This window comes from Nocardia sp. NPDC049737 (genome assembly GCF_040674755.1).
Classification (GTDB): domain Bacteria; phylum Actinomycetota; class Actinomycetes; order Mycobacteriales; family Mycobacteriaceae; genus Nocardia.
In genome coordinates this window covers 1-226,997 of the sequence record NZ_JBFANH010000009.1, presented here as the reverse complement: position 1 = coordinate 226,997, position 226,997 = coordinate 1, and the positions used below count along the sequence as shown (strand labels likewise).

At 65.4% G+C, this 226,997-nt stretch carries 215 protein-coding genes, 1 tRNA gene and 1 other RNA gene (1 of these 217 running past the window's edge); 98 read left to right on the top strand and 119 right to left on the bottom strand.

What is annotated here, in order from left to right; genetic code table 11:
* On the top strand, window positions 1-316 hold the 3' portion of the coding sequence (locus AB0J47_RS15245; protein ID WP_364345636.1) for a hypothetical protein. Its footprint begins 179 nt before the window's first position; the window shows 316 of its 495 coding nt (coding positions 180-495); its start codon lies off the left edge, out of view; it ends in the stop codon at window positions 314-316.
* Between the two features lie 6 nt (window positions 317-322).
* On the opposite strand, the gene pabB is transcribed toward AB0J47_RS15245, so the two are convergent.
* Complete coding sequence (gene pabB / locus AB0J47_RS15240) at window positions 323-2,407, bottom strand: aminodeoxychorismate synthase component I (protein ID WP_364345634.1); 2,085 nt, start codon at window positions 2,405-2,407, stop codon at window positions 323-325.
* A 309-nt stretch (window positions 2,408-2,716) separates the two neighbouring features.
* On the opposite strand from pabB, the gene AB0J47_RS15235 reads away from it, so the two are divergent.
* The 3 genes from AB0J47_RS15235 to AB0J47_RS15225 all read left to right on the top strand — a co-directional run bounded on the left by AB0J47_RS15235 (window position 2,717) and on the right by AB0J47_RS15225 (window position 5,664).
* On the top strand, window positions 2,717-3,706 hold the full coding sequence (locus AB0J47_RS15235; protein WP_364345727.1) for a phosphotransferase family protein: 990 nt from the start codon (window positions 2,717-2,719) through the stop codon (window positions 3,704-3,706).
* 77 nt (window positions 3,707-3,783) lie between these two features.
* Entirely contained in the window at window positions 3,784-4,359 is a 576-nt protein-coding gene (locus tag AB0J47_RS15230) for a DinB family protein (RefSeq protein ID WP_364345632.1), read from the top strand.
* A 174-nt stretch (window positions 4,360-4,533) separates the two neighbouring features.
* Complete coding sequence (locus AB0J47_RS15225; protein WP_364345630.1) at window positions 4,534-5,664, top strand: NDMA-dependent alcohol dehydrogenase; 1,131 nt, start codon at window positions 4,534-4,536, stop codon at window positions 5,662-5,664.
* 191 nt (window positions 5,665-5,855) lie between these two features.
* Here AB0J47_RS15225 and AB0J47_RS15220 read toward each other — a convergent pair whose 3' ends face one another.
* Window positions 5,856-7,043 carry a serine hydrolase domain-containing protein gene (locus AB0J47_RS15220; protein ID WP_364345628.1) on the bottom strand — a complete coding sequence of 396 codons (1,188 nt, stop codon included), beginning with the start codon at window positions 7,041-7,043 and terminating at the stop codon, window positions 5,856-5,858.
* An 85-nt stretch (window positions 7,044-7,128) separates the two neighbouring features.
* On the opposite strand from AB0J47_RS15220, the gene AB0J47_RS15215 reads away from it, so the two are divergent.
* A complete protein-coding gene (locus AB0J47_RS15215) occupies window positions 7,129-7,959 on the top strand; it encodes a serine hydrolase domain-containing protein (RefSeq protein ID WP_364345626.1) in 831 nt (276 codons plus the stop codon).
* 121 nt (window positions 7,960-8,080) lie between these two features.
* The gene (locus tag AB0J47_RS15210; protein WP_364345624.1) at window positions 8,081-8,614 is read left to right on the top strand and encodes a DUF3145 domain-containing protein; all 534 of its coding nucleotides are present in this window, start codon (window positions 8,081-8,083) and stop codon (window positions 8,612-8,614) included.
* A 217-nt stretch (window positions 8,615-8,831) separates the two neighbouring features.
* Here the strand turns inward: AB0J47_RS15210 and xylA are convergent, their stop codons facing one another.
* The 3 genes from xylA to AB0J47_RS15195 are packed head-to-tail and all read right to left on the bottom strand — an operon-like array spanning window position 8,832 to window position 12,422.
* Window positions 8,832-10,010: a xylose isomerase gene (gene xylA / locus AB0J47_RS15205; RefSeq protein ID WP_364345622.1), complete on the bottom strand. Its 1,179-nt coding sequence runs from the start codon at window positions 10,008-10,010 to the stop codon at window positions 8,832-8,834.
* Window positions 10,011-10,029: 19 nt separating this feature from the next.
* Entirely contained in the window at window positions 10,030-11,205 is a 1,176-nt protein-coding gene (locus AB0J47_RS15200; RefSeq protein WP_364345619.1) for a 4-hydroxybenzoate 3-monooxygenase, read from the bottom strand.
* Window positions 11,202-12,422 carry an aromatic acid/H+ symport family MFS transporter gene (locus AB0J47_RS15195; RefSeq protein ID WP_364345617.1) on the bottom strand — a complete coding sequence of 407 codons (1,221 nt, stop codon included), beginning with the start codon at window positions 12,420-12,422 and terminating at the stop codon, window positions 11,202-11,204. The genes AB0J47_RS15200 and AB0J47_RS15195 overlap by 4 nt, the downstream gene beginning before the upstream one ends.
* Window positions 12,423-12,546: 124 nt before the next feature.
* Here AB0J47_RS15195 and AB0J47_RS15190 point away from each other — a divergent pair, with 124 nt between their 5' ends.
* Window positions 12,547-13,467 (top strand): LysR family transcriptional regulator, encoded by a 921-nt coding sequence (locus tag AB0J47_RS15190; protein WP_364345615.1) that lies wholly within the window; start codon window positions 12,547-12,549, stop codon window positions 13,465-13,467.
* Here the strand turns inward: AB0J47_RS15190 and AB0J47_RS15185 are convergent.
* The 13 genes from AB0J47_RS15185 to AB0J47_RS15125 all read right to left on the bottom strand — a co-directional run bounded on the left by AB0J47_RS15185 (window position 13,451) and on the right by AB0J47_RS15125 (window position 23,754).
* Complete coding sequence (locus AB0J47_RS15185) at window positions 13,451-14,260, bottom strand: IclR family transcriptional regulator C-terminal domain-containing protein (protein ID WP_364345613.1); 810 nt, start codon at window positions 14,258-14,260, stop codon at window positions 13,451-13,453. The genes AB0J47_RS15190 and AB0J47_RS15185 overlap by 17 nt on opposite strands.
* A gap of 22 nt (window positions 14,261-14,282) precedes the next feature.
* Complete coding sequence (pcaC, locus tag AB0J47_RS15180; protein ID WP_364345611.1) at window positions 14,283-14,669, bottom strand: 4-carboxymuconolactone decarboxylase; 387 nt, start codon at window positions 14,667-14,669, stop codon at window positions 14,283-14,285.
* Window positions 14,666-15,442, bottom strand: a complete 777-nt coding sequence (pcaD, locus tag AB0J47_RS15175; protein ID WP_364345609.1) for a 3-oxoadipate enol-lactonase — start codon at window positions 15,440-15,442, stop codon at window positions 14,666-14,668. The genes pcaC and pcaD overlap by 4 nt, the downstream gene beginning before the upstream one ends.
* A 230-nt stretch (window positions 15,443-15,672) precedes the next feature.
* On the bottom strand, window positions 15,673-17,025 hold the full coding sequence (gene pcaB / locus AB0J47_RS15170) for a 3-carboxy-cis,cis-muconate cycloisomerase (protein WP_364345607.1): 1,353 nt from the start codon (window positions 17,023-17,025) through the stop codon (window positions 15,673-15,675).
* Window positions 17,018-17,560, bottom strand: a complete 543-nt coding sequence (gene pcaG, locus AB0J47_RS15165) for a protocatechuate 3,4-dioxygenase subunit alpha (RefSeq protein WP_364345605.1) — start codon at window positions 17,558-17,560, stop codon at window positions 17,018-17,020. Before pcaG ends, pcaB begins: the two co-directional genes overlap by 8 nt.
* Window positions 17,553-18,275, bottom strand: a complete 723-nt coding sequence (gene pcaH / locus AB0J47_RS15160) for a protocatechuate 3,4-dioxygenase subunit beta (protein WP_364345603.1) — start codon at window positions 18,273-18,275, stop codon at window positions 17,553-17,555. Before pcaH ends, pcaG begins: the two co-directional genes overlap by 8 nt.
* Window positions 18,272-19,453: a thiolase family protein gene (locus AB0J47_RS15155; protein ID WP_364345601.1), complete on the bottom strand. Its 1,182-nt coding sequence runs from the start codon at window positions 19,451-19,453 to the stop codon at window positions 18,272-18,274. Before AB0J47_RS15155 ends, pcaH begins: the two co-directional genes overlap by 4 nt.
* Complete coding sequence (locus AB0J47_RS15150; protein WP_364345599.1) at window positions 19,450-20,232, bottom strand: CoA-transferase subunit beta; 783 nt, start codon at window positions 20,230-20,232, stop codon at window positions 19,450-19,452. Before AB0J47_RS15150 ends, AB0J47_RS15155 begins: the two co-directional genes overlap by 4 nt.
* On the bottom strand, window positions 20,229-21,050 hold the full coding sequence (locus tag AB0J47_RS15145; RefSeq protein WP_364345597.1) for a CoA-transferase: 822 nt from the start codon (window positions 21,048-21,050) through the stop codon (window positions 20,229-20,231). The genes AB0J47_RS15150 and AB0J47_RS15145 overlap by 4 nt, the downstream gene beginning before the upstream one ends.
* A gap of 36 nt (window positions 21,051-21,086) precedes the next feature.
* Window positions 21,087-21,362 carry a hypothetical protein gene (locus AB0J47_RS15140; protein WP_364345595.1) on the bottom strand — a complete coding sequence of 92 codons (276 nt, stop codon included), beginning with the start codon at window positions 21,360-21,362 and terminating at the stop codon, window positions 21,087-21,089.
* A gap of 353 nt (window positions 21,363-21,715) precedes the next feature.
* Window positions 21,716-22,036 (bottom strand): hypothetical protein, encoded by a 321-nt coding sequence (locus AB0J47_RS15135; protein WP_364345593.1) that lies wholly within the window; start codon window positions 22,034-22,036, stop codon window positions 21,716-21,718.
* Window positions 22,037-22,165: 129 nt separating this feature from the next.
* Window positions 22,166-22,660 (bottom strand): YbhB/YbcL family Raf kinase inhibitor-like protein, encoded by a 495-nt coding sequence (locus AB0J47_RS15130; protein WP_364345591.1) that lies wholly within the window; start codon window positions 22,658-22,660, stop codon window positions 22,166-22,168.
* 461 nt (window positions 22,661-23,121) lie between these two features.
* Entirely contained in the window at window positions 23,122-23,754 is a 633-nt protein-coding gene (locus tag AB0J47_RS15125; RefSeq protein WP_364345589.1) for a helix-turn-helix domain-containing protein, read from the bottom strand.
* Between the two features lie 159 nt (window positions 23,755-23,913).
* On the opposite strand from AB0J47_RS15125, the gene AB0J47_RS15120 reads away from it, so the two are divergent.
* The 4 genes from AB0J47_RS15120 to AB0J47_RS15105 all read left to right on the top strand — a co-directional run bounded on the left by AB0J47_RS15120 (window position 23,914) and on the right by AB0J47_RS15105 (window position 27,789).
* Window positions 23,914-25,221: a bifunctional o-acetylhomoserine/o-acetylserine sulfhydrylase gene (locus AB0J47_RS15120; protein WP_364345587.1), complete on the top strand. Its 1,308-nt coding sequence runs from the start codon at window positions 23,914-23,916 to the stop codon at window positions 25,219-25,221.
* Window positions 25,222-25,226: 5 nt separating this feature from the next.
* A complete protein-coding gene (locus AB0J47_RS15115) occupies window positions 25,227-26,018 on the top strand; it encodes an ABC transporter ATP-binding protein (protein ID WP_364345585.1) in 792 nt (263 codons plus the stop codon).
* Entirely contained in the window at window positions 26,018-27,001 is a 984-nt protein-coding gene (locus tag AB0J47_RS15110; RefSeq protein ID WP_364345583.1) for an aliphatic sulfonate ABC transporter substrate-binding protein, read from the top strand. Before AB0J47_RS15115 ends, AB0J47_RS15110 begins: the two co-directional genes overlap by 1 nt.
* An 89-nt stretch (window positions 27,002-27,090) precedes the next feature.
* Window positions 27,091-27,789: an ABC transporter permease gene (locus tag AB0J47_RS15105; protein ID WP_364345725.1), complete on the top strand. Its 699-nt coding sequence runs from the start codon at window positions 27,091-27,093 to the stop codon at window positions 27,787-27,789.
* A 3-nt stretch (window positions 27,790-27,792) separates the two neighbouring features.
* Here the strand turns inward: AB0J47_RS15105 and AB0J47_RS15100 are convergent, their stop codons facing one another.
* A complete protein-coding gene (locus tag AB0J47_RS15100; protein WP_364345581.1) occupies window positions 27,793-29,508 on the bottom strand; it encodes an FAD-dependent monooxygenase in 1,716 nt (571 codons plus the stop codon).
* A 157-nt stretch (window positions 29,509-29,665) separates the two neighbouring features.
* Between AB0J47_RS15100 and AB0J47_RS15095 the strand changes: the two genes are divergently transcribed.
* The gene (locus AB0J47_RS15095; RefSeq protein WP_364345579.1) at window positions 29,666-30,274 is read left to right on the top strand and encodes a helix-turn-helix domain-containing protein; all 609 of its coding nucleotides are present in this window, start codon (window positions 29,666-29,668) and stop codon (window positions 30,272-30,274) included.
* Between the two features lie 64 nt (window positions 30,275-30,338).
* Window positions 30,339-31,634 (top strand): NtaA/DmoA family FMN-dependent monooxygenase, encoded by a 1,296-nt coding sequence (locus AB0J47_RS15090; protein WP_364345576.1) that lies wholly within the window; start codon window positions 30,339-30,341, stop codon window positions 31,632-31,634.
* A 40-nt stretch (window positions 31,635-31,674) separates the two neighbouring features.
* On the opposite strand, the gene AB0J47_RS15085 is transcribed toward AB0J47_RS15090, so the two are convergent.
* Complete coding sequence (locus tag AB0J47_RS15085) at window positions 31,675-32,412, bottom strand: GNAT family N-acetyltransferase (RefSeq protein WP_364345574.1); 738 nt, start codon at window positions 32,410-32,412, stop codon at window positions 31,675-31,677.
* Window positions 32,413-32,760: 348 nt separating this feature from the next.
* On the opposite strand from AB0J47_RS15085, the gene AB0J47_RS15080 reads away from it, so the two are divergent.
* The 7 genes from AB0J47_RS15080 (at window position 32,761) to AB0J47_RS15050 (ending at window position 43,010) form a co-directional block, all read left to right on the top strand.
* Window positions 32,761-33,975 (top strand): LLM class flavin-dependent oxidoreductase, encoded by a 1,215-nt coding sequence (locus tag AB0J47_RS15080; RefSeq protein WP_364345572.1) that lies wholly within the window; start codon window positions 32,761-32,763, stop codon window positions 33,973-33,975.
* Window positions 33,976-33,986: 11 nt separating this feature from the next.
* Window positions 33,987-35,342, top strand: a complete 1,356-nt coding sequence (locus tag AB0J47_RS15075; protein ID WP_364345570.1) for an NtaA/DmoA family FMN-dependent monooxygenase — start codon at window positions 33,987-33,989, stop codon at window positions 35,340-35,342.
* A 362-nt stretch (window positions 35,343-35,704) separates the two neighbouring features.
* Window positions 35,705-37,048, top strand: a complete 1,344-nt coding sequence (locus AB0J47_RS15070; RefSeq protein WP_364345568.1) for an LLM class flavin-dependent oxidoreductase — start codon at window positions 35,705-35,707, stop codon at window positions 37,046-37,048.
* A complete protein-coding gene (locus tag AB0J47_RS15065; RefSeq protein WP_364345566.1) occupies window positions 37,045-40,809 on the top strand; it encodes an ABC transporter ATP-binding protein in 3,765 nt (1,254 codons plus the stop codon). The genes AB0J47_RS15070 and AB0J47_RS15065 overlap by 4 nt, the downstream gene beginning before the upstream one ends.
* Before the next feature lie 70 nt (window positions 40,810-40,879).
* Complete coding sequence (locus AB0J47_RS15060) at window positions 40,880-41,323, top strand: nitroreductase/quinone reductase family protein (RefSeq protein ID WP_364345564.1); 444 nt, start codon at window positions 40,880-40,882, stop codon at window positions 41,321-41,323.
* 91 nt (window positions 41,324-41,414) lie between these two features.
* Window positions 41,415-41,798, top strand: coding sequence for a MarR family transcriptional regulator (locus AB0J47_RS15055; protein WP_364345562.1), 384 nt, complete (start codon window positions 41,415-41,417; stop codon window positions 41,796-41,798).
* A gap of 315 nt (window positions 41,799-42,113) precedes the next feature.
* Entirely contained in the window at window positions 42,114-43,010 is an 897-nt protein-coding gene (locus AB0J47_RS15050; protein WP_364345723.1) for an alpha/beta hydrolase, read from the top strand.
* Window positions 43,011-43,015: 5 nt separating this feature from the next.
* On the opposite strand, the gene AB0J47_RS15045 is transcribed toward AB0J47_RS15050, so the two are convergent.
* The 3 genes from AB0J47_RS15045 to AB0J47_RS15035 are packed head-to-tail and all read right to left on the bottom strand — an operon-like array spanning window position 43,016 to window position 46,419.
* Window positions 43,016-43,891 carry a hypothetical protein gene (locus tag AB0J47_RS15045; RefSeq protein ID WP_364345721.1) on the bottom strand — a complete coding sequence of 292 codons (876 nt, stop codon included), beginning with the start codon at window positions 43,889-43,891 and terminating at the stop codon, window positions 43,016-43,018.
* A gap of 30 nt (window positions 43,892-43,921) precedes the next feature.
* The gene (locus AB0J47_RS15040) at window positions 43,922-44,881 is read right to left on the bottom strand and encodes a phosphotriesterase-related protein (RefSeq protein ID WP_364345560.1); all 960 of its coding nucleotides are present in this window, start codon (window positions 44,879-44,881) and stop codon (window positions 43,922-43,924) included.
* Window positions 44,878-46,419, bottom strand: a complete 1,542-nt coding sequence (locus AB0J47_RS15035) for a long-chain fatty acid--CoA ligase (protein WP_364345558.1) — start codon at window positions 46,417-46,419, stop codon at window positions 44,878-44,880. Before AB0J47_RS15035 ends, AB0J47_RS15040 begins: the two co-directional genes overlap by 4 nt.
* Window positions 46,420-46,617: 198 nt before the next feature.
* On the opposite strand from AB0J47_RS15035, the gene AB0J47_RS15030 reads away from it, so the two are divergent.
* The 5 genes from AB0J47_RS15030 to AB0J47_RS15010 all read left to right on the top strand — a co-directional run bounded on the left by AB0J47_RS15030 (window position 46,618) and on the right by AB0J47_RS15010 (window position 50,367).
* Window positions 46,618-47,259, top strand: a complete 642-nt coding sequence (locus AB0J47_RS15030; RefSeq protein WP_364345556.1) for a TetR/AcrR family transcriptional regulator — start codon at window positions 46,618-46,620, stop codon at window positions 47,257-47,259.
* A gap of 114 nt (window positions 47,260-47,373) precedes the next feature.
* Window positions 47,374-48,129, top strand: coding sequence for an SDR family oxidoreductase (locus AB0J47_RS15025; RefSeq protein ID WP_364345555.1), 756 nt, complete (start codon window positions 47,374-47,376; stop codon window positions 48,127-48,129).
* Complete coding sequence (locus AB0J47_RS15020; protein ID WP_364345553.1) at window positions 48,126-49,109, top strand: NADPH:quinone oxidoreductase family protein; 984 nt, start codon at window positions 48,126-48,128, stop codon at window positions 49,107-49,109. The genes AB0J47_RS15025 and AB0J47_RS15020 overlap by 4 nt, the downstream gene beginning before the upstream one ends.
* Before the next feature lie 34 nt (window positions 49,110-49,143).
* The gene (fabG, locus tag AB0J47_RS15015; RefSeq protein ID WP_364345551.1) at window positions 49,144-49,905 is read left to right on the top strand and encodes a 3-oxoacyl-ACP reductase FabG; all 762 of its coding nucleotides are present in this window, start codon (window positions 49,144-49,146) and stop codon (window positions 49,903-49,905) included.
* Window positions 49,906-49,914: 9 nt separating this feature from the next.
* Window positions 49,915-50,367 (top strand): MaoC family dehydratase, encoded by a 453-nt coding sequence (locus tag AB0J47_RS15010; protein WP_364345549.1) that lies wholly within the window; start codon window positions 49,915-49,917, stop codon window positions 50,365-50,367.
* A gap of 125 nt (window positions 50,368-50,492) precedes the next feature.
* On the opposite strand, the gene AB0J47_RS15005 is transcribed toward AB0J47_RS15010, so the two are convergent.
* The 8 genes from AB0J47_RS15005 to AB0J47_RS14970 form a co-directional block, all read right to left on the bottom strand.
* A complete protein-coding gene (locus tag AB0J47_RS15005) occupies window positions 50,493-51,548 on the bottom strand; it encodes a phosphotransferase family protein (RefSeq protein WP_364345547.1) in 1,056 nt (351 codons plus the stop codon).
* A 16-nt stretch (window positions 51,549-51,564) separates the two neighbouring features.
* The gene (locus tag AB0J47_RS15000) at window positions 51,565-52,782 is read right to left on the bottom strand and encodes an acyl-CoA dehydrogenase family protein (protein ID WP_364345545.1); all 1,218 of its coding nucleotides are present in this window, start codon (window positions 52,780-52,782) and stop codon (window positions 51,565-51,567) included.
* Window positions 52,783-52,835: 53 nt separating this feature from the next.
* Complete coding sequence (locus AB0J47_RS14995) at window positions 52,836-53,456, bottom strand: HAD family phosphatase (protein WP_364345543.1); 621 nt, start codon at window positions 53,454-53,456, stop codon at window positions 52,836-52,838.
* On the bottom strand, window positions 53,453-54,262 hold the full coding sequence (locus tag AB0J47_RS14990) for an SDR family oxidoreductase (RefSeq protein ID WP_364345541.1): 810 nt from the start codon (window positions 54,260-54,262) through the stop codon (window positions 53,453-53,455). Before AB0J47_RS14990 ends, AB0J47_RS14995 begins: the two co-directional genes overlap by 4 nt.
* Window positions 54,262-54,399, bottom strand: coding sequence for a hypothetical protein (locus AB0J47_RS14985; RefSeq protein ID WP_364345539.1), 138 nt, complete (start codon window positions 54,397-54,399; stop codon window positions 54,262-54,264). The genes AB0J47_RS14990 and AB0J47_RS14985 overlap by 1 nt, the downstream gene beginning before the upstream one ends.
* A gap of 195 nt (window positions 54,400-54,594) precedes the next feature.
* Window positions 54,595-55,797: a 2-deoxy-scyllo-inosose synthase gene (locus AB0J47_RS14980; RefSeq protein WP_364345537.1), complete on the bottom strand. Its 1,203-nt coding sequence runs from the start codon at window positions 55,795-55,797 to the stop codon at window positions 54,595-54,597.
* 334 nt (window positions 55,798-56,131) lie between these two features.
* Window positions 56,132-57,070 carry an LLM class F420-dependent oxidoreductase gene (locus AB0J47_RS14975; protein ID WP_364345719.1) on the bottom strand — a complete coding sequence of 313 codons (939 nt, stop codon included), beginning with the start codon at window positions 57,068-57,070 and terminating at the stop codon, window positions 56,132-56,134.
* A 94-nt stretch (window positions 57,071-57,164) separates the two neighbouring features.
* The gene (locus AB0J47_RS14970; protein WP_364345536.1) at window positions 57,165-58,142 is read right to left on the bottom strand and encodes a ParB/RepB/Spo0J family partition protein; all 978 of its coding nucleotides are present in this window, start codon (window positions 58,140-58,142) and stop codon (window positions 57,165-57,167) included.
* A 685-nt stretch (window positions 58,143-58,827) separates the two neighbouring features.
* On the opposite strand from AB0J47_RS14970, the gene AB0J47_RS14965 reads away from it, so the two are divergent.
* The 7 genes from AB0J47_RS14965 to AB0J47_RS14935 are packed head-to-tail and all read left to right on the top strand — an operon-like array spanning window position 58,828 to window position 65,870.
* Entirely contained in the window at window positions 58,828-59,868 is a 1,041-nt protein-coding gene (locus tag AB0J47_RS14965; protein ID WP_364345535.1) for a cupin domain-containing protein, read from the top strand.
* On the top strand, window positions 59,861-60,274 hold the full coding sequence (locus tag AB0J47_RS14960; protein ID WP_364345533.1) for a nuclear transport factor 2 family protein: 414 nt from the start codon (window positions 59,861-59,863) through the stop codon (window positions 60,272-60,274). The genes AB0J47_RS14965 and AB0J47_RS14960 overlap by 8 nt, the downstream gene beginning before the upstream one ends.
* Window positions 60,271-61,347, top strand: coding sequence for a GNAT family N-acetyltransferase (locus tag AB0J47_RS14955; RefSeq protein ID WP_364345531.1), 1,077 nt, complete (start codon window positions 60,271-60,273; stop codon window positions 61,345-61,347). The genes AB0J47_RS14960 and AB0J47_RS14955 overlap by 4 nt, the downstream gene beginning before the upstream one ends.
* Complete coding sequence (locus AB0J47_RS14950; RefSeq protein ID WP_364345529.1) at window positions 61,344-62,249, top strand: aminotransferase class IV; 906 nt, start codon at window positions 61,344-61,346, stop codon at window positions 62,247-62,249. The genes AB0J47_RS14955 and AB0J47_RS14950 overlap by 4 nt, the downstream gene beginning before the upstream one ends.
* Window positions 62,231-63,784, top strand: coding sequence for a styrene monooxygenase/indole monooxygenase family protein (locus tag AB0J47_RS14945; protein WP_364345527.1), 1,554 nt, complete (start codon window positions 62,231-62,233; stop codon window positions 63,782-63,784). Before AB0J47_RS14950 ends, AB0J47_RS14945 begins: the two co-directional genes overlap by 19 nt.
* A complete protein-coding gene (locus AB0J47_RS14940; protein WP_364345524.1) occupies window positions 63,781-65,130 on the top strand; it encodes an FAD-binding oxidoreductase in 1,350 nt (449 codons plus the stop codon). Before AB0J47_RS14945 ends, AB0J47_RS14940 begins: the two co-directional genes overlap by 4 nt.
* Window positions 65,127-65,870, top strand: coding sequence for an SDR family oxidoreductase (locus AB0J47_RS14935; protein WP_364345522.1), 744 nt, complete (start codon window positions 65,127-65,129; stop codon window positions 65,868-65,870). Before AB0J47_RS14940 ends, AB0J47_RS14935 begins: the two co-directional genes overlap by 4 nt.
* A 41-nt stretch (window positions 65,871-65,911) precedes the next feature.
* Here AB0J47_RS14935 and yjfF read toward each other — a convergent pair whose 3' ends face one another.
* Genes yjfF through AB0J47_RS14915 form a run of 4 tightly spaced genes read right to left on the bottom strand, consistent with a single transcriptional unit; the run spans window position 65,912 to window position 70,458 of the window.
* Window positions 65,912-66,925: a galactofuranose ABC transporter, permease protein YjfF gene (gene yjfF, locus AB0J47_RS14930; RefSeq protein ID WP_364345520.1), complete on the bottom strand. Its 1,014-nt coding sequence runs from the start codon at window positions 66,923-66,925 to the stop codon at window positions 65,912-65,914.
* On the bottom strand, window positions 66,922-67,956 hold the full coding sequence (locus tag AB0J47_RS14925; RefSeq protein WP_364345518.1) for an ABC transporter permease: 1,035 nt from the start codon (window positions 67,954-67,956) through the stop codon (window positions 66,922-66,924). The genes yjfF and AB0J47_RS14925 overlap by 4 nt, the downstream gene beginning before the upstream one ends.
* The gene (locus AB0J47_RS14920) at window positions 67,953-69,485 is read right to left on the bottom strand and encodes a sugar ABC transporter ATP-binding protein (RefSeq protein ID WP_364345516.1); all 1,533 of its coding nucleotides are present in this window, start codon (window positions 69,483-69,485) and stop codon (window positions 67,953-67,955) included. The genes AB0J47_RS14925 and AB0J47_RS14920 overlap by 4 nt, the downstream gene beginning before the upstream one ends.
* Window positions 69,486-69,498: 13 nt before the next feature.
* A complete protein-coding gene (locus AB0J47_RS14915; RefSeq protein WP_364345514.1) occupies window positions 69,499-70,458 on the bottom strand; it encodes an ABC transporter substrate-binding protein in 960 nt (319 codons plus the stop codon).
* Between the two features lie 238 nt (window positions 70,459-70,696).
* On the opposite strand from AB0J47_RS14915, the gene AB0J47_RS14910 reads away from it, so the two are divergent.
* A complete protein-coding gene (locus tag AB0J47_RS14910) occupies window positions 70,697-71,767 on the top strand; it encodes a LacI family DNA-binding transcriptional regulator (RefSeq protein ID WP_364345512.1) in 1,071 nt (356 codons plus the stop codon).
* A 4-nt stretch (window positions 71,768-71,771) separates the two neighbouring features.
* Here the strand turns inward: AB0J47_RS14910 and mmsB are convergent, their stop codons facing one another.
* The 7 genes from mmsB to AB0J47_RS14875 form a co-directional block, all read right to left on the bottom strand.
* Window positions 71,772-73,088: a multiple monosaccharide ABC transporter permease gene (gene mmsB / locus AB0J47_RS14905; protein ID WP_364345510.1), complete on the bottom strand. Its 1,317-nt coding sequence runs from the start codon at window positions 73,086-73,088 to the stop codon at window positions 71,772-71,774.
* Window positions 73,085-74,638, bottom strand: coding sequence for a multiple monosaccharide ABC transporter ATP-binding protein (gene mmsA / locus AB0J47_RS14900; protein ID WP_364345508.1), 1,554 nt, complete (start codon window positions 74,636-74,638; stop codon window positions 73,085-73,087). The genes mmsB and mmsA overlap by 4 nt, the downstream gene beginning before the upstream one ends.
* Window positions 74,639-74,739: 101 nt before the next feature.
* Window positions 74,740-75,834: a multiple monosaccharide ABC transporter substrate-binding protein gene (chvE, locus tag AB0J47_RS14895; RefSeq protein ID WP_364345505.1), complete on the bottom strand. Its 1,095-nt coding sequence runs from the start codon at window positions 75,832-75,834 to the stop codon at window positions 74,740-74,742.
* A 15-nt stretch (window positions 75,835-75,849) separates the two neighbouring features.
* The gene (locus AB0J47_RS14890; RefSeq protein WP_364345503.1) at window positions 75,850-77,244 is read right to left on the bottom strand and encodes an L-fucose/L-arabinose isomerase family protein; all 1,395 of its coding nucleotides are present in this window, start codon (window positions 77,242-77,244) and stop codon (window positions 75,850-75,852) included.
* A 32-nt stretch (window positions 77,245-77,276) separates the two neighbouring features.
* Entirely contained in the window at window positions 77,277-77,951 is a 675-nt protein-coding gene (locus AB0J47_RS14885; RefSeq protein WP_364345501.1) for an L-ribulose-5-phosphate 4-epimerase, read from the bottom strand.
* Window positions 77,948-79,618 carry a ribulokinase gene (araB, locus tag AB0J47_RS14880; protein ID WP_364345499.1) on the bottom strand — a complete coding sequence of 557 codons (1,671 nt, stop codon included), beginning with the start codon at window positions 79,616-79,618 and terminating at the stop codon, window positions 77,948-77,950. Before araB ends, AB0J47_RS14885 begins: the two co-directional genes overlap by 4 nt.
* 334 nt (window positions 79,619-79,952) lie before the next feature.
* Window positions 79,953-80,309 (bottom strand): glyoxalase, encoded by a 357-nt coding sequence (locus AB0J47_RS14875; RefSeq protein ID WP_364345497.1) that lies wholly within the window; start codon window positions 80,307-80,309, stop codon window positions 79,953-79,955.
* Window positions 80,310-80,416: 107 nt separating this feature from the next.
* Between AB0J47_RS14875 and AB0J47_RS14870 the strand changes: the two genes are divergently transcribed.
* Complete coding sequence (locus AB0J47_RS14870; protein WP_364345495.1) at window positions 80,417-81,247, top strand: alpha/beta hydrolase; 831 nt, start codon at window positions 80,417-80,419, stop codon at window positions 81,245-81,247.
* Between the two features lie 266 nt (window positions 81,248-81,513).
* Here AB0J47_RS14870 and AB0J47_RS14865 read toward each other — a convergent pair whose 3' ends face one another.
* Complete coding sequence (locus AB0J47_RS14865; protein ID WP_364345493.1) at window positions 81,514-83,001, bottom strand: glyceraldehyde-3-phosphate dehydrogenase; 1,488 nt, start codon at window positions 82,999-83,001, stop codon at window positions 81,514-81,516.
* Between the two features lie 550 nt (window positions 83,002-83,551).
* On the opposite strand from AB0J47_RS14865, the gene AB0J47_RS14860 reads away from it, so the two are divergent.
* From AB0J47_RS14860 to AB0J47_RS14850, 3 genes are all read left to right on the top strand, one after another.
* On the top strand, window positions 83,552-84,172 hold the full coding sequence (locus AB0J47_RS14860; RefSeq protein ID WP_364345491.1) for a TetR/AcrR family transcriptional regulator: 621 nt from the start codon (window positions 83,552-83,554) through the stop codon (window positions 84,170-84,172).
* A 596-nt stretch (window positions 84,173-84,768) separates the two neighbouring features.
* Entirely contained in the window at window positions 84,769-86,571 is a 1,803-nt protein-coding gene (locus AB0J47_RS14855; RefSeq protein WP_364345488.1) for a serine/threonine-protein kinase PknD, read from the top strand.
* A gap of 570 nt (window positions 86,572-87,141) precedes the next feature.
* Window positions 87,142-87,474, top strand: a complete 333-nt coding sequence (locus tag AB0J47_RS14850; protein ID WP_364345739.1) for a hypothetical protein — start codon at window positions 87,142-87,144, stop codon at window positions 87,472-87,474.
* Here AB0J47_RS14850 and AB0J47_RS14845 read toward each other — a convergent pair.
* Window positions 87,380-87,997, bottom strand: a complete 618-nt coding sequence (locus tag AB0J47_RS14845) for a recombinase family protein (protein WP_364345486.1) — start codon at window positions 87,995-87,997, stop codon at window positions 87,380-87,382. The two genes, AB0J47_RS14850 and AB0J47_RS14845, sit on opposite strands and share 95 nt — an antisense overlap.
* A 408-nt stretch (window positions 87,998-88,405) precedes the next feature.
* Between AB0J47_RS14845 and AB0J47_RS14840 the strand changes: the two genes are divergently transcribed.
* The gene (locus AB0J47_RS14840; protein WP_364345484.1) at window positions 88,406-89,209 is read left to right on the top strand and encodes an LLM class flavin-dependent oxidoreductase; all 804 of its coding nucleotides are present in this window, start codon (window positions 88,406-88,408) and stop codon (window positions 89,207-89,209) included.
* Between the two features lie 309 nt (window positions 89,210-89,518).
* Here the strand turns inward: AB0J47_RS14840 and AB0J47_RS14835 are convergent, their stop codons facing one another.
* Complete coding sequence (locus AB0J47_RS14835; RefSeq protein ID WP_364345737.1) at window positions 89,519-89,737, bottom strand: hypothetical protein; 219 nt, start codon at window positions 89,735-89,737, stop codon at window positions 89,519-89,521.
* Here AB0J47_RS14835 and AB0J47_RS14830 point away from each other — a divergent pair.
* Both AB0J47_RS14830 and AB0J47_RS14825 read left to right on the top strand, forming a co-directional pair.
* Window positions 89,699-90,238 carry a uridine kinase gene (locus AB0J47_RS14830; RefSeq protein ID WP_364345717.1) on the top strand — a complete coding sequence of 180 codons (540 nt, stop codon included), beginning with the start codon at window positions 89,699-89,701 and terminating at the stop codon, window positions 90,236-90,238. The genes AB0J47_RS14835 and AB0J47_RS14830 overlap by 39 nt on opposite strands.
* A 147-nt stretch (window positions 90,239-90,385) precedes the next feature.
* Window positions 90,386-90,499, top strand: a complete 114-nt coding sequence (locus tag AB0J47_RS14825; RefSeq protein ID WP_364345482.1) for a recombinase family protein — start codon at window positions 90,386-90,388, stop codon at window positions 90,497-90,499.
* A gap of 124 nt (window positions 90,500-90,623) precedes the next feature.
* Here the strand turns inward: AB0J47_RS14825 and AB0J47_RS14820 are convergent, their stop codons facing one another.
* Window positions 90,624-91,355 (bottom strand): MBL fold metallo-hydrolase, encoded by a 732-nt coding sequence (locus AB0J47_RS14820; protein WP_364345480.1) that lies wholly within the window; start codon window positions 91,353-91,355, stop codon window positions 90,624-90,626.
* A gap of 199 nt (window positions 91,356-91,554) precedes the next feature.
* Here AB0J47_RS14820 and AB0J47_RS14815 point away from each other — a divergent pair, with 199 nt between their 5' ends.
* On the top strand, window positions 91,555-92,163 hold the full coding sequence (locus AB0J47_RS14815; RefSeq protein WP_364345478.1) for an XRE family transcriptional regulator: 609 nt from the start codon (window positions 91,555-91,557) through the stop codon (window positions 92,161-92,163).
* A 186-nt stretch (window positions 92,164-92,349) separates the two neighbouring features.
* On the opposite strand, the gene AB0J47_RS14810 is transcribed toward AB0J47_RS14815, so the two are convergent.
* On the bottom strand, window positions 92,350-93,288 hold the full coding sequence (locus tag AB0J47_RS14810; RefSeq protein ID WP_364345475.1) for an SDR family NAD(P)-dependent oxidoreductase: 939 nt from the start codon (window positions 93,286-93,288) through the stop codon (window positions 92,350-92,352).
* Between the two features lie 50 nt (window positions 93,289-93,338).
* On the opposite strand from AB0J47_RS14810, the gene AB0J47_RS14805 reads away from it, so the two are divergent.
* The gene (locus AB0J47_RS14805; protein ID WP_364345473.1) at window positions 93,339-93,548 is read left to right on the top strand and encodes a hypothetical protein; all 210 of its coding nucleotides are present in this window, start codon (window positions 93,339-93,341) and stop codon (window positions 93,546-93,548) included.
* 87 nt (window positions 93,549-93,635) lie between these two features.
* Here AB0J47_RS14805 and AB0J47_RS14800 read toward each other — a convergent pair whose 3' ends face one another.
* Window positions 93,636-93,953 carry a hypothetical protein gene (locus AB0J47_RS14800; protein ID WP_364345471.1) on the bottom strand — a complete coding sequence of 106 codons (318 nt, stop codon included), beginning with the start codon at window positions 93,951-93,953 and terminating at the stop codon, window positions 93,636-93,638.
* 90 nt (window positions 93,954-94,043) lie between these two features.
* On the opposite strand from AB0J47_RS14800, the gene AB0J47_RS14795 reads away from it, so the two are divergent.
* Window positions 94,044-94,286 carry a site-specific integrase gene (locus AB0J47_RS14795; protein ID WP_364345469.1) on the top strand — a complete coding sequence of 81 codons (243 nt, stop codon included), beginning with the start codon at window positions 94,044-94,046 and terminating at the stop codon, window positions 94,284-94,286.
* Window positions 94,287-94,370: 84 nt separating this feature from the next.
* Here the strand turns inward: AB0J47_RS14795 and AB0J47_RS14790 are convergent, their stop codons facing one another.
* Both AB0J47_RS14790 and AB0J47_RS14785 read right to left on the bottom strand, forming a co-directional pair.
* Entirely contained in the window at window positions 94,371-95,039 is a 669-nt protein-coding gene (locus AB0J47_RS14790) for a class I SAM-dependent methyltransferase (RefSeq protein WP_364345467.1), read from the bottom strand.
* A 2,909-nt stretch (window positions 95,040-97,948) separates the two neighbouring features.
* Entirely contained in the window at window positions 97,949-99,097 is a 1,149-nt protein-coding gene (locus AB0J47_RS14785; RefSeq protein WP_364345465.1) for a helix-turn-helix domain-containing protein, read from the bottom strand.
* A 158-nt stretch (window positions 99,098-99,255) separates the two neighbouring features.
* Here AB0J47_RS14785 and AB0J47_RS14780 point away from each other — a divergent pair, with 158 nt between their 5' ends.
* From AB0J47_RS14780 to AB0J47_RS14770, 3 genes are all read left to right on the top strand, one after another.
* Window positions 99,256-99,549, top strand: coding sequence for a hypothetical protein (locus AB0J47_RS14780; RefSeq protein WP_364345463.1), 294 nt, complete (start codon window positions 99,256-99,258; stop codon window positions 99,547-99,549).
* The gene (locus tag AB0J47_RS14775; RefSeq protein ID WP_364345461.1) at window positions 99,546-99,701 is read left to right on the top strand and encodes a hypothetical protein; all 156 of its coding nucleotides are present in this window, start codon (window positions 99,546-99,548) and stop codon (window positions 99,699-99,701) included. Before AB0J47_RS14780 ends, AB0J47_RS14775 begins: the two co-directional genes overlap by 4 nt.
* Window positions 99,702-100,327: 626 nt before the next feature.
* The gene (locus tag AB0J47_RS14770; protein ID WP_364345459.1) at window positions 100,328-101,236 is read left to right on the top strand and encodes a DUF5677 domain-containing protein; all 909 of its coding nucleotides are present in this window, start codon (window positions 100,328-100,330) and stop codon (window positions 101,234-101,236) included.
* Between the two features lie 440 nt (window positions 101,237-101,676).
* On the opposite strand, the gene AB0J47_RS14765 is transcribed toward AB0J47_RS14770, so the two are convergent.
* A complete protein-coding gene (locus tag AB0J47_RS14765) occupies window positions 101,677-102,420 on the bottom strand; it encodes a TetR/AcrR family transcriptional regulator (RefSeq protein ID WP_364345457.1) in 744 nt (247 codons plus the stop codon).
* Between the two features lie 85 nt (window positions 102,421-102,505).
* Here AB0J47_RS14765 and AB0J47_RS14760 point away from each other — a divergent pair, with 85 nt between their 5' ends.
* Entirely contained in the window at window positions 102,506-103,369 is an 864-nt protein-coding gene (locus tag AB0J47_RS14760; RefSeq protein ID WP_364345455.1) for an NAD(P)H-binding protein, read from the top strand.
* Window positions 103,370-103,380: 11 nt separating this feature from the next.
* Here AB0J47_RS14760 and AB0J47_RS14755 read toward each other — a convergent pair whose 3' ends face one another.
* The 5 genes from AB0J47_RS14755 to AB0J47_RS14735 all read right to left on the bottom strand — a co-directional run bounded on the left by AB0J47_RS14755 (window position 103,381) and on the right by AB0J47_RS14735 (window position 105,776).
* Window positions 103,381-103,908, bottom strand: coding sequence for a hypothetical protein (locus tag AB0J47_RS14755; RefSeq protein ID WP_364345453.1), 528 nt, complete (start codon window positions 103,906-103,908; stop codon window positions 103,381-103,383).
* A 73-nt stretch (window positions 103,909-103,981) separates the two neighbouring features.
* A tRNA-Val gene (locus AB0J47_RS14750) sits at window positions 103,982-104,053 on the bottom strand.
* Between the two features lie 32 nt (window positions 104,054-104,085).
* Entirely contained in the window at window positions 104,086-104,565 is a 480-nt protein-coding gene (locus AB0J47_RS14745; RefSeq protein ID WP_364345451.1) for a peroxiredoxin, read from the bottom strand.
* Between the two features lie 71 nt (window positions 104,566-104,636).
* Complete coding sequence (locus AB0J47_RS14740; RefSeq protein ID WP_040688342.1) at window positions 104,637-105,059, bottom strand: DUF3052 domain-containing protein; 423 nt, start codon at window positions 105,057-105,059, stop codon at window positions 104,637-104,639.
* A gap of 159 nt (window positions 105,060-105,218) precedes the next feature.
* Window positions 105,219-105,776 (bottom strand): hypothetical protein, encoded by a 558-nt coding sequence (locus AB0J47_RS14735; RefSeq protein WP_364345449.1) that lies wholly within the window; start codon window positions 105,774-105,776, stop codon window positions 105,219-105,221.
* A 216-nt stretch (window positions 105,777-105,992) separates the two neighbouring features.
* On the opposite strand from AB0J47_RS14735, the gene aceE reads away from it, so the two are divergent.
* The 9 genes from aceE (at window position 105,993) to AB0J47_RS14690 (ending at window position 118,608) form a co-directional block, all read left to right on the top strand.
* Window positions 105,993-108,893: a pyruvate dehydrogenase (acetyl-transferring), homodimeric type gene (gene aceE, locus AB0J47_RS14730; RefSeq protein WP_364345447.1), complete on the top strand. Its 2,901-nt coding sequence runs from the start codon at window positions 105,993-105,995 to the stop codon at window positions 108,891-108,893.
* A gap of 11 nt (window positions 108,894-108,904) precedes the next feature.
* A complete protein-coding gene (locus AB0J47_RS14725; protein WP_364345445.1) occupies window positions 108,905-110,239 on the top strand; it encodes a helix-turn-helix domain-containing protein in 1,335 nt (444 codons plus the stop codon).
* 128 nt (window positions 110,240-110,367) lie between these two features.
* Window positions 110,368-111,282, top strand: a complete 915-nt coding sequence (locus tag AB0J47_RS14720; RefSeq protein ID WP_364345443.1) for an ACP S-malonyltransferase — start codon at window positions 110,368-110,370, stop codon at window positions 111,280-111,282.
* Window positions 111,283-111,405: 123 nt separating this feature from the next.
* Window positions 111,406-111,705, top strand: a complete 300-nt coding sequence (acpM, locus tag AB0J47_RS14715) for a meromycolate extension acyl carrier protein AcpM (RefSeq protein WP_107655016.1) — start codon at window positions 111,406-111,408, stop codon at window positions 111,703-111,705.
* A 10-nt stretch (window positions 111,706-111,715) separates the two neighbouring features.
* Complete coding sequence (locus AB0J47_RS14710; protein ID WP_364345440.1) at window positions 111,716-112,966, top strand: KasA/KasB family beta-ketoacyl-ACP synthase; 1,251 nt, start codon at window positions 111,716-111,718, stop codon at window positions 112,964-112,966.
* Window positions 112,967-113,168: 202 nt separating this feature from the next.
* Window positions 113,169-114,602 (top strand): carboxyl transferase domain-containing protein, encoded by a 1,434-nt coding sequence (locus AB0J47_RS14705; RefSeq protein ID WP_364345438.1) that lies wholly within the window; start codon window positions 113,169-113,171, stop codon window positions 114,600-114,602.
* A gap of 159 nt (window positions 114,603-114,761) precedes the next feature.
* Window positions 114,762-116,123: a C4-dicarboxylate transporter DctA gene (gene dctA, locus AB0J47_RS14700; RefSeq protein WP_364345436.1), complete on the top strand. Its 1,362-nt coding sequence runs from the start codon at window positions 114,762-114,764 to the stop codon at window positions 116,121-116,123.
* Window positions 116,124-116,350: 227 nt separating this feature from the next.
* Complete coding sequence (locus AB0J47_RS14695) at window positions 116,351-116,635, top strand: hypothetical protein (protein ID WP_364345434.1); 285 nt, start codon at window positions 116,351-116,353, stop codon at window positions 116,633-116,635.
* A complete protein-coding gene (locus tag AB0J47_RS14690) occupies window positions 116,632-118,608 on the top strand; it encodes a methyltransferase domain-containing protein (RefSeq protein ID WP_364345432.1) in 1,977 nt (658 codons plus the stop codon). The genes AB0J47_RS14695 and AB0J47_RS14690 overlap by 4 nt, the downstream gene beginning before the upstream one ends.
* Before the next feature lie 3 nt (window positions 118,609-118,611).
* Here the strand turns inward: AB0J47_RS14690 and AB0J47_RS14685 are convergent, their stop codons facing one another.
* From AB0J47_RS14685 to AB0J47_RS14670, 4 genes are all read right to left on the bottom strand, one after another.
* Window positions 118,612-119,232 (bottom strand): TetR/AcrR family transcriptional regulator, encoded by a 621-nt coding sequence (locus AB0J47_RS14685; protein ID WP_364345430.1) that lies wholly within the window; start codon window positions 119,230-119,232, stop codon window positions 118,612-118,614.
* Between the two features lie 146 nt (window positions 119,233-119,378).
* Window positions 119,379-119,564 (bottom strand): hypothetical protein, encoded by a 186-nt coding sequence (locus tag AB0J47_RS14680; protein ID WP_364345428.1) that lies wholly within the window; start codon window positions 119,562-119,564, stop codon window positions 119,379-119,381.
* A 165-nt stretch (window positions 119,565-119,729) separates the two neighbouring features.
* Window positions 119,730-120,245: a gamma carbonic anhydrase family protein gene (locus AB0J47_RS14675; RefSeq protein WP_364345426.1), complete on the bottom strand. Its 516-nt coding sequence runs from the start codon at window positions 120,243-120,245 to the stop codon at window positions 119,730-119,732.
* A gap of 83 nt (window positions 120,246-120,328) precedes the next feature.
* Window positions 120,329-121,300 carry a helix-turn-helix domain-containing protein gene (locus tag AB0J47_RS14670; protein ID WP_364345424.1) on the bottom strand — a complete coding sequence of 324 codons (972 nt, stop codon included), beginning with the start codon at window positions 121,298-121,300 and terminating at the stop codon, window positions 120,329-120,331.
* Window positions 121,301-121,371: 71 nt separating this feature from the next.
* Here AB0J47_RS14670 and AB0J47_RS14665 point away from each other — a divergent pair, with 71 nt between their 5' ends.
* The 3 genes from AB0J47_RS14665 (at window position 121,372) to AB0J47_RS14655 (ending at window position 124,882) form a co-directional block, all read left to right on the top strand.
* Window positions 121,372-122,139: an MBL fold metallo-hydrolase gene (locus AB0J47_RS14665; protein ID WP_364345422.1), complete on the top strand. Its 768-nt coding sequence runs from the start codon at window positions 121,372-121,374 to the stop codon at window positions 122,137-122,139.
* A 75-nt stretch (window positions 122,140-122,214) separates the two neighbouring features.
* On the top strand, window positions 122,215-123,330 hold the full coding sequence (gene ald, locus AB0J47_RS14660; protein WP_364345420.1) for an alanine dehydrogenase: 1,116 nt from the start codon (window positions 122,215-122,217) through the stop codon (window positions 123,328-123,330).
* Between the two features lie 43 nt (window positions 123,331-123,373).
* A complete protein-coding gene (locus AB0J47_RS14655; protein WP_364345418.1) occupies window positions 123,374-124,882 on the top strand; it encodes a serine hydrolase domain-containing protein in 1,509 nt (502 codons plus the stop codon).
* Between the two features lie 40 nt (window positions 124,883-124,922).
* On the opposite strand, the gene sigJ is transcribed toward AB0J47_RS14655, so the two are convergent.
* Window positions 124,923-125,870, bottom strand: coding sequence for an RNA polymerase sigma factor SigJ (gene sigJ, locus AB0J47_RS14650; protein ID WP_364345416.1), 948 nt, complete (start codon window positions 125,868-125,870; stop codon window positions 124,923-124,925).
* Between the two features lie 145 nt (window positions 125,871-126,015).
* On the opposite strand from sigJ, the gene AB0J47_RS14645 reads away from it, so the two are divergent.
* Complete coding sequence (locus AB0J47_RS14645) at window positions 126,016-126,933, top strand: cobalamin biosynthesis protein (RefSeq protein ID WP_364345414.1); 918 nt, start codon at window positions 126,016-126,018, stop codon at window positions 126,931-126,933.
* Window positions 126,934-126,955: 22 nt separating this feature from the next.
* Here AB0J47_RS14645 and AB0J47_RS14640 read toward each other — a convergent pair whose 3' ends face one another.
* A complete protein-coding gene (locus tag AB0J47_RS14640) occupies window positions 126,956-127,816 on the bottom strand; it encodes an SURF1 family protein (protein ID WP_364345412.1) in 861 nt (286 codons plus the stop codon).
* Window positions 127,816-128,370, bottom strand: a complete 555-nt coding sequence (locus tag AB0J47_RS14635; protein ID WP_364345410.1) for a low molecular weight protein-tyrosine-phosphatase — start codon at window positions 128,368-128,370, stop codon at window positions 127,816-127,818. The genes AB0J47_RS14640 and AB0J47_RS14635 overlap by 1 nt, the downstream gene beginning before the upstream one ends.
* Before the next feature lie 44 nt (window positions 128,371-128,414).
* On the opposite strand from AB0J47_RS14635, the gene cobC reads away from it, so the two are divergent.
* The 8 genes from cobC (at window position 128,415) to AB0J47_RS14595 (ending at window position 144,818) form a co-directional block, all read left to right on the top strand.
* Window positions 128,415-129,452 (top strand): Rv2231c family pyridoxal phosphate-dependent protein CobC, encoded by a 1,038-nt coding sequence (gene cobC, locus AB0J47_RS14630; protein WP_364345408.1) that lies wholly within the window; start codon window positions 128,415-128,417, stop codon window positions 129,450-129,452.
* A gap of 127 nt (window positions 129,453-129,579) precedes the next feature.
* Entirely contained in the window at window positions 129,580-130,710 is a 1,131-nt protein-coding gene (locus tag AB0J47_RS14625) for a Nif3-like dinuclear metal center hexameric protein (protein WP_364345406.1), read from the top strand.
* Between the two features lie 96 nt (window positions 130,711-130,806).
* Window positions 130,807-131,451 carry a hypothetical protein gene (locus AB0J47_RS14620; protein ID WP_364345404.1) on the top strand — a complete coding sequence of 215 codons (645 nt, stop codon included), beginning with the start codon at window positions 130,807-130,809 and terminating at the stop codon, window positions 131,449-131,451.
* A gap of 203 nt (window positions 131,452-131,654) precedes the next feature.
* A complete protein-coding gene (locus AB0J47_RS14615; RefSeq protein ID WP_364345402.1) occupies window positions 131,655-132,392 on the top strand; it encodes a C4-type zinc ribbon domain-containing protein in 738 nt (245 codons plus the stop codon).
* Between the two features lie 82 nt (window positions 132,393-132,474).
* Complete coding sequence (locus AB0J47_RS14610) at window positions 132,475-133,746, top strand: bifunctional RNase H/acid phosphatase (RefSeq protein WP_364345400.1); 1,272 nt, start codon at window positions 132,475-132,477, stop codon at window positions 133,744-133,746.
* 315 nt (window positions 133,747-134,061) lie between these two features.
* Window positions 134,062-136,536: an FAD-dependent monooxygenase gene (locus tag AB0J47_RS14605; RefSeq protein ID WP_364345398.1), complete on the top strand. Its 2,475-nt coding sequence runs from the start codon at window positions 134,062-134,064 to the stop codon at window positions 136,534-136,536.
* A gap of 174 nt (window positions 136,537-136,710) precedes the next feature.
* The gene (locus tag AB0J47_RS14600; protein WP_364345396.1) at window positions 136,711-143,973 is read left to right on the top strand and encodes an amino acid adenylation domain-containing protein; all 7,263 of its coding nucleotides are present in this window, start codon (window positions 136,711-136,713) and stop codon (window positions 143,971-143,973) included.
* Window positions 143,974-144,128: 155 nt separating this feature from the next.
* Entirely contained in the window at window positions 144,129-144,818 is a 690-nt protein-coding gene (locus AB0J47_RS14595; RefSeq protein ID WP_364345394.1) for a S1 family peptidase, read from the top strand.
* On the opposite strand, the gene AB0J47_RS14590 is transcribed toward AB0J47_RS14595, so the two are convergent.
* Window positions 144,728-145,624 (bottom strand): helix-turn-helix transcriptional regulator, encoded by an 897-nt coding sequence (locus AB0J47_RS14590; RefSeq protein ID WP_364345392.1) that lies wholly within the window; start codon window positions 145,622-145,624, stop codon window positions 144,728-144,730. The genes AB0J47_RS14595 and AB0J47_RS14590 overlap by 91 nt on opposite strands.
* Window positions 145,625-145,752: 128 nt before the next feature.
* Here AB0J47_RS14590 and AB0J47_RS14585 point away from each other — a divergent pair, with 128 nt between their 5' ends.
* Entirely contained in the window at window positions 145,753-146,154 is a 402-nt protein-coding gene (locus AB0J47_RS14585; RefSeq protein ID WP_364345390.1) for a hypothetical protein, read from the top strand.
* 42 nt (window positions 146,155-146,196) lie between these two features.
* On the opposite strand, the gene AB0J47_RS14580 is transcribed toward AB0J47_RS14585, so the two are convergent.
* Both AB0J47_RS14580 and AB0J47_RS14575 read right to left on the bottom strand, forming a co-directional pair.
* On the bottom strand, window positions 146,197-146,706 hold the full coding sequence (locus AB0J47_RS14580; RefSeq protein ID WP_364345388.1) for a GNAT family N-acetyltransferase: 510 nt from the start codon (window positions 146,704-146,706) through the stop codon (window positions 146,197-146,199).
* Between the two features lie 105 nt (window positions 146,707-146,811).
* Window positions 146,812-147,222: a hypothetical protein gene (locus AB0J47_RS14575; RefSeq protein WP_364345386.1), complete on the bottom strand. Its 411-nt coding sequence runs from the start codon at window positions 147,220-147,222 to the stop codon at window positions 146,812-146,814.
* A gap of 233 nt (window positions 147,223-147,455) precedes the next feature.
* Between AB0J47_RS14575 and AB0J47_RS14570 the strand changes: the two genes are divergently transcribed.
* Window positions 147,456-147,875, top strand: coding sequence for a pyridoxamine 5'-phosphate oxidase family protein (locus AB0J47_RS14570; RefSeq protein ID WP_364345384.1), 420 nt, complete (start codon window positions 147,456-147,458; stop codon window positions 147,873-147,875).
* Here AB0J47_RS14570 and AB0J47_RS14565 read toward each other — a convergent pair.
* The 6 genes from AB0J47_RS14565 to AB0J47_RS14540 form a co-directional block, all read right to left on the bottom strand.
* On the bottom strand, window positions 147,832-148,458 hold the full coding sequence (locus AB0J47_RS14565) for an NUDIX domain-containing protein (protein WP_364345382.1): 627 nt from the start codon (window positions 148,456-148,458) through the stop codon (window positions 147,832-147,834). The genes AB0J47_RS14570 and AB0J47_RS14565 overlap by 44 nt on opposite strands.
* Before the next feature lie 47 nt (window positions 148,459-148,505).
* Entirely contained in the window at window positions 148,506-148,790 is a 285-nt protein-coding gene (locus tag AB0J47_RS14560; protein ID WP_364345380.1) for a hypothetical protein, read from the bottom strand.
* A gap of 76 nt (window positions 148,791-148,866) precedes the next feature.
* Window positions 148,867-149,475: a TrmH family RNA methyltransferase gene (locus tag AB0J47_RS14555; protein WP_364345378.1), complete on the bottom strand. Its 609-nt coding sequence runs from the start codon at window positions 149,473-149,475 to the stop codon at window positions 148,867-148,869.
* Window positions 149,476-149,557: 82 nt separating this feature from the next.
* On the bottom strand, window positions 149,558-150,394 hold the full coding sequence (locus AB0J47_RS14550) for a helix-turn-helix transcriptional regulator (protein WP_364345376.1): 837 nt from the start codon (window positions 150,392-150,394) through the stop codon (window positions 149,558-149,560).
* Window positions 150,391-150,915 (bottom strand): DUF6879 family protein, encoded by a 525-nt coding sequence (locus AB0J47_RS14545; protein WP_364345374.1) that lies wholly within the window; start codon window positions 150,913-150,915, stop codon window positions 150,391-150,393. Before AB0J47_RS14545 ends, AB0J47_RS14550 begins: the two co-directional genes overlap by 4 nt.
* Window positions 150,893-151,222 (bottom strand): hypothetical protein, encoded by a 330-nt coding sequence (locus tag AB0J47_RS14540; RefSeq protein ID WP_364345372.1) that lies wholly within the window; start codon window positions 151,220-151,222, stop codon window positions 150,893-150,895. Before AB0J47_RS14540 ends, AB0J47_RS14545 begins: the two co-directional genes overlap by 23 nt.
* 220 nt (window positions 151,223-151,442) lie before the next feature.
* On the opposite strand from AB0J47_RS14540, the gene AB0J47_RS14535 reads away from it, so the two are divergent.
* The 3 genes from AB0J47_RS14535 (at window position 151,443) to AB0J47_RS14525 (ending at window position 152,572) form a co-directional block, all read left to right on the top strand.
* Window positions 151,443-151,598 carry a hypothetical protein gene (locus tag AB0J47_RS14535; protein WP_364345370.1) on the top strand — a complete coding sequence of 52 codons (156 nt, stop codon included), beginning with the start codon at window positions 151,443-151,445 and terminating at the stop codon, window positions 151,596-151,598.
* 358 nt (window positions 151,599-151,956) lie between these two features.
* A complete protein-coding gene (locus AB0J47_RS14530; protein ID WP_364345368.1) occupies window positions 151,957-152,352 on the top strand; it encodes a hypothetical protein in 396 nt (131 codons plus the stop codon).
* 13 nt (window positions 152,353-152,365) lie between these two features.
* Window positions 152,366-152,572: a hypothetical protein gene (locus tag AB0J47_RS14525; protein ID WP_364345366.1), complete on the top strand. Its 207-nt coding sequence runs from the start codon at window positions 152,366-152,368 to the stop codon at window positions 152,570-152,572.
* 290 nt (window positions 152,573-152,862) lie between these two features.
* Here the strand turns inward: AB0J47_RS14525 and AB0J47_RS14520 are convergent, their stop codons facing one another.
* Together AB0J47_RS14520 and AB0J47_RS14515 are read right to left on the bottom strand one after the other, a co-directional pair.
* A complete protein-coding gene (locus AB0J47_RS14520; RefSeq protein ID WP_364345364.1) occupies window positions 152,863-154,545 on the bottom strand; it encodes an RNB domain-containing ribonuclease in 1,683 nt (560 codons plus the stop codon).
* Window positions 154,546-154,562: 17 nt separating this feature from the next.
* On the bottom strand, window positions 154,563-154,895 hold the full coding sequence (locus tag AB0J47_RS14515; protein ID WP_364345362.1) for a hypothetical protein: 333 nt from the start codon (window positions 154,893-154,895) through the stop codon (window positions 154,563-154,565).
* 426 nt (window positions 154,896-155,321) lie between these two features.
* Between AB0J47_RS14515 and AB0J47_RS14510 the strand changes: the two genes are divergently transcribed.
* Window positions 155,322-155,702 carry a hypothetical protein gene (locus AB0J47_RS14510; RefSeq protein ID WP_364345360.1) on the top strand — a complete coding sequence of 127 codons (381 nt, stop codon included), beginning with the start codon at window positions 155,322-155,324 and terminating at the stop codon, window positions 155,700-155,702.
* A gap of 228 nt (window positions 155,703-155,930) precedes the next feature.
* Here AB0J47_RS14510 and AB0J47_RS14505 read toward each other — a convergent pair whose 3' ends face one another.
* Entirely contained in the window at window positions 155,931-156,824 is an 894-nt protein-coding gene (locus tag AB0J47_RS14505; RefSeq protein WP_364345358.1) for a slipin family protein, read from the bottom strand.
* 93 nt (window positions 156,825-156,917) lie between these two features.
* Window positions 156,918-157,333: RNase P RNA component class A (rnpB, locus tag AB0J47_RS14500), an RNA gene on the bottom strand.
* 106 nt (window positions 157,334-157,439) lie between these two features.
* On the opposite strand from rnpB, the gene AB0J47_RS14495 reads away from it, so the two are divergent.
* Complete coding sequence (locus AB0J47_RS14495; RefSeq protein WP_364345356.1) at window positions 157,440-158,327, top strand: alpha/beta fold hydrolase; 888 nt, start codon at window positions 157,440-157,442, stop codon at window positions 158,325-158,327.
* Between the two features lie 129 nt (window positions 158,328-158,456).
* On the opposite strand, the gene AB0J47_RS14490 is transcribed toward AB0J47_RS14495, so the two are convergent.
* The 5 genes from AB0J47_RS14490 to panB form a co-directional block, all read right to left on the bottom strand.
* On the bottom strand, window positions 158,457-159,383 hold the full coding sequence (locus AB0J47_RS14490) for a CHAD domain-containing protein (protein WP_364345354.1): 927 nt from the start codon (window positions 159,381-159,383) through the stop codon (window positions 158,457-158,459).
* Between the two features lie 2 nt (window positions 159,384-159,385).
* The gene (gene pip / locus AB0J47_RS14485; protein ID WP_364345352.1) at window positions 159,386-160,348 is read right to left on the bottom strand and encodes a prolyl aminopeptidase; all 963 of its coding nucleotides are present in this window, start codon (window positions 160,346-160,348) and stop codon (window positions 159,386-159,388) included.
* On the bottom strand, window positions 160,348-160,797 hold the full coding sequence (locus tag AB0J47_RS14480; protein ID WP_364345350.1) for a hypothetical protein: 450 nt from the start codon (window positions 160,795-160,797) through the stop codon (window positions 160,348-160,350). The genes pip and AB0J47_RS14480 overlap by 1 nt, the downstream gene beginning before the upstream one ends.
* 90 nt (window positions 160,798-160,887) lie before the next feature.
* On the bottom strand, window positions 160,888-161,742 hold the full coding sequence (locus AB0J47_RS14475) for a phosphotransferase (RefSeq protein WP_364345348.1): 855 nt from the start codon (window positions 161,740-161,742) through the stop codon (window positions 160,888-160,890).
* 7 nt (window positions 161,743-161,749) lie between these two features.
* Window positions 161,750-162,604, bottom strand: a complete 855-nt coding sequence (gene panB, locus AB0J47_RS14470; protein ID WP_364345346.1) for a 3-methyl-2-oxobutanoate hydroxymethyltransferase — start codon at window positions 162,602-162,604, stop codon at window positions 161,750-161,752.
* A 282-nt stretch (window positions 162,605-162,886) separates the two neighbouring features.
* Here panB and AB0J47_RS14465 point away from each other — a divergent pair, with 282 nt between their 5' ends.
* The 3 genes from AB0J47_RS14465 to AB0J47_RS14455 all read left to right on the top strand — a co-directional run bounded on the left by AB0J47_RS14465 (window position 162,887) and on the right by AB0J47_RS14455 (window position 169,050).
* The gene (locus AB0J47_RS14465) at window positions 162,887-164,425 is read left to right on the top strand and encodes an alpha/beta hydrolase (RefSeq protein ID WP_364345344.1); all 1,539 of its coding nucleotides are present in this window, start codon (window positions 162,887-162,889) and stop codon (window positions 164,423-164,425) included.
* Between the two features lie 184 nt (window positions 164,426-164,609).
* Complete coding sequence (locus AB0J47_RS14460; RefSeq protein WP_364345342.1) at window positions 164,610-165,950, top strand: glutamine synthetase family protein; 1,341 nt, start codon at window positions 164,610-164,612, stop codon at window positions 165,948-165,950.
* An 88-nt stretch (window positions 165,951-166,038) separates the two neighbouring features.
* Entirely contained in the window at window positions 166,039-169,050 is a 3,012-nt protein-coding gene (locus AB0J47_RS14455) for a bifunctional [glutamine synthetase] adenylyltransferase/[glutamine synthetase]-adenylyl-L-tyrosine phosphorylase (protein ID WP_364345340.1), read from the top strand.
* A gap of 6 nt (window positions 169,051-169,056) precedes the next feature.
* On the opposite strand, the gene AB0J47_RS14450 is transcribed toward AB0J47_RS14455, so the two are convergent.
* The gene (locus AB0J47_RS14450) at window positions 169,057-169,389 is read right to left on the bottom strand and encodes a helix-turn-helix domain-containing protein (RefSeq protein WP_364345338.1); all 333 of its coding nucleotides are present in this window, start codon (window positions 169,387-169,389) and stop codon (window positions 169,057-169,059) included.
* A gap of 120 nt (window positions 169,390-169,509) precedes the next feature.
* Between AB0J47_RS14450 and AB0J47_RS14445 the strand changes: the two genes are divergently transcribed.
* Both AB0J47_RS14445 and AB0J47_RS14440 read left to right on the top strand, forming a co-directional pair.
* A complete protein-coding gene (locus AB0J47_RS14445) occupies window positions 169,510-169,848 on the top strand; it encodes a hypothetical protein (protein ID WP_364345336.1) in 339 nt (112 codons plus the stop codon).
* Complete coding sequence (locus tag AB0J47_RS14440) at window positions 169,848-170,489, top strand: cysteine hydrolase (RefSeq protein ID WP_364345334.1); 642 nt, start codon at window positions 169,848-169,850, stop codon at window positions 170,487-170,489. Before AB0J47_RS14445 ends, AB0J47_RS14440 begins: the two co-directional genes overlap by 1 nt.
* On the opposite strand, the gene AB0J47_RS14435 is transcribed toward AB0J47_RS14440, so the two are convergent.
* Window positions 170,443-170,784, bottom strand: a complete 342-nt coding sequence (locus AB0J47_RS14435; RefSeq protein ID WP_364345332.1) for a hypothetical protein — start codon at window positions 170,782-170,784, stop codon at window positions 170,443-170,445. The genes AB0J47_RS14440 and AB0J47_RS14435 overlap by 47 nt on opposite strands.
* 139 nt (window positions 170,785-170,923) lie before the next feature.
* Here AB0J47_RS14435 and AB0J47_RS14430 point away from each other — a divergent pair, with 139 nt between their 5' ends.
* Both AB0J47_RS14430 and AB0J47_RS14425 read left to right on the top strand, forming a co-directional pair.
* Window positions 170,924-171,868 carry an endonuclease/exonuclease/phosphatase family protein gene (locus tag AB0J47_RS14430; RefSeq protein WP_364345330.1) on the top strand — a complete coding sequence of 315 codons (945 nt, stop codon included), beginning with the start codon at window positions 170,924-170,926 and terminating at the stop codon, window positions 171,866-171,868.
* Between the two features lie 210 nt (window positions 171,869-172,078).
* Window positions 172,079-173,521 carry a metallopeptidase gene (locus tag AB0J47_RS14425; protein ID WP_364345328.1) on the top strand — a complete coding sequence of 481 codons (1,443 nt, stop codon included), beginning with the start codon at window positions 172,079-172,081 and terminating at the stop codon, window positions 173,519-173,521.
* A 4-nt stretch (window positions 173,522-173,525) separates the two neighbouring features.
* Here AB0J47_RS14425 and AB0J47_RS14420 read toward each other — a convergent pair whose 3' ends face one another.
* Genes AB0J47_RS14420 through AB0J47_RS14400 form a run of 5 tightly spaced genes read right to left on the bottom strand, consistent with a single transcriptional unit; the run spans window position 173,526 to window position 178,283 of the window.
* Window positions 173,526-174,401, bottom strand: coding sequence for a lysophospholipase (locus AB0J47_RS14420; RefSeq protein WP_364345326.1), 876 nt, complete (start codon window positions 174,399-174,401; stop codon window positions 173,526-173,528).
* Complete coding sequence (locus tag AB0J47_RS14415; protein ID WP_364345324.1) at window positions 174,398-175,807, bottom strand: M20/M25/M40 family metallo-hydrolase; 1,410 nt, start codon at window positions 175,805-175,807, stop codon at window positions 174,398-174,400. Before AB0J47_RS14415 ends, AB0J47_RS14420 begins: the two co-directional genes overlap by 4 nt.
* Entirely contained in the window at window positions 175,804-177,456 is a 1,653-nt protein-coding gene (locus tag AB0J47_RS14410) for a CocE/NonD family hydrolase (protein WP_364345322.1), read from the bottom strand. The genes AB0J47_RS14415 and AB0J47_RS14410 overlap by 4 nt, the downstream gene beginning before the upstream one ends.
* Window positions 177,457-177,513: 57 nt before the next feature.
* Window positions 177,514-177,930 carry a tRNA (N6-threonylcarbamoyladenosine(37)-N6)-methyltransferase TrmO gene (gene tsaA / locus AB0J47_RS14405; RefSeq protein ID WP_364345320.1) on the bottom strand — a complete coding sequence of 139 codons (417 nt, stop codon included), beginning with the start codon at window positions 177,928-177,930 and terminating at the stop codon, window positions 177,514-177,516.
* Window positions 177,931-177,944: 14 nt separating this feature from the next.
* Window positions 177,945-178,283 (bottom strand): VOC family protein, encoded by a 339-nt coding sequence (locus AB0J47_RS14400; protein ID WP_364345318.1) that lies wholly within the window; start codon window positions 178,281-178,283, stop codon window positions 177,945-177,947.
* A gap of 72 nt (window positions 178,284-178,355) precedes the next feature.
* Here AB0J47_RS14400 and AB0J47_RS14395 point away from each other — a divergent pair, with 72 nt between their 5' ends.
* From AB0J47_RS14395 to AB0J47_RS14380, 4 genes are all read left to right on the top strand, one after another.
* Window positions 178,356-179,198 carry a sigma-70 family RNA polymerase sigma factor gene (locus tag AB0J47_RS14395; RefSeq protein WP_364345316.1) on the top strand — a complete coding sequence of 281 codons (843 nt, stop codon included), beginning with the start codon at window positions 178,356-178,358 and terminating at the stop codon, window positions 179,196-179,198.
* A gap of 76 nt (window positions 179,199-179,274) precedes the next feature.
* Window positions 179,275-179,721 (top strand): DoxX family protein, encoded by a 447-nt coding sequence (locus tag AB0J47_RS14390; RefSeq protein WP_364345314.1) that lies wholly within the window; start codon window positions 179,275-179,277, stop codon window positions 179,719-179,721.
* 225 nt (window positions 179,722-179,946) lie between these two features.
* A complete protein-coding gene (locus AB0J47_RS14385) occupies window positions 179,947-180,396 on the top strand; it encodes a hypothetical protein (RefSeq protein WP_364345312.1) in 450 nt (149 codons plus the stop codon).
* Between the two features lie 42 nt (window positions 180,397-180,438).
* Window positions 180,439-181,182 carry a DUF4191 domain-containing protein gene (locus AB0J47_RS14380; protein WP_364345310.1) on the top strand — a complete coding sequence of 248 codons (744 nt, stop codon included), beginning with the start codon at window positions 180,439-180,441 and terminating at the stop codon, window positions 181,180-181,182.
* A 46-nt stretch (window positions 181,183-181,228) separates the two neighbouring features.
* On the opposite strand, the gene AB0J47_RS14375 is transcribed toward AB0J47_RS14380, so the two are convergent.
* A complete protein-coding gene (locus tag AB0J47_RS14375) occupies window positions 181,229-181,618 on the bottom strand; it encodes a YrdB family protein (protein WP_364345308.1) in 390 nt (129 codons plus the stop codon).
* A 37-nt stretch (window positions 181,619-181,655) separates the two neighbouring features.
* Window positions 181,656-182,186 (bottom strand): RDD family protein, encoded by a 531-nt coding sequence (locus AB0J47_RS14370; RefSeq protein WP_364345306.1) that lies wholly within the window; start codon window positions 182,184-182,186, stop codon window positions 181,656-181,658.
* Between the two features lie 253 nt (window positions 182,187-182,439).
* Between AB0J47_RS14370 and glnA the strand changes: the two genes are divergently transcribed.
* The gene (gene glnA / locus AB0J47_RS14365; protein WP_364345304.1) at window positions 182,440-183,876 is read left to right on the top strand and encodes a type I glutamate--ammonia ligase; all 1,437 of its coding nucleotides are present in this window, start codon (window positions 182,440-182,442) and stop codon (window positions 183,874-183,876) included.
* A gap of 537 nt (window positions 183,877-184,413) precedes the next feature.
* Window positions 184,414-185,304, top strand: a complete 891-nt coding sequence (locus tag AB0J47_RS14360; RefSeq protein WP_364345302.1) for a tyrosine-protein phosphatase — start codon at window positions 184,414-184,416, stop codon at window positions 185,302-185,304.
* Between the two features lie 316 nt (window positions 185,305-185,620).
* Here AB0J47_RS14360 and AB0J47_RS14355 read toward each other — a convergent pair whose 3' ends face one another.
* A complete protein-coding gene (locus AB0J47_RS14355; RefSeq protein ID WP_364345300.1) occupies window positions 185,621-186,172 on the bottom strand; it encodes a hypothetical protein in 552 nt (183 codons plus the stop codon).
* A gap of 44 nt (window positions 186,173-186,216) precedes the next feature.
* A complete protein-coding gene (locus AB0J47_RS14350; RefSeq protein ID WP_364345298.1) occupies window positions 186,217-188,424 on the bottom strand; it encodes an elongation factor G-like protein EF-G2 in 2,208 nt (735 codons plus the stop codon).
* Window positions 188,425-189,137: 713 nt separating this feature from the next.
* Here AB0J47_RS14350 and AB0J47_RS14345 point away from each other — a divergent pair.
* The gene (locus tag AB0J47_RS14345; RefSeq protein WP_364345296.1) at window positions 189,138-189,572 is read left to right on the top strand and encodes an ester cyclase; all 435 of its coding nucleotides are present in this window, start codon (window positions 189,138-189,140) and stop codon (window positions 189,570-189,572) included.
* Window positions 189,573-189,659: 87 nt separating this feature from the next.
* On the opposite strand, the gene lipA is transcribed toward AB0J47_RS14345, so the two are convergent.
* The 5 genes from lipA to sucB all read right to left on the bottom strand — a co-directional run bounded on the left by lipA (window position 189,660) and on the right by sucB (window position 194,963).
* The gene (lipA, locus tag AB0J47_RS14340; protein WP_364345294.1) at window positions 189,660-190,676 is read right to left on the bottom strand and encodes a lipoyl synthase; all 1,017 of its coding nucleotides are present in this window, start codon (window positions 190,674-190,676) and stop codon (window positions 189,660-189,662) included.
* Between the two features lie 76 nt (window positions 190,677-190,752).
* Entirely contained in the window at window positions 190,753-191,487 is a 735-nt protein-coding gene (gene lipB / locus AB0J47_RS14335) for a lipoyl(octanoyl) transferase LipB (RefSeq protein WP_364345292.1), read from the bottom strand.
* 120 nt (window positions 191,488-191,607) lie between these two features.
* A complete protein-coding gene (locus AB0J47_RS14330; protein ID WP_364345290.1) occupies window positions 191,608-192,141 on the bottom strand; it encodes an N-acetyltransferase family protein in 534 nt (177 codons plus the stop codon).
* A 108-nt stretch (window positions 192,142-192,249) separates the two neighbouring features.
* Window positions 192,250-193,155, bottom strand: a complete 906-nt coding sequence (locus AB0J47_RS14325) for a TIGR01777 family oxidoreductase (protein ID WP_364345288.1) — start codon at window positions 193,153-193,155, stop codon at window positions 192,250-192,252.
* Window positions 193,156-193,178: 23 nt separating this feature from the next.
* On the bottom strand, window positions 193,179-194,963 hold the full coding sequence (gene sucB, locus AB0J47_RS14320; RefSeq protein WP_364345286.1) for a 2-oxoglutarate dehydrogenase, E2 component, dihydrolipoamide succinyltransferase: 1,785 nt from the start codon (window positions 194,961-194,963) through the stop codon (window positions 193,179-193,181).
* 259 nt (window positions 194,964-195,222) lie between these two features.
* Here sucB and AB0J47_RS14315 point away from each other — a divergent pair, with 259 nt between their 5' ends.
* The gene (locus AB0J47_RS14315) at window positions 195,223-195,585 is read left to right on the top strand and encodes an oxidoreductase (protein WP_364345284.1); all 363 of its coding nucleotides are present in this window, start codon (window positions 195,223-195,225) and stop codon (window positions 195,583-195,585) included.
* A 185-nt stretch (window positions 195,586-195,770) separates the two neighbouring features.
* Here AB0J47_RS14315 and AB0J47_RS14310 read toward each other — a convergent pair whose 3' ends face one another.
* Complete coding sequence (locus AB0J47_RS14310; RefSeq protein ID WP_364345282.1) at window positions 195,771-197,312, bottom strand: leucyl aminopeptidase; 1,542 nt, start codon at window positions 197,310-197,312, stop codon at window positions 195,771-195,773.
* 245 nt (window positions 197,313-197,557) lie between these two features.
* Between AB0J47_RS14310 and AB0J47_RS14305 the strand changes: the two genes are divergently transcribed.
* The 3 genes from AB0J47_RS14305 (at window position 197,558) to AB0J47_RS14295 (ending at window position 200,542) form a co-directional block, all read left to right on the top strand.
* Entirely contained in the window at window positions 197,558-198,169 is a 612-nt protein-coding gene (locus AB0J47_RS14305; RefSeq protein WP_364345280.1) for a GNAT family N-acetyltransferase, read from the top strand.
* A 68-nt stretch (window positions 198,170-198,237) separates the two neighbouring features.
* Window positions 198,238-199,338, top strand: coding sequence for a glycine cleavage system aminomethyltransferase GcvT (gcvT, locus tag AB0J47_RS14300; protein WP_364345278.1), 1,101 nt, complete (start codon window positions 198,238-198,240; stop codon window positions 199,336-199,338).
* Between the two features lie 103 nt (window positions 199,339-199,441).
* A complete protein-coding gene (locus AB0J47_RS14295; protein WP_364345276.1) occupies window positions 199,442-200,542 on the top strand; it encodes a branched-chain amino acid aminotransferase in 1,101 nt (366 codons plus the stop codon).
* Window positions 200,543-200,587: 45 nt separating this feature from the next.
* Here the strand turns inward: AB0J47_RS14295 and AB0J47_RS14290 are convergent, their stop codons facing one another.
* The 5 genes from AB0J47_RS14290 to AB0J47_RS14270 all read right to left on the bottom strand — a co-directional run bounded on the left by AB0J47_RS14290 (window position 200,588) and on the right by AB0J47_RS14270 (window position 205,864).
* Window positions 200,588-201,301, bottom strand: coding sequence for an MBL fold metallo-hydrolase (locus AB0J47_RS14290; protein WP_364345274.1), 714 nt, complete (start codon window positions 201,299-201,301; stop codon window positions 200,588-200,590).
* 340 nt (window positions 201,302-201,641) lie between these two features.
* The gene (locus AB0J47_RS14285; RefSeq protein ID WP_364345272.1) at window positions 201,642-202,391 is read right to left on the bottom strand and encodes an adenosylcobinamide-GDP ribazoletransferase; all 750 of its coding nucleotides are present in this window, start codon (window positions 202,389-202,391) and stop codon (window positions 201,642-201,644) included.
* Between the two features lie 290 nt (window positions 202,392-202,681).
* A complete protein-coding gene (gene cobT, locus AB0J47_RS14280; RefSeq protein ID WP_364345270.1) occupies window positions 202,682-203,830 on the bottom strand; it encodes a nicotinate-nucleotide--dimethylbenzimidazole phosphoribosyltransferase in 1,149 nt (382 codons plus the stop codon).
* 234 nt (window positions 203,831-204,064) lie between these two features.
* Window positions 204,065-204,619: a bifunctional adenosylcobinamide kinase/adenosylcobinamide-phosphate guanylyltransferase gene (gene cobU, locus AB0J47_RS14275; protein ID WP_364345268.1), complete on the bottom strand. Its 555-nt coding sequence runs from the start codon at window positions 204,617-204,619 to the stop codon at window positions 204,065-204,067.
* Window positions 204,620-204,880: 261 nt separating this feature from the next.
* Window positions 204,881-205,864, bottom strand: coding sequence for a helix-turn-helix domain-containing protein (locus tag AB0J47_RS14270; RefSeq protein ID WP_364345266.1), 984 nt, complete (start codon window positions 205,862-205,864; stop codon window positions 204,881-204,883).
* Between the two features lie 107 nt (window positions 205,865-205,971).
* Here AB0J47_RS14270 and AB0J47_RS14265 point away from each other — a divergent pair, with 107 nt between their 5' ends.
* Window positions 205,972-206,106 carry a hypothetical protein gene (locus AB0J47_RS14265; protein WP_364345264.1) on the top strand — a complete coding sequence of 45 codons (135 nt, stop codon included), beginning with the start codon at window positions 205,972-205,974 and terminating at the stop codon, window positions 206,104-206,106.
* A 198-nt stretch (window positions 206,107-206,304) separates the two neighbouring features.
* Here AB0J47_RS14265 and AB0J47_RS14260 read toward each other — a convergent pair whose 3' ends face one another.
* Complete coding sequence (locus AB0J47_RS14260; RefSeq protein ID WP_364345262.1) at window positions 206,305-206,976, bottom strand: DUF3043 domain-containing protein; 672 nt, start codon at window positions 206,974-206,976, stop codon at window positions 206,305-206,307.
* 173 nt (window positions 206,977-207,149) lie between these two features.
* Between AB0J47_RS14260 and AB0J47_RS14255 the strand changes: the two genes are divergently transcribed.
* Both AB0J47_RS14255 and AB0J47_RS14250 read left to right on the top strand, forming a co-directional pair.
* Window positions 207,150-207,500, top strand: coding sequence for an iron-sulfur cluster assembly accessory protein (locus AB0J47_RS14255; RefSeq protein WP_330253730.1), 351 nt, complete (start codon window positions 207,150-207,152; stop codon window positions 207,498-207,500).
* Between the two features lie 353 nt (window positions 207,501-207,853).
* The gene (locus AB0J47_RS14250) at window positions 207,854-208,822 is read left to right on the top strand and encodes a carbohydrate kinase family protein (protein ID WP_364345260.1); all 969 of its coding nucleotides are present in this window, start codon (window positions 207,854-207,856) and stop codon (window positions 208,820-208,822) included.
* A 380-nt stretch (window positions 208,823-209,202) separates the two neighbouring features.
* Here AB0J47_RS14250 and asnB read toward each other — a convergent pair whose 3' ends face one another.
* The gene (gene asnB / locus AB0J47_RS14245; RefSeq protein ID WP_364345714.1) at window positions 209,203-211,146 is read right to left on the bottom strand and encodes an asparagine synthase (glutamine-hydrolyzing); all 1,944 of its coding nucleotides are present in this window, start codon (window positions 211,144-211,146) and stop codon (window positions 209,203-209,205) included.
* 644 nt (window positions 211,147-211,790) lie between these two features.
* Here asnB and AB0J47_RS14240 point away from each other — a divergent pair.
* Both AB0J47_RS14240 and AB0J47_RS14235 read left to right on the top strand, forming a co-directional pair.
* On the top strand, window positions 211,791-212,843 hold the full coding sequence (locus tag AB0J47_RS14240) for a cytochrome c oxidase subunit II (RefSeq protein WP_364345712.1): 1,053 nt from the start codon (window positions 211,791-211,793) through the stop codon (window positions 212,841-212,843).
* A gap of 13 nt (window positions 212,844-212,856) precedes the next feature.
* Complete coding sequence (locus AB0J47_RS14235; protein WP_040688533.1) at window positions 212,857-213,273, top strand: cytochrome c oxidase subunit 4; 417 nt, start codon at window positions 212,857-212,859, stop codon at window positions 213,271-213,273.
* Window positions 213,274-213,457: 184 nt separating this feature from the next.
* Here the strand turns inward: AB0J47_RS14235 and AB0J47_RS14230 are convergent, their stop codons facing one another.
* From AB0J47_RS14230 to AB0J47_RS14165, 14 genes are all read right to left on the bottom strand, one after another.
* Window positions 213,458-214,294, bottom strand: a complete 837-nt coding sequence (locus AB0J47_RS14230; RefSeq protein ID WP_364345257.1) for an SDR family NAD(P)-dependent oxidoreductase — start codon at window positions 214,292-214,294, stop codon at window positions 213,458-213,460.
* Between the two features lie 147 nt (window positions 214,295-214,441).
* Window positions 214,442-215,719 carry an FAD-binding oxidoreductase gene (locus tag AB0J47_RS14225; protein ID WP_364345255.1) on the bottom strand — a complete coding sequence of 426 codons (1,278 nt, stop codon included), beginning with the start codon at window positions 215,717-215,719 and terminating at the stop codon, window positions 214,442-214,444.
* Between the two features lie 52 nt (window positions 215,720-215,771).
* Entirely contained in the window at window positions 215,772-217,331 is a 1,560-nt protein-coding gene (locus AB0J47_RS14220) for an alkaline phosphatase D family protein (RefSeq protein ID WP_364345253.1), read from the bottom strand.
* Between the two features lie 73 nt (window positions 217,332-217,404).
* Window positions 217,405-217,869: a nitroreductase/quinone reductase family protein gene (locus AB0J47_RS14215; RefSeq protein ID WP_364345251.1), complete on the bottom strand. Its 465-nt coding sequence runs from the start codon at window positions 217,867-217,869 to the stop codon at window positions 217,405-217,407.
* A 124-nt stretch (window positions 217,870-217,993) separates the two neighbouring features.
* A complete protein-coding gene (locus AB0J47_RS14210) occupies window positions 217,994-218,221 on the bottom strand; it encodes a hypothetical protein (protein WP_364345249.1) in 228 nt (75 codons plus the stop codon).
* On the bottom strand, window positions 218,218-219,840 hold the full coding sequence (locus tag AB0J47_RS14205; RefSeq protein ID WP_364345247.1) for a cytochrome bc complex cytochrome b subunit: 1,623 nt from the start codon (window positions 219,838-219,840) through the stop codon (window positions 218,218-218,220). The genes AB0J47_RS14210 and AB0J47_RS14205 overlap by 4 nt, the downstream gene beginning before the upstream one ends.
* Before the next feature lie 327 nt (window positions 219,841-220,167).
* The gene (locus tag AB0J47_RS14200; RefSeq protein WP_364345245.1) at window positions 220,168-220,857 is read right to left on the bottom strand and encodes a phosphoribosylanthranilate isomerase; all 690 of its coding nucleotides are present in this window, start codon (window positions 220,855-220,857) and stop codon (window positions 220,168-220,170) included.
* A gap of 87 nt (window positions 220,858-220,944) precedes the next feature.
* Complete coding sequence (locus AB0J47_RS14195) at window positions 220,945-221,670, bottom strand: lysophospholipid acyltransferase family protein (protein ID WP_364345243.1); 726 nt, start codon at window positions 221,668-221,670, stop codon at window positions 220,945-220,947.
* A 134-nt stretch (window positions 221,671-221,804) separates the two neighbouring features.
* On the bottom strand, window positions 221,805-222,818 hold the full coding sequence (locus tag AB0J47_RS14190) for an ROK family protein (RefSeq protein ID WP_364345241.1): 1,014 nt from the start codon (window positions 222,816-222,818) through the stop codon (window positions 221,805-221,807).
* Complete coding sequence (locus AB0J47_RS14185) at window positions 222,815-223,279, bottom strand: hypothetical protein (RefSeq protein WP_364345239.1); 465 nt, start codon at window positions 223,277-223,279, stop codon at window positions 222,815-222,817. The genes AB0J47_RS14190 and AB0J47_RS14185 overlap by 4 nt, the downstream gene beginning before the upstream one ends.
* 22 nt (window positions 223,280-223,301) lie before the next feature.
* Window positions 223,302-224,594 (bottom strand): ArsA family ATPase, encoded by a 1,293-nt coding sequence (locus AB0J47_RS14180; protein WP_364345710.1) that lies wholly within the window; start codon window positions 224,592-224,594, stop codon window positions 223,302-223,304.
* Complete coding sequence (locus tag AB0J47_RS14175; protein ID WP_364345237.1) at window positions 224,594-225,031, bottom strand: SRPBCC family protein; 438 nt, start codon at window positions 225,029-225,031, stop codon at window positions 224,594-224,596. Before AB0J47_RS14175 ends, AB0J47_RS14180 begins: the two co-directional genes overlap by 1 nt.
* 46 nt (window positions 225,032-225,077) lie before the next feature.
* Window positions 225,078-225,467 (bottom strand): polyketide cyclase / dehydrase and lipid transport, encoded by a 390-nt coding sequence (locus AB0J47_RS14170; protein ID WP_364345235.1) that lies wholly within the window; start codon window positions 225,465-225,467, stop codon window positions 225,078-225,080.
* Window positions 225,468-225,741: 274 nt separating this feature from the next.
* Window positions 225,742-226,869: a glycosyltransferase family 4 protein gene (locus tag AB0J47_RS14165; protein WP_364345233.1), complete on the bottom strand. Its 1,128-nt coding sequence runs from the start codon at window positions 226,867-226,869 to the stop codon at window positions 225,742-225,744.
* Between the last annotated feature and the right edge of the window lie 128 nt (window positions 226,870-226,997).

Sequence of the window (226,997 nt, the reverse complement as noted above, 5' to 3'; positions counted from 1 at the left end):
GGTGCGCCTGCCACCGGCCTCGGCTCAGCTGGCGGCTGCGCTCCCGGATCTGATCGAGAGCCTCTCGATCGCCATCGACCGGCTCAACTCCACCATCGACCGCCTGGACCGCACCCTGGCGCTGGCGGACCCTGCCTTCGCCGCATACGACCGACTGCTGCCCCGGCTGGAGGCGATGATCGGCCTCGGCGAAGACCTCTTCATGGCCCTCGCCAAACTCCCCGGTGTCTCCCTCCTCGGCCGATTTACCGGCAAATCAGCCGATCCTCCCGCGCCACCACCCGAACCCCCGAAGCGCACCCGCCGCCGCAAGTAACAGGGCTCAATGGGGTGCGGCGCGGTAGGTGGCGGCGGCTTTGAGCAGGGTTTCGTGGTATTCGTCCTCGGGGTCGGAGTCGAGCACGATGGCACCGCCCGCGCCGATGCGCCAGTGTCCGTCGTGGCGGACGGCGGTGCGGATGACGATATTGAGATCGGCGGTGCCCGCTAGGCCGAGGAAGCCGATGGTGCCCGAATAGATGCCGCGCGCTTCGGTTTCCAGTTCGTCGATGATCTCCATGGTCCGCAACTTGGGCGCGCCGGTCATCGAGCCGCCCGGGAAACACGCACGCAGACAATCGATCACATCGACATTCGGCCGCAGTGTGCCACGCACGGTGGAGACCAATTGGTGCATGGTCGAATACGTCTCGGTGGCCATCAATTTCGGCACGTGCACACTGCCGACCTGGCAGACCCGGCCCAGGTCATTGCGCAACAGGTCGACGATCATCAGATTCTCGGCCCTGGTCTTGGAACTGTCGGCCAGTTCGCGGCGCAGCTGCTCGTCCTCGGCGGCGGTGGTCCCGCGCGGCGCGGTGCCCTTGATCGGCTTGCTCTCCACGGTGCGGGCGCGGTCCACCTTCAGGAAGCGTTCCGGTGAGGAGCAGGCGATTTCGAGATCGTCGAAGCGCAGATACGCCGCGTACGGCGCGGGATTGCAGCGGCGCAGCGTGCGGTAGAAATCGAGCCCGTCCGATTCGGCGGCGGCCATGGACGCGCTATCGGTAATGCAAATTTCGTAGGACTCGCCCGCAAGCAGCCGCTCCTGGCAGACGGCGATATCGGCGAGATACCGCTCCCGCCCGCGGGTGAACAGCGGCGCGACGGCGGCGGTGTCGGAGCACACCTCGAGTGTCGGCGGATTCGCCCATGTCGGTAGGGATTCCAGGACCTCACGGGTATCGCGCAACCAATCCGCGCCCGCCCGAAGGGCTTCCGGCGTGGGATCGGTGAGCGCGAGCAGATGGGTGCGCCCGCCGACATGGTCGACGACCACGATCCGATCGGCGAAGATCCACTGCGCGTCCGGTGTCGAGGCGCGATGCGCCGCATTCGCGCCACAATCGGCCTTCACCTCATAGCCCAGGTATCCGACGTAACCACACGCGAAATCGAAAGGCAGATCAGGTAGTTCGGTATGTCTCAGGTGTAGCTGTCCGGCGAGATAGTCGAGAATTCCGCCGGGTACGGTCCGCCGATTCCCGTCCGAGGATTCCACCGTCACCTTGTTCTCGCCGACCCGGTAGCGGATCACCTCGGCCAGCGGTCCGCTGGCATCGCCGAGGAAGGAGAACCGATCCAGTCCCGGTTCGACATGTTCGCTGTCGAGCCAGAATGCGGTGGGGGAGTTGCCGTATAGCCGCAGGAACGCGGCCTCGGTGTCGATCGCCCGCTCGATCACCGCATGCCGCAGCTGCCAGGAGCGCCGGGATTCGCGGAACTCGTGTCTACCCGTCAGTGGTTCGGCATTCTCGAACGGTGCGATGATGCTCGATCTAATGCGATGGCCCGCAGTAAGTTTCGCGAAGTTGCCGAGCAATGCCGCACCGTACTCGCTGGCGATCGATTCGGGATGGAACTGCACCCCCCAATGCGGTCTGCTCCGGTGTCGCACGCCCATGATCACCCCATCGGCCGCGACGGCGGTGATCTCGAGGCTGTCCGGTAGCGGCCGCTGCGCGCACAGTGAGTGGTATCGCACCGCGGTGAAACCCTCGGGCAGCCCGGCGAACAGTTCGTCACCGTCGTGCTCGATGTGATCGAGATAGCCGTGCCGCGCGATGGGTGCGGTCCGCACGATGCCGCCCGCCGCGACGACGAGGGCCTGATGTCCGAGACAGACACCGAGCAGCGGCAGTTCGGTCTCGCGGATCACCGCGGCCGAGATGCCGATATCCCGACCGACATCAGGACGACCCGGTCCGGGGGAGATGACGACATTGTCGAAGCGTTCCAGCCGCAGCCGGGCGATATCGTCGACCCCGTCATTGCGCACGACCGTGGGTTCTTCCCCGTTCACCTCGCTGATCAGCTGGTAGAGGTTGTAGGTGAACGAGTCGTAATTGTCGATCAAGAGCGTGCGCATCGTGCTCCGAACCCTACGCCGCACCGGTCGAAGCAAACTGTTGTCGTGTGCCGTCAGTTAGGTTCGGCTCGTGCCTGCGCCCTACTATGGCCGAAGCAAGGCGTAGAGGTGAGATCGTGATAGTTATTGATGTTCATGCTCTCAGGCGACAACTGATTTGGAGAGAACATGGGTAACTCATCGGGTACGCCCAGAACCGAGCAACCCGCTGAACCCTTGGTCCGCGACGTGACTGGTGGGGTGCCCGCCGACCGGCCAGAGGTTCCGGAAGGCGGGGGAGCCGTCGACTTCGCCGTCGTCGGTAAATGGATGGACGAGCAGGGCCTGCCTGCCGGTGAGTTCGAGGATGTGACCGCGCTCGGCGGCGGCACGCAGAACATCATGCTGCGCTTCGCCCGCGGAGGTAGGGACTATGTGCTGCGTCGCGGTCCGAAACATCTGCGCGCCAAGAGCAATGACGTCATCCGGCGCGAGGCCCGACTGCTCGGCGCGCTCGACGGAACCGGCGTGCGCGCGCCGAAGGTGATCGCCGCCTGCCCGGACGAATCCGTCCTCGGCGCGGTGTTCTACCTGATGGAGCCCATTACCGGATTCAATCCGCAGAACGAACTGCCGCAACCGCACGCGGGCGATCCGGAGATCAGGCGGCAGATGGGCCTGTCCGCGGTCGAGGCCATCGCCCGTCTGGGCTCGCTCGACTATCAGTCGCTCGGCCTGCAGGACTACGGCAAACCGGACGGCTTCCTGGAGCGCCAGGTACCGCGCTGGCTCGGCGAACTCGAGTCCTATTCGGCCAATGCGGGGTATCCGGGCCCGGAGATTCCGGGCGTGCGGCAGGTCGGGGAGTGGCTGGATCGGAATCGGCCCGCGCAGTGGACGCCCGGCATCCTGCACGGCGACTGTCACCTGGCCAACATGATGTTCTCCTACGACGGTCCGGAAGTGGCCGCGATGGTGGACTGGGAGATGTCGACCATCGGCGACCCGCTGCTGGACCTCGGCTGGCAGATCGCGACCCGTCCGGAGCCGGGCACCACGGGTGCGGCGCTGATCGGCAAACTCGGCGCTGTCGGCGGTCTGCCGACACCGGAGGAGATGATCGAGCACTACGGCAAGTTCTCCGATCGTGACCTGAGCAATGTCACCTGGTACACGGTGCTCGCCTGCTTCAAGTTGGGAATTGTGCTGGAGGGCACGCATGCTCGCGCATTCGCCGGCAAGGCGCCCAAGCAGGTCGGTGACTTCCTGCATGCCATCACGCTCGAGCTCTTCGGGCGGGCGCATCGTCTGATGGATTGAAACTCCGTGTCGGGATCTTGCCGATAGCTGGCTGAATATCTATCGCTGAGGATATTCAGCCAATCTAAGGTGGGCGCATGCCGATCGTTCCCGACGTCAAGAACTGGACCTGGGTCCTCGAACGCTCCTGTCTCGAATGCGGATTCGATCCGGAGTCGGTCACCTACGCGGCAGTGCCCGATCTGGCCCGTGAGTACGCGGGCCGTCTGGCGGCGACGCTCGGGCGTCCCGACGCGGCCGTCCGTCCGTCCGACTCCACCTGGTCGGCGCTCGAATACGCTGCCCACGTTCGCGACGTCTGCCGAATCTTCACCTATCGCGCGGCCATCGCGGCCCGCACGGATGCGGTGGATCCGAAGGTGCCCGGGTTCGACGCGAAAGGCCTCGACTCCGCCGACGGTGTCCCGGTGTTCTCGAACTGGGATCAGGACGTCACCGCTGGCGCCGACCAATACGACAAGCAGGATCCGCGAAAGGTCGCCGGGGAGCTGAGCGACGCGGCCGAGGCCGTCGCGCGGGCCTTCGCGTCGGTCCCCGAAGCCGCCCTCGGCAACCAGGCGCGACGCAGCGACGGTTCGGTCTTCACGGTCGAATCGCTGGCCGTCTACTTCCTGCACGACGTAATCCACCATGTGCACGACGTGCGCGGCTGAAGTCGGGCAATATCGGACCGGGACGGGTTCGCGGTCGTGGGGAATTGGAACGCGTTCGGGTGTTCTGTCAATCCGTGTCGACGAATTTTCGATCCAGTACTAGAACGCGTTCCAGTTTTCTCGTAGTGTGGGTGCAGTCACATAGAAGCCCGTGCATGCGAGAGGTCGACACGAATGAAGACGAAAGGCGCGATCCTGTGGGGGACCGACCAGCCGTGGTCGGTGGAGGAGATCGAGGTCGGCGATCCGGTATCCGGTGAGGTTCAGATCCGGATGGAAACCGCCGGTATGTGCCACTCGGACCACCACATCGTGACCGGCGCGACGCCGATGCCCGCATTCCCGGTGATGGGCGGCCATGAGGGCGCCGGCGTGATCACCAAGCTCGGGCCGAACTGCCCCGCCGATCTGCAGGTCGGCGACCACGTGATCCTGTCGTTCATCCCGGCCTGCGGTCGCTGTCCGGCGTGCGTGAGCGGCAATATGGCGCTGTGCGATCTGGGCGCGGGCCTGCTGATGGGTCAGGCCATCAGCGACGGCACCTACCGCATCCAGGCGCGCGGTGAGAATGTCATCCCGATGTGCCTGCTGGGCACCTTCTCGCCGTATATGACGGTGCACCACACCTCGGTCGTCAAGATCGACCCGAGTATTCCGTTCGAGGTCGCCTGCCTCGTCGGCTGCGGCGTTCCCACCGGCTTCGGTTCTTCCACCCACGTCGCCCAGGTCGCGCCCGGTGAGACCGTGGTGATCGCGGGTATCGGCGGTGTCGGCATGAGCGCGCTGCAGGGTGCGGTGCTCTCCGGCGCGTCCAAAGTCGTTGCCATCGACCCGAATCCGTGGAAGCGCGAGCAGGCGCAGAAGTTCGGTGCGACCCATACCTACGAGAGCATGGCCGCCGCCATCATGCCGCTGATGGAGGCCACCGAGGGGCGGATGGCGCAGAAGGTCATCCTGACCATGGGTGAGATGCACGGCGAATACATCGAAGAGGGACTCATTCTCACCGCCAAGGCGGGCACCCTGGTCGTCACCTCGATGGGGCGCATGGACGAGAACGACGTCAAGCTGAACAGCTTCCTGCTGTCCATGCTGCAGAAGACCGTCAAGGGCTGCATCTTCGGCGGTGGCAATGCCCGCCAGGACGCGCCGCACCTGCTGTCGCTGTACAAGTCGGGCCAGCTGAACCTCGACGATATGGTGACCCGTCAGTACTCCCTGGAGCAGATCAACGAGGGCTACCAGGACATGCTGGACGGCAAGAACATTCGCGGCATCATCAAGTACACCGAGGCCGACTGGTAATCCCCTGGATCCCGCTCGCCTAGCTCGTCCGCGACCTGCGTCACCAACTCGCACCGAACCAACTTGCCGAGCGGATTCTCACCGTCCCCGCCGATGCTGCGCTGACGACTTGGGTGCCGCGCACGAATTAGCACGCCGCGCATGAATTTGCCCGGCGAATCGATGCGTGGCGAACAAAAACGTGCGCAGCATCAGCGGGTGCAGCGGAGCAGGGCATTGCGGAGGTTGCGGCTGCGAACGTCGTCGAGGACGGCGAGGCCGAGGCGGTTCATCGAGTAGCCGAAGCCGAGACCGGTTGCCGGATCGGCGAATCCGAACGAGCCGCCGAGGCCCGTGGTGCCGTAGGCGCGTTTATCCGAGCCGAAACGGAACGAGCCGCGGGATTTGCGGAAGCCCAGGTGATAGCGAGACTTGGTGTGCAGCACCAGATCGTCGGCGGGCACGTCGTCGGCGGCGGTGGCGGCGAGCCGATCGAGCACCGTCTCGTCGATCGGCAGCGCACCGGTGCGACCCGCTGCCGCGCCGTACGTCTTGGCAAGCGACCTGGCATTGCCGACGCCATTGGAACCCGGCATCTCCAACTCGAGCAGCTCGCGCCTGCTGGCCCGCGCCGGTGCGCCGATGCGCGGATTGGTCAGTGCCGCATGGGAAAGTCCGCGCTTGGCGAAGATCTCCGCGCCGATGCGCACCGGAATATCGCGCTCATAGCGCAGGATGTCCGTGCCCTCGGTGGCGGCCAGGGTGGCGATCCGGTCCATGCTCTGCTCGGCGGGCAGACCGATGAAGAAGTCCAGGTCGAGTGGTTTCGCGATTTCCTCGGCGAAGATCCGGCCGAGGGTGCGGTGTTCCGGATCGGCGCGGCGCACGAGTTCGCCTTGATATAGGCCGAGGGTGATGGCGTGGTAGCCGTGCCGGGTGCCCGGCCGCCATGCGGGCCGCTGCGCCGCGAGGATCGTTGCGAGACCGTCGAGATCGGCGATCTGCGGCAGGCGCACCACGGCATCGAGTCCGGAAAGTCCGGCCTGATGGTCGATCAGCTGACGCACCGTGACCGCGCCCTTGCCCTGGGCGGCGAACTCCGGCCAGTACTTCGCGACCGGCTCTTCGTAGTCCAGCAGTCCCTTCGACGCCATCGTGGCGACCACGAACGCGGCCATGCCCTTGGTCGAGGAGAAGACCGGGACGATCGTGTCGCGTTCCCACGGCAGGGTCCGGCGGCGGTCCCGATGGCCAGCCCACAGGTCGACGACCGGGCGGTCGCCCGCGTAAACGGCCACGGCAGCGCCGATTTCGCCGTGCTGGGCGAAATTGCGGCGGAAGGCATCGGCAACGGGGCCGAAACCGGCCGCCACATCGCCGTGGATGGTGGGTGCGCTCATGATCGGTTGATGGTACCGGCGGTACCGACTTTCCTGTGCGGACGGTGCGGACATGCCGGGAACGGGCGTCTCGTACGCTCAATTCGTGCGTGCATTCGAGCAGATCAAGGACTGGCCGGTTCGGCATGCGGCGGCGGGTGTCGTCACCCGGGACGGGGCGCGGACGGCGGGTGAAACCGAGCGCGTATTCCCGCTCGCCTCGGTGACCAAGCCGCTGGTCGCCTACGCGGTGCTCGTCGCGGTGGAGGAGGGTGCGGTCGAACTCGATCAGCCCGCCGGGCCGCCGGGAGCTACCGTCCGGCATCTGCTCGCGCACACTTCCGGCATCGCCTTCGATACCACCGAGGTGATCGCCGCTGCGGGTACGCGACGCATCTACTCCAGCGCCGGATTCGAAATTCTCGCGGCCTTCGTCGCGGAGCAGACAGGGATCGCGTTCCCGGAGTACTTGCGCGAGGCCGTATTCGAACCACTCGGCATGACGGCCTCGGTGTTGGCGGGTCCGGCTGGACATGCGGGCCGGTCCACCGCGGCGGATCTGGTGCGCTTCGGTGCGGAACTGCTGGATCCCCAGCTGATTTCGGCGCGGACCCACGCCGAGGCGACCACGGTCGCGTTTCCGGGACTCAACGGTGTGCTGCCGGGTTACGGATCGCAGCGTCCCAACGACTGGGGACTCGGATTCGAGATTCGCGACGGGAAATCACCACACTGGACCGGCGGATCGAATTCCGCAGGTACCTATGGCCACTTCGGGCAGTCCGGCACATTTCTGTGGGTCGATCCCGAATTAGGGGTGGCGAGTATCGCTTTGAGCGACGAGAATTTCGGCGACTGGGCACGGGAGGCATGGCCCGTCTTTTCCGATGCGGTGATCGCCGAGGTGAACCTGGCTCGGAACTCGGTCGCGAAGTAACAGGTCGGACACGCCTCCGAAGTAACATGTGTAACTCGGGGCACTCCAGTACACTCGGGCAACGCCAGTACGACGGATCGTTGGGGAAGACGTTTCTCGTCGATTGCTGGAGGTGTCAGTGGTGCGCGCATCGAGTCAGTTCGCCGACGCGACGGCGGGTGTGGTCTATATCCACTCATCGCCGGCTGCGCTGTGCCCACATATCGAATGGGCACTCACCTCGGCCCTCGGCTCACCCGCGAAATTGCGCTGGACCGCACAACCCGCCGACGGTCAGCTGCGCGCGACCACCGACTGGATCGGTCCGGTCGGCACCGCATCGCGAATTGCCCAATCCTTGCGGTCCTGGCCGGTGCTGCGCTTCGAAGTCACCGAGGACCCCAGCGACGGCGTGGACGGTGAGCGCTACAGCTTCGTCCCGACCCTCGGCCTCTGGCACGGCTCCACCTCCGCCAACGGCGATGTCACCGTCGGCGAAATGCGTCTGCGCGCCATGCTGCAGGCCAACCGCGAACTCGGCAACTACACCGGCTACGACCTGGCTACCGAGCTCGACCGTGCACTGGGCACCCCGTGGGACGAAGATCTCGAGATCTACCGCTACGGCACCGAATCCGGCGCCGAGGTGACCTGGCTGCGCCGCGACGTGGGCTGATCGCACACTTGCGGTCGAGTGTGCAACCGCCCTCTCTACCAACCACTTTCGGTGCAATTAGGAGCCGCCGTTGGCCGACATGGGGATAACCCCGAGCTCGGTCCGAAATCGAAATGGCCGTAACCCCTCGGTCGCGGCGAGGATCGCGCGGCGGTCTGACGGATGTCGCCGGTCAGCGGACCCGGGAAATCCGATATACGACTCCGTTGTGTGCCTGTCACCCGATCAGGTGCTCGAGTGCGAGTTGTTGTAGTCGGACGAAACCGAAGTCTCGTTCGGCGGTCTTATCCGGGTCGAAACCGTCGTCGTCACGCAGGAATGCCTCGATCGATTCGCCGTTGTCGAGGGTGGGTTGCGCAAGGTCGAGGACGCCGGAGTAGGCCATTGCCTCCTGCACCCGGGAATCGGCGCGGAAGGCACATGCCTTGTCCGCCAGCATCAGATAGGTCGCCATACAAGCCTTGGCCGATTCCCATACGCCGGTGAGATGTTCGGTGCGCGAGGGCTTGTAGTCGAAGTGCCGTGGTCCGGTGTAGCGCGGGCCGTCCGGATAGCCCGGGAAACCGTTTTCCAGCAGATCGACGGTGAAGAATGCGGAGATCAGATCGCCGTGTCCGAAGACCAGGTCCTGGTCGTATTTGAGACCGCGTTGGCCATTGAGGTCGATGTGGAACAGCTTGCCGCTCCACAATGCCTGGCCGAGGGCGTGCGTGTAGTTGAGGTTGGCCATCTGTTCGTGCCCGGTCTCCGGGTTGAGGCCGACGATATCGCCGTGCTCCAATTCGGCGATGAGGGCAAGTGCGTGCCCGACGGTGGGCAGGAAGATATCACCGCGCGGCTCATTGGGCTTGGGCTCCAACGCGATTCGCAGATCGTAACCCTGTGACTTGATATATCCGGCGACGGTATCCAAACCCTCTTTGTAGCGTTCGAACGCGGCGAAGATGTCCTTGGATCCGTCGTACTCGCTGCCCTCGCGCCCGCCCCACATTACGAAGGTGGTGGCGCCGACCTGTGCGGCCAGATCTACTGCGCGCAGGACTTTGCGCAGACCGAAGCGGCGGATCGAGCGGTCGTTGGCGGTCAGCCCGCCGTCCTTGAAGATCGGATGTGTGAAGGTGTTGGTCGTAACCATCTCGATGGTGAGACCGCAGCGATCGGTCGCGTCTTTGAGGCGCGTGAGGTTGCGCTCCTTGGTGGCGTCGTCGGCATCGAACGGGAATACGTCGTTGTCGTGGAAGGTGATTCCCCAGACGCCGAGTTCGGCCAGGCGTTCGGCGTACTCCCACGGTGCGAGTGTCGGTCGGGTCGGCAGGCCGAACGGGTCGGTCCCCGTCCAACCGACCGTCCACAGCCCGAAGGAGAATTTGTCGTCGGTGGTGGGTTGACGGGTCACGCGATGCCTCCAGGTGTGTCTACGACGGGCCCCAGCTTCCGGTGTACCCCTCAGCGAAGTATGCCGCGCCGCGGTGGGATCCGGTGAGCATCGCGAGTTCCCCGTGTTGGCGCTCGATGTCGAAGGGTGACGCGCCGTCGATCGAGTGCAGGAGGGTCGTCACCCAGTAGGAGAAGTGCTGTGCCTTCCACACTCGCGCGAGTGCGCGATCGGTGTAATGCCGCAAGGATTTCTCGCCACCCCCGGCGAAGTAGTCGACGAGGACTTCGTGCAGCACGCGTACGTCCGCGAGTGCGAGATTCAAACCTTTCGCGCCAGTCGGCGGGACGGTGTGGGCGGCATCGCCCGCCAGTAGGAGTCTGCCGTGGCGCATCGGAGCGGTGACGAACGAGCGGAACGGTAGCACCGTCTTTCCGCTGATCGGGCCCTCTTGCAGTGCGAAACCATTGCCATTGACGCGGCTGCGCATTTCGGCCCAGATCCGCTCGTCATCCCAGTCTTCGGCGCGCTCGGTGGGCGCGCATTGGAAATACATCCGCTGCATCGTCGACGTGCGCTGGCTGACCAGGGCGAAACCTTGTTCGGAGCGCGCGTAGATCAGCTCCGGATGTGATTGTGGCGCCTCGGTGAGGAAGCCGAACCAGGCGAAGGGATATTCCCGAAACCATTCGGTGCGCAGGCCATCCGGAAAGGCGTGGCGGCAGATCGAACGTGAACCATCGGCCCCGACGATCAGATCGGCCTCCAGTCGGGCCGGGCGGCCGTCCGCCTCGGCGAACGTCACTACCGCAGGATCGGTGGAGACCGCGGTATCCCGGACGCCATAGCGGACATCGCCACCATCGGTCTTGCGGCGGTCGGCGAGGTCGATGAATACCTCGGTCTGCGGATACAGCCACACGGATTCGCCGACCAGTTCCCGGAAATCGATCCGGTGGTTGTCACCGTCGAAGCGCAGCACCACACCGTCGTGTCGGTCGCCTTCGGTGAGCACGCGATCGCAGACGTTGGAATCCACCAGCATGCGCACCGAACCCGCCTCGAGGATGCCCGCGCGAATGGTGGTCGCGATCTCCTCGTGCGTGCGGATATCGATCACGACAGAGTCGATTCCGCAGCGGTGCAACAGATGTGACAGCAGCAGACCCGCCGGACCCGCGCCGACAATCGCGACCTGGGTGCGCGTATTTGTCATAGCGCGAACCTCTTCGAAGTGTCGAGGGTGGCGGGTTCCACCGATCGAATGCGCAGCCGGGTTACCGTGGCCATCGCGAGCATGCCGACACCTGCTACCGCGGCGAAAAAGTAGAAACCCCACGGGTATGCCGATCCGGCGACGATGAGCCAGCCGGTAATGGTCGGACCGAAGATCGCGCCGAGCCGACCCACACCCGAGGTGAGGCCGAGTGCGGTGGCCCGCACCTCGGCCGGATATGCCTGCGTGACATAGGCGTAGACGAGTACCTGAGCCGAGAATACGAAGATGCCGGTGACCAGGACCAATGCATCGAGCAGCACGGTGCTGGAAACCTTGATGCTCAGCAGCGCCAGCAGTACCGCGGCGGCCGCGAACCAAACGAGGACAATCGGTTTCGTGCCGCGGCGGTCCGCGAGGGTCCCGGCGACGAGCAACCCGATGACCGCACCGATATTCAGCACCAGCAATAGAGTCAATGAGGTCGACATGTTGTATCCGGCGTCGCGCATCAGCTTCGGCAGCCAGGTGTTGAGTCCGTAGACCAGCAGCAGACCCATGAACGAAGCGACCCACACCCCGAGCGTCGTCCGCAGATAGCGTGGTGTCAGCAGGATGGTCGGCCGGACCCGTTCGGGCGTGGCCTGGGCGGCCAGATATGCCTCGGATTCGGGCAGTTCGGCCCAGATCAGCGGCAGCAGCAGGAATCCGGCGATGCCGCCGAGGTAGAACAGCGGCTGCCAGTGCGGAACGAGTTGCAGCGCGATGAGCGAGCTGATCACCGCGCCGGTGTGATAACCGGTCATGGTGATGGTGCTGGCGAAGGCGCGGCGGGCGGCGGGCACCTGCTCGGCAATGAAGGTCAGCGCTGTCGGCAGACATGCACCGAGCCCGATCCCGGCCAACAAGCGGAAGATGCCGAAAACGGTGACGGATCCGGCCGCCGGGACGGCCGCGGTGAACGCCGAGAACAAGGCGATCGAGGCGAGCAGGACCTTGCGGCGTCCGTACCGGTCGGCCAGCGGCCCGCCCGCCGCGCCGATGGCGACCCCGACCAGCGAGATCGTCGCGACGAAAGTCGCACCGGCCGCGGTGAATCCGATGTGGTGGTGCTCGATCAGGGTGGGGATGACGGCGCCGAGCACGACCAGGTCGTAGCCCTCGAGCAGGACGATGAGCCAGCACAGCGCGGCCGGCCACGGCGACAGCTTGTTCATGATGATTCGTTTCTGCAGATTCGGGCCGGTCATAGCGGGCCCTGATTGTGATGGCTCTCACGCTAGAATGACCGGCAATCAGAAATCCAATTGATATTTTTCTCGATCCACATAGAGGAGATCTATGGCATCCGAGTTCGATCTGAACCTGGTGCGCACCTTTGTGCTGCTTTACGAGACCAGGAGTGTCACCGCCGCCGCCGATCTGCTCGGGGTCACCCAGCCGACGGTCAGCTACGGGCTCGGCAAGATGCGGCGGCGGCTGCGCGATGAACTATTCGTGCGCGGTCCGGGTGGTCTCGTGCCGAGTGCGGAGGCCGAGCGGCTGTATCCGCCGCTACGCGCGGCCATCACGGGCATCGATGAAACACTCGGTGCCGCAACCGAATTCGATCCGATCGGACCGGTCCGCTTCAGGCTCGGACTGTCCGATCTCGGCGAGGTGACGGTGCTGCCGTTGGTGCTCGCGGAACTCGCGGCGCGGGCACCGCAGGTCACATTGCAGGTAGAGGCGTTCGATGTGGATACCGCAACCGACCGGCTCGCCCGCGGCGAGGTCGACGCGATGGTGGCCAGTCCGATACTCGACTCGACTCGGCTGACACGGACGCCACTGTTCACCGAGGGCTATGCGGGGCTGGTCGCGGTGCATCACCCTCGGTTGCGTGGTGATGCACCCACCGAAGCCGAACTGGATGGTGAGCGGCATATCGTCGTCGAAGGCGTGACGGGCCACTCCGGTCCGCGCAAGGCGCTGCGCGAGCACCATCTCGGAGATCGCGTCGCCGTGCGCGTCACTCGATTCGCCACCCTGCCCTATGTGGTGCAGGACAGTGAGCTGGTCGCCATCGTCCCCGAACGGGTGGCGCATGCGTTGGCGCGAACCCATCCCGTGCGGGTATTCACCCTGCCGTGGCCGATCGAGCCAGTGGAGGTGGCGGCCTATACCCGGCGCGCACCTGGTCGCACGGCGGCTCAGGGCTGGTTCCTCGAGGTGGTTCGGGCGGCGCTGGCGAATCTGCCGTCGGTCAGCCCAGTCGCGTAATCGGTTTCGCGGCGGTCAGATCCGCTTCGATTCGGCGGGCGGCCGTTTGCAGGCGCGGAATCAGTTCGGCCCGAATGGATTCGATGCTGCGGCGGGAGGCGTGCGTGGAAATATTGATCGCGGCGATCACACCCGAGCGGTCCCGGATGGGGGCGGCGACCGACCGCAGACCTTCCTCCAATTCCTGGTCGACGATGGAAAAGCCCTGTGCGCGAACCGTTTCCAAGTCGGAACGCAAGGTGTCCTGATCGGTGATGGTGTTGGCGGTCAGTCGGGTCAGTGCGGTGCGCGCCAGGTAGGTGTCGAGTTCAGCCGCCGGGAGTCCGGCCAGCAGGACATGGCCCATGGAGGTGGCATAGGCGGGGAAACGGGTGCCGATATTGATGCTGACGGTCATGATCCGGGATGCCGCGACGCGGGCTACGTAGACGACATCAGGACCGTCGAGCACCGATACCGAGCTGGATTCGTGCACGTCGGCGGAGAGCTGTTCGAGGTGCGGTTGGGCCACCTCGGACAGGCTCATGCTCGACAGATACGAATAGCCCAGCTCGAGCACCTTGGCGGTGAGCGAGAAGCGTTTGCCGTCGGTGCGGACATAGCCGAGATCGGCGAGGGTCAACAAGAATCGGCGTGCGGCGGCGCGAGTGAGCCCGGTGAGGCGCGCGACATCGGAGAGCGTCAGCTGCGGGTTCTCGGCGTCGAATGCCTTGATGACCGCGAGGCCGCGTTCGAGCGACTGCACATAATGGGTGCCGCGCCGGCCGTCGTCGTCGTTACCGCCGGTCGTCATCGTCGTCCTCCTCGACAGGGCGCTACAGGGCGGTATCGTCCCCGAGTTCGGCCAGCACCTGCTGCCCGATCGCGAAGGCCGCATTGGCGGCGGGCACGCCGGCGTAGGCGCCGGTGTGCAGCAGTACTTCGGCGATCTCGGCGGCGGTGAGACCGTTGGTGATCGCGGCGCGCACATGCATCGCGATCTCCTCGTGCCGCCCGAGGGCGGTGAGCACCGCAAGGGTAACGCAGCTGCGGGTGCGTCGGTCCAGGCCCTCGCGGGTCCAGATCGAACCCCATACCGACTCGGTGATGTATTCCTGGAACGGCCTGGTGAATTCGGTGGTCCTGGCGACGGCGCGATCGACGTGATCATCGCCGAGCACTTCACGCCGGACCGCCATGCCGCTATCGGCTCGTTCTGTCATGCGTTCTCCTTCAGGTGAGCGAGAATCAGATCGTTGATCGCCTCCGGTGCCTCGGCGCTGGCCAGATGTGCGCCTGGGCTGACGATTTCGAGGCGGGCGTGCGCGATCGCGCGCGCGATGCGCTGTCCGTGCTCCGGTGGGGTGGCCGCGTCCTGGGTACCGGCGATTACGAGGCTGGGTGCGGTGATCGATGACAGCCGGTCGGCGATATTCATCGTTTCGATTGCCGCGCAACAGGATGCGTAACCGTCAGGGTTGGTGGCGGCGACCATGTCCTCGTAATAGTGGATGCGGTCCGGATGGTCCGCGCGCCATCGCGGGGTGAACCAGCGCTGTACGACCGTGTGTGAAACCGCCTGTGTCCCTTGGCTCCTGACCAAAGTTGCACGCTCGGCCCAACCGCTGGGCGGGCCCAGTTCGGCGGAGGTGCAGCACAGGGTGAGCGTGCGCACGCGGTCAGGTGCGTGCTCGCCGAGCCACATGCCGACCATGCCGCCGAGTGAGAGTCCGACGAAATGCGCTCGTCCGATGCCGAATCGGTCGAGCAGCCCGATCACATCGGAGCCCAGATCTGTCAGCGTGTACGGGCCGGGGGGTACCGGGGATGCGCCGTGTCCGCGGTGGTCGTAGCGCAGTACCCGGTACCCGGCGGCGGTGAGCGTGGTGACCTGTGGATTCCACATCCGCACGTCGCTGCCGAGTGATCCGCTCAGCACGACGGGTTCGCCGTCGTCGGGACCGTCGACGACGCAGTTCACCTCGACGGCGGTCACGACTGCGCCTCGCTGGCGCTCGGCTCCGTCGTGACCGCCTTGGCGGCTGTGTTGTTTGTTCGCTCGCTGCGCTCGCTCACGACTGCGCCTGCCGAATCAGCTGGCTGCCACAGAGTGCGAGCGGTCCGCAGTCATCGGGACCGTTCGTTAGGCAGTGCATCTCGACCACGGTCATACCTTCGCCTCCCTGGCGCTCGGGTTCTGTATGGCACATCCGTTGATTGGATTGCTCATGACCGCGATCGCCAATCGGCGAGTGCCCGTTCGATGAACTCGCGGGTGGACCCCAGGTACTGCGTGGGGTCGAGCAGTCTCTCGATTCGAGCTCGGTCCAGATACTTCCCGACCACCGGATCGGCGGCGAGCAGATCAGTGAGAGAGCCTTCGCCGGTAAGGGCCGCCTGGCAGCACTGCGCGACGGCATCGCCTGCCGTGTGCCTGCCGACCGCACCGTGCGAGGTCGAAACCAATTCGGTCACAACGTTTTCCGCGAGCGCCAGGCCGCCGGTGAGGTCGAGGTTGGCGCGCATGCGCTGTGGCTCGACTCGAAGTCGCTCGAGGCTGATTCGCAGCCAATGCACCGCGGAACCGGTGGTGCGCAGCAATTCGATGTACGGCCGCCATTCCGCATGCCACGAGCCCGCCGCACGCTGATGTTCGTGGGGGACCGCGCCGAGCAGTGCGGCAACCAATCCTGGTGCTTGCCCTGCGGATCCGGCGGCCAGGACGGCGGCGACCGGGTTGCGTTTATGCGGCATGGTCGAGGAGCCGCCGGTACCCGCCGGGCCCTCCTCGTAGACCTCCGCGACCTCGGTCTGCGCTAGCAGAGTGATATCGCGGGCGATCTTGGCCGCCGCCGCGCAGGTCTGGCCGAGCGCCCCCGCGATCTCGGCGATGCGGCCGCGCTCGGTATGCCATGGTAAGGCCGGTTCGGCCAGTCCGAGGTGGCGCGCGAGTCCGCTCAGAACGGCAATCCCGTTGTCGCCCAAGGAAGCGAGCGTGCCGACCGCCCCGCCGAACTGCACCGCCAAGCGATGCCGCCGGATGTCGTCGAGCCGATCGCGCGCCGCGCCGATACCGCCGAGCCAGCCCGCCGTGGTCAGCCCAAAGGTGACCGGCGGTCCCTGCTGGAGCAGGCTGCGCCCGGCCAGCACGGTGTCGGCGTGGATTTCGGCGAGGTGTGCCAGGCGGGCGGCGCACGTGCGCAGGTCGTCATCGAGCACGGTCAGTGCCCGCCGCGTCACCAGCATGGCAGCGGTATCGACCACGTCCTGGCTGGTCGCGCCGAGGTGTACATATCCGGCCGCATCGCCCGCGACACGAGCGGTGAGTGCCCGCACCAGCGGCCCGGCCGGATTACCGATGCCGACAGCCTGCGCGCCGAGCTCCGCGATATCGTAATCATCTGCATCGCAACAGCTTTCGATAGCGGCAGCGGCCTCGGGTGGAATGGCTCCTGCGGCGGCTGAGGCGGCCGCCAGCGCGCCTTCGAAGTGGAGCATGGCCTGCACCCACGCCCGGTCGCCGACCTGCGCCGCGACCGGACCGGCCGCGAGCACACCGTCGAACAACCCGTCAGACATCGAAGAACACCGTCTCGCGCTCACCCTGGAGGTACACATCGAAAACATAGCCGTCGGGACCGTTCGCGGCGATCAAGGTGCCGCGCCGCTCCGGTGGCACCGCGGTCAGCACCGGATCGCTCGCGTGCTGATCGGCGTGCTCGGGGAAGTAGATGCGGGTGATCACTCGATGCAGCAGACCACGGGCGAATACCGAGACGTCGATATGCGGGGCCTGCCCATCGCCGAGCGCGCCGGGAACAACGGTGTAGACCGCGAATTCGCCCGCTCGAGTGTCGCTGCGTGCGAATCCGCGGAAGTTTTCGCGGACACCGCGGCCGTCATCCGGATGCGCGATATGCCCGTCCGGGTCGGCTTGCCAGATCTCGACCATGGCGTCATCGAGCGGCTCGCCGACGCCGTCGAGCACTCGGCCCCGAACCCACCCGGCTCCCGGTGTTCCCAGCGGTACGGCGTAGGGGCCGTCGTCCCATGTGAGTCCGATGTGCAGGTAGGGGCCGACGGTCTGCGAAGGCGTGGTGGGCAGATCAGTCATCGTCCTCGTCGTCCTCGAAAGGCGTGCCATCGCGGCCGCGCAATACGATGTCGAACTCGAAGGCCAGCGCCCGCTCGGGTTCGCTGCGGTCGAGATCGAAGCGGCTGATCAGCAGTGGGCGAGCGGCCTCGGGCACCGAGTTGAAAATGGGGTCCTGAGCGAACAGCGGATCATCCGGAAAATACATCTGGGTGACCAACCGTTGGGCGAAGGCGCGCCCGAACAGTGAAAAGTGGATGTGTGCGGGCCGCCAGGCATTGTGGTGGTTGCGCCACGGATAAGCGCCGGGCTTGATTGTGGTGAACTCGTAGCGGCCCGCGGCATCGGTAATAGTGCGCCCGACGCCGTCGAAGTTGGGATCCAGCGGGCAGTCCCACGCGCCCCGGTCGTGCCGGTATCTGCCACCGGCATTGGCCTGCCATATCTCGATCAGGGAGTTCGGGACCGGCTTGCCGTCACCGTCGAGCAGTCGGCCGTGCACGATAATGCGCTGTCCGAGCGGTTGTGCCCGGTGTTGCGCGGTCAGGTCGTTATCCGTTTCGGCGATCCGGTCCGCGCCGAGTACCGGACCGGTGAGTTCGGTCAGCCGCTGTGGCAGCAGCACCAGCGGCTCTTTCGGATGGCGCAGGGCGGTCGACTTGTAGTCCGGGGAGTCCAGCGGCGGGTGGGTGTCCGCCGGATCCCTTCGATAGCCTTGCAGCGCACGGATTTTCATGATGTCGCCTCCAGGACAACGGCCAGACCCTGGCCGACGCCGATACATAATGCGGCAAGTCCCCACCGGCTGCCGCTACGCCGCATTTCGCGGGCGAGTTGGTTGATGACGCGTCCCCCGGATGCGCCGAGCGGGTGACCGATCGCTATCGCGCCACCGTTGACATTGACGATGGCGGGATCCAGTTCCGGCCAATCGGCAAGGCAGGCAAGCGATTGCGCGGCGAAGGCCTCGTTCAATTCGACTGCGCCGAGATCGTCCCAGCCGATTCCCGCGCGCCGCAGGGCGATTCGCGCCGCTTCGACCGGGCCGATGCCGAAGACATCCGGATCGACTCCGGCCGCACCGCGTCCCGCGATCCGCGCCAGGGGTGCGTGGCCGAGTCGATCGGCCAGTTGTTCGTCGCCGAGCATTAGGGCGGATGCGCCGTCGTTCAGCGGTGAGGCATTTCCGGCGGTGACGGTGCCATCCGGCCGGAACGACGGTTTCAACACCGCCAACCGTTCGACGGTCGTTTCCGGCCGCAGCGACTCGTCGCGGGCCAGATCGGTGCCGGGGACGGCAACGACATGATCGTCGAAGAAGCCGTTGTCCCAGGCCTTCGCGGCGAGCTGATGGCTGCGCGCGGCGAATTCGTCCTGCGCCGCGCGCTCGATTCCGTAGCGGCCCGCGAGGATTTCGGTGCTCTCGCCCAAGGACACCGTCCACCGCGCGGGCATCGCCGGATTCACCAGCCGCCAACCCAATGTGGTGGAGTGCAGTGTTTCGTTGCCAGCGGGAAATGCCTTGGCGGGCTTGGACATAACCATCGGCGCGCGGCTCATCGATTCGACGCCGCCGACGACAACCGTTGCCGCATCGCCGGTTTCGATCATCCGAGCGGCCTGCATCGCGGCGTCCATACTCGACCCGCACAGCCGGTTCACCGTCGTGCCGGGTACCGAGGTGGGCCAATCCGCCAGCAGCGCTGCCATGCGTGCCACATTGCGATTATCCTCGCCCGCCTGGTTGGCCGCCCCGAAGACGATCTCGTCCACCGTCGCGGGATCCAGATCGCTGCGGTCGGCGAGCGATCTCAGCACGGAGGCGGCGAGGTCATCGGGCCGGATACCGCTCAGCGCCCCGCCGTACTTGCCGAACGGGGTGCGAATACCGTCGTACAGAAATGCGCTGGTCATGATGCAGCTTTCAATGCCCGCAGGGTGGTGAGTTCCATGGCTGTCGGGGGTTCGCTGATCTCGAGATCCGCCGCGACCCGCAGCTGCCAGCCGGTGGCATCGCGGACCTGCTCGACGCTCACTCCCGGATGAACGGCGACGAGGATCAACTCGCCGGTGTCGTCGGGTCGCATCACTGCGAGGTCGGTGATCACCAGGGTCGGACCCGCGCCGCGCAGGCCGAGTCGCGCGCGCTCGCCGTTACCGCGACCGTGCCCGAAGGAGGTGATGAAGTCGACCTTGTCGACGAAGGAGCGGCGCGACTGGCGCATGACGACGAACACTTCACCACACGAGGCGGCGATCTCGGGCGCGCCACCCGCTCCCGGCAGTCGGACCTTGGGATTGGTGTAGTCACCGCCGATGACGGTGGTGTTGATATTGCCGTATTTATCCAGCTGTGCTGCCCCGAGGAATCCGACATCGATGCGACCCGGCTGCAGCCAGTAGTTGAAGATCTCCGGCACGCTGATCACGGCGTCGGCGGTCTCGGCCAGCACGCCGTCACCGATGGAAGCGGGCAGCCGATCCGGTTTCGAACCCAGTGTGCCGGATTCGTAGATGAGGACCAGATCGGGCGCATGGGTATTGCGTGCGAGATTGGCGGCCGTCGACGGTAGCCCGATCCCGACGAAGCACCGCTTGCCCGCTTCGAGTGCCCTGGCGGCGGCGATCGTCATCATCTCGTCTGCGGTATATGCCTTTTCCATTGTGGCGGTGCGGGTTTCGGCGATGGTCATACTGTCTCCGTGGTGGCGGTGTGCACGTGCTCGTCGAGCCAGTGGGTGAAGCTGTCACGGTCTCGGCTGATCGCGTCCCAGGCCGCGTAATAGTCGTTGTCCCGTTCGGAATAGCCCTGCGCATAGGACGGATGCGCGCCGCCGGGCACCTGCGCGACCGCGGTCACCGCCCACGCGGGCAGTACGATCGCACCGGGCACCGGAGTCAGTTCGTCGACGATCTCCTCGACCGTGACCAGGCTGCGGCGCGCGGCGAGCAGTGCCTCCTTCTGCACCCCAAGTAGCCCCCACAGCTGCACATTTCCGGCACGATCGGCACGCTGGGCGTGGATGACCGTGACATCGGGATTTATCGCCGGAACCGCCGTCAGCTGTTCACCGGTGAACGGACAGGTGATCGGTTTGATGGTGTCGGTGACCGTCGGCAGATCGGTGCCGACGTATCCGCGCAGCACGGCGAACGGCAATCCGGACGCTCCCGCGACATAGCGGTTCGCCATCCCCGCGTGGCTGTGCTCCTCGATCTCCACCGCCGCGGGCCAGGCCTGCTGTACCGCGTCGCGGAACCGGTGCAGCGAGCCGACGCCGGGGTTACCGCCCCAAGAAAAGATCAGCTTGCGGGCGCAACCGGCCCCGATCAGCTGGTCGTAGACGATATCCGGCGTCATCCGCACCAGCGTCAGATCCCGCTTGCGCTGGCGAATGATCTCCTGCCCGGCGGCAACCGGGATCAGATGCGTGAAACCTTCGAGCGCGACCGTATCGCCGTCGCGAACGAGTTCGCCGACCGCATCCGCCAAGGAGGTAATCCTGGCCATCTCACTCCTTATTCGAAATTGTGGAAATGCCGCTGATCACCCGAGCCGAATCCAGCATTTGCCCGGGGTGGACCGCATCCAGGCGCGATCGGCGTCCGAGCGCGAACTGGCCTGCGGCACCCGGCTCGGCACGATCGCACTTCGCGGCCGACGATCCACGGCAGCTCGGGACCTCTCGATGGTCGTGGTGGACGGCCAGATCCGAACCGCGTAGGCCGACGCCGAGCATGCGCACCACGGCATCACCCGGCGGTAGCCCGAGTCGGGCTGCCGCGCGATCCGCTCGGGCGCGGCCACGGTAGCCGCCTTCATCACGCCTCTCTTTGTGCGCATTCCGTACAACTGGTTGTCATGCGAACATCGTAGGGCGAATCCCAAGGTGACTCAAGTCCTATATATCGATCGATGGCATTGGTGGAGCGGCTTCGAACTGGCATTTCTCCAGCGAATCGAGGTGGTTCAGTGAACGCGGAGACCCCGACTGCGGCGCGGTCAACGCACCGGGTTCGTACGAGCGCGCATCGGGCGCGCCTGTTGGCGCACAACTGACGTCCCTCGATCCGAGAAAGAACTGCGGCGCCGATGCCGTGGCGATCCTGGCGTCGCTCGGCCGCTCGGCGCATTCGTGCTCGGTGACCGGCACGGCCGCAAGGTGTGCCGGCCGGTCAAACCCTCGCCGCCGCAGCTTTTTGCCGATGGAGGCGCTGTTGCCCCATGGCGCGTTGCAATCGTGGGGTTGGCGAATTCCGTTCCTGCTCAGCGTCGTTGTGCGGTTCGCCGGTTATCTGAGCCGCGCCGGGCGGACGAAACACCGGCATTCGAGGCCGAGCAGGCGCAGCAGGAGGCCGCGCCTCACCGATCGTGCAGGTCGTGCTGGAGAGCGTGATCTGCATGGCGCTGATGAATGCCCACCACCATCTTCGGGTCGTCGCGCTGCCCGAGTAGAACGTTGCGCTCATCGGTGCCTTCACATTCGGCAGCGCCATGACCGCCGCATCTTCCGCGCGCGAGACATTCCGCATCTCGCTCGAAGACCGGATGCGGCCCCGCTGTCGCGCGAGGACTATTCGCGCCTGCGCGCCGAGGCGATCGCGGCGTAGGGCTGCGCGGGCCGATCAGGCGGCGAAGAGGCCGACCAGGGTGCCGCTCGCGATGACGTGGTTCGTGATGGCCTGCCGGACCACGTCGGCCGTGGTGTCCTTGGTGAATCCGGCCGATCGGTCCAAGGCGTATAGCCGGAAGAAGTACCGGTGCGCCTGGTCGCCGACCGGTGGTCGCGGACCGCTCCAGCCGACTTCACCGAAGTCATTGGGACCCGCGACGGCCCTGGGCGGTGGCGCCTCCGCCCGGATACTGGTTGCGGTCGGCGCGATGCCGGTCAGCAGCCAATGGGTGAACGGCCCGCCCGGCGCGTCCTCGTCCTCGCACAGCAGGACGATCTCCGCGGCGTCACCGGGGATACCGCTCCACTCGAGCGGCGGAGCGACATTGCCGCCGTCGTAGGAGTAGCGGTCCGGAATTGTCGAGTGGTCGGTGAATGCGGCACTGTGCAGCTCCGCGCGCACCGGCGTCCGTCGCACGTCGTTCTGGTGGCTGGTGGGATTCGGCATCGTTTTCCTCCGCTCGACGGGCTTGCTGGTTCGAAGCGCCCGGAGAGCCGAGGTCCGCGCTGATCCTCGTACTCGCCGAGCAGCGTCACTGTGCGGGTTGCCACTCGACTGTCTGCTAAACCGTGGCTACCCGGACTCCGCGATCCGGTCTCAGTTGGGGTTCGCGCAGGTCGCTGACCACGGTGGCGTAGCGGCTTTCGAGTTCGTCGAAGTCGTCGCCGAGGTAACGGGCGAGCACTCAGTGGTTCGGCCGCCGCCATGGCCGGGGTGCTCGCAGTGACCAACCGCGATCACATCGTCTTCGGCTCCGCGGCCCTTCAGCGCTCACGCCCCGGCAGAGCGGTTCACATGATCCCGCACCCGGGCTCAGCGATATCTTCGACGCCGATCAGCGCATGGAGGTCGAACACCATAATCCACTGCGGCAGCTGCCGCGACTGGCCGCCGCGGTCAACGGCTGATCACAGCTGGGGTTGCGGCGGCAATTCACTGGATACCAGCTTCTGCGCGCTGCGCTTGTTCATGCCGAACATCCGCAGCACACGCAGGGTCATTTCGTCGGTGAGTGCCCCGGCATCGGCCTCGGGTCGGGCATCCAATAGTTGCAGCAGTCCCAGCAGTGCCCCGCCCGCGGCCATCAGCGCCATATCCGGATCCATCGGCTCGAACCGGCCCGCCTCCTGTGCGGCTATGATGTCGCGTCGGGCGCGTGGGCCCAGGCCCTCGTCGCGCAGCAGCACCGACGTACCGGAATTCAGGATCACCCGCACACCCTCCGGGATCTGGCGCTGCAGCCGTCCGGTCATCCGGAAGCTCACCGCGAATACCTCGGCGGGGTCGTCGTACATGGCGACGATCTCGTCGCGCATCTCGCTGTAGATCTGCAGCACCGACCGCACGGCCTCGTCGAACAACTGCTCTTTGGATTGGAAGTGGTTGTAGAACGAGCCGAATCCGACATCGGCCGCATCGGTGATTTCCTGGATGCTCACCGCGGATCGCCCCTCCGACAGGAACTTCCGCGCCGCCCCGAGCAGCGCATTGCGCGTCCGCTCGCGCCGCCTGTCGATGCGGTTGCCCACCACACCTGTCACTATGCCCTCCTTCCCCTCGATTCCGTTATTAGAATCATATCTGATAAAAGAATCAGAGTCGATTGCGGCCGTGTTTCCGGCGCTGACCGGAGCCTGGATTCGGTTCCGGCTGAATGTAATTCTCGACACCATGCCGGGCGCTTCTTAGTGTCCGTTGATGTGACGACCAGCGACCAGACCCAGGACCCGAGCGCCGACTGGAGCTTCGAGACCAAGCAGATCCACGTCGGACAGGTGCCGGACGGTACGACCAATGCCCGCGCGCTGCCGATCTACCAGACCACTTCCTACACCTTCCGGGATACCGCGCATGCTGCGGCGCTGTTCGGTCTCGCCGAACCGGGCAATATCTACACCCGCATCATGAACCCGACCCAGGATGCCGTGGAACAGCGCATCGCGGCGTTGGAGGGCGGTGTCGCGGCGCTGCTGCTGGCCTCCGGGCAGGCCGCGGAGACGTTCGCGATCCTGAATATCGCCGGTGCGGGCGATCACATTGTGTCCAGCCCACGGCTATACGGCGGCACCTACAACCTGTTCCGCTACTCGCTGCCGAAACTGGGCATCGAGGTCAGCTTTGTCGATGATCCGGATGATCTGGACCAGTGGCGCGCGGCGATCCGGCCGAATACCAAGGCGCTGTACGGCGAAACGATCTCCAACCCGCAGAACCACATCTTCGACATTCCCGGTATCGCCGAAGTCGCCCATGCCGCGGGCGTTCCGCTGATTCTCGACAACACCGTCGCGACGCCGTACCTGATTCAGCCGCTGGCCCATGGCGCCGATATCGTGGTGCATTCGGCGACAAAGTATTTGGGCGGCCACGGTGCGGCCATCGCGGGCGTGATCGTCGACGGCGGTACCTTCGATTGGACCGGTGGCCGCTTCCCCGGTTTCACCACACCGGACCCGAGCTACCACGGCGTGGTGTACGCCGACCTCGGCGCTCCCGCCTACGCCCTCAAGGCCAGGGTGCAACTACTGCGTGATCTCGGTTCGGCAGTCTCGCCGTTCAACGCCTTCCTGATCAGCCAGGGTCTGGAGACGCTGAGTCTGCGGATCGAGCGGCATGTGCAGAACGCCGAGGCAGTCGCGGACTTCCTCGCGGCGCGTTCGGAGGTGACCTCGGTGTCCTACGCCGGGCTGCCGTCCTCCCCGTGGTACGAGCGCGGCCGCACGCTCGCTCCCAAGGGCGTCGGCGCGGTGATCGGCTTCGAATTGGCCGGTGGGGTCGATGCGGGTAAGCGTTTCGTCGAGGCGCTGAAGCTGCACAGCCATGTGGCCAATATCGGCGATGTGCGTTCGCTGGTGATCCATCCGGCCTCGACCACCCATTCCCAGCTGACTCCGGAAGAGCAGTTGGCGGCCGGTGTCACCCCGGGCCTGGTCCGTCTCGCGGTCGGCATCGAGGGTATCGACGATATCCTCGCCGATCTGCGCGCCGGATTCGCGGCCGCTCAGTAGTCGAGGTGTCACCCACTGCCAGTCGTGCCGCCGGGGTCGCATTGCGCGGCCTCGGCCGCAGTTTCGGCGCCCATACCGTCCTGCGCGATATCGAATTGGAGATCGCACCGGGTGAGGTGATCGCGCTGGTCGGTCCGTCCGGCAGTGGGAAATCGACACTGTTGCGGGTCATTGCTGGGTTGGACGAGCCGACCGCGGGCGAGGTCGTGCTCGACGGTCGTCCCATGCGCGGCATAGACCCGCGCTGCGCGGTGGTTTTCCAGGAGCCGCGGCTGCTGCCGTGGCGCGATCTCGCGGGCAATGTCGCATTGGGTCTGCCACCGACCATCTCGCGGGCCGAAGGCGAGGCCGAGGTGCGGCGCGGGCTCGAGATCGTCGGACTGGCCGGATTCGAGGGACATCGTCCGCGACAAGTGTCAGGGGGCATGGCGCAGCGAACGGCATTGGCCCGCGCGCTGGTTCGCCATCCTGGCGTGCTGCTGCTCGACGAGCCGTTCGCAGCGTTGGATGCGCTGACCAGGCTGCGGATGCAGGACCTGCTCGACGAGGTGCAGCGCGCCGCGGGTATCACGGTCGTACTCGTCACCCACGATGTGGACGAGGCACTGCGCCTGGCCGACCGCGTAATTGTACTCGAAACTGTCAGTGGCGAAACAGGTTTCACGATCGGCACGGCGCTCGAGGTATCCGCCGATCGGCCGCGCGACGACACCGACCCACGGTTGGCCGCGCTGCGGCTCGACCTACTCGAACGACTCGGCGTTGCGCGCCGCGCCACTGTCAAGGAGACACTCTGATGAGACGAGCGACCATCGTCCTGGCAGCCGTCGCGGCGGCGGTGATGACGCTGCTTTCGGGCTGCGCGGAGGGCGAAAAGTCCGGCGCGGCCGGGGCGGGTGCGGATGAGGTGCGGCTGGACTACGCCTACTACAACCCGCTGAGTCTGGTCATCCGGGACCAGCACCTGCTGGAGAAGTCCGGCGCCAAGGTGACCTGGGTATTCTCCGCGGGCAGCAACAAGGCCAATGAAAGTCTGCGCGCCAACGCGATCGATGTGAATTCGACCGCGGGTTCGGCGGCATTGCTGGCGAAGGCCAATGGCACACCGCTGCAAAGCATTTCGATCTACAGCAAACCGGAATGGACCGCGCTGGTCGTCGCGAAGAATTCTCCCATCACCTCGGTGGCCGAGTTGAGGGGTAAGAAGATCGCGGCGACGAAGGGTACCGACGCCTATTTCACACTGCTGCAGGCACTTCAGACAGCTGGTCTCACCGCCAAGGATGTGGAAGTGACCAACCTGCAGCACGCCGACGGCAAGACCGCACTCGAACGCGGTGATGTCGATGCGTGGGCGGGTCTGGATCCCTACATGGCGCAGACCCGTCAAGAGCAGGGTTCGCGATTGCTCTACCGCAACGCCAACTTCCAGACCTACGGCGTACTCAACGCCCGCGCGGATTTCATCGCACAGCATCCGGACCGGGTCCAGGCCGTGGTCAATGCCTATGAGCAGGCGCGGGTTTGGGCGTTGGAACATCCGAACGAACTCGCGCAGCTGCTGGCGACGGAATCGAAGACCTCCCTCGACGTCGCCAAGGAAACGCTCGAGCGCACCGTATTGAAGGTCGATCCGGTACCGGGCGAGACCCAGCGGGCGGTACTCACCCCGATCGTGCCCATCATCGTGGCCGACGGTGACGTGCGATCGAAGGAAGCCGCCGAGACCGCACTCGGTGCACTCTTCGAGCCGAAATTCGCACAGCAGGCCCTTCGGTGACGGTCACCCAGACCGCACCGCCGCGTGCCGCGCGCCGGATCCGTTGGGATCAGGTGGCGCTCGGACTGGTCGTACCCGTGCTGCTGCTATTGCTGTGGCAAGGGGTGACCTCGGCGGGACTGTATTCGTCGAGCCAGCTCGCGCCGCCCGCGGAAGTGCTTGCCGCACTGCGGGAGTTGTTGCAGCGCGACGAATTGTGGAGCCATCTGGCGATCAGCATCCAGCGGGTGCTGCTCGGATTCGCCAGTGGGGCGCTCATCGCACTGGTGCTCGGCACGGTGGTCGGGCTGTTCGATATCGCCCGTGTGCTGCTGGCGCCGACGGTCGGATTGTTCCGCACGGTGCCGTCGCTGGCGTGGGTGCCGCTGCTGCTGTTGTGGCTCGGCATCGGCGAGGAACCCAAGATCGTGCTGGTGGCCATCGGTGCGTTCTTCCCGATCTATACGACGACGGCATCGGCTCTGGCACAGGTCGATCCGCACCTGACCGAACTCGGCCGGGCCTATGGATTGCACCGTGCCGCGCTGTTGTTCTCGATTCAATTGCCCGCGGTGGCACCGGCGGTCGTCAACGGTCTGCGACTCGGCCTGGCCAATGGTTGGCTGTTCCTGGTTGCGGCCGAGCTGATCGCCTCGTCGAAAGGACTCGGATTCCTGCTGATCGACAGCCAGAACAGCGGCCGCACCGACATCATGCTGTTGGCCATTGTGCTGCTGGCCTTGCTCGGCAAGCTCAGCGACACCGTATTCGCCATCGCGGAAACGAAATTGATCGACAGCCGGTTCTGAAAATCAGACGTGCACGCCACGGATGCGGTCGACGATGAAAAGCGGGTCGGTCGGGGCGGCGTTGCCGCGCCACGCAACGTGTTGGTCGGGGCGGATCAGCACGAGGTCGCGTTCGTAGAGCGCCCGGGCATGTTCGTCGCGGATATCGACCACGTCGAGTGGAACGGCACGCTGAGCTGCGGCGTCTACCAATCCGGTGACATCGTGTTCGGCGAAGCGCAGCAGAGTGAAGCCGCGGCCGAACAGGTCGAAGATCGCGCGGCAGTCCGCGAGGTACACGCTCGGCGGCCTGGCGCCGGGCCAGGTGCTGGGTACGTATTCGGCCATCCGCTGCGGCGGCGCGTGCCCATCGAGATCTCGGCAGACGATGGGGGAGTCGTCGTAGCGGTAGTCGAGTTCGATGCCGAGGGCTTCGTTTTCCAGGTTGCCCAGGTCGCTGATCTCGCGGCCGAGTTCGCACCGGGTGCGTTCGCCGAACCAGCGTTCGCTGTGCATGGCGGTCCAGTCGCTGGTCATGATGGCGCCACGGACCGCGCTGTGCCTGGCCGAGGCCGCGCGGTTGCGCAGCGCTACGGCGCGTCGCTCCTGCTCGTAGGCCGTGAGCAGGCCGGGGCCACCCCAGTTGTGCAACTGTGCGGCGAGGACCCAGCCGAGTCCTACCGCGTCGCCGACGCCGGTATTCATGCCGTAGCCCCCGGTGGGCACGACTTGGTGGACGGCATCGCCGGCGAGCCAGACGCGTCCGCGTCCGAAGGAATCGGCGACGGTCAGGCGCGGGGTCCAGAAATTGGCGACCAGGATCTCGATATCGAAGCGTCGGCCGAGTCGTTCGTAGACGAACTCGTGCGGGTCGATCTTGTCGGCGTCGGTGCCGATGCCGAGGGGCGCCTGCAGGGTGAAGGTGTCGCGGTCGTTCTGCGAGATGACTGTCCAGCCTTCGGGGGACTGGAGGTGCCAGACGGTGCCGAAGCGGGTGCGGATCTCAGTATCTGTGGTCGTGAAGTGCACGAGGTAGAACCGGCCGTCCATGGGGCGCTGCCCGGTGGCGCGGAATGCGCGGATCGAGCTCTTGGCAGTTCGTCCCGGGCCGAGCTCTTTGACGAGGAGTTTGCGGAGATCGATCTCGTCGTGTCCGATACCGAGTTGCCTGCGGGTGCGGCTGCCCGCGCCGTCGCAGCCCACGAGATATTGCGCGCGGACGGTGCGCGATTGCCCGGTCTCCCCGGATGTCAGACGCGCGGTGACACCGTCGGTGTCCTCGGTGAAACTGTCCAGCGCCCAGCCATAGTGGACGCGTGCGTTGGTTCGGGTTTCGAGCTGTTCGCGCAGCGCCGGTTCGAGGATCACCTGGGATACGCGCATGGCGGGTTCCAGCGGGAGGGCGCCGTCATTGCGTTCGCGGATGAGCCGGAATTGTTCGGCGACGCTGGGATATTCGAAGCGCGCCAGCTCCCAGCCGACCGCATTGGTGACCCAGCTGACTCTGGCCCTGGAGTCGTCTGGAATCGCGACCTTGCGCAGTTCATCGGCGACCCCCAGTCGCCGGTACAGCTCCATGCTGCGGCCATTGGTGATGTCCATTTTCGGATGCCGGGTGCTGGTGGCATTGCGTTCCACGACGACGGTGTCCACACCGTGGCGGTCCAGTTCGAGCGCGAGCGTCAGACCTACCGGACCGGCCCCGACCACCAGTACTGAGGTTGTTTCGGCGGGGGTCATCGCGCCTTCCTTTCCGGATCTCCATTCACTTCTATGTGCCACACACCACATTGAACAGTCTTGTTCAATTAATGTCAATAATGATCTATTTAGATCGCTTCCGACTCATTCAAAACAATGTCGTAGCTTTGGTGTGGAACTCAGGAAGGGAATGCCGGTGAATGTGACCGAGAAGCGGATCAATGCGGCTGCGATGCGGCTGTTCGCTGCGCGGGGCACCACGGATCTGACGATCAGCGAGCTGGCCACAGAGGCGGGCGTCGCCCGCGGCACGCTGTATCGCAACGTCGAATCCATCGAGCAGCTCTACGACCGGGTGCGGGCGCAACTCGCCTTCGATATCCACGATGCGAATGTCCGGGCCATGGACGCGCACGGTGACATCGATCCGCCGCTGCGGATGGCCACCGGGATCCGCTTGCTGGTGCGCCGGGCCCATGAGAATCCCGCGATGGGGCGGTTCCTGGTCCGGTTCGGCCTGACCGACGAATCCCTGCGCGAGGTGCTCGGCGGTCCGCCGATGCGCGATATCGAGAAGGGCATCGAGAGCGGCCGCTACACCGTCTCGCCGGTTATGGCGCTGAGCGTGGCCGCGATGGTTACGGGCGCGGTGGTCAGCGCGATGTGGATGGTGCTCGAAGGGCATCAGGCCTGGCGTGATGCCGGAGCCGGTGCGGCCGAACTGGTGCTGTGCGCGTTGGGGGTTTCGCGCGAGGAGGCACGGCAGATAGTCGGCGCGCCGCTGCCTGATCTTCCCGAACTCTGACCGATTCCATTCGAGCTGATCGCAAACCTGTTCTGCGGGAGCGGAATACGGTTGTCTCGAGCAGATGAGCTCTGCACGACGTCGGGCATTGAAAACAGTTACCGGAGTCAGCGGCGCGGTGAGCGTCTATGCGGCCGCGATCGATCCGCACGAATCGACGGTGGCATCCTCGATCGAGATCGCGAAGATCGCCGAGGCCAATAAGTTCGACGCCCTGTTCGCCGCCGACCTGTTGAGCTTCGGGGCGCAGGGCGCGATCGGCGCGCAGGAGCCGCTGATCTTCCTGTCCGCATTGAGCGCGGTGACTTCGCACGTCGGCTTGATCGCCACCGTTACCAGCACCTTTCACCACCCGTTCAATCTCGCGCGGCTGTTCGGAACGCTCGACCATGTGAGCAATGGCCGAGCCGCCTGGAATATCGTCACGTCCTCGGTGGGCGAGGAGAATTACGGCGATCAGGATCTGCCGAGCCCGGAGGAGCGGTACGCGCGCGCGACCGAATCCCTCGAGGTCATCAACGCGCTGTTCGACAGCTGGGAGCCGGGGGCGCTGACCCCCGACGGTAACGGCGGTGCGGTCCTCGATGCGGCCAAGGTGCGTCCGATCGAGTATGCGGGGCAATACTTCACGGTGCGGGGTCCGCTCAATATCCCGCCGTTGCCGCAGCGTCGCCCGGTCCAATTCCAGGCCGGTCAATCGGCGGGCGGTATCGAGCTCGGCGCGCGGTTCGCCGAGGTGGTGTTCACCTCGCTTCCGACGCTCGAGGATGCGGTGACCTATACCAAGACGATTCGGGCGCGCGCGACGGAACTCGGTCGAGCCCAAGAATTACCGCTGATCATGAGTTCGTTCCATGCGACTTATGGAGCAACGGATGAGCAGGCGCGCCGGTTGGTCCGCGAGGCGGCCGAGGCGACCGACTTCGATGCGGGCCGCATCCAATTGGCGGATATGTTCGGTGGCGGTATCGATCTCACGGAGCTGCCGCTGGATCGGCCGATCCCGGAAACGATACTGCCCGAGCTGAATTCGGTGAACCGCCGGCGCGGGCGGGTGGAAATCTTCACCAAGCTGGCGGCATCCGGTCGCACGCTGCGTGAGCTGATCGTCGCGGCGAAGGATACCGGGCACTGGGCGGCTGCCGGGACGCCGGAACAATTGGCCGATGCTGTCGAAGAGCGTTATCGCGCAGGGGTTCTCGATGTCATCTCGCTGGGTGGTCTGGCCGATGCCCGAACTCGAGACTTCGTTACCAATGGACTTCTGCCCGAATTGCGCCGCCGGGGAATCGTCGGAAACGACTATGTCGGTGGCACTTTCCGCGAGAACCTGGAACTGCCCCCGCTACCTGAGCGCTGAGCGCGCGGTTTGCGCCGGACATCCCAGGTCCGGCGTGGAGTCAGTTCGGCGTCGACGCGCGGTTGGTGGACGATGGTGCCTGCACGATCGTCAACAACGAACGCTTGCGCAGGGTGAATCCCAACGTCTCGTACAAACTGATCGCCGTCGCATTGTGGGCGACGGCGTGCAGGAACGCTGTCTCTCCGCGCGCCCGGATCTGCGCGCCGACCGCCCGGGTCAGCCGGGAGGCGAAACCGCGGCCGCGGAATTCCGCATCGGTGCACACGGCGCTGATCTCGGTCCAACCCGGCGGGTGCAGGCGCTCACCTGCCATTGCCACCAGCCTGCCGTCCACCCGAATCCCGAGATAGGTACCCATTTCGATGGTCCGCGGCGCATACGGGCCGGGTTCGGTGCGGGCGATCAGCTCCAGGATCTCCGGCACATCAGCGGCGGTGAGTACCTCGAGTTCCGGATCGTGGGCAACGCGTAGCGCGGTGCCGTCCATTTGTACCGAACCGAATTCGTTCAGCACGGTCCACCCATCCGGCGGCACATGGCCGTAGCCGCGCAGTGCGGTGCTGCCGCCCGGGCCGAGCAGGGTGGCCAGATCGGCCCAATCCTGTTCGTCCAGTGCGGGCGGATGGCCGATGAATCTGGCGACGTCCGGGTCGTAGCGGCCGATGCGGCCCACCCAGCTGGCGAAGCGGAGGTGCTCGCCGCGCAGCGATGCCCGCACCGGATCGTCGAGTGGATGCAGTGGGGTATTGATGTCGATGGTCGACTCGGTGGTCATCGCGCACTCCTCCGCAACAGGGTCCGACCGGAGAACGTTAGCGGGGCGCACGAGTATCGGCACCGGTTGTGCTCAGCGGAATTTCTATCCGGTGGCTGTCGTCGATTCCCTCGCTCGCAGCGTATTTCCCAGCGCTCGAGCTGATCTCAATCGTTGACACCAGCGGCGGAAGGCCAGGTCGGGACCACCACGAATATCACGTGGCCACGTGATATGAGGTCTGCGCGGAGTCCTTCCCGTCAGCACCGCCGTCGGTCGCAGTCAGCGCTGCGCAACGTTCGAGTGGGACGCGCAGCGGTTCGCGCGTTGCAGCACACAACATTCGCGCATGCACAGGAATGGGAGACGATGGCACCGAAACAACTACATCTCGGCGTCGCGCTCGATGGAGCGGGCTGGCATCCGGCCGCGTGGCGGGAGCCGAACTCCCGACCCACCGAGCTGTTCAGCCCCGGTTACTGGACGGATCTGGTCGCCACCGCGGAGCGCGGACTGCTCGATTTCGTGAGCATCGAGGACACCCTGCGGGTTCCGGGGACGCCGCATGAGCCCTCCGATGACGCCGTCGACCGGGTCCGAGCCCGGATCGATGCCAATCTGATTGCCGCGCGGGTCGCGCCGAGCACCCGGCACATCGGGCTCATCCCGACCGTGACGGTCACCCATACCGAACCGTTCCATGTCTCCAAGTCGATCGCCACCCTCGACTACACCTCGCGCGGCCGGGCGGGCTGGCAGGTGCGGGTCTCCGGCAGCGCCGAGGAGGCCGCGCAGTTCGGCCGTCGCGAAGTGCATGAACCAACGGTCGCCGATATCGCGGAAGCTGTTGCGTCGGGGATATTTCCGCGCGAGACGCACGAGCTGTTCGAAGAAGCCGCCGATGCGGTCGAGGTGGCGCGGCGGCTGTGGGACAGTTGGGAGGACGACGCGGAAATTCGCGAGGTGGCCACCCGCCGTTTCATCGATCGCGACAAACTGCACTACATCAATTTCGAGGGCCGCTTCTTCAGTGTCCGTGGGCCGTCGATCACACCGCGCCCGCCGCAGGGGCAGCCGGTGGTCGCGGCACTGGCGCACGGTCCGCTGATCTATGAATTCGCTGCCCGCTCAGTGGATCTGGTTTTCGTCACGCCGAGCCGCCAGGCGGGACCCGGAGTGATTCTGGAGCAGGTCGCGGTCGCCGCGGCCCGCGTCGATCGCGTGGGCGAACCGCTGCGGGTCCATGCCGATATCGTCGTATTCCTCGACACCGACGAGGCGACCGGTCCGCAACGACTGGCGCGGTTGAACGAGCTCTCCGGTGCCGAATTCGCTTCGGATGCAGGTATTTTCGCGGGTAGCGCGGAGGAACTCGCCGAACTGCTCACCGAATGGAGCGCGCAGGGGATCGACGGCTTCCGGTTGCGACCGGGTGTCGCGGTCGATGACCTGGCCGCCATCACCGACCGGCTCGTTCCCGCCCTGCAACGCCGGAGTGTGTTCCGCACCGGCTATCCGGATGGTCCGCTGCGCGCACTGCTCGGCTTGTCCACCGACGTTCCCAACCGTTACGCGACTGCCTGAGCGAGGTCAGTATGAGTACTCCACGTAAGCAGGTCATCTTGGGCGCCTACCTCGGCGGCGTCAACCACCACACCGCCTGGTGGCATCCCGAGGCCGGCAGCCAGATCGATTTCAGCAGTTTCGAACACACCGCGCGCACCGCCGAACGCGGCAAATTCGACTTCTTCTTCCTCGCCGAAGGTCTCATCCTGCGCGAACGTGCGGGCAAGATCTTCGATCAGGACGTTATCGGCCGCCCCGATACCTTCACCGTGCTGGCCTCGATCGCCGCGGTGACCGAACATCTCGGATTGGCGGGCACGATCAACGCCACCTTCAACGAGCCGTATGAGTTGGCCCGCCAGCTCGCGAGTTTGGATCATCTGTCCGGTGGTCGCGCCGCCTGGAATGTGGTGACCTCCTTCGACGCCTTCACCGGCCAGAACTTCCGCCGCGGCGGCTTCCTCGATCCGGCAGACCGCTATGTGCGGGCCGAGGAGACGCTGAATGCCGTTCGTGCCCTGTGGGATTCGTGGGATGTCACCGATATTGTCGCCGACAAGGAATCCGGCCGGTACCTGGCCCGCCCGGATGCTGGTGCATTCGCCTTCCACGGCGAACAATTCGATATCTCCGGGCGGTTCACCGTGCCGCGCAGCCCGCAGGGGCGGCCGGTGATCCTGCAGGCCGGTGTCTCCCCACAGGGCCGCGCCTTCGCCGCCGCCAATGCCGACGCCATCTTCTCCCCGTACGGCAAGCTGCCGGAGGCCGCGGACTTCTACCGCGATATCAAGGCGCGTGCGGTCGCGGCCGGACGTGCGGCCGATGACATCAAGATCCTGCCGTCGGCGAGTTTCGTGCTCGGCGATACCGAGGCCGAGGCGATCGAGAAGTTCCACACCGTGCGCAATGAGCAGGTCACCGGACAGACCGCGCTGATCCTGCTGGAACAGATCTGGAACCGCGACCTGTCCGGCTACGACCCGGAGGGCCCGGTGCCCGATATCGATCCGGATCCCGACGCTGCGCCGATCATCCAGGGGCGTGCCTTCGTACATCAGGATCGGTTCGCCACGGTCGAGCGCCTGCGCCAGGTGGCCGAGGCGAAGAAGCTCACCCTGCGGGAGGTGGTGATCGATCAGTTCGAACGCGGGCCCCTGGTCGGCACGCCCGCCCAGGTCGCCGAGCAGATCGATACCTTCGTGCAGAACGACGGCTCCGACGGCTTCATCCTCGGCTCGCATCTGGTGCCATGGGGCATCGATGAATTCGTCGACAAGGTGGTGCCGCTACTGCAGGACCGCGGTGTTCTGCGCACCGAATACAGCGGAACCACGCTGCGCGACAACCTCGGTCTGCCGACTATCCGGTCCGCGGTGTCGGCCTGAATCGGTTGGTGCCCTCGGTGTTCCGAAGGGGTGATCGCTCCGATCCCATTGCAGTACATCTTCAGCCTCTGGCCTTCGTGCAGGCGCACTCTCAGAATCGGCTCGAGCGCAAGGGTGTCGCGCGGATCGGGCGGGGTCGATGATATCCCGGTCGGGTTGACAGGCCCGCGTTCGGCCGCGGGCGCGATCACGCGGCTGGCCGTCGGTGAGGCGCGGAGTCGTCGCTGGCGGATTGCGCCGAACGTGCGCCGCGCGCAGCGGGCGTCACTGCCGGTGCGCGATGCGGTACGGGCAGCCGCGCATCCGCCGCACCCTACTGACCACGCTCGGCGTCGTCCCCGCCGGCGTCTGAAAGGAACATCATGTCGAAACAATTGCACCTCAACGCATTTCTGATGTCGACCGGACATCACGAAGCTTCGTGGCGGCTGCCCGAGTCCGATCCGCACTCGAACACCAAGATCGAGCACTACGTGAACCTCGCGCGCATCGCCGAGCGCGGAAAGCTGGACTCCATCTTCTTCGCCGACAGCCCGGTGCTCTTCGGCGATACCGGCCGCCGCCCCAGCGGCAAGCTGGAGCCGACCGTCCTGCTCACCGCGATCGCCGTGCAGACCTCGCGGATCGGGCTCATCGCCACCGCGTCCACCAGCTACAACTCGCCGTTCAACCTGGCGCGCCGATTCGCGTCGGTGGACTGGGTGTCGAACGGGCGCGTCGGCTGGAATATCGTCACGACCGCCGGTGCGGATGCCGCGCGAAATTTCGGGCTCGACGATGTCCCCGACCACAAGCTGCGCTACGACAAGGCCGCCGAATTCGTCGATGTGGCAACGAAATTGTGGGACAGCTGGCAGGACGACGCAGTACTCGCCGATAAGGAATCCGGGATTCACACCGACCCGGACAAGGTCCGCAAGATCGAACACGAGGGACACTTCTTCAAGGTCGCGGGCCCGCTGAATGTGCCGCGCTCGCCGCAGGCGTACCCGGTGCTCGTGCAAGCCGGATCCTCCGAGGACGGTAAGGAATTCGCCGCCCGCTATGCCGAAGCGGTGTTCACCGCACAGCAGACGATCGAGGACGGCCTCGAGTTCTACACCGACCTGAAGCGCCGCGCCGTCGCATTCGGCCGCGATCCGGAGAGCATCAAGATCCTGCCGGGCATCGTGCCGGTCATCGGTGATACCGAGGAGCACGCCCGCGAACTGGATGCCGAGCTGGAACGGCTGATCTCGCCCGAATACGCCAAGCGCCAGCTGGCCCGCACCTGGGGCATTCCGGTGGAGGACCTCGACCTGGACAGCGAACTGCCCGAGGATCTGCCCACCGAGGACGAGATCCAGGGCGCCAAGAGCCGCTTCACCCTCATCGTGAATCTGGCTCGGCGCGAACGGCTTACGCTGCGCCAGCTGATCGGACGACTCGGCGGCGGACGCGGCCACCACACCTTCGCGGGTACCGCCGAACAGGTGGCCGACACCATCGAGGAATGGTTCACCCGCGGCGCCGCGGACGGATTCAACATCATGCCCGCCGTCCTGCCCTCGGGCCTGGCACGATTCGTCGACGAGGTGGTGCCGATTCTGCAGCGGCGCGGACTGTTCCGCACCGAGTACACCGAGACCACGCTGCGCGGGCACTACGGCCTGGAGCGGCCCACCAACCAGTTCGCCGACGCGGACGCACTCGTGGTCGCCGGATGAGTTCGGGCTCGGACTGTTCCGGCGACGCGACTGCCGACGGCTGGATTCGTTATCTGCTGCGGCGCTGTGCCGAACATCGGTGGACGGTAAGCGTCGCGTGTGTGGGTTCGGTGGTGGCCGCGGTACTCACGGCCATCCTGCCGCTGCTGGTGCGGCATGTGGTCGACACCTTGACCAGCACAGCCGCATCGGTGCTGCCGTGGGTGCTCGTGCTGTTGGCGATCGGATCCGTCCGGTTCGTCGCGGGATACCTGCGGCGGACCGGATCCTCGCGGCTGTCACTGGATGTGCAGCACGACCTGCGCCGCGACCTGTTCGCGGCGCTGCTGCGCCTGAACGGACGCCAGCGGGCGGGGCTGTACACCGGGCAGGTGGTCAGTCGCGCCATTACCGATGTGACGTTGATCCAGATGTTCCTGCAACTGGTTCCGCTGGTCGCGGGCAATGTTGTGCTGATCGCCGCGTCGCTGTTGCTGATGGCGTCGATGTCGCCGATGCTGAGCGTGATCGCGCTGCTGGTGGTGCCCGCGCTGTGGTTGATCACCGCGCGCAGTCAGCGTGTGCTTTTCCCGGCCAACTGGGATGCGCAGGCCCGGGCAGCCGAGGTCGCCATGCGGGTGGAGGCCGCGGTGGCCGGGGTGCGGGTGGTGAAGGGGTTCGGGCAGGAATCGCACGAACTCGAGCAGTTGGCCGCGTCCGCTCGTGACCTGTACCGGTCGCGGCTGCGCGTCACCCGCATTACCAGCCGGTTCACGCCGGTTATGCAGGCGGTGCCCGCGGCAGGGCAGGCGTTGGTTCTCGTGGTCGGTGGGCTGCTGGCGTTGCGGCAGTCCATCACGCTCGGCACATTTCTCGCGTTCATGACCTATCTGGGGTCGTTCGCCACGCCGGTCCGCATGTTCTCCATGCTGCTGACGGTCAGCCAGCAGGGGAAGGCATCGCTGGAACGGGTGCGCGAAGTGATCGAGACCCCACCGCCGGGCGAGTCGGCCGCTGGGCAGGCCGTCGACGTCTCGGACGGTGCGCCACGGATCGAATTCCACGGTGTGCGTTTCGCTTTCGAGGGTCAGCCTGCGGTACTGCGCGATCTCGATCTCACGGTCGAGCCGGGGGAGACGGTCGCCATCGCGGGTGCGGCCGGTTCCGGCAAATCGATTCTGGTGCAGCTGCTACCGCGATTGTTCGATCCCGATGCGGGCCGGATCCTGTTGGATGGCACCGATATCCGCGAGCTCTCGAACCTGCGGAGTCGAGTGGCTATGGTCTTCGAAGACACCTCGCTGATGGCGGACACCGTGCGAGCCAACGTCTCCTACGGACGCCCGGACGCTACCGACGAACAGGTATGGCACGCACTGTATCTGGCCGCCGCCGCCGATTTCGTCGCCGCGCTGCCCGAAGGGCTCGATACCGTCATCGGGGAACGCGGACAACGGCTTTCCGGCGGGCAGCGGCAACGACTGGCTTTGGCACGCGCCCTGATCACCGACGCCCCGGTGCTGGTCCTCGACGATGCCACCTCCGCCATCGACGCACAGGTGGAGGAGGAGATCTTCGCCCGCATCGCCGCCGAGGTGCGTCGGCGCACCACAATCGTGGTGGCACACCGCATTTCGACGCTGGCGCTGGCCGACCGGGTCGCGGTGCTCGACGGCGGACGGGTGGCCGAACTCGGCACCCTGCACGAGCTGCAGGCTTCCGGCGAGCTGTTCCACACCCTGTTCACCCCGCCCGATCCGGCGAGTATCGCGGCCGATCTGACCGCGGTAACCGACCCCGTGCCCACCGCGGGATTGTGGGTGCACACCGACACCGACGGTGACGAGTCGCGCACGCTGGAGCAGATGGCGAAGGCATTCTCCCAGCGGGCCGCGGGCGGGCCCGGAGGCATGGGCGGTCATCTGGGTGGCGGGATGATGTCGAGTGCGCCACCCAGCGGCGATGTGCGCGCACTGATCGACCGGTTGCCCGCAGTGACCGGTGAACCCGATGTGCCCGAACAGTTTTCGCACACCCCGGAGCCGAACTTCGATCTGCCAGGATTGCTGCGGCCCTTCGCGGTGCCGCTGCTGGCCGGACTGGGACTGGTGGCCCTGGACGCGCTGGCGCAGACGCTCATTCCGTTCCTGGTGCGCTACGGCATCGACCGGGGTGTGCTGGTCGGTGCCCGCCAGGTCCTGCTGCTGGCGGCGGCCTCGGCGCTGGTGCTGGTGGTCGTGGACTGGGTGATCACCGTCGCGCAGGTGCGGGTTACCGGGCGGGCCGGGGAAAGGTTGCTGTACGGGCTGCGCGTGAAGGTCTTCGCGCAACTGCAACGGCTGGGTCTGCAGTTCTATGAGCGAGAACTGGCCGGCCGCATCATGACCCGGATGATCACCGACGTGGACGGGCTGTCCACCTTTCTGCAGACCGGGCTGACAGTGGCCCTGACCAGCACGCTCACCATCGGCGGCGTGGTGGTCGCGCTGGTTGTGATCGATGCCGAGTTGGCGCTGGTGGTGTTCGCGCTGCTGCCGGTGCTGATGGCCGCCACGGTCGCGTTCCGCCGAGCCTCGGTGCCCGCGTACAACCTCGCGCGCGAACAGGTCAGTGCCGCCAACGCCTATCTGCAGGAAAATGTCGACACCATCGCGGTGACCCAGGCCTACCGCAGGGAGGCGATCAACCAGCGCGAATTCGAGCGCCGTTCCTGGGGTTACCGCAATGCGCGGCTGCACAGCCAGACGCTGATGGCGCTGTTCTTCCCGTTCATCGAGATCGTGTCGGTGATCGCCACCGCCGCCGTACTCGCCGTCGGTGTGCACCAGGTGCGCGAGAACGCGCTCACCGCAGGCACTTTGATCGCATTCCTGCTCTACATTGATCTGCTGTTCGCGCCGATTCAGCAGCTGTCGCAGGTTTTCGACAGCTATCAGCAGGCGGTCGTCGGTGTCGAGCGCATCGGCGTCCTGATGCGCGAACCCGTCACCACGCCGGACGCACCCGATGCCCGCACCGTCGACCGGCTGGCGGGCGAAATCGAGTTCCGCGGTGTCGGTTTCGCCTACGACAGTGCCGGTACGCGGGTGCTGTCGAATATCGATGTGACGATCGCGCCCGGCGAGAAGGTGGCCGTGGTCGGCGAAACCGGTGCGGGCAAATCCACTCTGGTGAAACTGCTCGCGCGCCTGTACGACACCACCGAGGGCGCGGTACTCGTCGACGGCGTCGATATCCGTCGATATCGGTTGCGCGACTATCGCAAACGGCTGGGTGTGGTGCCGCAGGAACCATTCCTGTTCGGCGACACTGTGCACGCCGCCATCGCCTACGGCAAGCCCGATGCCACCCCGGCCGAAATAGAATGGGCGGCACGCGCTGTCGGCGCGCACGAGATGATCGCCGCCCTCGAAAACGGCTACCGCCAGCCGATCGGTGCGCACGGTGCGGGTCTGTCCGCCGGTCAGCGCCAACTACTGGCCCTGGCGCGCGCCCAATTGGTGGAACCAGACATCCTCATACTCGACGAGGCCACCGCCTCTCTCGACTTGGCCACCGATGCCCGCGTCCGCGCGGCCGTCGATGTGCTCATCGCGGGTCGTACCACCATCGTCGTGGCCCACCGCCTGGCCACCGCCGCGGCTGCCGACCTCATCCTGGTCGTCGGCGAGGGCCGACTGCTCCAAACCGGCCGCCACACCGAACTTCTCGAAGTCGACGGCCCGTACCGCAGGCTGTGGTCGGCCTACGTCGGCGATGAATCGTCGGTGGGCAGCAGATGACGCGTTCAGTGGTGCCGATATGTGAAGTAGAAGATATGAAACACATATAATCTCGGCTACGATTGTAAGCATGAGTGCAGATAGTTACCGTCGGACAACCAACACCATCAACAAGGTCATCGTCGGGCTGCAGCGGATAGGCATCGCCTTCGGTCCTATGCAACTGCTCACGGTCGCGGGGCGGCGCAGCGGGCAGTTGCGCACCTTCCCGATCGCGGTGAACAAGCTCGACAGTGGTCGCTTCATCTTCCAGGCGTTCCCGAAGGCCGCGTGGGTCGTGAATGCGCGTGCGGCCGAAACCGTCACGCTGACCCGCGGTCGCAGGTCGTCCACGGCGCGCCTGGTCGAGGTGCCGGTAGACGAGCGCCCGCCGCTGCTGCACGAATTGGTGTCGACGAGTCCGAAGAGCGTCGGCAAGCGTTTCGTCACCACCGGACTGGCCGAAGCCGCCACTCCCGATGGCGTGGCCGCATCGGCGCATCGAATCGCGGTCTTCCGCGTCGTTCCGGTCTGATCGGAGCCGATCACGCACGTCCGCGAGCCGTATCTGCCCCTCGCCTACGTATGATATGAAAACCGTATAAACGTAGGCGAGGTGGCGGACAATGAATTCAGTAACGGGTCCTGCTTCGACCCGCAGCCGTCGGAGACTGACGGCCGACGTGCGGGAAGCATTGCGTGACTTGAATATTCAGCTTTCGCTGCTCAATCGCCGTTTCGGTGGGGTCGAACTCGAGGACGTCGATTGGACTTGCCTCGACCTGATCAACCGACACGGCCCCATGTCCCCGACGGCCTTGGCGCGCCACGCCGGACTGCACCCCGCGACCATGACCGGAATCCTCGATCGGCTGCAGAAGGGCGGATGGATCGTCCGCGAACGTGACCCGGACTCCACGGACCGTCGCGCGGTCACCTTACACGCTGTGCGCGAACGAAATTCGGAACTATTCGAGCTGTTCTCCGGCATGAACAACCGCATGGGATGAACTGTGTGTTCGCTACTCCGAAGCCGAACTCGAGGTGATCGCCGACTTCCTGCGGCGAACCGGCGTGGCGGGCCAAGAAGCCGCCCAGGAGTTGGCGGAAGGCTGAGATCAGCCGCGACAGCGCTGCGGTGGATCCAATCCCAGCTCTACGCAGGCCAGCGGCGCGACCTCGAGTTCGAGCCGGTTCTCGGATACCAGGCGTCGGCCGTCGGAAGTTGAACTCGACGTCAGAATCGAATACGGTGGCGATCTATATTGCCGTGGTAGACGAGGTGACCCATGGATTCACGTAATCTGCTCGATGAGTGGCTGGGGCTGGGTAGTCGGCAGGTCGCGACCAATGGGATCGAGTTGCGGGTTGTCGAGCATGGTGACGGTCCCCCGGTGGTGTTCTGTCATGGCTTTCCCGAGCTCGGATTCTCTTGGCGGCACCAGGTTTTCGCGCTTGCCAAAGCGGGTTTTCGGACGTTGACGCCGGATATGCGTGGATACGGTGGTAGTTCTCGGCCGGGGCGGATCGAGGATTACGACATGGTCGCGCTATGTGGTGATCTTGTCGGGTTGCTCGATGAGGTCGGTGTCGAGGATGCGATCTTCGTCGGTCATGACTGGGGTGCGTCGGTGGTGTGGCAGCTGGCCCTTCGGCATCCGGATCGGGTGCGGGCCGTTGCGGGGTTGAGTGTTCCGGCTACGCCGCGGTCGGTCGCGCCGCCGTTGCCGATTCTGCGATCGCGGCTGGGTGACGACTTCTATATGTGCTGGTTCCAGGAGCCGGGCCGTGCGGACGCGGAGCTCGCGTCGGATGTGCGTCGTACTCTGCTGCAGGACGATGTCGTCGGTGCGCGGGATCTGTTGAGCGGCAACGGTTCCGAGATGGCAGCTCCGGCATGGCTGAGTGCAGACGAACTCGGTTACTACATAGCGACTTTCACGGCCACCGGGTTCACCGGCGGGCTCAATTACTACCGCAACCTCGACCGCAACTGGGAACAGAGCGCGCACCTGGCTGATGCGAAGATCCACCAGCCCGCGCTGTTCATCGCCGGATCGGAGGATGCCGTCATCCGGTTCACCCCGACAGCCAAGATGGCCGCCATACTGTCCGACCTGCGGGCCTCCATTGTCCTCGACGGGGCGGGACATTGGATTCAACAGGAACGCGCAGCCGAAGTCAGCGCCGCACTGATCGATTTCGCCCGCAGCGTCAGCTGACAGGACTACCCGACCACCTGCCGGTAGCGTGCGGACAGCATCGGCGGGAATCCGAGGCCGCCTTCGAGAACCCGGATCGCCAACGGCGAAGCCAGCGCACGCAGGCGCGCACATCCGGCTTCGCCGATCGCCTCGTACGGGTAGACCGAGAGTTCATCCGTCTGGCTCTCGATCGCACCACGCCGCTGCGAGCCGTGTTCGCTGAGCACGACACCATCATCGGCCAACCACCCCCGCGCCCGAAGCCGTCGCACACCGTCGGCCCAGTCCTGCTCGCTCCAGGATCGGCTGGCGCGCAACACTTCCGGCGATATCTCACCGGTCGCGCTGTGTGTGATCAATGCCTCGATCCCGTCCAGCCCCGCCGTCAGCAACAGGGCGACGTGTCCGTCACCGCGATACTCCCGCAACAGTGTCTGCGCATGCCACAGCACCAGATGCGGTTCCTCAGGCCACGGCAGCGCCGCATGCGCCGCGAACAGCGCACGCCCCTGCGGCCGTTCGCAAGCACGTTCAGCGGCGCGCCGGGCAAGCTCGGCGGCTGCACTCACCTCAGGACTGGTGATGTCATCGCCCCATGCCTGCCGAAGCGACCGATCGACCGCATGCATACGAGCTCGGAAAATCTCTGCGGGAGCAGCGATTTCCCATGCGGCCGGGATGACGGCCCGCACCGCGACCGGATTGAAATTGAAGAATGTGGCGATGGTGACCGAGGCGGGCACCGGCCCGAATGCCGCGGACCGCGAGGCGAAGTACATCATGCGCGGGTCGGTAATGCCCAGCTCGCGGTACGCCTCTGGGCCGTGTGGGGTGAAGTAGATCATGCCGTGTATCGGCTCGAGCGCGCGGAACGTCAGATGGGCACTGTGTGGGGACACGGTAGTCAAAGGATTTCTCCGTTATGTGCATTACTTCTGGAAGTACCGGCGCGGATTGCGCACCAGAATCGCGTCGATATCGTCCTCGGTGAGTCCCCGCGCGATCAGCGCCGGAAGCACATCTGCACTGATGTGGCGATAGTTCCACCGCGGCGCCACCTGCGCTTTGGCCTCCGGATCAAACCAGTCGATGTGGCACGCCGCGTCGTGCGCGATAACGATCTTGTCCAGGTAGCCGCGCCGCACCAGTTCGACAATGGTGTCGATCCGATCCTCGAACGGCAGCAGGACATCGAGCCCGAATCGATCCATGCCGAGCAGCGATCCGGCGTCGGCGAGTTCGGTGAGGTAATCGATGTCGGTGGTGTCGCCGGAGTGACCGATCACCACGCGGCTCAGGTCCGCGCCTTCCTCGGCCAGCACCCGTTGCGCCACCAGGCCGGATCGAGTGTGCGGGTTGGTGTGCACGGTGATCGGCGCGCCCGTTTGCGTCGACGCCTGCCCGACCGCGCGCATGACCCGCTCGACGCCGGGCGTCAGTCCGGGCTCCTCGATGGCGCACTTGAGGAATCCGGCGCGCACACCGGTATCGGCGACGCCCTCGGTGAGGTCCTTGACGAACATTTCCACCATCGGTTCCGGCCGGTCGAACAGCAAACCGGGGCCGGTGTAATGGAATTGGAACGGGACATCGTTGTAGGTGTAGATGCCGGTGGCGACGATGATCCGCAAATCCGTTCTGGCCGCGATCTTCTGGATGCGCGGCAGATAGCGGCCCAGCCCGAGCACGGTCGGGTCGAGAATGGTGTCGATGCCGAGGGATTTCAACTCGTCGAGCTGCTGGACGGCATCGTCGACGCGGGCGTCCTCGTCCCAGTCGGCGTAGTTCTGCCGGAATTCCTCGCCCAGTACGAAGACGTGCTCATGCACCAGGACGCGGCCGAGTTCGGCGGAGTCGACGGCTCCGGTCGCAGTGGGGATCGCGGTCATCGGCTCGCCTTATCTGTGAAGAGGTTCGGGTCGAGAGCGCGCTTGAGGATCTTGCCGGTGGCGCCCTTGGGGAGCTGGTCGGTGAAGGCGAAGCGATGCGGCACTTTGTATGCGGACAGCCGCTCTTTGGCCCACGACCGCAGATCCGCCGGGTCGAGTTCGACCCCGGGTGTGGCGGCGACGACCGCGCCGACGTCCTCGCCGTAGTGGTCGTCCGGAATTCCGACGACCGCTACCTCGACGATGTCGGGATGCTGGTAGAGCACTTCCTCGACCTCGCGGGGGTAGACGTTGTATCCGCCGCGAATAATGAGGTCCTTGGCGCGGTCGACGATGTAGACATAGCCCTCGGCGTCGACCCGGCCCAGATCGCCGCTCTTCAACCAGCCCGCGGACAAATCGGCGGCGGTGGCGTCGGGCCGGTTCCAGTACCCCTTCATGATGCTCGGACCGCGTAGGAAGATCTCGCCCACGGCATCGGCGGGCACCACCTTGCCGTCTGGATCGCGGACCTCGATCGACGTTCCGGGCAGCACGGCGCCGACCGATCCCACCCGCTGTTCGCGGTTGAGCGGGTTGTAGGTCGCCGCACCTGTGGATTCGGTAAGTCCGTAGCCCTCGAGAATGGTGCAGCCGAAGCGTTCCGAGAAGGCTCGAATCACCTCACCGGGTAGTGACGCCCCGCCGGATGCCGCAAGCCGCAGGCTCGCGAAATCCGCCGCACCGTAGTCACCGGCCGCGTGCAGCATCGCATTCCACATCGTCGGTACACCGGCGACGTGGGTGAGCTGCTGATCGCGGATCATCGCGATCATGGCCCGCGGTTCGAAGGGCGTCACCATGGCGAAGGATGCGCCCGCATGCAGCGCGGTGAGCAGACACACTGCCTGCCCGTAGACATGGAACAGTGGCAGTCCGGTCCCGAAGCGATCGTCCGGGCCCAGCTGCAGCTGGTCTGTGAAGATCCGCGCGGTCTCGGTCAGGTTGGCGACGGTGAGCTCGACGCCCTTCGGTTTGCCGGTGGTTCCGGAGGTGTAGAGCAGCACCGCGGTGTCGTCTGTGCGGCGGCGCACCGGTTCGGCCACGGGCTGCGACGGCTCGGCATGCGCGCCCGGCGTGAGTACGAGCAACGGCAGATTCCGATCGGCGGCCGCCTCCTGCGCGGCCTGCTGCGCGCTGTGCCAGACGATGACGATCCGTGCACCGGAATCATCCAGCACATAACCGATTTCGGGCGCGGTTGCCATGGTGTTCATGGTGATGACGATGGCGCCGATGAGCTGCGCGCCCAGATATGCGATGACGAATTCACCGACGGTGGGCGCGACAAGCAGCACCCGGTCGCCAGCGGCGATACCGGATTCGCGCAGCAGGCCGCCGTAAGCCGCGCTGCGCCTGGCCAATTCGCCGTAGGACAGCTGTGCGTCCGCGGTGAGCAGCGCGATGGCGTCGGGGCGTTCGATGGCGTGCTGCCAGCACCGGTCGGCGACATTGGTCGGCTGATCCGATGCGGTCGGGGAAGCCGGATTCGCAGGCATGGCTTGCTCCAGATTGATGAGTGGGCGAGAACTGATGTGACCCAGGCCACGCCAGTGGGTCGGACGCTACTTGAATTTGGCGTCATGTTCAATAGATGTTGGGCCGAACCTGGTTGCCCCACGGCATCGCGGGGTCGCGGGAGCGGTGTGCGCTGTTACGATCCACCACGTCAGAGCCGTACGACAGCGAGTGAGGCAGTGAACGCCCAGGAAGCCACCGAGGACCGGCCCGGTCGGGTGCCCCCACGGAGTAAGCGTGGCATGCGCACCAGGTCCGCGCTGGTGACCGCGGCGCGCGAGGTGTTCGAACGCGACGGCTTCCTCGATGCCAGAATCAGCGATATCTCCAAGGCGGCCGGGGTCGCCTCTGGATCGTTCTATACCTACTTCGACAGCAAGGAAGAGATCTTCGCCGCGGTCGTCGAGCAGGTGCGTGAGGAAATGCTGCACCCGCACGTTCGGGAGCGGGTCGGCATCGACGATCCGCGCGAGCTGATCGCCGCCGCCAATCGCGAGTATCTGCTCTCATACCGGCGAAATGCGCGGCTGATGGCCGTGCTCGAGCAGGTGTCGAAGATTGATGAGAAGTTCCGGGTGCTGCGCTTCGAACGCGCCCTGGCATTCGTTGATCGCAATGCCGTGATGATTCGAAATCTGCAGGATCGTGGCCTGGTGGATGCCGAGTTGGATGCCGAGGTCACCTCGCTGGCGCTGTCGAGCATGGTGAGCCGCATGGCGTATTTCGTATTCGTCGAGGGGCGGAAGGTCTCCTTCGAGAAGTTGGTGAAAACGCTGAATCAGTTGTGGTTCAACGCTCTTCAGTTGAAAGAAGCTCACTGAGCAATAGTCATGTGACCTGTATCACGTGACGCGGAGCAACTTCTGAACTTGACGTCGGAATCAAGTTCGGTGAGTCTTGGTCACGCAGGTCAGGCATCAGGAGAGGCTTACGTAATGGGTCGTTTCGACGGGAAGACGGCGGTTGTCACCGGAGCCAGCCGCGGTATCGGGCTGGCCATCGCGCAGCGGCTGGTGGCCGACGGTGCGCGGGTCTGTGTGACCGCCCGCAAAAAAGACGCGCTGGACGCGGTGGTCGCCGAACTCGGCGGACCCGAGCGCGCCATCGCGGTCGCGGGACGAGCCGACGACGTCGAACATCAGACCGAGGCCATCGAGCGCACGCTGGAGACCTTCGGTTCGGTCGACTTCCTGGTCAACAATGCCGGCATCAACCCGGTGTACGGGCCGATGGTCGAACTCGACCTGGCCGCGGCCCGTAAAGTCTTCGAGGTGAACTGCCTGGCGGCGATCTCCTGGGTGCAACAGGCGCACAAGGCATGGCTGGGCGAGCACGGTGGCTCGGTGGTCAATGTCGCGTCAGTGGCCGGAATCAAGCCCGCACCCGGCATCGGGTTCTACGGGGCGACCAAGGCGATGCTGGTACACATCACCCAGGAGTTAGCGGTCGAACTCGGTCCGTCGATCCGGGTGAACGCGATCGCGCCCGCCGTGGTGAAGACCCAATTCGCCACCGCGCTCTATGACGGCCGCGAGGAGCAGGTCGCTTCGGCCTATCCGCTCAAGCGCCTCGGCGTCCCCGAGGACATCGGCAGCGTCGCCGCCTTCCTGCTCTCCGATGACGCGGCGTGGTTGACCGGCCAGCTGATCGTCGTCGACGGCGGCGTCACCCTGACCGGAGGTGTGGCGTGAAGGCGTGGCGGGTAACGGAATTGGGCGAACCGGCGCAGGTATTGCGACTGGTCGAATTGGAGGAGCCCAAGCCTGCATCGGGCCAGGTGGTGGTGCGGACCCGCGCCGCGGCCGCGAACTTCCCGGATGTGCTGATGTGCCGGGGCGAGTACCAGATCAAGCCCGAACTCCCGTTCACCCCCGGGGTGGAACTGTGCGGTGAGGTGGTTGCGGTAGGTGCCGACGTCGGCGGCATCGCGGTCGGTGACCGGGTGCTCGGCACTACGGCACTGCCCTGGGGAGGTTTCGCGGAACTGGCGGTCATGGACGCCGCGGCTGTCTTTCCCGCCCCGGCGGCGCTCGATGATGCCGAGGCCGCCGCCCTCTTCATCGGCTACCAGACGGGCTGGTTCGGCCTGCATCGACGCGCTGGTCTGCGGGCGGGGGAGACGCTGCTGGTACATGCGGCGGCCGGTGGCGTCGGCAGTGCGGCAGTGCAATTGGGTAAGGCGGCCGGTGCCACGGTGATCGGGGTGGTCGGCAGCGCGGCCAAGGCCGAGGTCGCGCGGGCGCTCGGCGCAGACATCGTGGTGGATCGCAGCGCACAGGATTTCGTCTCGGTTGTGCGGGACGCGACCGGCGGTCGCGGTGCGGATGTGGTGTACGACCCGGTCGGCGGTGAGGTGTATCAGCGGTCCACCAAATGCATCGCCTTCGAGGGACGCATCCTGGTCGTCGGTTTCGCGGGCGGCCAGATCCAGTCCACCGCGCTGAATCACGCACTGGTGAAGAACTATTCGATCCTCGGCCTGCACTGGGGCCTGTATCGCGACAAGGATCCGCAGGCGGTACGCGACTGCCATCTGGAGTTGACCGGGCTGGCCGAGCGGGGTTCGGTGAAACCCCTGATCGGCGAGCGGCTACCACTGGATAACGTGGCTGCGGGACTGCAGCGCCTCGCCGACGGTGAGACCGTCGGCCGTGTGATCTTCGAACCGTAAACGGTGCCAACCGAATTCGAAAGAGAGAACCGTAATGAGCAGTGAGACAACCCGAACCGCCATCGTGACCGGTGCCGCACGCGGCATCGGCGCGACCGTCGCCAAGCGGCTGGCGGCAGACGGATTCGCGATCGCCGTGCTCGACCTCGACGAGCAGGCCTGCAAAACCGTTGTCGCCGAGATCGAATCGGCCGGTGGCCGGGCGCTCGCGGTCGGCGCGAACGTCGCCGATGAACAGGCCGTCGCTGCGGCGGTCGAGCGGGTCGCCGCCGAACTGGGCGCTCCGACCGTCCTGGTGAACAATGCGGGCATCATTCGTGACAACATGCTGTACAAGATGAGCGTCGACGACTGGGACGCGGTCATGGGCGTGCACCTGCGCGGATCCTTCCTGATGAGCCGCGCGGCGCAGAAGTACATGACCGACGCGGGTTGGGGCCGCATCATCAATCTCTCCAGCACTTCGGCGCTCGGCAACCGTGGCCAGGCCAACTACGCCGCGGCCAAGGCCGGACTGCAGGGATTCACCAAAACGCTCGCGATCGAACTCGGTAAATTCGGCGTCACCGTGAACGCCGTCGCGCCGGGCTTCATCGAAACCGAGATGACCGCCGCCACCGCCGAGCGCATGGGTGTTTCGTTCGAGGAGTTCAGCAAGACCCTGGTGGCGCGGATTCCGGTGGGGCGCGTCGGCAAGCCCGAGGATATCGCGCACACGGTGTCGTTCTTTGTCAGCGAGGGCGCGTCGTACGTCACCGGACAGGTACTCTACGTCGCCGGTGCGCCGACAGTCTGAGGAGTGAATATGAAGGTATTCAATGGAATCGGCGAGCTCGAGCAGGCCGTGGGAACCCATCTCGGCTACAGCGAATGGCACACCGTGACCCAGGAGCAGATCGATCTGTTCGCCGAGGCGACCGGTGACCGTCAGTGGATTCACGTCGATCCGGAGCGTGCCGCGCAGGGACCGTTCGGCACGACGATCGCCCACGGCTATCTGACCCTATCCCTATTGCCGCAGTTGGTCTGGCAGGTGTACCGCGTCGACGGGGTGAAGATGGGAATCAACTACGGCAGCAATAAGGTTCGCTTCCCGTCGCCGGTGCCATCGGGTACTCGCGTGCGGGCGGGAGTAGAACTGGTGAAGCTCGAGCCGACCAAAGCGGGGGTCCAGGTGACGGCTCGGGTGACCATCGAACGCGAGGGCGGCGACAAGCCCGCCTGTATTGCCGAAGCGCTGTCGGTACTCGTGCCCTGATAGCGGTGTGACCGCCGGACATCCTGTTCCCGGCGGTCACCTCTCTCCAGCCAATATGCGAAATGGCCTGTCTCCCTGGCGATATCGGGAGACAGGCCGTTGTCGTCTCAGAACCCGGCTTCGTCTCAGAACCCGGCTTCGGTGGCGATTCGATCGGCCGTTTCGGCGAGTCCGTCGACCATATCGGTCGTCGGAATGCCCGCGGCCGCACGGTTGCGGGGATCGTCGAGGGTGCGACGGTACACACCCTCGGCGATGACGGCGAGCTTCCACAGACCGAGCGCATGCCAGAACCCGAGCGCCCGCCGATCGCGTCCGGTGATCGCGAGATACTCCTCGACCAGTTCGGCGCGGGACGGAAAACCCGGGAGCGTGACCATTTCGGTACCCGGAATGGCCGCTTCGCCGGGCATCGGCCAGTAGGCGAGCAGACTGCCGATATCGGCCAATGGATCGCCGAGGGTACACAGCTCCCAGTCGAGTACGGCGGCGATCGCGCCCGTCTCTGGCGTGGTGATCACATTGCGCAGGTTGTAATCGCCATGCACCAGCGCGAGTTCGCGCTGTTCGGGAACGGCGGCCCGGAGCCGTTCGGTGAGACGGTCCACCAGCGGCAACTCCCGCGTCTTCGACTTCTCCCACTGTGCCGACCAGCGTTTGAGCTGCCGCTGCGCATATGGTTTGTGACTGGCCAGGTCGCTCAGCGCGGTGGCTTCCAGGTCGACGGCGTGGATGCGGGCCAGCGTCCGCACCAGTGACAACCCCGCGCTGCGACGCAGATCGACGCTGAGTCCTTCGGCGGTCTCGACTCCGTCGATGACCAGCCCGTCAACGAATTCCATGAGCACGAGCGCGATATCGCCCTCTCGCCGGACATCGTGGACGCGCGGCACCGGGACATCGGTGGGCGCGAGGGCCGACATGACGCGGGCCTCCCGCGCCACGTCGTGCGCGGACGCCAGCAGGTGGCCGAGCGGCGGACGCCGCAATACCCACCGCCGCTCGTCCGCGTCGGTGATCAGGAAGGTCAGATTGGACTGGCCGATCCCCACCCGTTCGGCGCGAACCGGCGCGGTACACGTCGAACCGAGCGAGGACACCCAGTCCGCGAATGCGGCCGCATCGATATCGAAGCCGGTCGCGTCCGCGGTGGGCTGAATGAGCTCGCTACTTGTCTGCATTTAATTCCTGTCCGTTCTACGCCCCGGTCCTGAACTTACCGAGTTCGGCGCGCGCGATTGCGCGTTTGTGCACTTCGTCCGGTCCGTCGGCAAGACGCAATGTGCGCAGGTGCGCGTACATGCTGGCGAGCGGGAAGTCGTCGGTGACACCGGCGCCGCCGTGCACCTGGATGGCCCGGTCCACGATCCGCAGCGCCATCTCCGGTGCGGCGATCTTGATCGCGGCGATTTCGACCTGGGCCGCCTTATTGCCGACGGTATCCATCATCCAGGCGGCCTTGAGTGTCAGCAGCCGGGCCTGCTCGATATCGATGCGGGCCTCGGCGATCCAGTCCTGGATATTGGCGCGCTCACTCAGCTTCTGCCCGAATGTGATTCGCGATTCGGCGCGTGCGCACATCAGCTCCAGCGCGCGTTCGGCCATCCCGATGGCGCGCATGCAGTGGTGGATCCGACCCGGACCGAGCCGGGCCTGGCTGATCGCGAAACCCTCACCCTCGCCCTTCAACACATCGGTGACCGGGACCCGTACATCGGTGAAATCGATCTCGGCATGGCCCTCGCGGTCGGCGTAGCCGAAGACCGGGAGATTACGCATAACCGTGACACCGGGCGCGTCGATGGGCACGACCATCATCGACTGCTGGCGGTGCTTGGGTGCGTCCGGATCGGTCTTGCCCATGACGATGAGCACCTTGCAGTTCTTGTGTAATGCGTTGGAGGCGAACCACTTCCGGCCATTGAGTACATAGTGGTCGCCGTCGCGCGTCATGCGCAGCTGGATATTGGTTGCGTCGGAGCTGGCGACGGCGGGCTCGGTCATGGCGAAGGCGGAGCGGATGGTGCCGTTCAGCAGCGGCTCCAGGTAGCGCTCCTTGTGCTCCTGGGTGCCGAAGAGGGTGAGCACCTCCATGTTGCCGGTGTCGGGTGCCGAACAGTTGCACGCCTCAGGCGCGAGATGCGCACTGCGGCCCATGATTTCGGCCAGTGGGGCGTATTCCAGATTGGTCAGGCCCGGACCCCATTCTGGATGCGGGTGGAACAGATTCCACAGGCCGCGGGCGCGGGCCTCCGTCTTGAGGTCCTCGACGATCTGCGGATGGTGGTGTGGATCGCCGGATGCCGCCATCTGCTTTTCGTATTCCGACTCGGCCGGGTACACGCATTCGTCCATGAAGGCGCGCAGATCTCGTTGGTACTGCTGGGTGCGCTCGGACGTGCTGAACAGGTCCATGAGGCTCCGATCGTCGGTGCGTGCGGTCGAAAGCGACCGCGCCGCAAAGTGGGTCAGCTGGGGATTTGTAGTGCCGGCCATAACTGGGCGGCCGTCGATTCGGCGTCGCGGTGCACGATGCCGCCGAGTCCGAGCAGTTCGGCCGCGGTGATGTTCTGCTCGAGATCGTCGACCATGACGGTCTGCTCGGGCGTGACGCCGAGCCGTTCGCAGCCGATGAGATAGGCCCGGCGGGACGGTTTGCGGGTGCCGATCTCCGCGGAGATGGTCACCGCGTCGAACATGGCTGGTAGGTCGAAGCCCGCATAGCAGTCGTCGCCGAGCGAATTCGACAGCAGACCAACGCGATAACCCGCCGCGCGGACACCGGCGACCAACTCGATCATTGCCGGGTCGGGAAGCAGCCGGGACTGGATGCGATCGATAAGGCCCTCATCGGCGATATCGACCCCATGCGCGCGCAGTCGCCGCGCGAACCCGATCTCGAATTCACGCTGGCCGATGCGCCCCTCCTCGTGATCCACCAGCAGCGCACTGCTTTCCGGATCGCGCGCGAGCAAACGCAGCGGCAGCCGCGGGTCGCCGATCTCCGCGCCGAACTCGGCGAAGGCGGCGAGCACGGCGGTGGTGAGGACTCCGCCGAAGTCGAACAGCACGGCGGTGCGCGCGCTCATGACAGCGACCTGCGGTAGCGCTGCATGCCCGCGATCCACCGGTCGTGATCGGACACCTTGCGTTGCAGGAATTCTCGGACTTCCTCATGTGGCAGCACGAGGAACCGTTCGGCCTCGATCGCCTCGATCACCCGATCGGCCACATCGAGTGGCGCCAGCACGGCCCCGGCTCCGGTGACGGCCCGGGTGGCCAGATCGCCGACGGATCCGCCGTCCGTGCCGAGTCCGGTGAGCAGGGCGGTATCGACACCCATCGGGCACAGGCAGCTGACCCGCACACCCAGATCCCCGTAGGTCACCGCCAGCCATTCGGCGAATCCGACGGCCGCGTGCTTGGACACGGTGTAGGTGGCCGAGCCGAGTTGGGTGAGCAGTCCCGCCGCCGATGCGGTGCTCACGAAGTAGCCGCTGCCGCGCTCGAGCCACCCGGGGACCAGCAAGCGCGCTGCCCGCACGTGGGCCAGGGCGTTGACCTCCAGTGCTTGCTCCCACTGCGCGTCGGTCGCGTCGAGGCCGGGGCCGCCACCGACACCGGCGTTCGCGAAGAACATATCGACCGGGCCGAATTCTGTTGTGGCCGTCTCGATTAGCTTGCGGAGGTCGGACTCGGATGCGGCGTCACCGGCCTGTCCGGACACTTTGCCGGGAAATGCATCGGTCAATTGTCGGGTCGTCGCCGCGAGCCGGTCCGCGTCGCGGTCGGTGATCAGCACCCGGGCGCCGTGCTCGAGTAGGCGTTGCGCGATGGCCGCACCGATGCCGCCCGCGCCGCCGGTCACGATCGCGACCGCGTTCTGCACGCGCATCAGTTCGCCTCGGCATTCAGCCGTACCAGCAACTGCCCGCTGCCTTGATCCGGAACATCCGTGGTCACCATCCGGAAATAGGATGGTGTGGACTCGCCGGTGGGCCGGGCCACCAGATGCACCTCTCGGCTCTTCACGACAAGAAACCTCCATGTCCATGCGCGCTGACCGGGGCGTCCGCGTTCGAGCGCCGGTTGCCGGATGGCTCAGAGGGTAGTTGAAGTTGACGTCGGATTCAATATTGGGTCGCTGATACCACAGTCGGGGACGAACCTGCTTCTGGCCGCCGCCTGCCGCGAGTTCCGGGCTGAGGCGACGGCCACGACGGCAGCCTATCGGCCGGTAACCCCGAGGGTTGCCATCTCGGTTCCCGCGGCTTCGAACGCTTCCAATGCGTCATATACCTCGTCGAAGGCAACAGGAACCAGCGGCAGGCCACCCGATCGTGCGGGGCGGCCGAGCTGTTCGAGGAGCACGAAAGCCGCGGCATCGTCCGCCAGTGGCAGGTATCCCCGTTTGTTGTCGTCACGAATCGTGTCGATAATGCCATCCGGCGTGACGCCGTCCGGGATCGTCGTCCGCACGCCGAGGCTTGTCACGAGTTCGTCGTGGATGCTGACGTCGGTGTCCGTCAGCCACCCGCGCGCGAACGATATTCGCGCGGCAATCAACATGCCGAGTGCGATGGACTCCCCGTGTGAGAGCCCATCGGCATCGCGTTGCCGATGGTCCAGCAATTCGATGGCATGCCCGACTGTATGACCGTATTCGAGAACGAGGCCGTCCTTCCGTTCGTATGTGTCGTTCTTTGTTACCTGCCCCTTCGCGCTGATGCTGGCATCCAACAGCCACAGGAGCGACTCCGGTGCGGCGAGGTTCGCTGTGGCCAAGATTTCTTGTAGTTCGGAAATGATTGCGGGTTTGATGGCCAGACAATTCTTGGTCATCTCGCAGAGTCCGGAGCGGAGTTCCCGGGCAGATAGCGTGGTGAAAAGTTCGACGTCGGTCAGGACTGCGGTCGGCGTGTAGTAACTTCCCACATGATTCTTGCCGACCTGACTATTTATGGCCTGCTTGAGTGACAGCACCGAATCCATCGCGCTGACAGTTGTGGTCGGTATATGAACGAGACGAACCCCACGGAACAACAGACTGGCCATGAGCCCGGCCAGATTTCCCGGTACTCCACCACCGAATGAGACGACCACCGATCTCCGCGTGGCGCCATCTCGCAAGGCTTGCTCGATGTGCTCACCCAGGCAGGAAAGGGTCTTCATGGATTCGCCTGGCTCATGGCGGAGAACCGTCACGGGTGTCTCGGTTCCGAGGGCGCGCAGCAATGTCTGCCCGTGTAGCCCGAAGACATGGTCGTCGGTAACGACTACGAATCTGTCCGCGTCGAGCTTATCCAGGGTCTCGCCGATGGCGTCGAGACAGTTGCTGCCGAACAGATAGGGAAACGAGGACTCGCCGATCCGTATGTGGCGCTGTTGCATGTGCGGATGCGATACGAGTTCTTGTGCGATCGAGACCATCGGTTCTACTCCTGCTAACTCTACGACGGACGGCGGCACGATAAGCGAGCGATGGCCGGTCCATAGTCCATGAATTTCGCGCGCAAATCGGCTCGATCATCGTCGACCGAAAGCCGCGCTGGGAAATTCCTGTGATTTCGGATCAGCGCGATGGTATAAGAGCCTCCGCCGCTGGGCTAGATATTCCCAGGGTCAGGAATGGCGAATTCGGGTGCGACATCTCGATAATGCACGATACCCGCGCGATTATGTGAAAAGGGCCACAGATTGGTTTGGCCAGTGCGGCGGCGGCGGGGTCGCCGCCAGGGTTGATCGCCGCCGCGTGTCGCCGGGATCAGTCCAGCTGCGGTGCGATCTCTGCGGCGACCAGGTCCAGGTGGTCCAGGTCCGAGAGATCCAAGTACTGCAGGTACAGACGGGTGATACCGGTCGCCTCGCGATATCGGCCGATCTTGTCGACGACTTCGGCGGGGGTGCCGACCAGCTCGTTGCGCCGCTTCAGATCGGTGAGCTCGCGGCCGATGGTATCGGCACGGCGGGCGACCTCGGCGTCGTCACGGCCCACACACACTGTGAGGGCGACCGAGCGGATGATCTCCTTCGGGTCGCGCCCCAACTTCCGGGCCGCCGCGTCCACTCGCTCGAATTGCGCCGCGGCCGTGGCGGAGTCGACGAAGGGTAGGTTGAATTCGTCGGCGAAGCGGGCCGCCAGCGCCGGGGTGCGCCTCTTGCCGACACCGCCGATGATGACCGGCGGGCGCGGGCGCTGCGTCGGTTTGGGTAGGGCTGGAGCGTCTTCGAGTCGATAGTGCTTGCCGTGAAAGCTGAACGTCGCACCCTCGGGCGTCTCCCACAGGCCGGTCACGATCTCCAATTGCTCGGCGTAGCGGTCGAAGCGCGTACCGAAATCGGGCAGTTCGATACCGTAGGCGATGTGCTCGGCGTCGTACCAGCCCGAGCCGAGGCCGACTTCGATACGGCCGCCGGACATTTGATCCACTTGCGCCACCGAGATGGCCAGCACGGATGGATGCCGAAAGGTGGCGGAGGTGACCAGGGTGCCGAGCCGGATCCGGGTCGTTTCCCGCGCCAAGCCGGCGAGCGTGATCCAAGCATCGGTAGATCCCGGGAGCCCGGACGCCATCCCCATCCGCAGATAGTGGTCGGACCGGAAGAACGCATCGAATCCGGCGTCCTCGGCCGCTGTCGCAGCGCGGAGCAGTCGACTGTAGTCGGCCCCCTGTTGGGGCTCGGTGAAGATCCGTAGGTCCAACCGTTCGGACGAAGCGCCGGTGCTCGTGTTCATGTTTCACATCCAGGTGTCGAGTATCTCGATGCCGCGGCCCGGCAGTTGCCCTCGTAGTGGGTCAGGTGTCGGCGCCGAGGTGACGACTTACCGAGTCCGCCAGCGACGCCCAGCTTTCCGCGTAGCACCTCGCAAGTTCGGCAACCGCGGACGCACAGTGTGGCGGCACACTGTCGGCCATCGATTGCCATTCCTCCGGCGCAGGATCGGCAATTGCCAACAACCGCAACAACTTTCGGCCTACCTCGGTGAAACGCAAGGACGGATCGGCGCGCAGACGGCGCGCCATCAGTGTGCGATCGGGCGAATGGGGACGTCTCGCTGACCCGGTGACGAGGCCAGCGGGCGCCGCTTCCGGTGCCACCTCACCATCCCGCCGATATTGCGAGGCGGCACCGAGCTGCACCCGCAGACGCCGCCGGACGTCCTTCGCGGTAGTCGGCGAGATACCTGCCGCCGACGCGATCTCGCGAGTCGACGCCGCCGGATCGGCTTCCAAGAATTCTCGGGCCCGTCGCCGGCGCGCGCTCGCATCCATCGGGTATGCCGTGCCGTCACGCCCGATCCGCCGGGGCGGGTGCGGATATTCCGCACCTGACCCACGCCGCAGCGCGGCGATGGTCTTGTCGGACAATCCGGCCAGCTCAGCCAGCCGCCGGTTCGACCATTCGGGAAAATCCGCGAGCATCCGTCCGGCTGCGGCTTTGCGGTCTGCAAGCGACAACGGGAGTCCGCGAGCGCTGTTGAGTTCGATCGCGAGCACGAACGCTTCCTGCGGTGCACCTTCGAAGAAGACGACATCGATCGACACCGCCTTCCGTCGGCGGGCGACCACCAGACGGTGGACGCCGTCGATCACCTCCATCGTCGCGCGGTGCACCACGATCGGCGGCAATGGACCGGGCAGTTGCGCCAGCACACCGAGGTGCCGGGAACTCACCCCACCGACCCGGATGGTCCCCGAAATACGAATTCGCTCGACACCGACTGCGACAACCTTTTCCGAAAGTCCCTTGCGCTGACTTTTCTCGACACCCATCTTCTGCTCCAGCACCTGTTCGAAGACTGTCGTATGCGCGGAAGATCAACTCCGGAGTTAATGCCGTAACGACCCGCCGGAGAATCTGTGTGTATTATCCTTATGCCGGAAGATCCTCCAGTTTAATGTATCGTTACTCTGCCCCGGGCGATGGCATCTGTTCGACGACCTTCGATGCATGCAGTTCTGGAGCGTGTATCGCCCACCGCCCGACACTTGGCACGTTATGGCGGATGCGCCCGCAGAACATCCGCCAGATCGAGCAGAAACATCCGCACCTTCGGCTGCGGACCGCAATCTCGGTACAGAATTGGGGAATCCAACCCCGTTCGAGACGAGATTTGGTGGGAGTCGCTCCGAAACATCGGGTCAGCGGCTCTGTGACAGACACGGAAAGCCGTAGCTCTGTAATGTCCCTGTAACGAAATGTTCCTCGCAGAGAAACGATCACCCGCACGGACATCAACCGGCGCGGTGGTGCGCCCGCACAATGCGGATATTCCCGTTCCGATTGGCGGATGTTCCCTGCGAGCAGCTGTCCTAAATTCACCGTCAGCCGGAATCGGTACGGTCCGGCGCGACCGACAACGACACAGTATGAGAGAAGTCGGCATCGCGGACTCGGGCACATCCGCCCGCGGCAGGTTTCTGCCGGGATCGCCGCGCAGTGTGGAATAGGAATTACATGGAAGTTGTCGCGCGTGAGGCGATACCTGAAATCACATCCGTGGTCGTCGACGGCACGGTCCATGACATAGGCCTGCTCAAGGATTTCCATCGAAATCCCGCACTGCGAAAATTCGTTCCCGAATTCTCCCGGCTGTCACTGAGTTGGGTCCGGCTGCAGCCGGATGAGGAGCTGTCTGTGCACCAGCACCCGACCAAGAGCATGATCGTCGTCGCGGAAGGAACCGGCCGGACGCTGGGCGATATCACTGCCGAGATCCGCGCCGGGGATATCGTCGTGGTGCCTTCGGGCGCACGGCACGGATTCATCGGCACCCCGCCGACCGGGTTCTGGGCGTTGTCGATCCAATTCGAAGGCGCGGGCTTGTACGAGAATCCGGACGATCCGCGGGTGTCGTTCGCGGGTGACCGCCCGGATATCGCGGCCGTGCGCGCCGAGAACGATGCGCATTTGCGGACCTTCGAGAACAATGCGCTGGTGCGACTGATCAGCGAGATCGGCGCGCACCCGCCGCAGGTGCGTGACCGCATGCTGGACCATCTGCAGGGCTGGTCGGACGCATTCCAACGGGTGATCGCTGCCCGAGTGGTCGGCGAGGGTGACGGCCCTGGGCGTGCACTCGCGGACGAACATCTCGGTGAGGAGATCGGGCACAACCGACTGTTGGCGCGCATGCGTGACAACCGCCCGGCCAGCTGGGACCCGGTGATTGCCGCAATCTCCTCCTGGTTCCTCGACCGCATGACCTCGGGATCCAGTGTGGAGCGCTCGGTCCTGTCGCATCTGGTGCTCGAAGGCAGCGGGCTGGTCTTCCACGCCGCCGGGCTGCCGTCGTTCCCGGAGAGCCGGTACTTCCAGCTGCACGACGGTGCGGACGCCGAACACATGGACATGGGCTATCGGGCCTTGGCCGAGCAGCGGGACTGGACTCCCGACGAGGTCGGCGAGATGTTGCGAAAAGGATGGCAGATGATGGAGTTGCTGGGCGAACGGATCGCCGAGTGCGCACAGCGCGCGGCTCTGGTCGGCCATGCCTGATACCCGCTACGAATTGCGCAGCCGGTTCGAGGAGCGCGAACTCCGCGTGCTCGCGGCGGTATTCGGCCGGGATAAGGCGACCCTGTCCGAGCTGATGCACCCGGATGGCTTCGGATTCGACGCCACGATGGGCCTGGTGCGGCAACGGGATCTCATCGACGCCCTCGATGCGCTCGACCATGGCGCAGGTTTCATGGTCGACGAGCTTCGGGTCGTGCCGGCCGGTGGGAACGTCGCGGCATTGACCTATCGCCTGCGGCAATGGGGCGAATTCGACGGCAAACCGCTGCCGGGAGTCGTGTACTGCAGCAGCGTGTGGCGCCTCGAACAGGGTAGTTGGCAGGCGGTGTTTCATCACGAAACGCCACGGGCGCCTGGCGATAGCGAACAGGGCGAGTCGACATGACCCGCTCCCTCGTGCGCGGTCCGGCAGGATGGGTCAGCACAGAGCAGCCCTGCGCCGACACTCGACCGTGGCGGCAGGCGGCATGCCAGCTCTATGAGACGCCGAATCTCGTGGTCCCGCTGGGAGAGATCCTGCACTGGCGGGCCGTGGTCGACACACTGGGTATCGAATCGACGGCCGACCCCACGCTGCTCACCGGCGGCTATTTCTACCGCCCGCATACGTCTGCTCCCAGCGAGTCCGAACTCGACGCCGCCCGACACAAGGGCGCCGCCGGTGGCGCCCGATGGCTGCTGTACCCGGTGGTTCGCGACGACGACGCCGGCCAGGTGCTGGCTCGGCACGACTTCGTCGACCTGCCGTGGTTCATCGAAGCGGAGTTCGTCGCCGCCGACGACATCGATCACGACCTGCGAAAACTACTGGGTGGGACACGTTTTCGGGAGCTGCGCCGATTGGTCCGACGCGCGGACGAGCAGTTCGAGTGGGACGTGGTGACCGGTGCGGCGATCGACGAGGACATCCTGGTGGCCTTCGATCGGCTGCACCGGATGAATCTGGCGAAGTACGGGCACACCCGCAATCACTTCGCCCTACCGATCCTGCGAAACCTCGCCAAATCTTCACTCGGCGAACGAATGTGCGTATTCCTGCACCGCCGCCGCGACGGTACACCTGTACAGGCCGTGCTCGCGCTTCATTATCCCGAGTCGAATACCGTGGAAGCCCTGGTCCAAGGCATCGATCATGCGGCACTGCCGGCGGCGCAGAACCTTTATGCCGCGGCGCTGTATCGGATTTATCACTGGGGTTCGGCGCACGGCGTCAACCGGTTCAACCTCGGCCGTGGTGCGCAGTTGACGAAGCTGAAGCTGGGCGCCAACCGCTTCCATGTGGTCAGCAACCACATCGGATCCGTTGCTGGAACACCGACAAGGGAATTCGACGCGGTGCGCGCGGCGGCGCAGGCCTCGATCGGTACGGCCGTCGCCATGCTGCGCGCCGCCGTCGATCGCCACGGCGTGCGCACCGTGCTGTTGGCGCAAGGAAGCGTCAGTGAGGCACGGGTATGAGTGGATTGACCACTGCGGGCCGGGTCGGCGCTGTCTGGATGGACGGGGCGCTGGTAGACCCCGCCGCGGCACATCTGCCAGTGCTGAGCTTCGGTCTGCACAATGCGGCCTGCGTCTTCGAGGGGATCCGGAGTTTCGGCGGCCGCCCCTTCGCGCTGTCGGCCCATGTGAACCGCCTGCGCACTTCGGCCGCGGCGATCGGGATCGCACTGCCCTGGGACTCGACGGAGATAGCGGACGCGATCGAAACCGCCGTCGCCGCTGCCGACTTCGCGGAGGCGTATATCCGGCCCGTGGTCTGGCGTGGGGACGAAGTGATCGGCATCGATCCGACCGGCACCACCGTGCATCTCGCCATCGCTGTGCTGGCATGGCCGAAGCAGGCGCTAGACGACGGAAAACCGCTGCGGCTCGGCCTGTCTCGATGGACCCGGCCGACCCCTACCATGGCGCCGGTGCAGGCGAAGACCTCGGCGAATTACCTTGTCGGATCACTGGCGCTGGCCGAAGCCCGGGCCGGCGGATTCGACGACGCGCTGCTGCTCGATCATACGGGCGGGATCGCCGAAACCACGGGTTCCAACATCTTTCTCGTGCGCCGAGGTGAACTGGTAACGCCGCCGGCGCACACGTTCCTCAACGGAATCACCCGGCAAACCGTGCTCCGGCTGGCCGCACGCAGCGGCATCGTGACGCGCGAGATTCGGCTGACCCCGAACGATCTTGTGATCGCCGACGAGGTGTTCGTGACCGGAACCGCGGTCGGCGTACGTTCGGTCGGCTGGTTCCGCGACACCGCCTTTCGCGCCGACGGCATCCTCACCCGGATGCTGGCGAATGCCTACATCCAACTGGTCGGTACCGAGCAGGGGGAGGAGTCGCCATGTACGGCATCGGCATAGTCGGCACCGGGATATCCGCGCTGCATCTGGCCCTGCAGCTCCAGCAGCGCGGCATCTCGACCACGCTGTATGCCGACAAGAGCCCCGAACAGATCCGGGCGGGGCGCCTGCCCAACAACGTCTGCCGGTTCGGCCGGACCAGGGCCCGCGAGCAGACGCTCGGCGTCGATCATTGGAACTTTCCCGACTTCGGCATGAATTGCGCACATGTGCGCGTACACACCGATCCGCCGATCGCCTTCTGCGGGAACCTTTCCCACCAGGCCAGTTACGTCGACTTCCGCCTCTACCTGCCACGGCTGCTGGCCGACTATCAGGAACGCGGCGGCACGATCGTGCCGGTTCCGGACCCAGAGGTGGCGGTGTCCCGTTCCGCGTCCGAACATGACTCGACGGTGGTCGCCACCGGCCACCGGAGCGTGGATTCCCTGTTTCCACGTATCGCATCCCGCTCCGCCGAGCACCCCGCTCGGCTGATTCTCGCCGGGCTGTTCCACGGTGTGGCGCATACGGATCCGCTGGGTATGCATTTCGAGATCGTTCCCGGAGCCGGCGAGATCTTCCAGACACCGGTGCACTCCGTGGCCGGCCGGGTTGCCGGTATCACCTTCGAGGCCGTCTGCGACGGCCCGTGGGCGAACCGCCTGCGCGCGCGGTACTACGACGATCCGTCGGGGTGCGCGCGGGTGGTACTAGAGCTACTGCGCGAGGTCGATTCCGAGATTCTCGAACGCCTCGATACCCGCAGGTTCGCCCTCACTCGCCCGCTGGATCTGCTGCAAGGGGCGATCACACCGACGGTCCGCAGGCCCTGGACCCGATTGGGCACCCACCGCTTCGCGATCGCGGTCGGCGATGCCGCGGTACTCAATGATCCGGTCACCGGGCAGGGAGCGAACCTCGCCGTGGCCGCGGCGTGGGAACTCGGCCGGATGATCGACGCCGACACCGCATTCGACGAGCAGTTCTGTCATCGATGGGAACAGCGGCTCTGGGACCTTGCCCGTGATGTCACCGAATGGACGGGATCGGCGCTCGGTCCACCACCGGGCCATGTCATCGATGTGCTCCGGGCGGCCGCGGACAGCCAGGACCTCGCCGATGCGTTCCTCGACAACTTCGATGACCCGCCAGCGATGTGGAGTTCGCTGGCCACGGCGCAGCAGGCGGCCGCGTTCATCCGCCGAAAGGCCCCGGGCATCACCCAGCGCGCCGCGGATCTCATGATCGTCGAGCGGGAGCGGCGCCTGCTCGAGCTGCTCGGTCACGCGGATTCCGGCGATTACCTCGCTCCGGACGCACTGCTGGTCACGGCGCAGGGATGCCACACCCTGGACACCTGGCCGGGTGACCAATCCACAGCCGACGCACCAGCCAGCGTGACCGAGGCAACGGTTTTGCCGCTGAGCGACAGTACACAGCTGATCACCTATCGGCACCGCACGCTGTACTGCTCGACGCTGTGGCATCGCGAACACGACAACTGGGCGGCAGTAGTCCACCACCGCTCTCCTGCACCCGTGGAGGCCCCATGACCGTCCGTGCGCCCGAACTGACCGCATTCTTCCGGGGGCGCATCGTCGATCCGACCCACCCGGCCTACAACGACAGGCGACGGATATGGAAGGGGCTGAGTCGCTATCCCGCCCTCATCGCCGACTGCGCCGACGCCACCGATGTCCGCTGCGTCGTCGACTTCGCCGCCGGTGCGGGCATCCCGCTCGCGGTCGTGGGCGCCGGTCACGATGTGGCGGCCCGGTCGATGCCCGACAATGCGCTCGTCGCATCCACCGGGGCCATGTCGGGCATCAGCATCGACCCGGACCGCCGCCTCGCCCGGGTCGGGGCCGGAGTGCGCTGGGGCAGTCTCGTCTCCGCCGCGGCCCGCTATGGGCTGGCCACCACCGGCGCCTCGGTCGCGACTGTCGGCGTCGCCGGATTCGCCCTGCACGGCGGTCTCGGCTGGTTGATGCGCCGCTACGGGACAGCGTGCGACAACGTCCAGGCCGTGCAGATGGTGACTGCCGACGGACGACTCCGCACCGTCGACATCGACACCGAGCCCGATCTGTTCTGGGCGGTGCGCGGAGCCGGATCGAATTTCGGCGTGGTGACCGCGCTGACGTTGCGGCTGCATCCGGTCGACCGAGTAGTGGCCGGTGTCATGCTCTACCCGGCCACGAAGGCCCGCGCCGTCCTGCGGGCCTATCGCGAGATCACCGCCCGCGCCGGTGACGAACTGGTCACCCACTTCTACTACTCCGGTAACCCGGACGGCAGCCACAGCGTCGGAATCGGGTTGTGCCACAGTGGAGCCGCGGACGCAATGGCAAACATCCTGGCGCCGCTCGCGCCGCTCGGAATTCCACAGCACGACTCTGTGCGGGAGATGGGGACCGCGGAGTTGCAGGTGGTTCATGACAGCAGCACACCCCCCGGCGCTCGCTACCACCTGCGCGGACACTATCTGTCCGAGCTGAGCGACCATGTCGTCGACGTGATCGTCGAGCAGTGCCGCACGCTCAGCGCTCCGTTTACCCAGATCTTCCTGGAACACCTGGGCGGTGCCGTGGGGCGAGTACCCGAGCGCGACACCGCATTCGGCGGACGTACCGCTCGTTATTCGTTTCTCGTCGTCAACGGCTGGGATACCGCAGAGGACGATCTCGCGCAGGTGGCGTGGACCCGGGCGTTCGGTGCCGCCGTCGCACCACACGCGGCGCCGGGCGCCTATGTCAACTACCTCGACGACGATGAGGACCATCGCATTCCTGGTGCGTACGGTGCCGCATATCCGCGATTGCGGTCGCTGAAGCGAATCTACGATCCCGCCAACATGTTCCGCTTCAATCGCAATATCCCCCCGGAGGCCGGTCAATGAGGCTCGAGCAGAAAGTCGCCATCGTTACCGGGGCGTCCCGTGGCATCGGGGCGGCCACCGCGGTGGAATTGGCCGGACGCGGTGCCACCGTCATCGTGAATTATCAGTCCGAAAAATATCGGGATGAGGCCGAAACCGTCACCGCCGCCATCGAATCCAGCGGTGGATCCGCCTACCTCGTGCAGGCCGACCTACGGGATGCCGACCAGCGCCGACAGCTGATCGACACGGCGGCTGGGCACACCGGGCGACTGGACATCCTGGTGAACAACGCGGGAGTTTATCGACGTGGGCTGACCGAGGACATCGACGCCGACCATCTCGCCGAGCATTTCGAAACCAATGTCGAGGGCGGCATCCTTACCACCGTGGCCGCGGCCGAGCAGTTGAGCGACGGCGGCCGAATCGTCTACGTCTCCTCCGGCCTGGCCCGCCGCATCGCGGCGACCAGCACCGCATACGCCGCTAGCAAGGCCGCCGTCGAAGCAGCGACCCGCTGCCAGGCCGCCGAATTCGGCCCGCGCGGTATAACCGTGAACGCCGTCGCCCCAGGCATCGTCGACACCGCGATGTTGGCCGACATCCTTACTACGCCGGAACGTGCGGCGCTGATCGCGGCGACAGCCCTCGGCCGCATCGGCCGGCCCCGTGACATCGCCAAGGTCATCGCCTTCCTCGCCTCCGACGATGCCGGATGGATCACTGGACAGGTGATCGACGTCGACGGCGGCCTGCAGTGAGCGGCGGATCCACACGACCTGCACGAAACCGGGGCACCTACCTATCCGTCGCGTGTTCCGATGGTGCGCTGCAGCAGGATGAAGGCGAGTAGTAGGACGCCGATGAAGATCTTGGTCCACCAGGAACTCAGGGTGCCTTCGAAGCTGATGATGGTCTGGATTACGCCGAGGGTCAGTACACCGAGTACCGAGCCGAGGACGAATCCGGAGCCGCCGGTGAGCAGGGTGCCGCCGATGACGACCGCGGCGATGGCGTCGAGTTCCATGCCGACGGCGTGCAGGCTCCAGCCGGACAGGGTGTAGAGCGTGAACAGGATGCCCGCGAGTGCCGAGCAGAAGCCGCTGATCGCGTATACGGCCACCTTGGTCCTGGCCACCGGCAGACCCATCATGAGCGCCGACTGTTCGTTGCCGCCGATCGCATACGCGGTGCGACCCAGCCGGGTGTAGTGCAGAACGACGAAGGCCGCCGCGATGATCACCAGCGCGACCATCATGCCGACCGTCAGGAATACGTCCCCGCCGAGTCGGAATCGCCGCTGCGCCAGATCCGTATACACCGGGTCGGTGATCGTGATCGAATCCGTGCTGATGACATAGGCCAGCCCGCGCGCGAGGAACATACCGGCCAGCGTCACGATGAACGGCTGGATCTCGAAGTAGTGGATCACCGCGCCCATACCGGCGCCGAAGAGTGTGCCCCCGACCAGCATCAGCGGCATGACCAGCAACGGCGGCCACCCGTGCACGGTCACCAGCCAGGCCGAGACCACCGTGGACAAGGCCAGCACCGCCCCGACGGACAGGTCGATGCCGCCGGTGAGAATCACGAAGGTCGTACCGACGGCGAGGACGAGCAGAAAGGCGTTGTCTATGAACAGGTTCACGAAAACCTGCGGATAGCCGAATGCCGGATAGCGGATCACGCCGACGCCGTAGATGACGGCGAACAATGCCGCCGTGGCCAGCACTGGGATGTACCGGCTGCGGTGTCCGCGAATCGTTGCCCGGCGCAATACAGGGGCCTTGGCCGCGGCCGCGGTCAGCGCGTTCATATGGTCGCTCCCGTCGGTGTCGATGGAGTGCCGACCGGTTGGCGGCGACGGCGGAAAACCTTGGCGCGAAACGCCGGTGACTGGATCAGGCACACCGCGATAACCACGACCGCCTTGGAAACCAACGTCGTCTCCGGAGGTACCCCGACGGTGTAGATGGTGGTGGTGAGCGTCTGGATGACCAGCGCGCCGAGAACGGTGCCGCCGAGTTGAAATCGCCCACCGGTCAACGCGGTACCACCGATGACGACCGCGAGAATCGCATCGAGTTCGATCCACAGACCGGCGTTATTGCCGTCGGCCGCAGAGACATTCGAACTGATCATCAGGCCCGCGATGGCCGCACAGCATGCGCAGACCGCGTATACGGCGACGATCAGACCACCGGCCCGGATGCCGACCAGACGCGCCGCCTCGGCATTGCCGCCCACCGATTCCAGCAGCAGCCCGAGCGCACTGCGCCGCAACAAAACCGCGAGGCCGGTGAACACCGCGGCCGCGACCAGGACGGGCACCGGCAGGCCGAGCAGATAGCCGCCACCGATCACCTTGTACGGCGGACTGTTGATCGTGATGATCTGGCCCGACGTAATCAGCTGTGCGACACCACGTCCGGCGACCATCAGGATCAATGTCGCCACGATCGGCTGAATCCCGAAGCGCGCCACCAACACTCCGTTCCACAGTCCGAGCACGACCGCCACGCCGAGCGCGATCAGTACGGCGACGGCGACGCCACCGGCATCGGCCTGATTCGGCATATTGCTGATGTGCAGACAGGCAAGCGCGCCCGCGATCGCCACGACCGTGCCGACCGAAAGGTCGATGCCACGGGTCGCGATGACCAGCGTCATGCCGAGCGAGATCAGCACCAATGGTGCGCCGTAGCGCAGGATATCGATCAGGCTGCCGTAGAGGTGTCCGTCCTGGATGCGGATCGAGAGGAAGCCGGGCGTGAACGCCACGTTGACGATCAGCAATGCGATGAGCGCCGCCGCGGGCCAGAACAGGTGGTTTCGAAAAAGCGTCATGAAACTGCTCCGCTCGCAATGGTTTCGGTGAGCCGATCCATGGTCAGGGTGGCATCGTTGACCAGTTCGGCGACCAGCCGCCGATCGCGCAGGATCGCCACCTTGTGACTCAGCCGCAGCACCTCCTCGAGTTCGGCGGAGATGAACAGCACCGACATGCCCTCCTCGGACAGCGAGACCACCAGCCGCTGGATCTCCGCCTTGGCGCCGATATCGATGCCGCGCGTCGGTTCGTCGAGGATCAGCAGTTTCGGCCGGGTGGCCAACCAGCGGGCCAGCAGCACCTTCTGCTGGTTGCCGCCGCTGAGGAATTTCACCGGCGTATCCGGATCGGCCGGGACGATCCGCAGCGAGGTGATGTATCCGGCGACGAGTTCGTCACGCTTGCGCGCAGACAACGGCCGGGCCCAACCGCGCGCGGCCTGGACCGCGAGCACGATATTGTCGCGCACCGACAGGTCGAGGATCAGGCCCTGAGATTTGCGATCTTCGGGGCAGAAGGCGATCCGATGGTCGATCGCGGTGCGCGGCGAGCGCAGCGCCGTCGGTGTGCCCGCAACGCGGAGATTCCCGGTGGACGCGCGGTCGGCACCGAACAGCAGTCGCGCCACCTCGGTGCGGCCGGAGCCGAGTAACCCGGCCAACCCGACCACCTCGCCATCGCGGACAGTGAGATCGAACGGCGCGACGGAATTACGGCGGCCTCCGATCCCCGTCGCCTGCAACAACGGATCGTGACGCGCGACCACCGCGGGATCCGGCTTCTCGTGCTCGATCTCGTCGAGCGTGCTCAACGCCGTGCCGAGCATGTGCGCGATGAGATCCTTCTGGGTCAGTTGTGCTACCGGATATTCGCCGACCAGGGTGCCGTTGCGCAGCACTGTGGCCCGGTCGCAGATCTCGAAGATCTGATCGAGGAAGTGGGTGACGAACCCGATTGCCACACCTTCGGCGGCGAGTCGGCGCATCACCGCGAACAGTTGCTCGACCTCACCGGTGTCCAGCGATGAGGTCGGCTCATCCAGGATGAGAACCTTCGCATCCAGGTCGACAGCTCGGGCGATGGCGATAAGCTGTTGCACCGCAAGCGAATACGAGCCGAGCGGGGCAGCCACATCGATGTTCAGATGCAGTCTGTCCAGCAGCCGGGCGGCATCGCGACGCATCGCGGCGAATCGGACAAGACCGGCGCGCCGCGGTTCCCGTCCGATGTAGATGTTCTCCGCGACCGACAGATTCGGGCACAGATTCACCTCCTGATAGACGGTGCTCACCCCGGCCCGCAGCGCCTGCTGCGGGCCGGTGAAACGCACTGGGCGACCGTCGAGTTCGATGGTTCCAGCATCGGCGTCGTGAATTCCGGTGAGCACCTTGATGAGGGTGGATTTGCCCGCACCGTTCTCACCGACCAATGCGTGTATCTCACCGGGGAGCAGCCGCAGGTCCACCTCGGACAGTGCGGTGACCCCGGCGAAACGCTTGACAATGCCCGACATCCGAAGTGCGGGTGTGACAGTCGGTTCCGACATGCACTGCTCCGGCTCAGTACGTCCGGGTGGGCAGCGCCGCGGCGGCCTGGTCCTGGGTGTAGACGCCTTCGTCGGTGACGATCCGCTTGGGCGTCGGGTGACCCGCGACGACCTCCTTGGTGATCTCCATCAGCTTCGGGCCGAGCAGTGGATTGCATTCGACGACCACATTGATCTTGCCGTCGGCCATGGCCTGGAAGGCATCTCGCGTCCCATCGATCGAGATGATCTTGATGTCCTTACCCGGCTTCAGTCCCGCTTCCTCGATGGCCTGGATCGCACCGAGGGCCATATCGTCGTTGTGCGCGTACAACACGTTGATATCCCGGTGCGCGGCCAGGAATGCCTGCATGACCTCTTTACCCTTGGCGCGAGTGAATTCCGCGGTCTGCGATGCGATGATCTTGAACTTCGGGTCGGCGCCGATGACCTCCTGGAAGCCCTTCTTCCGATCGGTCGCGGGCGCGGATCCGGTGGTCCCCTGCAACTCCGCGATATTCACGGTGTCATTCGAGTTCTTGGTCGCGTCGACGAGCCAATTCGCCGCCCTGCGACCTTCTTCGACGAAATCCGAGCCGAGGAAGGTCACATACAGCGAGGTATCGGCCGAGTCGACCGCCCGGTCGGTGAGGATCACCGGAATCTTGGCGTCCTTGGCCTCCTTCAGGACGGTGTCCCATCCTGATGCGACGACGGGGGAGAATGCGATGACATCCACGCGTTGCTGGATGAAGGTGCGGATCGCCTTGATCTGGTTTTCCTGTTTCTGTTGGGCGTCAGCGAATTTCAGCTGGATGCCGGCCGCGGCCGCGGCGTCCTGGATCGATTTCGTATTCGCGGTGCGCCAACCGCTTTCGGCGCCAACCTGGGAGAACCCGAGTACGGTCTGGTCGCTTCCCGAGCTGCCGCAGCCGACGGCCGTGGCTGCGGTGAAAACAAGTGCGCTGGCGGTGATCAGAAGCCTCTTCAACACGATCAGGCTCTCCCTCGAATTGTGAAACGCGTTGCACCGAGGTGCGGTAGTCCTGTTAGTGTTAGCGCTCACATTCTTCTAGTCAAGAGCTCTGACGGCCGTAATCTGATGGCGACGACCGGATATCGGTTGCCGAGGTCGGTGCGGTGGTTCGGGTCGTGGTGCGGCCACCGGCTGTGTGAGCGTTAACCTGGGGGAACCGGGACGACTATTCGACGCGACGCTTGGAAGGTGGGATGTGAGGGACAGGGACGGATTTGCCGCCGGGGACATCTCAACGGCGGTTCGGCCGACGGGTGCGCGCCCGGCGGTCATGACCGATGTCGCCAAACTCGCCGGAGTCTCCCACCAGACCGTGTCGCGGGTGCTCAACGGCAGCGCGAACGTGCGGCCGGAGACCCGTGAGCGGGTGCTGCGCGCCGTCGAGCAACTCGGCTACCGCCCCAACGCCATGGCCAGGGGCCTGGTCAGCAGGCGCTCGAATATGCTCGGCGTGGTCAGTTTCGACACCATTCTGTACGGCCCGGCGTGCACCCTGCTCGGCATCGAACGTGCCGCTCGCACAGCGGGTTACGGTGTCAGCATCTTCGCGCTGGAGACGGTGGACCGCTCCAGTGTGTTGGCTGCCGCGAACAGTCTGGCCGATCAGGGCGTGGACGGGATCATCGTCATCGCCCCGCAGATGGCGGCCGCCGCGGCACTGCACAATCTGCCTGAACGCCTGCTGGCCGTCGCGGTAGAGACCGGACAGGACAGCGGCTTGCCATCGGTTTCGGTGGATCAGGTCGAGGGTGCCCGGCTGGCCGTCCAGCATCTGCTCGACCTGGGACATCGCACGGTATGGCAGGTCGCCGGTCCCAGTGACTGGCTGGAGGCGCGCGACCGCATCGAGGGCTGGCGAAGCACGCTGGAGGCCGCAGGTGCGCCGATTCCTCCGGTGATCGGCGGGGATTGGAGCGCCCGCTCCGGCTACGAAGCGGGACTGCTGCTCGCCGCACAGCCCGATGTGACCGCGGTCTTCGCGGCCAATGACCAGATGGCGCTGGGCCTGCTGCGCGCCTTCACCGAACGCGGCATCCGGGTACCCGCCGACATCTCGGTGGTCGGTTTCGACGATATTCCGGAAGCCGCCTACCTATCGCCGCCGCTGACGACCATCCGACAGGACTTCGACGAGGTGGGCCGCCGCAGCATGCAGATGTTGTTGCGCCTGTTGGAATTCGACGGCACCGCCGCCGAACCGGCATCGCCGTCGGTGGTGCCGACGCTGGTCACGCGCGACAGCACGGCGGCACCGGCCCAGCGGTGAGTGCTCAGGCCGCCGCGCGCTTCTTGTTGTAGACGTCGAACGCCACCGCGGCCAGCAGCACCAGGCCCTTGATGACCAGCTGCCAGTCGCTGCCGACGCCGAGCATCGACATGCCGTTGTTCATCACGCCCATCACCAGCGCTCCGACAATGGCGCCGACGACCGTACCGATACCGCCGCTGGCCGACGCGCCGCCGACGAACGCCGCGGCGATAGCGTCGAGCTCGAAGTTCTGTCCCGCCTTCGGAGTTGCCGCACCGAGCCTGGCCGCGAAGATGACGCCCGCCAGAGCCGCGAGCACGCCCATGTTCACGAAAACCCAGAACGTATTGGCCTTGGTGTTCACCCCGGAAAGTTGTGCGGCCTTCTCATTGCCGCCGACGGCGTAGATCCGGCGCCCGATCACCGAGCGGTTCATGACGAACGAATACAGCACGATCAACACGATCAAAATGACGCCGATGATCGGAATCCCGTTATAGGACGCCAATACGAAGCTGAATGCCAGGATGACCGCGCCGAGCGACGCCAACTTCGCGATGAACAGCGAGCGCGGTCCGGCAGGCAGGCCATAGGAGTAACGGCGCTGCCGCACCCGCCATTGCGACCACACCAGGGCTGCTACCGCGAGCACGCCGATGAGCAATGTCAAACCGTTCAGCTCGCCGACGCGCAGCCGGATGGCGATTCCGTTGAACCCGGCGAATTGAACGGCATGCAGCGGCAACCAATTCGGGAGGTAGCCGGCCGCGATATTCACGAAGCCCTGCGGGAACGGACCGATCGACTGGCCCTTCAGCACCAGTTGCGCCAGACCACGGAACAGCAGCATGCCGCCCAGGGTGACGATGAATGCCGGAATTTTGACGTAGGCGATCCAATATCCTTGCCACGCACCGATGGCCGCGCCCATCGCCACGGCCGCCAGCACGACCAGCGGCCACGGCCAGTGCCACTGCACGATGGCGATACCGGTCACCGCACCGACCAGCGCGCACAGTGATCCGACCGATAGGTCGATGTGCCCGTTGATGATCACCAGCATCATCCCGATGGCGAGCACCAGGATGTAGCCGTTCTGCAGGATGACATTCGTGACATTGAGCGGTGTCAAGAGGCTGACGCCGTCGGAAAGCTTTGCCGTGGTGAGGATTTGGAACAGCAGTGTGATCACCACGAGCGCCACGATCATGCCGTACTGGCGCACATTACCGCGCAGGGTGCGACGCAGGGCCGCGAGCGCACCGACCTGTTTCCGCTCGACGGCCTTCGCGATTACCTCGGCGGAGTCGTCGTCCTCGAGCTTGTCCAGCAACGTCATTCGGTTACCGCCTCGGCCGTGGCGGTTCCGCGTGTCATCAGTTTCATGACAGCCTCCTGTGTGGCTTCGTGTTTCGGGAGTTCCCCAGTAATGCGGCCCTGGCTCATCGCGTAGACGCGGTCACACAAGCCGAGTAGTTCCGGCAGTTCCGAGGAGATGATCAGCACGCCTTTTCCGGCTGCGGCGAGCTGCTGAACGATCAGATAGATCTCGTATTTGGCGCCGACGTCGATACCGCGGGTCGGCTCGTCGAGGATCAGCAGATCGGGTTCGGTGAAGATCCATTTGCCGAGCACGACCTTCTGCTGGTTCCCGCCGGAGAGATTGCCCACCTTCTGGAATACCGTCGGCGTCTTCACTGTCAGCCGGGTGCGCAGGCGCTCGGCTTCGACGATCTCGCGATGGGTATCGATGACGGTGTGCCGGGAGACCGCGGGAAGATTGGCGAGGGTCATATTGCGCCGGATGTCCTCATCGAGGATCAGTCCGTATTGCTTACGGTCCTCCGAGACATAGGCGATCCCCGCGCCGATAGCGTCATGCACCGACGAAACTTTCAGTACCGCACCGTCTTTGCGAATCGTGCCGCGAATATTGCGACCATACGACCGGCCGAAAACACTCATCGCCAACTCGGTGCGCCCGGCACCCATCAACCCGGCGATACCGACGATCTCACCGCGCCGCACATTCAGCGCCGCATCCCGCACGATCCGGCGATCGGCAATGGTCGGGTGGTCGACATTCCAATCGGCGATCTCGAAGAACACCTCGCCGATCTGCGGATCCTCCCGCGGCGGGAACCGATGGTCGAGATCGCGACCGACCATACCTTTGATGATGCGATCCTCGGTAACCTCCGCGGCCGCCGCATCCAGGGTCTCGATGGTCCGGCCGTCGCGCAGCACGGTGATCGAATCGGCAACTGCCAAAACCTCATTGAGCTTGTGCGAGATCAGGATCGAGGTGATGCCCTGTGCACGCAGTTGCCGCAGCAGCGCGAGCAGGCTCGCACTGTCGGTCTCGTTGAGTGCCGCGGTCGGTTCGTCGAGGATGAGCAATCGCACCTGTTTGGACAGCGCCTTGGCGATTTCCACGAGTTGCTGTTTACCGACGCCCAGAGCGGCGACCAGGGTTTCGGGATCCTCGACGAGACCGACCTGCCGCATGAGCAGCATCGCCTGCCTGTTGGTCTCGTGCCAGTCGACGGTCCAGCTGCGCAGCCGTTCATTGCCGAGAAAGATGTTCTCCGCGATCGAAAGCTGCGGCACCAGCGCCAATTCCTGGTGGATGATCGCGATACCCGCCGCCTCGCTGCCGCGAATATCCTTGAACGCCACATCGGTACCGTCCATGCGGATCTGTCCGCTGTAGGAGCCGTGCGGATAGACGCCGCTGACCACCTTCATGAGCGTGGATTTGCCCGCGCCGTTCTCGCCGACCAGCGCGTGGATCTCGCCGTCGGCCACCGCGAAATCCACCGCGTCCAACGCCTTCACACCCGGGAATTCCATGGTGATTCCGCGCATTTCGAGAATGTGCTTTGTCATGGGCAGTGTCCTTTTCTGCATGCCCGAGGGGCCCTCCGTGGTTACGCAGGCCGCCGCCTCCGGGCCCTGACTCGGCCATGCGGGCAGCCCTTTCCTGGTCGTCAGGCGAAGTCGCGCTCGGAGTAGTAGCCGGAGTCGATGAGCACCTTCCGGTAGTTGTCCTTATCGACCGAGACGGGCTGCAGCAGATACGACGGCACCTTCTTGGCGCCGTTGTCGTAGGAAGTGGTGTCATTGGTTTCCGGCGTGCCGCTGGTGAGGATCGCATGGACCATCTGCACGGCGCGTTTGGCGAGGTCGCGGGTGTCCTTGAACACGGTCATGGTCTGCTCGCCGGCGATGATCGACTTCACCGACGCCTTCTCGGCGTCCTGACCGGTGACGACCGGCATCTTCTTATCGCCCCTGCCGTAACCGACCGCCTTGAGGGCCGAGACGATGCCGATGCTGAGGCCGTCGTAGGGGGACAGCACGGCATCGATATTCGTGGTGGAGTAATTGGCGCTGAGCAGGTTCTCCATCCGGGACTGGGCGGTTGCGCCGTCCCAGCGCAGGGTGGTCACCTGATCGACGGCGGTTTGTCCGGAGCGCACGACCAGCTTGCCGGAGTCGAGATAGGGCCGGATCACCGACATGGCGCCGTTGAAGAAGTAGTAGGTGTTGTTGTCATCGGGAGAACCGGCGAACAGTTCGATCGAGAACGGGCCCTTACCATCCCGCAGGCCGAGTCGGTCGGCGATGTAATTCGCTTCCAGCACACCGACTTTGAAGTTATCGAAGGTGGCGTAATAGTCGACATTCGCGGTGTCGCGAATGAGTCGGTCGTAGGCGATCACCGCAATCTTGTTCGTCTTGGCCTGCTGCAGTACGCCGGTGAGCGATTTGTTGTCGATCGCCGCGATCACCAAGGCTTTGACGCCACGGGTGATCATGTTCTCGATCTGCGAAACCTGCGTTTCGATGACGTCCTCGGCGTACTGCAGATCGGTGTCGTAGCCGAGGTCCTTGAATTGTTTGACGATATTGTTACCGTCGGCGACCCAGCGTTCGGAGGATTTCGTCGGCATGGCGATGCCGATCATGCCGCCGGTCGCGGACGAATTCCCGCTGTCCTCAACGGAACACGCGGCGGCGGCCAACAGTGCGGCGACACCGGCGGCGCCGGCGAAGAGTCCGCGTCGGTTGATGGTGGGCATGGCACAACTCCTTGACTAGACCTGGACGAACTCGATGCCGGCGAGCTGACAGAAGACCTGCCAGTCGGCGGCGTGCTGGCCGATATTCATGACCTGGTGGTGCGGTCCGCCGGCGGTGAGCCAGCCATCCATGCAGGCACGCACGCCGCTCGCGGGCCGGAACTGGCCGTAGGGCATCTCCAGCGCGGGCAGTTGCTGACTGTCGAGCACCTCGCCCTCGGCCACCACCATTCGGAATTTTTCGCCGCCGAGCGAAACCAGACAGGCCAGCGTCGCGGGCCCCGGCTGGTAGCGGAACACGAAGGTCGGCGGTTCGTCGAGCTTGCCGATGCCGAGCTCGCGCCGGATCAGCCGGACCGGCTCGTCGGTGCGCGCGATGCGCCAATTCCCTTCGCCCATATGGCTCATCAGGATCGAGTCGGAGGGGAAGTCCATCGCGTACATCTCGGTGAAATGGCCGTCACCGATCAGCTGATGTCCCGCGTACACCATGGCGGCGGCCATCGCGTCGCCTTCCGCGCCATAGCCGTAGCCCTTGGCCATCAGGCTCGATGCTGCGGCCAGCGGCAGCCGCTGGAACCGGCCGTCCTCGCCGATCGCATCGAAATGCGTCGAGTACGCACCGTAGCCGCGGTCGGTGAGAATGCGTTCGATGGCGATTTGCATCCGGGCGTGGTCTTCGCGTTCCGCGTCGGTCAGTGCCGGATCGATCGCGAATTCCCCGTCCTCCCAGGCCATCAGCGCCGCCACCTCGTCATCGGTAACCGCCTGGCTGCCGCGGTAGAGGTCGCCCGGCGCCACGAAGCTGATCTCCGGGCCGAGCGCCCGCAATAGGGCGTTCTCGTCGACGCGTATATCGCCCATATCGTTCATGGCATAGCCGAATACGCCGACCTTCAGCGACCGCCATGCGGTGACGGCTCGCGCGGCCCGCGCCCAACGGTCGACGCGCGCGGCGAATTCCGCGCTTCTCCAGTCGTCGGTAACCACCGTGAACGGACGCTCGGCGCGGACCATCGCATTCGCGGTGTCCTGGGCTCCGTGGATGCCCTGGTTGTAGGTCATATCCGCCATATCCCAGGCGGGGGTGACGTTCGGCTCGGGCTGAATATTGGCCAGTAGCACCGGAAGTCGGTTCTCGTTGAACAACCGGGCCACCCGCATCGCCGGGCCGTAGGTGAGCATCACCACCATGACGCCGTCGAGATCGGCATTGACGAATTCGCGCATGACCGCCTCGGCGTCACGCCGATCCTTGACCGGGCGTCCGACTGTCCAGTCGGCGAGATCGGCGAGTTGTTCGGCGATGTCGTGGGCGTAGCGGTCCTGGCGCTCGGCGATGCCCGGGATCATGTCGTCGTAGAGGGCTTGCATGATGCCGAGTAGGCCGATGCGTGGTTTCGGGTTCATCGAGGACGTACTCCTTTGTCGGCGGCCGGAATTCAGTGCTGGCCGTATACGTTCTGGTAGCGGTCGTGCAGGCTGTCCACATCGGCCTGCGCGATGGTGACCGGTTCACCGAGCTGGCGCGCGATATGCACGGTGCGAGCCACGTCCTCGCACATGACGGCCGCCTTGACCGCGGCACGCGCGTCGTGCCCGACCGCGAAGACGCCGTGATTGCGCATCAGGACGGCGGGGGAGCGGTGGCCCGACAGCGTCGCGACCACACCTCGGCCGATATCGTCGTTGCCGATCAGTGCGAAGGGGCCGACCGGAATTTCGCCGCCGAACTCATCGGCCATCGCGGTCAGGGCGCACGGAATCGGTTCCGCGCGGGCGGCCCACGCGCTCGCATAGGTCGAATGCGTATGCACCACGCCGCCCACCTCGGGCATCGCCCGATAGATATAGGCGTGCGCGGCGGTATCGCTCGACGGTGCCAGATCGCCTTCGACCAGCTTGCCGTCGAAATCGCAGACCACCATCGAATTCGGGGTGAGTTCGTCATAGGACACCCCGCTCGGCTTGATGACCAGCAATTCCTCGCCGGGTACCCGGGCGGAGACATTGCCCGCGGTCCACACCACCAGACTCCAGCGCAGTAGTTCTCGATGCAGATCGACCAGCTGCTCGCGCAGGACGGTAATAGCGGCCGCGGCCATTCGCTCACTCATGCGGTAGCGACTTCCCTTCGTGCGTCGTTGCGGATACGCCGCAGCCGGTGCAACACCTCGGTGCCGCCGTGGCCGAAATGGTCGTGTAGGGCTTGGTATTCGGCGTAGATGGCGTCGTAGGCGGCGGCGCGGTCGGGATCGGGGAGGTAGGCGTTGCGGTGCGACCGGCCCATCGCCTTGGCGGCGGCACGAACATCCGGGTAGGCCCCGGCGGCGACAGCGGCATGGATGGCCGAGCCGAGCGCCGGGCCCTGATCCGAGCCGATGATCGACAGCGGTAACCGCGTCACATCGGCATAGATCTGCATCAGCAACGAGTTCTTCAGCAGGCCACCGGCAATCACCAGTTCGCGAACGGGAACGCCTGCGGCATTGAAGGTTTCGATGATGGTGCGGGTGCCGAAGGCGGTGGCCTCCAGCAATGCGCGATAGATGTCCTCGGGTTTCGTCGCAAGCGTGAGGCCGACCAGCACCCCGGACAGATCATGGTCGACGAGCACCGAGCGATTTCCGTTGTGCCAGTCCAACGCGACCAGCCCGTGTTCACCGACTCGCTGCCGCTGCGCCAGCTCACTCAGATAGGCGTGGGCGTCCATGCCGCGCGCGGCAGCCTCGGCGTGATAGCGCCCCGGCAGCGACGAGTCGACAAACCACGCGAAAATATCGCCGACCCCACTTTGCCCCGCCTCGTAACCCCAACTGCCACTGATGATTCCGCCATCCACCACGCCGCACATTCCAAGGACCTCAGCGAGGTGGTCACTGTTCATGACGTGGCAGGTGGACGTGCCCATGACCGCGAGCAGTTGCCCATTCTCGACAGCCCGCGCAGCGGGCGCGGTGACATGCGCATCGACGTTGCCCACCGCGACCGCGATCCCAGGCCGCAGCCCCGTCCATCCCGCTGCCCGCTCGGTCAGGCCTCCGGCACGGCCCCCGAGCGGGGACAGCGGGTGGACCAGCTTGCCGACAGCGAAGTCGGCGAAGTTCCGATTCAGCGCAGCCAGGTAGTCGCTGCTCGGCCAATTACCGTCCTGGTGAATTCCCTTGTAACCAGCCGTACAGACGTTGCGGGTCTCCCTGCCGCACAGCTGCCAGACAATCCAGTCCGCAGCCTCGATGAAGCGCTCGGCTCTGGCATAGATTTCGGGATCCTCTTCCAACATCTGCAGCGCCTTGGCGAACTCCCACTCCGCCGAGATCTTGCCGCCATACCGATTGATCCACGGTTCGGCCCGTTCATGGGCGAGGGTGTTGATCCGATCCGCCTGCGCTTGTGCCGCATGGTGTTTCCACAACTTCGGATAGGCATGCGGACGCCCCGCGAACTCCGGCACCCGACACAGCGGCGTCCCATCGGCAAGTGTGGGCAGCACCGTACACGCCGTGAAATCGGTAGCGATCCCAATGACATCGCCGGGGTCGACCCCCGCCTCGGCCAGCGCCTCCGGCACCGCCGTCCGCAAGACGTCGAGATAATCCTCGGGATCCTGCAACGCCCAATCCGGCGGCAGCTCAGCGCCCGTCACAGGCAGCACTCGATCGATGACCCCATGCCGGTATTCGCTTACCGCACTACCGAACTCGGCCCCGTCCCGCACCCTGACAACAAGTGCCCGCCCGGACAACGTCCCGAAGTCGACACCGACCACATACTCGTCCGCCACTGTGACGCTCCTAACAATGTTAACGCAAACATTGTTAGCGCGAACATTTGCTCCGTGTCAAGGAGTTGCGCGTTTGGTAAATTGTGATCGCTCACGTCGAGGCGTGTCACGACATCCACGGTTTGGCGATGGAGTTCTCACGACATGGGCGGACCGGCCAGGTCGGCGTCATGACGACCTGGGTCTCGCGAACGAGGCATTCCTGCGTGTATGTCACGACCGGGCGCCAGAGGCAGCCGGGCCGGTTCGTGTCGGAGAATCCCTTGCCCGATGCCGAACGACGTATCATCTCGTGGTCCGGCAGTCTGAGTGGCTTCTACATGTCGCCGGTTGTTCAGTGGCCTTCGGGGGAGAGGAACTCCAGCCGGTTGCCGACGCCATCGCGCGTGTGAAAGCGGCGGCGTCCAGGGATCTCGGCCGGATCGGCCCACTCGACCGGATACCCAGCGGCCACAAGGGCACCGGCTGTTGCGTCAATATCGACGACGAACGCCGGGTGAGCTCTATGTGCGGGGCGGAAGTCCTGCTCGACACCCACGTGCAACTCTCCGTCGGGCCCACTGAGCCCGGGGACTTGGAACCAGCAGCCACCGCGAGCCGCCAGCAGCGGTGGTTTCGGTAGTTCTGTCCAACCGAGAACCCCCTCGTAGAAGGCTCGCTGACGATCCTCGCTGCCCGCCGGGCACCCCACCTGCACATGATGAATCGTGCCGCCAGCCTATGCGGCCACTCGATCAGTCATTGACGCGCAAAGCGGATGGAAGACTGAGCGAAGTGTTTGTCGAGCAGGTTGTGCCAGTGTCCGCGGATCCCGCGGTGACGCTCTTTGTCGCACACTCCGCCGGTCCGGCGCGGCGAACACTGTTGGTTATCCACGGTGGACCGGACTGGGATCACAGCTATCTGCGCGAACCGCTCGTCGAGTTGGCAGGGACGCATCGGCTGATACTGCCGGATCTGCGCGGCTGCGGCCGATCCACCCAGGGACTTCGAGACGACGAATACACCCCGGACACTGTTGTCGGGGATCTGACGGCGCTGCTCGATGCATACGGTGTCGCCCGAGCCGACGTGCTGGGGTTCTCATACGGCGGCCTGATCGCCCAACGTCTCGCCTTGGATGCACCCGACCGGGTACGACGGCTGATCATTGCGTCCAGCAGCGTCCTGCCGGTGCCCGCAGACGCCTTCGCCGGATGGCAGGTTCGGGAAGAGCGTCGCGCCAGGGAGGCGCAAGTGTGGTCCGAGAGCTCGTTGGCCGGTGCCGGCCTTACCCGCGCAGCAGCCATCGCCGGAGCCTCGGCAAATATCTGGCGGCCAGCAGCCCTACCCGACTACCTGCGGCGTCTCGCGGCCATCCGGTTCTCCGCCGAATGGATGCGGCCCATGGTGGCAGGCACATTGCCCTCGCCCCGATACGAGAACGCGGCGCGGCGACTGGCCGAACTCGACGTGCCGTTGTTACTGCTACACGGCCGGCAAGACATGATCTTCCCCGCGACACTCACCACCGAGGCGGCTGCCCTGATTCCCTCCGCACGGCCGGTGGTGATCGACGAGGCGGGCCACATGGCGCACATCGATCAGCCAGACCAGTGGCTCGGCGCAGTCCGCGAATTCCTGAGGTGACCGCTACTGGCATGCCGACGAACAACCCCATTTTTCTTCGACATCGTGCCCGCGGATGGCGCCGACCTTGCTGGCGGGGCAGGCCCGTCGCTGTTCGGACGCAGGAGGATTCGATTCCCCGATAGCGGGTGTGTAGCCCAAACAAGTCGGCCACCTACGTTGCGTGGTCGCCAGCTTTTCTGGGCAAACTACAGTTGCTTCTCGAGTGCACGGGCGAGGTCGGTCGCCGCGGAAAAAACCGCAATGGCCGGAGTCGACCGTGCGAACTAACGTGCGGCGGCCGTGGCCGGTGTGGGAACGGCGTCGGTGCGATCTTGCTTACCCAACTGCGGGTAGGTCGGATACTCGATGCCTGAGATGTACTGCACCGTCCGCACTACCTGGCACGAATAGCCGAATTCGTTGTCATACCAGAGGTAAAGGATCGCGGTGTCGCCGTCGACAATGGTGGCGTTGGCGTCGACGATGGATGCCGCGCGGGAGCCGATGAAGTCGCTCGAAACCACGTCGGTGGCCGCGGTGTAATCCAGGTTGCGGCTCAATGGTCCAGCCAGTGACACCTGACGCAGGTACTCGAGCACTTCGCTCTTCGTGACCTCGCGCTCGAGTTGCAGGTTCAGGATCGCGACCGAAACGTCCGGTGTAGGAACGCGAATCGAGTTGCCGGTGATCTTGGCCTTGAAGTCCGGCATCGCCTTCGCGACCGCGGATGCGGCGCCGGTTTCGGTGAGCACGAGGTTGAACGGGGCGGAGCGCCCGCGCCGGTCGGCCTTGTGGAAGTTGTCCAGCAGGTTCTGATCGTTGGTGAACGAATGCACAGTCTCCACGTGACCGCGCACAATGCCGTACTCGTCATCCATCGCCTTGAGTGGTGGCACGATCGCGTTGGTCGTGCACGAAGCGCACGAGTAGATCTGTTCCGACAGATCGAGGTCGCGGTGGTTGACGCCGTGCACGATATTCGGGACGTCGCCCTTGCCGGGCGCGGTGAGCACGACCTTCGCGATGCCGGGCCGCAGGTGCTGCGACAGGCCGTTACGGTCACGCCACTTGCCGGTGTTGTCGATCAGGATCGCCTCGTTGATCCCGAACGCGGGGTAGTCGATCGTCGTCGGATCATCGCTGTAGATGAACTTGATGACGTTGCCGTTCGCGATGATCGTGTCGTTCTCGGCGTCGACCTTGATCGTTCCATTGAACTGCCCGTGTACCGAATCCCGCCGCAACAGCGACGCCCGCTTGGCCAGATCACCCTCGCCACCCTTGCGTACCACCACGGCCCGCAGGTTCAGCCCGTTGCCGGACCCGACCTTCTCGATGAGCAGCCGAGCGACCAGACGACCGATCCGCCCGAAGCCGTACAACACCACGTCGCGTGGGCCCTGCGCCTCGGCCTTATTGCCGTCGGTGACATCGGCCAGCACCGTGCCGGTGAACTCCGGAATCGACAGCCCGCGACCATCGGTGCGATAGGCCATCACCAACCGGCCGAGGTCGATCTTGCACGGCCCCAGGTCCAAGTTGCTGAGCACTTCGAGGAATGGCAGCGTCTGCTCGATCGACAGTTCCTCACCCTCGATCTGCCGCGCGAACCGGTGCGTCCGCAGAATGCTGATCACCGATTTGTTCACCAGCGACCGGCTGTGCAGGAGGATGGTGACCCCCTTTTCTCGGTACAGCCTGCCAATGATCGGAATCATCGCCTCCGCCGAAGCCTCGTGAGCGTTCCAGCGGTCAAGATGGTCGGTAGTCAACACAAGCCCCTCGGCGTTTCCTCGATCTGTACGAAGATCGATGCTATCCGTGGCCGCGCTATCACAAGGCCCCGCTACCCCGCTGTGAGGTCGGCATCCGTCAAGAAGCGGACATGAAGGGCGTACGCCGCGAGTGGGCGGTGATCGCCACGTTCGCGGGTCTGATGGAGATTGTGACCTGCTGAACCTGCATGCAATACCGAGCGTTGCGGATACCGGCGGGCCACCGTTCGGATGGATCAGGATCTCGAATTGCCGTGACACAGTCCGGAGCTACGACGATGGGGTGTCGGCCAAGGTCGTGAATGTCACATCGGCGCGTTCGTCCGAGGCGGGTTTCACGGCACGCCACAATGCCGACTCGCCCGAGTATCGCGGGTGCACGGGTTGGGGGCCCCTGCATACTGTCGAACCGGTCCAGCCGATTCATCGGCACGACTGCCATGCGCAGGCACCGATGTGACCAGTGTCAACACTGATGTGCGATTCTTGACGTATGAGCTCAGTCGGGCCCTCCAGGAATCGGCAAAAGCCCTACCACCACGGTTCGTTGCGAACGGCTCTGGTGGACGCGGGCGTCGCGTTGGCACGGGAGGGCGGACCGGACCGAGTGATCCTGCGGGAGGCGGCGCGGGTGGCCGGGGTATCGCACTCGGCTGCCTATCGCCACTTCGCCGACCGCGAGGCACTGCTCGCGGACGTATCGCGCTCTGCGCGTAAGGAACTGGCCGCGCAGATGCGTCGAGGCGTGGACAGCGCTGCCGATCCCGTCTTGCGGCTCGGCGCCGTGGGGACCGCGTACATCGACTTCGCGTTGACCGAACCCGGATTGTTTCGCACTGCCTTCTATTCGCACCCCCCGGCCGACACCAAGAGCCGGGACTCCCAGCCCGCCGAAGAGGTCGAGTCGCCACCGGAGAGTACCGAACCATTCGAAATCCTCAATCAGGTTCTCGACGAGGCACAGGCGGCCGGCCTGCTGGACTCGAACCGAAGGCCTGGGGCCGCTATCGCCGCTTGGTCGGCCGTCCATGGCCTGGCAGGTCTGCTCGTCGACGGCCCCTTGCCCACGACCCGGGCCGACATCGATTTCGCGCTCGAGCAGGTGCTGGGGCTCGTGGCACGCGGCCTGCTACAGCTGCCGGATGGCGCACCCAATGGAAAGGCGTGAGCGTCGAATCAATCGCTGAGTAGGCCTAGGGCGCGGTGGCGCGATTTCTCCCGCTCGCGGTATCGGCCACCGATGTGCACGTAGCGCGCAATCGCCCTGCCGAAATCCTGCCGCGATGAACACATTCCGTCCGCCACGCCTGCCGGACGGCCGATGCGTTTCGTCCTTCAGTCGCGACGTTCCAGGAGTTCCTGATATTGATCGGTGCTGGACGGGGGCCTACCGGTCGGCACCCGGGCATAGGAATCGGTTCGCTGTCGGACCGGCCTTTATGCAATCTGGCCTGGCCTCCGAGTGGTGTTGGACGGCCGGATTCACGAAGTTGATCGTATGGCTCAGAGGTACGCTGAAGTTGCTACAGGTTTGTTGGCGGATTTCTGGACACGATCCGCGCACTCGCACCGGTTGCGGGGCAGTGCCCGGCCGCGTACTTGCCGGCATGAGCATGGGCTGGGAAATTCGCGAGCCGACGATAGCGCCGACTCTCGACTGTCGGCCTGGCTAAATCAACTAGTGAGGGCCACCCGCTCGCGGGCGGGGGGTTGGAATGCAAGCAAGTACACCGTTTGCCAGTCGGGTGGTCATGGGACGGCGCAATGGATGACACGGCATTGAGTGGCGGGGACCCCACTCGGGGGCCAGCGGAGGCGTTCGGACGTTATCGGCTTCTGTCGCTGCTCGGTCAGGGTGGCATGGGCCAGGTGTGGCGGGCGCATGATTCGCTGACCAATCGGGTGGTGGCGCTCAAGGTGTTGCCCGAGCGCTTCGCCGATGACGAGCAGCTGCGCGAGCGGTTCCGCCGGGAGTGCCGGGCAGTAGCGCAGTTGACCGAGCCGCATGTGATCCCCATCCACGACTTCGGCGACATCGACGGTCGGCTCTATCTGAATATGCGCTTGATCGAGGGCACCGACCTGCGCAAGGTGATCACGCAAGAAGGGGCCTTGTCGCCGCAGCGGGCAGTGGCGATCGTCGCACAGGTGGCAGGCGCGCTGCAGGCGGCCCACGACGCCGGGCTGGTCCACCGCGACGTCAAACCCACCAACATCCTGCTAGGGGCCGATGAGTTCGCCTCCCTGATCGACTTCGGGATCGCCCACGCCGCCGACGACCGTACGCTGACCACGATCGGCGAGACCATCGGCACCATCGCCTACATGGCGCCGGAGGAGATCGGCGCGGAGATCAAGGCCGATGCCCGAGTGGACGTATACGCGTTGACATGCGTGCTGTATGAGTGCCTGACCGGCCGGCCGCCGTTTGCGAGCGCAGCGGGGGTGCAAGGTGTGATCGCCCATCACCTGCACACCCCGCCGCCGCGTCCCAGCACCACTACACCCGAGGTACCGCCTGCGTTCGATGCGGTCATCGCCAAGGGAATGGCCAAAAACCCCGACGAGCGCTACCAGACCGTGCGCGAGCTGGCCGCGGCGGCCTGCGCCGTGGTAGACGGTTCCGCGGTCAGTACCACCGGGGGCGCGGCTGCGCGCCTTACGCAGCGAATCAGATTGTCGCCCAAGACCGCCGGGCTGCTCGCCGCCGCGGTCGCGGTTACGGTGGTGGCCGCCGTAGCTGTCTTCATCGGTGTCCAAGGGGAATCCGGCGGCGGTGGCAACTCGCCCACACCTATCGGCCCGGGGTTCTTGTCACAGACTGCGCTGCCGTTCACCGACGTCAGCCTGCCCACCGATGTGGCGGTCGACACGGCGGGCAACGTATACGTCACCGACATGGGTAGCGATCGGGTGGTGAAATTGGCGGCGGGCGCGTCGACGTCGACCCTGCTGCCGTTCACCGGCCTGAATAACCCCCAGGGTGTGGCGGTCGACGCTGCGGGCAACATTTATGTCACCGACACGAGTAACGATCGGGTGGTGAAATTGGCGGCGGGCGCGTCGACGCCGACCCCGCTGCCGTTCACCGGGCTCAAAGATCCCCAGGGTGTGGCGGTAGACACGGCGGGAGACGTGTACGTCGGTGACCGGGGTAATGATCGGGTGGTGAAATTGGCGGCGGGCGCGTCGGCGCCGACGACCCTGCCGTTCACGGGGCTCCAAGATCCCCAGGGTGTGGCGGTCGACGCTGCGGGCAACGTGTACGTCACCGAATTGAGTACCGAGCGGGTGCTGAGGTTGTCGGCGGGCGCGTCGGCGCCGACCACGTTGCCGGTCACTGGGCTCAAAGATCCCCAGGGTATGACGGTCGACCCGGCGGGCGACTTGTACGTCGTCGACTGGGGCAGCAAATGGGTGGTGAGGTTGGCGGCGGGCGCGTCGACGCCGACCCCGCTGCCGTTCACCGGCCTGAAGAATCCCCAGGGTGTCGCGGTCGATACGGCGGGCAACGTATACGTCACCGACCTGGGCTCCAATCCGGTGGTGAAACTCTCGGTCGGCTGAACCACCGTTCCGCGTAATTCCGGGTTCCAGAGATCCTGTATGTCGGCGTCGTACGGACCCAGTACTCGACAAGTCATCGGTAATCCGATTCGTCGTTGTGGCAGAACATGTCTCAGTAGATCTGCCAGTGGCTCACGACCAACGGTTTCCGGGTGACCGGCTAGCTCGAGTTCCGGGAAGGGGGTCCGCTTACTCCGGAGCAGATCGCGGTGGAAGTTGTTCAGAATCATGCTGGCCCGTACATGATGATCGCGGCGAACTCGGGCGTGACATCGGTGGTTCTTCGCCCCAATCACGCAAGAACGCTTTGTATTTCGTTCTGTCACGCCGTTTACCGAGGAGAATGTGACGGAGCAGGTGACTTGCGATGTAGCAGTGGTCGTATGCGCTGTGATTCCGGAAGAAGTCAGTCTCCTCGGCGGAAAGATCGAAGTCGGCGAGGCCCAAGTCTGCGAAGTAGATCAGCCGTCCGTCGGTCAGGATGCTTGCGAAGTGGGCCAATACTCGGGAGCTCATGAAAGCGTTTCCGGACAGGGGACTGCCGATCGCCGTGTCGGACACCGAGATTCGGTGACCGGTATGCAGGGGTGGCAGGCATTCGCGGTCGGCTTGGCTGCGGTGCGGGGAGTCATGGTCGCGGTCGTCGCCGTGGTGTGGCCGTGGCCAGGACGGGTACTCGAAGGGCAGTCCGTCAAGAGATTGCATCGTGTGAGCAGGGAGCTGAGTGAGATGAACACCGCCGCGTACTGGCCGGTCGGGTTTCCGCATGACGCACCGGACGAGCCACTTGGTGTGCTGGAGGCACAGCTCACCATGCAACGGCACCGGTGTTGCAGGGTGGCCAACTGCGCGCGTAAGGCAGCGGCATGGCAAACGTTGGTCGAGGCAGAGATGTGCTTGTAGGGGGTGCCGCGAGACACCGACCAGCCGCGTAACCGAGGACACCGCCTCCTCCGGGCGGGGGGATAGCACGGGCCTGGCGGATCTGTTCGGTGGCCGGCGGAGGCGTTGCCCGGCTCGGGCGGCGACCAGGCCCTCGTCGGTGCCGTCGACGATCGGCTCGCGGATGAACTACGCCCAGCGCGGCGAACACACGGAGACCAACCGGCCGCCGGGTGGTGGTGTCGAGCGCTTCGTCCAGAGACCGGAATCCGATGCCGCGCTTACAGACTGGCGACGATCGCGATGGCGCCTTGCAGGATCTGCCGAGGCGGTCCAGGGCGGGCGCCACGAGGGTGTCGCCGGGGCGCAGGTACTCGAGGCAACACCACAGTTCTTCGCGCTCGGCGTTCTTGCCGAATTTCTTGTCCGCGAAGATTTTCTGGCATCCGGCGGCCGTCAGCGCATGTAGCTGGCAGTCGAGCAGCTGCCCGGTCCCGCGCGTAGCCGACGAGTGCGCCGCCGCCTCCGATCGGACCGAGGGCATCACCTTCGAGGGCGAGCGCCGATGCCGCGCCGGAGGTGTCGGTCATGGGCGCGACTGTACGAGAAAGGCCCGACAGGACTTGTTGAACACCAACCGTTTCGACACATTTGTTGATCAGTGGGCCGGGACTGTCGATGCTGGGAGTCCTCTTCAGCTATGTTCGGAGTCCTCTTCAACAGGACTAATGGCTCGTTTAGTCGGCGTGTGCCACTGAGCTCGAGAGGGTCAACGCACCAAAATGCCGAGTTCAGAGCCGTTCGCCGGAGCGTGGACACGATCTCGGCTGCACCGATGAATTTCGGGTTGATCCGTCGTCGATATCTCTGGATGTACCGAAGGAGATGATCATGGGCCTACCCCAAAGGTGGCTGGCAAGTGATCTCGCCGACCACAGAGAGGAATTCAGGCATGACGAGACCGTTTCGATTCGGGGTCGTGGCCCCGCTCAGAACTGACCTGCCGACGTGGCTGGACCGTGTGCGCCGCATCGCCGACAGCGGCTACTCGACGCTGCTGGTGCCCGACTTCCCTCTCACACAACCGGCGCCTGGCCCCATGCTGGCCACCGTCGCGGCCCGTACCGACCTGCGCGTGGGCACCTGGGTGTATGCCTCTCCGCTACGCCCGGCCTGGATGACGGCGTGGGAAGCGCACTCACTGTCGCTACTGACCGACGGTCGCTTCGAGATGGGCATCGGCACCGGCAGGCCAGGAATTGAGGACGAGCTCCGCGACAAGGGACTGCCCGTCGTCCCGCCGCACGAGCGGCTGGCACAGATAGGTGAGACCGTCAGGGCGCTGCGCGATCTCGATGGCCCCGACATGCACACGCCGGTGGCGATGGCCGTACTCGGTCCGAAGGCCCGGGCGTTGGCGGCCGAGGTCGCGGACACGGTCACATTCGCGTTGGGGGATCAGCCTCGGACCGAAGTCGCGCGGCTGGCACACGACTTCCGCGCCGTTCCGGACATCGAGCTCGCGCTCGCCGTGCCGGTCATCGGCGACACTGTCGCGCCGCACATGGCGCCCCCCGACACCGACCCTGCCGCGCTGCGCGCGGCGGACGCGCTGACCGTACTTCCGGACGACCCGGCCGCCGCCGCCGAGGAAATCCAGCGGCGACGGGAGGAGATCGGCTTCTCCTATTTCATCTTCGGCGCCGACTTCGCCGAAAGGTTCGCTCCGGTCGTCGCCGAGCTCGCCGGACGGTAGTTGGGCGGCGAGGGATGACGCGACGGAACCGCCGGTTTCGAGAGCCGACGCAAGGGGGCGGGGTTCTGGTCGGCGGTCGGACCCCGCCCGTAGCCGATCCACGATGTCGAAAATAGCTGCATCCCAGGCTTTTTCGACGTAAATCCCCGGCGCGGGTTTCCGTGTGACTTGCAGTCGAAGATGGCGGTGTTTTCGCGTTCCCGATGGCACGGATGGTGAGGAGCTGTGTCGAGCCTCAAATCACTGATTCACTCGCAGGGCACCGGTGTCCAGTGTCTACTGAACGCTTCGACACTGCTCGTCGGTTGTCTACTCGCGGTCGTCGAGTGTGCCACCGACAGAGCGCGCCTGTACGGCAATACTTGTTCGATGGTCGATGTTTTCCAGACGATCGCCGCACGGATATTGAAAGGGGTTGCGCTCGAGCGTGCCCTCGTCGCTGTTGATGGCGTCGATGGCAGCGGGAAGACCACATTCACCACCGAACTCGTGAAGCGGCTTCACACTCGACCCGTGATCGTGCTGCATGCCGATGATTTCCTGAACCCGTCCGTGGTCCGGCATGCACGGGGCCGACGATCACCACAGGGTTTCTGGCTCGATTCCTACAACTACCGCGCACTACGTCGTGACGCACTCGACCCACTGCGGTCCGGCGGTGATGGTTGGTATCGCACCGCTTCCTACGATCCCGGCTCCGACACCATCGTCCGTCGGGCGGCTTGTCTCGCGCCGCGCAAAGCGGTGGTCGTGGTCGAGGGACTGTTCCTACATCGAGACGAACTCGTCGACATCTGGGATGTGTCGGTTTTTCTGGACGTGCCATTCGAGGTGACGGCCCAGCGGATGGCCGAACGCGATGGCACTCACCCGGACCCAGAGCACGAGACGATGCGTCGATACGTCGACGGACAGCGCCTGTACTTCAAGTGTTCGCGGCCGTGGGCACGAGCCGACATCGTCATCGACAACTCCCGATTCGACCACCCACGCATCATCGCTCCGGAACATGCCCACCGCGCCCATTAACTGAGCTCGGCACTGGGCAACCATCACCTGTCTCGCGAACGGACGTTCGCGAGACAGCCACGGCGGCATGACGTTTCCGTAGGCCGGGCCTGTAAAGCATGCCGCGCGCACCGAAAGTCAACCTGTCGGGTTTCGATGCATTCCGGCATGAGAATCGACTACGGGCGTGTATCGACCACCGACCAGAACCCTGACGGGCAACGCGACGCGCTCACCGCGGCCGGCTGCGAGCAGATCTTCCTCAACAAGGCCTCCGGCTAATTTAACCCTCGACCTTGATCAACTTCTACGCGCCCGGACAGCGCCTGATCGGCTCGACCACGTTCCGGACGAGCTTGCCCCCTTGGCCGCCATCGCGAGCGCGGCTCGGAGCCGACAGGCTCGATCAGCCGATCGGTGGTGCGAGGTATTCCAGCGCGTAGCCGTCGCCGGAGGGGGTTACGCGGGCGATGCCGGGTGAGTCGAGGTGGGCGCCGGCTACGAAGTGGTGTGGTTGGGTCAGTTGTTCGAGGAGGGCCGCTCGCGCGGCGCGGGCCTGGGACTGGTTGCCGTCGAGCTCCCAGGACACGTTCGGCTGATCGAATTGGAGCGTGGGAACGTGAACGGTGTCGCCCCACGCGAGAAGGTGACCGGTGCCGCTCCTGACGTGGTAGACGGTGTGACCGGGTGTGTGGCCCGGCGTCGGGATCGCGGTGGTCCAGTCGTTGATCGCGACCGTCTCGGACACGGGTACGACCCGGTCGCGGATCGGCTCGAGCCGCCCCGTGAACACCGAGGTGTCGCCCGCGCCGATCCACACGCGCTCAAGTTCGGTGAACGCCTCTGAACCGTCCGGCGCGATCAGGCCGCTCACATGGTCTTCGTGCTTGTGGGTGATGGCCACATCGGTGACATGCGCGCGGTCGATTCCCGCTTCGTCGAGCGCGTCGTAGATCAATCCCATGGTGGGGTCGTGCCATGCGTTGGACGCGCCGGTGTCAATGAGAACCGACCGCGTGCCGTCGGTGACGAAGAAGGCATTGACCGACAGCCGCAAGTTGTCACCGGCCAGCGGCACGGCGGCTGGCAGCTCCTCGAGCGTGCGCCCATCCTCGTCGCGGAGCCGTGTCGGCGGCATGTCGATGTACCCGTCTCGCAACGAGATCACCTGCAGATCGCCGAATTCGAACGTGGCATGGTGCTGGCCACTCGAGATCAAACGCATGGAACCTCCGTCGTGTTGGGCGCATATCGCGTGTCTCCGATAGAAGACTATATCTTCTTTAGAAGAAATCTACACTGTGGGCAGCGAGGTACTCATCGATCGAGGAGCACGGGTGGTCGAGCAAGACGAAAACACGGCCGAACCGCAGCACAGTGACGACCTGGCCGGCGCGTTCGGCGGTAACGTGCGGCGACGCCGCGAGGAGGCGGGTCTGACGCTGGAACAGCTGTCCACACAGTCGTCGGTCAGCCGGGCGATGCTGTCCAAGGTCGAACGCGGTGAGAAGAGCCCGACGATCGGCGTCGCGTCTAGGATCGCCCACGCGCTCGACGCGTCGCTGTCGGACCTGATCGGTGGGGCAGCTGCTGCCGCGTCTGGTGTGGCCGTTGTCATGCGCAAGAACGATCGCCCCGTTTTCCGTGACCCGGAAACCGGCTTCGAGCGGCACATGGTGTCAGCGGCCCCGGGCGCGGGAGGAGCCGAGATGGTCGTCCACTACCTCCCCGCACAGGTCTCTACCGGGCTGCTGCCCGCGTATCCGCCGGGTACGGAGAAACAACTCGTGGTGCTCGAAGGCACTCTCACCGTCGCGATCGGCGGGATCAGCGAGACCCTGAACACAGGCGACTCCCTGTTCTTCCAGGCCGACGCGGACCACGGCTTCGCCAACCGAACGAACGCTCCCTGCGAATACATCATGGTCATCTCGCGCAGAACCTGATCGGCCGCAGCAGGCACATCAGAGACCACCGCGCACACCCCCAAGCGTCAGTCGTTCGCTCGGGTAGCGGCATTATGGTGCGCTCGTTCGAACGTGCACAGTCGCCGGTTTCGAACCGCGAGCTGTGTGGCATTCCGAGGCGCCCGTCATGACGATTCGGGGTATTTGGAGTTGAAACAGGGCGGGTCATGGTCGGGCCGGCGTAGACGGACAGTCGAGCGGATCGACGCCGGTGAGTGCCGAGCTGGCGGCCCACACTCCGGTGGCGGTGTCGAGGTCGGTCATATGCGCGTGGGGTGTTTCCCGATGCGGTTGTCCGCGGAGACCGAAAACCCTTGGCCCCCATAGTTGCCCGCCGGTGATCTCGGCGTCCAGAACGGCTCGGACAATGCTTTCGGCCCCCGCGTGTTTGCCGTGCAGTACAACACCTGCGGGCAGCCCGCGCAGGCGCTGGGTGGTGGTGCGCACGAACAACGGTGGCCGCGACGGGGTCAGCGAGTCCAGGGCACCGCCGGGATGGACGACAATGCTGGCGGTGCCGGCACCGCGTGCGCGCAGACGACGATCCAGTTCGAAACCGAATAGCATCTGGGCCAGTTTCGATCGCCCATAGCTGCGCTTGGGCCGGTAGTCGTACTCGGACTGCAGATCGGTGAGATCCAGCCGCTCCGACCGCGCGGCGAAGCTGCCCACCGTGATCACCCGACTGTTCGCGGCGGCCGTCAGCATCGGCGCAAGATGAGCGATTAGCGCGAAGTGCCCGAGATGGTTTGTCGCGAACATCAATTCGTGCCCCTGAGCACTCACGCGGCGATCGCGACCCGACAGCAGCACTCCGGCATTGAGCACGACCGCGTCCAGGCTATCGGCATCGAGGGCGTCCGCTGTCGCAGGCAGGGAGGACAGATCCGCCAGATCCAAGCGCACGCATCGCAGTCGTGCGCCGGGAACCTGTGCCCGGATCGCGCGCACCGCGAGGTCGCCCTTGGCGGTGTCACGGCAGCCCAGCACCACGGTGGCACCCTTGGCCGCCAGTTGCTCGGCGGTGAAATACCCGATGCCAGCGTTAGCGCCGGTAACCAGAATTGTTTTCCCCTCGGCCTGCTGGCCGCTATGCCACGTCATGCCATCGACCTTTACAGCGGGCTCTTGCACTGCCCTCACACGCCACTGGCATGCAGCCCCGCACAATTGCGTACCCCCTCGGCCCGCCGGGGTGGATCGACGCATGTCCGGAAATCAGCTACCTGATCGTGACCGCTGTGCTGTTCGTGCTCGGCACCGGGACGGTCTTTCTCAGCACCATCGCCAAAGCAGGCGATCTCGTCACCGCACCCCGAGCCATCCTCACCTTGACCGCGGTCGGCGCGCGCATCGCGCTATGAAGATCTGCGGCAGTCCCGTGTTCGGTAGATGATTAATTCCTCGACAGTCCATGAGAAGACTTCGAGCGGCTGCGGCGATGGTCTGCGTCAGACCGATTCGACGATCGCTGATTTCACCACCGCGCGGTCGACCAACTGCCTGACGCGCCTGCCCTGATCCGCTGCCACTACGGTCTTGGCTCCGGTGAACACGGGCTCGGAGAACATCGTCACCCGCAGCCCCTTCTCGACATGCAACACCAGATGATCGTTGCCCGGCGGCGTAGGGATGCGGTCGTACCGGCCGTCTTGGATATCCCGGTACATCAAATAGGCGTATGCGGCGCCTCCATCAACGAACAGCTGCGCCCGCGGGTTCGTCTCCGACATCTGGGAGATGCACTGCTGGCTTGCAAAACTAGTCATCGCGTCCTCCTAGCTCCGGAATACTGCCTATGGTCAGCCCTACCGTGAGACCGCGAGAGTCCACCGGACAGTTTGCCCTGTTCATGGCCGGTGCGGACACGAATCGGCCGTTTCAGCTCCGGCATCGCCGACTTCCCAGCCGCCGAGTTCACCCGGCGACTGGGAAAGGTCCGGCCTCACGATCTACGGCACACCTACGCGGGCCGCCTCGTACGCGCGTGGGTGCCGATCCAGCAGGTTCAAAAACTGCTTGGGCACGCGTCGCTGCGGACGACGCAGCGTTACGCGAGCCTGGCTGATAGCCAGTGGGGGAGCGTAGGCGTGCTCGGTTAGTTGTGCTGTCTCATGCGGTTGGTACCACCGACAGGCCCGTTGAGGCAGCACGCCGGTACGCGGCCGAGTGAGCCGCAGCTTCAGTCACTTACCGCTTTTGGTGGCCACACCCTGGATCAGCGGTCGAACAATCGGGGGCTCTCCGCGCCACGACGCTTCCTGTACGTCTTCGAGCTCCAGCCCGCACGCCCGGATCAGCTCGAGAGTGGCGCGGTTGCAGTGGCAGCCCTCCGCGAACCGGCGCCACGGGCCAGCGAGGCGGTCCTGCCAATAGGCAAGTCGCCGCGACTCAGAACGTACGTGCTCGAGAAACAGCAGCTGCCCGCGGGGGCGCAACACGCGCTCGATCTCCCGCAACACCGGATCAGGGTCGTCGACGGTGCATAACACGAGAGTTGAGACGACCGTATCCACGGTTTCATCCGCGAACGGCAGTTGTTCCGCCGATGCGTCGAGCACACGCGCTCGACGTCGACTGCGAAGCAGTCTCCGCGCCAACCGCGCACGCATCGCGGGCTCCGGTTCGGTGAGGATCAGCTCGTCGAGACCGTCAGGGTAGTACTCCAGGTTAAGACCGGTGCCACTGCCGAGCTCGACAGTCCGCCCCCTCGCATGGCGGAGCAAATCCCGTCGGCGAGCGCCCATACCCGCCCTCTCGCCCACCCACAGCAGAGGGTCATACAGCGCCGCGAACACCCGGGCCCACGGGTCCGAGCCCTTCACCGCTGCCGCCGGCAAGGCGCCACTGCTCACAAACTCGACGGTACGCCGGGCGGGCATCCTCACGCATGTCCAGCTCATCGAGCAGGGCGGCAGCTGCCGGAGGTTCGGCAGGGCGGCGGCAGTCAGCGGTGTGCCCTGGAGGAGGGTTTCGGTGCGTCCAAATCCGCAACAGGGTTACCTCAAGTGGCGCAGCCAGCAGCGGTGAAACCCGCCTCACCCCAAGTGCATAGGCTGTGGTCGCGGTCAGCCGTAGGGAGGCGGGTAGCGGTTGTAGGGGTAGCCACTCGGGCACAAGAAGTGCGAGCAGCCTGTGGAGTCCCCGTTTGCGACAACCGCTCTGCTGTACGGGGGACACTGGGGCCCATTAGTCGGGATGTCTTGCCCGACAAAGAGGCCGACGACCGTCCCACCACCGAACTCAGTGAGTTGACTGAATCGAATCGGAAAGTTCCCTTGGAAGGCCCGATCCAACGGAATAGCCGGTATTGTCCGCGTTCCGGTCCACTCCCACGGAACCTCGCCAATAAATTGCTGTTCGATGTTGACGAAGATAAACCGAACTCCTGAGAACGGGGAAAGTACACCAGGCGGGTCGGGCACCGGCTCCCACGAAAAACGCCATGGGCCGTTGTAGATCATGGCGGCGATATCCGGTCCGGAAGGCTGCGCGTTGATCTCGAATGCTGCCACCGGATTCACACACTCCGGTGGCCAGGTCCCGGCGTACTCTATTGCGCGATTTACGTTGGTCAGTGGCAGGTCTATGTCCCCATAACGCGCGACCCACTGCTGCGCAGCGTCCAGTGCGGAGCCCTCTGCTGGATTGCCGCGCGCTTCCACTCGAGCGAGAATTCCGGCGAGCGTTGTCGGCTCCGGCGGTTGTGCGACGCCACCCGGTGAACCGGTAATGGACGCCCCGACCATCAGGGTTGAGGCGATCACCCCCCAACAGCGACTGTGCAATAGCATTCCAACCACCCCTTGGAAGCAAACTATCAGTTAACTATCATTAGACGTCTGGTGTCAGCCCTATGCAACCAACGAGTTGGACACGTACGACAGGTCCGTAAGATTTCGGTTTTGCCTGGGATGTTGCGGAAGGCCAACTGGCCATAGCCTTCTCACTCTGCCCTTTGTGAAGCGGCTCCACTCAAGCATGGCCTGGGAACCGCTCGGCACAAGACGAATACGTATATCCTTGCCCCTTGTCGAGAGACCGTCGCCCGCCGCAACTGAGCCCGTAGTTGTGTGCCACAGGCGCCGGGGTGGCCGCATACGCGGTCTGGTTCCACAGCCGGTCACATGCACTCATCGAACCGCTGTAGCAGCCTCGAGCAAGACCCGGCCATTCAGGATTGTAATTGAAGCACTTGCAGTCCGGTATCGGGTCAGCGGCCGGAAGCGGGATCGTGGTCCGTAGCGCGTTCGATGACGTTGAGCTCGGTACAGCTGTCGGATCAGGCTTGGGCCACAAAACGACAATAGCGCCGATCGCGGCGGCCAGGAGAGGGACCGCGACGCCAACAACCCACCACCTGTGTTTGCTGTTCTCGGACATGTGAAGTTCACTCGCTTCTTTAGAGGAATTTCTCATGTATTTGCGGAAAATGGACATACGAATGATCGCGTCCAAATTCCATTTACTTTCCCGCCGCCCCGGCGACAGTGTCACCGGAGAGTAAAGGCTACTGGTCAGCCCGAGCGACCCGCATGCGATAGTGATGCCAACCATTTTCAATGGCACCCCCCATTATAGGATTTCCCGGGAGGCTCTTCATCACCCAGCCCGAACCGCGAAATCCATGCGCTCATCCTACGCCTGCAGTAGGGCCTGCGTGATCATTCCGCGGGCGCAGGAACCACCCCACCAAAACGTTCCAAAGCCAAACATATGATGCAAATGACGGGGAACGTCAGCAAGGGCGCGTTGAGGTAGGTCGTCGGTCTCGTGCCATCCGCAACCGCCGCTGCTCCGGCGTGCCCTGCGCCCCGGCCGGACCGGAGGGAATCTTCATCGAGGGCCTTGGTCCCGGCATCCAGGAAAGTCTGCTTCCACCTACCCACCGATGCCGTACTCATCCCGCGCCGCCGCGCGGCCTCTGCGGCACTCATCTCCCTGGACAGCACCGACATAGCGGTGGCCTGGCCGATTGGGAAGAGAAGGCGGAGGGCGCCCTCCGTGAAGAGCAGTATGAGGTACGAGTCAGCAGGGTGGATCTGCTCTCTGCCTGACGCACAACGAAAGCCGCCATCATCCTGAACAAGGACCCCAAACTGCCAAGGTGGTCCAGGGTCTCAGAGGGGATTAGGTTCGCGGCGGGGGAAGGTCGAGCTGTTCCAGCCGTTTCGGCAGACAATCGCGTCGTACCAGGCTGGCAGATAGCGCAAGTGCCGCTCGCGATCGCCGTCGCCTGCAGGCAACCTCAGTAGGCGCTGATGGACAGCGCTCAACAGACCTACGACTTCACTGTGGCGAAGCGCGAACCCAGCAGTGCCTACGTTTGCCCCGAGGACAGACTCCCAGCCCTTTGGCAACGGAGGTGGCTTGGGAGTTGATGACGCGGTCAAGGATTTGGTAGAGGGCGGTGGCTGGGTTGACTGCGTCCGCCATCTAGCTCCCCTTCTTGGTCCCGCAAACCGTGCCTGCTCCACGTTTGCTCCATGAAATGACCGTGGAGCAGATGTGTTGCGATAACGAAACTGGTATCTAGCTGGTAGTTCTTCGGTGGGCGCAGAGGGGTTCGAACCCCGACCGCTGGTGTGTAAAAGCGCGCCACATCGTCCAGCAGGTACCGCCCGGTCCATCCCGTCGAGGTCAGAGGCATGAGAACGTCCAGCCAGTACCGCTGTGTCCGACCCGTATCTGCCTGTCTTGGCAAGGTCTTGGCAAGTTCGGGGGTGCGCCGATCACGCCTCTGACCTGTGCGAATCTGTGGTTGCTACACGGCGTAGGTGTCGCGGAACGCTTCACGCACCATGGCCGCGTCCGCGACATCCCGGTGTTCGATACCGGAGACCACCTCGGATACGCGCCAGTAGTGGGAGGGCACCAGGTTGCCCGAGGTGACCACGGCCAGCGCCACGTCCGCCGCCTCATCAGGCTTGTCGGCGGCGACCAGCGCCAGACCCAGGTCAAGGTTCGCCATCGCGATGCGACGCGGGCGGGCGGATGCGGCCCCCGCCAAATCGGCGAGTACGTGCCGGGCGTAGGACTCCGCCGCCGGATCACCGAGCCACGCCAGCGTGGTGGCCACATAGGCATCCGATTTCGCTGGGTCGTAGCGGAAATGGTGTTCGGGTCGATCAGGCGTGCTCAGCCCGGATACCATCCTGGCGACCTTGCGCAGCGCCCCGTAGGTGCCTTTGCTGTCCCCGAGCCGCGCCAGAGCACGGCCCTCCTGAGCAGTCGCCTGGATGAACGCCGAACTGTCTTCCGGGGCAAGGGACTGCGCGGCGCGCGCTAACTCGGCCGCTGCCGTGAACTCACCGCCGGTCAGTTGCTGCCATGCCCGTGTTTCCAGGCACCATGCCGCGATCTCACGGTGTCCCGCTTCGTCCGCGAGCTTCCAGGCCAGGTGTCCGCGCGCCGCTGCGGCGGAGATTTCGCCCAAGTCGATGTGGCAGGTGCTGCCCAGCAGCGACAGCCAGCCGACCGCGACCAGCAACCGGCGGTGTTGGGTCAGGGTCTTGCGGCTGTCCATCAGGCGTCCGGCATAGCCGAGATGTTGCCGTATGCGCATGAGCAGTTCGCCCGGCGGAGTCATCGGGTATCCCGCCGCCAAGTCGTCCACCGCCAGCTCCAGGCGGTCCAAAGTGTCTCCACCGAGGTCCGACGCGGCAACCCGATGAATCCATTCCGCCGCTGCCTGCTCACCATCGGCTGGTTCGTTGAACAGCGATGAGCCGATGCCCAAGGCATCGGAGTAAGCGCGGACGTGTTCCGGTCGGATCTGGCGCTGCCCGGTCTCCAACAGGCCGAGCAATGCCTTGGAGTAGTGAGTTCGCGCCGCCAGCGCGGACAGGCTGAGCCTCGCCGCCTCGCGCGCAGCGCGCAGCCGGGCACCGGTAACGGCGTCCGACTCATCCATAAGACCAGCCTAACGTGCGTAGTCCGGCTGTAGACGGTTGTAGCCGTCGAAGTACTCCATTCCCCAAAGTCGCACGCCTAGCGTCTTTTTCAGCCCCGCCGCCGGGTGATGCGAAGTCCTCGGCGGTGGGAGCTTGCCAACGACAGGAGGGTTGCGGCATGGATGCGCTCGGCTGGATGGACCCGTGTTCGCCGGTACCCGAATGGGACTCGGCTCAAGTGCGCCGCTTGGCGCGCCGGTTGGGATACGTGCTGCGCTGGGCCGACACGGGCTCGGTACTGAGTCTGGCCGAACAGGCTGAGGCATCAGGTACCGACGTGGTGTTGCTCCCGAGTTCCGGCCATATCGACGCGGCGACACTGAATCGACTGATGGGTGCGTGCGACATCGAATGCGCCTGCCCGCGTGAGACTTTCGCCCGCTGGTCGCTCATCGACGGAGTGCGCCGATGAGTGCCGACATGTGGATCATGCTCGGGTGGGTGATCGTGTTCGGCCTGCCCCTGACCGTGGTGTTCGCGGTGATCTTCTGGCCCGAGCGCATCCCGAAAGACCGTACGGTACAGGCGATCCGGCAGCGCATCGAGGACGAAGGCGGACGGTAGGCCGCGTCGAGCTGAAGTCGGCGTCGATACCGAACTTGATGACCGTTGCCGCATATATTGGCCAATATGTGCGGTAACGGCCGATCCGCATCGATTCGCCGTCGAGCGCTTCTCGCCGCCGATGTGGAGCAGGTGACCGGCCAGGGCTCGGACTCGAGGCATGGCGAATTCGATGTCACCTTCGATATGACGCGGCAATGCCGGAGACTCCCCGAAATGCTCGATGTCCTCCGGGCTGGCGCACCGCCAGGCATTGCGCAGCCGTTCCAGGGGCGGGACACGCCGTATTCGTCGTAGATCCTGAGGCCGCACCTTTCCTGCGGTCTACAGATTCGCGGCCTAGTTGCTGATTCCTGTGTGCTGGGCGGCTCACGGTGTGTGCGTGGTGCGACGGTGTCGCGCGCCGTTCTTCGCGAGCTGACGCTCGCGCGGTCCGGCGCACGGGGCGCTGTCTGTTCCCTCCGGTATGGGCACAGGGTGCAGACGATGCGGGTTCGCGGTCTACCGGATTCAGGTGAAGCCGACTCGGCCTGTGCCTGGTGGGATTCGGATCGATACACGCGAGTCTGGCGATTCCTTCGGGGGCAAATTCCGTACGAGCACGTCATTGGGTACATGCTGGCTCTATGGCTGTGTTCGAGGACGGTGACGTCGAAGCGCGGTTGCTAGCTGTCGAAGCGTGGATCGCTGCTGGGAAGCAGGTCATCGTTATTGGGGACCTGAGCTGGGAGACGGCCTTGACCGATGTTCGCCGGATGGCGGTCAACTACATTCTTCGACGTCAACTCGAAGCCCTCGACGCCACCGTGGTGCTGGCCAAGGCTGGGCTCGGGCATTTGGCTGTCGGGTTCGTCCGGCCAGCGCTCGATGAGTTGCTGTGGATGCTGTGGGTAAAAGACCTACCACAGCAGCACGCGCAGGAACTTCTCACTGCTATGGGACGCTCCGACGGCATTCGGTCTCTAATGGCCCAGCGTGTCTATGTCGGCGACGCGGTGATGCAGGAGCTTTGGTATCCGGTGGCATTCCGGGATGCCCAGAAGAAGCAGCAGACTCTCTTGGAGGGTGTGCTGCAGGGGTTCCGCAAGCAGTACGGCTGGCAACGCGGCGTGTTGCCAAGTGCCAGTTGGGTTGCGAAGCAGAGTGGACACGAGGATCTGTACGACTACCTGCACGCCGCCGCGAGCCGTGCCCTGCACTTCTCGATGGGCGAAGTGCTTCGCCATTTCTGGGGTGATCCTCACGGGAAGTTAGGCGCACTGAAACCGGAGTTTCGCGAATACCGGGCCAGCTTCGCGCTCTACCAGCTACCCAAGCTTTTCATCGATACCGCGAGTGCCTGCGCCGACTTCTTTGAAGATGCAGGGCTCCTGTCCGGGGATGAAGCTCTACTGGAACCCTATTTTGCGGCAGGGAGGATTGTCGCCCAGTTCGCCGCTGTGCCACTCGTTGATGCCAACGAATGGAATCTGTCGCCGAGTGGGCGACAGCCTTGGCCAGACGGAAACCCTCCGGCTGGCCGCCTCGACTACTGACACTGTGGCGCTGCGCGAGGTGCGCACCCGGGGTATGGGTGTGGTGCCGTTCCTGCGGCGGTTGGTCCACGCCACGACACCGACGATCTGCTGCAACGGCCAGGTGGTGGCGCCGCCACACCGCCGATGCGTCAGATCAGGGCCGAGAGCAACAGCGCTGACAACCACTGACGTAGGGCTCGCGGGGCTAGATGACGCGCGGGCAGGCAACCGAGGCGGGCTCAACCCAGCCCGCACGGGTCCGGTACAGCCGTCCCGGCTCGGCGACGATTCGGCCTTCGACCTGGTACACGGGCCGCCAATCATCGAACACACTTTCGATGAATCCACAAACTAGTCGGTCGCAAAGGGTGGGCTGCTGTGCCGACAGGTTCTATTTGTCACATGCAGGCGCTGGTTGTCACCAGCCTTCCGGGGCGGCCTGCCGGCGCGTCGAGGGGTCAGTGTTCACCTGCGAGACGGTCGAGCCACTCTCGGAGGAGGTGTTGTTCGGCGGTGGTGAGCGTTGTTTCCTCGGGAAGGTTGGCGCGGAGGGCGCGGGCCGCGCCGGCCGCGCCGGTGTCTTGGATGGCCGGGCGTTCGTTGGTGACCGCGGTGACCATGGCCTCTCGGAGTGCGGTGAGCAGGGCCGGGTCACGGTTGGCTTCCGGGAAGGACAGCCAGGTCAGGACCGCACCCCGGCCGGTGGCGTGAATGATCCCGGCCGCAAGTTGTTCGTCGACACGCAACCAGCCACCCGCGGCGAGGCGACGGACCCGTCCGCGCAGAATTTCCAGTCCGGCCCGGAATGCGGCCGACTCGGTGCCGGCAGGTTCGCTGTACATGAGGGTGTAGAGCGCGGGGTTGGACAGACCGAACTCGACCGCAAGGTCCCACCCGGCCCGAAGGTCTTCGATGGGATCCACGGGGTCGGGGTCGACGTGTTTGCCGGCGACGAATTTCGCGAAACCGTACTCCGCCACCGCTTCCAGCAGCCCGTCCTTGTCACCGAACAGCCGGTAGATCGCCGGTGGCTGCAACCCTGCCAGGTCGGCGACTGCGCGAGTTGTCACCGCATCGCGACCCGCGCGCTCCAGCAGGTCGGCGGCGGCTTCGATGACGCGTTGCCGGTGTTGTTCGCGAGTCGACGCCGTGCCGTCGGGTCCGACGGTGGCGTCGTTCCTGTGTGGCGTGGGCGATGTCATGAATTAACGATATCGCTTGACTGTTTCCAGCGGAAGTATCACTGTTAACGTATTATCGTTTCCGTTGGAATCAAGGAGTAAAGGCATGATCATCGTGACCGGAGCCACCGGGCAGCTGGGCCGTCGGATTGTCGAGAGTCTGCTGACGCGAGTGCCCGCCGACCAGGTGGGTGTGAGCGTCCGCGACCCGCGAAAGGCGCAGGACTTGGCCGACCGCGGAGTACGGGTGCGACAGGGCAGCTTCACCGACCCGGGCAGCCTGTCCCACGCTTTCGAGGGCGCCAGCCAGGTGCTCCTCGTCTCGGTCGACAAGCTCGGCGCGGAGGCCATCCGACAGCACCGGGCTGCCATCGAAGCAGCCGCCGCTGCAGGCGCACGCCGCGTCCTCTACACCAGCCATATGGGTGCCAGCCCGGACTCGCGGTTCGAGCCCTGTCGCGACCACGCCACCGACGAGGAAGTACTGCAGGCCTGCGGTGTTCCGTTCACCTCGCTCCGCAACGGGTTCTACGCTGCCAGTGCAGTGCGGTTCTTCGGGCGGGCAGCCGAGACCGGAGAGCTCGTGTTGCCCGCGGATGGGGCGGTGAGCTGGACCGCACACGTCGACCTCGCCGACGCGGCCGCGGCGATCCTTACCGAGGAAGGTCGATTCGACGGTCCCACACCGCCATTGACCGCAGCGCAGGCCATCGATTTCGACGAAATTGCCGCCCTCGCGGCCGCGCTCACGGGCCGAACCATCAAGCGCATCACCGTATCCGACGAGGAATTCCGGCACCAGATGCTGGGCTATGGCGTCCCGGCCGCGCAGGCGGACATGATGGTGGATATCTTCGCTGCTAGCCGGGCCGGTGAATTCGCCACGGTCGACCCGACGTTGGCGCAGTTGATCGGCCGCGAGCCGACCGGTTTCGACGCGGTTCTGCGCGAGGCGCTGTTGGCGAGCTGAGCGCTCGGCGCTCAGGCGGTGAGTCCGGCGTATACGCGGATAGTGGGGTCGAGGATTAGATGCGTTGCCGCCGCTGGCGGCATCAAAACACGCCCGTTCTTGACGGCCTCGCCGACTTTGGCCGCGAGATCTCCCGTCAGTCCGTGAACGAACTGCTTCTCGAAGGTGCCGATTCGGGAAAACAGTGCCGCGTCGTCGAACTGAGCGAAGGCGGTGCAGACGAATTCGAGGGTGGGCCGCAACGCGTGATTGGCGAGCAGCTTATTGCGGCGCTGCTCATCGAGGTGCTCGACATCGATGCTGCTCGCGGTAATGCACTGTGGCCCGAGGTCGTGGGTCATCGTCTTCAGGAACGCCTCGTACTGTTCATCAGAGCTGAACCATGGCGGTCGCTGCCGTGGAATCCCGCCAGGCCATCCGGTACCGACGCCGTCGGAGGTGAGTCGCGGTTGGTCGAACACTTCGGAACCCACCCCAATCTGCCGCCCAGGTCCGCGCGCGGCCGGAGCCCCGGTCAGGAGGGGCGTGTCCTGCTCCATGTTTGCTCCACGGAGCCAGCGTGGAGCAAAGGACGGTAGGCGTTAAAAAGTTTCCTACCTGCATCTTCTTCGGTGGGCGCAGAGGGGTTCGAACCCCCGACCGCTGGTGTGTAAAACCAGAGCTCTACCACTGAGCTATACGCCCGGGATCCGTCGGTGGGTGACCGACGGGCCGGTCTAGGACTCTAGCGCGGCGAGCGCTTTCTCCCAAGCCGCCTGGTCACGGGGCTCTCCGGGGCCGTTCATTTCGGCGAAGCGGATGATGCCGTCGCGGTCTACGACGAAGGTGCCGCGGTTGGGGTAGCCGGATTTCTGGTTGAAGACGCCGTAGGACTGGGCTACGGCGCCGTGCGGCCAGAAGTCGGACAGCAGCGGGAAGATGTAGCCCTGTTCGGCCGCCCAGATCTTGTGGGTGGGCGGCGGGCCGACCGAGATGGCGAGGATTTCCGCGGCGTCGTTCTGGAATTTGGGTAACTCGTCGCGAACCTTGCACAGCTCGCCCTGGCAGATGCCGGTGAAGGCGAGCGGATAGAACACGATCAGCACGTTCTTCTTGCCGCGGTAGTCCGAGAGCGTGACGTCCTGGTTGTTTTGATCCTTGAGTGTGAAATCCGGCGCGAGCGTGCCGATTTCCAGCGGGCCGAGCTCGACTGGCATCACTGATCCTCCATCGTGTCGGGCTTCACCGGGCGGTGAAACACCGCCCGGCGAAACCATAGCGAAAGCGGTCAGCGCTGTTTCGAGGGTGCCTTGGGCTGCACGAGTCGGCTGCCGGACCAGGCACCGAGGCTGATCGCCGATGTTTGCGTCAAACCCGCCGTGGGTGCCGCTTCGGCGATATCGCTCGGATCGACATGACCAGGTTGCCCGGTCTTGGGAGTGAGCACCCAAATGAAGCCTTCGTCGGCCAGCGGACTGATGACTTCCATCAGTTCATCCGCTAGATCGCCGTCGCCTTCTCGCCACCACAGCAGGACAGCGTCGACTACCTCGTCGGAGTCTTCGTCGACCATCTCCCCACCGCTGGCCTCTTCAACGTCGGCCCTCAGGTCGTCGTCGGTGTCCTCGTCCCAGCCCAGCTCCTGGACAACCATGCCGTGTGTAATGCCAAGCTTCTGAGCGTAGTTCTGCGCGTCCGCCGCGGCGACCACGGTGGTGTCCTCCTCAACTCCAGACAATAGGTAGTTGCAAGCGAACATGGTTATCGCCTCGAGCGCAAGCTGATCGGACGAAATACCCATGGAATGTCGCGTGACAACCTCGTGTCGTTGGCCGATTTTCGCCACCAGCCCCCGATTCATGGGACGAATTCAACGTTTGGGACAGGCGTCCTTGACCGTATTGCGCGCGTCGTTGACCCGCTTGCTCGCATCGTTGAGTGCGCCGACCGGGGCGGTGTAAGTCATCTTGCGGGTCTCCGCGGCGAGCTGTCGTGCGGCAGCGACGTATTCGGCGAACTTGGCCTGCAGGTCCGCGGGCAGCGCGCCGTTGGCGTTGTTCACTCCCGTTTCGACCTTGGTCGCGGCGTCTTCGAGGGTTTTGGCGGCGGTATCGCGCTTGGCGTTGTAGTCCGCGGCGTTCGCATCGTGGGCGTCTACGAATTCGTTGTACTTCGAAACGCCGACACCCGTGGTTGTGGGGAATTGACCGCAGTTGTCGCTGATCGCCTGGGCCTGTGCCGCGGCCTTGCGTGAGGAGGTCGCCGCCGCGGAGGAGGAGGCCGCCTCGGTCTTGTAGGCGGCTAGTTCCGAGGCATTCGGATTGGCAACGCCGTCAACGTGTTTCGCGCAACCCGCGATGGTCAGGCCGACCACGACCGCCGTTGCCGCGCACACTGCTGCGAACCCGCGTGGGTCCAGCACCTTCATTGTCCTCCGTGCCTCTCTGTTTCACCGGCGGTCCTCGACTCACGTTCCCTGCGGAACCGTACTGCAGATGCCCCTGACATGATGACCTGGGCCACATCTTCCGCAAGGATGGAGGTGCGCCCGAACCTTTCGTAAAACGGGTGGTCCGCCAACCAAGTGTGCCGCCCGGGGAAACAGACGCCTATCAGCTTGTCCACCCCTGTACGAGGAGCAGATTTGACCGACCTGATCCACTCTTCCGCGCCAGCGAAATCCGCTGGCACCGACTCCGCGCCGCGTGATCCGAATGGATCGCAGGTGCCGCCTACGGGCGGGCGGGTGCGGGTTATCCGCGAAGGGGTGGCGTCCTATCTACCGGACATCGACCCGGAGGAAACCTCCGAATGGCTCGAATCGTTCGATGACATGCTCGACCGGGAAGGTCCGGGCCGCGCGCGTTACCTCATGCTCCGGCTGTTGGAACGCGCCGGTGAGCGCAGGGTCGCCATTCCATCCTTGACCTCCACCGACTACGTCAACACCATCCCCACCGAGAACGAGCCGTGGTTCCCCGGCGACGAAGAGGTGGAGCGGCGCTTCCGTGCCTGGATCCGCTGGAACGCGGCGATCATGGTGCACCGGGCGCAGCGTCCCGGCATTGGTGTCGGCGGCCATATCTCGACCTACGCGTCCTCGGCGGCGCTCTACGAGGTCGGCTTCAATCACTTCTTCCGCGGCAAGGACCATCCGGGCGGCGGCGATTCGATCTTCATCCAGGGTCACGCCTCGCCGGGCATCTACGCCCGCGCCTTCCTCGAGGGCCGATTGAGCACCGACCGGATGGACGGCTTCCGGCAGGAGTACAGCCATGGCGGGCCGGGCCACGGCCTGCCGTCGTACCCGCATCCGCGGCTGCTGAACGACTTCTGGGAGTTCCCGACGGTGTCCATGGGCCTGGGCCCGATGAACGCTATCTACCAGGCACGGTTCAACCACTACCTGCACGACCGCGGCATCAAGGACACCTCCGATCAGCACGTCTGGGCCTTCCTCGGCGACGGTGAGATGGACGAGCCGGAGTCGCGCGGCCTGATCCAGGTCGCCGCCAACGAGGGCCTCGACAACCTCACCTTCGTCGTCAACTGCAACCTGCAGCGCCTCGACGGCCCGGTGCGCGGTAACGGCAAGATCATCCAGGAACTGGAGTCGTTCTTCCGTGGCGCGGGCTGGAATGTCATCAAGGTCATCTGGGGCCGGGAGTGGGACGCGCTGCTCGGCGCCGATCGCGACGGCGCGCTGGTGAACCTGATGAACACCACCGCCGACGGCGACTACCAGACCTACAAGGCCAATGACGGCGCCTACGTCCGCGACCACTTCTTCGGCCGCGACCCGCGCACCAAGGCACTGGTCCAAGACCTCACCGATCAGGAGATCTGGAACCTCAAGCGCGGTGGTCACGACTACCGCAAGGTGTTTGCCGCCTATGCGGCCGCGATGGCGCACAAGGGCCAGCCGACGGTGATCCTGGCCAAGACCATCAAGGGCTACACCCTCGGCAAGCACTTCGAGGGCCGCAATGCCACGCACCAGATGAAGAAGCTGACCCTGCAGGACCTCAAGGACTTCCGTGACCTGCAGCGGATTCCGATCTCGGATGCCGAGCTGGAGAAGGACCCCTACCTGCCCCCGTACTACCACCCGGGCATGGAGGCGCGCGAAATCCAGTACATGCTCGATCGCCGGAAGGCGCTCGGCGGCTTCCTGCCCGAACGGCGTGCTGCAGCAAAGCCGCTGCAACTGCCCGGGGACGAGGCCTACAAGTCGGTGCGCAAGGGTTCCGGCAAGCAGAACGTGGCCACCACCATGGCCCTGGTTCGGCTCATGAAGGAGCTGTTGCGGGACAAGGAGATCGGCAAGCGGATCGTGCCGATCATTCCGGACGAGGCCCGTACCTTCGGTATGGACTCGTGGTTCCCTTCGTTGAAGATCTACAACCGCAACGGGCAGTTGTACACCTCCGTGGACGCGGAATTGATGCTTGCCTACAAAGAGAGTGCCGTCGGGCAGATTCTGCACGAGGGCATCAACGAGGCCGGATCGACCGCATCGTTCACCGCGGCGGGCACGTCGTACGCCACTCACGGCGAGCCGATGATCCCGCTGTACATCTTCTACTCGATGTTCGGTTTCCAGCGCACCGGCGACGGATTGTGGGCGGCGGCAGACCAACTGGCGCGCGGTTTCGTGCTCGGCGCAACCGCCGGGCGAACCACGCTGACCGGTGAGGGTCTGCAGCACAACGACGGCCACTCGCTGCTGCTGGCGTCCACCAACCCGGCCGTGGTGACCTACGATCCGGCGTTCTCCTTCGAGATCGCGCATATCGTGCGGGACGGTCTGCGTCGTATGTACGGCGGTGGCACTCCGGAGCCCGGTCCCGTCGCACTTCCCGGCACGCATCCGCACGGTTCCGCGGGTGGCTTCGGCGGCGAGGACATCTTCTACTACATCACTCTCTACAACGAGCCGTATGTACAGCCCGCCGAGCCCGACGATCTCGATATCGCCGGACTGCTCGCGGGCATCTATCTGTACAAGCGCGGCGGTGAGGGCAATGTGCGCGCCCAGATCCTGGTCTCGGGTGTCACGGTGCCCGATGGCGTGCGCGCCCAAGCGCTGCTCGCCGAGGAATGGGGTGTGCAGGCCGATGTCTGGTCGGTGACCTCGTGGGGTGAGCTCCGCAAGGAGGCACTCGACAAGGAAATCGCCCAGCTGCGCAACCCCGGCGTCGATGCGGGCGTCCCGTACGTCACCCAGGCGCTGGCCCGGGTCGAGGGTCCGTATGTGGCCGCGACGGACTGGATGCGCGCGGTGCCGGATCAGGTGCGCAAGTGGGTGCCCGGCGACTTCACTACGCTCGGCACGGATGGTTTCGGTTTCTCCGATACTCGCCCCGCCGCGCGCCGGGTCTACAACGTCGACGCGCAGTCGATCGTGGTCGCGGCCCTGGCCGCGCTGGGCCGCACCGGAAAGATCGATCCGGCCAAGGCGGTCGAGGCGGCGGCCAAATACCGCATCGATGATGTCGACGCCGCGCCGAAGTCGGCTCCCGGCACCGAAGATGAACTCGCATAGCGGACGATTGGATGGTGGAACGTAAACCGCCGCGGCCGCGTCGGATCTCCGAAGGCTCCTCCGAGCATGAGGTGTATCTGCCGACGGGCGCGCTCTCCCCGAACCGGCAAACCCGCGACCCGCTGCCGGACACGCTGCTCAAACGCGTGAAGCAGTTCTCCGGACGCCTCTCCACCGAGGCGGTCGGGTCGATGCAGGATCGGTTGCCGTTCTTCGCCGATCTGGATGCCGCGCAACGCGCGGGCGTGCAGATGCTGGTGCAGACCGCGGTGGTGAACTTCCTGGAATGGCTACAGGATCCCGATAGCGATATCCGTTTCAGCCTGGACGCCTTCCAAGTGATCCCGCAGGATCTGGCGCGGCGGCTGACGCTGCGCCAGACCGTGGACATGGTCCGCGTGGCCATGGAGTTCTTCGAACAATGGCTGCCCGCGCTCGCGCGCAACGACCGGCAGTTGGTCGCGCTCACCGAGGCGGTGTTGCGCTACGGGCGTGAGCTCGGATTCGCCGCCGCCTCGGTGTACGCGAGCGCCGCGGAATCCCGCGGCGCATGGGATACCCGCCTCGAGGCATTGGTTGTGGACGCGGTCGTGCGCGGCGATACCGGTCCGGACATGCTGTCGCGGGCCGCGACCCTGAACTGGGATGCCACCGCGCCGGCAACGGTGCTGGTCGGCACGCCGCCGGGGGATCAGGGCGTCTCGATGGTCGGCTCGGTGCACGCGATCGCCGCGCGGCACGGTCGTGCGGCGCTGGCCGTGGTCCAGGGGTCGCGGCTGGTGATGGTGGTCAGCGGGAATCTGGGCGATACCTCGTATGCCTCACCATTTCTCGCGGATTTGCTGGCCGAGGTGTTCTCCGACGGTCCGGTGGTGATCGGCCCGACCATGCGCACCCTCGGTGCGGCGCACGCCAGCGCGGTGGAGGCACTGGCCGGAATGGAGGCCGTTGTCGGCTGGCGCGTGGCCCCGCGACCGGTGCACGCCGCCGAATTGTTACCGGAGCGGGCCCTTTTGGGTGACCGAGCTGCAATCGACGCGTTGAACGAGTATCTTGTCCTACCGTTGGCTGCCGCCGGATCGGCGCTGGCCGACACTCTCGAGGCCTATCTGGATTGCGGTGGCGCGGTCGAGACGTGTGCGCGTCAGCTGTACGTTCATCCAAATACGGTTCGCTATCGCCTCAAGCGGATAGCGGAGATCACGGGCCGTGATCCGATGAATCCGAGGGACGCCTATGTGCTCCGGATCGCCGCCACAGTGGGTCGTTTGACACGAACCCGTAACGAATCGTCGACTCCTACCCCAGAAGTCACTCAATTCCCAGTAGGGCACGAAGGCCTGTAACGGATCCGGTGACCCGGTCGATCGGGACAGCCCACATGCGCTTTTGTGGGACCTCCACAAAAGCACTCCGCAAGGTTCATTCGCGTCGACATCACCTGCGGCGTACCTCACAGTGTTTTCTTAGAGGTGTGATCGCGTTGCTCGCCCCTGGACAGGGGTCCCAGACACCCGGCATGCTCGCGCCTTGGCTCGACCTCCCCGGCGCGACTGATCGCCTCGCCCTCTGGTCCAAGGCCTCCGGCCTGGATCTGGTTCGCCTCGGCACCACCGCGACGGCGGAGGAGATCACCGATACTGCCGTTACCCAGCCGCTCGTGGTCGCCGCCGCACTGCTGGCCTTCGCGGAAATCGAGTCGGATTCACTTCCAGCCGATACCATTGTCGCCGGACACTCGGTAGGTGAACTCGCCGCCGCAGCGGTCGCCGGAGTCATCTCCGCCGACGATGCGGTGCGACTGGCCGCCATCCGCGGTGCGGAGATGGCCAAGGCGTGCGCACTGGAGCCGACCGGTATGTCCGCGGTGCTCGGTGGCGATGAGGCAGCCGTGCTCGCCCGGCTCGAAGAGCTCGAACTCGTCCCGGCCAACCGCAATGCCGCGGGTCAGATTGTGGCCGCCGGACGTTTGACCGCCCTCGCGGAACTCGCCGCGAACGCGCCCGAGAAGGCGCGGGTGCGTGCGCTGCCCGTCGCGGGCGCGTTTCACACCGCGTTCATGGCCCCGGCTCAGGACGCTGTGACGGACGCCATATCCAAGATCGCGCCGAGCGAACCGACTCGGACCCTGCTTTCGAACTTCGATGGCAAGCCGGTTACCTCCGGCGCCGATGCTGTCGCTAAGCTCGCGGCGCAGGTCACCCGGCCCGTTCGGTGGGACCTGTGCACCGAGACTGTCCGTGCAGCGGCGGTTTCGGCAGTAGCGGAGCTGCCGCCGGCGGGCACGCTCGTCGGCATCGCAAAACGGGAACTGAAGGGCACGCCAACACTGGCCCTGAAGACCCCCGAAGACCTCCCCGCGTTGGCCGGGCTCACCACTTCCGGCTAGCTTTCCCCCCGCGACCGTGTAACCCAATACGCGATCGTGACCGAGCGGACGGTAACCATCGGCTCGCTCGATTCGAAAAACAACAGTGAAGCCCTACAAAGTAGATAAGAAGGGAGCCACGAAGTGGCCGCTCTGACCCAGGAACAAATCGTCGAGGAACTCGGCAAGATCATCGAAGAGGTGACCGGTATCGAGCCCTCCGAGGTGACGATCGAGAAGTCCTTCGTCGATGACCTGGACATCGACTCGCTGTCCATGGTCGAGATCGCGGTTCAGACCGAGGACAAGTACGGCGTGAAGATCCCGGACGAGGATCTGGCCAGCCTGAAGACGGTCGGCGACGCTGTCGGCTACATCCAGAAGCTCGAGGCCGAGAACGCTGACGCGGCCGCGGAGCTCAAGGCCAAGTTCGACGCCGAGTAGGGCCGACACCGTGACCACTCCTTCCACCTTGAACGGGAACTTCCCCAACGTCGTCGTTACAAGCCTGGCGGCGACCACGTCGATCGCTGGTGATGTCGATGCGACGTGGAAGGGACTCCTCAACGGCGAGAGCGGGATCGACGTTCTCGAGGACCCCTTCGTCGAGGAGTACGACCTTCCGGTCCGCATCGGCGGTCACCTGAAGGTCCGGCCAGAGACCCTGCTGAGCCGTGTCGAATGTCGGCGCATGGCCTACGTCGAACAGCTCGCGACCGTACTCGGTCGTGAGGTCTGGCAGAACGCGGGCAGCCCCGAGGTCGACCCGGAGCGTCTGGGTGTGGCGATCGGTACCGGGCTCGGTGGCGGTGATGCGCTCATCGACTCGGTCGACAAGCTGAAGAACGGTGGCTATCGCAAGATTTCGCCGCTGGCTGTTCAGATGGTCATGCCGAATGGTCCGTCGGCCGTCGTCGGTCTCGAATTGAAGGCCAGGGCAGGAGTGGTCACTCCGGTCTCGGCATGCTCATCGGGCTCCGAGGCCATCGCCAATGCGTGGCGAATGATCGTCATGGGTGACGCCGATATCGTCGTCGCCGGTGGCGTTGAGGGTTTCATCGACGCGGTGCCGATCGCGGCATTCACCATGATGCGCGCGATGAGCACCCGCAATGACAACCCGAAGGGCGCCTCGCGTCCCTTCGACAAGGATCGCGACGGCTTCGTCTTCGGCGAGGCCGGTGCGCTGATGGTCATCGAGACCGAGGAGCACGCCAAGGCACGTGGCGCGACGATCCACGCGCGCCTGCTCGGCGCCGGTATCACCTCCGATGGCTTCCACTTGGTCGCACCGGATCCCACGGGTGATGGTGCCGCCAGGGCGATGACGCGGGCGATGCAGACCGCGGGTCTGACACCCAAGGACATCACCCACATCAATGCGCACGCGACCGCTACCCCGATCGGCGATACCGCCGAGGCGAACGCGATCAACAAGGCCGTGGGCAACCACGCTTCGGTGTACGCACCGAAGTCGGCCCTCGGTCACTCGATCGGCGCCGTCGGTGCGCTCGAATCCGTGCTCACCGTGCTCAGCATCCGCGACGGCCTCGTCCCGCCGACGCTGAACCTGGAGAACCAGGATCCGGAGATCGATCTGGATGTGGTGCACGGCGAGGCCCGCCGCCAGGAGATCGAGTACGCCATCAACAACTCGTTCGGATTCGGTGGGCACAATGTCGCGCTCGCCTTCGGTCGGGCATAGCCGCTCGGTAACCGATTCAGTTTGTGCGGAGCCCCTACCGGGTTACGCAAGCTGCCCCCTCCGGGGCTTGACCGCACAGACTGGCTGACTGCACAACGATCGCCGGTGGGGTCGACCAACGCCAAAGTCGGTCGACCCCACCGGTGTTCGACATACGCAGCCGCGGTAGCGGCGCACTTGCTCGAGGTGAGGAGAAAACGCGATGACAATTGTTGCTCCCGCGTTTCGACCAGAAACTGCGACCGATCCGCGTGATCCGCTCGGTCGGCTCCAACGCTTCTTCGACCCCGGAACCGTTCTCCCGCTGCACCCGCGCGACAAGTCCGGTGTGTTGGCCGCGATCGGCGAGGTCGACGGTGTCCGCACCGTTGCCTACTGCTCCGATGCCACCGTCATGGGCGGCGCGATGGGCGTGGAGGGCTGCAAGCACATCGTCGACGCGATCGACACCGCCATCGATTCCGCCATTCCGGTGGTCGGCATCTGGCATTCCGGCGGCGCTCGCCTGGCTGAGGGTGTCGAGGCGCTGCATGCGGTCGGTCTGGTCTTCGAGGCCATGGTTCGCGCGTCCGGTCTGGTGCCGCAGATTTCGGTGGTGCTCGGCTTCGCGGCCGGCGGCGCCGCCTACGGTCCTGCGCTGACCGACATCGTGATCATGGCGCCGGAGGGCCGGGTCTTCGTGACCGGTCCCGATGTGGTGCGCAGTGTGACTGGTGAGCAGGTCGATATGGCCACCCTGGGTGGTCCGGAGACGCACGGTAAGAAATCCGGTGTTACGCACATCGTCGCCAACGATGAGGCCGATGCGCTGCACCGTGGACGGCGCCTGGTGTCGATGTTCGCCGAGCAGGGCGAATTCGATCTGGTCGCTGCCGCGCACGGTGATGTCGATCTGAAGGCGATGATGCCGGAATCGGCCAAGCGCGCCTACGACGTGAAGCCGATCGTCCACGAACTGCTCGACAACGTTGACGGTGAGTCCTCGTTCGAGGAGCTGCAAGGCGGTTATGCGCGCAGCATCGTCACCGGTCTCGGACGGCTCGGCGGGCGCACCGTCGGTGTCCTCGCCAATAACCCGATCCGCCTCGGTGGCTGCCTGAACTCCGAAAGTGCCGAGAAGGCAGCGCGTTTCGTGCGGTTGTGCGATGCGTTCGGCATTCCGCTGGTGGTGCTCACCGATGTGCCCGGGTATCTGCCCGGTGTCAGCATGGAGTGGGAAGGTGTGGTGAGGCGCGGTGCGAAGCTGCTGCACGCATTCGCCGAGGCTCGGGTGCCGCGGGTCACGCTGGTTACCCGCAAGATCTATGGTGGCGCCTACATCGCGATGAACGCCCGCTCGCTCGGCGCGACCGCGGTGTATGCCTGGCCGGGTTCCGAGGTCGCCGTGATGGGTGCCAAGGCCGCGGTCGGCATCCTGCACAAGAAGGCCCTCGCCGCCGCGCCGGAGGAAGAGCGCGAGGCGCTGCACGAGCGTCTGACGGTCGAGCACGAGCGCATCGCCGGTGGTGTCGAGCGGGCCTTGGCGATCGGTGTGGTGGACGAGGTCATCGACCCGGCCAAGACTCGCAGCATCATCGCCGCGGCATTGGCGGCGGCGCCGGTGCGTAAGAGCCACCACAAGAACATTCCGCTGTAAATCCAGCGGTAAGAGCGGGCCTCGGGATTTCCCCGGGGTCCGCTTTCGTTCGTATTGTTCTCGCTGTCGGACCTGGAGTGATGGTCATATATCGATCGGGTTTCCGCGCGGCAATATAGTTGAAACTTTGGTGATACGAATAGCTCGTACGTTGCGCGCATGAGCGTGACGATCGAATCCACCGCAGCAACCGACCCGGTGCGCAAACCGCCCTGGTACCGGTCGCTTTTCCTGCAACTGCTGGTGGCGATCGTGGCCGGAATTCTGGTCGGCAAGCTGTGGCCCGACTTCGGCGCGGACCTCAAACCGCTGGCCGACGGGTTCATCAAGCTGATCAAGATGGTGATCGCGCCGATCATCTTCTGCACGGTTGTGCTCGGCATCGCCCATGTGGGCGATATGAAGTCGGTCGGGCGGATCGGTGTGAAGGCGCTGATCTACTTCGAGGTGATCACCACCTTCGCACTGCTCTTCGGTTTGCTGGTCGGCAATCTGGTGAAGCCGGGTGCGGGCTTTCATGTCGACGCGCAGACCCTGGCCACCGGCGCCGAGAAGATCGCCAAGACCACAAAGAACGGCGAGCTGCCGCATACCGTCGACTTTTTGCTGAATATCATTCCGGCATCGGTGATTTCGGCGTTTGCGGAGAATGCTTTGTTGCAGGTGTTGTTTTTCGCGGTGCTGTTCGGATTGGCTTTGGCGAAGTTCGGCGAGCATGGCCCGCCGGTGATTTTGGAGGCCGTCGATCACATCGGGAAGATCTTCTTCACGATCATCGGCTGGATTATGAAATTGGCACCGCTGGGTGCGTTCGGCGCGATGGCCTACATCGTTGGGCAGTACGGACTTTCCGCGCTCAGCAGCTATGGCAAGTTGATCGCCTGCTGTTATGCGGCGGCGGTGCTGTTCCTGCTGGTGCTCGCGGTGGTGGTGCGGGTTTTCGCGGGGGTGAGTCTGTGGAAGCTCGTCAAATACATCAAGAATGAGCTGTTCTTGGCGCTGGGCACCGCATCGACCGAGGTGGTGCTGCCGCGGATCATGATCAAACTGACCGAGGCCGGTTGCTCCCGAGCGACCACCGGGCTGGTGATACCGACCGGGTATTCGTTCAATCTCGATGGTGCGACGCTGTATTTGTCCATCTGCGTGCTGTTCTTGGCGCAGGCGCTCGGGGTGGATCTGAGTCTCGGCGAGCAGATTACGGCGGTCGGCGTGCTGATGTTGACCTCGAAAGGTATGGCGGGCGTGCCGGGTTCGTCATTCCTGGCGTTGTCGGCGACGATCAGTGCGATCGGGCACGGGTCGATTCCGGTGGCGGCGGTCGCGTTGCTGCTGGGGGCGGATCGACTGATGGATTCGATGCGGGTCACGGTGAACCTGCTCGGCAATTGCGTCGCGACATTCGTGGTCGCGAAGTGGGAGGGGCAGTTGGATTCCGAGCGGATGCGCAAGGTGCTGGATGGTGAAGAGGTACCGCCGTTGGAAGACAAGGACCCGATGGTCGCCTACTCGAGGGCATGAGCACCGGTGCCCGGTGGTAACGCCGCCGGGCACCGCGGGCTCGGCAGCATCGACAGGTGCGGTACGAGGAACTTGCCGATGAGCCATGTTCGATCACGCGGCCGCTGGTGATCCTGGGCGACCGCTGGACCTGGTGATCCTGAAATATTCGTTCGCGGGCGTCCGGCGGTTCAACGCATTCCAGAGCGCACTCGGCATCTCCCGGAGTCGATGCCTCGCCCAGAATCGTGTGGCTCGGCAATATTTCCTTCGCCTTCTATCTGATCCAGTTCCCGGTCATGGTGCTGATCACCCGGCTGTTCATCGGCGGCCGACAATTCGGCTGGCTCGGGTTCGCCCGGTTGAGCCTGATCGTCGAACGGCGGCGGCCGCGATCTACCGCTGGGTCGATGAACCGCTCATGCGCCGCTTCGCCGGTCGCCGCACCGCGGGCCCGCCCGCGACGCCGGGAGATCCGGTCGACCGCGTTATCGCCTCGGTTGCGTCGTGACGAGGCAGAATCCCAGGAATGAATCCCGGCGAGCCCGCCGCGCGCGACCGCAAGCGGCACGGTAGGCACTACACGCCACCAGCCCTGGCGCGCTTTCTCGCGCGGCGGCTGCTCGAGCATGCGCCGCTGCGGACCGGGCGCTCTGGAGTCGCTCATGCTGTGGTGCCGCGCGTGCGGGAGGCGGGGGCGCATGATGGGCAGGCGCACACAGTGGCGGCATCGGGTACTGGGATGCCTGATGGGGAGGTGCAGGAAGAGGGGATTGAGGTACCAGTAGGGGTGCGGGTGCCGAGCGGAGGGATGCTGCGGGTGCTCGACCCGGCCTGTGGGGACGGTGAGCTGCTGCTTGCGCTGGATCAGGTTGCGCGGGAGTTGTTGCCGGGGGTTCGGGTGGAGTTGGTCGGATACGACCTGGATGCGGCCGGGGTTGCGGTCGCGCGGGAGCGGGCGGCGACCGCCGGAGTTGCGGTCGAGTGGCATGTCGGGGATTTCTTGACCGAATCGGCGGGGATCGCGGCGGGGGCGTTCGATGCGATCATTACCAATCCGCCGTATGTGCGGACTCAGCAGTTGGGTGGGAAGACCGCGCGGTTGCTCAGCAAGCAGTTCGGGTTGCAGGGGCGGATCGATCTCACCCATCCATTCGTCGCGGTCGCGCCGCGGCTGCTGCGGTCGGGTGGGGTACTCGGATTGCTGTGTGCCAATCGGTTTCTCACCACCAAGGCCGGTGCGAACATCCGGAGCCTGCTGCGCACCGAGTTGGCTCCGGTCGAACTGTATGACCTCGGCGACACGAAGTTGTTCGAGGCTGCGGTGTTGCCCGCGGTCACCATCGCCACTCGGACGGCGTCGCGCGCAGTTTGCCGCTATGTTTCGGCCTACGAGGTGGATACCGCCGAAAACATCGGTGGGACAGATCTTTTCGAGGCGCTGGCGGCCGAACACAGTCACTGCGTCGAGCATGGTGGGCGCACCTTCGCGGTCGAGGTCGGCACGTTGGCGACGGGTGAGCGGGCGGTGACCCGCGGGGCGTCCGGCGATCAGATATCAGGTGATCGGGCGATCCGCAGCGATCCGGTGGGCTCGGTGGTGGACTGGCAGATCGCCGCCTCCGGTCCGGATAACGGTGTGGATGTGAGGTGTGACGCGGCCGAGGACAGCGGCGCTTGGCGAATGTCCCGGCCGGAGGTCGACAGGTGGCTGGCCGAGGTGGAGGCGGGGACCTGGCGGACATTCGGTGCCGTGGGGCGAATTCGGGTAGGTATCAAGACGACTGCGGATCGGGTATTCATCTCCGATCGGTGGGGGGAGGTGCGGCCACCGCCGGAGGGGGAGTTGCTCTTCGATTTGATCACCCATCAGGATGTCGATCCGTGGCAAATCTCGCGGGAGCGCGACGTGCGGGTGCTGTATCCGTACGACACGGCGCAGCCCGCGCGCATGCCCGTTGACCTGCGGGATTTTCCGGGCGCCGCAGCATATTTGGAGTCACATCGGGAGACGTTGGCCGGTCGGAAATATCTGACCGACAGTGGCAGGGAATGGTTCGAGATCTGGGTGCCGCAGCGGCCGCATCTGTGGCGGGTGCCGAAGGTGGTCTTCCCCGATATCAGTGAGCGGCCGCGATTCGCCTTGGATCGGTCCGGGGCGGTGGTGAACGGGGACTGCTATTGGATATCGCTGGCCGATCTCGGGGTCGACGGCGCCGCGGAGCGGCTGGCGTATTTGCTGATGGGCGTCGCGAACTCGGCGTTGGGCCTGCGGTTCTACGATGCGGTGTGCGGGAATCGGCTGTATTCGGGTCGGCGGCGGTGGATCACCCAGTATGTGTCGCGGCTACCGCTGCCGGATCCGACCACGATGCGGGCGGGTGGAGTCGTCGAACTGGTGCGGGAATTCATCGACGACGGCAGAGAGCCCGATACGAATTCGCTCCGGTTGCTCGATGAGTGGGTAGCGGCCGCGTTCGGCATCCGGGTATTCGAAACGCGTTGACGGTTATGCGCTGGCGCGGACACCGACCATCGGCAGCAGGGTGCGTCGCGCGAAATCCCGACCCGCCGCCACATCATCGATCGGAATGAGCCCGTCAGGCGTCAATGCCAGCGACAGTGCCAGCCGCGCCATGATCTCGGCGACGAGTTCGAAGTCGAAATCGTCATCCGCGCCGCTGTGGAGTTCGCGCAATTTCTCCGCCAGATATGTGCGCCCGACCGCGATGATCGGTCCGGCCTCGGTGGTGAGCCGGGGCAGGATGAGATCGGGTTCGGTGCGTAGCAGCCGCCGCAACAGTTCGTTGCCCGCGATCGCGGTGATGACCGCGACGAAGATCTCGATCAGCTGCTCCTCGACGCCGTCGACCTTCTGTACCCGCTTATCGATCTCCGCGACGAAACGCTGCGCCTCGCGCACACTGACCGCCTCGACCAGATCATTCTTCGATTCGAAGCGGCGGTACAGCGTGGCCGGACTGATTCCGGCGCGCCGGGCGATCTCGCCCATGCTGGTGCGTTTGATGCCGAAGTCCAGGAAAGCTGACAGCGCGCTCTCCAGCAACTTCTCGCCGTCGCTGACGGGCTTTTCCAGGATGCGCTGGAGGATGGGCGGAACGGTCGGCATCGAGGCTCCAGTCGATCGGCTCGGGACGCCGGTGGTGGCTGGGCGTCGCGACGGTGCGGGTGAGTGCCGTTCATTATTTCACCGGGGCGCGGCAGTGCTACCGCGGATCAGCACCAGAACTGGACAGACGACCGGCGCACGCGCGACTATGTGCGCGGCAGATCCAGTTCCGCCATCTCCTTTTCGATCGCATTGGCGGCGAAATCCACTCCGCTGGAGCGCAACTCGTGCACTCGCCGCTGTAGCGCCTCGACCCCACCCGGTTGGGCCGCGATGTCGGCCACGCTGATCCGCCCCGACGGCCGGTGCATACTCTGCTGCACGTACGCCACCGTGATACCTCCTACCTGCACGCTGCGCGGCCACCATCCGGTGGGCTCGCCCTCCGCGCTACAGGCCACTCGACAGCTGCGTCGGCGGGAGATCCCGGGACACCGGGCACGCTGGCAAAATGTTATCAGCGATTTAGTTTGGTCACTTGATCAGTGTGCTCTGTCTCACATCTGCTTCGCGTCGCGGTGGTTTGCCATGTTGTGCAGGTACACAGCGCTATTCAGTCGGATGCCGTCCTGCTCGGCCTCGCTCAACTCCCGACGCACCTTGCCGGGCACACCCGCGACCAGCGAACCGGGCGGAATCTGCGCACCCTCCGGAATCAGGGCATTTGCGGCGATCAGACTGCCCGCGCCGATGACCGCGCCATTGAGGACCGTGGCACCCATGCCGACGAGCACATCGTCGCCGACGGTGCAGCCGTGCAGGATCGCATTGTGTCCCACCGAAACTCCGGTGCCGACGGTGAGCGGGAAACCCGGGTCGGCGTGCAGGACGCAGCCGTCCTGAATATTGGTGCGCGCGCCGACGCTGATCGCCTCGAGGTCGGCGCGCAGGACCGCGCTGTACCAGACGCTCACCTCGGCGGCCAGTTGCACGCGTCCGATTACGGTGGCGTTCGGTGCGATCCACGCGGTCTCGTCGATTTCGGGTATATGTCCGCTTACCTCGATCCTCATGCCGAAAACATAAAGGGACCGAGGCCGGCGGAGCCCACGGGGTGGGCGAACTCGGCGGAGGCGGCATCGCAATCCTGTCGCTATTACTCCGCGGCCGAGTATTCGGGGACGGGTGCGCCCGCGAACAGCGCGCGGTGCGCGGCCGGGCTGGTGCCGAGGATGCGGTGGAAGTGGTGGCGCAGACTGACCGCGGTGCCGAAGCCGGTTTCGGCGGCGATGCGATCCATGGTCTCGGTGGTGGATTCCAAAAGTAGTCGGGCGCGGTCGGCGCGCTGTTGCAGCAGCCATTGCTGCGGACTGTTCCCGGTGCGTTCGCGGAAGCGTCGAGTGAAGGTGCGTCGCGACATCAGCGCGATGCGAGCCCAACTATCCAGGTCGATCGGCTCGCCGAGATTCGTACGCGCCCAGACCATCGCGCGTTCGATCGGATCGTCGTCGGCGGCTTCGGGTACTGCGACCGGTATGTACTGGGCCTGGGAGCCGCTGCGGTGCGGGGCGGTCACGAGCGACCTGGCCAGTTCGGTGGCGGCGCGGCTGCCGAGGTCGTCGCGGACCAGGTGCAGGCAGCAATCGAGTGCGGCGGCGACGCCCGCGGAGGTGACGATATCGCCGAGGTCGGTCCAGAGGGTGTCGGCGCGGACCCGGACCTTCGGATAGGTCGCGGCCAATTCGGCGGCCGCGGCCCAGTGGGTGGTGACTTCCCGACCGTCCGCCAAGCCGCTCGCCGCCACCGCGAAGGAGCCCAGGCACAGGCCGACGATCCGGGCTCCTCTGGCGTGTGCGTCATGGAGTGCGTCGCGCAGTTGCGCCGAAATGCCCATGCCGCGCTGCCAGCTCGGGATCACCACCAGGTCGGCACGCTCGAAGGCGTCGAGTCCGGTTTTCACGACGATGTCGAAACCGGCCGGGGTCCGCAGCGTGCCTGGCTGTTCGGCGCACACCTCGACGCGATAGTCAGGTGTCCCCTCGGTGCCGACCCGGCCGAAGACCAGCGTCGGTACCGACAGATGGAAGGGGATGACCCCATCGAAGGCCAGAGCGGCGACGGAACGCATGGCCTGATCTTATCGCTACGCGGCTCACGGGCCACTATTGATCGAATATCGGGGCGACAAGTATTGATCCCATGACCGAGACGATTGCACGCACGACCTTCGAAGCCCTGCACATCGGCGGGCCCACCCTGCGCTTCCGGTACGGCAGCCTGACGTGGCTGACCGATCCCACCTTCGACGCTCCGGGCGACTACCCGGGTCCGATAACACTGCACAAGCTCACCGGCCCGGCGGTTCCGGTGGAGCAGGTGGGACCGGTGGACGTGGTGCTGCTGTCGCATGACCAGCACGACGACAATCTGGACCACTCCGGCCGTGAATTCCTGTCCACCGTGGCGACCGTCTTGTCGACGCCGGATGCCGCCGGTCGCATCGAAGGTGTTCGGGGACTGGCGAATTGGGAGACTGTCACACTGGGTGAGGTGCGTGTGACGGGTGTGCCCGCACTGCACGGGCCAGTGGGGTGCGAGTCGCAGACCGGCGTGGTCACCGGGTTCGTATTGCAGGCCGAGGGGCTGCCGACCGTGTACGTGTCGGGTGATAATGCTTCGGTCGAGCTCGTCGAGCAGATCGTGGCGCGCATCGGTCGGATCGATATCGCGATCCTGTTCGCCGGTGCGGCGAATGTCGGCCGGTTCGGCGATATCGATCTCACGCTGAATGCCCGCACCGCGGTGCAGGCCGCCGAGGCGCTGGGTGATGCGGTGATCGTGCCGGTGCACGCCGAGGGATGGGCGCACTTCAGTGAGACGCTCGAGCGCCTGGAGCGGAATTTCGGTTACGCCGGTCGGGGTGAACAGCTGCGCATTCCGAAGCTGGGTGAGACGTTCGCTGTGTGAGCGTCCTCGGAAACCGACAGTGCGTCCAGCGCGGCGTTCATGGCGCCGGGACCGTCGGTGGTCCACGATGGCGATATGAGGATCGCAGTTCCGCGGGAGGTCAAGGAGCAGGAGTTTCGAGTGGCGCTGACCCCGGCTGGTGCCGGGGAACTGGTGCGGCACGGGCACGAGGTGCTGATCCAGGCCGGCGCGGGGGTGGGGTCCGGATTTTCGGATGCGGATTACGTCGCCGCGGGTGCGCGGATGGTGCCCGCCGCCGAGCAGGTGTGGTGGGAGGGCGAGCTGGTTCTGAAGGTCAAGGAGCCGATCGCCGAGGAGTATCCGCGGATGCGGCCGGAGCAGGTGCTGTTCACCTATTTGCACCTGGCGGCGTCGCGCGAATGCACCGATGCGATTCTGCGGTCCGGAATCACCGCGATCGCCTATGAGACAGTGCGCGCGGCGGATGGGTCGCTGCCGCTGCTGGCACCGATGAGCGAGGTCGCGGGCAAGCTCGGACCGCAGGTCGGCGCGTATCACCTGATGGCGCCGCTCGGTGGTGCCGGGCTTTTGCTCGGCGGGGTGCCGGGAGTGCTTCCGGCCGATGTGGCGGTGCTCGGCGGTGGTGTCGCGGGGACGAACGCGACCATTGTCGCGGCCGGGATGGGGGCGAAAGTCACCGTGCTGGACACCAATCTGGCGCGCCTGCGCGAACTCGACGCACGGTTCGAAGGGCGCATCTCGACGGTGGCCTCGAATGCGGTCGAGATCGAGCGGGCCGTGCTGGCGGCGGATCTGGTGATCGGGTCGGTGCTGGTGCCGGGTGCGCGGGCGCCGAAGCTGGTATCCGAGGAACTGGTTCGCGGTATGCGGCCCGGGTCGGTGTTGGTGGACATCGCCATCGATCAGGGCGGGTGTTTCGCCGGTTCGCATCCGACAACGCATGCGAATCCCACTTTCCGCGTGGCCGATTCGCTGTACTACTGTGTGGCGAATATGCCGGGTGCGGTGCCGCACACCGCTACCGTGGCGCTCACCAACGCCACTGTCCCGTATGTGCGCGCGATTGCCGCTCACGGGTGGCGGGAGGCGTGTAGGGCGCATCCCGATCTCGCACGCGGGGTCACCGCGGATAAAGGGCGGCTGTTATCGGCGGAGGTTGCGGCGGCGCACGGATATTCGATACCCGAACCGGTTGGGTTGGCTGGCTGACGTATTGCGATTGCGCGGCCGCGCGATGGGAAGGGTGAAAGCGGTGACTGCGGAATTCCTGCGGCGGGTAGTGGTGATGGCGGTGCTTCTGGTGCTGTTGCCGTCGGTTGGTGCGGCGGTTGCGGCACCGACGGTGGAGGGCGTCGATCCGGCCGCGGTGGACCGATATATGTCCGAATACCTTTCCCGGACACGGTTGCCGGGGGCTTCGATCGCCATTACCCACGGGGATCAGGTGGTGTACGTGGCGGGATATGGGCACGATTCGAGCGGCGCGGCGATCAGCGCGACGACGCGCATGCCGATCGCTTCGGTGAGCAAATCCATGACGGCGTCGGCCGTGATGCAGTTGGTCGATGCCGGGAAGGTGCGTCTCGACGCGCCGGTGCGTGAGTACCTCCCCGACTTTCGGTTGGCCGATTCGCGTGGCGATCGGATCACGGTGCGCGAGTTGTTGAATCAGACGTCCGGAATGTCGGATACCGCATTTCCCGATCTGCGACGGCCGCAGGCGGATTCACTGGCCGGTGCGGTCGAGCGACTGCATGCTGCGAAACTCGCCGCCGATCCGGGGACGGAATTCCACTATCACAATCCGAATTATCAGGTGGCCGCTCGGTTGGTGGAGGTGGTCAGTGGGGAACCGTTCGCGGACTATATGCGGCGTAATGTATTCGGGCCCATTGGAATGCGTGACAGCACGACGGTGAATTCGGCGCGCGAGGCCGAGGAGGTGACGCACGGATACATTCGGGCATACGGTTTCGCGATACCGGTTGCTGAGCCGGACTGGTTCGTCGGCGGTAGCCACGGTGTAATCACCACGGCCGCCGATCTGGCCGCGTGGCTGATCACCCAGAACAACGGTGGTGTCGCGCCGGACGGGCACCGGTTGGTGTCGTCGGCGGCGGTGACCGAGATGCACACGCCCTCGGGAGTCAGTGACGACGATTACGGAATGGGCTGGGAGCGTGCGCAATCCGATCAGCTCGTGCACTACGGTGACTGGTTCACCTACACCGCCGCGCAGGTCCTGGTGTCCGACACCGGCTACGGGATCGCTGTCATCGCCGATACCGGCTTGGCACTCGAGGATGATCCCAAGATCATCGCGCAGGGCTTGGTCGCGCTGACCCAGGGCGAGTCGCCCGATGTGCATCGCCCGTGGGGCATCTACGCCGATTGGGGAATGGCGCTGCTGACACTCGCAACTCTCGGGCTCGGGGGGTTCTGCCTGGTGCGATCGCGCCGGTGGGCTGATCAGCAGGCTCGCCCGAGCTGGCTCATCGCGCTGCGCCAATTGCCTTATCTCGCCCCGATCCCGATCCTGATCGCGCTGCCACAGCTCGCAGGTCTGGTCTTCCGCGGTCGGGCCCCGACTTTCCTCCAGGTGACTTACGTTTGGCCCGGTCTCGTCGTATTTCTCGGCATTGCCGCGTTGGCGGGCCTGTGCGTTGTTCTGGCTCGCGGCGTGTGGCTCATTATGTTGCGACGCAAGCGATCCGGGACCGTTGTCGAGCCAGAAACGCCCGTTGTCCAAGCGCCCACCTAGCCGATCGGGGCCCGCACATCGAATGTGCGGGCCCCGTGGGTTATTCGGCGTCCGGGCCGAGGTACCAGTCGGGCGCGCCTTCGGTGGGCAGGTCGTGCAGCTTGTCCGGGTTACGGACCACATTGATGGCGACGATGCGGCCGTTATCGATGGTGAAGGAGAACACGCCGGTGTGGTTGCCGTCGAAGACGACCAGACCGGGCGCACCGTTGACCAGAACCGCGCGGCCCCAAGCGCCCGCCGCGGACGGTGCGTGGTACCAGCCGAGCAGCATCTTCGCGATGAGTTCGGCGCCGCGCACGGCCTGGCGGATGGCGGGGACCTTGCCGCCGCCGTCGGCGGTCAGGCTGACGTTCGCGTCGAGCACGCCGAGTAGCGCGCTCAGATCACCCGAGCGCCAGGCCACCGCGAAGGCCGAGACGACCTTCTCCTGTTCGTCGGGTGAGGCGGGGAAGCGGGGTGTGCCGTCCTCGACGCGCTTGCGTGCACGCGAGGCGAGCTGGCGCACCGCCGCCGGTGTGCGACCGACGACCTCGGCGACCTCGGGGCCGCTCATACCGAACACATCCTGTAGTACGAATGCGGTGCGCTCGGCGGGCGAGAGGGATTCCAATACGACCAGCAGCGCCGTGGTGACGCGCTCGTCCTGCGTGATCCGGTCGGCCGGATCGTCCCAGGTGGTGACCTCGGGCTCCGGCAACCATTCACCGACGTACTGCTCGCGCCGGGCGCGGGCCGAACCGAGCTGATCGAGGGCCAGACGCCCGGTAACGGTGGATAGCCAGGCCCGCAGATTCTCGATCTCGCCCGCTGTCCCGGCCTCGTACTGGCGCTGCAGCCGCAGCCATGCCTCCTGCACCACATCGTCGGCATCGGTGAGACTGCCCAGCGTGCTGTAGGCGAGCCTGCGCAGATACGGCCGGTGCTCCTCGAAACGCCGAGCCAACTCGGCCTGGTCGATGGGTTCGGAGGAAGGCTGGTCAGTCACTGGTCTCGCCGTTCGGTCGTGCGGCCCCAACAGGGGCGAGCTTAGGTGTCGTCATGCTGATGACGACGCAGGGTTAGCGAGTGTGACATCTCTGCTCGCATGGCGTGCTGGCGGGTTGCGCGCGGTGACGGGCTACCCTCGCCGGGTGCGAACGGGGACTTCCAGGGCGGCCGGGCTGATGCTCGGATTCGCGCTCGACCGCGTATTCGGTGATCCACGCCGGTGGCATCCGGTGGCTGGATTCGGTACGGCGGCAGTTGCGCTGGAGCGGGTGACCTACACCGATCGGCGTTCGGCGGGGGTTGTGCACGAACTGGTGTTGGTCGGTGCGACAACGGTGTTCGGGTTCGGGCTACGGCGCGGTGGGGTAGTTGCGACCGCGCTGGCGGCATGGACGGTGCTCGGCGGGCGCAGTCTGGTGCGCGCCGGACGCGAGATGGCCGACCGGCTCGAGTCCGGTGATGTGGCGGGCGCGCGGGCGCTATTGCCTTCGCTGTGCGGGCGCGATCCCGAGGCGCTCGAGGCGGACGGATTGGCCCGTGCCGCCTTGGAATCCATTGCCGAGAACACCTCGGATGCGACGGTCGCGCCGCTGCTGTGGGGTGCGGTCGCCGGGACACCCGGGCTGCTCGGGTATCGCGCGATCAACACGCTGGACGCGATGATCGGCTACCGCAACGACCGGTACCTGCGCTTCGGGTGGGCCGCCGCCCGCGTCGACGATCTGGCCAATCTGTTGCCCGCGCGCATCACCGGCATGCTCACCGCCGCCTTGGCGCCTGTGGTGGGCGGACATCCGGCCGACGTACTGCACGCGTGGCGACGAGACGCGTCCAAGCACCCCAGCCCCAATGCCGGGGTCGTCGAGGCCGCGATGGCAGGTGCGCTCGGTGTCCGGCTCGGCGGGCGGACCCAATATCGGCACGGCACCGAACTGCGTCCAACTCTGGGTGACGGTCCCGCACCTCGGGTCGCGGATCTGCGGCGCGCTGTACGCATGTCGGAGGCGATCCAGGTGGGCGCGGTCCTGACCGCCGCACTCTGGTCGATTCTGCGGCGCTGACTCCGCCCAGTGGCGGACTTGGTCAGCGAGTACCGCCGTAGCGGTCGGCCAGGCGCTGCTCATTGGTGGATGCCGGTGTGGGGGTCGGGGTTTTGGTCGGGGTCGGTTCCGGGGTAGCCGTGGCCTTGTCCTTGCGGCGCTCGCGGATCTCGGCATAGATGAAGTAGCCGAGGCCGAGGGGAGCCATGATGCCGAAGGCCAACCATTGCAGGCCGTAGGAGAGATAGGGGCCCGCGTCGAGTTGAGGGAGGGGAGTAGGGGTGAACGCTCCGGGTTGGTTTTCGCTGAGCTGCAGGTAGCCGCCGCGTTCGCCGGTGGGGATGACGGTGAGGGGCTCCTGTAGGACTGTCATTTCCTGCGTGGTGTCCACCGAGTACACCTGGCGGTAGCCGTCTTGGACCGTCGGGTCCTTACCGGGGGTGACGCCCTCGGACATCCGGATGCGCGCCTCGATCTTCTGCGGCCCGGTGGGCGGGTCCGGAATCTGCGGTGGGCGGGAACCGTCGACGGCCGCGACGAGACCGCGATCGATGAGCAGGATGCGGCCGTCGTCGAGTTTGAAGCTGGCCAGTACCGAGTAGCCGGGCGCGCCGTCGAGGTGGCGCAGCCGGACCAGCACGGTCGAGTTCGGCAGGTAACTGCCGGTCGCCGTGACACGTCGCCATTCGGCGCGCGAATCGGTGCTCTGGTTGTCCAGGACGGTGGCGATATCGATCGGGGCGGCGTGCACCGAATCGGCGATCAGCTGGTTGCGGTGCGAGGTGGTGGTGTTCTTGCCGAGCTGCCACGGTGCGAGCACGGTGAAGCAGAGATAAGCGAAGGCCGCGACGAGTACGGCCAGGATCAGCCAGCTCGGGCGCAGCAGGAAGGTCAGTCGGCGCATCACGAGCGTCCGTCTGGGACATAAGAGACTGATTGGTCTGGTTTATCTCCGGGCTCATTGTCGGCGATCGGGCCGCGCGCGGCGAGGGTGGTACGGACCCAGTCCAAAAGCCCCGGGATGGCGGCGGCGATCTGGTCGTGGACCAGGTCGAAGTCGGCGGTGTCGCCGTAGTACGGGTCGGGAACGTCGAGGGTGTCGGCGGCGGGGTCGAAGCTGCGGAGCAGGCGGCGGCGGTCCGATGGGATGCCGAGTGTGGCGAGGCGGCGTTCGTGGCCGGAGTCGAGGGCGATCAGCAGGTCGGCGTCGCGGTGTTGGTTACCGAATTTCGCGGCGATGTGGCCGGTCGGGTAGCCGTGGCGGTCCAGGGTGGCGTTGGTGCGGGCGTCGGCGTCCTGTCCGGCATGCCAGCCGTCGGTGCCCGCGCTGCTGACCCGCACGCGGTCGGCGAGCCCCTCGCGGTACAGGTGTACCGCGAACATCTTCTCCGCCATCGGCGATCGACAAATGTTGCCGGTACAGACGAACGACACGTGCAACTCACCCACGACAGCCATTCTGGCCGGTCGTCCCGAGGGACCGCCACGTAGGGTGATTTCTCGTGTCAGCCGAGAGTGTCGATCACGCGAAACTGCGTCACCACGGTGACGTCGACGTGCGCCCCGGCATGCTCGATTTCGCGGTGAACGTGCAGGGCAGTGCGCCGCCGCCTTGGCTGCGCAACCGCCTGGCCGCGCGCCTCGACGATCTCGGCAGATATCCGAGCGCGGCCGACGAACTCGCCGCACGCACCGCGGTGGCGGCCCGCCACGGTCGCGCGATCGATGAAGTGCTGCTGTTGGCGGGCGCGGCCGAGGGCTTCGCAATGCTGTCCAGGCTCGCACCGCGACTGGCCGCGGTGCTGCATCCCTCGTTCACCGAACCCGAACTGGCGCTGCGCGAGGCCGATATCCCGGTGACCCGCGTCGTACTCGAACCGCCGTATGCCCTCGACCCGGCGCTCGTTCCCACCGCCGCCGACCTGGTGGTGCTCGGCAACCCGACCAACCCCACCTCGGTCCTGCACCCCGCCGAAACCATCCGCGCGCTACGTCGACCGGGCCGCATCATCGTCGTCGACGAGGCCTTCGCCGATGCGATTCCCGGCGAACCGCAGTCACTTGCCGCTTCGCCCGCACCGGACATCCTCGTCCTGCGCAGCCTCACCAAAACCTGGGCCTTGCCGGGTCTGCGCTGTGGTTACTTCCTCGGCGCACCCGACCTGCTGGCATGCCTGAATCACGGCCGCGCCCACTGGCCGCTGGGCACGCTGCAACTGGAAGCGATCACCGCGACCGCCGAGCCGGATGCGGTCGCCGCGGCACAACAGCGAGCACAGACGATCGCCGCCGAGCGCCACTCGATGATCGAACGACTGACCGCGCTGGGCATACACGTCCACACCCCCGCTGACGGACCATTCCTATTGCTGCGCGTGCCGGACGGTGAACTCCTGCGAAAGCACCTGGCAGACCATGGAATCGCGGTCCGCCGTGCCGACACCTTCCCCGGCCTCGGACCGGATTACCTGCGCATTGCTGTCCGCGGTCCCGCCGAGGTCGATCGGTTGATCGCCGGAATCCGTGCGGCAGGAGTTTGATGTCGACCCAGCTGGGTTGTCCGTGTGATGTCCGCACCCGTGTGGGCGCGAGGGCGCTCGTCCTGGACTGTCGAGTGTGGGCAGGTGATCTTGGTGTGGCCGGAAAACGGGAGACGGAGGTAGACGGATGACGACGCTCGCGGATCTCATCGGGGTGCTCGACGCGGCTTATCCGCCGAAGTTGGCGGAGTCCTGGGATTCGGTGGGGTTGGTGTGCGGTGATCCGGTCGATGAGGTGACTCGGGTGCTGTTCGCCGTGGATGCCACTGCCGCCGTGGTGGATGAGGCGATCGATTGGCGGGCACAGGCTTTGGTGGTGCACCACCCGCTGCTGTTGCGCGGCGTCGACACTGTCGCGGCGGATACGCCCAAAGGCGCTCTGCTGCATCGGCTCATCCGGTCCGGGTGCGCATTGTTCGCGGCGCATACCAACGCCGACTCCGCTGATCCGGGAGTTTCCGATGCGCTGGCCGAGGCGCTCGGACTCACCGTCACCGGACCATTGGATTCGAAACCGCAAGCTGCCATGGACAATTGGGTGGTGCAGGTGCCGCGTTCAGATGCGGATGCCGTGCTGGCCGCGCTGTTCGCAGCCGGTGCCGGTGGCAGCGGTACCTATCGTGAGTGTGCTTTACGGGTGCCAGGAGTGGGGCAGTTTCGTCCGGTGACAGGGGCGAACCCGGCGATCGGCGCCATCGGGGAATTGCGGCAGGTCGACGAGGACCGCCTCGAAGTGATCGCACCGCCCTCGGCGCGCACCGCCGTGCTGGCGGCGCTGCGGTCGGCCCATCCCTATGAAGACCCCGCCTACCACGTCACCGAGCGCGCGGCGCTGCCATCCGGGCTCGGCATCGGTCGGGTCGGCACCCTCCCCGAACCGGAGTCCTTGCGCGAGTTCACCTCTCGGGTCGCCGCCGCACTGCCCGCGACCATCTGGGGCGTGCGCGCGGCTGGTGACCCGGATCGCATGATCCGGACCGTCGCGGTATGCGGCGGCGCGGGCGACTCCTATCTGAACACCGCGGCGCGCCTCGGCGTCGACGCCTACGTCACCTCCGACCTGCGCCACCATCCGGTCGACGAACACCTGCGCCGCGGCGGCCCCGCAGTGATCGATGCCGCCCACTGGGCCACCGAATTCCCATGGTGCGCACAGGCGCAAACAGCAGTCCGAACCGCCCTGCCCGACCTCGAAACCCGCATCTGCACCCTGCGCACCGACCCCTGGACGATCAGCGCCACCGGCGTGACCCGATAACGAACCATCCAGTGCGACGGCGTGTTCAGGGCGTGTTGCCGGAGTTGGTATGTGGTTCAGGTGAGTTGACGCGCCCGATCGGGGTACAACTACCGCATGAATTTCCCGGTGGACTTCGGGATCGTGCAGATCGGCCTGATGCTGATCATCTTGGTCGCGGTCGCGTTGCTGATATCGGCGCTCGTCATGGTGCGCAAGGTCGGATTGCGGGTTCTGCTCGGGCGCGGCGCGGGTGGACTGGCGCTGCTGATCGTCGCGGTACTGCTGCTGTGGGTGATCACGCTCGTACAGACATTCCTGGGATTGAGCGGGGAGGTCAAGGCCGCGCACGTGGTGGTGAATCAGGTTGCGGGCCAAGACCATCGGCTCGAGGTCGACCTCACCCTCTACGGCGACGACCACCACCCCGACAAGCACGAGAAATATCAGGTCGAGGGTGACCTATGGGTGCTGCAGGCCAATATCGTCGAGTTGGAGCCGTGGGTGAACGCCCTCGGTTTCCACTCCGGCTACAAGGTCACCCGCCTCTACGGCCAACGCCTCGACGGCGTCGCCACCACGCAGAACCAGATCTTCGTCAACGGCGACGACCAGGACTTCTTCAACGATATGCGCAATCACAAATGGTGGACCGACCCCTTCGTCCGCTCCGCCTACGGCAACGCCGTCATCGCCACCCCGGGCACCTACGACGTCTTCATCTCCCGCGACGCCATCAAAACCCGCGCGCCGGGCAGTTGACACAGAGGCCGGATAAAGACGTCGGATCTGTGTTCCGATGGCACCACCATCGCCAGCTCGCGCTTATTCCGCGGTCGATGACGCACCGACCACTCCCCTCGGACCGAATCACCCGCCATCCGGGGTACGGTTGAAGACTGGCATCGCCACGCCCGTGGCTCGCGTGCCTCCATCCGTCCACAGCGTCCAGGAGTTTGTCCGCGTTGAATGTCGAACCAGCTGTCCAGTCCAAGCTGCTCCAGCTCGCCGCCGTCGACGCCGAACTGACGCGGATCGCGCATCGGCGCACTGTGCTGCCCGAGCAGCAGGATGTGGCACGGCTGGAGACAGAGCGGAATGCGCACAAGGATGCGGCGGTGGCGGTCGAGATCATGCTCGACGATCTGGACCGGGATATCCGCAAGCTGGAGGGTGAGGTCGATGCGGTGCGCAAGCGCGAGGAGCGCGACCGCGGCATGCTGACCGCCGGTTCGGTGGGCGCCAAGCAGCTCTCCGAGATTCAGCATGAGCTGGGTAGCCTGGAGCGTCGCCGTTCGGTGCTCGAGGACGAGCTGCTCGAGGTGATGGAGCGTCGCGAGGCGTCGGCATCCGATCACGATCACGCGGGTGCGCGGCTCAGCAAGATCGAGCAGGAGCTGGCCGATGCGCAACGCCTGCGCGACGAGGCGCTGGCCGATCTCGATGTGGCGCAGGGGCGTTGCGATTCCGATCGCAAGGATCTGGTCGCGCTGTTCCCGGACGAACTGCTGAGCATCTACGACCGACAGCGCACCCAGCACGGCACCGGCGCCGCGCTGCTGCAGGCCCGCCGGTGCGGCGCGTGCCGGATCGAACTCGACCGCGGTGAGATCGCGCGCATCACTAAGGCCGCGCCGGACGTGATCGTGCGGTGCCCCGAATGCGGTGCGATCCTGGTGCGCACCAAAGAATCGGGTTTGTGAGGTCTCCGGTGCGGGTATCAGTACTCGCGTCGGTCCGCTCCCAGCGACGGATGGTCGGCTGTCGAAGAGGACGAGAGGAACAATGACCGAGCGCGAGGTGATCGTCGAGGCCGATGGCGGTTCTCGGGGCAATCCGGGCCCGGCCGGTTACGGCGCGGTCGTCTTCGGCGCCGATCACATCCGTATCCTCGCCGAACGCAAGGAATACGTCGGCATCACCACCAATAATGTCGCCGAATACCGTGGGCTCATCGCTGGTTTGGAGGCGGCGGCGGAATTGGGTGCGCGCGTGGTGTCGGTGCGCATGGATTCCAAGCTGGTCGTCGAGCAGATGTCGGGACGCTGGAAGGTCAAACACGCGTCCATGATTCCGCTGGCCGACCGGGCCCGCAGGCTGGTCGCCGGATTCGACAGCGTGACGTTCACCTGGATTCCACGCGCCGAGAACTCACATGCCGACCGGCTGGCGAACGAGGCGATGGATGACGCCACGCTGATCGGCGAGGTGCATGCCGCCGAGCGGCAGTTGCTCGATGCGGGCGCGGTCGCCGCCAACCTGGCGGAAGAGGTCCGCGAGGCCGAAGAACAGCTGCTCAGCTGGACCGATGAGCAGCCCTCCGCGCGTAGCGTCGAAGAGCACCTGCCGAGTTGGATCGACGAGGCACGCGCATCCAATACCCAAGCCGCCGAACGCGATACGCCGACCGCCGCCGAAGCTGCCCCCGCCTGGACCGGCGCGACCGGCCGTCCGACCCGCTTCCTGCTGCTGCGCCACGGCCAAACCGCCCTCTCGATAGAGCGCCGCTACTCCGGGCGCGGCAACCCGCCCCTCACCGCCCTCGGCCGTGAACAGGCCGCCCGCGCCGCGAAAATGCTCGCCGCGAAGGGGGGTATCGCCGCGGTGGTCACCTCCCCGCTCGGCCGCGCCCGTGAGACCGCCGAAGCCGCCGCCACCGCACTCGATATTCCGGTGCGCGTACTCGACGGTCTCACCGAAACCGACTTCGGCGACTGGGAGGGCCTCACCTTCCAGGAAGCGGCACAACGAGATCCGCAACTACACGCCCGCTGGCTCGGCGATCCCTCGACTCCCGCACCGAACGGTGAGAGTTTCGATCAGGTGCGCGAACGAGTCGAGGCGGCTCGCCGCGATTTACTCGCCCTTTATCCCGGCCAGAACATCGTGGTGGTCAGCCACGTGACCCCGATCAAGACATTGCTGCAACTGGCGCTCGGTGTCGGCCCGTCGCTGCTGTACCGCCTGCACTTGGACCTGGCGTCGCTCTCGATCGCGGAGTTCTATCCCGACGGCGGTTCATCGGTTCGGTTGGTCAACGACACGTCCTACCTCTGAGGACTCGAGCGTCGGACCAACCCGTATGTTTTTCGGTGAACCGTGAATTATGGCGCATCGCAATGGATTCGGCCTGTCGAACCGGTCCCTTTGGGTTGAATCTCACACGGTAACGTTTCAGACACGGTTATAGCGGTAGGCTTCGGGTCGGTCAGGCACAGGCATCCCGCCCCGCCTGTCTGGTCGGGGATAACCAAGGTCTTCGAACAGTGCTGCTCGGGGGGATGAGAGCTGGCGGGCAGCGTTGCTCGGTGGTCGCTTCGAACGATGAAGAGTCCTGTGCGGTCGAGTGATTCGATGGAAGCGCAGGTTCGAATGAGTAGTCCGATCAAGGTTATCGTGCTCGGTGCGGGGATCGGAGGGCTCACGACGGCCGCCGCATTGCGACAGGCGGGCTTCGTGGTCGAGCTCTATGAGGCCGCACCCGAGCTGCGTGGCCAAGGATTCGGACTTTCGGTGCAGGCCAATGGAATCAAGGCGTTGCGCGCGATCGGCCTCGGCATCGAGGAAGAACTGTTCGAGCGTGGCGGGAAGGTCGAGACCTTCCGCTTCAACAACCCGGACGGCACCCCCATCCGAGTGCTTCCGGTGCACCGTCAGGACGAGCGACTCGGCGCACCGAGTGTCGCCCTGCACCGCAAGGATCTGCATGCGGTCCTGTTGCGCGCGATCGGCGACACTCCGACTCATGTTGGCGCACAAGCGACTCGGTTCATCGATGACGGTGAGCACGTGCGCGTCGAATTCGCCGACGGCCGCATCGCCGAGGGCGATCTGCTGATCGGCGCCGACGGCATCCACTCCGTGGTGCGCGCCCAATTGCACGGCCGCGCCGAACCGCGCCCCGGCAATTTCGTCGCCTGGCTGGCCTGCGTCCCGTTCGAACATCCGGCCGTGCCGCACGGCTACTCCGCGCACTATTGGGGCACCGGAATGCGTTTCGGCATCCACGACATCGGCCACGGCCGGGTGTACTGGTGGGGCACCATGACCATGCCGGGCGATGAGGCCGCCGATTGGCGTGGCACCAAGGAAGATTTGCAGCGGCTCTATGCCGACTGGGCGCCGGAGGTGCGCGCTTGCATCGATCAGACCGACTGGGCCGATGTGCTCGCCGTGCCCTGCCAGGACCGTCCGCCGCTGGATGGCTGGGGTCGCGGCCGGGTCACCCTGCTCGGCGATGCGGCGCATCCCATGCTGCCCAGCCTCGGTCAGGGCGCCAACTCCGCCATCGAGGACGCCGTCGTACTCGCCCACACGCTGAAGACCTCGCTGGATCCCGTTGCGGGCCTGCGTCGTTACGAGCAGGTGCGCGCCGAGCGGACGGCCATGTTCGTCAACGGTTCGTGGTCGCTCGGCAAGATCGAGCAGACAACCGATCCCAAACTGGTGAAGGCTCGCGACACCTACTTCCGGCACGCACCCACGGAATTCTTCCTGCGCGAATTGGGTAAGCCGATGTCGTTCCCGCCGCTGGAGGGACCGACCGCGCGACTGCCACGCCAGCTGTCTCCGGTGGAGCGCTGGCATTGGATCGCGGATCAGCTTGCGCCGCTGCATATTCTGGCCCGGGTGCGGGTGCACGGCTCGATCACCGCCGAGCAGGTGCGAATCGGCCTCGACGAAGTGCGGCATCGACATCCGCTGCTCGGTGTCGCGGTGGCAGCCGAACCCGATGGCAGCGCACCGCGTTTCGTGCCGGTGCCGACACCGATTCCGCTGCGTGTGGTCGAGTCCGCCGGTCCGGACGCCTGGCTGGCCGAGGTCGACGATGTCGAATTGCGCGAGCCCTTCGACTGGCACTCCGGTCCGCTCGCGCGCGCCGTGCTCATCGCGGATGCCACCGGTGAGACCAGCGATCTGATCGTCACCCTGCACTATGCGATCGCCGACGGTGAGAGCGCTATGTCGGTGGCCAAGCAGGTGCTGCAGGTCGCCGCGGGCGATGGCATTGATCTCGAGCCCGCCCCGGTTCGGCCGGGTCCGGAGCAGCTGTTCCCGGCGAAGTTCCAGGGCGCCAAGGGCTTCGGCCGCACGGTCGGATCGCTGCTGCGCGACCAGAAGTCGCAGCTGAAGCGGCCGCGGCGACTCGAGCCGACCGAACTCGCCCCGCCGTCGCGGCGACGTAGCCGGGTTGTGCACCGCAGTCTGGATGCCGATCAACTCGACGCATTGACCGCAGGTTGCGAGCGTCACGGCGTCGGCCTGCAGGCCGCGCTCTCGGCGGCGCTGCTCATCGCGGCGGCACGCGAGTCCGGCACCTACACCGAATCCTGGTACACCGTAGGCAGTTCGGTGAACTTCCGCGGCCACCTCGACGGCGCGGTCGCCGACACCGAGGTCGGCACCTACCAGGGCATGATCGCGACCCCGGCGAAATACGCGCCGTGGTCCTCGCTGTGGCAGATCGCCGGCGAGATCGAGCGCGAGTACGGCGCACGAATGGACCGTCGCGACCATCTCGCGGCACTGCGCCTGCTGAAGGTCGCCGCACCGAAATCGGTGGCCGCCAGTGCATCCACGGTCAAGTTGATGGACACCCGCGGTCCAGGTCACCTGTGTATGACCTACCTGGGTCGCTACCCGTTCCCGGACAAGATCGGCGCGTGGCAGCTCTCGGGCGCGCAATTCGTCTCGGGCATGTCGGTGAGCGGCTTCATCATGGCCACCGCCAATGCCACACACGGCGAATTGTCGTTCAACCTCGGCTATGTCGAGCCAGCGGTTTCTCGTGGGCGCGCCGAGCGACTTGCCGATGAGAGTGTGCGCGCATTGCTGTCGGTGATCTGACCGACTCGCACCCATAAACGAGGGCGAATCCCGGCATCGATGTCGATGCCGGTAATTCGCGCTATCTGAAAACTGGATACAAGTGGTAACGGCTTTGCGTTTCGGCGTCATCAGGGGCGGGTCCTGGACAGTTTGCGCACGGTCTGTGCCGCGGCTGTCGCGATAGGAGTGACTGTGACGTCGAAAACCACCGCAAATCCCGAAAGACCGATCGAAGCATGGCCGGTCAGCGCATATCAGCGCGACGTACTCGGCTTGGCATTCCGGCTGGCACCGGAACCCGTTGCGCAGCAGACCTATAGCCTGCGCATCGATGAGCCGCTGGATATAGCGCGGCTGCGCGCCTGCTGGCAGCGAGCCCTGATGAGCGATGACGCATTGCGATTGCGCTTCACCTTCGAGAACGGCCAATTCCGCCAATGGATTTCGAATGAGATTCCGGCGGTCGAGGTCGTCGACCTGACCGATGCGCCGGATCCGGAGGCCGCCACCCAGGAATGGCTGTGGCGCGAGGTCGGCGCGCCGGAGCTTCCGGATCGGCCCGCGCGGCTGGCCGCGGTGGTGGATCGACCGGACCGGTTCTTCCTGTTCATGTCGTTCCATCACGCGCTGGCCGACGGCTATGGCATGAATCCGGTCATCGCTACGCTGGATACCAGCTACAAGATGAAAGATGTTCCGCTCGAACAGCTTGCGGTGCCTGAGCCGGCCGATGAGCACACCGACCGTTCCGTGGCCACCTATCGGCGGATCGTCGAGGACGACGAGACGTACCGAGCTTCCGAGCAGTACACAGCCGACCGTGACGGTCTGCTCGCCGCGCTCGACGGCGTCGAACCCGCGCTGTTCCCCAACCGGACCAGCTCGCCGAGAATTGCCCGCGGCCACTACAACACGATGATTTCGGGAGAGTACCTCAATCGTGTTCGTGCCACCGGTGTGACCGTTTTCGCGTATCTGACCGCTGCGGTGGCAACGTATCTCGCGACGATCCACCGCACCGATCAGGTGGTGATCGGCGTCCCGATGCTGAACCGGCACTCCGCGGAGACCTATCGCACGCAGGGCCACCGCGCCAATGTCGTCCCGCTGCCGGTGCGCGTCGATCGCGACGTGCCGCTCAGGCAGATCGCCGAGCAGGTGACCCAGCAGATTCGAAAGCTCAAGAAGCATCAGCGCTTCCCGTACGGTGAGCTGACCCGGGCACTGAATCCGGATCCGGCCGCGCCGCCACTCTACGACGTCGCCTTTTCCCACACGAAGCTGCCGGATGCCGATTACGTCCACGAACTGATTTCGAAATGGACGGTGCACAATCCGGGTTCGGTGACCAACGCGCTCACCATCGTCACGGCGGAGAACGGCCGGGACGGCTCGTTCAGCCTCCAGCTGTTCTACGACAAAGACATTTTCGACGCGAGCTTTCCGATCGAATCGGCGCTGCGCAGCGTGGGCGAAATGGTCACCGCGTCGCTGGACCATCCGGAGACTCCGGTGGGTGCGCTGCCGCTGCTTTCGGCGCGGGACAGTGCCGAAGTGGCGGCCTTCGAGGCGGGTCCGCGTATCGAATTTCCTTACACCACCATTGATCGGCTGTTCATCGAAAAGGCCGCCGATCATCCGGAACGGGTGGCGGTGGTGTCCGCGGATTCCCGCGAACTGACCTACGCCCGATTGTCCGGTCTGGTAGAGGGTTTCGCCGCTCGGCTGCACGAGCTCGGCGCAACTGGGAACGAGTGCATTGCGGTCGTGCTGCCCCGTTCGTCCGACATGCTTATCGCGGTGCTCGGCATTTTGCGTGCCGGATGCGCTTACGTGCCGCTCGATCCGGATTATCCGGCGGCGCGCATCGAAACGGTTCTCGCGGACTGCGAAGCGCGGTTCGTGGTCGCCGGAAGCGAACATGCGCGGGTCTACCAAAACCTCGGCGTCACCCACATCACGGTGTCCGACACACCTCCCGGCACCGTCGAAAATGTCTCGCACCCACACGATTTGAGCTATCTCATCTATACCTCGGGCTCGACCGGGGTGCCCAAGGGCGTGATGGTCGAGCATCGCTCGGTGGTCAACCGGCTGACCTGGATGCAGCGCCGCTACCCACTGTTCGCCGATGACGTGATCCTGCAGAAAACGCCTGTCACCTTCGACGTTTCGGTGTGGGAGTTGTTCTGGTGGGCCATCACCGGAGCCAAGGTGGCACTGCTCGAGGTCGGCGGTGAGCGCGATCCGCGCCGCATTGCCGAGGCCATCGAGGCGAATGCGGTGACCGTCATGCACTTCGTGCCGTCCATGCTGGCGGCCTTCGTAGACGAACTGGAGGCCGATCGCACGATCGTGCCGCGCATCGCGGGCCTGCGCCGGGTGTTCTGCAGTGGTGAGGCGCTGCCGCCCGCGCTGGTTCGCCGCTTCCACGCCGCCTTCGCCGCGGTCGCGCAGCGGCCACCGCAGTTGGTGAATCTCTACGGTCCCACTGAGGCCACCGTGGACGTCTCGTATTTCGATTGCCCACCCGCCGGCGACTGCTTGCAGGTCGCTCGAAACGACCAGCGTGATTCGCTCGATCTGGTGCCTATCGGTCGTCCGATCGACAATACCGCCCTGCTGGTGCTCGACGAATCCGGACGCCGCATGCCCATCGGCGTAACCGGTGAACTCAATATCGCCGGAGTCGGTGTCGCGCGCGGCTACCGCGGCCGCCCGGACCTGACCGCGGCCGCATTCGTCGACGATCTGACCGTGCCGGGCCGTCGTCGCTACCGCACCGGTGACCTGGCGCGCTGGCTGGCCGACGGCACCCTGGAGTACCTGGGCCGCTTCGATGATCAGGTCAAGATCCGCGGCAACCGGATCACTCTCGGCGAGGTGCAGAACGCGATCCTGGGGTGCACGGGGGTGCGCGCCGCGGTCGTCGTCGACGAGCAGTCCGAGACGCATGAACTGCATCTGGTCGGATATTTCGTCGGCGATGACGTGACCGGTGACGAGATCGCCGCACAGATCGCGATTCGCCTGCCGCGCTATATGATTCCGACCCGACTGCTGCGCGTCGACCGTATTCCGTTGACCCCCAACGGCAAGACCGATCGCAAGGCATTGGCACGGGCGGCGGAGGTTTCTCAGCATGCGGATTTCGTCGGCGTGCCGACCGAACCGCGGACACCGGTCGAGGCCGAACTGGCACAGGTCTGGCGGACCGTGCTCGGTATCGACTCCATCGGTGTACACGACAACTTCTTTACCCACGGCGGCGACTCCATACTCGCGCTATCTGTGCGCACCGCCGCCGAACGCGCCGGACTGTTCTTCGATGTGGATGCCTTCTATGAGCATCCGACCATTGCCGAACTGGCCCAGATCGCCTCGGATGGTCCGGACGGCAACCGGATTCGCATCGCCGCTGCATTGGCGACGGTGCCGCTGATCGACCGCGCCGCACTGCATCAGGCCGAGGATGCCTTCCCGGCCACCGCGCTGCAGCTCGGCATGCTCTTCCACAGCATCGAGCGCACGGATTCGGTGACCTACAAGGACGTATTCCGTTATCGGTTCGAAATGCCCTGGGACGCTGCACAATTCCACGCGGCATTCGGCCGGCTCGTACGCCGTCAGCCCGCCCTGCGGTCCTCGTTCGAGCTGAGTAAGTATTCAGTCCCGGTCCAGGTAGTGCACAGCGCGATCGAATACGAACTCGAGATCGTCGATGTCTCCGATCTCGATCCGGTGCTGGCCGATCAGGAGGTCGAGGACTACACCCAGGAGCGCAGACACGCCCGGTACGACCTCGCACGCGCCCCACTACATGCGGTGCGGGTATTCCTGCGACCGTCCGAAAGCGCCCTCCAGACCGTCGATCTGGTGCTCAGCTTCCACCACGCCATCCTCGACGGATGGAGTGTCGCTACCGCGGTGCTCGAACTGCTGGTCGACTACCTGAATACGCTGGGACTGATCGAAACCGGTATCGATGACACGCCGCATGCGGCCACCGTCCTGGCCGAGTACGCGCAGTCCGAAATCGCCGTGGTGCATGATGATTCGGCCCGTGCGTACTGGCGCGCGGCACTGGCCGGAGCCGAGCCGACCGCGCTGACCGCCCTGGGTGTCCACGAGGGTACGGGTGCGAAGGAACCGCAGGCCGCCGCCGTGCTGCCGCGTCGGCTCGCCGAGCGGGTCACCGCATTCGCCGCTCGGCACCAGGTGCCCGAGAAGGCGGTCTACCTCGCGGCACACTGCCTGACCTTGCGCACGGTGACCGGTCGCGCCGATATCACCACCGGTGTGGTCAGCCACGGCCGACCGGATCGGGCAGGCGCGGAGAGCATCGCGGGCCTGTTTCTGAACACGCTGCCGATGCGGCTGGACGATACCGCCACCACCTGGCGCGCCGCCGTCGAGCAGATAGCGCGCCGGGATCGCGACGCCTACCCGCACCGACGCTATCCGCTGCGGTCGATCCTGGCCGATGGCGGGCCTGCCTTCGAGACGGCATTCAACTTCATCAACTACCACCTCTTCGCACCGATCCTCGGTACGGACCGAGTCACCCTGCACGACTTCGATGTTCGCGAGGACACCAATTTCCAGCTCTTGGTCACGGTGGCCCATGATCCGCGTGACGACCGAATGTGGGTGCGGGTCAACGGTGACCACACGCTGAACAAAGATCAATGCGAAACCGTGGCAGTGACTCAGCTGCGCATATTGGCGGCGATCGTCGCGGATCCGGATGCGGCGATCGACCGCGGCACGGGTCCGGCGACCGCGCGCGATATCGGCACATTGGTCGCCGACGCGGCAGCACTCAATCCGCACACCGTCGCCGTCCGGGGCGACGAATCCAGCCTCACCTACGACGACCTGATCGAGCGCAGCGAACGACTCGCCCGGTGGCTCAACGGTTTGGGGATCAGACCAGGTGACCGGATCGGCATCCTGATGAGCCGTCGCCCGGAATTGGTGCTACTGGTGCTGGCACTCATGCGAATGGGCGCGGCCTGCATGCCGCTCGATGTCAGCTACCCGCGGGCCCGGCTGAATCTCATGATCGACCGCGCCCGCCCGCACCGGGTGATCGCCGACGCCGCGTATGCCGAGATCGTCGACAATGTTCGACTGGTGCTGGACACAGCGGAGGTGTTCGATCCGACCGCTGACAGTGATATGGATTTCGCTGTCCCGGATCACATTTCGCCCGACGCGCTCGCCTACGTGCTTTTCACTTCCGGCTCCACCGGCGAGCCCAAGGGCGTCGCGATGCCGCACCGCGGCCTGACCACGCTGGTGGACTGGCAAAACCGCAGCCCATCGGGCCTGAACCTGGCCAGCACATTGCAGTTGGCGCCATTGAGCTTCGATGTGTCGTTCCAGGAGATCTTCACGACCCTGGCCGCGGGGTCCACGCTGCGGGTGAGTTCGGCGGATTTGCGTTCCAATGTCGATGAATTGCTGAATACCGTTGTGGCCGAAGGTATCGAGCGGCTGTTTCTGCCCTATGTCGCACTGCAGGCCTTCGCCGAGGCCGTGGTCGCCCGGCGAAAGTTCCCGGTCGAGCTGAAAGTACTCGCGTCCTCCGGTGAGCAATTGCGCATCACCGACGAGATCCGCGCACTGTGCAAAGTGGTGCCGGGGCTATTGCTGGAAAACCAATACGGCCCAACGGAATCCCACGTCGCGACCATATTCACGCTCGCGGGCTCACCCGACGACTATCCGGCGCTGCCGCCCATCGGCCGCCCCGTCGACGGCGATACCGTCGAATTGCTCGACAGTGCCCTGCGTCCGGTCGCCGACGGTGTGATCGGTGAGATCTATCTCGGCGGCCGGTCCCTCGCGCGGGGCTACCAAGACCGGGCGGCGCTGACCGCGCAGCGGTTCGTGGCCACTCACGGCGGCGCAATCCTTTACCGCACGGGCGATCTCGGCGTGCGGCTGGCCTCCGGAGATCTCGTCTGCCTCGGCCGCAGTGACAGTCAGGTCAAGATTCGCGGCTTCCGGGTGGAGCCCGCCGAGGTGGAGCTGTGCATCCTCGGACTCGTCGAGCAGTATCCGACCATCACCGAGGCGGCCGTGGTGGCACGGGGGTTCGGCGGCATTGATGGCGCGCTGATCGCCTTCCTGGTCGGCGATGCCGAGCAGACCGATCTGGCAGCGCTGCGCCACGATCTGCGCGGCGTTCTGCCCGCGCATATGGTGCCCTCGCGCTTCGTCTTCCTCGACGAACTGCCCCGCACGCCCAGCGGGAAGCGCGATGACGGCGCATTGCGTTCGATCGTCGAATCCGCACCGGAATCGGTTGCCGCACAGCGGGAGCCGGCCGACGAATACGAGCACTCCGCGGTCGAACTACTCGCCGAGTACGCGGGTCTACGCTCGATCGGTCTCGACGACGATTTCTTCGCCGCGGGCGGTACCTCCATCGGTGCCATGCGCGTAGTGATGGGGTTGTCCCGGCGCTTCGGTGTCGACGTGCCGCTGGATCTGTTCATCGGCGCGCCGACCGCCGCCCAACTCGCGGCGCTGGTCCGGTCCGGAAATGCCCGGCGCACATTCGACCCGCTGGTGCCGATCACCGTAGGCGGTCATAAGCCGCCGCTGTTCCTGGTGCATCCGATCGGTGGAAATGTGCTGTGCTACTTGGCACTTGCCCGCTACCTCGATCCGGATCGTACGATCTACGGCCTGCAGGCCGCGGGCGGCGATGCGGGCAGTACGCCGGAGAAGACGATCGTGGGGATGGCCGAGTCCTACCTGGCGGCGGTGCGTCGCGTGCATCCGGAGGGGCCCTACCACCTGGCCGGTTGGTCCTTCGGCGGGAATGTCGCACTCGAGATGGCGCGGCAACTGCCCGAGCGGGAGGTGGCCAGTGTGACGCTGCTGGACACCATGGCATTGCGTCAGCAGGCCCGCGAACCCATTGCCGAGGAACAGCTCATTCGCTGGTTCTTCCTCGAATTGCTGTGGTACGCCCGCGGAAATAAGGCCGCGCTGGTTGATTTCGAACCCGACGTGCACGCAACCGAGAAGCTCTTCGATTCGATGCTCGCCGAGTCGATCCGCTCCGGCATCCTGCCCGCCGACAGTTCACCGCAGGCGATCCGGCGGCTCTACGAGGTGTTCTACGCCAACTACACGGCGTTGCTGGAGTACCAGCTCGAACCCTATGACCGCGATATCACCCTGCTGCGCGCCGAGGAGGCCCTGCCGCCGGGTGTGGATCTCGCGCACCAGGTCGTCGGCAGCATGTTCGACAGCGCGAACAACGGTTGGGAGCAGTACGCCGCCCGGCGCTTCACGCTGGTCCCGGTGCCCGGCGACCACCTGCACATGATGACCGAACCGCATGTTCGCGAGGTCGCGGTGCAGTTGGACTCGGCGCTCGCGGCGGCCGATCCGGATCCGGACCGGGAGCTCGGTGCCGAAATGCTCGACGCCTGATCGGTTTGGCCCCGATGGGTGCGGTTAACCGGAAGCTTGAACTAGAGTTCCGGGGTGGCCGCAGCTGTCGGGGCGGCTCTCCATCGTGTGTGTGCGGTTGGTCGACGCGTGAGTCGATTCCGAGGTCGGCCAGTTCGAGAAGGAGAGTAGTTGCCGTGAAGTTGGGAATGATCGCGATGTGCTCGGCCGCTGTGGGACTCGTGGGGGCCGCAACCGCGCAGGCGGCCGGAAATGCCGTGGTCGGCGGCGGTTCCGGCCTGGTCTTCGATAACAACGTCGCGTGCTCGCTGACCGCGATCGGCTACGACAGCGCCGGACACCTGGTCGGACTGACCGCGGGGCACTGCGCCCCGACCGGCTCGCGATTCGGCGCCGAGCGCTTTTTGGATGCCGGTGTGATCGGCACGGTCGCATACTCCGATGACGGCGAAGGCCTCGATTTCGCAGTGCTGCAATTCGATTCGGACAAGGTCACGCCCGTGCGCAATGTCGGACCGACCACCATCGCCGGATTCGGTGCGGCACCCGCACCCGGCGAACCGGTGTGCACGAGCGGGCGCAGCAGTCGATTCGACTGCGGTGTGGTCTGGGGGTCGCTGGACGGCACGACGATCAACCAATCCTGCTCCAAGCCTGGCGATTCCGGTGGGCCGGTCACCGTCGGTGATCGACTGGTCGGCATGAATCAGGGGCGGCTGACCGGAATCAACGGCGTCGGATTCAATATTCCATGCATCTTCCCGGCGATACCCATTCATTCACCGGCATTTTTCGCGCCGATCGATCCGATACTCCAGGCCGTGGACGCCGTCGGCGGGGTCGGTAGCGGATTCCAACTCATCTGATCCGCCGCGAATCCGCGCAGTGCTGCGGCGGTGAATTCGTCGAGTGGGTAGAACAATTCGATCGCGAGTTCGGACAGCGTGACGTCGGCGGGCGCGCCGAAGGTGGCCATGGTGCTGAACATGCGTAGTTCGCCGAACGGAGTTCGGATGCGCAGCGGGACCTCGAACGGATTGGGTGATGCCGCATCGTCATCGGGTGCGTCGCTGAAATCCGGCGGTGGGGGGTAGGCGACGACCTCGCCGTAGAGTGTTCGGAGTGCGGCGTCGCCGGTGGCATTGACCTGGCGAGACAGTCTCTCCAGGAACAACTCTCGCACCTGGGTCAGGTTGGCGAGGCGGGCCGCGAGGCCGTCGGGATGCAGCACCAGCCGGTAGACATTCGGTTGCGGAGACATCAGCGCTTCGGGGATATCGGCCATGAACAGGTTCATGGCGCTATTTCCTGAGACCACATTCCACAAGCGGTCCACCACGACCGCCGGATAGGGCTCGTGCGCGGTCAGCATGATGTCGAGTGCGGAGCGGACCGCGGCCAGGCTCGCGTCGTCGAGGCTGCTCTCTCGGTAGGCGGGTGCATAGTCGGCGGCCAGCAGCAATGTGTTGCGCTCGCGCAGCGGCACATCCAGCGCGTCGCAGAGCCGCAGAATCATGGCTCGGCTGGGTTTAGCCCGGCCGGTCTCCATATACGAGATGTGGCGCGAGGAGCTGTCCGCGGCCAGTGCCAGATCGAGCTGGCTGAGCCTGCGTCGGTGCCGCCAGTCGCGCAGCAATGCGCCGACCCGCGATTCCGTCTGATTTACCGCCACCCGGGCAGGCTAATCAGCGCGGTGTGCGTTCGGCCATGACCTCAGAGGTTATTGAGACCTTCACCTCAGGTCCGGCATGGTCGGTTTCGGGAGCCGATCGGGCTGCCGGATCGACAAGAGGAGAGAAGATGAGCACACTCGTCGCGCGCGCCGATACCGACTACCTGCGTACCGTGTTGCGCCTGGACGGCTGGGGCACCGGGGTGTTCGGCATCGTCATGCTGGCCGGGGCAGCGGCGCTGCGCGGGCCGTTGGGGCTGCCGACCGCGTGGTCCATCCCGTTCGGCGTCGCGATGGTCGGTGGCGGACTCGCGCTGCTGCTCATTGCCGGGTACCCGGATCTCGTGGGGAGCCATGCGGTCGCTGTTATCGGGGTCAATGTGATCTCAGCGCTGGGGCTGGTGGTGTTGGCATTCTCGGGTCTGCTCGAGTTGACCGGGCTCGGGGTCGCCTTCCTGTTGATCGGTGCGGTGTGGGTTGCGTTGTTCGCGGCGCTGGAGGTGAGTGGGGTGCGGCGGGCCGGATTGTGAACTTCGGTGCCGTGTATCGGATCTCGTGCGCCCGTCGAGATGTCATCCGGGAAGTCGAGTGGGTCCTGAACCGTACGTCACCGCAATGGACATTTCCTGCTCCAGCCGCGGATCATCCTCGCCGCAGCGTTGTCGGCGTCCGGTGAAGGCGAAACCCGTTCGCAGGTACAGGGACTCGGCGTGATGATTGCCTTCGACAACCCAGAGCCGAAGTTCGCCGTGACCATGAGCCCTGGCCCAGTCGACGGTGGCGGTGAGAAGGAGATCCGATGCCCCGGTTCCGCGTGCGCTCGGATTCACCCAGACCGACGCCACGATCGGCGGACTGCTATCAGCCTTGGTGACGATGCCCGCCGAGCCGACGACCCGGCCGTCGCGCTCGGCGACGAATAGCAGCCGCGTACCCATCCACTGCCGCCACTGCGGCTCATCCCACCGCGACGCCACCTCGAACGTCGAAGCGAACGTCCCCGGTGGCGATCCCGCCAAAGCATCTAGCCGGATCTCTCGGGCGACCGTCCACTCGCTTCCACCCAACTGCCGCACCCTCATCCGGCGATCGGCCACCGACACCGCTGCCACACGCAAACGCGCGATGGATGTCCGGCCGTCTTGGATGCCGTGCCGATTCTGGACAATATGCGCTGAGTCGTCGGATCAGCGTAGTCGTCCGCGACGATTCGTCGGTCGTCCGTCGTGTATCGCTTGATTGCGCAGCGATTCGGTTGTCTCGGTGTCGCGTTCGTGGGCGATATCCAGCATCGCAAGTCCGGTTTCGCGGATCAGTCCGTCCAGATCGTCGAGCATCGCGGCGATCGCATCGCTGGCCGTCCGCAATTCGGCGGCGCTCGGATCCGGCCGATCGAAAACCATACGGAGTTTGTGCAGCCGCAGCCCCGTGTCGAAGAGACGGCGCACCAGCCGATCGCTGGAATCGGTGAACGCGGTGGCGTTTCCGGATAGCTCTTTGGTGGGGCCGAATGATCGTCGCGGCCTACTACGCCACGTGCTTCGGCTGCTGCCCCCGCGGGCGCCGGTCCGGGAGCTCGACCGCACATCATCGGGCATCGAAAGTCCTCCTGAGTCGTTGATTCGTATTGGTGGCCACGTTTCGGGACCCCGGAGACGTGGCCATTCTACTGCGCCCGATTTCGGCGGGTATGAACGGCTCCTTCGGAAAACCGATACCTGTTCATCCTTCGTACCGTGTAATCGCTTGGTAGGCAACATGATCACCGCCTGTCCGAAGTAAGGTCATCGATAGGGGCTGCTTCGCAGCGCGAACTGGTGGACAATGGGGTATGGCAGTAGACGATGTGCGGGAGTCACGCGAACTGTCGGTTGATACCGCACTGCACCTGCTGGGCACGATCGGATTCGGGCGTGTCGCGTTCTCGCGCTACGCTTTACCCGCGATTCGCCCGGTCAGCCACGCACTGGTCGAGGATCACCTGGTCATCTACGCCGACGCCGCGACGACCGGTTCGCTCGATCATCAGGTCGTGGCTTACGAGGTGGACGCGATCGACCACCAAACCTCCCTCGGCTGGTGTGTGATCGTGACCGGTATCGCCGACACCGTCCGCGACCAACACGAAATCGTGCACTATCAACAGTTCTTGCCCTCTCGCACGGTCGGTGCCGGTGATCGAGTGACCAGAATCCTGCCCGATATCGTCACCGGAATCGAGTACGTGGGGCCGGAAGAGGTCGATCGGTAGTCGCTCGAGGGGCTGGAATCCTCCCGGGGAGTAGCGGTTCGAGTTTCGCGAGGAAGCGCGCGAAATGTGGATCGGCGTCGGTGCGGTCGAAGGTGTCGATATCCCACCACTGTGCTGCACCGAATTCGCGCGGGTCCAAGGTGTATTCGCGGGCGCGGTCGCCGCGGATGACGTACCAGAGGCTGACATCCTGGTGTCCGCTGTGGGTGCCGACCGTCGTGGTGACAGTGAGGAACAGCGGTTCGTTTCCGATGACGGTGAATTCGGGGTCGATGCCCAACTCCTCGGCGGCCTCGCGTCCGGCGGCGGCGAGCGGATGTTCTCCCGGTGAGACATGGCCGCCGGTCGGCAGCCACAGTCCGGCGAGGAGATGGCGGCCGAGCAGGACGCTGCGTGCCCGCGGGTCGACGAGCACCACATACGAGACCAGATGCCGTGGGGGAGTGTCGGGTTTGACGCGACGGAAAACATCATCGGTGGAGGCCAGCCAGGCCTTGGTGTCCTCGATGTGCTGCCGCTCGAGAGCATCCAGCGGCGTGATCCCATCGACGATATCGGCGACAGTCGCGGTCGCGAGGTTCATGGCAGGCGACTGTAGTCGCGGGCACCGACAGGTTTGCCCAGTGCGGACTATTCGAGGACGACCGGGCGCAGCCGAGTGGTGTAAGCCCCGGCGCGATCGAGCGCATCGGCGGCGGCATCGAGTTCGATCATGGTCTCCTCGAAGACTTCCCGCGCCCCGGCAATGCAGTAAGCCGGGGTCGTGAGCGCCCCGATCCCCTCGGTATCGACCAATATCCCTGAGGTTTGCAACGAACCATAGGCGGCATCGAGCCCGGCCAGCTCCCCACGCAATTCCCGCAGCCGATGAAACACCTGCTGCCGCCGAATCTCCAATGTCAATGGATCGGTCATCACCCGCTCCCCACTTCCGCCGTGAACTCCACCGCAATCTACCGCGACCTACATCGACGGCTCGAACTCCACCGGCTCAGCACAGACCCGCGAGTTTGTAGAGCACCAGGGATCCGGCGACGGCCACGTTGAGGCTGTGTCCGGTGCCGACCATCGGGATCTCGACGGCCATATCCAGCAGTTCCAGCCCTTCCGGCGGGATACCGGTGGACTCGTGGCCGAGCACGATGACGGTGCGTTTGCGGGCGACGGGCAGATCGGCGAGGCGAATGGACTCGTCGGTGAGTTCGACGCCCACGATCGCCGAACCCCCGTCCCGCTGACGCTGCAGCCACCGATCGACCCGCCCGTCGATCCAGTGCACACACTGACGGTGGCGCAGCGTATTGCCGTGGTCGAGCGCATCGGGCACCCACGGCCGCCGCGGCACCGCCATACACGCACCGACCGCATCACACGTGCGAAGCAAGGTGCCGAGGTTGACACCGTGCTTGGGCCAAAGCGGTGCCGCGAGCAAATGATTCCAACAGCCATGCGAACGCTGACGGCGTTGCCGACGAAGTTCAGAGCGGGTGCGCACCCGCGCCGCCGTCACCGGCGCGCGGGAATACCCTTCCCAAGGGAGTGTAAGTCTTGGCAGACAATGAATTCCATCGCAATGATGCTTCGCGGCGCATCCAGCCATCGACGTGGCCGATCATTTGACGACCGGGCCGTATCGCCTCAGCATACCGGTCCCGCCCATGTACTCGCAGGATCGCGCTGGATCATCGTCCGCGTCGTTTGTCGAGTGCTGCCCCGATCAACTTCCGTGCAGTCTCACCGGTAATAGACTGTCCGGCAAGGATTGTGAACGCACGGCCGTAGGTCGCTATCTCGCGCGGCTGAGTGATGGTCAGCTCTGCGGCTGTCCCTTCCACCATGACCAGCCGGTTGTCGAACATGGCGAAGTTGGTGGACACCACAAGGGCCTCGGCTGTGGCCGGAACGATGCCGATGGTGACTCTGGGCATTCCGATTATGGAGGCCAGCCGGTCGAGCTGGCCGATCATGACGGCATCGGTGCCGACGGTGGTGTAGAGCGCTTGCTCAGCAATCAGGAAGTGGAACAGGTGGTGACGCTGGTACAGGATGCGTTGCCGTTCCATTCTCTTCGACACGGCTTCGTCTACGTCGTCGGGTACCTGGTGGAACTGGATACCCCGGCGTAGCTTGGCCTCGGCGTACTCGGCCGTTTGCAACAAGCCGGGAATGATCTGCGGCTGATAGTCGCGGATGTGAGTTGCTTCCGCTTCGAGCTTCAGCGACTTCTGTTGCCGACGCTTCAGCCCGGTTCCGAGGATCTTCCGCCATTCGAGGTACGCAACCTCGATGTTGTGAAGGGTGGCCAACAGGTCTGGGAGTTGGTCACTGGCGTTCGCGTGTTCGCAGTACGCCCGGATGTCGTCGTCAGACGGTTTGATCCGGCCGTATTCGATCTTGGACACCTTCGACTCGTGCCAACCGGAGAGCTGGGCAAGCTTCCGGTTGGTGAGCCCGGCCGTACGGCGAAGCTCCCGAAGTCGTACCCCGAGAGCTTCCCGCGCATCGTGGACGCTGGTCACTGGCTGACGTACTCCGCGTACGGCGTGGCCAGCTGCCACAGTCGTTGTTTCACACTCCGGGAGTAGCCGACGATTCCCGGATCGGTGGTCACTGCCAGACCCGCTGGCTTTCCTTGCTCGTTCACGAGGTTGAAGACAACCCGCTCGTTGTCGATGAGCCACCAGTCATCCGAAGGCACCTCCCCGGCGAGATGCCGAGGCACGTAACGGATGTCCTCACCCGCTTCGGTGTTGGTGTCGGTCACCGAGAGCAACCAACGGTGATAGTCGGTGTGCGGGACCGTGACCACACGTACCCGGCTCACGGTCACACCACGGCCGGTTGTCTCCCGGATGAGATCGTTCCATCGGTCCTTGTGCTCATCCGGCAACGCGGGCTGACCTTCGAGGAACCGGCGAAAACGGTCCGACTCGGTCGGCACGGCGTAGGCGTCCCGAACTTCAAGATGGAACGCTTCGGCTTTGCAATCGCGGAATAGGGCGACCCAGTCCGGCGGCTCATGCTGAAGGTAGAGCACCATAGAACGTCCTCCTGATCTTCGGAACTTCAATCGCTGTCTCGTTGGGCGCAAGGTCGAGCTGAGCCAGCGTGTCAGGCTCGGCGATGGGTCGGCCGGTGAGGGTGAAGGTACCCCGGCCTGTGTCTCTGAGCATGGCACCGATGAACGTATCCGCTTCAGCGAATCCCGTTAGCAGGTGCGGGATTTCGATGGCTTCCGGTGTGGCCGTCTCCCATCCCTGGATGAGATACGAGTCTTGGTCTGTGGCATACAGCGTCGGGCAACCTCCGACATCGGAACCGCCTTTGCCGAGGAACTGTAGGCGCATCGTTCTGTCCCCTGTCTAATTCTGAGCACGAGTTTTCCCGTGCTAGGTACATAATCCCCTGGCTTGTCCTGTTTTGTGGGCTGATGAGCGAATCTGAGCACAGTTGTGCATACTCCTGGCGGTCACCCTCTGCGGCCCCTTAGCGTCTGAGCTGGCCCCCGTGGCATGTGACGCCAACCGGTCACGGGGTGCCTACCAACATCGGACTACAGGAGTCGAGATGGACAGGCGCACACGACTGTTCGTGTTCCCAGGCGGATTGTTGGAGATCGCCGACAACGGCGACGAAGACCAGTCCTCCGGGATATATCTGGAGTGGCGGGGGTCTGAACCCCCGGCTACCGGCAATGCCGACACAGACGGGCCTGCGGCATGATCGGGCTAAGTGTTGCGTTCGGTGTTCCGGTGGTCGCGTTCTTCGCGCTGGTGTTCTGGCCTCAACGGATACCGAAAGAGAAGTCTGTGCGCGCGATCCGGGAACGGATCGAACGTGAAGACATGCGTCAGCAAGGCGGTATCTAGATGACTGACGAAGATCTTCCGGAACGTGACCCCGGTGCGAGATCGGGCCTGTTTCTTCTCTCCAGCTTTGACGAGTGGGAACCTCCAACACCCGATCTTCTAAAGCGAGTTAAGTCCGGACTGAGCGATTCGAATCCATCAAAATCGGGGGGTTACCTTTGAAGACCAAAATTGCGCGATTAGGGCTTATCTCTGCGGCCGTGCTGGTCGGCATGAGTCCAGCGGTTGCGGTCGGCACCGGCACGGCCCACGCTGCCCTCAGCTGCGATTTCGAATTCACGCACAGCGCGCCGACAGTGCTGCCGCCCCAGATCACGGGGGACGGTATTGCCGCCTGTGATGTCCCGCCGGACGAACACATAGTTACCTTGGCGCTGGAGCACGAAGAGGGTGGCCGGTGGGAGGTTGCCTCCACCCGAACCGATTCCAGCGTCCCGCCGCCGTACCGGGCCGGTGGACACTCCTACACGGTGTCGGCCGCGTGCTACGCCGGGAGATGGCGCGTCGCCGTCGGCATACGGGGCAAGATTCAGGGGCACCAGTTCACCTACAACAACGCATCCGGCACCGTGGAGGTACCAACCTCCAAGTGCCCTAACCGATTCTGACCAGAGGAACGGCATGCCTACCACCGAACCCCCCGGCGCACTCGACAAGGAAACCTCAGCGAGGCTGCGCGACCAGCTCCAACAGATCACGGAGGAGGTGGGCCGGTACCTCGGTCCGGAGCACCGGGCCATAGACGCACTGGTCCAGGCTGCCCGAGAGTTGGCCGCAGCCACCTCCCCCAAGTCGGGACAGTACGCCGAATACACCCCGGACGAATGACCTCGGAGGGAGCAGCAACCCCAGCGGAGATAAACGTAATAGCCTGGTCAGAGGTCTGGCCAACGACCGCTCGAACCACTCGGATACCGATCCGCGAATGCGCCCTGGAGCAGACCCATGGTGCATTTCGTATGGCGGGAGTAGGGAAGTTGGCCCTGCGCTGGGGCGCGGCGGCGGGGTACCCGAGCGATTGGTCAAAGTGTGCGATGTGATCACGGTGTTACCCGGGCAGACCTACCCCCGTTGCGCGGCAATCCGTTTCGTAGACGTCGACGGTGCGTGAAGAAGGCTCAGATCGGGTAACCGAAGCTGATCTTGCGGGTGGTGGGGTCGGCGGCGACCAGGCGCACCTGGACCTGCGCGCCTTCCGGGGGTGCGCCGGCGCACGGCCCGACAACCGGTGGGTCGGCGATGAAGACTTCGGCGGGGCGGGTGCCGTTGGCTTCGCGTACTACTACGGCTTCGAAGATCGAGCCGCTGCGTTCGGCCAGCAGGGTGGATTCGGTGAGGTCGATGCAGGCGCGTTCGACCTTGCCTGCGAGGCTGTCGCTGCGTTTCATCGACTCGGCGGTGGGGGCGAGGCCATCGCGGACCCATTGCGGGACTTCGGTTCCGGCGCAGCGGGCGAGGCAGATCTCGGTTGCGAAGCGGTCGGCGAGGCGGCGCAGCGGTGCGGTGACGTGCGCGTAGGGGGCGCCGATCGCACTGTGCTGCAGGTTGTTCACGGTCTGTGGGTTTCTCGTTGGCTTGGCGCCGGTCCCCCGAACGCCCACCGCACGCGCGCTGCCCGCCGCAGCCGCGCCGCCGATGGAACGGGCACCACCCGGCGGGCCCACGCCACCTAGCGACTCGGTAGCACCTGCCGACCGTGGATCGGCCACCAACTCCACACCACCCGACGACAGCGCACCATCAGCCACCTGAGCACCGGCCCTGGAACCGTTTGCCCCTGCGGCCGCCACGCCATCGAGCACCGTATATCCCGCACCACGCAGCAACCCTGTCGCCTCGGACATCAAGACCAACGTCGCAGGCGCATTCGGATCGAGTCCGGCCAACATCCGCCCGACGGACTGATCCGCAGGCCAGTCGACCCCCAACGCCGCAGCCGTCCTGCGCATCGAATCAATCGCCGATTCTACGGGCGGCGGCATGGTCCGCAGCAATGCGATCCGCTCACCGGCCCGGGGCACGCCACCGGATCCACTGTCGTTCAACATGATTCGCGCAGCGCACATACCGGTCAACAGGGAAATCTGTTCGTTCCAGTCGTCGGCGGCGGTGCGCGGTTCCACTACCAGATGCCAGTGGCCGACGGCCTTGTCGTCACGGATAACGCTCTGGGCGGGCAGGCGCAGTCCGATCGCGCCGCGGGCCAGCCCGGCCTCGATGCGCCGCGTACCGAATTCCGGCAGGGCCGCGATCGAGGGATGCAGGCGGTTCGCGTCGGCGTCGGCTTGGACGCTCGCGTAGTCGAGTCGGGCCCGCGAGCGCACGGTAGCCCGGATTACCGAGAATCGTTGCGGCTCGGCGGTCTCATCGCATTCGATGGTCCACAGCGCCGCGGGCCTGGTCTGTTCGGGCAGCAGGCTCGCGGAATTCTCCGAAAGGATCGGCGGGTGCAGCGGCACGGTGCCGTCGGGTAGATAGAAGGTCTGGCCGCGCGCGCCCGCTTCCTGGGCCAGCGGGCCCGCGGGATCTATTACGGCGCCGACATCGGCGATCGCGTAGTGGACAGTGAAACCGGAAGAGGTGTGTTCGATATGCACCGCCTGGTCCAGATCCATGGCGCCGGGCGGGTCGATGGTGACGAATGGAATATCGGTGCGATCGGCGCGAGCGCCCGCGAACGCGTCGATCGCGTCGCGGGCCGCCGCGGTGGCCTCGGCGGGATACGCCGAGGCCAATCCGAATTCGGATCGAATGGCGCCGAAATCGACCGGCGCCGACACGATCCGCTGGTGAAGTTCCACGCTGTCGCAGTCGGTCTCTACTGCAGTGCCAGCATGGTGCCGTTCAATTCATTGAGCGGCCCGTACACGGTAAAGGTCACCCGTCCACCCGGGACGCCGGCGGAAACGTCCGCCGCCGCGTCCAGCGCCTGGCCGAACGAGGCCGCCGACGGATGCGGCAGACCGGCGATGGCCTGCCCGATGTGGTTCTGGTGCACCCAGGCGGTGTCGGCCGAGTTGAGGTCGACCTGGACCCCACCCGCCAGCGGGGTAACCGCGACCGCCGAGGCGGACCCGGTGCCCAGCATGGCGAAAACCGATGCGGCCCCGGCGATCAGCGCACCGGCGACCAGTGAACGAACAATCCGCATAGAGTTGTGCCTGCTTCCGTGATCGAAGAATGTGAGTTTGTGGCGGACCGGCAACGGGTCTTACCAACGGCGCCTACTCTATGACGTCGCTCACGTTCTAGGCCAGTGCCACCCGAATCGCCATGCCGGACACGCCGAACCCGGCGGCGTCAGAGCCCGGCTGCTAGGGTTCCCCGGCGTGGCGGGATCGAGCTTTTCCCGCACATTCGCAAGTGACCCGTACGTCGACAATTGGGAGTTATCCACTGATGTCAACGATTCTTTTCGATTACCTGATGCCTCTGCTCGGTCCTGAGCAGGCGGCGTATTGGGCTCAGGTTTTCATGGTCAACCCGCTCTGACCTCACCGTCAACGATGCGGTCTTCGTCGCCTTCCGTTAACCAGACGGGAGGCGACGTTTCCCAAGTGCCGCTAGCATCCGCTGCGTGACCAGAACTACCGCCGCGATCGCGGCCAGCTGCACCGTGTTAGCCCTGCTTCTTGCCGGTTGCGGCGATGACAAAGACTCTTCCGCCGCGCCCGCTTCCGCGACGACTTCGGCGGCGAAGGCCGCGGGCGGTGAGATGTTGGACAACGTCAAGGCGGGGACGTTCGTCGTCAGTTACCGCAGCGCCTTCCCCAAGCTCGCCGAGGGCAAAGACGACGCCAAGATCGGCGACATTCTGGTCCAGACCTGCAAAGACATCAAGGACGGCAAGAGCGAGGACGAGGTCGTCCAGAACGTCATCAAGCGCACGAAGGGCGCCTCCGAGGCCTCCAAGGAGGAGGCCCAGGCCATCTATCAGATGGCGAAGATGCTCTGCTGAGCTGAAATAGTCAATCCTTCAGCCACGGCAAGTAATTGGGCAGGTATTTCAACACGTACCCGACGGTGATCATGACGATGATCGCGATCACGGGAATCAGTATGGACATCGGCCCGGTTTCCTTACGTTGTGCTACCGATGCGGTCGTACGGCGCAATCGGCCGTAGCGACTGTTTGCGGGTCGATCGAAACGGTCAACCGTACCCGTATCGGTATACGCCCGTTGTGTTACGAGCGCATTCCATCTTGTTCGGCCGCTGGCGTGTTGCCCTGACCGAGCGCCGGTGTCGGCTCGGGCGGGGTGATTTCCGGTGTGGGCTGGGGTGCGGTCGGGGTGGACTCGGCGGCGCTCGCCCCGGACGGCGTACCGCGTTCCAGGAACCGCAGTAACTCCACCGGAAACGGCAGCACCAATGTCGAATTCTTTTCCGCCGCAACTTGAACCACGGTCTCCAGCAATCGTAGTTGCAGTGCCGCCGGCGATTCCGACATTTGCGCACCCGCCTGGGCCAACTTCTTCGACGCTTGTAATTCGCCCTCGGCGGAAATCACCCGCGCCCGTCGTTCCCGCTCCGCCTCGGCCTGCCGCGACATCGAGCGCTTCAGTGAATCCGGTATCGATACATCCTTGATCTCCACCCGATCGATATGGATTCCCCAGCCGAGTGCCGGGCTATCGATCATGATCTCCAGCCCCTTGTTCAACTCCTCACGATTGGACAACAGGCTATCCAGATCACTCTTTCCGATAATCGAACGCAAGGACGTCTGCGCCACCTGCCCTACCGCGAAAAGATAGTTCTGTACCTCCACCACCGCGCAGACCGGATCGATCACCCGGAAATAGACCACGGCGTCGACGCGTACGGTCACGTTGTCGCGGGTGATGCCGTCCTGCGCGGGCACCGGCATGGTGACGATCTGCGTGGAGACCTTGCGCATCCGGTCGACGAATGGAATCAGCATTCGCAGTCCGGGATCTCGGGTTCCGACCACCCGGCCGAACCGGAACACCAGCCCCTTCTCGTATTGGGTGACAATGCGCGCGCTCATCGCGGTGACTATCCCGCCCGCGATCGCCCCCACCCCGAAAATCGCCCCGATAACGGCAAGAATATCCATGGTTACACCCCGTGCGAAGTGCCTGACCGCACCGAATTCCGGCTCAGCGGTCCAGTTCCATCATGGCACCGGTGAGCACCGGATTGCAGGGGGCGGACGAGTTGGCCTGTAAGCCGGATCCTGTCCCCGGCTCACACCGGGTGACGGCCATCCATCTGGACACACCGTTGCCGGGTGCCTCGAGCGGTCCACCCGCAGGCTCGGGCGAGCAGCCCTCGAACACCTGCGCAGCCGCACCGCGAACGGTGCGACCTTCGACCTTGCTCCGGGCGGGGTTTACCTAGCCGCCCCGGTCACCCGGGGCGCTGGTGCGCTCTTACCGCACCGTTTCACCCTCACCGCACGATCCCGGGGGATCGTGGGCGGTCTTTTTTCTGTGGCACTTTCCCGCGGGTCACCCCGGGTTGCCGTTAGCAACCGCCCTGCTCTGTGGAGTCCGGACTTTCCTCGGCGACGGGCTGCGGCACTCACGTACCCGTTCCCATCACCGCGGCCGCCCGGCCAACTCGTCCGCAGCGTTTAGCCTACTTTGATCAAGGGGTACCTTGATCACTGGCCTGACCCGTGACCGGTCGGGGGGTAGTAGTTCGGATCGAAACAGTACGGTGAGGTGCCATGGAACGTGTCGAGGTCAGTTTTCCCTCGGGCAGCGAGCAGTGCGCTGCCTGGCTGTATCCCCCCGCTGGCATCCCCAAGCCCCGCCCACTCGTTGTAATGGGGCACGGTCTCGGCGCAAACCGGGAGATGGGGCTGGATAGGTACGCCCGGCGCTTCGCCGCCGCCGGGATGGGTGTGTTGGTATTCGATTACCGGCATTTCGGGGCCAGTCAAGGTGCGCCGCGTCAGCTACTACATATCGCCCGTCAGCGCGAGGACTGGCGCTCGGCCATCGCTTACGCACGCACGCTGCGCGGCTTCGACGCGACCCGAATTGCGCTGTGGGGCACTTCTTTCGGCGGTGGCCATGTGCTGACGGTAGCGCCCGACGACGACTACATCGCGGCGGTCGTCGCCCAGGTACCGTTCACCAGCGGCTGGGCCTCGGCCATGGCGAAGGGCCCGACCAGCCTGACCAAGGTGGCCACCATCGCGGCTACCGATCTGCTCGTCGGTCCGATCCGGCGCAAGCCCGTTCGCGTCCGATTGGCCGGTCGCAAGCGTTCAGCGGCGCTGATGAGCGCGCCGGATGCACCGGAGGGTTACGGCAGGCTCGCGGATGAGAGTGAGACCTACGAACCGAAAGTCGCTGCCCGCGTGGCTTTCTCGACATTGTTCGATTCCCCCGGCCGCCGGGCCAAGGCATTGAAGATGCCGGTCTTCTACGCGATCGCCGACAACGACACCATCGCCCCACCGAAACCGACCATGCGCGCGGCCGAACGCACCAAGCACGCGATCGTAAAGCGTTATCCGGTAGGACATTTCGATGTCTACTTCGACGATGTCTTCGAGCAGACGGTCTACGACCAGACCGAGTTCCTGGTGTCGGTGCTGCGGCCCTAGCTGCCGCGCAGACAACGGCCGGACGCGCTTCTCGTGCTCGTGCTGCCGGCTACAGCGCTCAGCTGTGCGTTTCCATGCTGCTATTCGCCATTCTGATCTTCGCTACGGGGGTGAAGTGACCGGGGCCGATCAAGCCGATACGAACGCCGCCGCGGCGGGGTATTTGGCCAGTGCCTCGCCTGCGGCGATTTCTTCGGCATCGGCCAGGAGTTCATAGATGGTGGCGTTGACGCCGGTGGCGTGGGTTTCGGCGGCGCGGGCCAGGATGGCTTCGCGGGATTCGACGGCGTCGCGGTGGTCACCGAGTACGGTTTGTAGGCGTTTCGCCTCGGTGCCGAGATCCTTTGCGGCATCGCCGAGTACGTAGATCGCGCCTTCGCACGAGTAACGCAGGCGTTTGGCGCCCTTGCGGATATCGTGCAGCAGTTCGACGCGCTCGGCGGGCGAAACGGCGGGCTCGGCGTAGACCAGTCGCCGTAAGCGTTTGCGGTCCTTGCGCAGGATGCGTTCGAAGACCTCGGCGGCTGGCTGTTTCGATTGGTCCGCGTCGAGCGGTGGGTCGGTGCGCCAGGCCGAAAGACGGTGGCGCAGTGCGTGATAGCGGTGGTGATCGAGGGCGGCGAGGACCTCGGCATGTGCGGTTCGGTACCGGTCGCGTTCCGCATCGACCAGTTCGGTGCGCACGTACTCGGTGGTGCCGGGCACATAGCTGTTGCCTGCCGCCTTTGGAACGGCCGTTTCCATTGCGAGCCGGGCGAATTCATCCTGTGGCGCATGCGCGGCCAACAGCGCTGTGAACCGTTCCGCCCGCACCTCGGCATCACGCGCCACACCGAGTAGATCGGCCAGCCACTCGAGTTCGTGCTGTATCTCGGCGATCGGTGTGGCTTCGAAGAGCGTCCGGTAGGAGCGCAGCACACTGCGCAGTCTGCGCGTCGCGACCCGCATCTGGTGCACCGAATCCCAGGCGTCGGCACGGACATCCGGTTCGGCGGCCAGCAGCCGGTCGACGTCGTCGCGCAGCGCCGCGACGATGGCGGTTCCGGCCGTGACCATGATCAGCTCACTTTCGCGAATCCGTCGGTCGCCTCGACGAGATGGTGCGTTATTCCGGGTTCGGCGGCGGCGTGACCGGCATCGTCGACGATGTGCAGTACCGAACCGGGCCAGGCGCGATGCAGTTCCCATGCGCTGGTCGCCGGGCAGACGACATCGTGGCGTCCCTGCACGATGACGGCGGGGATATGCGCGATCTTGTCGATATCGCGCAGCAGCTGTCCCTCGTCGAGGAAGCCGCCATTGACGAAGTAGTGGTTCTCGATCCTGGCGAATGCCAGTGCGAACCGCGGCTGGGCGCTCTCCTGTACCCGATCAGGGTGCGGCAGTAGCGAACTCGTCGCGCCCTCCCACGTGGACCAGGCGACGGCGGCCGCTTGTGCGACCTTCTCGTCGGGGGAGTGCAGCAGCCGGTGATACACCCGAACCAGATCGCTGTCGCGCTCGTCCTGCGGCACCGGGGCCAGGAACTTCTCCCACTCGTCGGGGTAGATGTAGCCTGCGGCGCCGTTGTAGTACCAGTCGATTTCCTTGCGCCGCAACAGGAAGATCCCGCGCAGTACGAGTTCGGTGACCCGCTCCGGATGCTGTTGCGCATAGGCGAGTGCGAGCGTAGAACCCCAGGAGCCGCCGAATACCTGCCAGCGGTCGATGTCGAGATGAATGCGCAGCGCTTCGATATCGGCGATCAGGTGCCAGGTGGTATTGGTCTCCAGACTCGCCCCGTCCGCGATATGCGGGGTGGACCGTCCGCAGCCGCGCTGATCCAGCAGCACGATCTTGTATGCGGCCGGATCGAAGAACTGCCGGTGGAATGGTTCGGTGCCGCCACCGGGTCCGCCGTGCAGGAACACCACGGGCTTACCGTCTGGATTGCCGCTGACCTCCCAGTACACGGCTTGGTCCGCGCCGACATCGAGCATGCCCGTTTGGTACGGCTCGATCGCGGGGTAGTGAGTTCGCATCAGAAGGCGATCCCCGAAGCCAGATCGGGCAGTTCCAATGCCTCGATCGCCTGCTGGTGCACATCGGCGCAGCTCTTGGTGGTGATCCGGTCGATCATCGGCTTATCGGCGAGTACATGGCCGTTGATGCCGCCATTGCGCAGCGCCCATTCGTGCACCAGAGCATTGAGCCCGATCCGGCCCAGCGTCGGACCCTGTACCCGCCAGTTCGACAGCTCCGGGCGGATCATGTCGCACAGCTGGGTGGCCGACGCGTCGGAGATCTCCAGGGTGGTCGTCGGTGCGCTGGTGGTCTTGCCCGCGCTGGTGGCCGTGGCCGATCCGGTGGTCGAACTCGAGCTGCCGGTGGGCGCCGGGCTCGAGTCGTTCCCGCAGGCGGTGAGCGCCACGGCTGCGAAAATCCCCGCTACCACCAGCGTGCTGCGTGAAATCCAACGGGTTTGCGGCATCGGTACCCTCTGCTCGTGTCGGCATTGTCGGCTTCGAGTCTGCCATTATTTGCCCCGCGTGGCCCGCGCGATTTTGCTGGGCGCCGCCGATCAAACCTGGCGAAAGCCCGCACGCAGCTCGTCGAGCAAGCCCTGCAGGAAGCGCGCGAACCTCGGTGGCGATGCGTCGATGGTGCGCCAAGGATGCAGGGCGATCAACGGTGCCAGCCGGTCGGCGAGAGCGATTTCTGCGTCGGTAACGGCACCGGATCGCCGCCACCGTTCCAGATATTCGGTGCGGTGCGCACCGCGCAGTACCCGCCAGGACAGCAACGGGTGGGTAACCACGGCATCGCCCCAGTCGAACAGCATGTCCGAGTCGGTGAACACATTGCCCGGGTGCAGATCATTGTGTTCGATGCTCAGTCTGCCGAATTCGGCGAGCGCCGCGGCGGCTTCGGTGATCGCCGCGCCGAGGCCGGGGACACGGGGCTCGAAATGCTGATACACCGTGATCAGTTGGGGCGGTGGCAGATATGGTGTGCCGGTGTCGCGCAGTTCAGCGATGTGGTCGCCCATCGCCAACTGGAGGTCGGCGTAGCGGCGGACCAATTCGGTCCACGCCGCCGCGGAATCCCGCGCGGTGGCACCGCCGTCGGGACTGAGTATCCAGCCGCGATCCGGTTGCACCGCAAGCGGTTCGAGCACACTACCGGGCCGCAGCCGGGCCAATGCCTGCAGCAACGGACCCTCGTGCGCACCGGCTCGGGCGTTGGCCTTCAACCACATCGGACCCGCATCGGTCGGGATGCGCACGATCAACGACCACGACCGCCGTCGCGTTTCCTCCGGCGTACCAACGATTTTCACGCCGCGATCGGCGAGAACTCCGGTGGCCCAGTCGAGCATCGGCTGCACGGGTTGGCCGAGCAGCGCCGCTGGTGCGTGCACCGCTCGGCCGGTCATCGTGAACTCAGAAGCTGTGCTCGGGGCCGGGGAAGGTCCCGCGCCGCACCTCGTCGGCGTAAGCGGCCGCGGCCGAACGCAACTCATCGCCGATCCGGCCGAACCGCTTGACGAACTTGGCGGTCTTACCGCTGGTGTAGCCCGCCATATCCTGCCAGACCAGCACCTGCGCATCGCATTCCGCGCCGGCGCCGATGCCGACGGTCGGGATGGTCAGCTTGCGGGTCACCTGGCCGGCGAGTTCGGCCGGCACCATCTCCATTACCACGGAGAACGCACCGGCCTCCTGGACCGCGATGGCATCGGCGATGAGCTGCTCGGCGCCGTCGCCACGACCCTGCACCCGGAAACCACCGAGGGTATTGACGCTCTGCGGGGTGAAGCCGATATGCGCCATCACCGGAATACCGGCCGAGGTGATCAGCGCGATCTGCTCGGCGACGCGCTCACCGCCCTCCAGCTTCACCGCGTGCGCACCGCCCTCCTTCATGAACCGGGTCGCGGTGGCCAGCGCCTGCTGCGGCGAGGACTCGTAGGTGCCGAACGGCAGATCGGCCACCACCAGTGCGTGCGGTGCACCACGGACCACACCACGCACCAGCGGGATGAGTTCGTCGACGGTGATCGGCACGGTGGTGTCGTAGCCGTAGACGACGTTGGCGGCGGAATCACCCACCAGTAGGACCGGGATTCCGGCCTCTTCGAAGATGCGAGCGGAGGAATAGTCGTAGGCGGTCAACATCGACCACTTCTCGCCATCGGCCTTCATCTGCTGCAGATGAGGTACCCGCGTCTTGCGCTTTGTCGGCTTGGCAGCCGGGGCAGCGCCGTAGGCAGGGGTTTCCGATTCGGATACGGACATCATCGTCCCTTTCGTGGTTGTCGCCTCGAGGCCCGTTCGGGTCCCCGGGTTTGTATGACGAATCCAGTGTGCACCCCCTGCCTCGCCCGTTTAAGGCCATAGGCGATGCAATTGGTCACATCGCAAGCCCAGCGCAGCGACTGATTTCGCACGAACATGGGTAACTCGTGTACGCCCAGAACCCGTCGCAGTCCCAACGGTCGGTGCGGTGATCGAGGTTCGAGTACTCACGGCCGGCCGGAGTTTCGCCAGAGGTGGGGCAGGCATGCCAGGATCTTTCCCATGTCTGTGGTGCGGAATGGGTCGCGTGGGGTGCTGGTCGCGGTGGCGCTGGCGGTGGTGGCGGCCGGATGCACCGCATCCAAGGACGAGCCGGGCACTGCGTTACCCACATCGCCCGCGGGCCTCGAGAAGTTCTACAGCCAGACCGCGAACTGGGGTTCCTGCGGCGATTTCGGCTCCCCGGACGACCGCCTCGCACCGAATACCGAATGCGCCCGCATCACCGTGCCCGTCGATTACAGCAAGCCCGAGGACGCCACCGCGCAGATCGCGCTGGCCCGAATTCCGGCCAGCGGCAACCGGATCGGCTCACTGCTGCTCAATCCGGGCGGTCCGGGCGTATCGGGTTTGTCGATGGTGGGCATCGCGGGCAAGACGCCGCTGGCCGAGCGCTTCGACCGAGTAGGTTTCGATCCGCGCGGTGTCGGATCCTCGATCCCGACGGTCGCTTGCCTGACCCCGCAGCAGAACGACGCCGAACGCGCCGAACCGCCGACCGACAACACTCCCGACGGCATTGCCAAGGCCGAGGACGAGAACCATGAGTTCGTCGGCCACTGCGTCGAGCGCACCGGCACCGAATTCCTGGCCCATGTCGGCACCCGCGAGGTGATACAGGACATGGACGTGATCCGCGCCGTACTCGGCGATCCGAAACTCAGCTATCTCGGCTACTCCTACGGCACCAAGCTCGGCTCGGCCTACGCCGAGAAGTTCCCGAACAATGTGCGCGCCCTGGTGCTCGACGGTGCGGTGGACTCATCCCAGGATCCGATCCAGGAATCGCTGCGGCAGGCGGCGGGCTTCCAGCAGGCCTTCGACGCCTACGCCGCGGAATGCGCCAAGCAGGCGGACTGCCCGCTCGGCACCGATCCGTCCCAGGCTGTCGCGAAGTTCCGCGCGCTGGTGAATCCGCTGGAGACCAAACCGGCCGCGACCACCGATCCACGCGGACTCAGCTACGGCGACGCCATCACCGGCGTGCAGCAGGCGCTCTACTCCGATGATTTCTGGAAGGTGCTCACCCTCGGTCTGTCCGAATTGCGCGACGGGCGTGGCGACACGCTGTTGAAGCTCGCCGATCTGTACGACGGTCGCCGCGACGACGGCAGCTACGACAACACGCAGGAGGCCTTCAACGCCATCCGCTGCGTCGATGATCCGCCGATCAACGATCGTGCCGTGGTGGGCCGACAGGACATGGAATACCGCAAGGCGGCACCGTTCCTGGACGACGGTCGCGGCACCGGAACCGCACCGCTGGAACTGTGCGCCGTCTGGCCCGTGCCGAACACGAGCACACCGCACAAGGTTTCGGCGCCGGGTCTGCCGAAGACGGTGGTGGTGTCGACCACCGAGGATCCCGCGACGCCGTATCAGGCCGGTGTCGATCTGGCCAACCAGCTCGGCGCCGCGCTGATCACCTACCGGGGCACCCGGCACACCGCGGCATTGGTCGCCGGTGATCAGTGCCTCGACGACGCGGTGATCTCCTACCTCACCGATCTGAAGGTCCCAGGGTCCGGTCTGACCTGCTGATTCCCCGCTCCCGACCGCGCCTCGCCGGCGCCCGGCCCGGTCGTGTGGGGGGCGTACTGTGCCCGCGGCTCGCTCGCTCACAAGGTGATCTTGCGCCCTGTGAGATTCATTCCGAATGATGGGATTGCAATCCCTAAGCGTGTATGTAACACGGATTTAACGCCGGATGCTTACGCTCGGCGACATGGATCGCCAGAAGGAATTCGTGCTGCGGACGCTCGAAGAACGGGATATCCGCTTCGTGCGTCTCTGGTTCACCGATGTGTTGGGCTATTTGAAGTCCGTAGCCATCGCTCCGGCCGAGCTAGAGGGCGCCTTCGAAGAGGGCATCGGCTTCGACGGTTCGGCCATCGAGGGCTTCGCTCGGGTGTCGGAGGCCGATATGGTCGCGCGGCCGGATCCCTCGACCTTCCAGGTGCTGCCCTGGGCGACAAGCAAGGGCCACCAGCACTCCGCGCGTATGTTCTGCGATATCACCATGCCCGACGGCTCGCCGTCCTGGGCCGACCCGCGCCATGTGCTGCGGCGTCAGCTCAACAAGGCCGGTGATGTCGGGTTCAGCTGCTACGTGCACCCGGAGATCGAGTTCTTCTTGCTGGAGAACGGTCCCCAGGACGGCCGCCAGCCGACCCCGGCAGACAGCGGCGGGTTCTTCGACCAGGCCGTGCACGACTCCGCGCCCAACTTCCGTCGCCACGCCATCGACGCGCTCGAGTCGATGGGCATCTCGGTGGAGTTCAGCCACCACGAGGGCGCTCCGGGGCAGCAGGAGATCGACCTGCGCTACGCCGACGCGCTGTCCATGGCCGATAACGTGATGACCTTCCGCTACCTGATCAAGGAAGTGGCCATCGACGAGGGCGTGCGCGCAACCTTCATGCCGAAGCCGTTCGCCCAGTACCCGGGCTCGGCCATGCACACCCATATGAGCCTGTTCGAGGGTGAGGCCAACGCCTTCCACGATCCCGACGATCCGATCAACCTGTCGGCGACCGCACGCGCCTTCATCGCGGGCATCCTGGAGCACGCACCGGAGATCAGCGCGATCACCAACCAGTGGGTGAACTCCTACAAGCGACTCATCCACGGCGGCGAGGCGCCGACGGCGGCCTCGTGGGGCCGGTCCAACCGCTCCGCGCTGGTGCGGGTGCCGATGTACACCCCGAACAAGTCCTCCTCGCGCCGCGTCGAGATCCGCAGTCCAGATTCGGCCTGCAACCCCTACCTGACCTTCGCCGTGCTGCTGGCGGCCGGTCTGCGTGGCATCGAGAAGGGCTACACGCTGCCGCCGGAGGCCGAGGACGATGTGTGGTCGCTGACCGTCGCCGAGCGGCGCGCCATGGGCTTCCGCGAGCTGCCCGGCACGCTCGATGAGGCGCTGCAGGCGATGGAACGCTCAGAGTTGGTCGCCGAGACGCTCGGGGAGCACGTTTTCGACTTCTTCCTGCGCAATAAGCGCCGGGAATGGGCGGATTACCGCAGCCAGGTGACCCCGTACGAGCTGAAAGAGTACCTCGGCCTCTAGCCGGTTAAACCAGCGCGGTCGGCTACGTTTACGACTCTTTCCACCCCGGCCGGGTGGAAAGAGATGATCGGCCAACTAAGTTGGACGTATGGTCCGGCCGCCGTCTGCTCGTTCAGCTGTTCCTGGTGTCGGTCGGCTCGGCTTGCTCGAGCCGACCGCCGCCACCTCGTTACGAGAGTTGGCTTGGGACAATATCGACAGCATTCCGGTGCTGTGGGCGCTGTCCCGCGCGCCCGATGCCGATCTCGCACTGCTGACGCTGACGCGGTTGCAGACCGCGCTCGGCGACGACTGGCTCGAACTCGATTCGACGTTGCGTACCGATACTGCCTTGCGCGGCAGGCTTTTCGCGCTCATCGGATCGTCGAGCGCGTTCGCTGATCATCTGGTCGCCGATCCGGCCGCATGGCGAATTCTGCTGCGGGACAAGCTACCCGCGCGCGAGGAGCTGGTCGCGGACCTGTTGGCGGCGGTGCAGGCAGTGCCGGCCGAGTGTGCGCACGCGGATGCGGTGCTGTACCGGGCCGAGCTGTCCGGTCCCGAGGCAATTCCGCTGCTGCGCAAGCGATATCGCGACCAACTCATGCTTTTGGCCGCGCTGGATCTGGCGGCCACGGTCGAGAACGAGCCGGTGCTGCCGTACCAGGTGGTCGGCCGCCATCTCACCGATCTCGCCGATGCCGCATTGACCGCTGCGCTCGCGGTCGCGGTGGCCAGGGTCTGCAAGGATGCGCCGGTGCCGGTGCGGCTGGCCGTGATCGCCATGGGCAAGAGCGGTGCTTGCGAACTCAACTACGTCAGCGATGTGGATGTCGTTTTCGTGGCCGAACCGGCCGATGCCGCCGCCGCCCGATTGGCCGCCGAGATGATGAGCGTGGGCAGCGCGGCCTTCTTCGAGGTCGATGCGGCACTGCGGCCCGAGGGCAAGGCCGGTGCGCTGGTGCGCACCCTGGACTCGCATATCGCCTACTACAAGCGCTGGGCCAAGACCTGGGAGTTCCAGGCACTGCTCAAGGCGCGGCCGATGACCGGCGATCTGGCGCTGGGGGAGCAGTACCGCGACGCGTTGATGCCGATGGTGTGGACCGCCTCCGAGCGCCCCGACTTCGTCGCCGAGGTGCAGGCGATGCGGCGCCGAGTGGAGGATCTGGTGCCCGCCGATCTGCGCGAGCGCGAACTCAAACTCGGCCACGGCAGCCTGCGCGATGTCGAATTCGCCGTGCAGCTACTGCAATTGGTGCACGGCCGGGTGGACGAGACCCTGCATGTGCAGGGCACCGTCGAGGCGCTGACGGCATTGGCCGCAGGCGGGTACGTCGGCCGCGACGATGCCGCGAACCTCACCGCCTCTTACGAATTCCTGCGCCTGCTCGAACACCGGCTGCAGTTGCAGCGGCTCAAGCGCACCCACACCCTGCCCGCCGCCGATGACGAAGAGGGCATGCGCTGGCTGGCGCGCGCGGCTCATATCCGCCCGGACGGACGGCAGGACGCCATCGGCGTGCTGAGCACCGAGATTCGCCGAAATGCGGTGCGGGTGCGGCGATTACACGCCAAACTCTTCTATCGGCCATTGCTCGAATCGGTGGTCAAGATGGATCCCGACGCGCTGCGGCTGAGCCCGGACGCGGCGATCCGCCAGCTGGCCGCGCTCGGTTATGCGGCGCCGGAGAACGCACTGGGGCATCTGAAAGCGCTCACCGGCGGAGTGTCGCGCAAGGGCCGCATTCAGGCGCTGTTGTTGCCGACATTGCTCGAATGGCTCGGGGACACACCGAATCCCGATGCCGGACTGCTCGCCTACCGACGGGTCTCCGAGGGACTGGACGATCAGATCTGGTTCCTGCGCGAACTGCGCGACGAGGGCGCGATCGCACAGCGGTTGATGATCGTGCTCGGTTCCTCGGAATATCTGCCGGATCTGCTCATCAACGCACCGGACACGATCCGGATGTATGCCGACGGTCCGGGCGGGCCGCTATTGCTCAGTCCGCAGCCGGAAGACGTTGCGCGCGGGATCCTTACCGCCGCCGCACGCTACGACGATCCGAAACGTGCTGTGGCCGCTGCCCGTTCACTGCGCCGCCATGAATTGGCTCGGGTGGCCTCCGCTGATCTGCTCGGCATGCTGGACGTGCCGCAGGTGTGCAGGGCATTGTCCTCGGTGTGGGTCGCGGTGCTGGAAGCCGCACTGCGCGCGGTGATTCGGGCCAGTGAGGTCGAACTCGGGGCGCCGGTACCGGCCGATTTCGCGGTTATCGGCATGGGGCGACTCGGCGGTTTGGAACTCGGCTACGGATCTGATGCCGATGTGCTCTTCGTCTGCGACCCGCGTCCCGGCCAGGACGAGACCAAGGCCGTGAAATGGGCGATCGGCGTCGCGGAGAAGGTGCAGCGGCTGCTCGGCGCGCCGAGTACCGATCCGCCGCTGCAGGTCGACGCCGGACTGCGCCCGGAGGGTCGCAACGGCGCCTTGGTGCGCACGCTGGCCGCCTATGCCGCCTACTACGAGCAGTGGGCGCAGCCGTGGGAGGTGCAGGCCCTGCTGCGCGCGCATCAGGTGGCCGGGGACCAGGACCTCGGTGTCCGGTTCCTGCGCACCATCGATAAGGTGCGCTATCCCGAGGGCGGGGTCTCGGCGGAGTCGGTGCGCGAGATCCGCCGGATCAAGGCCAGGATCGACGCCGAACGCCTGCCGCGCGGAGCGAATCCGGCGACTCACACCAAACTCGGGCGCGGTGGCCTCGCCGATATCGAATGGACCGTACAGCTGATGCAGCTGCGCTACGCCGACGATGTGCACGCACTGCACAACACCTCGACGCTGGAATCCCTCGATGTCATCGAGCAGACCAAATTGCTTGCTGTCGAAGATGTTTCGCTGCTGCGCGAAGCCTGGATCACGGCGACCAGGGCGCGTAACGCACTGGTGCTCGTACGGGGCAAGCCGGCCGATCAACTACCCGGCCCGGGCCCTCTACTATCGGCCGTCGCGCGGGTGGCGGGCTGGCCGAACGATGATGGCAGCGAGTTCCTGGACAATTACATGCGCATAACTCGGCGGGCGAAAGCGGTGGTGGAGCGCGTCTTCGGTGGCTGAGGCCGCTCAAGGCAGGGGAATACCGGCGCGGTCGGCGCGTTTGCGCCCCCATTCGTAGAGGGCGGTGAGGACCGGGACCAGGCTCCAGCCTTCCTCGGTCAGGTCGTATTCGACCTGGGGTGGCACGGTGTCGAAGGTGGTGCGGCGGATGAGGCCGTCGGACTCCAGGTCGCGCAGTTGCTGGACGAGCATTTTTTCGCTGGTGCTCGGCATCAGGCGCCGCAATTCGCCGTAGCGGCGCACGCCCTCCTTGAGGTGGGCCAGGATGACCGGCTTCCATTTGCCGTCGATGAGATCGACGGTCACCTCCACCGCGCAGTAATAGCGCTTCTCCGGCATCGCTCGCCTCCGGTACTCACCAAAAAGTGCGTTCTTGTAACACTGTAATCATCGGACTTACATGGAACTCGCACGCGGCGCGGCCGCACCACATTCTGCAGACATGGAGTTCGATTTCCCATGAAAGTCATCGTTTTCGACAGCTTCAAGCCCGGCGTGACGATGGAGACCATCACCCCCTACCTTCCCGAAGAGGTCGCCAACGTGTGGCGGTTGTGGAAGGCGGGCATCGTGCGCGAGAACTACGCGCGCGCCGATGAGCCGGGCGTGGTGATCGTATTCGAGGTCGACAGCGTCGAAGAGGCCAAGCGTTATGTCGACGATTTCCCGCTGACCAAGGCCGGTCACCTCGAGTGGACCTACGTTCCGGTGCAGGCGCCGTTGCCGCTGGAGGCGCTGATGGATCCGTCCGTCGATGTCACCGAGCCCTACGACCGGACGAAGGTGGGGTCGGCCTGATGCAATACGCCTACGGTCTCAGCATTCCGCTGACCCTCGCGGATGCCTGCGATCCGACCAGTATGGCGCTGATCATCTACGACATGCAGGTCGGCATCGTGCGGCAGCTGCCAGACGGCGACAAGATCGTCCAGACCTGTGTGCAGCTGCGGGATGCGGCGCGGGAGAACGGTTTTCGCGTCTTCTACACCAGGCACATGTCATTGCCGCCCGCGTCGGCCGGTGTTTCGCAACTGCGTATGGCCATGGAGTGGCAGCGGGTCGACAATCCGAACGAGGTGAATTCCAGCTTCCCGCAGGGTTCGCCGCAGTATCAGCTCGTCCCCGAGCTGACGCCCGGTCCGAACGAGGTGGTCATCGATAAGATCACCATGTCCGCCTTCGCGGCGACCCCGCTCGATTTCGCCCTGCGCGACTTGGGCATCGACACGTACGCCATCGCGGGCATCGCTCTGGAGGTCGGCATCGAACCCACCGTCCGGCACAGCTTGGACCTGGGCTATTTCCCGATTCTGGTGACCGATGCCTGCGGTGCGGGCCATCCGGCCGCAGCCGAACGTTCCTTGGCCACACTGGCTTTCGCCGGTGGCTCGCTCACCACGGACGCCGCCGTGCTCGTCGAGCGGATGCACCGCCACTGAGCGGAAGCCGCGCCGGACCGACCGCGGTCAGCACCTGGAAGCGGCGCACGAATTCCCGCAGCGCGATGCGGTCCTCATCGTCGGGTGGGCGGTACCCCTGCTCGACGATGACCGATACCGTGCTTCCCGCGCACACCCGCAACTCGTTCCAACACCACGGCAGCACCGGTGTCAGCACCGTGTGGCCATTGCAGGTCACGGTGATCCGAGAGGTGAACCGGCCTGCGGTGTCGGCAAGATCTGTGGCCGCGTCCGCAGTGAGCACACCCGTCGCCGTGAACTCCTCGACATACATCGCGACCACCTCGACTCCCCGCGCCGATGCACTTCCCGACAGTGTACGGGGCGCGTCGGACGATTCCGTGGGTCGCGCCTACACGGAATCCACACAATCGCGGCACAAGTCCTGCGTTGTCGCCCATTAGGGTCGGGGAATGCGGAAATGGGTGGACCGGGTGGTGCTGGGGATCGGATGGTGTGCGCTGGTCGCGGGAGTACTCGGGATTGTGCTGCATTTCGGGGCTTGGCGGTGGCAGGTGCTGGTACTGGTGGCATCGGGGGCGTCGTATCTGATGCTGGGGGCGGTGGCGGGGTTGGTGCTTTTCCTGATCGCGCGGGGGTGGCGGAGTGCGGCGGCCGCCGGAGTGATCGTCGCGGCGGTGTTGTGGATGCAGGTGCCGATGTTCGTGCCGGAGGGGCGGGCGGCGAGTGGGCGGGAGATTTCGGTCATGCAGTCGAATCTGTTGCTCGGGGAGGCGGATGCGGCGGCGGTGGTTCGAGCGGTTCGGGAAAACCAGGTCGAGGTGCTCACCGTCGATGAGCTGACACCGGAGGTGGCGCAGCGGCTCGCGGCGGCCGGAATCGAGGAGTCGCTGCCGTATCAGTTCCTACAGGCCGGTCGACTTGCCGGCGGTACCGGCATCTACAGTCGATACCCGTTGCGGGACACCAAGAAATACGACGGCTTCTGGATGAACAATTTGTCCGCCACCATGGAGCATCCACAGCGGGGACCGGTCGCGGTGTTCGCATTTCATCCGGTGCCGCCCTCGGTCGACTTCCCGGTGTGGAGTTCGGAGCTGCGCACGATTCGCGAAATTCTCGACGCGCAACAGGGTCCCGCGATCGTCGGCGCGGATTTCAATGCCACCCGCGATCACTCGGCATTCCGTGATCTGCTGCGCGGACGGTTCGTCGCGGCGGCGGACCAGGCGGGCGCCGGGCCGCTGCTCACCTATCCCGCGGATCGCCGTTGGGGCCCGGTGATCGGCATCGACCACATCCTGGTGGCCGACGGAACGTCCGCCGATGTGCGATCGCTGACCATCCCCGGCTCGGATCACCGCGCGGTGCTGGCTCGGGTGCGGTTGAACGCCTGATGTATTGGCCTCAACGCCCATTCCGTGGCTGTGCGCGATCCCGCAGATTTCGGTCATGAATGGGCGCTGAGGCCATGGGCCGCCGAGACGTATACACGCGCCGAGCTTCCGGCGATTACCATGTGATCGCTCGACGTGTGTGCGCAAAGCACCCATCGGGTCGGGTTCGCCGAGGACGGGCCCACAGTGAGTTCGGGGAGGAAAGACCTGATGAGGACTAGAGGGCTGCGGTTCGGGGTGGTCGCGGTATTGCTGTTGGTCGGTGCGGCGCTGGTCGGCTGTGATAGCAAGGCGGGACAGCAGCGAGCGAGCGCGGTGACCGCGGACAATCCGTGGGAGCTGACCGGCGCGGTCTCCAATAATGGACCGAGCGGCCCGCGCAAGGGGGTCCCGGACGCACCGCTCACCGCGGAGAACGGCGACGGCGGCGCGGTCGACAAACTCGCCCTCAATACCATCGCCGATCTGGAAGATTTCTGGAAGACCGAGTACGGCAAGAACTTTCCCGGCACCTTCAAGCCGGTGAGCCGTTACATCTCCTGGGATGCCAAGGCGTCCAAGGAGCAGGCGATCAAATTCTGCAAGTCCAGCACCTATCACCTCGTCAACGCCGCCTATTGCAGCGTGGACCACACCATCGGCTGGGACCGCGGTGTGCTGCTGCCACTGCTGCAGGAGAAGTACAGCGATATGGCGATCGTGATGGTGCTCGCGCACGAATACGGTCACTCCATCCAGGGCCAGGCCAAGATCGCCGGATTCTTCACCGGCACGCTGGTGAAGGAGCAGCAGGCCGACTGCCTGGCCGGTGTCTTCCTGCGTCATGTGGCCGAAGGGAATTCCGCGCATTTCACGCTGAATATGACCGACGGGCTCAACGCGGTCCTCGGTGCCACCATCGCCGTGCGCGATTCCGATCCGGATAACCCGAAAAATGTGCACGGCTCCGCCTTCGAGCGGGTGACCGCGGTGCAGATCGGCTACACCGACGGCGCCCAAGGCTGCAAGAAGATCAATAAGAAAGAGATCGAACAGCGTCGGGGGACCCTGCCGACGACATACGAGGACGGCGAGCAGGACGCTCAGCTTGCTGTCGATGTGCCGTCGCTGACCAGCCTGAGCCAGGCGCTGGCGAAGATCTTCCCGCTGCAGCAGGCGCCGCAGTACGACTACAACGGGATCATCGAGAACTGCTCGAAAGTGACCGCCACCGAGCCGGTCTCGTACTGCCCGAGTTCGAACAAGATCGGCACCGATGTACCCGAACTCGCCGAACGCGGCGGGGCGATGAAGGGCGATGACGAACCGCTCTCGGCGGTGGTGGACGGTGATTACAACGCCTTCGCCGTGTTCATCTCCCGCTATGTCCTTGCGTTGCAACAGGAGCGCAAGCTGACGATCACCGGTGCGCAGACCTCCGGACTGCGCACCGCATGCCTCACCGGCGTCGTCACCACCAAGCTGAGCGAGCCGGGCAGCGATCCACGGCTGTCGGCGAACGACCTCGACGAGGCCGTCTCCGGACTGCTCGCCGACGGTCTGGTCGCCAGCGATGTGGACGGCAAGGTGGTGCCGAGCGGCTTCCAACGGTTGGAGGCGTTCCGCACCGGCGTCCTCGACGGCGAGCAGGCCTGCCTGACGAACTACCGCTAGGTCCTCACTCGTCCGCTACGTGGGCCTCGAGCCATTCCAGGACATCGGAGAGCACCTTGTCCTGTTCGGGTTCATTGAAGACCTCGTGGTAGAGGCCCTCGTAGCGGATCACCGTGAGGTCCTTCGAGCCCGCGCCCCGCTCGATCAGATCGGTGCTCGACGGTGCGGCGATGGTGTCGGCGGTGCCATGCAACACCAGCAGCGGCACGGTGAGCTTGTCCAGACGGCTCTTGACGAATTCGGTGGCATTCAGCATCTCCATACCGGTGCGGGCCGGGAGCTTGCCGCGGAATACCAGCGGATCGTTGTCGTAGGCGCGGATCACCTCGGGATCGCGGCTGATCATCGACGAATCCAGTTTCAGCACACCGACATTCGGCGCGAACCGGGACAGTAGCGGGCCGAGCAGGCGCTGCAGCGGATTGCCGACGGCGATATCGAGCGGCGGTGCCGACAAGACGATCCCTTCGACGTCGATCGGCGCCCGGACCGCCAGATACAAGGTGATCAGGCTGCCCATCGAATGCGCGAGCAGAAACCGCGGCACACCCGGATATTCGCGGCGGGCGATCTTCAGCATCTCCTCGACATTGTCTGCGGAGCCCGCCATCGAACCGATATTCGCGTTATTGCCCGCCGACTTGCCGTGGCCGAGGTGGTCGAGCGCGTAGACCGCGAAACCGTTGTCCGCCAGGCGCTTTCCGACATGGGCGTAACGGCCGGAATGTTCGGCGACGCCGTGCACGAGCACGATCGCCGCACGCGCCTTGGTGTCGGGAAGCCATGCGCGCCAAGCGATTCGGCTGCCGATGCCGTCGAATTCGCCCTCGGTGCCCGGTGTCGGGTCGGGGGATTCGCCGGCCTTCGGGTCGGTTGTCATGCATCGGCTCCTTGGGTACGTGGCGGCGCCGCGAGCTGATCGATCAGCCGCCGATTGAACTCGATGAGCCGAGCGTAGTTCACCAGCGAGATGCGCTCGTCGGTTCCATGGATCGTTTCCACGTCGGCCTTGGTCAGCAGGATGGGGGCGAAGTTGCAGCGGGTGGCGGCGAGGTCGTCGTAGTGCCGGGAATCGGTCGCGCCCGGGACGATGCCGGTGGTCACCGCGATGCCCGGGACGACGGACTCGGCCAGGCGCGCAATCATGTCGAATGCTGGGCCGGGTGGTTTGCCGAGTGAGGGCTCCGAGGTCATGCCGACGAGTTCGATCCGCACGTCCGCGTCGCGCACCACCTTTCGGCAGTGTTCGAGCACCGATGCGACCGAATCGCCGGGCAGAATGCGGAAATTCACCAGGGCCTCGGCCTGCTGTGGCAGCACATTGGGTTTGACGCCGCCGCGGATGACCGTCGGCGCGGTCGTGGTGCGCACCAGCGACTCGGTTTGCGGACGCGCCGCGAGTATCCGGGTGATCACCGGCGTGGCCAGTCCGGCGAATCGGAGCAGGCGGCGGCGATATGCGGGCATGACGTGGCGCAGCCTGGTGACCATGTCCGATACCACCGGTGTCAGGCGCAACGGCATCGGATGGTCCTGGAGGCGGCCGACCGCGCGGGCGATCCGTCCCACCGCGGTCTGTTTGCCGGGCATGGACGAATGTCCGCCCACCGCCGATACCGAAAGGCGAACGGTCGCATAACCTTTCTCGCCCACCATGATCGAGGCCACCGGCCGGTCTATGCCGTCGGCGAGACCGTTGAGAATGACACCGCCCTCGTCGAGCAGCAGATCGGCGTGCACCCCGGATTCGCGCAGCCGCTGCGCCATTCGCACCGCACCGTCATCCCCGAACACCTCCTCGTCGTGCCCGAAGGCCAGATAGATGGTGTGTCGCGGGCGAATTCCCGCGGCGAGTGCGGATTCGACCGCCTCCAGAATCGCGATCAATCGACTCTTGTCATCGATTGCCCCACGGCCCCAGATGAATTCGTCATCCACCACGCCCGCGAACGGCGGATGCGTCCACCGCCGCAGATCATCGACCGGCACCACATCCTGGTGGGCGAGCAGAATCGCCGATACCCGATCCGGTTCGACACCCGGCCAGCGATACAGCCTGCTGTGTCCGAATCGCTCCAATTCCAGTTCGGTGTGGACCAGGGGGAACGACTGTTCCAGGTGTGCGCCCAGCCGGAGGAATTCGGCGTCGCTGGGTTCTGCGGGCTCCGCGGTATCCGATGGCTCGTAGGAAACCGTCGCGCAGCGCAAGGCCAGCGCGAGGCGTTCGGCTACGTGCGTATCGACGACAATCGGCGTGGTGTGGGTCCGGGCGGCGTTACCCGTCATCGAGGACCGGTCTCATTCGGCAAATTCATGGGCATCACTGCATTGTTCAACACCTCGGGCCCGAGTGTGCGGACCTTTTGGTCGCGCCACTTCGCCCAGGCCTCGCTGGTGCCGCCGGCGCGGTCGGGGGTGCGCGGGGTGCTGAGCAGGGGCAGGTCCAGGCGGGCCGCGAGGACGGTGACCTCGGCATTGGCGGCGGCATGGGACCAGACGTCGTCGACGACATCGGTGATCCGGATGCCGAGACGGTGCCCGGCAATGATCGGCCAGTCCTGCGCCAACAGTCTGATATCGGCGGTGTCGGCGACCGGCGCGATGCCGCGGGTGATGATGGTGCCGCGGCCGTCGGGGGCGATATCGAACAGTTCGACCGCGACCGTCGCGGTCGCTGGACCGGACAGACGCAGCGTTGCCGTCGGAATTCCGGAGATGTGCTGCGCGGTATTCAGCGGTTCGGAAATGGACCAGATCTCGCGGTCGGGTCCGGGCAGCAGACCGCGATCGGTATAGGTGCCGGTGCGCAGATCGATCTGAACGCGGTGCGCGTCAGCCGGCGGCCATGCGGTTTCGGAGCGCCAGCCGCCATCGAATTGGCCGACCGTGATGCGCGGGCCGGGCACCTCGATATCGCGACCGGCGACATGCTTATCGAAGAAGGCGAGCAGTTGGGTATCGAAATCCGGTGCACCGCATTTGCTATCGCAATCGCTGTGGCCCCATTGGCCGAACCAGGCTCGATGATCGCCGGGTCCGAGCGCATTCCAGACGTCGAAGATGCGATACGCCCGGGTGTTGTAATCCAGAAAACCCTGGCCGACGAATAGCGGAATGGTATTGCCGCGCAACCGTTCCACGAGATCGCGCTCGCGCCAGAAAGGGGTGGTGGCGTCATGGTTGGTGGTGTTAGCGGCGAATTGCTCATAGCACCCGGCCGGTATCTGGACGGCATTGGACTGGTACTCGGGGGAGTCGTCGGGGCGGCCCGGTGTGGAGGCAATGAGCAGATGCTCGAAACCCGTCATTTCGGCCGGGCGAATGCCGCTCTCGGTGACCGGCTTACCGGAGAACTTCCACGCGACACCCTGCATGTACATATAGGCGTAGGGGTCGACATCCGGTCCGAACGCCGCGACGGCGGCCAGGCCCGCGGGTTTGGCGGCCAGCCCCATCATCCCGGTCCAGGCCTCATATGAGGTGCCGATCATTCCGACCCGACCGGTCGACCACGGCTGCCCCGCAGCCCATTCCACGGCGGTGGTCACATCCGAACGTTCGCCTGGCCCACCGAAATCCGGACATCCTGACGAGCCGCCGTAGCCGCGTAGATCCAGGATGACGTAGGTATAGCCCGCGTTCAGGAACATCGCGACGTGCAGGTCGTCGGTGGATGGCCCACCCTCGAGCCGCGGCACGCTCAGATAAGCGGTATGCGAGCGATACGGACTGACGGTCATTACCACCGGCGTGCGCGTATCCGCGGAAACGCCGTGCGGGCGCAGAATATCGGCGTGCAGCCGGGTGCCGTCGGGCGCGGTGATGAAGCTCTGCGACCACTGGAAAGGCACACCGATCGGGTCCGCTGCCGTTACCGGCGCCAACCCCGCGAGCATCAACAAAACCCCGGCCATCCCACGCAACAGCACAGTCACCCGAGAACTATCGACTGCTGCTGGTCAATAGTCCAGCCCCCGGAACGGGGGTGTCACTCAGCGCTGCGCGGTCGGTCCGAGGACCGGCTTCAGATCCAGCACCGGTGTGCCGTCGATCGCTTCCAAACCGTGCACGGTGAGCACGGTCCCATCGATCTCGGCGATCGTGACCCGATGCAGCCCGATCGGATTCGGTCGATGCGGTGCCCGCGTCGCGAACACCCCCGTGACCGGGCGGCTGCGATCGCCGCGCGGATGCACCGAGAGCACCTCCCGATCCGCCCGATGCAACCAGGTGAATACCAACACCGCATCGCCGGGGCGCAAGCCCACCGTGCCCGCCGCGACCTCGGGATCGAGCACGATCTCGGCGGGCGGTGCGCCTTCGTCGCCTTGTTTCGGCGCATCCGCCGGATCGGTCAGTGGCGAGCGCACCCGGCCGATCGGGCGCACGTCATAGGTCTCGGAGGGCATGGAGCCATCCTCGCTTAGGGCTGCATGAGCCCGAAGACATTCCCGTCGGTGTCCTTGACCGTCGCGATCAGCTTCCCGCCGCCGACATTCGTCGGCTGCTGGGTCACCTCGGCACCGGCCTCGACCAGGGTGGCCAGCTGCTTCTCGATGTCCTCGACGGTCCAGTAGCCGATCGGGCCGGTCATTGCCTTCTTATGGCCATTCGGGTCCAGGCCGATGTCCTGGCCCGCCACCCGGTAGCCGACGTAGTACGGCGTGTCGGCGGTGGGGTCCCCGAACAGCGCGCCGTACACGCTCTTCGCCTTGACCAGGTCGGTGACGGGGTAGACGATGGTCTGCAGTCCAGCGGTCATCATTGGCTCCTTGTTCGCGGTCGCGGTTTCCAGTTCACGTACATGACCAGCCCGAACGGGAGAATGTGACAAGTGGACGAGAAATTTCTCGCCGAGCGCTTCGAGGAGCACCGCACGCATCTGCTCGCGGTGGCATATCGCATGCTCGGCTCCGGTAGCGAGGCCGATGACGCTGTCCAGGAGGCGTGGCTGCGACTCAGCCGTTCCGATAGCGATGAGATCGAGAATCTGGGCGGCTGGCTCACCACCGTTGTCGGCCGGGTCTGTCTGAATATGCTGCAGTCGCGCAAGACGCGGCGCGAGGAACCGCTCGACGAATTCGAACCGGTACCGGATGTCGAGGGCCCGGAACAGGAAGCGATGCTCGGCGATTCGATCGGCCTCGCCCTACTTGTCGTACTCGACACCCTCGCCCCGCCGGAGCGGCTGTCGTTCGTACTGCACGACATGTTCGCCGTGCCCTTCGACGAGATCGCGCCGATCGTCGGCAAAACCCCCACCGCCGCCCGGCAATTGGCCAGTCGGGCGCGGCGGCGGGTGCAGGGCGCAAGAGCCACCGCCGACCGTGATCGTCAGCGTGAGGTCGTCGACGCATTCCTCGCCGCCTCACGCGGGGGTGAATTCGAGGCGCTGCTGACGCTGCTCGATCCGGATGTGGTGCTGCGCGTCGATGCCGCCGCCCTCGCCACCGGTGCCGCGGGCGCGTCCGGTGCGAATGCGGTCGCGCAGACCTTCTCCGGCCGGGCCAGGGCAGCCCAGCTCGCGCTCATCGACGGCCGGGCGGGACTTGTGTGGTCCGTCGGCGGCATACCGCGCGTGGTCTTCGATTTCACCGTGTCCCAAGGTCGGATCGTGGCCATCGATCTGCTCGCCGACCCGGAGACCTTGGAACTCATGGAACTGCAGGCGGGATGACCCGTGGCTGTCACATCTCGGCCGCCGCGCTGGTCAGGGGTGTGACGGCGGGAAACGCACGACGCAGGAGGACACCATGAGCAACGCACGATCGATCGGCTACTGGACCACTACCGGACTGACGGTTTTCGTCCTGGCATCGGGCGGTATCGCCGATCTGCTGCACCGCGGCGGGACCGCGGCCGGCATGACGGAATTGGGTTATCCGACCTATGTCATGACCATCCTCGGATTCTGGAAAGTGCTCGGCGCCATCGCACTCGCCGTCCCGCGCTTTCCGCTGGTGAAGGAATGGGCCTATGCCGGTGCGTTTTTCGATCTGACCGGCGGATTCGTCTCGCATATCGCACATCGTTCCGCCGCGAATCATCTGATCTACACCGGCTTTTTCGCGCTGTGCGTGGTGGCGTCGTGGGCATTGCGGCCCGCGAGCCGCAAGCTGGACGTGCCCGTATTCCGCGGGCTCGGCCGGGTTCCGGAATCGGAAGATGTGACGCCCGGACCGATTGCCGTGACCGCGTGAAGCGGGTGCCCGCTGTTCGCGAGAACGGCGGGCTATTTGCTTTCGCTATCGCTGGGTGAAGGTCATACTCGGCCAACACGATTCGGCTGGTGTCCCAGGCAGCGCGGCGTATGATCGGGCCAGTGCGGGTCCCCCGGGGGAATTATGAGCGAGCGCAGCGAGTGAACAGTAAATACAGCCGAGTTGCGCGGTCATGCCGGAGCTGAGTGTTAGCGAGGCGAGGGCATGACCGAGTCGGTGACCACGGATTGGGACCTATTCGGGCGGGCGCTGGCGCAGTGCCTTTTCGAACTACCTTCCCGCGCAACGTTGATCATCGCCGCCCCCGGCAATCGATATGTCCAATTCGTGCAATACGACATCAAGCTGACCGTCGAACTGGCGGGCAATTCCTATCTCGCGCAGCCCATCTCGGCGACCGGTGAACGCATGCTGCGCGATCTCGGCTGGCGCGAACCCGTCGCGCGTCGCGAAATCGACAACTGGACCCGCACGCTGCTCTGGCCACTGTCTCTGGACACTCTGCGCGGACTCGCGCGCTCGGTCGCCGTCGGGCTGCACGACGCTCTCGGCGTCGGCGCGCCCGCGGAGCTGCGCGCCATGGGTTGGACCGAGACCTCGGGTGATCTGGATCTCACCGCATTGGGTGAGATCGCGCGTCGCGGCGTGAACTGACGCGGTGCGGAGACCCGCCCGACGTGCCACTATTCTGTGAATATGGCAGTAGGCAAGGGCGGCACGCCGTCCAAGGAAGCGAAGGCCGCGGCGAAGGCGGCCCGCAAGCAGCAGTCGAAAGAACGCCGCCAGCAGCTCTGGCAGGCGTTCCAGATGCAGCGCAAGGAAGACAAGCTGCTGCTGCCTTTGATGGTCGGCGCCGTCGTCGGGATCACGGTCGTATTCCTGGTGGTCGGCCTGATCTTCGGGCTGCAGTGGTTCCTGCTGCCGCTCGGACTGCTGCTCGGCGTGCTCGTCGCGTTCATCATCTTCGGTCGCCGGGTGCAGCGCAATGTATACGCCAAGGCCGAGGGGCAGGCGGGCGCGGCGGCCTGGGTACTGGACAACATGCAGGGCAAATGGCGGGTCAGCAATGGCGTCGCTGCGACGACTCAGCTTGATGCCGTGCACCGCGTGATCGGCCTGCCCGGCGTCATCCTGATCGGTGAGGGTTCCCCGCAGCGGCTGAAATCGCTACTGGCACAGGAGAAGAAGCGCACCGCGCGGCTCATCGGCGACACCCCGATCTACGACATCGTCATCGGTAACGACGAGGGCCAGATCCCGCTGAAGGAACTGCAGAAGCACCTCACCAAGCTGCCTCGCAATATCGATACCAAGCGCATAGACCTCATCGAGGGCCGGCTGGCCGCGCTGAGTTCGCGCAGCGGTCCCGCACTGCCCAAGGGCCCGATGCCCGCGGGCGCCAAGATGCGCGGGGTGCAGCGCACCATCCGTCGGCGCTGATGCTGCTTCGAGGCCCGCATCCCGTGGGAGGCGGGCCTTCGCATTCCTAAGGGGTCGTTCCGGTTCGCCCAGTGTTGAGCAACCAGGTGATCCGGTCGTAGCCGATGGCGTGGTAGACGACGAGCACCGTGGTGAAGACCAGCGCCCAGCGAGGCAGTCCCGCGATCCAGAATGCCGCCGCGCCACCGAACAGCACCACGATCTCGACCAGCAGACGAACCCAGCCGTCCACCGCGACCGGGGCCTTTCCGCTGCGGCTCGGATCGCCCGGCACCGCGAACGTTCCCCAAGCCGCGGCGGCGGCGAGCGGCAGCAGGACGACCACCACATAGCGCCAGGGCGAATCGAACGCGCGCCAACCGCAGACCGCGAATGAGGAAATGGCGGCGAGTTCGAGGAACAGGCGGACCGCCAGCATGACGGGATTCAGAGACACCGCCGGAGCGTACTGTTCCGACACCCGCCTGGAGGCACTAGCGTGAGCGGACGACCGCGGTGCCGGTGGCTCGGTCGTGCATGCCGCGACCGTCGGCGTCGGTGAACAGCGCCGGAACCACGAAGACCAGCAGCACCTGGCGGGCCAACGCACGCACGAAACCGACGGCCACCGGTGCATCGACGCGGATGACGCGCAGGCGCAGGAAGTACTGCCCCGGCGTGTACCCGAACAGCGACACCGCGACGACACCGATCACGAACCACACGATCAGGTTGGGCGTCGTGAGCGCACTCACAATCGCCTCGAAATTCGACGGACGCGGCTGCCCGGCCGGAATATCCATCCCGGCGATGATCTTGTCGGGATTCGGGCGCACGATGATCGCGGTCACACCGAAGGAGATGAACCAGTCCACCACGAGTGCGACGATGCGCCGCAACATACCCACCAGCGCCCCGGCGCCGGAGCGGGGCAGACCAAGGGACTGACCGGGGAACTCGGGGGTTGCCGGATCGCCCGGGTCCGCCGAAGGTCCGGAGAGCCAGGATCCGCTGATGCGTGCCATAACCCCCAGAATAGGCCTCTACGACCGGTCGTAGGACACCGCATTAACCCAAGTTGACCTCGGCGGGCGTCGGTAATGTCGGCAGGATTACCATGCTGTTCGAGCCCGGGTGGCCTTGAAGACCCGGCCAGCCGCACGTGTAACACTGGCGAAACACAGCCTTGATTGCTGGGAAACACCGCGTCCATACCGTCTGGACGCGACGAACCCATGCAATCGACACTGGCTGGGAACCGATCCGTAAGGAGAACAAGTGACGTTCAGCACGGCCGACGAGGTCATCAAGCACATCAAGGAAGAGGAGGTCGAATACGTCGACATCCGCTTCAGCGATCTTCCGGGTGTGCAGCAGCACTTCTCGATTCCCGCGAAGGCTTTCACCGCTGACCTCGCTGAGGAAGGGCTAGCGTTCGACGGCTCCTCCGTCCGTGGCTTCCAGTCCATCGACGAGTCGGACATGCTGCTGCTCCCCGACTTCAGCACCGCTCGGCTGGACCCGTTCCGTGCGGCCAAGACGCTGAACCTCAACTTCTTCGTGCACGACCCGTTCACTCGCGAGGCCTACAGCCGCGACCCGCGTAACGTCGCGCGCAAGGCGGAGGAGTACCTGAAGAGCACCGGCATCGCCGACACCGCCTACTTCGGTGCCGAGGCCGAGTTCTACATCTTCGACTCCATCCGCTACGACTCGGGCATGAACGGCGCCTTCTACGAGATCGAGTCGATCTCCGGCTCCTGGAACACCGGCGCGGAGTTCAACCCGGACGGCACCCCCAACCGCGGCTACAAGGTCCGCAACAAGGGCGGTTACTTCCCGGTCGCGCCGTACGACCACTACGTCGACCTGCGCGACAAGATCTCGACCAACCTGCAGAACGCGGGCTTCGAACTCGAGCGCGGCCACCACGAGGTCGGCACCGCCGGTCAGGCCGAGATCAACTACAAGTTCGGCACCCTGCTCGGCGCGGCCGACGACCTGCAGCTGTTCAAGTACATCGTGAAGAACACCGCGTGGGCCGAGGGCAAGACCGTCACGTTCATGCCGAAGCCGCTCTTCGGTGACAACGGCTCGGGCATGCACGTGCACCAGTCGCTGTGGAAGGACGGCAAGCCGCTGTTCCATGACGAGGCCGGCTACGCGGGCCTGTCGGACCTGGCGCGTCACTACATCGGCGGCATCCTGCACCACGCCCCGTCGCTGCTGGCGTTCACCAACCCGACCGTGAACTCCTACCACCGCCTGGTTCCGGGCTACGAGGCCCCGATCAACCTGGTGTACTCGCAGCGCAACCGCTCCGCCGCGGTCCGCATCCCGGTCACCGGCAACAACCCGAAGGCCAAGCGCATCGAGTTCCGCGCGCCCGACTCCTCGGGTAACCCGTACCTGGCCTTCGCCGCCATGATGATGGCCGGCCTGGACGGCATCAAGAAGAAGATCGAGCCGAAGGCTCCGGTCGACAAGGACCTCTACGAGCTCCCGCCGGAGGAGGCCAAGGGCATCCCGCAGGCCCCCACCAGCCTGGCCTCGGTCATCGACCGCCTCGAACAGGACCACGACTACCTGACCGAAGGCAACGTCTTCACCCCCGACCTCATCGAGACCTGGATCAGCCTCAAGCGCGAAAACGAAATCGCGCCGGTGAACCTGCGCCCGCACCCGTACGAGTTCGAGCTGTACTTCGACGTGTAGGCCCTTCGGTCGCTCCGCAGGCTTCACTCCTGCGCTGTAAGGCATGGAGCCCCATCCGTTTCGACGGGTGGGGCTCCGTCGTTTCCGGACTACTCGCGGACAGAAAACCTGGCCCCGACGACATGCGTGTGCTATGCGTTGCGGCGTTGCGTTTGATCGCGATCTGATGGGGCGGTTCGGCACGATATCGCTGGATCAGTATCTGGCCGATTACGAGCTGCGTAACGGATTCCCGCAGGAGAGCGACGGACGGCTCGCGAGTAGTTCGATCGAGCGCGGAGGAGGCGGCGTCGGGTCACCTCTTGCCGTAGCCGGTGGTCGAAGCTGTATACCGCGCGCGCACTTTCGAGTAGGCATATACTGCTTCGGCACTGCCGCAACCGATCTCGGGTTTCGCTGGCGACTGCGCGCTTCGGCACCCAATGACCAGTCTGAATCCCATTGAGCGGCACGGGGATACCGGTGAGTGGGGTAATGGCGGTGGGATCGGTGCGAAGTGGCGCACGAGGTGCGGGTGGGGTTCTACTGTCCCGCGCCATGAGGATTTCAATTGTTTCACTTATAGGTGCTGCCGCAGCGACTTTGGCTCTGACTGCGACGGGGCTCCAGCCTTCGGCGATGGCCGAGCCGAGTGTTACCGCTGTCGGCGGGAAGATCGATTTGCAGGGGGCGGTCAATGTTCGGGATATCGGAGGGTATCGGACTTATGACGGGGCGAAGGTCAAGGCGGGGAAGGTTATTCGGGCGGATTCGTTGGAGAAGTTGACGGACTCCGATGTGCAGAAGCTCGGAACCCTGAATCTCAGAGCGGTTATTGATTTGCGGACACCTGCGGAGGTGCAGTTCGCGGGGGCTGACAAGGTGCCTGCGGGGGTGCAGCAGGTGGCGCGGCCGATCGATGACACCGGGTTGTTCCAGCAGATGCTGGCGGCCATTCAGTCTCGGGATCCGCAGAAGCAAGAGGAACTGCTCGGGAACGGGAAGGCCGAGGAGATTATGGCCAATGTGTATCGGAGCTTCTTCACCGATGATTCGCGAGCCAAGTTCGGGCAGACGATTCGAGATTTGGCGGCGACCGATCGGGCGTCGCTCTATCATTGCACGTCGGGTAAGGATCGCACTGGATGGCTGACATATGTGGTGTTGCGGGCGGTCGGAGTGCCGGAACCTACTGCGCGGCAGGATTATCTGCTGTCGAATCAATATCGCGCCGCGGCGGATGCCAAGTTGCGTGAGCAGGTGAAGCAGGCAGGGCTGATGCAGAATCCCGATCTGCTGATTCCGTTGCAAGAGGTTGGTGATCAGTACTTGGATACGGCGATCGCTGCGATGGAGCAGGCCTATGGCGATTTCGGGAAGTTCCTGACCCAGGGCTTGGGTCTCGACGGCGGCACCCTCGTACAACTTCGGAAGAACCTGGTGAGCTAGCGAGAACGGTTCGGGCCCACTCCTTCCGGTGGAGTGGGCCCGATCCCATTCAGCTCAGCCTGGCGTCCGCGGCCGAACCCGCGAGCTGCCGCACAAACTTTCACGATCGCGCACACCGTATGGAGCCGGTTGCCGAATACGCCCAGCACGCGATCGTGACGTCACAGCGGGGGACCAAATCACCTACCGGCGAGCATGATCACCTGGCAGTAGTCCGTCCGGGCAGTTGATTTGTGGCACGGCCGAAATCGGCCCCGTCCGGCAACAGTCTCTATAGTCTGCGCGAACTCCGCATACCTTGTGCGACAGCAGTAGTTCAGATCGGAAGGACCATCTCGACCAGGTCCCATAGTGAAACGCCTCCCGTGCCGAAAGCCGTCACCAAGGCGTAGGCGATGAGTGCGTCCTCCAGATTCGGCTGCCGAACGGCTATCTTGTGGTCGCGTGAGGTGAAGGGCAGTGCCCAAACGACATTGATCTGGTGCGTTCCGGTCAGCATGAATTCGGCGAGAACATGATCGTCCTGACCCTTCTGCCCCAGCATCAATGTGCTGGAGTGCAGATTCGTCGGCATCAGCCGCAAAATCTTGCCGTCGACCTCGGCGAGGGCTCTATAGGTCCACCGGTAGTAGAAATGCCCACGGCCGACGGTCAACCTGATGGGGCGATCATTGATCGATGCCCGCAGCCGCTTGACATTTCGCGTACCGATGGGAACACGCTGACGTGTGCGCGGACCGACGCGCTCGATGGTCACCACGGTGGCATCGTCGAATACCGGTGCGGTGACCACTCTTTCGTCGGCCCGCGTGATTACGATCTTGCCGAAATGCTCGGTGTCGACGACGAAACGCTCTGGACTGCTCACCCGGCTCCTTCGACGCTAGCGAAACATCCTGTGGCGCTGGGGTATCAGCCCGACTTCTTGGCGTGCTCGCGGACCGTGCCCGCCAATGCGTTCGGCATCGGCTCGTGCCGGATATACGAGCGTGTGAAATCACCCGCGCCATGTGAGATCGAGCGTAGATCTATTGCGTAGCGGGTGAGTTGGAGTTCGGGGACCTCGGCGTGGATGCGGGTGCGGCCGGTGCCGTGCGGTTCGGTACCGAGGACGCGTCCGCGCCGTCCGGACAGATCGGTGAGTACCGGACCGACGTAATCGTCGGTGACCACCACCCATACGTCGGCGATCGGTTCGAGCAGGGCGATACCCGCGGCGGCAGCGGCCTCGCGCAATGCGAGCGCACCCGCGGTCTGGAATGCGGCATCGGAGGAGTCGACCGAATGCGCTTTGCCGTCGAAGAGTGTCACGCGCAGATCGACCAGCGGGTACCCGGCCGCCACCCCGCGCGCGGCCTGGGCGCGCACACCCTTCTCCACCGACGGAATGAACTGTCGCGGTACGACTCCGCCCACCACCCGGTCGACGAATTCGATACCAGATCCGCCGGGCAGCGGTTCCACCTCGATCTCGCAGACCGCGTACTGTCCGTGCCCGCCCGACTGTTTGACGTGTCGGCCCTTACCGGTCGCTTTGCCCGCGAACGTTTCTCGCAGTGCGACCTTGTGGTCGATCACGTCGACCTGCACACCGAACCTGCTGCGCAACCGCTCCAGCGCGACATCGCGGTGCGCTTCACCCAGACACCACAGCACGATCTGATGGGTATCGGGATTCTGTTCCAGCCGGATCGCGGGATCTTCGGCCGCCAGCCGGGTCAGGCCGCTGGAGAGCTTGTCCTCATCCGCCTTGCTGCGTGCCTGAATGGCAATGGGCAGTAGGGGATCGGGCATCTGCCATGGTTCGATCAACAGCGGGGTGGCGGTGCCGGAGAGGGTGTCGCCGGTTTCTGCGTGGCTGAGTTTGGTGACATAGGCGATATCACCGGCGATGGCCTGGCCGAGTGGACGCTGCTGTTTGCCGAACGGTGCGGTGATGGCGCCGATGCGCTCGTCGACATCGTGGCTTTCGTGGCCGCGGTCCTCCAGGCCGTGACCGCAGACATGCACGGTGTCGTCGGGTCGCAGGGTGCCGGAGAAGACGCGGACCAGCGAGACGCGCCCGACATACGGATCCGAGGCCGTGCGGATCACCTCGGCCGCCAACGCGCCGTCGGGATCGCAGTGCAACGGGGTCGGCGCCGCTCCGTCGGAGGTGGTGACCGCCGAGACCGCATGTTCCGATGGTGTGGGAAATCCGCCGGTGATCAGCTCTAACAGTTCTATGGTGCCGAGGCCCTGTTTGGCCCCCTCGGGAGCGGGTGCGCCGAACAGCACGGGATGGAAACTGCCCCGGGCGACCGCGCGTTCGAGGTCCTCGACAAGTGCCGCCAGCTCGATCTCCTCGCCGGCGAGATAGCGCTCCATCAACGTCTCGTCTTCGCTCTCGGCGATGATGCCCTCGATCAGCCGGTTGCGCGCCTCCTCGAGCTGCGGCAGCTGATCGTCGGACGGTTCGCACTGGACTTCCTCCCCGGAGGAGTAGTCCGCGATGCAGTGCGGAAGCAGTTCGACCAAACCGGTCACCGGCCGATGACCGTCCGGATTCTTCGGCCCGTACACCGGAAGATGCAGCGGCAGAATGTTTTCCGAGGACCCACCGCCGAGCACCAGCCGACAGGTCTCGGTCATCTCGTCGAATTCGGCGCGCGCGGTATCGAGGTGGGTGATCACGATGGCCCGCGGCATCCCGACCGCCGCGCACTCCTCCCACAGCGCACGGGTCGCGCCGCTGACGGCCTCGGCGCCCTCAGCCGCGGAAATGACGAACAGGGCGGCATCCGCCGCACGCAGACCCGCGCGCAGCTCACCGACGAAATCGGCGTATCCGGGGGTATCCAGCAGATTGATCTTGATCCCGTGCCACACCATCGGCACCACCGACAGCTGCACCGACCGGTGCTGACGATGTTCGATCTCGTCATAATCCGATAGCGACGTCCCGTCCTCCACCCGGCCCGCGCGATTCACCGCGCCTGCCGTGAGCGCCAACGCCTCCACCAACGTGGTCTTACCCGACCCGCTGTGCCCGACCAGCACCACATTCCGGATGTCTTCCGGCCGCTGCGCCGTCACAGCCTTACCGTTGGTCCCTGCGGACGCACTCGCTTTCTCGACCATGTGTCTCGCTTTCTCGGTCGACACCTACGGTCCTTCGAGCTTCCCACCAGCGGTCGCCTCGCGTGCCCGGATCGGAAGATCCGATGTGTTCAGGTGCGCGTGGGGTGGTGTGCATGTGGGGTTCAGGTCGGGTTACCCGGATCCGGGTGTCAAGGGCGGGCGGTTGTCTGCGTTTCGGGCCACAAGGTCGCATCGACGCCTTCCGGCTGTCTGCTGGAACTGCCGACACTCAGAACTTCTGCTACGACATAAGTGAACGTAGGTTAACTAAATATTAGCCAAATCGGCTCGTTTGCTCGAGTCGTGCGCCGAACCGCGCCTACGTCACCACGGTGTCCCCGTCCGAGGCGTCCTCGCGGTCGACCCCAACCCAACATGTTGAACAATCAATGCACAGGTAGATGCCGTGCGAGCCTGGCACAGGCTCGGAGTAGTCTCCGTTGTCCCCTTACCGCGTGCACGAAAGAGGCGCACAATGGTTGCGATACACCGGCTTCAGGGTTTGTGATCGGCGGGTAGCTGGATGTCCGCCGAGAACATTCGGACGGGCATCCGTCGTGATGACAGCGTCCATATATTGGGGGCGGCGCCTGGGTCCGCTGTTGGCATCGCGGCCGCGCTGCACACCACGCTCGATGCCGGGCACCGCGAATGCTGCCTGCAGCGACTATGGCCGCCCCGCCAGTTCGGCCCAGCAAGCGATAGGAAGCGTCATGTCAGAGCAGAACAAGGCCACCGCCAAGCGTGTCCTCGACGCATGGAACATGCGAGACCTCAGCGTATTCGACGAGGTGATTGCGGCTGACTGCATCAACCACGATCCACAGAACCCGTTCGCCGAGGTTCATGGCCCCGACGGTTTCAAAAGGCTCGTGCAGATGTATCTCGCCGCATTCTCGGATCAACGGTTCTTGGTCAACGAACAGATCGCCGAGGGCGATTTCGTCACTACCCGGTGGACGGCTACAGGCACCAACGACGGCGAGATGATGGGCATGTCCCCGACAGGCAAATCAGCGGTCGTTCAGGGAATCACAATCTATCGTTTCCAGGACGGCAAGATCGTCGAGAGCTGGTCATGTTGGGACACGCTCGGCATGATGCAGCAACTCGGTGTCATCCAGGCGGCGCACCCCGCGACAACCTGACTCGTCGCAGAGAAGCCGAGATCATTTGGGCCACTGGCGATCGAACCCAGCAGCTTCAGCCGCCTGGTCCGATCGCCGCAGCGGCACTCAGCTGCCGAAGCGTGCCAGGACGGAGCTGGCCTCCTGGGAGGCGGTGCCCTCCTCGGCGAGATGGGCCATGGCGGGGGCGATTTCGCGCCCGTGGTGGGCCATTGCCTGGGCGTACAACCGGCCCGCGCGGTAGGAGGAGCGGACCAGCGGTCCGGCCATGACACCGGCGAAGCCGATTTCCTCGGCCATGCGGGAGTGCTCGACGAACTCCTCTGGCTTGACCCAGCGGTCGACCGGGTGGTGGCGCGGGGAGGGGCGCAGGTACTGGGTGATGGTGAGGATGTCGCAGCCGGCCTCGTGCAGGTCGCGCATGGCCTGGGTGACTTCCTCTGGGGTTTCGCCCATGCCGAGGATCAGGTTCGACTTGGTGACCAGGCCATCTTCGCGGGCCGCGGTCAGTACGGCGAGGGAGCGCTCGTAGCGGAATGCCGGGCGGATCCGCTTGAAGATACGCGGCACCGTCTCCAGGTTGTGCGCGAGCACCTCGGGGCGGGTGGAGAAGACCTCGGCCAACTGCTCGGGGACCGCGTTGAAGTCCGGGATGAGCAGTTCGACGCCGGTGTTCGGATTCAAAGCCTTGATGGCCCGGACGGTTTCGGCGTAGAGCCAGGCGCCGCCGTCGTCGAGGTCGTCGCGCGCGACACCGGTGATGGTGGAGTAGCGCAGACCCATCGCCTGGACGCTTTCGGCGACCCGGCGCGGCTCGTCGCGATCGAGTGCGGCGGGTTTGCCGGTGTCGATCTGGCAGAAATCGCAGCGGCGGGTGCACTGTTCGCCGCCGATCAGGAAGGTGGCCTCACGGTCTTCCCAGCATTCGAAGATGTTGGGACAGCCCGCCTCCTCGCACACCGTATGCAGGCCTTCGCGTTTCACCAGGCCCTTGAGTTCGGTGTACTCGGGGCCCATCTTGGCTCGGGTCCGAATCCATTGAGGCTTGCGCTCGATCGGGGTCTCCGCGTTGCGCGCCTCGATGCGTAGCAGTTTGCGTCCTGCCGGTGCTGAAGCTGAGGTCACTCGATCGACCTTACGCCTGCCGTGCGCCGCCGTCGGATGCAGTCCATCACTGTGCCGGAACGCGACAGCAGCCGACTCATTCGGCTTTCGCAGGCTCGACGGCCGGTGCGGCGCGGGCGATGTCGCGCGCGGTCACCGGCAGTACGCCATTGAGCGCGCGAGTGATCGCATCGGCGACGAGCGGCTTGACTTCGGCCACCGTGACCTCGCGACCGAGTTCGCGCGACAGCGTGGTGACACCGGCGTCGCGAATGCCGCACGGGACGATCGCCTGGAAGCCGTCGAGTGCGGAATTGCAGTTGAGCGAGATGCCGTGCAGCGCGACGCCCTGCTGTACCCGCACGCCGATCTGGGCGACCTTGCGCTCGGAGTACAGCTCGGTCGCGGCCAGCCAGACACCGGAACGGCCCTCGACCCGGCCGCAGTCCAGACCGAGCCCGGTGCAGACGGTGATCAGCGCTTCTTCGAGCCTGCGCACGTAATGCACGACATCCACCGGCTCCGCCAGTCGCACAATCGGATAGCCGACCAGCTGGCCCGGCCCGTGCCAGGTGATCTTGCCGCCGCGATCGACCTGCACCACCGGGCTACCGTCGATCGGCAGATCCTCGGCCTCGGTGCGGCGACCGGCGGTGTAGACCGACGGGTGCTCCAGCAGGAGCAAATGGTCGGAGCCCTCCCCGGCGGCCCGCTGCGCGGCGATCGACCGCTGCATATCCCAGGCGCTGTGGTAATCGATGAGTCCGAGATCCTCGACCACGATCGGGGTCGTATCGAATCGGGCGGACCAGGTGGTGCGCGTGTCGTTCACGCCCTTGACGGTACGCCGAGCGCGGCCATCCAATAAACCAACCTGGTGTGGGCGATGCCACAGGGTTGCCAGGTTTGGCATCGGGCGCAGGCACTGGGGCTGCGGCCACCGCCGACCGGCCTAGTCGCCCTCGACGGGCAGTGTCAACTGCATCAGGGTCAGGTCCATCCAGCGACCGAACTTCCGGCCGACTTCCGGCAGTTCTCCGACGGTGCGGAAATCGAACCGCTCGTGCAGCGCGATCGAACCGGTATTGCCGGATTCGATGGCGGCGACCATTGCGTGCACGGTGCCCGCCCGGCGGGCACGCCCGATCAGCTCGGTGAGCAGGGCGCCGGCGATACCGCGACGGTGGAAACGGTCGGCTACATAGACCGAATTCTCCACAGTGAAGCGGTAACCCGATCGGGTCCGCCAGGGGCCGTAGCTGGCGTAACCGGCGACCTCGCCGCCGATATCGGCGACCAGAATGGGCAGTCCGGCGGCGGTGCGCCCGCGGAACCAGGCGCGTCGATCGTCGAGATCGACCTGCTCGTGATCCCAGATGGCGGTGGAGGTGGCGATATTCGCGTTGTGGATGACCAGGATCTCGGGCAGATCTCCCTCGTGCGCGTCGCGGATGACGGTGGCACCTCGGGCGTCTAGCTCGGTCATCGATCTACTCCATTGGGGCGCTTGGTAATTGGCTCCGGCGCCTGGATCGTTGTGCTGCCGGTGAATGTCGGCGCGCGGTCTATACCGTGTCGGTCTCGGTGTCCGTCGTCATCGTTCATCATCACGGCCCAAGGCCGCCGCCAGCGCCGCGCCGATCGTCTGGTGCTGGAACGGGTAACCCGCCGCCTCCAGCGCCGTCGGAATCACACGCGGCCCGTTCAGGATCGCCTCTTCGGCGAATTCGCCGATCAGCGCGCGTAATGCGAACGCGGGCACCACGAATGGGGTCGGCCGATGCAGGACGCGGCCGAGTGCCCGATTGAATTCGGCATTGGTGACCGGTGCCGGACCGACCGAATTGATCGGCCCGGCAATGCTGTCGTGGGTGAGCGCGAAGATGATCGCACCGATCTCGTCGGCCATCGAGATCCACGGCGTGTACTGACGTCCGTTGCCGAGTCGGCCGCCGAGCCCGAGCGAGTACAACGGCTGCAGCATGCCGAGCATGCCGCCGTGATGAGACAGCACCACCGCGCTGCGCAACAGCACCGTGCGCACACCGGCATCGACGGCGGGTTTGGTCGCGGCCTCCCAATCTTGGCAGAGGGTCGCGAGGAAACCCGTTCCCGCGGGAGCGGTTTCGTCGACCACCCTACTGCCGGTGGCGCCGCCGTAGTAGTGCACGCCGCTGGCATTCACGAGCACCGGCACACCAGCGACGGCGACCGCATTGGCCAGCACATCGGTCGGGGTCAGCCGACTGTCGCGCAGCTCCTGTTTGTAGCTGCCGTTCCAGCGCCGCCGTCCGAGGCTTGCTCCGCAGAGGTTGACCACCGCATCGGCGCCGCGTAGGGCCCGCTCGTCCAGATCGGCGCGAGCGGGATCCCAGCGGTACTCGTCCGGCGCGTTGGGGGAGCGGCGTACCAATCGGGCGACTTCGTGCCCGTCGCGGCGCAATGCCGCGACGAGCGCCGTCCCGATCAGCCCGGACGAACCGGCGATCACCACCTTCATACGCGACAGACGATCCTTTCCGACTACAGACCGAGGTCCGCCTCGAACGCCGCTTCCTCGAGCCGGTGCCGGATGGTGGTCAGGAAGCGACCGGCGTCGGCGCCGTCGATGAGGCGGTGATCGTAGGTGAGCGGCAGGTAGCACATGGACCGAACGCCGATGGACTCGTTGCCGGTCTCATCGGTGACCACCACCGGGCGCTTGACGATCGCACCCGTGCCGAGCATGCCTGCCTGCGGCGGAACCAGGATCGGGGTGTCGAACAGCGCGCCCTGGCTGCCGATATTGGTGATGGTGAAGGTGCCACCGGCCAGCTCGTCCGGCTTGAGGCCGCCGGTGCGGGCCCGGTTGGCGATATCGGCGATGGCACGGGCCAGTCCGGCCAGCGACAGGTCGCTGGCGTTGTGGATCACCGGGGACAGCAGACCCTGCTCGGTGTCGACGGCGATGCCGAGGTGCACCGAGGCATGGTAGGTGATCTCCTTCGTGGACTCGTCGTAGCTGGCGTTCACATTCGGGTGCACGCCGAGCGCCTCGACGACCGCCTTGGCGAAGAACGGCAGGAACGTCAGGTTGACGCCCTCGCGGTCCTTGAACGCGGCCTTGGCCTGGCTGCGCAGTGCCGCGATCTTGGTGACATCCGCCTCGTGCACCTGGGTCAGCTGCGCGGTGGTCTGCAGCGATTCCCGGGTCTTGGTGGCGGTGATCTGGCGGATGCGGCTCGCCTTCTGCACGGTGCCGCGCAGATGCGCCAGCTGTGACGGGACCGCCGCCGCGGCGGGCGCTTTCGCGGCCGGTGCGGCGGCTGCGGGGGCGGCGGCCGGAGCCGGCGCCTTCTTGGCCTCGACGGCGGCGAGCACATCCTGCTTGCGGATGCGTCCGCCGACACCGGAGCCGGTGACGGTGGCGAGATTTACGCCGTTCTCCTCGGCCAGCTTGCGGACCAGCGGGGTGACGTAGGGGGTCGCCCCGTTGCCAGAGGTGTCCTGGGTCGGCGCCGGAGCCGTGGCGGCCGGAGCCGGAGCAGGCTTGGGAGCTGGCGCAGGGGCCGGAGCTGGTGCAGGGGCGGCAGCTGGTGCAGGGGCCGCAGCGGCGGGCGCGGGTGCCGGGGCCGGAGCGGGGGCCGGAGCGGGCGCCGGAGCTGCCGGGGCCGGTGCGGGGGCGGCGGGTGCCGGTGCGGCGGCCGCGGGGGCGCCGCTGCCGATCACGCCGAGCTGTCCACCGACGGCGACGACATCGTCTTCCTGCGCGGAGATCTCCAGCAGGGTGCCGGCGACGGGCGAGGGGATCTCGGTGTCGACCTTATCGGTGGAGACCTCGAGTAGCGGCTCGTCGACGGCGACCTGGTCACCGACCTGCTTGAGCCAGCGGGTGACGGTGCCCTCGGTGACCGACTCACCGAGTTCCGGCATCTTGACCGGGGTGCCCGACGCGGCGGCCGGGGCTGCGGCGGGAGCCGCGGGTGCAGGGGCCGCAGCGGCGGCCGCGGGGGCCGGTTCCGGCTCCGGCGCGGGGGCGGGTGCAGGCGCGGCTTCAGGTGCGGGTGCGGCGGCGGGCGCGGGCGCTTCGCCGGCTTCGCTGATCACACCGAGCTCACCGCCGACCTCGACGACGTCATCCTCGGCGGCGACGATCTTCGACAACACACCCGCCGCCGGCGACGGGATCTCGGTGTCGACCTTATCGGTGGAGACCTCGAGCAGTGGCTCGTCGACCTCGACCGTGTCTCCTTCCTGCTTCAGCCACCTGGTCACCGTTCCCTCGGTGACGCTCTCACCAAGAGCCGGCATCTGGACGGAGAAGGCCATGTCCGTTGACTCCTCTGACTGCTCGACGGGTTCTACAACAGTTGATCTCACTGCGAACACCCACCGCGGGTCGCGATGGGTGTCCGAAAGCCACCGATCATTGTGCGTGGCACCGGAGATCTGTGTGGTTCTTGTACCGCGATCCATCCTTGCACTCGTCTGCGAGACGTGTAGCACAGGGCAGCGAACTGCACGGGGCTGGCAAGATGGAATGACCGGTGCCGAGCACTCGGTCACAGGTGGAAGGAGGTCGGCGTCGTTGGGTTTGCTGGATCGTTTCCGAGGCGGCGCGGCCCGGGGTGGCAGCGTTTTACGTGGGGGTTCGGGTAGTGGCGAGGATGCCCGCTATCTCGCCGAGTGGGTGCGCACCCACACCGGGGTCGAAGGGTACGTGGAGCCCAAGACAACCGTGACGGATGTCACTGTCGTGCTTATTGCCGCCGATGGTGAATGGACCCGCCGCATCGTCGGCGAGCGTGGGGCGCGACGGCTTGCCGGTGATTTGCGGATTCCGGTTTACGACGTTCGCAAGACCGGTTATCCGCAACGGATGCGCGACTATGACGCCCGCAGGCGGGTAGAGCGCCAGCGAGCGTTCGAACGCGAATTGCGCGACCCGTAGCACTGTTCGTTTCGTTCAATATGTTCGCGGCGCTTGCCCGTCAGCCGAGGTGGGTAGCTGTCGACGGTAGTGAGAGGCGGTTCGAACGCCCTCGCAAACCACCATTTCACTACCGTCGATCCCGCCGCGACCGGTGCGGCGCCCGAACGGCTTCGGGCGCCGCGCATGCCGTTGCGATGGGCGGCTTACTCAGCGGTGGGTGCGTCCTCGGCGGCGATGTCCTCGATCACCGAGACCAGCGTGCGGACCGGAACCCCGGTGCCGCCCTTGCCGATGTAGCCGAAAGGGCCGCCGGTGTTATAGGCGGGGCCCGCAACGTCCAGATGCGCCCACTGCACGCCTTCCGGGACGAACTCCTGGAGGAAGATCGCCGCGGAGAGCATGCCGCCCCAACGGTGCGGTGCGACGTTCGCGAGGTCGGCGACCTTGGAGTTCAGGTCGGCCCGTAGTTCGGTGGGAAGCGGCATGGCCCAACCGTTTTCGCCCGCGAGGCGGGACAAGCGGGCGACGCGGTCGCGGAAATCGTCGGTGCCCATGACGCCGGGGGTACGGGTGCCGAGCGCGACCATCTGGGCGCCGGTCAGGGTGGCGACGTCGATGAGGTAGTCCGGCTCGTCCTCGCCCGCGCGCACGATGGCGTCGGCCAGGATGAGGCGGCCCTCGGCATCGGTGTTCAGCACCTCGACGGTCTTGCCGCCGTACTGGGTGAGCACGTCGCCGGGGCGCTGCGCGGTGGCCGACGGCATATTCTCCGCCATCGGGACGGTCGCGATCACCGTGACCGGCAGCTCCAGCTTGGCCGCGGCGACGGTCGTGGCGATGACCGCCGCGGCGCCCGCCATATCCGAGGTCATATTCTCCATATTCGCGGCGGGCTTGATGGAGATGCCGCCGGTGTCGAAAGTGATGCCCTTGCCGATCAACGCGATCTTCTTATCGCCGCCGCGATAGGTCAGGCGGACCAGCCGGGGCTGACGCGAGGAACCCTTGCCGACGCCGAGCACACCGCCGTAGCCGCCGTCCGCGAGCGCCTGTTCGTCGAGCACCTCCACCTGGAGACCGGCGGCCTCGCCGAGGGCCTTTGCACGGGTGGCGAATTCGGCCGGGTACAGGTGGCTGGGCGGGGTGTTGACGAAATCGCGTGCGGTGGCGATCGATTCGGCGACCACCCAGTCGTGCGCGAAACCCTTGCCATAGGACGCACTGGGGTCGCCGACCAGGAGTTCGACCCTGCGCACCGGCTGATCATCCGGCTTGCCGTTGGCGTTCTCGGATTTGAACGCGGTGAACGTGTAGGCGCCTAGGAAGAACCCTTCGGCGGTCGGGCCGATGCCGCCCTCCAGACCCGACAGTGTCGTCACGGCCCGGCCGACACCGGTCAGCGAGCGGGCGGCCACACCGGCCGAGCGGCGGATCTGCTCGGCATCGATCTTATCCGCGGCGCCGAGTCCGACGGCGAGCACACTCTTCGCACCGAGACCGACAGGCGCCGGAATCCTGGTCAGTTCCTCGGCCTTGCCCTTTGCGCCGACTGCGCGCAGCTGTTCCTGAAGCGCGGCGCGCACCTCGGCGGCGAGGATGGTGTCGACGAAGTCGTCCTCCAAGGTGGCGATTGTCGGGCCGTCGTCGCCGGACACCAATCCGATCACCAGTACGTCGGTGTCGGGGCCGATGGTGTCGACCAGGTCCAGTTCCGGTCCGAGCGAACGATCTGCAACAGCGGTCATGGGCACAGGTTACTGGGCAGACGTGCCGCTATCCCGTCGAGGAGCAGTTCGAGGCCGGTATCGAGCAGGGCGGCGAAGTCTAGTTCGGGACCGGGCGACGTGGCTGAGTTCGGCCTGTCGGTCCGCCGATGTCGTTGGTGCGGGTGCACTTTCGGTCAGCACGAATTCGGTCATCGCTAGCAACCCCGGTATGTCCGACCTACATTGGCCAATGAACACATCGTTCGCGGCGAGAGGATTGCGCTATGGGTACCGGTTCGACCGTTCGGCAGGCGACCGCGGCGGATCGCGATCCGCTCATCGCCGCATTCGCCGCGGCCGCCCTTGATGAGGCGGTGACCGTGTGGATATTGCATGGCCACCCCGCCGACCGGTTCCTCGCGGGCTGGGTGCCCGATCTCATCGACAAGGCGCTGTGCGAGGACGAGATCTGGATTGCCGAGGCCGACGGCAGCATCCGAGCCGTATCGCTGTGGCAGACCGTCACTTCCGTCGACCGCCACGCGGCCGAGGCCGCCGAACTCCGGGCCGCCGCCGATGCTGCCCCCGAGGTCTCGGCGCTGCGCCGTGCGGCCTATGTCACCAGCCTGCTCGCCAGGGAACATCCACGCGAATTCCCGCACCGCTACCTCCAGGTGATCGTCACCGTTCCGGAGCATCGCGGAAAGGGCGCGGGCGGCGCCATCCTGACCGACCGGCTGAAGGCCGCATCCGATGCGAGTATTCCGGCATTCCTGGAAGCCAGTACGCAACGATCGGCCCGGCTCTACACGCGCAAGGGATTCGTGCGCGAAGGGCACACCCACACCCTCCCGGAGGACGGCCCGACGCTGATTCCCATGTGGTTCCGCGGCTGATCGAGATCGCCGCGCCAGCAGGTCGAGTACGAGCCCAGGGGCGGACAACGCCGGGATAAGCTCCCCAGGTGACCGATACCAATCCGCTGCAAGGGCCGATCCATGACGTCCACGTCGAACTCGGGGCGAAGTTCGCGCCGTTCGGCGGGTGGCAGATGCCGGTGTCGTATGCGGGGACGATCGGCGAGCATCAGGCGGTGCGCACGACGGTCGGCCTGTTCGATGTGAGCCATCTCGGCAAGGCAACGGTGCGCGGCGCCGGTGCGGCCGAGTTCGTGAACTCGGCCCTCACCAACGATCTCGGTCGGATCCGACCGGGCAAGGCGCAGTACACGCTGTGCTGTGCGCCCGACGGTGGTGTGATCGACGATCTGATCGCCTATTACGTCGGCGATGACGAGATCTTCCTGGTGCCCAACGCCGCCAACACCGCGGCGGTCGTCGCCGAACTGCAGAAGGTCGCGCCGGAGGGCATCACGGTGACCGATGAGCACCGCGAGTACGGGGTGTTCGCGGTGCAGGGACCGCGCTCGACCGAGGTGCTCACCGCGCTCGGGCTGCCGACCGATATGGAGTACATGGCCTACGCCGACGCCGATTGGGATGGCCGCCGGATTCGGGTCTGTCGCACCGGATACACCGGTGAACACGGCTACGAGCTGCTGCCGCGGTGGGCCGATGCCGAGCCGCTGTTCCGCGCACTCGTCGAGCAGGTCCGCGCGCACGATGGGCAGCCCGCCGGGCTCGGTGCCCGCGACACGTTGCGCACCGAGATGGGTTATCCGCTACACGGACATGAACTGTCGCTGGAGATTTCGCCCGTGCAGGCGCGCTGCGGATGGGCGATCGGCTGGAAGAAGTCCGAGTTCTGGGGCAAAGACGCACTGCAGCAGGAGAAGTCGGCCGGTCCGCGTCGAATCCTATTGGGGCTGAAGGCGCTTGATCGCGGTGTGCTGCGTCAGGGACAGGCCGTGCTGCGTGCCGGCGAGCCCGTCGGCGAAACCACTTCCGGCACCTTCTCGCCGACGCTGCAGATCGGTATCGCCCTCGCCATGCTCGATACCGAAGCGGCTATCGAACCCGGCACGGAGGTCGATGTCGATGTTCGTGGGCGACGGTTGCGCTGCGAGGTCGTACGCCCGCCGTTCGTCGACACGAAGACCAAATAGTCGGCGTCTGTCTTGTACTGCGGAGGTCGGCGGGTGACGCGGGTACATTCGCGCGCGCCGACACTCGCACCGCGGCGAAACCGCGACCGATAGGATCTGCCTCATGACCGTTGCTGCACAGTTCACCCATGTTCCGCATCCCGCGCCCACCCCGGCGCAGCGGGTACAGGAGATTCTGGCGGCACCGGGATTCGGACGCTTCTTCACCGACCACATGGTCTCCATCGACTACATCGAGGGTGAAGGTTGGGGCAATGCCCGGGTCGAGCCGTACGCTCCGTTGGCGATGGACCCGGCGACGATGGTGTTCCACTACGGCCAGGCCATCTTCGAGGGTCTGAAGGCCTACCGGCAGAACGACGGCAGCGTCTCCTGCTTCCGCATCGACGCGAATGCGGCGCGCTTCCGCAAGTCCGCGCGCCGGATGGCGATGGCGGAACTGCCCGAGGAACTATTCATCGAATCCGTGCGGCAACTGCTCGAGGTCGATAGCGGCTGGGTGCCAGCGGCCGGTGGTGAGGAGTCGCTGTACCTGCGGCCGTTCATGTTCGCCACCGAGGCCGGGCTGGGTGTGAAGCCCGCCGCCGCCTACAAATACCTGCTGCTGGGATCGCCTGCGGGCGCGTACTTCCCGCGCGGTGTGAAGCCGGTGCGGGTCTGGCTGTCGACCGAATACGTGCGAGCCGCACCGGGCGGCACCGGTGAGGCGAAGGTCGCCGGTAACTACGCGGCCTCGCTGCTAGCCCAGGCGCAGGCCTCGGAGAAGGGCTGCGATCAGGTCGTCTGGCTCGATGCCTGTGAGCGTCGCTATGTCGAAGAGATGGGTACCAACAATCTGTTCTTCGTCTTCGGGTCCGGTTCCGAGGCGCGGCTGGTCACCCCGGAACTGTCCGGCTCGCTATTGCCCGGCATCACCCGCGATTCGCTGCTCACCCTCGCCGCCGACTCGGGCTATGTGGTTGAGGAGCGCAAGGTTTCGGTGGAGGAGTGGCGCAAGGGCGCCGAATCCGGCGAGATCACCGAGGTGTTCGCCTGCGGTACTGCCGCCGTGATCACACCTGTCGGCTGGGTTCGCTCCGCCGATGGTGAGTTCGCCGTCGGCGGTGGCGAACCGGGCGAGGTCACCATGGCGCTGCGCGATACTCTCACCGGGATCCAGCGCGGCACCTTCGCCGATATCCACGGGTGGATGCGCGGTATGTGACTGCGGCACTCTCACGAAATACCGCAGCCGTGTGCCGGTCGCGGGTCAGCTGGGCATGAATGTGCGCCATTCCTCCAGGGTTTGCGGGCGCATGACGTAGTTGGCGTCCTTGACCGTGGAGAGCGCGGCGGAGGGGTCCTGGGAGTACCAGTGACCGGGGTAGACGACCGGGTCGCCGGATAGGTCCGCTAGGTAACGCAGGCTGCGGAACATTGCCTCGGAGTCACCGCCCGGGAAGTCGGTGCGGCCGCAGCCGTCGATGAACAGGGTGTCGCCCGCGATGAGGCGATTGTCGAACAGGAAGCACTGGCTGCCGGGCGTGTGGCCGGGGGTGTGCAGCAGTTCGATATCGAAGGCGCCGACACTGACCTTGTCACAGTGCTGGTGTCCGGTGAGTTCGCTCGGCGCGATGCCGGTGACATTGGCGACCCAGGACAGTTCCTCGGCATTGACGTGCACCGGAACGCTCGTCTTCTCCAGCAGCTCCCGCACTCCGCGCAGGGTGAATCCCAGCATGGTGCCGCCGACATGGTCCGGGTGGTGATGGGTGGCGAGCACCCCGGTCAGCCGCAGTCCGTCGGCCTCGGCGATATCTACCAGATCCGCCGCCGCATACGCCGGATCCACCACCACGCACTCGCTGGTCTCCCGATCGCCGATCAGATACGCGAAATTTCGCATCTGTGTCGCGATCGGATCACCCACGGCAAAATCTCGACCGGACAGCAGTTGACGAAAATACAGACGCTCGGAAGGCATACCGTCCACTGTATTGCCTGACCCAGACAATTCGCGCACCGTGCCAGCTATCTCATCGCGGGCAATGTGTCCGGTGCGAGTGCGGGCGTGCGCGTGTACGTGGTCACGGGACTGACGAAGCCGCCGTGTTGGCAGGCGCCGGCCCGATGCGAGTGAATACCGCCGCTGCCCTGTCCAGCTGACGGGCGAAGTGGGTCTGAGCCTGCATTTTCCGCGTAGTCCACGCGAGAACGCACGCTCAGGCCCGATCCGCTATCCCGGCGTGGGGGCCGATGTTGGTCATGAAACCTGAAATATCAAGGGCGGCATGGCAACGCGTTGCTGGCGACGCTGTTGTGAGTCAGGTGCCCAGGGTTAGTCCGGCGGCGGTGATGGCGACGGATATCTCGAGTGTTGCGCCGAGGATGTCACCGGAGAGTCCGCCGAAGCGGTGAGTGCAGTGTCGGGCCCATAGAGCTGAAATGCCCAGGGCGACAAGGACAACGGCGGGGCCGAGCCAGCGGTGGTTCGGGACGGCGAGTATGCCCGCGGCAACGGCGAGGGCGGACCAGAGCGCGACGGTGATCAGGTGCTGGGTCCCGGCGACTAATGCGCCGAAGCCGGTGCCGGGCGCGGCAGCGATGCCACGCCGACATGCGAGGACCACGACCACTCGGCCGACTGCCACCGCGAGCAGCACCGCGAACCAACGCTCGGCCTGGGCCAGTGCGGCGAACGAAAGCGCTTGGATCCCAACGACGAACACAATTGCCGCCACCCCGAACGGCCCCGTGTCACCACGCTTCAATATCTCCCTGGCCCGCTCGGGCGACCCATAGGACCCCAACCCGTCCAGCGTGTCGGCCAACCCATCCAGGTGCATCCCCCGAGTGATGAGCGCCAACCCGGCAACCACCACCAGCCCCGCGACCGCAGCACTCACCCCACCCCACACCAACACCCACAGCACCCCGACCCCGGCGGCCCCGAGTCCCACCCCCACCAACGGCGCCAACGCAATCGCCCGCCCCGCCGCGCTCCGATCGACACTCTCCGGCCCCCGCACCGGCAGCACCGTCAGCCACGACACCGCAAGCCGCACAGCGTTCATATTTGCCGACCTGTAATCGCTCGACCATCGCCATCGTCCGATCCACGCAGCGAAACCGCCGTCGCGCGCGCCCTACGCCGTGCATCGTTCATGCTGAGCGTTCCGTCGGCTCGGAGTGCCCGGCCCGCCTGTCGCCGGAGGCGTGTGTTGCCGCTGGTGGTTGGGGTCGCCCTGCGAGTCGGGACCGTCGGCTGCCGATGGCGGTTGTCGCGGAGCTTCGGACCGAGAGCGCGGTGCGCTTGCCCGAAGCGCAACGCTCGCTCGTTGCGGAAGGCGCGTGCGGTCACCGTCTATTTCCGCAAGTCCGGTTGCGCGGTCGCTTCAGCGGCGATGCTGGTCTCGGCTTCGGCTTCGGCTTCGGCTTCGGCTTCGGCTTCGGCTTCGGCTTCGGCGACCGAATCGGCTGTGCTCACACCGGCTTCCACGAAGGTGGCCATTTCGGCGAGGGTGGCCACGGCGGCGCGGAGGACGGGGAGGGCGGTCAGGGCGCCGGATCCTTCGCCGAGGCGCATGTCCAGGTCGAGGAGGGGCTCGAGGCGGAGGTGGCGCAGGGCGAGGGTGTGCGCGGGTTCGGTGGAGCGGTGGCCCGCGAGCCACCAGGCGCTGGCACCCGCGGCCAGATCCTCGGCGACCAGGGCGGCCGCCGTGACGACCACGCCGTCGAGGATGACCGGAGTCCGTCGGGTCGCGGCCTGGGCGAGGAAGCCCGCCAGGGCGGCGAAGTCGGCGCCTGCGGCTACGCGCAGTAATTCGACCGGGTCCTTGGCGACCGGGCGGGCGCGGCGCATGGCATCGCGGATCGCGGCGACCTTGCGGATCCAGCCCGCATCGTCCACGCCGGTACCCCGGCCGACAGCGGCGATGGGTTCGGTATCGGTAAGGGTCGCGATGAGGACGGTGGCCGGTGTCGTATTGCCGATGCCCATATCGCCCGCGATGAGCAGGTCGGCGCCCGCATCAATCTCTTCGTCGGCGATCGCCTTGCCCGCGGCGAGCGCGGCATGGATCTCGTCCTCACTGAGCGCGTCTTCGCGATCGATCGCCCCGCTCGAGCGCCGCACTTTGTGCTTGGCGACCTGCGGATCGGTATCGGCATCGACGGAAATATCGACGACCCGCACGGTCGCACCCGCTACTCCGGCCAGCGTATTCACCGCCGCGCCGCCGCCGAGGAAATTGGCGACCATCTGCGCGGTCACCTCACTCGGATATGCCGAAACACCGTGGCGCGCAATGCCGTGATCTCCGGCGAACACCACCACCCGCGCCCGCTCGAACTGCTTCGGTGGGCACACGCCCTGACATGCCGACACCCAATTCCCAAGCGTCTCGAGCCGCCCGAGCGCCCCTCCGGGTTTGGTCAGCTGCGCCTGCCGCTGCTCCGCTGTCGCCCGAGCCCCCGCATCGGGTGGCACAACCGGTCCGAATCCGTCTGTCACTATCGAGCCTTTCCGGGTCGGGGCAGTTCATTCCTACACCGCGCAGTCCATATCCGGCCCAATCTTGCCGCCACCACCACCCATCCGCACCACCCACCCCGCACCCGATGCCTCCTCCCGCGCGCTCGCGGCCCACCCGGCCGTCCGCGCGGCGCATCCTGCACGGTTGGCACGACACCCGATACGGCGCGGCTCTCGCGAGTGACGCGACGTGATCGCCGCAGCTGTGCGGTCCTATTTCAGGCGGAGAGGGAGCCCGGCGACGATTAAGAAGGCCTCGTCGCATGTTTGCGCGAGGCGTTGGTTGAGGGTGCCGATCTCGTCGCGGAAGAGGCGGCCGGAGCGGGTGGCGGGGATGACGCCCATACCCACCTCGGGGGTCACGATCACCAAGCGACCGGGATAGGCAGTGACGGCGGCGACCAAGCCGTCCGTGTCTGGGGCGATGGTGCCGCGCGGGGCATCCCAGGCCTCGCGCGCGTCGATTCGGGCGGTGAGCCAGGTGCCGATATCGTCGATCAGTGTGGTTCCGGCTGAAGGAGCGGCGGTGAGAACCGTTGCCGGATCAGCGCTTTCGAGGACCATCCAGTCCGCGGGCCTGCGGTCGCGGTGGCGGGCGATGCGCTCGGCGAAGTCGAGATCGGCCGGATCGGGAATCGCGGTGGCGATATAGCGCACCGGGCCGCCCTCGGCCGCCAACACCTCCGCGAATGCCGACTTACCGGATCGCGCGCCGCCGAGCACGAGGATGCGGTGCGCGCGGCTGCTGATAGATAAGCGATCCGACACGGCAGCACCGTATCAATCCGCCGCGGTCATGCCTGCACCTCGCTGGCGCTCGGTTCCGGCATGACCGCATAAGCGGCTGTGTTGATAGATCACTCGCTTCGCTCGCTCATGCCTGCACCTCGCTCGCTCATGCCTGCACCTCGCTCGCTCATGCCTGCACCTCGCTCGCTCATGCCTGCACCTCGCTCGCTCATGCCTGCACCTCGCTGGCGCTCGGTTCCGGCACGACCGCATAAGCGGCTGTGTTGATAGATCGCTCCCTCAGGCGCGCTGCTCAGTCGCCTCCGTGCCTCCGAACCGGCGGCGGTACTCGGTCGGTGCGATACCGACGACCTTCTGGAAGTGATGCCGCAACAGCGCACCGGATCCGAATCCCGCTTGTGCGGCGATCTGTTCCAGCCCCTCGTCGGTGTCCTCCAGCAGATGCTTGGCGTAAAGCACACGCTGATTGGTCAGCCATTTCACCGGTGTGGTTCCGGTCTCTGCGGCGAAGCGGCGGGCGAAGGTGCGGGTGGACATCATCGAGCGAGCGGCCAGATCGTCGATGGTGTGCGGCAGGTCGAGGTTTTCGTTCATCCACTGCAGCGTGGAGGTGAGACTGTCGGAGGTGCATTCGGGCACCGGACGCTCGATGAATTGGCGCTGCCCGCCATCGCGCTGCGGCGGCACCACCATGCGCCGCGCGATCGCATTCGCGACGGAACTGCCGATCTCCCGGCGCACCAGGTGCAGGCAGGCGTCGATGCCCGCGGCCGTGCCCGCCGAGGTGATCAGATTGCCCTCGTCGACGAATAGCACGTCGGGATCGACCGTGGCCTCAGGGAACTGTGCTGCCAATTGGTCGACATAGCGCCAATGCGTGGTGCACTTGCGACCGTCGAGCAGCCCGGCTGCCCCGGCCAGGAACGCACCGGAACATACAGTGAGCACGATCGCTCCACTATCCGACGCGTCCCTGATCGCGTCGAGGACCCGCGGATCGAGTCCCTTCTCGAAGGCCGATGCGGGAAAAGCCGGAATCGCCACCAGATCGGCCTTCGCCAGCTCCTCGAGCCCGAACTCCGGTGTGACGGTGATACCGGGAGTCGTGGACGGCAGCGGCTTCCCCGGCTCGGCCCCGCACACCTTGAAATCGAATCCGGGCAGTCCGTCCGCGGTTCGGTCGAGTCCGAAAACCTCGCAGACCACACCGAATTCGAACATTGCCAGGCGCTCGGAGAGCACCACCGCGACCTTGGACAGCATGCATCGAGCGTACCTGGCTGAATCTTTACGAACAATGTCAGAACAGCCACTTTCGGCGGTAAATCACCGAGCGCAAAATTACTGCCATGATAACTTTTCTCGTAAGCATGGCGGTCGTAGTGGGCTTCGCGGTCCTCGTCACACGAGGCGGTCACGCCGGATCAGCGAATGTCATCGATCGCGACGCCCAGCGCCTGCAGTCCGATCTGTCCGCCATCATCGCCCACTCACATCACCACTGAGGCCGCACGATGGACAGGGCCGCTCTCCCGACCACTAGGGAGCGAGTTTTACGCGCGGCTCGTCTCGCGGTCCGAGTCGTCGAAGCGTTGCGACCAAGTCGCGACTCTCGACGGCGCCGCTAGCTTGCAGGCCGCTCCAAAGGGGCGGACGGAAGACACCAGAGGGCCGCGAACACGCGGCGCCGCAGGCGCTGCAAATCAAACAGCGTCGCCCGGTCCGACCCGCGGCTTCGGCGCCCGCATCTTGCGGATCTGTGAGGCGCGGACGAAGGCGTACCAACCCAGCTTGTAGCCGGTATCGGTGCTCTCCGGGAAGCGCTCACGCACCCGTCCGTTGACGATTCGGCCGAGCAGGAAGCCCTCGGCGATCATGAAGAACATCATCACCAGCATGGCCAACGTCACAATTGTCTGCAGCGCGGGCGCGACGAACATGGACAGGATCAAGACCAACGCCATCGGCATGAACAATCCGACCAGGTTGCGCCGGGCATCGACGATATCGCGCACGAAGGCCCGAACCGGGCCCTGATCGCGAGGCAGCAGGTACTTGTCCTCACCGGCCAGCATCCTGGCGCGCCGATCCTGGGCCGCCAGCCGACGCTCGGCCGAGGCGGTCTTACGGTCCTCGCGATTGCCGCGGGTCGCCTTGCGCCGGGCGCGGGCTTCCTTCGCGGTGAGCGGGGCCGGAGCCACCGGACCGCGCCGCTTGCCTTGGGCGTCACGACGTTTCGGCGTCGGTCGGCCCTTGCCCTCGGTGACGGTGGCCGCTTTAGTGGTGGAGACTGCGGCCGAGCCGCCATCCGAGCCCGCCGTCTTGTCGGCGCTCTCGTCGGTGGTGCTGGACTCGCCGCGACGGAACAATTTCACGCGACCAGGCTATTCGATGCCGTACCCCGCAGGAAATGAGGTCGGTGGGAGGTTGTGTCCACCGCAGTAGCCGGTGGTGGCAAGATGGGGGAATAACAGCCCGCTGAGTGGTGTTGACAGCCACGAGCCGTGCGCTGTTCACGGGTTGAACACAGCTGTCCTGAGGAGAGTTCATGACTGTGCAAGACGAGACGACCACCCACGGTGTGACCCTGACCGATGCCGCCGCCGGCAAGGCGAAGGCGCTGCTCGACCAGGAGGGTCGCGACGACCTCGCCCTGCGTATCGCCGTGCAGCCCGGCGGCTGTGCGGGCCTGCGCTACCAGCTCTTCTTCGACGACCGCTCGCTGGACGGTGACCTGACCGTCGACTTCGGCGGCGTAAAGCTGGCCGTCGATCGGATGAGCGCGCCGTACGTGCAGGGCGCCTCGATCGACTTCGTCGACACCATCGAGAAGCAGGGCTTCACGATCGACAACCCGAACGCCACGGGTTCCTGCGCCTGCGGCGACTCCTTCAACTGACGCCTCGGCCGGTTTCCCCGAACGGCATCGGCCATAGTGGCCACCGCCGTCGGCGAAACGGCTGACTTCGTACGAGTATGGGTAACTCGCCGGGCGCGCCCAGAACTCGGCGGCGAACCCAACCGTGGGCCCGCGACGAAACGTACCCAACCGTCGGCAATAGTCTGGGGATGCGGGGGAAAGTCGTCGGAGACGTCCAGAACTGAACTGGGCACCGGCCGCTGGTCCGCCATGAAAGCCTCGGGCACTCACCGATCGGCAAGAGACTCGGCGAGTCGGGTGAGCTACGGTGAAGGCGCGGGTTAATCCCGCGCCTTTCGTCGTCTGCCGCCTACCCGAAGGGGCTCAGCCTCGTGTCTATCGCCGTGTCCGCGTCCATTGCGACCGACCATCTCATGCGTTTCCCCGGACGGTTCGCCGACGCGCTGCTGGCCGATCAGCTCGACCACGTCTCGGTGAGCTTTCTCGTCGATGATCTGCAGATCCGCAAGGGCGGTGTCGCGGGCAATATCGCCTACGCCATGGGCGTTTTGAACCGGACGCCGCTGCTCGTCGGTGCGGTCGGCGCCGATTTCGCCGAGTACGGCGCCTGGCTGGAGAAGCATGGTGTCGACTGCTCCACCGTCAAGATCTCGGACCAGGCCCATACCGCACGCTTCGTCTGCACCACCGATGACGATATGGCCCAGATCGCCTCGTTCTATCCGGGCGCGATGAGTGAGGCCCGCGATATCTCGATCGGCGAACTCGCCGAGCAGCACACCCTCGACCTGGTGCTCATCGGCGCCAACGATCCCGAGGCCATGCTGCGCCACACCGCCGAATGCCGCGAACTCGGCATTCCGTTCGCCGCCGACCCGTCCCAGCAGCTGGCCCGCCTCGACGGCGATCAGTCAGTGCAGCTGATCGAAGGCGCCGCATACCTTTTCACCAATAAGTACGAGTGGGCGCTGTTGCTGCAGAAGACCGGTCTGAGCGAGGAAGAGATCGCGCGCAAGGTCGGCATCCGGGTCACTACGCTCGGTAAGGACGGCGTGCAGATCGTCGACCGTGATGGCACCGAGGTGATCGTCGGTGTGGTTCCTGAGGTGAACAAGGTCGAGCCCACCGGCGTCGGCGACGCCTTCCGCGCGGGCTTCCTCACCGGCCACACCACCGGACTCTCGCTGGAGCGCTCCGCCCAATTGGGTTCGCTCATCGCGGTTCTCGTGCTCGAGACCATGGGCACCCAGGAGTGGACCCTCAACAAGGACGACGCGCTCGAGCGCCTCACCAAGGCTTACGGCCCCGAAGCCGCCGCCGACATCAAGCCCTTGCTCTGACCCGCACCGCTCTCCACGGCCGCACCATCCCCGGTGCGGCCGTTCGCGTCTACTCCCCGCGCCGATACCGCTGCCGCGCACGTTCTCGCGCGCCACGCACGATGCATCGGGCAAAATCATGCGCGTCGCGCAAAACCATGCGTGTCGCGCGAAAAGCTCTGCGCTACAGTGCGCATCGCACCGAGGTGACGACACCTCCGCTGCCGCGGACGTTTTCGCGCGACACGTACGAATTCACCGGGCCAATCCATGCGCGGCGCGCGAAAAGATGTGCGGCACAGTCGCATTGCATCGACGGTGCCGCGCGCGTTGTGTCGCGTCGCGCACGGGTTTGCTCGGGAATCGGTGCGCGGCGGGCGAAACGTGCGCGGCGGCAGCGATTAGAGCGAGACCGGGTAGACCGGCTCCTGGATATCGGGAGTGATGCGCTTCTCGACGAAGATCCCGTGCCAGACCATGAAGACCAGCAGCGTCCACAGCCGGCGGCTGTGGTCGCCGCGGCCCGCGCGGTGGTCTTCCAGCATGCCCTTGATCGCGCCCTTGTCCAGCAGGTGATCGGTCTGCGATTCGGCGATCTGCAGGTGCGCCCAGTCGTACAGTTCGGTGCCGCGCAACCAATGCCGCAGCGGGACAGGGAAACCCAGCTTCGCCCGGTGCAGCACGTGCGGCGGCACGATGCCCTCGAGCGCCTGGCGCAGTGCGTATTTCGTGGTCTCCTTGGTGATCTTCTGCTCGTAGGGCAGCTGCTCGGCGACCTGCAGCACCTCGGAGTCCAGGAAAGGTACGCGCAGCTCGAGCGAATTCGCCATGGTCATCTTGTCGGCTTTGACCAGGATATCGCCGCGCAGCCAGGTGTAGAGATCCAGATGCTGCATGCGCGCCACCGGATCCCAGCCGCGTGACTGCGCGTAGATCGGCGCGGTGACGTCCTGGTGCGTCCATTCCGGCCGGAATTCGCGCAGCACCGCGCGCAGTTGCGCATCGCTGAAGCTGCGCGCATTGCCGTAGTAGCGCTGCTCCAAGGGCAGTGAACCGCGGTGCAGCAGGCTTTTACCGCGTGTGCCGTCCGGAATCCGCTCCGAGAGCTTGCCCGCCAGCTTGCGCACCCCGCCCGGCAAGTACTCGAAGGGCTTGAGCGACAACGGTTCCCGGTAGATCGTGTAGCCGCCGAACAGCTCGTCGGCGCCCTCACCGGAGAGCACCACCTTGACGTGCTTGCGAGCCTCCTTGGCCACGAAGTACAGCGGAACCAGCGCCGGATCGGCCACAGGATCGTCGAGGTACCAGACGATTTCGGGAATAGCGGCCGCGAACTCGGCGGGGGAGACCACCTTGACGATGTGCCGCGCGCCGATCGCCTCCGCGCTCTCGGCGGCCACATCGACCTCGGAATAGCCCTCGCGTTCGAAGCCGGTGGTGAAGGTGATCAGCTTCGGGTTGTGCCGCATGGCCAGCGCGGCGACGGCAGTGGAGTCGATGCCGCCGGACAGGAACGATCCGACCGTCACATCCGCGCGCATATGCTTGGCGACCGAGTCCTCGAGGGCTTCGGCGATATCGCGATATCGGGCGGCCGCCGAACCGGGGGCGAAGGGCCGTACCTTGAACTGCGGGTTGAAGTAGCGCGTGATCTGCGGCGCCGCACCCGCACGCACGGTCGCGTAGTGCCCGGATTCCAGCCGACGGATGTCCTTGTGCAGCGTCTCCGGCTCCGGCACGTACTGCAGCACCGTGTAGTGCTCCAGCGCCCGCGGGTCCAGCGCATCGGACAGCCCGAGCGAGGGCAGCAACTCCAGCAGACTTTTCTTCTCACTGCCGAACGCGGTCCCGCCCGGCCCCGTCGCCAGGAACAGCGGCTTGATCCCGAACGGATCGCGCGCCAGGAACAGCTCCTGGGTTTCGGTATCCCAGATCGCGAACGCGAACATGCCGCGCAGCTTGCGCACCGCCTCCGGACCCCAGTAATGGAAGGCCGCGACGATCGCCTCGCTATCGCCCTCGGTCTCGAAGATCCTGCCGTCCGGGTACTCCTCGGCATGCGCCTTCGCGAGTTCCTCGCGGATCTCGATGTAGTTGTAGATCTCACCGTTGAAGGTCAGCGCGTAGCGTTCCCGGTTCTGCGCTGGTCCCCAGCGCAGCGGCTGGTGCGAATGCTCGATATCGATGATCGACAGCCGGTTGAAACCGTAGATCACGTGATCGTCGTGCCAGGTCCCGCGCTCGTCCGGGCCGCGATGGCGCACGCAGTGCAGGGCGTCGTACACCCTCCCGACCACGTCGTCGGTTGCCGCATCAGATGTCAGAAATCCGAGCAGTCCACACACGGCGTCGGCAACCTCGTTTCCTACTTGGTACGGGCGCTGGCCCGATTCATTGGGTGGCTGCGCCCGATAGGTGGGCGCACAGGACGAAATCTCGTGTCCGAGTATGCCGCACTGGGTGGATTCGTGTGTCGCGCCCACCGTGTTCCGTGAAGGCCGTGGCCCGCTGAGTGCCGCGATCTACCGATGCCTCGTTGGCGTCCGACGGCGCGACGAAATTTCATATCCGAGTGCGTCGCACCCCACCGGATCAGCCTGCCGTGTCCGGCGTGGACGGTGCGGCGTCGAGCGCAGGAACGCGCAGCTCGCCTGGCACCCGAAATGTCGTGTCCGAGTGCGTCGCATGCATCGGATCCGGTCGCGGCGCGCGCCCTGTCCTGGGACGATGTCCGGGTGACCGGACCCACCCCCGGAGGCGGCGGAGTGTCGAATGCGACCCGACGTCAAACGGGGCGCCGGTTTGGTCTACGCTGCGTAGTACTCAGGACATTCTTAGGTGGCGCGTGCGCAGACCGGAATGCCCTGAAACGTGCTTAGGACGTACCGCCGGGCGATCGCAACCCGAGCGGTGCACTGTCGGAATGTGTGGCGACCAGGAAGGCGTGAGCGTGGCGCACAAGGCGAGCGAAGAGATCGGGGCACGACCCGTGAAGGGTCGGCAGGGCCGTCTCCTTCGGCGGGTCGGCTTGGCGGTGTCCTTGGGGATCACCGCGATGCTCGTCTCGGGCTGCTCGATCGACAATGTTTGGCTGCGATTCGGCTGGCCCTCGGGCATCACGCCGCAGGCCACCCGGATGCGGGAACTGTGGACCTGGTCGGTCCTCGCGGCATTGGCGATGGGTGTGCTGGTGTGGGGGCTGACCTTCTGGACCGTCACCTTCCACCGCAAGAAGAAGGACTCCCCGGAGTTCCCGCGCCAGACCGGTTACAACGTGCCGTTGGAGCTGACCTATACGGCCGTCCCGTTCGTCATCATCGCGGTGCTGTTCTACTTCACCGTGGTCGTGCAGAACTACGTGCACGAGAAGGTCGCCGACCCGGACGTGACTGTTGACGTGACGGCCTTCCAGTGGAACTGGAAGTTCGGCTATCGCAATGTCGACTTCAAGGACGGCTACCGCTTCGACGGCATCGATAAGGCCCGCGAGGACGCCAACCAGGAGCAGCTCGAGGAGTACAAGGAGCGGACCAAGGACGGTCACCCGCAGCCGGGCCCGGTGCACGGCAAGCCGGAGAACGACATCCTGTCCTACCTGCACTACGACAAGGTCGAGACCGTCGGCTCCAGCAGTGAGATCCCGGTGCTGGTGCTGCCGACCGGCAAGAACATCGAATTCCAGCTGGCCGCCGCCGATGTGGTGCACGCCTTCTGGGTGCCGGAGTTCCTGTTCAAGCGCGACGTGATGCCGAATCCGAAGGAAAATCACTCGGATAACGTCTTCCAGATCACCAAGATCGAGAAGGAAGGCGCGTTCGTCGGCCGCTGCGCCGAGATGTGCGGCACCTTCCACTCGATGATGAACTTCGAGGTCCGCGCGGTATCGCCGGAGAAGTTCACCAAGTACATCGATGCGCGCAAGGCGGGTAAGACCAACGCCGAGGCGCTCGAGTCCATCGGTGAATCCCCGGTCGCGACCTCCACCCAGCCGTTCAACACCAAGCGCGACACCAAGAGCGCGTCCGCGGTAGAGAGCAAGTGAGGACTGATCTGAAATGAAGATCGAAGCGCGGATTTTCGAACTGCTCACGGTGTTCTTCATCATCGTGGCAGTCGTGTACGGCTACTTCACCGGCCAGTCGCGGACCGGTGTCGAGTGGGCGGGCACCACCGCGACGGTGCTGACCGCCGGTCTGTCGCTGATCATCGGCACCTACTTCCGTTTCGTCGCACGTCGCCTCGACCTGCGTCCGGAGGACTACGAGGATGCCGAGATCGTGGACGGCGCGGGCGATCTGGGTTTCTTCTCGCCCGGCAGCTTCTGGCCCATCACCCTGGCCGGCGCGGGCTCCATCACCGCTCTCGGCCTGGCGTTCTTCCAGTTCTGGCTGATCGGCATCGGTGTGGTCTGCATCCTCGGTGCGGCCGCCGGTCTCGTGTTCGAGTACTACCTCGGCCCCGAAAAGCACTGAGCGAATAGCCCTTTCCGAAGCGCCTCACCGGAATCCGGTGAGGCGTTTCGGCGTTTCGGCGCAGTCTGCCGCGTGCGACGGCCGAGGCTCGCGCGGCGTCGTAATGAATGATCGCGATCGGGCTTCGGGACCAGTGTGTCGATCGGTGCGCGCAGCACGAATCCCGGATGCTCGTCGAAAGTGTTCACGCGGACATGTCCGCTCGGGCGAAGCGGGAGAGGATGCGGTTGGTGCAGCGGGGTGCGACGCCGGCCAGTCCGCGCAGGGTGCGCGCGAAGCGGGGTTCGAGACGGGCTGGGCGGGTGCGGATGGCGGTTTCGATCAGGCGGGCGGCGTCGGACGGTTCCAGTGCGGGTTCGGTGACGTAGTGCGCGATGGTGCCGGTATCGGGTTGCACGGCCGGATATTGGACGTCGGTCACCTGGATGCCGCGCGGCGAGAGTTCGGCGTCCACGCATTGACCAAAGGTGGTCCAGGCGGCCTGGGAGCTGGCGTAGGAGGCGAAATTCGGGGTGGCGCCGGTCTTCAGGCTCCACGGGCCGACATTGATCACATGGCCGGAGCCGGATTCCAGCATGGCGGGCAGCAGGCCGAGCGTCAGGCGCAGCGGGCCGAAGTAGTTGGTCGCCATCATGCGCTGGTAGTCGCGGAAGCGATCCAGTGATTGCGAGACCGGTCGGCGCAGCGGTCGGCCCGCGTTGTTGATCAGCACATCGACCCGGCCGAAATCGCTGAGCACCCACTCGACCAGCTGATCGACATCACCCAGTGCGGAGATATCGCAGCGGAACCAATTCGCCGCACCGCCCGCATCGACGATCTGATTGCAGGTGGCGACGAGTTGATCCCCGCGCCGGGCGACCAGCAGCAACTGCGCCCCCTGTGCGGCAAGCAGCGTGGCGGTGGCGCGACCGATTTCGGAGCACGCATCCGTCACGAGAACCCGTAGCCCCTTGACGGATTCGGGCCGCTGACGCTTACGATCCGGCAGATGGGTCGGGGCAGTGCGGAATTCGAGCATCAGAGCAACCTTCACCGTAGATGGGCTGAACCAACGCATCGACACCCCGCCGACAGTGCCGAAGGCGACCGCCGCCGCCGACAGATAGCCGACCGCCGAAGGGACGGTGAGGCTATTTGCTGGCGACTATATGCGGCGCGACACAGTCTAATCCGTGGAGTCGTACCTCAGGGCGTGTTCGGATGCGCAGATCTCATCGATTCCGGTAACGATGTCGCGCAACAGTTCTGAGGGCAGCGCGGAGGGCCGCAAACGGCAGGTGAAGGTGATCAGTCCGTGGTCCTCGACCGCGAGTCCGTGCGCTTGTGCCTCCTCACGCAGGTACTTCGAGCGCACGCCGTAGGTCATCGCGGAGATGACGGTGAAGCATCCGGTCCGCTCCCGGTGTCCAGCAAATAAATCGTGCAGTCTGTAGAAAACCGAGGCGTAGGTCGACAGCGGCGCGAAAATCGCGACCCGGTAGGCGGGTCCGCGTTCGGAGGAGCTGATGACCGTGTCGGCCAGATACTCCGCATCGCGCAGTGTCAGCACCTTCGGGGCGAACATGAGCGCGCCCGCCGCGGCATTGCGCACCGGTGCGCCCGCGCGCCCGCCCGCGGCAGAGGCGATGACGCCCAACGACTTCCTGGTCTTGGTGCCGACCTCACGTCGCGCACGCAGCGAGCGGGTGGGCGTGGTGGGGTAGAGGCTCGACCACTGACCGAACCGCACGGTCCCCAACTGCACGTGGCCGGTGCCGACCGGACGCGACACCTTCAGCGGCGCGGTATCGACCCAACGACCGACCTGCAGTGCGACATTGCCCGGCCGGGCGATTTCGGCGTAGGCGTGTTCGACGAAGGAGTCGAAGTCCAGGAAGCGGTCGGCGTCGGTGGTGAGCCAGGTGTGGTCCTTATCGATGTCGACCGCATCGAGGGTGAGTGCGGTGATGATGCCCGCGCGCCCGCCCGCGCCGAGGATCCGGTGGAAGCGCTCGGTGTGGTGGTTGCGACCGCAGGTGCCGATGCGTCCGTCCGGATCGACGTACTCCAGGTCCACGATCTGATCGATGAACATGCCGTACTTGTGCGATGCCGTGCTGACACCGCCGACCGAGGCGAAACCGCCCGCGGTGATATCGCGGTGGTCGCCGACGATCGGCAGCCCGAGCCCGTGCGCGCCGAGGCGTCGATCGATATCGGAGAGTTTGGCGCCCGCCTGCACGCGCACGGTCCGTCTGCCGAGGTTGATATCGAGCACCGCGTTCATCTTCCGCAGCGACACCACGGCGCGCGGATCGGGCAACGACAGACCATCGTCGATCGGTTCGCCGCCACGCACCGTGAGGTTTTCCGCGCGACCGCGTGAATTCCGCACCGTACGAACGACATCCGCGGTGTCACGAGGTAGATATTCTTCGGCGGCGACAGTGTGCGGCGTGCTCATGGATCGAAAGCTAACCACAGCGCGGTCTCCGATGCTCGTTCGATCTCTACTGTTACCGGACTGGCGGCGCCAGCCGCTGGCTGAACAGGACGTATCCGGTCGCATCGCACAGATTGACCGTCAGTTCTCTTGACTTGCCATCGATCAGTACCTCGCCGAAATGTTGGAAGCTATCCAGCGGTGAGGCGTTCTGAACGGCGGGAGCGTGCACGAATATCGCCTCCGGCCCGAAGGTGCCGTCGAGCGGATTCGGGCCGAACGCGCCGGCATTCAGCGGTCCGGACACGAACTCCCAGAACTCGTCGAAGTCGGTGAAGGCGGCGCGCTCGGGCGAGTAGTGGTGGGCAGCGGTGTAGTGCACATCCGCGGTCAGCCAGACCACGCCGCCCACCTTGTTCGCCTTGATCGCCGAGAGCACTTGGGCGATTTCGGTTTCCCGGCCGGATGGGGCGCCGTTGTCGCCATTGGCGGGGCCCTCGTAGGCCGTCACTTTTTGTTCACCGTCCTTGACGACAAGTCCGAGCGGTAGGTCGTTGGCGACGATTTTCCAGGTGGCCTTGGAATCGCGCAGACCTGCGATGAGCCACTTCGTCTGTTCCGGACCGAAAATGCGACCGGTGGGTCCGTTGTCGATGTCGTTGATGTCCTTATAGGTCCGCATATCGAGCACGAAGACCTCCAAGAGCGGACCGTAGGAGATCTTGCGGTAGAGACGGCCGTCGACGGCCTCCCTGGGCTCCAACGGCATCCACTCGTGGAAGGCCTGCCAGGAGCGCGTCGCGAGGATATCCATGCTGCGGTCGCTGTAACCCTTGGTCTCGGCGACCAGTCCGCCGTGGTACCAGTTGTTGACGGTTTCGTGATCGTCCCACTGGACCACCTGGGCGACCGAGGTATTGAAGCGGCGGTAGTTCTGGTCGGTCAGGTTGTAGGCATAGTTGCCGCGGAACTGCTCCAGCGTCTGCGCGACAGCGCTTTTCGCCTCGGAGACGGTATTGCGCCAGATCCGGCCGTCGGGCAGCGTCACCGATTCCCGCAGCGGACCATCGGCGTAGATCGAATCACCGGAGTGGATGAACAGGTGCGGGTCGCGCGCGGCCATGGCGGAGAAGATCTTCATACCGCCGAGGTCGGGGTTGATGCCGTAGCCCTGGCCGACCACATCGCCGGACCACTGCAGTTTGATATCCGACGCGGCAGCGGGCACGGTGCGGAAGACCCCGGTGATCGGTTCGGAGGTCGCGCCGTCCTCGCCTTCCAGGCTGACCCGGTAGTGCACCAGCTGGCCCGCGGGCAGACCGTTGACGCGCACACGCCCGGTGCCATCGGAATCCGGGGTGAGCAGTGGGCCGGTGAATCGTTTGGCGTCGGTGAACGATTCGGTAGCGGCGGTCTCCACGATCAGTTTCGCGGGCTGATCGGAGCGCGCCCAGATCAGCGCGCCATCGGTGCGCGGATCGCCCACCGCGACGCCGTGGGTGAGATTCGGGCGAGGACGGACCAGCGTGGGTCCGTCGTTCGAGCAAGCGGCGAGCACGGGGACCGCGACGGGACCGAGGGCGCAGGTGCGCAGCAGGGTGCGCCGGGAGATGCCGAAGTCCGAACCAGTCATTGGCTCACCTTGGCGCAGGGAGTCCAACACCATGTGAACTCCCATCATCGGCTCGGCCAACAAGCGGCCGTTATCAGCTGCGTGGTCGGAGTTCGATGATCGGAATGAGTCGGTCGGTCTTCTTCTGGTAGCCGAGATAGCGCGGTTGCACGGCGGTGATCTGCTTCCATGCCTGCTCACGGCGTTGCTCGTCCAACTGTTCAGCCGTGACGTGGTACTTCGTACCGCCCACCTCGGCCCAGACCTGATCCGGATGTGCGGCGATATTGTGATACCAGCCCGGATGCTGGATCGCGCCGCCCATGGAGGCGACGATCAGCCAGCCGCCGTCATCGGCCGGAAACCGGCTCACCGTCACCTGACGCTCCGCACCGCTCTTCGCGCCGACGGTGGTCAGATACAGCAGGTCCATCCCCATGAATCGGTCGTGGCGGAAGCGGTGATATCGCTCCATCGCCCGGATGAAGAAACGGAATACCGGATTGGGTGAGGGCGGTCGGGAACCTCGGGTGCCCGCCGGAATCTTTTGAAAACTCATGATTCGCTCCCCTACCGCTCGGAACTGTCCGCCTAACAGCATTCCACTTCGGTGATCATTTCGGGGCCGGACGCCAGATGACAGAAGACCCCGAACCGATGGTTCGGGTCTTCTGGTGCACGCCTCAGCTGGTGTTGTCGCAGAGGATTTCGAATGCACGGACGGCGTCTTCGGGGAAGACGAGTACCCGGTGGCGGGCCGGGTGAGCCGGGCCGATGGTGGCGCGGATCCCGTTATCACGCAATAGGCCGCGGACCGTGCGGGCGGTGGCTTCAGTGGCGACCGTCGCTGCCGCGACGAGCAGCCCGTAGTCCTCGGTGACCGGCTCATGCGAGCGCGTGAGCCACATCATGGGGTGTGCCTTTCGCCGTCGGTGCTTCGGTCCTGGTACTTCTGCAGCACGGCGAGCTGTTTGCGCTCCTCGGCGTGCTCGATCTCGAAGAACCGCTCGGATTCCGCCGCGGGATCGGGTCGCAGGAAGCTACCGGTGCCCGGTTTGCCCGCCGAACCGAGTTTGTTCATCTTCTTCGGGATCGCCGCGCCCTGGTAGGCCAGTGGGATCGGATGACCGTGCTCGTCGACCGGCCCGAGCGCCTGGTGCACCTCGACATACTCACCGTGCGGCAGTCGCTTGATTATGCCCGTTTCGATGCCGTGCTCCAGCACCGCCCGGTCACTGCGCTGCAGACCGATGCAGAACCTATAGGTGATGAAGTACGCGATCGGGGGTGCGATCAACAGGCCGATGCGGCCCATCCAGGTGGTGGCATTGAGCGAGATATCGAACTTCAACGCGATGATGTCATTGACACAGCTGAGCGTCAGCACCACATAGAAGGTGATCGCCATCGCGCCGATTCCGCTGCGCACCGGCACATCTCGCGGCCGCTGCAACAGATTGTGTGCCGCGTAATCCTTGGTGAGCCGCTTCTCGATCCATGGATAGGCGGGCAGGATCACGAGCACCAGCCCCATCACGACCGCCACCCAGAACGCCGCCGGGATGGTGTAGTTGCCGAGGTATATCTCCCACGGCGGCATGAGCCGGGCCAGGCCATCGGTCCACATCATGTAGAAGTCCGGTTGCGAACCCGCCGACACCTGCGCTGGGTTGTAGGGCCCGAGTTCCCAGATCGGATTGATCTGGAAGACACCGCCCATGACCGCGACCGTGGCGAGGGTGAACATGAAGAACGCACCCTGGTCCGCCGCGAAGACCGGCACGATGCGCGCACCGATGACATTGCGCTCGGTGCGACCCGCCCCCGGGAACTGCGTGTGCTTCTGATACCAGACCAGCGCGATATGCGCTGCGATCAGCGCGAGCATGATGCCCGGGAATAGCAGCACATGCGTGATGAACAGACGAGGAATCAGCACCTCGCCCGGAAATTCGCCGCCGAAAAGGGCGAAGTGGATCCAGGTGCCGACGATCGGGATGCTCATCGTGATCCCGCCGAGCGGTGAACGCAGGCCGGTGCCCGACAACAGGTCATCGGGCAGGCTGTAGCCGAAGTAGCCCTCGAACATGGCCAGTATCAACAGCGTCGACCCGATCACCCAATTCGCTTCGCGCGGTTTGCGGAACGCGCCGGTGAAGAAGATCCGCAGGCAGTGCACGATTATCGCGGCCAGGAACATCAGCGCGGCCCAATGGTGTACCTGCCGGACGAACAGACCGCCGCGCACCTCGAACGAAATGTCCAGGGAGCTGGCATAAGCCGCCGACATATGCACACCGCGCAGCGGTTGATACGCGCCGTCGTAGACCACTTCGGTCATCGATGGATCGAAGTACAGCGTCAGGTAGAGGCCCGAGATCAGCAGAATGATGAAGCTGTACAAGGCGATCTCGCCGAGCAGGAAGGCCCAATGCGTCGGAAAGACCTTATTGATCGAGCGTTTCACGAAGGCCGCGGCGCTGTACCGCTCATCCGCGGCGTCGGCATGCCGCGCCGCCTTCGAACTCATCGCTGGCTCCCGTCCGAGCCGAGTGGCGCCACCTCGTGACGAATGGACAGCACAGGCATTGTCATCTCCTCCTCGATCGGAAACCGGTACGCATAAGACGGTTGAGCGGTCCGAAACGTGACGGCGTGGATGTGAGAGGTTTTGCCGGAGTGCGAATCAGCGGGCGAATGCCCCTGATGGGAGGCACCGCCGTGTGACGGAGATCTCGTCAGGGCTCGGGGAGTTCGTTCAATGCGGCGACCCGGTGTTGCCGAGATCGCCCATCCGCGAGCGGCGGGCCGCCGATCGGCCGGTAGGGTACCGAATCCCGTGCACTACTGCTGGTGCTCATGGCCGTAGGACTCGAGGCGCGAACGCCCCGGGCATCCGGTGCGCTGCCGCCACGAACGCCGCACATGCTTCGGATTGTTTAGCCCCGGTGGCTGTTTCGACCCCGCTATTGACGTCCACCGCGAACGGACGCACCCGTGCGATGGCATCGGCGACATTGTCCGGGGCGAGCCCACCGGCGAGGATGACCGGGCAGCCCAGTTCGTGCAGCGCTGTCACGATGGCCGCGCTCACCGACCAGTCGTGGGTTCGTCCGGTGCCGCCCAAGCGGTCCGCGGTGCGTGAATCGAGTAGTACCGCATCGCAATCCGCGGCGGCCTGACGTGCGGCGTCAGTCGCCTCCGGTCCCGTGACGTGCACCGCCTTGATGATCTTCCGGCCACCAGCGGTCTTGCGGACTTCACGAACAGTGTCGATGGCGACGAGACCGTGCACCTGGATTGCGTCCACGCCGATTCGGTCGGCTAGGTTCACGATCGCGGCCGCGTCCTCCAGATGGGTGACCAGGACACGGGTGACGAAGGGGGGAACGAGCCGCGACAGCGCCTCGGCGTGTTCGGCGTCGAGGGCATCTTCGCTGAAATGGGTAATACCGGAGATCAATCCGATGGCGTCGGCACCGGCGGCCAGCGCGATCCGCAGATCGTCTTCGGACCTGATCCCGCAAATCTTTGCCCGCACCGTCACGACTAAACGATATGCGCCGGGCTGTGCAACCACCGAAAACCGAACGAGCCCGGTGCGTTCGGCACCGGGCTCGTGGAGGTAGGAGGGCTAGCTGGCGGCCGTCTCCGGGATGCGGGTGGGTTCGGGGGCCGGACCGCTGGGGACACCCTTCTTCAGGCTGGCGGCGTAGACGTCGACGTATTCCTGGCCGCCGAGTTGCATGAGTTCGTACATGACCTCATCGGTGACGGCGCGTTCGACGAAGCGGTTGCCGCCCATGCCTTCGTAGCGGGAAAAGTCGATGGGGGCGCCGAATTTGACGGTCACCTTGTGGCGGCGCCAACGAAACGGCCCGGGCGGGCAGACCTCGAAGGTGCCGATGACCGCGACCGGGATAACGGGGACGCCGGTCTCGAGCGCGAGACGGGCCAGGCCGGTCTTGCCCTTGTACAGGCGACCGTCGGGGGAGCGGGTGCCCTCCGGGTAGAGGCCGACGAGGTGACCCTTGTCGAGCAGTTTGCGTGCGGCGTTGAGCGCATCATCGGCCGCGCCGGCGCCGCTGCGGTCGATCGGGTACTGGCCGGTGGCGCTGAAGAAGAACTTCTGCAGCCAGCCCTTGAAGCCAGGGGCGGTGAAGTACTCGGCCTTGGCGAGATAGCTGATCCGACGCGGGCTCATCAGGGGAGCGAACAACCAGTCGGAGAAAGACAGGTGGTTCCCGGCCAGGATGGCCGGTCCGTCGGCGGGGATATGTTCCACGCCTTCGACCGCCGGACGGTTGTAGAGGTGCATGAACGGTCCTGGGAACAGGTACTTCAGCATCCAGTAGAGCATGGCGTCCTAACCCCCGCGGCCGGGATCGTTTACGGGTACAACCGTCTGTTGCCGACTTTACCGCTGGGTAGAGATCACATCCAAGCCGAGCGGCGTATCTCACCACATGTTCTCGAGTACTGATAACCGACCACTCAGTGGGTGGAACGAGCCACCCAGGAACGGCCGCGGCCGGTCTCGGCGAGGGTGGCCCTGGCGAGCTCCGCCGCGCCGATCATCCCCGCCGCCTCACCGAGCTGCGTGGTCCGAATCCTGGCGAGTGGTCGATGCCCCGCACCGGTGATCGCCCGCGCGTACTCCTCGCGCGCCTCGTCCAGGAACTGCGGCGCCGAACTGCTTACGCCACCGGCGATCACGATCAGCCCGGGATCGAAGATATCGCTGACGAATGCCAGCCCGAGCCCGAGCCAGCGGGCGAAATCGGCCATGACCGCCACGGCCAACGGGTCGCCGTCCTGGGCGGCCCCGGCCACCCGGCGTCCGGTCAGCGAACCGGGATCGCGCAGCACCTCACGCGCCAGCACGGTCGAATGCACCGGATCGGTGGCCAGCATTTCGATCGCGGTATCGACCAGAGCCGTTCCGCTGCAATACCTTTCCCAGCAGCCGCGCTTGCCACACGGACAGGACCGGCCCTGGGGCACTACCTGCAGATGTCCCAGCTCGGGTGCGACACCGTGCGTGCCCCGATACAGTTCGCCGTCGATGAGCAGCGCCGCGCCGATGCCGGTGCCGATCGCGACGAGCACTGAATTGTGTCCGCCCGCGGCCGCACCGAATCGGTACTCGGCCCACATGGCGGCATTGGCGTCGTGCTCGAGGATCACCGGCAGTTCGAGGCGTTCGGTGAGCCGCTGCGCGACCGGGGTGTCCTGCCAGGGTAGGTGCGGTGCGAAGCGCACCGTCGAGCGATCGGCGTTGATGAACCCGGCGACTGCCAGGCCGACCGCGCCGATCGGATGTCTGCGGCACAGTTCGCGGACCGCGCGATCCAGCGCGTTCTCCAGCGCGCGTGCCGAATGCGGTGTCGGCGCCACCACGGTGTCGAGCACCTCGCCGTCGCCGTCGACCACCGATGCGCGAATATTGGTGCCGCCGACGTCGATTCCGACGGTCAGTGGTCGCGCATCCGCTACTCGCGCCGTCATGCCTTGATCGTTACGGGGATGCCGATATAGCGGGATCGCTTGCGCCCGGACGAGTTCGACTGCCGCGTGCGGGTATCCGCTTCGGCAGGTGTGGATTCCGTATCCGGTGCGTCGTCGTGCTTTTCGGGAGCGAACGAATGATCGTGCGGCACACCGTCTTCGGGCATGACCGGATCGACCGGGACCCCTGCGAGCGCCTCGCGCAGCACCGTGACGATCGCGGTTCCGTGCTCGGCCACCACCGCAAGCACATCGTGATGCTCACCGCGCACCAGCGCCGCGGCCGCGCAGACCGGGCACCAACCGCAGCTCGACCAGTCCGGCTGTCCGTCGGCCGCGCGGCGCAGTACGGGTTCGACCCGTTCGAGCACCGCCTCGGCAAGCAGCTTCAATTCCTCGGCGAATTCGCCGAGGCCGTCACCGGGCTCGGCAGCGCCGGGCCAGTCATTCGATTCGCTCATGCCTGCGCCTCGCTGAGCTCGCTCATACCGGCCACACTTCCGGGTCCGGGTGGAAACGCACGATCAGATAGCCGTCGTCGAGTTCGGCGCCGTCGACCGTGCACCGCCGCAATACCGGCGCCAGGCGCACCCGGCGTCGGACCCCGTCCGCTCCCACGATCAAATCGTCCTCCACTCGTCCCAGTCGCAACGTCGCCGGATCGACGACGGGCAGGTGCATCCGCAACGCGTACACCGAATGCAGACCGGTGCCCGATTCCAATCGAACCACCGGCTCGCCGGAACTTGTGCGAACCTCCGCCGGATTGTCGCTCAGCTTCGAGTCGGCATTCAACCGCTCACCCGAATCCATCGCATACGACAGCGCGGACAGGGACGTGAGCCCGACCGGTTCGGGCCCGGTGTGCTGTGCGATCAGCACCCGTGTCCCGTTCATACCCCGTTGCAGCCGGTTCACCACATCCAATTGTTCGGCGCGTCGATTCACATACCACTGCACGGCGGGATGGGCGGCCACCTCGAGTGCGGTCGGCGGGGGCACGGCGGGCAGCACCTTGTTCACCACCACCGCGTCCAGCCGCAGCCCGAGCAGCGCCGCCGCCGAACGCACCCGCTCCGATTCGGCGATGGCGACCTGTTCGGCGACGGTAATCAGTCGCGCACCGGTGCGGCCGTGATCGGCGAGCAGGTCGCGTACCTCGGTCACCGCCTTGACGATCCGTTCGACCGTGGTGGCCAGCACCACGCGCCGCAGATCGGTGCCGACCGTACTCATCGCCCGCTCATGCGGCGGCCATATCCGCTCCACATAACCGAGCAGGGTTTCCGGCGCGGTGATGATGCGCAACATGTCCGCCGAGGGCGGACAGTCCACGACGATCACATCCCAGTCGTCCTCGGCGGCGAACTGGGTGATCTCCACCAGCATCAGCAGTTCCTGCACGCCGGGCAGTCCGGTCAGTTCCGCCGGATCCAGTGCTGCCAGGTCGATGCCGTGATCGTGGTCGGTTCCGGTCGCGAGCACGCGCACCACCTCGCGGAACCGATCCTCCAACAGCGCAAGGGAATCGACCTCGATCACATCGAGGCCGGGCAGTACGCTCGCGACCCCGGGCACGGTGCCTGGATCGTGCGGAAATCGGAAGCCGAGTGCGTCACCGAGCGAATGCGCCTGATCCAGCGAGGCCACCAGCACCCGCTGCCCCGCCCTGACATAGGCCATGGCGGTAGCGCAGGCCAATGTCGTCTTGCCGACCCCGCCTTTGCCGATGAATAGTTCGACCCGAGTACCGGCCGCCTCGGGTTTGTGCGCGATCAGCCTTCGACCCGTTTCTTCAGTTCCTTGAGCGCGGTATCGGTGATCACCTTCTCGGCCTTGCGCTTGAACATGCCGATCATCGGGATATTCAGGTCGACGGTCAGCTCATAGGTCACCTCGGTGGTGCCGTCGGGCTGGTCGACGAGTTGGTAGGTGCCGTCCTGCGCCTTCTGCAGTTCACCGCTGATCAACGTCCAGCTGACCGATTTGTCGTCGGGCCGCCAGGTGTAGGACAGCACATAGGTGTCCTTGACAACTCCGGCATCCAGAACGAAGCGCGCGGTCCGGGCCCGGCCGCCAGCGCTCTTCTCCAGCACCTCAACGGTTTTGGCCGCCGAGACCCACTGCGGGTAGGACTCCAGATCGGCGATGACGGACATCACCCGCTGCGACGGTGCATCGATGATGATCGACCTCTGGGTCCTGTCGGCCATGGCGGACAACGATTCCTTTCAGCTGCTTCTGCTGTGCTCGTGTGCGTCAGCGGGCGGTCGGGACGGTGTGTGCCGGTGCGACACCGGCCGCGCGGCCCGCCTCCAGCCTGGCCTTGATCTCGAACGACATATCCTTGCCCGCCACCCGGCGCGCCCGATTGGCTGCGGCCAGATCCCGTGTCGGCGCCTTCGGTTCGGCGTGCAGGAAGTAATGCAGGATCACCCCATCCAGAGCGGGCTCCAGCCATACTTCCATGGTTCCGGTCAGCGCACCGGTGATCGACCAGCGAATACCCTTGTCGGCCCGGTCTTCCCGGACGCCGAGGGTCAGATCGGGCCACCAGCGGCGCCAATTGTTCTCCCCGGACAGGATCTCGGCGACCGCCGCCCCGGGGGCGGCGACAAACGTCTGATCAGCGACCTGAATACTGCTCACGGCTTCGCCTCGCTGACGCTCGGCTCCGCCGTGCGCAGAGCGCGCTGGCACATGGTTCGCTCGCTTCGCTCGCTCACGACTTCGCCTCGCTGACGCTCGGCTCCGCCGTGCGCAGAGCGCGCTGGCACATGGTTCGCTCGCTCACGGCTGCGCCTCGCTGACGCTCGGCTCCGCCGTGCGCAAATGCGCGCTGTGTCTTTGGTTCACTCGCCGGCGCTCGTTCACAGCCCGAGCGTAGTAGATCACAGTCCCGACCTGTGAGCCGCCGTCGCCTTTATTGCAGCAGTTGACGCAGCCGAGCGCCCAGGCTATCCCAGCGCCACCGTTCCTCGACCCACGCGCGTCCCGCCGCGCCCATCTCGGCGGCGGCATCGCGATCGGACAGGATCTCGACGATGGCGGCGGCGATTTCGGTGGTCTTGCGTCCATCGACGACGCGGCCGGTCTTGCCCTCCAACACGGTCTCCGGCGCACCACCGGACCGTCCGGCGACCACCGGCACTCCAGACGCCGAGGCCTCCAGATACACGATGCCAAGACCTTCGACATCGAGGCCGGCCCCGCGGGTGCGGCTCGGCATGGCAAACACATCGGCCAGGGTGTGGTGGGCCGCCAGTTCGCTGGACGGTACCCGGCCGGTGAAGATCACGTCATCGCCGACACCGATGGCCGCCGCGAGCGCGTGCAATTTTTCCTCGTATGGTCCGCCGCCCGCGATCACCAGCACCGCACCGGGAATCCGCGCGCGGATCTCGAGCATGGCGACGATCAATGCGTCCTGGCCCTTGCGCGGAACCAGTCGGGAAAGGCACAGGACAGTCGGGCGATCGCCGAGTCCGTAGCGTTCACGCAATTCCGCGCGCGCGGCCGGATCCGGTCGGAACACCTCGGTATCCACTCCCGGCGGCAGATATTCGAGCGAGGCATTCGGTCCGAACGCCGAAGCGAACCGCCCGCGCGTATATCTGCTGACATAGGTGACGACATCAGTGTGCTCACCGATCGCGCGCAACGCCTGCCGCGCACCCGGCAGCATGGACCAGCCGACCTCGTGGCCGTGCGTACTGGCCAGAATCCGGGAGGCGCCCGCGCGCCGCAGCCTCGGTGACAGCAGCGCCAGCGGCGCCGCCGCACCGAACCACACCGTGTCGCAGTTCTCGCTGCGCAGCAGGCGTGCCGCCCGCCGCAGCACCAGCGGGGTCGGCAACATCAACGTGGTCGGATGGCGCACCACCTGGAACTTCTGCTTCGCATCGAATTTCAGATGACTGTCACCACGCCACCGCGGAGCGTAAACGACCAGATCATCGGGCGGCAGCTCACCAGCCAACGCCTGCAGATACGACTGGATACCGCCCGGCCGCGGCGGGAAATCGTTGGTAACCAGCAGAGTTCGGGCCATGCGAACAAACTACTGTGTTGGATTTGCCGCACCTGCGGCTGTGTCTAATTGCCGCGCCTGCGGCGCGGCGGGTTCGCGGCCCCCTGGTGTCTCGCGTCCGAGCAGATCGGAAGAGCGTCGTTAGGGAA

Excerpts from the sequence above, each read along its gene's own strand:
- AB0J47_RS14195 (WP_364345243.1), bottom strand. The coding sequence starts at position 221,670 with ATGCTCTACTGGATGCTGAAGTACCTGTTCCCAGGACCGTTCATGCAC.
- AB0J47_RS14230 (WP_364345257.1), bottom strand. The coding sequence starts at position 214,294 with ATGCTCGAATTCCGCACTGCCCCGACCCATCTGCCGGATCGTAAGCGT.
- AB0J47_RS15230 (WP_364345632.1), top strand. The coding sequence starts at position 3,784 with ATGCCGATCGTTCCCGACGTCAAGAACTGGACCTGGGTCCTCGAACGC.
- AB0J47_RS14370 (WP_364345306.1), bottom strand. The coding sequence starts at position 182,186 with ATGGCACGCATCAGCGGATCCTGGCTCTCCGGACCTTCGGCGGACCCG.
- AB0J47_RS15130 (WP_364345591.1), bottom strand. The coding sequence starts at position 22,660 with ATGCCGAATCCCACCAGCCACCAGAACGACGTGCGACGGACGCCGGTG.
- AB0J47_RS14475 (WP_364345348.1), bottom strand. The coding sequence starts at position 161,742 with ATGACCGGCCGAGCGGTGCACGCACCAGCGGCGCTGCTCGGCCAACCC.
- AB0J47_RS14980 (WP_364345537.1), bottom strand. The coding sequence starts at position 55,797 with ATGGTCTCGATCGCACAAGAACTCGTATCGCATCCGCACATGCAACAG.
- AB0J47_RS15150 (WP_364345599.1), bottom strand. The coding sequence starts at position 20,232 with ATGACCATCGCCGAAACCCGCACCGCCACAATGGAAAAGGCATATACC.
- pip (WP_364345352.1), bottom strand. The coding sequence starts at position 160,348 with ATGCGAACTCACTACCCCGCGATCGAGCCGTACCAAACGGGCATGCTC.
- AB0J47_RS14210 (WP_364345249.1), bottom strand. The coding sequence starts at position 218,221 with ATGATGTGGCTCACGCGCTCGCATGAGCCGGTCACCGAGGACTACGGG.
- AB0J47_RS14605 (WP_364345398.1), top strand. The coding sequence starts at position 134,062 with ATGAGTAGTCCGATCAAGGTTATCGTGCTCGGTGCGGGGATCGGAGGG.
- AB0J47_RS14765 (WP_364345457.1), bottom strand. The coding sequence starts at position 102,420 with ATGACATCGCCCACGCCACACAGGAACGACGCCACCGTCGGACCCGAC.
- AB0J47_RS14845 (WP_364345486.1), bottom strand. The coding sequence starts at position 87,997 with ATGCCCTCGGTCCGATCGGAGGCGGCGGCGCACTCGTCGGCTACGCGC.
- AB0J47_RS14515 (WP_364345362.1), bottom strand. The coding sequence starts at position 154,895 with ATGCGGATTGTTCGTTCACTGGTCGCCGGTGCGCTGATCGCCGGGGCC.
- AB0J47_RS14840 (WP_364345484.1), top strand. The coding sequence starts at position 88,406 with ATGACGAGACCGTTTCGATTCGGGGTCGTGGCCCCGCTCAGAACTGAC.
- AB0J47_RS14330 (WP_364345290.1), bottom strand. The coding sequence starts at position 192,141 with ATGACCGAGCTAGACGCCCGAGGTGCCACCGTCATCCGCGACGCGCAC.
- AB0J47_RS15100 (WP_364345581.1), bottom strand. The coding sequence starts at position 29,508 with ATGACCCCCGCCGAAACAACCTCAGTACTGGTGGTCGGGGCCGGTCCG.
- AB0J47_RS15200 (WP_364345619.1), bottom strand. The coding sequence starts at position 11,205 with ATGACAAATACGCGCACCCAGGTCGCGATTGTCGGCGCGGGTCCGGCG.
- AB0J47_RS14305 (WP_364345280.1), top strand. The coding sequence starts at position 197,558 with ATGGGTACCGGTTCGACCGTTCGGCAGGCGACCGCGGCGGATCGCGAT.
- AB0J47_RS14950 (WP_364345529.1), top strand. The coding sequence starts at position 61,344 with ATGAGTGGATTGACCACTGCGGGCCGGGTCGGCGCTGTCTGGATGGAC.
- AB0J47_RS14990 (WP_364345541.1), bottom strand. The coding sequence starts at position 54,262 with ATGCGCGTGCAGAACGCGGTCGCGATCGTGACCGGCGGCGCGGGCGGC.
- AB0J47_RS14705 (WP_364345438.1), top strand. The coding sequence starts at position 113,169 with ATGACAATTGTTGCTCCCGCGTTTCGACCAGAAACTGCGACCGATCCG.
- AB0J47_RS14565 (WP_364345382.1), bottom strand. The coding sequence starts at position 148,458 with ATGAACCTCGCGACCGCGACTGTCGCCGATATCGTCGATGGGATCACG.
- chvE (WP_364345505.1), bottom strand. The coding sequence starts at position 75,834 with ATGCCCACCATCAACCGACGCGGACTCTTCGCCGGCGCCGCCGGTGTC.
- AB0J47_RS14780 (WP_364345463.1), top strand. The coding sequence starts at position 99,256 with ATGGATGCGCTCGGCTGGATGGACCCGTGTTCGCCGGTACCCGAATGG.
- AB0J47_RS15040 (WP_364345560.1), bottom strand. The coding sequence starts at position 44,881 with ATGACCGCGATCCCCACTGCGACCGGAGCCGTCGACTCCGCCGAACTC.
- AB0J47_RS14570 (WP_364345384.1), top strand. The coding sequence starts at position 147,456 with ATGGCAGTAGACGATGTGCGGGAGTCACGCGAACTGTCGGTTGATACC.
- AB0J47_RS14430 (WP_364345330.1), top strand. The coding sequence starts at position 170,924 with ATGCGGAAATGGGTGGACCGGGTGGTGCTGGGGATCGGATGGTGTGCG.
- AB0J47_RS15005 (WP_364345547.1), bottom strand. The coding sequence starts at position 51,548 with ATGCAGACAAGTAGCGAGCTCATTCAGCCCACCGCGGACGCGACCGGC.
- AB0J47_RS15000 (WP_364345545.1), bottom strand. The coding sequence starts at position 52,782 with ATGGACCTGTTCAGCACGTCCGAGCGCACCCAGCAGTACCAACGAGAT.
- AB0J47_RS14535 (WP_364345370.1), top strand. The coding sequence starts at position 151,443 with ATGGACAGGCGCACACGACTGTTCGTGTTCCCAGGCGGATTGTTGGAG.
- AB0J47_RS14415 (WP_364345324.1), bottom strand. The coding sequence starts at position 175,807 with ATGACGGGTAACGCCGCCCGGACCCACACCACGCCGATTGTCGTCGAT.
- AB0J47_RS14970 (WP_364345536.1), bottom strand. The coding sequence starts at position 58,142 with ATGGGTGTCGAGAAAAGTCAGCGCAAGGGACTTTCGGAAAAGGTTGTC.
- pabB (WP_364345634.1), bottom strand. The coding sequence starts at position 2,407 with ATGCGCACGCTCTTGATCGACAATTACGACTCGTTCACCTACAACCTC.
- pcaC (WP_364345611.1), bottom strand. The coding sequence starts at position 14,669 with ATGACAGAACGAGCCGATAGCGGCATGGCGGTCCGGCGTGAAGTGCTC.
- AB0J47_RS14965 (WP_364345535.1), top strand. The coding sequence starts at position 58,828 with ATGGAAGTTGTCGCGCGTGAGGCGATACCTGAAATCACATCCGTGGTC.
- AB0J47_RS14490 (WP_364345354.1), bottom strand. The coding sequence starts at position 159,383 with ATGGTCACGGCCGGAACCGCCATCGTCGCGGCGCTGCGCGACGACGTC.
- AB0J47_RS14480 (WP_364345350.1), bottom strand. The coding sequence starts at position 160,797 with ATGCCGCAAACCCGTTGGATTTCACGCAGCACGCTGGTGGTAGCGGGG.
- AB0J47_RS14760 (WP_364345455.1), top strand. The coding sequence starts at position 102,506 with ATGATCATCGTGACCGGAGCCACCGGGCAGCTGGGCCGTCGGATTGTC.
- AB0J47_RS14385 (WP_364345312.1), top strand. The coding sequence starts at position 179,947 with ATGACCGAGTCGGTGACCACGGATTGGGACCTATTCGGGCGGGCGCTG.
- pcaH (WP_364345603.1), bottom strand. The coding sequence starts at position 18,275 with ATGAAAATCCGTGCGCTGCAAGGCTATCGAAGGGATCCGGCGGACACC.
- AB0J47_RS14235 (WP_040688533.1), top strand. The coding sequence starts at position 212,857 with ATGAAGATCGAAGCGCGGATTTTCGAACTGCTCACGGTGTTCTTCATC.
- AB0J47_RS14925 (WP_364345518.1), bottom strand. The coding sequence starts at position 67,956 with ATGACGCTTTTTCGAAACCACCTGTTCTGGCCCGCGGCGGCGCTCATC.
- AB0J47_RS14360 (WP_364345302.1), top strand. The coding sequence starts at position 184,414 with ATGAGGATTTCAATTGTTTCACTTATAGGTGCTGCCGCAGCGACTTTG.
- AB0J47_RS14940 (WP_364345524.1), top strand. The coding sequence starts at position 63,781 with ATGACCGTCCGTGCGCCCGAACTGACCGCATTCTTCCGGGGGCGCATC.
- AB0J47_RS14190 (WP_364345241.1), bottom strand. The coding sequence starts at position 222,818 with ATGACGGCGCGAGTAGCGGATGCGCGACCACTGACCGTCGGAATCGAC.
- AB0J47_RS15025 (WP_364345555.1), top strand. The coding sequence starts at position 47,374 with ATGGGTCGTTTCGACGGGAAGACGGCGGTTGTCACCGGAGCCAGCCGC.
- AB0J47_RS15060 (WP_364345564.1), top strand. The coding sequence starts at position 40,880 with ATGAGTGCAGATAGTTACCGTCGGACAACCAACACCATCAACAAGGTC.
- AB0J47_RS14465 (WP_364345344.1), top strand. The coding sequence starts at position 162,887 with ATGTCTGTGGTGCGGAATGGGTCGCGTGGGGTGCTGGTCGCGGTGGCG.
- AB0J47_RS14400 (WP_364345318.1), bottom strand. The coding sequence starts at position 178,283 with ATGACCGCTGGACTGCAGACCATCGTCTACCCCGTCACCGACCTGGTC.
- AB0J47_RS14295 (WP_364345276.1), top strand. The coding sequence starts at position 199,442 with ATGACCGTTGCTGCACAGTTCACCCATGTTCCGCATCCCGCGCCCACC.
- AB0J47_RS14390 (WP_364345314.1), top strand. The coding sequence starts at position 179,275 with ATGAGCAACGCACGATCGATCGGCTACTGGACCACTACCGGACTGACG.
- AB0J47_RS14175 (WP_364345237.1), bottom strand. The coding sequence starts at position 225,031 with ATGGCCGACAGGACCCAGAGGTCGATCATCATCGATGCACCGTCGCAG.
- AB0J47_RS14495 (WP_364345356.1), top strand. The coding sequence starts at position 157,440 with ATGGAACGTGTCGAGGTCAGTTTTCCCTCGGGCAGCGAGCAGTGCGCT.
- sucB (WP_364345286.1), bottom strand. The coding sequence starts at position 194,963 with ATGGCCTTCTCCGTCCAGATGCCGGCTCTTGGTGAGAGCGTCACCGAG.
- AB0J47_RS14165 (WP_364345233.1), bottom strand. The coding sequence starts at position 226,869 with ATGGCCCGAACTCTGCTGGTTACCAACGATTTCCCGCCGCGGCCGGGC.
- AB0J47_RS14450 (WP_364345338.1), bottom strand. The coding sequence starts at position 169,389 with ATGCCGGAGAAGCGCTATTACTGCGCGGTGGAGGTGACCGTCGATCTC.
- AB0J47_RS14445 (WP_364345336.1), top strand. The coding sequence starts at position 169,510 with ATGAAAGTCATCGTTTTCGACAGCTTCAAGCCCGGCGTGACGATGGAG.
- AB0J47_RS15075 (WP_364345570.1), top strand. The coding sequence starts at position 33,987 with ATGAGTACTCCACGTAAGCAGGTCATCTTGGGCGCCTACCTCGGCGGC.
- AB0J47_RS14265 (WP_364345264.1), top strand. The coding sequence starts at position 205,972 with ATGGCGGTCGTAGTGGGCTTCGCGGTCCTCGTCACACGAGGCGGTCAC.
- AB0J47_RS15070 (WP_364345568.1), top strand. The coding sequence starts at position 35,705 with ATGTCGAAACAATTGCACCTCAACGCATTTCTGATGTCGACCGGACAT.
- yjfF (WP_364345520.1), bottom strand. The coding sequence starts at position 66,925 with ATGAACGCGCTGACCGCGGCCGCGGCCAAGGCCCCTGTATTGCGCCGG.
- AB0J47_RS15185 (WP_364345613.1), bottom strand. The coding sequence starts at position 14,260 with ATGACGACCGGCGGTAACGACGACGACGGCCGGCGCGGCACCCATTAT.
- AB0J47_RS14505 (WP_364345358.1), bottom strand. The coding sequence starts at position 156,824 with ATGGATATTCTTGCCGTTATCGGGGCGATTTTCGGGGTGGGGGCGATC.
- AB0J47_RS15085 (WP_364345574.1), bottom strand. The coding sequence starts at position 32,412 with ATGACCACCGAGTCGACCATCGACATCAATACCCCACTGCATCCACTC.
- AB0J47_RS14220 (WP_364345253.1), bottom strand. The coding sequence starts at position 217,331 with ATGACTGGTTCGGACTTCGGCATCTCCCGGCGCACCCTGCTGCGCACC.
- AB0J47_RS14525 (WP_364345366.1), top strand. The coding sequence starts at position 152,366 with ATGCCTACCACCGAACCCCCCGGCGCACTCGACAAGGAAACCTCAGCG.
- AB0J47_RS14425 (WP_364345328.1), top strand. The coding sequence starts at position 172,079 with ATGAGGACTAGAGGGCTGCGGTTCGGGGTGGTCGCGGTATTGCTGTTG.
- AB0J47_RS14325 (WP_364345288.1), bottom strand. The coding sequence starts at position 193,155 with ATGAAGGTGGTGATCGCCGGTTCGTCCGGGCTGATCGGGACGGCGCTC.
- AB0J47_RS15135 (WP_364345593.1), bottom strand. The coding sequence starts at position 22,036 with ATGGCGCTGCCGAATGTGAAGGCACCGATGAGCGCAACGTTCTACTCG.
- AB0J47_RS14775 (WP_364345461.1), top strand. The coding sequence starts at position 99,546 with ATGAGTGCCGACATGTGGATCATGCTCGGGTGGGTGATCGTGTTCGGC.
- AB0J47_RS14670 (WP_364345424.1), bottom strand. The coding sequence starts at position 121,300 with ATGCGTTCCGTCGCCGCTCTGGCCTTCGATGGGGTCATCCCCTTCCAT.
- AB0J47_RS14890 (WP_364345503.1), bottom strand. The coding sequence starts at position 77,244 with ATGAACCCGAAACCACGCATCGGCCTACTCGGCATCATGCAAGCCCTC.
- AB0J47_RS14185 (WP_364345239.1), bottom strand. The coding sequence starts at position 223,279 with ATGAGCGAATCGAATGACTGGCCCGGCGCTGCCGAGCCCGGTGACGGC.
- AB0J47_RS14555 (WP_364345378.1), bottom strand. The coding sequence starts at position 149,475 with ATGGCTGGATGCGCCGCGAAGCATCATTGCGATGGAATTCATTGTCTG.
- AB0J47_RS14745 (WP_364345451.1), bottom strand. The coding sequence starts at position 104,565 with ATGCCAGTCGAGCTCGGCCCGCTGGAAATCGGCACGCTCGCGCCGGAT.
- AB0J47_RS14420 (WP_364345326.1), bottom strand. The coding sequence starts at position 174,401 with ATGACAACCGACCCGAAGGCCGGCGAATCCCCCGACCCGACACCGGGC.
- AB0J47_RS14665 (WP_364345422.1), top strand. The coding sequence starts at position 121,372 with ATGACCGAGACGATTGCACGCACGACCTTCGAAGCCCTGCACATCGGC.
- AB0J47_RS14675 (WP_364345426.1), bottom strand. The coding sequence starts at position 120,245 with ATGAGGATCGAGGTAAGCGGACATATACCCGAAATCGACGAGACCGCG.
- AB0J47_RS15065 (WP_364345566.1), top strand. The coding sequence starts at position 37,045 with ATGAGTTCGGGCTCGGACTGTTCCGGCGACGCGACTGCCGACGGCTGG.
- AB0J47_RS15145 (WP_364345597.1), bottom strand. The coding sequence starts at position 21,050 with ATGGCCAGGATTACCTCCTTGGCGGATGCGGTCGGCGAACTCGTTCGC.
- AB0J47_RS15190 (WP_364345615.1), top strand. The coding sequence starts at position 12,547 with ATGGCATCCGAGTTCGATCTGAACCTGGTGCGCACCTTTGTGCTGCTT.
- AB0J47_RS14810 (WP_364345475.1), bottom strand. The coding sequence starts at position 93,288 with ATGACGTGGCATAGCGGCCAGCAGGCCGAGGGGAAAACAATTCTGGTT.
- AB0J47_RS14610 (WP_364345400.1), top strand. The coding sequence starts at position 132,475 with ATGACCGAGCGCGAGGTGATCGTCGAGGCCGATGGCGGTTCTCGGGGC.
- AB0J47_RS14380 (WP_364345310.1), top strand. The coding sequence starts at position 180,439 with ATGGCAGTAGGCAAGGGCGGCACGCCGTCCAAGGAAGCGAAGGCCGCG.
- AB0J47_RS15140 (WP_364345595.1), bottom strand. The coding sequence starts at position 21,362 with ATGAAGGCGGCTACCGTGGCCGCGCCCGAGCGGATCGCGCGGCAGCCC.
- AB0J47_RS14835 (WP_364345737.1), bottom strand. The coding sequence starts at position 89,737 with ATGCAGCACGATCACGGGTCGAGTGTGAAGCCGCTTCACGAGTTCGGT.
- AB0J47_RS15220 (WP_364345628.1), bottom strand. The coding sequence starts at position 7,043 with ATGAGCGCACCCACCATCCACGGCGATGTGGCGGCCGGTTTCGGCCCC.
- AB0J47_RS14640 (WP_364345412.1), bottom strand. The coding sequence starts at position 127,816 with ATGCGCCGACTGACCTTCCTGCTGCGCCCGAGCTGGCTGATCCTGGCC.
- AB0J47_RS14920 (WP_364345516.1), bottom strand. The coding sequence starts at position 69,485 with ATGTCGGAACCGACTGTCACACCCGCACTTCGGATGTCGGGCATTGTC.
- AB0J47_RS14545 (WP_364345374.1), bottom strand. The coding sequence starts at position 150,915 with ATGGTGCTCTACCTTCAGCATGAGCCGCCGGACTGGGTCGCCCTATTC.
- AB0J47_RS14995 (WP_364345543.1), bottom strand. The coding sequence starts at position 53,456 with ATGAGCGCGCGCACCGCCGTGCTGTTCGACTTCGGCGGAGTCCTCACC.
- AB0J47_RS14770 (WP_364345459.1), top strand. The coding sequence starts at position 100,328 with ATGGCTGTGTTCGAGGACGGTGACGTCGAAGCGCGGTTGCTAGCTGTC.
- AB0J47_RS14580 (WP_364345388.1), bottom strand. The coding sequence starts at position 146,706 with ATGAGGGTGCGGCAGTTGGGTGGAAGCGAGTGGACGGTCGCCCGAGAG.
- AB0J47_RS14685 (WP_364345430.1), bottom strand. The coding sequence starts at position 119,232 with ATGCCGACCGTTCCGCCCATCCTCCAGCGCATCCTGGAAAAGCCCGTC.
- AB0J47_RS14945 (WP_364345527.1), top strand. The coding sequence starts at position 62,231 with ATGTACGGCATCGGCATAGTCGGCACCGGGATATCCGCGCTGCATCTG.
- AB0J47_RS14460 (WP_364345342.1), top strand. The coding sequence starts at position 164,610 with ATGGATCGCCAGAAGGAATTCGTGCTGCGGACGCTCGAAGAACGGGAT.
- AB0J47_RS14935 (WP_364345522.1), top strand. The coding sequence starts at position 65,127 with ATGAGGCTCGAGCAGAAAGTCGCCATCGTTACCGGGGCGTCCCGTGGC.
- AB0J47_RS14825 (WP_364345482.1), top strand. The coding sequence starts at position 90,386 with ATGAGAATCGACTACGGGCGTGTATCGACCACCGACCAGAACCCTGAC.
- mmsB (WP_364345510.1), bottom strand. The coding sequence starts at position 73,088 with ATGACGTTGCTGGACAAGCTCGAGGACGACGACTCCGCCGAGGTAATC.
- AB0J47_RS14310 (WP_364345282.1), bottom strand. The coding sequence starts at position 197,312 with ATGACCGCTGTTGCAGATCGTTCGCTCGGACCGGAACTGGACCTGGTC.
- AB0J47_RS15110 (WP_364345583.1), top strand. The coding sequence starts at position 26,018 with ATGAGACGAGCGACCATCGTCCTGGCAGCCGTCGCGGCGGCGGTGATG.
- pcaB (WP_364345607.1), bottom strand. The coding sequence starts at position 17,025 with ATGTCTGACGGGTTGTTCGACGGTGTGCTCGCGGCCGGTCCGGTCGCG.
- AB0J47_RS14285 (WP_364345272.1), bottom strand. The coding sequence starts at position 202,391 with ATGAACGCTGTGCGGCTTGCGGTGTCGTGGCTGACGGTGCTGCCGGTG.
- AB0J47_RS14440 (WP_364345334.1), top strand. The coding sequence starts at position 169,848 with ATGCAATACGCCTACGGTCTCAGCATTCCGCTGACCCTCGCGGATGCC.
- AB0J47_RS14855 (WP_364345488.1), top strand. The coding sequence starts at position 84,769 with ATGGATGACACGGCATTGAGTGGCGGGGACCCCACTCGGGGGCCAGCG.
- AB0J47_RS14955 (WP_364345531.1), top strand. The coding sequence starts at position 60,271 with ATGACCCGCTCCCTCGTGCGCGGTCCGGCAGGATGGGTCAGCACAGAG.
- AB0J47_RS15155 (WP_364345601.1), bottom strand. The coding sequence starts at position 19,453 with ATGACCAGCGCATTTCTGTACGACGGTATTCGCACCCCGTTCGGCAAG.
- AB0J47_RS14820 (WP_364345480.1), bottom strand. The coding sequence starts at position 91,355 with ATGCCGCCGACACGGCTCCGCGACGAGGATGGGCGCACGCTCGAGGAG.
- AB0J47_RS14805 (WP_364345473.1), top strand. The coding sequence starts at position 93,339 with ATGCAGCCCCGCACAATTGCGTACCCCCTCGGCCCGCCGGGGTGGATC.
- AB0J47_RS14345 (WP_364345296.1), top strand. The coding sequence starts at position 189,138 with ATGTCAGAGCAGAACAAGGCCACCGCCAAGCGTGTCCTCGACGCATGG.
- AB0J47_RS14755 (WP_364345453.1), bottom strand. The coding sequence starts at position 103,908 with ATGGAGCAGGACACGCCCCTCCTGACCGGGGCTCCGGCCGCGCGCGGA.
- AB0J47_RS14735 (WP_364345449.1), bottom strand. The coding sequence starts at position 105,776 with ATGAAGGTGCTGGACCCACGCGGGTTCGCAGCAGTGTGCGCGGCAACG.
- AB0J47_RS14725 (WP_364345445.1), top strand. The coding sequence starts at position 108,905 with ATGGTGGAACGTAAACCGCCGCGGCCGCGTCGGATCTCCGAAGGCTCC.
- AB0J47_RS14455 (WP_364345340.1), top strand. The coding sequence starts at position 166,039 with ATGGTCCGGCCGCCGTCTGCTCGTTCAGCTGTTCCTGGTGTCGGTCGG.
- AB0J47_RS14585 (WP_364345390.1), top strand. The coding sequence starts at position 145,753 with ATGAGCACACTCGTCGCGCGCGCCGATACCGACTACCTGCGTACCGTG.
- AB0J47_RS14885 (WP_364345501.1), bottom strand. The coding sequence starts at position 77,951 with ATGAGTGAGCGAATGGCCGCGGCCGCTATTACCGTCCTGCGCGAGCAG.
- pcaG (WP_364345605.1), bottom strand. The coding sequence starts at position 17,560 with ATGACTGATCTGCCCACCACGCCTTCGCAGACCGTCGGCCCCTACCTG.
- AB0J47_RS14255 (WP_330253730.1), top strand. The coding sequence starts at position 207,150 with ATGACTGTGCAAGACGAGACGACCACCCACGGTGTGACCCTGACCGAT.
- AB0J47_RS14690 (WP_364345432.1), top strand. The coding sequence starts at position 116,632 with ATGAATCCCGGCGAGCCCGCCGCGCGCGACCGCAAGCGGCACGGTAGG.
- AB0J47_RS15080 (WP_364345572.1), top strand. The coding sequence starts at position 32,761 with ATGGCACCGAAACAACTACATCTCGGCGTCGCGCTCGATGGAGCGGGC.
- AB0J47_RS14270 (WP_364345266.1), bottom strand. The coding sequence starts at position 205,864 with ATGCTGTCCAAGGTCGCGGTGGTGCTCTCCGAGCGCCTGGCAATGTTC.
- AB0J47_RS14350 (WP_364345298.1), bottom strand. The coding sequence starts at position 188,424 with ATGGTCGAGAAAGCGAGTGCGTCCGCAGGGACCAACGGTAAGGCTGTG.
- AB0J47_RS14800 (WP_364345471.1), bottom strand. The coding sequence starts at position 93,953 with ATGACTAGTTTTGCAAGCCAGCAGTGCATCTCCCAGATGTCGGAGACG.
- AB0J47_RS15225 (WP_364345630.1), top strand. The coding sequence starts at position 4,534 with ATGAAGACGAAAGGCGCGATCCTGTGGGGGACCGACCAGCCGTGGTCG.
- AB0J47_RS14960 (WP_364345533.1), top strand. The coding sequence starts at position 59,861 with ATGCCTGATACCCGCTACGAATTGCGCAGCCGGTTCGAGGAGCGCGAA.
- AB0J47_RS14435 (WP_364345332.1), bottom strand. The coding sequence starts at position 170,784 with ATGTATGTCGAGGAGTTCACGGCGACGGGTGTGCTCACTGCGGACGCG.
- AB0J47_RS15195 (WP_364345617.1), bottom strand. The coding sequence starts at position 12,422 with ATGAACAAGCTGTCGCCGTGGCCGGCCGCGCTGTGCTGGCTCATCGTC.
- AB0J47_RS15010 (WP_364345549.1), top strand. The coding sequence starts at position 49,915 with ATGAAGGTATTCAATGGAATCGGCGAGCTCGAGCAGGCCGTGGGAACC.
- AB0J47_RS14540 (WP_364345372.1), bottom strand. The coding sequence starts at position 151,222 with ATGCGCCTACAGTTCCTCGGCAAAGGCGGTTCCGATGTCGGAGGTTGC.
- AB0J47_RS14215 (WP_364345251.1), bottom strand. The coding sequence starts at position 217,869 with ATGAGTTTTCAAAAGATTCCGGCGGGCACCCGAGGTTCCCGACCGCCC.
- AB0J47_RS15090 (WP_364345576.1), top strand. The coding sequence starts at position 30,339 with ATGAGCTCTGCACGACGTCGGGCATTGAAAACAGTTACCGGAGTCAGC.
- AB0J47_RS14625 (WP_364345406.1), top strand. The coding sequence starts at position 129,580 with ATGACGACGCTCGCGGATCTCATCGGGGTGCTCGACGCGGCTTATCCG.
- ald (WP_364345420.1), top strand. The coding sequence starts at position 122,215 with ATGAGGATCGCAGTTCCGCGGGAGGTCAAGGAGCAGGAGTTTCGAGTG.
- AB0J47_RS14635 (WP_364345410.1), bottom strand. The coding sequence starts at position 128,370 with ATGGCTGTCGTGGGTGAGTTGCACGTGTCGTTCGTCTGTACCGGCAAC.
- AB0J47_RS14290 (WP_364345274.1), bottom strand. The coding sequence starts at position 201,301 with ATGCCTTCCGAGCGTCTGTATTTTCGTCAACTGCTGTCCGGTCGAGAT.
- dctA (WP_364345436.1), top strand. The coding sequence starts at position 114,762 with ATGAGCGTGACGATCGAATCCACCGCAGCAACCGACCCGGTGCGCAAA.
- AB0J47_RS14560 (WP_364345380.1), bottom strand. The coding sequence starts at position 148,790 with ATGACCGATCCATTGACATTGGAGATTCGGCGGCAGCAGGTGTTTCAT.
- AB0J47_RS14225 (WP_364345255.1), bottom strand. The coding sequence starts at position 215,719 with ATGAGCACGCCGCACACTGTCGCCGCCGAAGAATATCTACCTCGTGAC.
- AB0J47_RS14205 (WP_364345247.1), bottom strand. The coding sequence starts at position 219,840 with ATGAGTTCGAAGGCGGCGCGGCATGCCGACGCCGCGGATGAGCGGTAC.
- AB0J47_RS15055 (WP_364345562.1), top strand. The coding sequence starts at position 41,415 with ATGAATTCAGTAACGGGTCCTGCTTCGACCCGCAGCCGTCGGAGACTG.
- mmsA (WP_364345508.1), bottom strand. The coding sequence starts at position 74,638 with ATGACAAAGCACATTCTCGAAATGCGCGGAATCACCATGGAATTCCCG.
- AB0J47_RS14575 (WP_364345386.1), bottom strand. The coding sequence starts at position 147,222 with ATGCCCGATGATGTGCGGTCGAGCTCCCGGACCGGCGCCCGCGGGGGC.
- AB0J47_RS15035 (WP_364345558.1), bottom strand. The coding sequence starts at position 46,419 with ATGCCTGCGAATCCGGCTTCCCCGACCGCATCGGATCAGCCGACCAAT.
- tsaA (WP_364345320.1), bottom strand. The coding sequence starts at position 177,930 with ATGCCCTCCGAGACCTATGACGTGCGCCCGATCGGCCGGGTGCGCTCG.
- fabG (WP_364345551.1), top strand. The coding sequence starts at position 49,144 with ATGAGCAGTGAGACAACCCGAACCGCCATCGTGACCGGTGCCGCACGC.
- AB0J47_RS14620 (WP_364345404.1), top strand. The coding sequence starts at position 130,807 with ATGAATTTCCCGGTGGACTTCGGGATCGTGCAGATCGGCCTGATGCTG.
- panB (WP_364345346.1), bottom strand. The coding sequence starts at position 162,604 with ATGTCCGTATCCGAATCGGAAACCCCTGCCTACGGCGCTGCCCCGGCT.
- AB0J47_RS15235 (WP_364345727.1), top strand. The coding sequence starts at position 2,717 with ATGGACGAGCAGGGCCTGCCTGCCGGTGAGTTCGAGGATGTGACCGCG.
- AB0J47_RS14530 (WP_364345368.1), top strand. The coding sequence starts at position 151,957 with ATGAGTCCAGCGGTTGCGGTCGGCACCGGCACGGCCCACGCTGCCCTC.
- AB0J47_RS14785 (WP_364345465.1), bottom strand. The coding sequence starts at position 99,097 with ATGGATGAGTCGGACGCCGTTACCGGTGCCCGGCTGCGCGCTGCGCGC.